Below are 230,686 nucleotides of genomic sequence, written 5' to 3' on the forward strand. Positions count from 1 at the left end.
GGCTGGTTCCAGATTGATGAAAACTCAGGAGTAGTAAGCGTAAAAGGCAACATCGATTACGACTCTGCTGATCTAACAGATCACAAGGCAACCGTTTCGGTTAAAGCAACCAGTACAGATTTATCACATACCAGCAAATATTTTGAGATTGTAATCACTGAAGCTGATGGCACAACGCCAGGCGGAGGAGATACAGATAATGCAATTACGAAAATTACAGATAATGATCCTGCAAGCAATGAAATAAGCGAGAATGCTAAGAATGGCGATGAAGTAGGAATTACCGCCTTGGCTATTGATCCTGATGCGGATTTGGTAAGCTATACTTTAATTGATGATGCAGAAGGACGATTTACAATTGATGCGAGTACAGGAATTATCACAGTAGCTGATGAAACTAAGTTGGATTACGAGCAGTGGACTTCCCATAGTGTAGAAGTAAAAGCTTTAAGTACTGATGGAAGTTTTGTAACTAAGGTATTTGAAATAGCAGTTATAGATGGAGATGGTTCGAATCCAGGCGAAGGAGATACTGATAATGCGGTTCAAAATTTACTAGATATCAATGCAAATGATAATTTTATTTACGAACATACGATTGAAGGTTATTTAGTGGGAATTACTGCAAATGCAACAGATTCAGATGGAGATAAGGTTATTTATAGCTTGAGTGATGATGCCAATGCTAGGTTTGCCATTGATGAAACATCGGGTGTTGTGAGCGTTAATAACACCGCTTTAATTGATTACGAAAAATGGACTAGCCATACGATAACAATTAAAGCAACTAGCTACGATAATTCAATAATTGAAGGTGATTTTGTAATTGATGTTTTGCCTGTAAACGATGCACCAACTTTTGTAATGGATACTTTATTGCAAGTGAAAGAAGATGCTGGATTTAAATTCAAAAAAGGATGGGCTAAAGACATTAAAAAAGGTCCGGCAAGTGAGCGCAATCAGAAAATCGAGTTTACTCTTACAAATGATAGGGAGGATTTATTTAGCAAGCAACCTAAAATTGAAAAAGATGGAAATTTAAGTTTCCAACCTGCAAAAGATGTACATGGTATTGCGACTATCAATGTTGTTTTGAAGGATGATGGAGGGACTTCTGAAGGAGGAACGGATTCTAGTGATAAGAAGAGCTTTAAAATAGAGATTCTAGATATTAATGATGCTCCAAGCTTTACAAAAGGAGCAAACATTGAATTAGGAGAAGATGCAGGAGAGCAGAAATTCAATAATTGGGCTTCAGATATTAATGTTGGTCCAGATAATGAAGGATATCAAACATGGGAATTTAAAATAGAGAATTCCAATACTGAGCTGTTTAGTAAGCAACCAGTTATTGATTCGGAAGGTAATTTAAGTTTTACCATTGCGGATGAAAAGAGCGGGCTTGCAGATCTTGTAGTTGTAATGAAAGATGATGGTGGCCTAGCAAATGGAGGTATTGATATTAGTATTAAGCAACGATTTACAATTAATGTTGCTGATTTTAATGATATGCCAATCGCAAATCCAGATGAATATAGCTTGAAAGAAGGAGAGACTTTAAGCGTGAATGGTGAAGGTGTTTTAGTGAACGATTCGGATATCGACAGTGATCATTTAAAAGCCATTTTAAAAGAAGGTGTAATGCACGGAGAATTAAGTCTGGAAGAGGATGGATCATTTGTTTATAAGCATGACGGAAGTGAAACAACATTCGATCAGTTTACTTACACAGTAAATGATGGTGATAAGGATGGAAACACTGTGTTTGTTGCTCTTGTTATAACAGCAGTTAACGATGCGCCTTTGGCACAAGATGATTATGCTGTTGTTAATGAAGATGAAGTCTTGCGTGGAACAAACTTGTTGGAAAATGATAGCGATATCGATTCGGATGTATTAGAAATAAACACAACTGCAATTGTCGATGTTGCTCACGGAGAATTGACCATAAACGAGGATGGGACTTACATTTATACTCCAGAAGCTAATTACTTTGGTGAAGATTCTTTCCAGTATGAAATTAGCGATTTGGGTAGTCCTGTTCAGACAGCTACGGCAACTGTTCATTTAATGGTTAATCAAGTGAAAGATGCGCCTTTAGCCTACAACAAGTCAATAACAGTATTTGAAGGCACGCAAAACAACTTATTGGAAATTGTTGAGCCGTTTGATCCTGATGGAGATGATTTGACTGTTCATATTTTACACATTCCTAAGTTTGGAGAAATTGCAATTAACGGACATGCAGTTCAAGTAGGAGAAACAATCAGTATTGAGGATCTAAAACTCTTGGTTTACAATACGAAAGTAAATTTTGTAGGCGATGTATATTTCGAGTATCAGGTATCAGATATTGATAACGCTATGGCTGTAGCGAGGGTTAATATTGAAGTTGTTCCTGAAGATGTATTTATTCCTCAAACATTTACTCCAAATGGAGATGATGAAAATGAAACTTTCACGATTGTAGGAATCGAGGATTATCCAAATAATAAAATTGAAATATTTAATCGATGGGGAAATACGGTTTACACGAAGAAACGCTACGACAATTCGTGGGATGGTTTTGGAAATGTAAAAGGTCGATTGACGAAGAGTAAATTGCCTTCTGGAACTTACTATTATGTGCTAAGTTTAGGCGATGGTAAAAAGCCAGTTATGGGATATATTTACATGATGTATTAGATTATACTTTAAACCAACCATAAAGCAAAAGCGGCTGAATTTTATAATTCAGCCGCTTTTTTTATTTCTTTTGATGTTTTAAAAACCATTCGTACAATTCTGGATTGTTGTAGGTTTCTGTCCATGAATTGTGAAATGCCTCAGGGTAGATTGTGAATTTTACTTTGCTGCCCAATTTCTTTAGGCTATTCACCATTTCTTCTGATCGGACTAGAGGAACTACATCATCTTTAGCTCCGTGAAATACCCAAATAGGCATCTCTTTTATCGCCTCTACTTTGCTTGGATCTCCACCACCACAAATAGGAGCTGCCGCAGCAAAAAGATCTGGCTTTGCAATTATCGAAGCCCAGGTTCCAAAACCGCCCATGCTCAAACCAGTAAGGTAAATTCGGCTTTTATCAACCGGATATTTAGTCATGATTTCCTCATAAAAGGGAAGCAGCAAATCCTCATTCCAGTAAACTGTATCAGGACACTGCGGAGAAATGCAAATAAATGGAAAATCTGTTTTTTGATCTAAAAAAGAGGGCGGTCCATGAACTTTAAGTTTGTTTAAATCGGCTCCTCGTTCTCCCATGCCGTGTAAAAATATCAGTAAGGGGAGTTTTTCTGATTTTTCTTTTACACTCGGAATGTATTCAAGGTAGTGAACACCCGATTTGGATTGTTTCTCAGTTTGTTGTGCATTCATACAATTGCATGATAAGAGTAAGACGAAGGTGATAAGAAGTGGATATTTAACCATTATTTGAAGTTTGATTTAGATAAATCTACAGAATGTAAATGATAAGTGAAAAAGGAATTATAATTTAATGAAAGTCTGTATCTTTATCGCCAGATTTAAAAAAGAAGAACATGTTCAATTTCGAAGATATTAATTTGGACCGTATTGTGGTTCACAATGTAGGAAATAAGCACCTTGAAGAAGAATTAAAGCTATCAAAGTCGGAAATCTTGATGGAAGACGATGATGTGAAAGATGTCTTGTTAAAGTACTTTCTAACAGCTTTTAACAAAGAGGAGTTTTATAATTTTCAGCATGAAACTGACTTGGATATGAACGAGGTGTTCTGTTACGCATCTGAATATTTCGAAGAAAATGTGTCTTTTTACGATCAGTCGACAAATATTGCTGTTCATTTGTACGAAAAATCAAATCATCCGAACATTAAAGGGGGAGAGTTTTACTTGGTAGGATTTTCTAATTGTGTTGTTGATGGAGAGGTATGCGATGCATTGGGAATATTTAAATCAGAAAATAAAGACACTTTTTTAAAAGTATATCAAAAGCAGGAAAACTTTGAGTTGGGTTGCGAAAATGGTATCAACATTAAGAAATTAGACAAAGGCTGTTTGATTTTTAACTCAGAAAAGGAAAAAGGCTTTAAAGTTTGTATTGTGGATAAAACCAATGCGAATAAAGAGGCTTTGTACTGGAAAGAGGACTTTTTGAATTTGACTCTTCGCGAGGATAATTTCTATCATACGCAAAACTATTTGGATATGTGTAAGGGATTTATTGGTGAAGTTTACAACGATGAGAATGAAGTTGCAAAGGCCGATCAGATTGATTTAATGAATAAATCGATTAATTTCTTTAAGGATAAAAAGCAATTTAACGAAGACTTGTTTAAAGAAGAAGTGATTGAACAACCAGAGGTGGCAACAGCTTTCGATGAGTACAAAGATTATTATCAGTCAGAACAGGGAACGACTGTAAATCCAGATTTTACCATTAATAATGATGCCGTAAAAGGAGAACAAAAACATTTTAAGCACATTTTAAAACTCGATAAGAATTTTCATGTTTACATTCACGGACAAAGAAAATTTATTGAAAAAGGATACGATGCAGCTCGTGATTTAAGTTATTACAAGTTGTTCTTTAAAGAAGAAAATTAGAATGACCAGACAGCGTTTTTTTTAACCTGTCAGCGTCTATAATAAATAAAAGAAGCTTTCTCAAAATCAGAAAGCTTCTTTTATTTTATACTGATTTTGTATCCCAATACCGCTTCATTATTAAAGTAAATGATCAACTCATCTTTTCCTCGTAAATTGGTTGGAACCTCAAATGTGACTTTTTCTTTTTTGCGAATCGGCTTTACCAACTGACCGAATTTGTCTTTTTTAAAGTGATAAGCGATTTGAATTTCTTTGGGAATATTGCTAAATATGAATTGAATGTCACTTCCTTTTTTTATGGAGAGTAAACCTTTATTAGGCATGTTGATTTTGTAATTTTTTCCAATAAAATGATTAAAAACAGTAGGCTGTTGTGCGAATTGTTCTTTGCTGAATTCACCTTTTAGAAGCAACCATTTCTTGTCATCGGGATAGTGTTTCATAGCAAATTCTTTTGGATCACTTGCAAAATATCCAGGTGTATATTCCTTAATAAACTGCATTTTTGCATAGTCAACAGAGCCTGCAGCCCAAGTAATATCTACCAATTGCCATGTTCCATTTATTTTTACTGCATTCCAAGCATGATTAGAAGGCAATTGGCTATTTCCAACCTCCGAAACGAATCGCTTTGCTATGCCAGGAACAATAACACATTCAATATTCATCAAACTGCAAATCTCTTGATAGAGTGTAGCATATCCTTCGCAAAGTGCTTTTTTACCACGGATGGTTTTCTGTGCAAGCTCTCTTCTAAATTTTTCTTTTTGTGCTTTTAAGTCAGCTTCAGTGGTGTACGAAAAACGAACCTTTTGCACTTTATTAATTCCTTTTGTTTTGTAAGCAATATTTTGGGCAATCCATGCAAAAGCAGCCTTAGCTCTTTCTTCTTCTCCAGAAAAATCAGTCTTGATCCGATTTGCTAAATCCTCATAAGAGGCAAAGCGAGTAGGGTAATTGGCAATTTTATTATCAAACGAACTTTGAGAAAATCCACTTAAAGTACAGAGCGTTAATAAAACCACTCCAACAAAACGATATGCAAAACCTTTTTTCATTTATCAATCTATTTCAAGCTTTAAAATAAGCAGTTAGAATGGGAAACGCAATTTCAGTGCCATTATTCTGCTTATTACTCTAAAATGCTCATTTCTTATTATAGATAGTTTTTCTCTGTGGTAATGTTTTTTATTTGTCCTCAAGTCGGGCAGACTTTCACTTTTCCATTGATGAAAAGTAAACAAAAATCTAGGATAGAGCCCTCAGTGACCCATCACGGCTTAATGATGAAAAGAAATAATGGTTCCGCTCGTACCTCCCTCCACAGAATTTCTTTTTCGTCATCATTTTCTCCTATGGGTTCGCCACTTGCGTTGCTCATTCCATCTGTGTTCGATGGATAGTGGGTTTATATTTCTCTATTTAATATTTTGTTCTTTGTTTTATATTATTTGTTTGGTTTTTATTTAAAATGTTTTTCGTGCTGAATATAATTTTTCTTGGTAGTAGTTTTTTCTCTATGAAACTCTGTGCTCTCGGTGGTAATTTCTTTATTTTTAAAACACTCCTTTGTCCTTTGGACATCTCCTCTTAAAGGGAGAATGGTTCGCCACGGTTTGTTAAATGGTATTTGTTTTAAAAAGTTTTTGTTTTGAGAAGCATTTTTTTTGAGCGTGAATTGTCAGCCTTCCGTATGGCGTGCTAATTGGTTAGAACAATGATTTGAAAAGGATCAGGCTGACTTGATTCTTTTGTTTACTTTTCTCATTTAAGGAGAAAAGTAAAAGTCTTACAGCTTGAGTAAAAAGAAAAAATAAGGAATAAATGTTTTTGTCTCATATTTGTGTATTAAAACAAACAAGAAGCTAAAAACAATGGTCAGCTTACGAAAGTTTAGCGCATAAAAAAGACCCACGCTCACGGAAGCTTGAGTATGGGCCTTTCGAGTAATATACTTACGTATATATTCTGTTTTTATCTTAAATTATCTACCACGCTATAAATTGGTTGTAAAACTGATTCTCCAAATAAAATACTTCGTTCCGGAGACCATCCAAATTCAGGATCTGGTAGATCATTATTATCCTTAAATGGCATTTCAACGGTCAAAGATAAACATTTATATCGTTCCCCAATATGTTTTGAACAGATTGCAAGGTTGGCCTTACCAGGTTCGTTCTTTGGGTAACCATGAGTGTCTTGGAAATCAGGACAAGAGGCCTTCCACGATTCGGTGAAATTTTCTAAAAGATTTTTTAATCTCTCATCAAAAGAAGGAATTCCTTCAATGCTTGAAATAAAGTTATAAGGTAAATCTTCATCACCATGAATGTCGAGATTTAAGTCACAACCAACTTGATCCATCATATTACGAACATGATAAACCTCAGGGCTATTTTCAATAGAAGGTTCTGCCCATTCTCTATTGTAATTAAACCCTTTGGTGTTCACACGTAAATTTCCGGCAATACTACCGTCAACATTTATATTAGGAACAATATAGAATACCGCTTTGTTTAATAATGTTCTCGACACAGCGTCGTCTTCATCAAGAAGTTTACCAATGAAACCTTCCATAAACCATTCTGCCATTGATTCACCTGGATGCTGACGTGCAATGACCCAAACCTTTTTCTTTTCAGGAGCAGGCTCACCAACAATAAGCATGTCGATATCGCGACCTTGAATGGTTTCACCTATCGATACCAGTTCGCACTCTGGTGAAAGCTGCGCATTGTGTACCAAGTTAAGGTGCTGATCGTAGCTATAAGGTGCAAAATAAGCGTAGAATACTGAGTTGAATTCTGGAGTGTGCTCAATCACCAATTCTTTTCCATCGTAGCTACTAGGAACTCTAAACCAAGTTTCTTTATCGTAAGAAGCTACTGCAGAATAACCATTATATCCTTCAGGATAAGAAGCACCACTCGCATTGGTAATTCGCATTTTTACTGGTTCTTCCTGAGCGCCCATTAAACGAAAATAAAACCACTGAAAATGTTCCGAATTGGTGTCGTTTGGTATGCTTAATTGTATGTCTTGAGGGTTGGTAGCATCAACAACTTTAATCTTACCACCATCAAAATTTGATGAAATATTCATGTGTGTCTGTTTTTTTAGTGATTCATTCAAAGGTAGATTTTTAGAATTTCCTTGCCAAAGATTTCTATTACTTCTTGATGTTAATCTGCAATCTATTTTCGAAAAATTAATCATCAGATATGATATTTTTTTACATTTGTAGAGTTGTTCGGTATTTATTTTAAATTAAACCAATGATCAATTTATTTCGTCTGAAAGACAATCGTTCAAAAATGTGGAAAATCGTAATGATTGCTGTAATGCTTGTATTGGTAGTTACAGGATCGGTACTATTCAAATACTATCAAGACATTTTTTCAAGAAATATTGATTTAGGCGATGAAGAAATAACTTACCTATACATTCCTACAAATGCCAGTCAAGCTGATGTTATTAGCCTATTGAAAGAAAAAGGCTACCTGAAAAATGCAGCCTCGCTAGAATGGGTTATGGAAAAGAAAAACTATGCCAAGCACATTCATTCTGGTCGATTTGAGATTAAAAATGGTATTTGCAATAACGAATTGGTCGATTTGTTGCGTTCAGGCATTCAATCACCTCTTAATCTTACTTTCAATAATACTCGTACGGTAGAAGATTTTGCAGGGAAAATAGCAAATCAAATAGAGGCCGATTCGCTTAGTATTTTAACTCTTTTAAAGGACCAATCTAAAATCAAGAAATACGGTTTCGAAACACATACCATTTTGGCCATGTTCATTCCAAATACTTATCAGGTATACTGGAACATGAGTGCCGAAAAGTTTGCCGACAAAATGCATAAAGAGTATTCACGTTACTGGAATGCCGAACGTTTAAAAAAAGCTGAAAGTATTGGTTTATCTCCAATAGAAGTAAGTACACTGGCTTCAATTGTTGATGAGGAAACGATAAAGAATGATGAGAAGGCTAGAGTAGCTGGTGTTTATGTGAACAGATTGAAGCGAGGTATTAAGCTGGATGCTGACCCAACTTTAAAGTTTGCTTGGGGAGATTTTACAATGCGCCGTGTTTTAAATAAGCACAAGAAAATTAAATCGCCTTATAATACTTATAAATATGGCGGTTTACCTCCTGGCCCAATTCGTCAAGCTTCAATTTCGGGTTTAAACTCAGTATTGAATTGTGAAAATCACAAATACATTTATTTTTGTGCGAGTCCGGAATTTAATGGCTATCATATTTTCGCCAAATCACTTCGTGAGCACAACCAAAATGCACGAAAATACCAAAGAGCATTAACCCAAAGGGGAATCATGAAATAGCTTTCAGACACCTTCGCTCTTTCCCGTATATGTTCTTTCACCCTTATCCTTGTTTCCCTTTCTTGGGATTCTCTTTTAGCGGATTTTTTCGGATCTATTCCTCATTTGCCTAATCTCGATGTGGAGTACCACTACAATTCCTAATTCTGCATAGGTATATCATTTGTGATTAACAATATTCCTCACCTGTTCAATGTACATAATTTATTTTTATTATCTTTACTAGTCAATTGGTGTATTAAACAAAAGAATACGGTTCTCCAGCTTAGGTTTTATGGGGAAAGTAGTCTTCCTTTTACAATAAAGCGAATAGTAAAATGAGTATAAAAGGAAAAATGTATGTAGACGATATGGTTTACAACATCCGAAGATTAGATTTTGGTTTCGATCAAAAAATAAATACAAATGGAACAGCATCCACGCAGCCATTGGGTGGTTTGTTTAATATAGAAGTAGAAAGTCCTAAAAGTACACACTTGTATGCCTGGGGAGCCAGTAATTTTGATATGAAATATATCAAATTGGAATTTTCTCCCGTTACACTTGCCTCCAAAAGCCGAACCATAGAGTTGTACGATACACTTTGCATTCGCCATCACGATTACTTTCATCACGATAGCAAAGATCCCATGATCAGTGTTCTTCAGCTCTCACCAGCCATCATCGTTCAAGATGGTCAAACCCTTGTCGAAAAAAACTGGAAAGTAACTGATTTAAGCATGCAGGATGTGGAGCCTACGGCTGCTCCTGTTGCTAGTGAGGAACAAGAATTTACTGACGTTTACTTGTTAGATTCCGGAGGAAGTAAAATTGAAGATTTAGATAGAGTACAGGATGTAACTTTAGTTATAAAAACCACAGGATTAATAGGTAAAACGATTAATACTATAGACCTACACAACGAAGAGTATGATTTCTTATATCAAGGGAAAAGGTTGATAGATGATAAACTGAAAAATTATATCATTAATAGTAATGAGGATAAATTAGCTTTAACAGTAATTGAACAAGACCAACCCAACGCGTAAGAAATGGCACATATAGAACTCGAAATAGAAGGGCAAACCCAAAAATATGAATACGAAGAAAGTATTCAAGGAGAAGTGGTATACGATATTAATACAAATGAAGTTGGGATCATAAGGGAAGATCAACGAAGTACTTTTAAACAAGAGGTTGATTGGATGGATGCATTTGCTCCTTACATGGCTTCTTTTCAGAAGAAAGAAGAGGATGAAGCAAAAGAAGTAGATCGCGTATATTTAGCATTAGCAACTTTGATTATTTATGATGAGTTTATTAATGCTTCTGACGATGCTACCTCCGCAGATATAATTGATCATTTAGATGCCAAAATAAATGAAAAGAAAGATGAGCTTAAAGCCGATGGGCCAATAAATACTAGTGCAGTTAATATTAGTGATAAGGTGCATTCTGAAATCTTATGGGCGGAAGGCAAACGAATGGTTCGGGTACGATCTGAAAAGATAAAAAATCATAACCGCTGGTTTGGGAAAAAGCAAGTTCAACAACAAATTAAAGCTGGTAATAAAAGTGAAAATAAAAAAAATGCAAGTACTGCAAAATCTGCAGAAATTAAAATACTCGAGAAAAAATTCTGGAGCAAAGATGGCGCTATTAATGAAAAGTTTGAAGCAATAAACAAAGATTTGCATAAGGATTTCTTTGAAGATAATAATAAAATAAATTCTTCCGTTGATGCAAAATTGTTGAGGTATACTACCGAGGCAGCAGCTGATGCAAAGCTAGATTGGACAGATAAAAAAGAATTAAAAGCTACCGCTAAAGCCAGTGGATCTTTTAGTGTCGCAGAAGCTACTGGTGATTTTTCTGTGTCTTTACCTAATCAATATGGTTTTGGATTAATGCAGTATTGTAAAAGTATTGCTCCTAATTCTATTGATGATGATTATACTGAAATATTTTTAAAAATAATTCTAGGTATAGAAGGTTCAGCTTTTGTTGGTATTTGTGCTTCTGTTTCTGCTGAAATGGGTTTGTCAGTAACTGAGGGTAAGGAAAATGCCTCAGCACAAGCTGGTCTGGATATATTTGCTGGTGCTAAAGCCCAAGCTAAGGCTGCATTCGAAATTAACATGATGTTTGTTGAAGATTATGTGATGGATGCAATGCGTGACCGATTGAAAACGGTTGGTGAGCGAGGTGAAAAAGTAGTGTCTGGTAAAGAAATAGAAGCTGAAAAGTTATCCAAATGGGAAAAATTAGGCAGTGCTGAAATCGGTGGTTTTTTAGCCGCTGGAGCTGGTATTAGTGGTGTTTTTGCAGTAGGATACTTTGAAGGAAAATTAAGATATCAAGCCAAAATTGCCTTAGTTGTTAAAGTTGGTGCGGGTACATTCATGAAAGGATTTGTAGATGCTAAATTGGTAGGTAAATTTATTCTTACCGTAGCACATGGTCTTAACTGGAAGAATATCTCAGATGCTTTAGATAAGCAAACCCAACTACTATACCATACCATTATGAACAACTGTTTTTATTTGCAAAGAACGGTTGCAGAGGTGTATGGAGAACTGGAAGAAAAGTTTAAGGAGATCATGGACACGATTCATGACTTGCGAGATTTACCAGAAAAAGGTCTTGAGCAATTTAAGATTGTAGATGATAATTGGGATGAAAATGTACCTGGGTATTCTAGTTTTAAGCAGTATAATTTGGCTTTTTTAGTTTTGAAGAGTACTTATTATTCTTTAAAGCAAAGAAATGAGAATTTATCAGAAAAAGAGGCTGCAATAGCTTTGGTAGAAAAAGCACAACAAAATAAAATTAGTTGGAATTATGCCACCTGGCAAATGAAAATAGATCTTATTTACGACATGCGCCATGATGGTTCGGGCATTTTGGGTGGATTATCGGAAGAAGATAAGGAAGATGCGGTAATTGCCGTATTGGAGAGTAGTAGGAATAAGGAAGAATTTAAGAAAATACTTAAGGGGCTTGTAGATCCAAAAAACGAAGATAGAGAACCTCTTCTGATTGATGATTTGGTCGATTTTTCTCAACAAGATAGATTGAATTACTTAAGAAATGTAAAATTTAGATAATTATGAAATATATTAACATAGTACTATTACTCTTACTAATAAGTTGCCAACCGAAAACTAACTATGAAAAACAACTAAAAATTTACGATTCTTTTTCAGTAAGAGAGTTGTCAAGTTCTATGTGGGATTATTCAAATGAACCATGGATAAATTACAGGAGTTATGATAAGCTTGTTGAGTTGTATAAAAGAGGTGCCAATATTGAATATATAGATTCAAGTAAAACGACCTACACAACTCCATTCCTTAACGCATCAGGAACCATAAAATGTTTACGAGAGAAAGATCAGCGTCGCTCAGGAGAAATTGACTCCATGGAACTTGAAGCAGTAAAAATTGTGAAATACTTGGCCAAAAATGGAGCAAACATTCATGCTAGGACCTCCGGGAATAATTTAAATGCATTGCATTTAGCAGCAAATGGCGGTCGAGAGAAAATGATTCCTGTTTTGGTCAATTTAGGATTGGATATCAACTCCAGAAATGGTGATCTAGATTATGGAGGAACGGTACTGTGGCATGCCATCAACGCGGGCGATTTAGCAACTGTAAAAGCCGTAGTGGAAGCAGGAGCAGATATAGACTTATGCCTTTTAGATGGTAATAGTCCACTAGATTGGGCGATGGCCTATGCCAATCCGAAAGCCAAAGAAGCACTTTGGTTGGTTCCCTATCGCGACCAACAAGCCATTGCCGAATATCTGCAATCTATTGGTGCTAAACATGGCAAAAATCAGTTTAAAGGCATGTTGTATTTCGATGAAAGTAAGGAGTAATTGCTAATTATAAATAACTATGTCTAAGAATCTGAGAGTGTTTTTATTGGTCTTTGGAGGAGTATCTATTTTATTATTAGGATTGTCATTATATGTGGTGTTGAGTACACGTAGCTTTTTAAATAGTGCTGAAAAAACCAGAGGTAAAGTAGTTGACTTCATAGAATCTGTGGATACAGAAGGAGATGTTACCTATGCACCAATAGTTGTTTACAAAACGGTAACTGGCGAGCAAATGATATATGCAAGTTCGCAATATTCATATCCTGCGGCTTATGAAGAGAATGAATTGGTTGATGTATATTATGATCGGACAAAACCCAATAGTGAACGATTATCGGGTATTTTTTCATTATGGGGTGGAGCTATAATAACGGGAATTTTAGGACTCATTTTTGGGGTTGCACCCTTGCTTATTTATCGAAGTATCCGTAAAGAACGTAAACGAAAGGAATTGATAAGTTCTAAGTAAAGCAAAGTTGTTCTTGATTAGAAAAGAGTAGGTAAGAAGTTTGATCTTAGTTAAGAATACAACATTTTTTAGTATAGAAAAGACGCCCCAAAAGGCGTCTTTAATGAATTTTAATATGGTAATTAATTGATTAGTTTACAAAGCTTTCTCTTGGTCCACCAGTTGCAAAGATAGTTCTCATTCTATCATTTTGTCCGTTTGTAAACATATACATGCAATTGTCATTTACATAGTCCATATAGTTCATGGTCATGTCATTAGATCTACAGTGTACAGTTGGGTAAGAAGGACATCCATAATTAGGCTGATCTGAACTTGGGGTATCTGTAACAAAGTCATCTTGTTTACATCTGCCATCTCCCCAGATATGACGTAGGTTCAACCAGTGACCTACTTCATGAGTTGCTGTTCTTCCGTGACCATACTCGCCACCTCTTGCGTTTTCACCAAAGAAATCGCTACCGATAACAACACCGTCAGTCGCTAATTCGCCACCAGGAAATTGTGCATAACCTAAGATACCACCACCAATTTCACAGATCCAGAAATTTAATTTGTGAGCAGGATCCGTAGCATCTATACCACCTTGATTAGAATGCTTCATTGCATCATTTGTACCCCATGAAGACTTCGATGAAGCCTTTCTGTTTACAGTTTCCAAAACAAATGTAATATCAACATTAGCTATGTCATTATTAAACTCGTTAGGTACTCCACCTGCATTAGGGTTTAAGTCATTATAGTCCTCATTTAATATATCAATCTGAGAATTGATATGAGCTTGAGTAACAGGATGATTTGCATCTTCCAAAATATTTATAACAACTGGAATAGTTATACTACCTTGATATGGTGTTGGAGCTGGAGTACCTCCGCCACCTGGCTTGCCTTTTGATGTTGCATTAGAACTTTTAGCGGCAATTAGTTTTCTAGTGTGTTTTTCGATGTTATACATACGATTTTCCAAACTAGGATTTTCTTTTAATTGTCGGTTTAAAACTTTCATACTACCACACTGAGGACCATGTACGTGTCCTGGGCGTTCTGATTTTACAGTGTTTTCTTCACTTGTGTAAACATAGAAATCACTCATGTCTACAGCTATTTCTTGTTGGTCGGGTTTAACTTCATTAGCATTATTTTGGCATGATCCTAGGATTAAAGCCAAACTTGCTACTGAAAGCAGAATTCTTTTCATAAAAATTTAGTTTTCTTAGTTAGTAATGTGGTTAGTGATATTAAAATTCAACTTAATTTAAAAATAAGAATTCACATAAAAAAATTAAGCGTCAGTAATTCAGTGATTAATGTAAGTTTTTTGAATGTTAATGATGTTGAAGTGCAATAGCTATAAGGTGTTTAGAATCATTCTTTAAAGTGAAAAATGATTATAAATAATAAAAGAAAAACAGAAGTATTAAAGGCATCTTAATCTATTTAACTTGATGAATGAATGATTTTTTTTGGAATGGAATGATAAAAAATAGCATAAAAAAACCTTCGGCTTTAAGCGAAGGTTTACTTTATATTGTGTTCGTAAAATGGAAGAGCTAACTTATATCGCATTAACCTCCATCTCCAACTTCACACCAAACTTGTAAAGAACCGATTTTCGGATATCGTTAGCGAGTTGCAGTATTTCATGACCTTTTGCATTGCCAAGGTTGACAATAACCAAAGCCTGATCTTTGTGGACACCAGCATCACCAATTTGCTTTCCTTTCCATCCACATTGTTCAATTAGCCAACCTGCTGCCAATTTGCTTTCCATTTCGTTTACCTCATACAAAGGCATATTTTCATGTTTGGCTTTTAGTTTATCGGCTTGGGCTTTATCTACAATCGGGTTTTTAAAGAAGCTACCAGCATTTCCCAAAACTTCAGGATCGGGTAATTTGCTTTTTCTTATTTTGATAATTACTTCGCGAATATTTTTCAGGTTGATTTCGCCGTAAGCTTCAAGCTCCTTATCAATAGAGCCGTAATGTACCTTGTAATTGTGTTGCTTGCTTAGTTTAAAGGTAACGTGGGTGATAATAAATTGATTCTTGTATTCTTTTTTAAACACCGAGTTTCGGTAAGAAAACTCGCAATGCATGTTACTGAATACAACAGAATTTTTGCTTTCTATTGAAATAGCATCTACGCTATGTATTACTTCCTGTACTTCAACTCCGTACGCTCCAATATTTTGAATAGGAGCAGCTCCTACAACACCTGGAATCAAAGAAAGATTTTCAATTCCAGAGTAATTGTTTTCAACTGCCCATGCTACAAATTCATCCCAATCTTCGTTAGCACCAACTTGAACAAGAACAGATTCTTCATCTTCTTCAATAATTTTAATGCCTTTTATTTTCGGATGAATAACGAGTCCATTAAAATCTTCGATGAAAAGTAAGTTGCTACCTCCGCCTAAAAGCAGATATTGAATGTTAATGATATCGTTCTTGCTAAGAAAATCGTTAATTTCCTCTACCGTATCAAATTCGAAAAAGTATTTGGCATTTGCTTCAATACCAAAAGTATTATAGTTTTTTAAAGAGTAGTTTTTACGAAGTACAGCCATATTCAGTTATCAGTAAACAGTTATCAGTAATTAGTTTTTTGAAAGTTCTTTTTTCAATAAGGCTACAAATCCATTAATATCTTCTTCTGTAGTATCAAAAGAGCATAACCAGCGAACTTCACCAGCATGTTCATCCCAAACCCAGAAAAAGTATTCTTCTTGTAATTTCTCAATTTTATCTTTTGGGATTAATGCCCAAATACCATTAGTTTGAACCTTTTGAGTGATTTTAACTTTGTCAATTTTCAAAACCTCTGATTCTAAAAGTTTTGCCATTTTATTAGCATGGCGAGCTGTTTTTAACCACAAGTCATTGGTTAGCATTGCATCGAATTGTGCACCTATATATCTCATTTTAGAGCACAGTTGCATGCTTTGTTTGCGAACATATTTTGCTTCTGTAGAAAGTTCTGGATTAAAGAAAATTACTGCTTCACCTAGCATCATTCCGTTTTTGGTACCTCCAAAACTAAGAACATCGATACCTGCTTTAGTGGTAAATTCTGCAACATCAACATCTAAACTAACTAAGGCATTAGCAAGACGAGCACCATCCATATGAACATACATATTGTTGGCATGTGCTAAATCACAAATTGCTTTTACTTCTTCTGGTGTATAAACGGTTCCCAATTCAGTGCATTGAGTAATCGAAATCATTTTTGGCTGTGAATGATGCTCAAAACCAAATCCGTGTAAATGAGGTTGAATTAATTCAGGCGTAATTTTACCGTCAGGGCAATCAATTGGAATCACCTTGCATCCTGTAAATTTATCTGGAGCACCGCATTCGTCAACTTGAATATGAGCTGTTGCAGGACAAATAATAGAGTGGTAAGACTGCGTTAGCGTTGAAAGGCTAATTACGTTGGCACCAGTACCATTAAAGGCGAAATAGACATCAATATTTTCTCCGAAAAGGCTTTTGAACTTTTCGATGGCGGATGCAGTATAAGCATCACCTCCGTATGCTATAACATGACCATTGTTTGCATTTTGAATGGCTTCCATAACTTCCGGCAGTATGCCTGAGAAATTATCGCTGGCAAATCCTCTTTTATTCATTTTCGATGTGTTTTTATTGAAGCTTTAAAAGTATACTTTCTTAGCCAATATTTTTGTACAATAGCTAGGAAAATCCTACATCGAGAGGATTATTTAAATTTGATTTAAGAATTTAAGAGAATTTTTACTTTTTGGAACAAAATAGCGAGTTGCTCAGAACTAGATTCGCCATTTGCTAGAAATTGAATTTTACCTTCTCGGTCTAAAAGAAATAGATAACATAGCTTTTTGTCCTCTACACCAAAATAGGTAAAGTAAGTATCTAAAGGTCCGTAATAAGTCATTACATTTTTGTGCATGCTTTCTACTATTCCGCCTCTCATTCCATTATCAATATATCCTGATATCCAGGAGTAGAAATTACTGATCATAGGGATTTCCAGGAAGCGAAAATCAGAATTATTGCTAAATTCTTGCATTAAAGGAGTGGTCCAACTGTCAATTTGAGGCTGCGTACCTCTTTTAAAGGCAACAATTAAAATGCTCACTTTCCCTTTGCAATGTTCTGGAATAGTGATTTTTTTATAGGATAATAATTCCCCAGTAATTTCGGGAAAAGATTCACCTATTTGAAGCTTTTGTGCAAAAAGAACATGAGTTAAGAGCAAACAAAGCATTAGAAAAACAACAGCTGGTTTTACCATGAGGATTTATTCTTTATAATGATTTTGAATTATTTTAAAAGTCCTTTTTGATAATTGAATTCGGTCTGGTAAGGTCGTTTCTTTTAAATTTGCTTTTACCAGTTTATACAATTCTGTTACTTGTTTGTATTCTTTGGTTTTTTTAAGAAATGTTTTAGGTTTTCCAATGAATTGACCAGGGGAGCATTCAACTATAGGAGATAAGTTAATCCATTTTTTAGTGAGTGTAAATGTGATTTTTGCTTTCAGTCCCAAATCTGAATTCCCAAGAACAATATCTCCATCTTTATTGGTTGTCCAAAAGTATTTTTCGGTGTTTTTTATTAATTCTTCAAGCATAACATATAAATTTTTCGTTACTTCAGATGTAATCGTTACTTCACTACTATAATTTATAAAAAAAATAGAACTTTAGCAGTAGCTTTTTAACCTCAATTTAAAGAAAAACAATAATGATTTGTGATATTGATTCTGGAAACTTAATGATTGTCTCGGATTTGCATGGGAATGGCGATGATTTCCGTCAAGTATTGCGCGTGTATGAGCAATTGAAAAAGGAGAAGAAAGCAGATTATTTGATTTTTTTAGGCGACTTAATTCATGCTTATCCAGGTAAGAGGAAAGATGAATCGGTAGAAATTATTGAAGAGCTTTTGGATTTTAAAGCAAATAAAAAGGGAAGTGATATAATTTGTTTGCTAGGAAATCATGAATTTGTACATATTTACCATATTCCTTTAGCGCGTGGACATCTGGAATTTACCACTTATTTTGAAAATCGTATTCGTAAATGCAGAGAGATTATCATTCGTTTTTTTATGGATATGCCTTTGATGATACGAACCAAAGGAGGTGTGTTAATTAATCATTCTGGTGGTTCAAATCGCTATCGTGAAGAAGAAGAATTTGGTTTTAATTGGCTGAAAGATTATCGGCACAAGGGAAATTTCGAATCTCATCTAAAAAATATTTCTAAATACGATCCGCAAATAGGTTCCGATTTTATGCGAACTGCCGAAGGTGATTATTTATGGGATATACTAATGAATGGAAACGAAAGGCAGTATGGGAATGATTACTTGCAATATAATGATGATTTATTGAATGTAATGAGTGAGGACCGAAAGGAAATGCCAATGAATAAAATTGTAAGCGGTCATATTGGTGTTGATTATGGCGTAGAAATAATAGGTGATACGCAAGTTAGAATTTGTACAAGCGCAGGAAGTTTGGGAGATCTGGAAAAAAAGTTCTTGCTAATTGATGCATCGAAAAACTATTCTAATGTAAGGGAATTGTTAAAGTGTTCTAGGGATTTATATTAAAATATGACTATTGAGAAAATGATTCCAAACCTTGACCTCTGAGCTGTAAAGGAGCTTTTCCAGTTAATGCTTTAAATTGTTTGTTAAAATAGGATGGACTATTAAAACCACACTCGTAGGCAATTTGAGAAACAGTTAAACTACCTTCTGCCAATAGTTTTTTTGAATAATTGATTCGCATTTCATTTAAAAATTCAGAAAACGTTTTTTTGGTCTTACTTTTAAAAAAACGACAAAAAGCAGTTTTGCTCATGTTAGCCAGTTTGGCAGCTTCTTCTAACTCAATTTTTTGCTGGAAATTGGCACTGACATATTCGTAGATTTTATAAAGCTTTTGATTGCTTCTTTGCTGAAAGGATTCTACAAAATTTTTCGATGCCAGATATTCGAGATCATCGGATTGTGCGAGAATTTGTAAAATTTGAAGTAAAATAATGATCCGCTGAGAGAAATCGGATGCATGTAAGGTTTTTAGATGTTGAATAATCTTGTATTTTGTACTTCCGTCGATTCGGACTCCTTGAAAAGATTTTTTCAGAAAGCTTTTAATACGATACATTTCAGGAATCAAGAAGAATTCCTTTCCAAAACTATCTTCTTTGAAATGAACAACCCAGGCTATTGCATGCAAATCAGGATTCTTCTGATAATGTGCTTCCTCATTTTTCATCACATGTGGGATGTTTGGCCCAAGAAAAATCATATCGCCATCCGTAAATTTATCAATACAGTCTCCAACGATTAATGTTCCCTGACTTTTTTCGATATAAATCAATTCAAATTCAGGATGATAATGCCAAGCTACTTCAATATGTGGTAATACGTCAATTTTAGAACGAAAAGAATGCTCGTTTTTTATAGGGATTTGTTCTAGTTGCAATGACATAATTGTACTATTTTATCTCAGGCTAGATAGTTTTTATTAATTATAGGTAATAAATTGTTATCTGAGCTTTGTTAAATTAAATTCAGACTTATAGGATCCAATGAGAATCTTACTTGTATAAAATTACCATATACTTTATCTTAATTAAATAATCATGTAAATATAGTGCAATAAAATGATAAAATAGTAAAATGCTATGCTCTGGAATTTATTGAGATTTGTAAACAGAATTACAAACGATTGAAAAACGATAAAATATGGTGTCTATTAATACTGCAACAAGCGCAAGTGGATCATCTGCACAAGCGTCAGGAATGAATTACAAAGGAGCTTTGGCATTACTTACCTCTTTATTCTTTATGTGGGGATTTTTAACCTGTATGAATGATATTTTAATTCCACACCTGAAGGGTTTATTTGATTTAAATTTTACTCAGGCTATGTTGGTGCAGTTTACCTTTTTTGGAGCTTATTTTTTAATGTCATTACCTTCTGGATGGATAATTGGTAAGATTGGATATAAAATGGGTATTGTTACAGGATTAAGTATTGCAGGTATTGGTGCAGCAATGTTTTATCCAGCAGCAGCATTGCATTCCTATGGCTTTTTCTTGTTTGCATTTTTTGTGTTAGCATCCGGAATTGTTATTCTTCAGGTAGCTGCCAATCCATTTGTAGCAGAATTAGGGAGTCCGGAAACTGCATCGAGTCGTTTAAACTTGACGCAAGGTTTTAATAGTTTAGGAACGACAGTTGCTCCAATGTTTGGAGCATATTTGATATTAGATAATAATAGTGATGATTTGATAAGCCAGGCTTCTGCTGTCCAAATGCCTTATATTGGTTTGGCTGTGGCATTGGGACTGATCGCGTTGGTATTTGCTTTTGTAAAGCTACCAAAGATTATAGATGCTGAGGAGCAAAAAGCAGAAGGATCCGCATGGAATCACTCACATTTAGTTTTAGGAGCTATTGCCATTTTTATGTATGTAGGAGCTGAGGTTGCTATAGGTAGTGCTCTAGTAAGCTATTTAGGTAGTGATGCTCTTAATTTGTTTGGTGAAGCAAAAGCGGCCGGCTATGTTTCCATTTTTTGGGGCGGAGCAATGGTCGGTAGGTTTATCGGATCTGCTATTATGAATAAAATATCAGCGAATAAACTTTTAGCTTTTAATGCTGTAATGGTTGTATTGCTTATTGTAGTAAGTATGATGACAACAGGTTATATAGCATTATGGAGCATTGTTTTGGTTGGTCTGTTTAATTCTATCATGTTTCCTACTATCTTTACGCTCGCAATTGATGGATTAGGACAACATACGAGTCAGGGATCTGGTATATTGTGTCTTGCAATTGTAGGAGGAGCAATTGTTCCTTTACTTATGGGAGTATTAGCAGATAATTTTGGACTGCAAAACTCATTTATAATTACAGTTTTATGCTATGCTTATATCTTTTACTATGCAGTAAAAGGTTTCAAACACAGTTAATTTAATCAAATGAAGGAAGTTGCATTAGGAATTGATATAGGAGGAACCAATACGGTTTTTGGTTTTATAGATAAAGAAGGTAAATGTTTATTGACAGGAAGCATTCCAACACAAAAACACCACGATATTAATGATTATTTGGATGAGTTATTTAAGCATGTTGAAAAAGAAATTGAGAATTCGCTAGAAGAACTTGATATTGTTGGGATAGGTATAGGTGCGCCTAATGCATGTTATTATACGGGAACTATCGAAGATGCAGCGAATTTACGTTGGAAAGGGAGGATCCCTTTTGTTTCTCTTGTGAAGAAACGATTGGATGTACCCGTGTATATAACCAACGATGCTAATGCTGCTGCCATGGGAGAAAAGGTATTTGGAGCTGCTCGAAATATGAATAATTTTTTGGTTATTACGCTTGGAACAGGTCTTGGTAGTGGTATTTTTGTGAATGGTGATATTCTTCATGGACATGATGGATTTGCAGGTGAAGTAGGACACATGATTGTTCGAAAGAGCGGACGTGAGTGTGGCTGTGGTCGTAAAGGCTGTTTAGAAACCTATGTTTCTGCAACTGGTGTAAAAAGATCGGTTTATAAATTATTGGCAAGGCATACGGGAGATAGTGAATTGAGAGATATTCCTTTTAATAATCTTACTGCGAAAATGGTGGCTGAAGCAGCTAACAGAGGTGATGAGGTTGCAAAAGAAACTTTCACTTATACTGCGACTATTTTGGGGGAAGTGTTGGCAAATGTAGTTGCTGTTACAAGTCCAGAGGCTATCTTTTTATTTGGAGGTTTAACTAAAGCAGGTGATATTCTGTTTAAACCAGTTGAAGAAACCTTGGAAGAGCAACTCTTAGCAATTTACAAAGGGAAAATTAAAGTAATGCCTTCGGGGATTAAAGATAATGCTGCAGTTTTAGGTGCCGCAGCTTTAATTTGGAACAAAAAATAACCGATAGCTTTCATGCTTTTATGAAAGTGCCCCTCGTGCCTGCAATTTTGCAGGCACTTTTTGTTTGTAGAATTAGATTCTACAATATGGGGGAAAGATTCCCCACTATTTTGTTTGGAAATGAACATGTGTAATTCTTAGATTTTTATTAAGGGGTTTGTAATTTATTGATTGTTAGCCGTGTTGCAGTGTCTTCTTGTGTTTCTTTTGTTTCTTTCTGTATTTCTGGCACAGATTTCTCATATCTATCTGTGAATTTGAATTGATGTAAACTTGTTAAAAATTAAGAATTATGAGAAAGTTAGTATTTGCACTATTGGTATTACCACTATTTACAGCTTGTAACCAGAAAGAATTAAAGCAGTTGCGTGAGCAAAATGTTCAGTTAACGCAAATGGCACAGGAGAAAGATTCAACCATTGATGATTTTGTAGAATCATTTGATGTTATTGCTGCAAATTTGGCAATTATTAAAGAGAAAGAGCAGATTATTTCTGTGAGCGCAAGTGAAAATCCTACTCTTGGTCAGAAAGAACAAATTGTAACAGATTTAGGTTTGGTTAGAGACTTACTTGAAGAGAACAAGGCTAAATTAGAAAACCTTGATAAGAAGTTGAAGAATAGCTGGTACCAAAACTCTAAATTGAAGAAATTAGTTGCTAGTTTAAAAACGCAGATTGATGAGAAAGATGTTTCAATTAACGCACTTTCAGAGCAAATTGCACAATTAAGTGTTGAAGTTGATAATTTGAATGGTCAGGTAACAGAATTAAATGGGACCGTTGTTGCTTTGAACACAGAGAATGATAGCAAAGCTCAAACAATTGAAGAGCAAATAACTGATTTGCATACAGCTCATTACGTTATTGGTGATATTAAGGAATTAAAAACTAGAGAAGTTGTAACTTCTTCAGGTGGATTATTAGGAATTGGAGCAACAAATAAATTGAACCAAAAAATCAATCCTGAAAACTTTAATACAATTGATATTACACAAACAACTTCTATTCCTGTTTCAGGTAAAAAGGTAAGTTTGGTAACATCTCACCCAAGCGATTCATACCGTTTCGAAGGAACTGAAAAAGAAATTGAAGCAATTACCATCTTAAACCCAGATGAGTTTTGGAAGGCATCAAAATATTTAGTTGTAGCAGTGAAATAATTAAAGCAATAAAGCTTGGTTTAAGCATCCCTTATTGGGATGCTTTTTTATGTTCTAGAAAATATTAATGCTTTATTTTAGCATCGTAAATGCGCGATACAATTAGCAATGCAATTGCAGCAATAGCCATACCCGATTGTCCATCCTGTACTACCATATGGGCACTTAATGCAAGCACAAAATCGAAGAAGAATCCGGCATAGGCCCATTCTTTTAAAAGTTTCGATTTGTTGCTCCAAATGGCAAGTAAGCCTAATAGTTTAGCTATGGCTAAAGGATAGATTACGAATGTAGGGAAACCCAAGCTTAGAAAAGTTTGACTCACCATCTCATAATTAAAAATGTACATTGACGCTGACATCAACATCATAGCTGACAATAAGCCTGTAGCAATCCAATAAATAATTTTATTTCTTTTTTCCATGTGGTGAATTTTAATTTTGTTGTTGATCTATCAATAATAATCTATCGAAAAGTTAGTTATTTTAATTTACTTATTTAAATAAGTTCATATTTAACCTATTCAATTGTAAAATAGCCGACAATCTTGTTTTGGAATCTGCTAGAGCTAGATTCTATATAATACAATTAATAGAAAAGATTGAGCAAATTTTCGTAACTTATATACATTCCTCTTGTCCCTATAAAGTGCAATTCTACGCACTATTCTTGATTTGTGTTGTAACGATTTAAGTTGGTTGATATGTCGAGTATAAAAGAAGGAATTCATGATCATTTGATTGAATTACAGGAAGAAATAGATTGTATTTTTACTGCAGGGCGAAATACCAAAGTTTCAGAAGTTAATATTGGACAAATTTATGGTGGTATGAGAGGTGTGGTGGCCTTAGCATGCAATACGTCTTATGTTGATCCATACTCTGGGCTGCATATTGGTGATTACACTACAGATAATTTTTCGCATAAATTACCAGAAGAAATTTTTTTTCTGCTGAGTACTGGGAAATTTCCTGAGGCGGAATCTCTAGCAGAATTTCAGAATGATTTAAATCAACGTGCTCAGGTACCACAGTATGTCTGGGATGTATTGCGAAACCTACCCAGAGATACACATCCAATGACAATGTTGAGTCTTGGGATTTTAAGTATGGAAAATGAATCTGTATTTAAGCGGGAATATCAAAAAGGTATTGAAAAAAGAAATTACTGGAAGTACACGCTCGAAGATGCCTTAAATATTCTTGCGAAACTACCTTCTTTAGCCGCGGGGATTTATCGCATTCGATTTGGAAACGGTGTTTTAATTGCTCATGATTCTAAGCTTGATTGGTCGGGTAATTTAGTTCACATGCTGGGCATACCCGATGGAGATAAAAGTTTTGCAGATTTAATGCGTTTGTATTTAGTATTGCATTGTGATCATGAAGGAGGAAATGTGAGTGCCTTTACTTCTCGGGTAGTGAATTCTGCCTTGTCTGATTTATATTATGCAGTATCTGCTGGATTAAATGGCTTAGCAGGTCCTTTGCATGGTTTGGCTAATCAAGAATGTTTGCAATTTATATTAAAAATAGATGAGCAGCTTTCTGATCAGGTGAGTGAAGAGGAATTAAAAGCTTATGTTCTTGATGTTTTAGATTCTGGAAAGGTGATTCCAGGATATGGTCATGCTGTATTGAGAGTTACAGATCCACGTTTTACGGCATTTATGAAATTCGGAGAAGAGAATTGTTCAAATAGTAGTTGTTTTAAGATTGCTAAGAAGTTATTTTCAGTAGTTCCAGATATTTTAAAGAATTACAAAGAAGGGAAAATTGCAAACCCATATCCGAATGTTGATGCGATGTCTGGTTCTCTTCTTCACCATTTTGGATTGAAGCAGTTCGATTATTACACGGTTTTGTTTGGCGTTTCAAGGGTGATGGGTTTTTGTGCTCAAAATATACTTGCACAAGGATTAGGACAGCCAATAATTAGACCTAAGAGCGTAACTAATAAATGGGTTTTGGAAAATTTGGCTGTGAAAAAAAAGTAATGATTTATTTTACAGATTTTATTCTTGATAAATGTGTTTGGATAGAATTTTATAAAGATCTTTTTTCTTAATTGGTTTAGATATGTAGTCATCACAACCTGCATTTAAAATGCGTTCTTTTTCTTCCTGCATGGCGTAAGCTGTCTGAGCTATAACTATTAAATCTTTATCTGTTTTACGAATTTCTTTAATTGCTTGATAGCCATTCATAACTGGCATGTTAATGTCCAAAAGAATAATATCTGGACTATTATTCTCTAAAGATTTTAATAATTCTGCCCCGTTGTATACATGTTGAATAATTGCATTTGTATGAAGTAATACTTCATTTAAGAAAGAGAAACTCGTTAAGTCGTCCTCCGCTATAATGATTTTAGTGCCAGAGAAGTCATATTCTTCTTTTTCTTCAAACATTATATTTTGTGTTGGTTCAGGAGTACTTGTATCTTCTAAAGGAATGGTAAAATAGAAGGTAGTACCAACATTAACTGTCGATTCAAGTTTTATTTTGCCACCAAGAAGGGAAATTAAACCCTTTGTAATGCTCAGTCCTAAGCCATTTCCTTCACGAAAAGTTTCATCTGCAACCTGAGCGAAACGATCAAAAATAACATCAAATTTTTCTTTTGGAATACCACAACCAGTATCTCTAACGTAGAATTCTAAATGTGATTTTGCATCATTACTTAGTTTCCGATAACCAAATTCAATAATTCCTTTGTCTGTAAATTTTAAGGAATTGTTTAGTAGGTTGTTGCAGATTTGTATGAATCTTATTTCATCAGTTTCGATAATATAATCTTGATCGTTTTTAGGGAGGTGAAGCTTTAACTCAATATTGTATTTTTCTCTTTCTATTGCATTTTTCTTTAAGACATCAAAAATATTAATCAAGGTTTTATTAACTGAAATTTTCGATAGAGAAATGTTTAATTGATTCGATTCAATTTTTGAAATATCAACAATATCGTTGATAATAGTCATCAACTGTTCTCCTGCATTTGAAATAATTTCAATAAAGCGTTTCGTTTTTTCTGGAGAATTGGCAGGACTAGCTAATAATCCAGAAAAACCTAAAATAGCATTCATTGGAGTTCTAATTTCGTGACTCATATTGGCAAGGAAAGCAGTCTTTAATTTGTCACTTTCCTCTGCTTTTTTCTTTGCTTCTAATAATTCCTGTTGTGTTCGTTTTATATCTGATATGTCATGAATAATAGAAAATAAAACTTCTTTTCTATTTACGAATAGCATTTCAGAGTATACTTCCACATCTCGTAATTCACCACTTGCAAGCTGATGTTTGAAAGTAAAGTAAGACTTATTACTTGTAGTTGTTTTTATGATTGCATTTTTAATATCAGCATCTGAATTGGTATTGATTTGATTTATTTTCATTGAGGTGATGATCTTAAAAGAATAGCCATAAAAATCAATTGCGGCCTGATTTGCATCAACAATTTTGCCGTTGGATGGATCAATAAGCATCATTACCGACTGATTTTTTTTGAATAGAGCTTTATATCTTTGTTCACTCTCATTAAGTTGGGAGGTTCGTTCTTCAACTAGTTTTTCTAAGTTTTCATTGAATTCGCTAAGTGATTTTTCATTGTGATTTACTTGGCTAATATAATATTGAACGGTTTTTTTTATTCTAGTTTTAAATATTAGTAAAGTTATTAATGCTAATATTAATGATAGAACAATCATAAAAATGCTAAGAACAATTTGCCGATTTGCAACATTTTTCCCTTTTTCGATTTCTGTTGTGATAATACTTTCTACATCATCTAAATAAACTCCTGTAGCTATAATCCAGTCAAACTTTTTATACAATTTAGCATAGGTTAGTTTTTGTGAAATCTGGTTTGATTGTGGTTTTTTAAACCAATACTTAAAAAATAATTGACCATCTTGTTTAATTCCATCCAGTTCAGTTAGATATGGTGAATTTCCCTTTCTGTCTTTTATCTTTGTAGAAAGATAAAGACCTTCTGTTTCGGGCAGGTTTGGATGCACTTTACGAATTGCATAATTATCACCACCATTGTAGTTTAAAATTTCGTTTACCCAGATGTAACCAGAATCTTTTAAAGTAATATTCCTAATGTGACTTGCGCAACGTCTTTTTAATTGTTTAAGGAATAGTGTGTCCTTGCTAGTAATTTTAGGATTATTCTTTTTTAGTTCTTCTAATAAGCGTGCCTCTTCAAGCTTAATGTGCTGAATTGTTCTGTTTACAGCAGTTTGAATATAATCTTTCTTTGATTGAATGACCAGTTTTTCAATTTGTTGAATTTGATTTTCTGTTATTTCTTTTGTGCTTCGTATATTAATATAAGTGAATGTAATGAAGAATATTAGTATGATTACTAGTATGGCAATTATAAAAGGCTGTGTAATTGCCTTTTGTGAGAATTTTTCCTTGTTGATATTATGTTGAGTCATATGCTACTTTTAAACTAAGATATCATAAGATAATCAATTTATATGGAACATAAAAGAATTAAATATTATAGAATTAGTCTGCATATAGATAGTGCTTATGGAATATTCTTACGATATAGTGAAAAGTAAATTTCAGATTTCCTGAAAGTGATTATCTTTGCGGCTCACTTAAATTATTGAGATGATTAATGTAGATGGTTTGGCGGTAGAGTTTGGTGGCACTACCTTATTTAAAGATATTTCCTTTGTAATAAACGAGAAGGACAGGATTGCCCTTATGGGTAAAAATGGTGCTGGTAAATCAACTTTGCTGAAGATTATTGCAGGGGCAGATAAACCTACTCGTGGACGAATTGGAGCTCCTAAAGATGCTGTAATTGCTTACCTACCTCAGCATTTGATGACCGATAATACTCGTACCGTATTTGAGGAGGCTTCTCAGGCTTTTTCAAAGATCTTTGAAATGGAGAAAGAGATTGAGGAGATCAATTTGGAGATGGCTTCACGAACTGATTACGAATCTGAAGAGTATTATCAGTTGATAGAACGTGTTTCGGCTTTAAGTGAAGTGTTTTATTCCATAGAGGAGATTAACTACGATGCTGAGGTTGAGAAAACACTTTTAGGACTTGGATTTAAACGCGAGGATTTTACTCGTCCAACTTCTGAGTTTAGTGGAGGTTGGAGAATGCGTATCGAATTAGCAAAAATTCTATTACGTCAACCAGACCTAATTCTTCTCGATGAGCCTACCAACCATTTGGATATTGAATCTATTCAATGGCTTGAAAACTTTCTAATGAATTCAGGTAAGGCGGTTATCGTTATTTCCCACGACCGTGCCTTTGTAGATAATATTACAACACGAACCATAGAAGTGACTATGGGGCGTATTTACGATTATAAGGCAAAATATTCAGAGTATCTGGAATTAAGAAAAGACAGACGTCTTCATCAGCAAAAAGCATACGAAGAGCAGCAAAAAATAATAGCAGACAATCAAGCTTTCATTGACCGTTTTAAGGGGACATATTCTAAAACCAATCAAGTTTCTTCTCGAGAGAAAATGCTAGAAAAAATGGAAATCGTTGAGATTGATGAAGAAGATACATCAGCTTTACGTTTGAAATTCCCACCATCACCTCGATCTGGTAATTACCCTGTTATTGCTGATGGTTTAGGCAAAACGTATAGTGATAATTTAGTTTTTTCTGATGCTAAATTTACGATTGAACGTGGAGAGAAAGTAGCCTTTGTTGGTCGAAACGGTGAAGGAAAATCGACTTTGGTGAAAGCTATAATGGATGAGATCGATTATGATGGAGAATTGACCTTAGGGCATAATACAATGATTGGTTACTTCGCTCAAAACCAGGCTTCATTGTTGGATGAAAACTTAACTGTTTTTCAAACAATTGATGATGTTGCAGTAGGGGATATTAGAACTAAGATTAAAGATATGTTGGGAGCCTTCATGTTTGGAGGTGATAATTCAACTAAGAAAGTAAAAGTTCTATCAGGAGGTGAGCGTACTCGTTTAGCGATGATAAAGCTTCTATTAGAACCAGTAAACTTGCTAATTCTCGATGAGCCAACCAATCACTTGGATCTAAAAACTAAGGATATTTTAAAGACAGCTTTACAAGAATTTGATGGTACACTGATTTTGGTTTCTCACGATCGTGATTTCCTTGATGGTTTGGCTGAAAAAGTATACGAGTTTGGCAATAAAAAAGTAAAAGAGCATCTTGGAGATATTTATTCTTTCTTGAGTAAGAAGAAAATGGATAATCTTAAAGAGTTGGAGAGAAAGAAATAAAATTAATTTTAGGCTTAAATAAAAATCATTACTTTAGTAATCATAAAACTAAGATAATGACAAAAGAACTCGAAAACAACCTAATGTTATCTGATGAGATTGTAAGTAGTAAGATATATTTTATTAGAAATGTGAAGGTGATGTTAGATAAAGATTTAGCAGAACTTTATGGTGTATTAACAGGAAATCTAAATAAAGCTGTTAAAAGAAATATCAGACGTTTCCCTGAAGATTTTATGTTTCAATTAACGAAAAATGAATTTGAGAACTTGAAATTCCAATTTGGAACATCAAGTTGGGGAGGTACAAGAAGCTTACCTTACGCTTTTACAGAACAAGGTGTTGCTATGTTATCTGGTATTCTAAATAGTGATAGAGCAATCTTAGTAAATATCCAAATAATGAGGATCTTTACTAGGACTAGAGAAACCTTAACAGATAGTTTGAGTGTGAAATTAGAAATTGATGAAATTAAAAAGAAACTTGAAAGTCAGGACAAAAATATCGAATTGGTGTTTACTTACCTTGATGAACTAATAGAAAAACAAGATAATTTAATACCTCGACAACAAATAGGTTTTAAGCCTAACGATAAGTGAAAGAGATACGATTCGTATCTCTTTTTTTTGTAATGTTTTATTTATTCAACCACGAAATTACTTTTTCACTATTTGGTTTGTCTCTAGGTGATAGTACATCTATCAATTTTCCGTTTTCGTCAATCAAATATTTCTGAAAGTTCCATTTTACTTTAGAATCTATTGTTCCATTTTCAGATTTTTGTGTGAGCCAAGTATACAAGGGATGCATATCATCTCCTTTTACTGATATTTTTGACATCATAGGAAAAGTAACACCATAATTTTTGCTGCAAAAATCTTTAATTTCTTGATCTGTTCCAGGTTCTTGTTTTAAGAAATTGTTGGCTGGGAAGCCTACAATTACAAAGTCTTGATCTTGGTATTCTTTGTACAAAGCTTCTAATAATTCGTATTGAGGAGTTAATCCACATTTGGAAGCAGTGTTCACTACCATCACTTTTTTCCCTTTTAAATCAGCAAAGTTGAAGTTCGTACCATCAATTGCTTTTACCGTAAATTGATGAATTCCGTCCTGTGCTATTGCTGTAAATGCTACAAAAACGGATAAGGCTATAATTGTAAATACTTTTTTCATAATGTTTCTATTTTAATTGATTAACAATTTAGAACCTTTTTTGTTCAGATGCCAATTCATTTAATCATCAATACGATAAATACTATTTAGTTGGCTTTCTTCAATAAATGAAGGAGTATTTCGTAGGAAGAAATTTCGAATTCCCTTAAAATATTTCCAGTGTGCAACAATTCCAATCCAATAAGAGCCGAAAATGATCCGTTTTACTTTGTTGTACCTTTTTTTCTGAAAGGAATCAAATGCATATTCAGGAGTTTGGCTTAGATGTAATTCTTGAACCAATGTGTAAGCATCTTCGACGGCTTGAGCTCCACCTTGACCTAAATTGGGCGTTGCAGCATGAGCAGCATCACCAATCAAACAAATTTTTGATTGATGCCATTTTTTTGCCCCTGGTAAATCATGTAAATCGGTTCTTCGAATCATGAAATGAGGTGTTGCTTCTATCAGTTCTTGAACTGGACCTTTAAAGTCTTTAAATTCTTCTTTCAGATAGCTTTTTATGTCTTTGGTTTCATCAACTCCATTCTCAGGAGATGTTTTAACAGCAAACCAATAGATTTGTTCATCGGCCATTTCGGCTAACCCAAAACGCAATTGGTTGCCCCAAAGTTCAAGAGTTGCATTTTTCCATTGATCTGGAAGCGTATGCGTAACCAAACCTCTCCAACACGTCTGACCAGAATATCGTAAATGAATTTCAGGCATAATCTGTTGGCGAACCCTTGAATTGACTCCATCTGCACCTATTACAAAATCTGCTTCAATAATAGTCTCATCTGCAAAATGTAGAACAACTTTTCCATCCTTTTCTTCTAAAGAAACCAGTGCTTTGTTTAGAATTACCTTGTCAGGATTTACAAAGGAATAAAGAACTTGTTGAAGTCTGGCTCGATGAACAGCTACAATTGATGAGCCAAATTTGGCTTTAATTTTCTTCAGGTTTAAACCATGAATTAAATTCAAATTCTCATCAGTTATATCTACCTTTTCCAACTCAATGCCAGCATTTTTAACAGCTTGCTTTACACCTAGCTTGTCAAATACTTGCATGGCATTAGGTGCCATCCAAATGCCAGCGCCATAGGGCTTCAATTCAGGAGCAGCTTCGTAAACGGTAAAATCAATTCCAGCTTGCTCCATCGCTATTGCTGCAGTTAAACCAGCAATTCCACCTCCAATAATAATTCCTTTCTTCATGTTTTGCAGATAAAAAGATTTTAAAATCCGCTACAAAGATAGTATTAATGTTTTTAGAATAATAAATAGGTGATTGTGTTGATGATAAGACAAAAAAAAGAGTAGCCATAATGACTACTCTCACTTTTTATATTCTTATGAAGATTAAAACTTCTCGTCATAATCTGACCAAAGTCCATCACCAATTTCCCATGCTTTTTCAACAGCTTCCGCTCCAAGCTCAATACTTCTATTGGTTAAGAAAGCACGACGCTTACGCTTGCTAAGTGAAAGATATTGCTCGTCAACTTTAGCTTGTTCTTCGAAGTATTTCTTTTGTAATGGAACAAATACTTTATCAACATCGTGACGCATATCACCCCAACGCTGAGCAGTTAGTGTGCTTAAACGGTTGAATGCCCACCATGCTGATTTACGAGTGTAACCCGTACGGCGAGCTTTAACTTTATAAGAAGGGGCTAAGTCAGTTGTTCCTGCATACACAGGAATATAAACTGAAGTCGCAACATTATCTTGAGCTAACCACACGATTCCACCTACATCATCTGGTAGCCAGCTACGACATTGAATAATGGTTGCATACATGGTGTACCAACGGGCAATAGTACGTTCACCAAGTTCACCCCATCCGCCATTTACACCAAAAAGTTTATTCATTCCGTAAGGCATAAATGGGTTGGCAAATGGAGAGATCGTTTCTTTACCATCCTTATCAGCTTGCTTGATATTCTTTACAAAGTTGAAAGGAGTACCTTCATAGTAGTCCTTAAATATCTCAACCAATTTATCCATTGTCACCTTTTCATCGGGTTTAACAGAGAATGGGTAATCTTTAGCAGTAGGATCAAGATCTAGTGAAGGAGCTGCCATTGAAAGCACACGCCACTCTCTTCTTCTTGATGCTAATGATAAACGACTTTTTGGAGCATAAACGTAATTCCATTTAAAGATTTCTCCATCTTTCCACCAGCCATTTTCCTTTGCTATTTCAAAGATATTCGCTGAAGCCATAAAGTAGTCACTATTCTTCAAATCGATTTCCTTAATAGTTGATGCATTGGCATTAACTGAGATGTGATTATCCGGAACACGTTGAGCTACCCAAACAGCACCCACTTTACCTTTACCAGGACCAACAACTTCAAAATGCCAAACCTCTTGTTTATCGGCAATGGTCAAACACTCACCATAGTCTCTCCATCCGTATTTTGTCAATAAATCATCAGCCATCTTAATTGCTTCACGAGCTGTTGTACAGCGCTCAAGCATAAGTTGCTGAAGTCTTTGGCAATCGATTAAACACTTATCAGAATACAATTCATCACGTCCACCGAATGTTGATTCGCCAATTGCTAACTGTTTTTCGTTAATACAAGGGTAAGCTGTATTTAAGAATTGGTAAGTTTTAGCAACCTGATCGATTTCACCAATCTTTTTATGCTGATAGGTTGGCATACGCAAGCTATCATATGCTGAACGCTCGAACAATTCGAACTTACTGTTTTTGTCGTGAGATTTTGCTGGCGTAACTGACATCCAAGCACGTGTACGGTGGCTATCGTCTGTATGAGATGTGATAACTGATCCATCAAATGTTGCTTTTTTACCAACTGTAATTGTGGTACAACCTTCGGGTACGCCATTCTGCCAGTCTGATTTATCTTGAGCTATGCTACTTGTTGAAACAAGCAATGCCATAGCAAAAATTAAAGGCTTTAAATAATTGCTCATGTTGTTAGTTGTGTTGTTGTTTGTAAAGTATTTATTTGATTAAATAAATACCAGCATCTTCAATTGTGATAAGTTTTTGTTTGTAAAGTAAACCTACCGCCTTCTTAAAACTTTTTTTACTCATGTTTAATAAGCTGTAAATATCTTCAGGAGTACTTTTGTCATTTACGGGAAGAAATCCATCTTCTTCTCTTAATTGTTTTAAGATTTGTTCTCCTGCTTGCGGTATTTCGTTTCGATATCCTTGTCTTTGTAAACTAACATCGATTTTATCATCAAGTCGTACTTTTTTGATAAAAGCTTTGCGTTTTTCTCCTGGAAGAACATATTCGAAGATTTCGTTCTTATATAGCATTCCAAGTGCATCATCGTTAATCAAGACTTGGTATCCCATTTCATTTCTTCGTCCAATCAATATTTCTACTTCTTGGCCTTCTTCATAAGATGTTTCTTTATCACGAAGAACTCGTTCTAATTTTGCAGTACCAACAATACGACCAGTTGCATTATCAACATAGATATATACCAAATAGTAATAACCAAGCTGCATGTTGTCTTTTTGTTCGCTAAACGGAACCAATAAGTCCTTTGCAATTCCCCACTCAAGAAATGCTCCAATATTGGTAACCTCTTTAACTTGCAAATAAGCAAATTGACCAGCCGTTGCAAATGGTTTTAAGGTTGTAGCGATAATTCGATCTTCCGAATCACGATAGATAAAAACCTTGATGGTATCATCTAATTGGGTTTTAAGAGGTACATATCTTGTTGGTAATAAAATTAATGATTCATCTTCTCCTTCAAGATAGACACCAAAATCTACTATTTTGGCAACTTTTAGTTCTGCGTATTGACCTATTATACTCACGAGTTTATCTATTTGTACTTGACCTTATTTGCATTCGTATGCAGATGGGACAAAGTGTGATTTGCACTAAAAAAATAATAATGCTGTAAATGTAAGCATCTTTTTACGAATAGTTAGTTTACAGATCCATTTACGATCGTTCTATTCTTGTCTATTTGAATTAAAAAAAAGGAATGAAAGAGGTTTTTTTTCTTTTTTAAGCGAGCTTAAAATATGTTGTGGAGCAGGTTTTGTTTTTGCTAAAAATTTGATTGGGTATTTAAGCACATGAAATAGTTAACAGTAGATTTTATCGGTTAAGTTTAGTGTAGGTGTTAAATACTTTTCTGTAGTGCTAGGTATTACTATGCTTTTTCAATTTTAACATCTTCTGATTACAATTTTCGCTATCGATTGCGACTTAATTTCGATATTATTAAAGAAAAAAATCATTAATAATAGTGGGTGTAAACACCCATAGGTAGGGGTATTGCAGAACATGCAGTTATTAATACCGAAAAATTTCTTCAATAAGAAATTGTTTCTATTTTTGATGCAGAATTAATTCAGATTAGTTCTATTCCAAATTTAAAACAACACTCTCGAGTAATAAGTGGGGATAATTATTTAATAAGTCAGGGTATGAAAAAAAGGAAATTATTAGTTAGAGATCTTACCTTAAGAGATGGACAACAATCGCTTTTTGCGACTAGAATGCCTCAGGCAGAAATTGAGAAGGTTTTACCACTATACAAAAAAGCTGGTTTTTATGCTTTAGAAGTATGGGGGGGAGCAGTACCTGACTCAGTGATGCGTTATTTGAACGAGGATCCTTGGTATCGTCTTGAATCAATTAAAAAAGAGATTGGCGATGTTTCTAAACTGACAGCTTTGTCACGTGGTCGTAATCTTTTTGGATATAGTCCTTACCCCGAATCGGTTATTGAGAAATTTAATACTCAATCGGTAAAATCGGGACTTGGTATCATGCGTATTTTCGACTGTCTGAATGATATTGAGAATATGAAATCGACCATTAAGTATGTTAAAGCTGCTGGTGGTATTGCCGATTGTGCAGTGTGTTATACGGTTGATTCAAAATTTCCGGAGAAAAAAGAAGATCGTGAGAGGTTGACTATTAAGAATCTTCCTGATCAAATTTTTGATCTTGAGTACTTTGTTGATCTGGCAAAGAAACTAGAGGCTATGGGAGCCGATATGATTTCTCTTAAAGATATGGCTGGTTTGGCTTCACCATTGCGTGCGGGGCAAATTATTCGTCGTTTTAAGGAGGAGTTAAATGTTCCTGTTGATTTCCATTCTCATTCTACTCCTGGTTATGGTTTAGCATCTGCTTTGACAGCAATTATTAATGGTGTTGATATTATCGATACGAACATCATGAACTTTGCAGGTGGATCTGCTGCTCCTGCATACGAGTTAATCTACCTTTTCTGCCAAAAGTTAGGCATTGAGTTAGATGGTGATGCGAAGACGGTTGTTGAGATCAATAAGATTCTTAAAGAGATTCGTATGGGAGCTTTAGCTGAAGTTGATAGCTATAAGCAATTCCCAATTGAATTTGATATTACAAAAGATAAGCTACCTGCTGATATCGATCAGTTATTCGATGATGCAATTAAGTATGCTAATGAAGATAAAGAAGATGAGCTTTTAGCAGCTTGTCATGCTATTGAAAAGTATTTTAATTTCCCGGCTCCTAACGAAATGGTTAAGAAAGCCGAGATTCCTGGAGGTATGTATACCAACATGCTAAACCAGTTGAAAGCTTTAGGTTTGGAAACCTTACTCGAGAGAGTGTTGGAAGTTGTACCAGTGGTGCGCCTGGATGCAGGTTGTCCGCCATTGGTAACTCCTTCTTCTCAAATTGTAGGTGTTCAGGCTGTAAATTGTGTTATTGATGAGAATTCAGGACGTCCATTTTATACGAATGTGTCTAACCAATTCTTTAGTCTTGTAAAGGGAGAGTACGGAACAACACCTATTGAAATTGCTCCGGAATTCCGTGAGAGAATCACAGGTAAAGCTGAGAAAGTAGAGTATGATGTAGATGCTTATGTATCTCCTGAAAACCCAACATTGCCACAGTTCGGAAACGTAAAATTGGCTGTTGATGATAAAGAATTCATGTTGCTTGAGTTGTTCCCATTGGTAGCTAAAGGTTACTTGGAAGGCAAGCGTAAAGCAGAATTCGAAGCTAAGAGAGAAGCTAATCGTCAGAAGATTGCGGCTGAGAGGGCAGCAATTAAACGAACAGGTAAATTAAAGATTCGTGATTTAACCCTTCGTGATGGTCAGCAATCTTTGTTTGCAACACGTGTGCCTCAGCACGAAATTGAAAAAGTATTGCCATTCTACAAAGCAGCGAATTTCTATGCAATGGAAGTATGGGGTGGTGCCATTCCTGATTCAGTAATGCGTTACCTTAACGAGGATCCTTGGTATCGTCTTGAGTCTATTAAAAAAGAGATTGGTGATGTTTCTTATTTAACAGCTCTTTCTCGTGGACGTAACCTTTTCGGATACAGTCCATACCCGGAGTCTGTAATTGAAGGATTCAACAAAAATGCAGTAAAAAGTGGTTTAGGAATCATGCGTATTTTCGATTGTCTGAATGACGTCAACAATATGGAGACTACCATTAAATATATTAAGGAAGCAGGCGGAATTGCCGATTGTGCAGTTTGTTATACGGTAGATCCTAAGTTTACACGTAAGCAGCGTATTCAGGCTATGTTCTCTGGTAAGAAATTGCCTAAGAAGATTTTCGATGTCGATTATTTCTTGAATAAGGCGAAGAAAATGGAAGCTCTGGGTGCAGATATGATTTCTGTAAAAGATATGGCCGGATTAATTCCTCCATCGCTTTCAGGAAAAATTGTGAAGCGTTTGAAGAATGAGGTGAAGGTGCCTATCGATTTTCATACACATTGTACACCGGGTTATGGTTTAGGTGCGGTATTAATGGCTATTGTGAATGGTGTTGATATTGTTGATACTAATATCCTGAACTTTGCTGGTGGACCTGCAGCTCCTGCATTCGAGATTATCCAGATTTTTGCAGATAAACTAGGTTTAGATACTGGTGTTGATTTGGATTCAGTTGTGAGAATTAATGCTGAATTGAAAGGGATCCGTGAGCGAATTGCAGAATTTGATTCATACAAAATGTTCCCTCGTGAATTTGATATAACAGCTGATTACTTACCTGCTGATATTGATGCTTTATTTGACAAAGCTATTGCTTTAGCTAAAGCCGATAAGGAAGAGGAATTACTTGAAACATGTCATGCAATTGATGCTTGGTTTAATTTCCCTGCTCCAAATGAAGAAGTGAAGAATGCTGAGATTCCCGGAGGAATGTACACCAACATGTTGGCTCAGTTAAAAGGTTTAGGTCTTGAAGATTTATTGCCAACGGTACTTCAGAAAGTACCTGAAGTACGTGTAGCTGCTGGTTGTCCTCCTTTGGTAACACCATCTTCTCAAATTATTGGTGTACAGGCTGTAAATTACGTTTTAGATGTGAATAGCGGAAAAGCACCTTATACAAACGTGAATAATCAATTCTTCAACCTTGTGAAAGGTGAGTATGGTGAAACTCCGATTGAGATTGATCCGGAATACCGCCAGAAGATTTGTGGACAGCGTGAGGCTTCAGAATATGATGTGGCTAAATATAAGGCTCCGGAAAATTTACTTCTTGAAGAGTTCGGTGGTGTTAAATTAGCTCAGAACGAAAAGGAAATGTTGTTGTTGGAATTGTTCCCAACTGTAGCAGGTCCTTTCTTAAAGAATCGTAAAGCTGATGCTTACTATGCAGTTGTTGAAGCTGAAGAAGCTGAAAAGCAAAGAATCGAAGACGAGAAAAAAGCAGCTTACAAAGCCATTCCTGCTGAAGAGAAGGAAGCAATGATGCTGAGAGGATTATATAGCATGGGAGGAGACTCTACTCAGGCAACAGGAGAAATTACTCAACCAGAGCAGAAAGATTCTAAGCTAGATATCAAAACAAAAGAAATGCTAACGGCTCAAAAGCCTAAAAGCAGATTAGTAGGATAAAGTTTTCTCTTTATATACGCAACCTTAAAAAGTGCTGCTCTTCGGAGTGGCACTTTTTTTTGACTTATTGATCTGCTGAAAAGTGTCAAGATTTAATTTAAAAAAAATGTAAATTAAAAACTATTCGGCGTTTCATGTTTTACGAATCGAAAAATATGATATTTTAGAGTGATGAAAGTATTAAGATCGAATATATTAGATTTATTGTATAAAGGAGAATCTGAAGAATTCATTTTAAATGAGATTGTTAAGAAAGCTCAGCTTATTGCTCCTGGATCGATATGTTCTATTTTAATTGTTGATGGGGAAGGAAAGCATCTGCTTTTAGGAGCTGCCCCTGATTTACCCGATTTTTATAATAAAGCCATAGACAATTTTCCTATTGGTCCAGAAAAAGGATCCTGTGGAACTGCTGCATATACAGGAGAGAGTGTAATTGTTGAAGATATAAGTACTCATTCATATTGGAAAGATATTAAAGAATTGGCCAAAAAAGCAGGCTTGGCTTCTTGTTGGTCCGAACCAATTAAAGATCCTTCAGGAAAAATACTAGGTACTTTTGCTATATATCATAGGGTGGTGCATTCTCCAAGTTCTACTGATATTACACTTGTAAAGGATTTAGCTAGTTTAACTGGTATTGTGTTGGATCGTTATCGAATAACCAGAAAATTAGAAGAAAGCGAAAACAAATATAAAACACTAGCTAGCGCTAGTAATGAGGCTGTTTTTATTGTTGAAGGTGATAAAATAGTTGAAGTAAATAAGCGTGCTGAAATAATAACTGGGTATTCTGAGTTGGAACTGTCTGGTATGTCTATTTTTAATTTTATAGGAAGGGAGTATTGGGTTAAGCCTTACACTGATGAATCCAAGAAGTTTAGACATAAAATTAAAGCCAATGGAATTACTAAAAATAGTTTAAAAATAGATGTTGTAGTTCATATTAAAAATTCCATTTTTAAAGGAAAAGTGGTGTGTTTACTGTCCATTCGTGATGTTAGTAATCAAATTCGAGTTGAAAATGAATTTCGTAAATTATCGCAATCGGTAATACAAAGTCCAACATCAGTTGTTATTACTGATTTTAATGGAGATATCGAATATGTAAATCCGAAATTTGAAGAATTAACTGGTTATTCCTTGGAAGAAGTGAAAGGTGAAAACCCGCGGATCTTAAGTTCTGGACTCAATCATTCCAATACCTACAAAAGTTTATGGAAAGAAATTAAGGCAGGTAATGAGTGGAGAGGTGAGTTTCAAAATAAGAAAAAGACGGGTGAGTTATTTTGGGAGTTTGCAAACATTTCTGCATTAAAAAATGATAGAGGTGAAATAACAAACTTTATTGCGGTTAAAGAAGATATTACGGAACGGAAAAGACAAGAACAAATACAGCAAATCATATTAAATATTTCTAATGCAGTATTTTCTGAAAATACCTTATTTGAATTTATACAATTTATTCGACAGCAATTATCTACCTTAATTGATACAACTAATTTCTTTGTGGCTCTTTATGATGAAGACAATCAAATGTTTAGTATGCCATTTCATGATGATGAATTTGATTCTTTTGATACTTTTCCAAAAGGAAAAACAATTTCCGGTTGGGTTGTTGAAAATGGAAAACCTTTACTTGCCACGGCAAAAGATCTAGATGAAATGGAATCGCGTGGAGAGGTTGAATTAAAAGGAGAACCATCTAAAATTTGGTTGGGAATGCCATTGAAAGGAAAAGAAAAGGTGATTGGTGTTTTGGTTATTCAAAGTTATATTGATGAGAATATTGTAAATGAAAAAGATAAAGAAATGTTGGAGTTGGTTTCGCACCAAATCAGCATATCTATAGAGAAAAAAAGAACAGAGCAGGAATTGCATAAGGCATTAAAAAATGCCACAGAATCGGATCGTTTAAAATCTGTGTTTTTGGCTACAATGTCCCACGAGTTGCGTACTCCATTAAATGCAGTTATTGGTTTTTCAGAATTGGTGGATGACGAAACACCGATAAATCTTGCAATAGATTATTGCAAATTGATAAACCAAAGTGGACAAAACCTCTTAAACATTGTAGAAGATCTTTTTGATATCAGTTTAATTCAATCTGGAGCAGTTAAAATTACACATCAAAAATATCGATTGGAACAAATTCTTCAAGAAATAAATGTGGTAATTAGAATGGAGCAGCAAGTATTAAACAAGCAGCACATTGATTTAAATTTAGTTTTGCCTAAAATCCATCAAAATCTTGTTTTTAGTACCGATCCAAACCGATTTAAGCAGATATTTTTAAATCTGTTAAAGAATGCCTTAAAATTTACTGATAAGGGTTCAATTGAATTTGGTTTATACGAGCATGATTTGGAATCAAATCTTCCTCTTAAGTTTTATGTGAAAGATACTGGGGTTGGTATTCCTGATGAAATGAAAGATAATATATTTGGTATGTTTAGACAGGCCAATGAGAGCCTTTCCAGAACCTATAATGGAGTAGGAATTGGTTTGTCAATCTCAAAGAGTTTAACCGAATTATTGGGCGGGAAAATCTGGTTAGAATCTCAAGTAGGTGAGGGGACTACCTTTTATTTCACACATCCAATAAACAAAAAGTAGAAAGAGGTTCTAGGACATACTAGAATCGAACGATTAAAAGTCAATTGTAAATTGATAATTATCGCCACAGATATCATTTCTTAATATCCATTAAGATTTTTTAACGATTTTTTGTCTGCAATTCATCAAACTATCAGCTTGATAATAAAACATATTGGCTATTGAGATCGTATTTAAATAGACAGAGATCGTTATTATTCAGCTTTTAAACCTTCAGCCATGGCATTGCAAAAATACATCCGCGTAACCGGTAGGTGTTTGTTGTCACTTACCATTATTTGTTTTAGTGTTTTTTTTAGTAAAAGTCAAGAACAACCTCCAGACCAACTTTTTGAAGTAGTAGATTCATCAGTTAACATTCAAGAATTTGGCCAGCAAAAGAAATTAGAGAAAAATGAAATCCCCATTGGCTTATTCGCCTACAATAAGTGGGTCGATTTAAACGAAAACAATTTGGTAGAGCGCAACGAATTTTTTGGTTTAGGTAAGGAATCCTTTTCGAAAGGAGAGCCAATTAGTGCGTCTTTATACGACCCGAATTTAAAGGATGGATCTAATTTAAAATTAAGAATATGGGATACCAGTGGTAATCTTATTCGAACCGTAAAAAAACAATATACTTCAATACCAATATTTACTTATTCTGGATTTGATGGTTATTTACCGGTAGGTGAATACATTTTCACCATTAATCCGGAAGAATCGGGTACTACTTATCAAATTAGGTTCACTTTAAAGGAACCAAACGGGAATACATATGCTAATATTCGAAAAAAACTGTTGCCAGAAAATATGCACTTATTTAAGCAATGGATTGATGAAGATGGTGATATGAAATTGGATAGTTCCGAAGTTCTTGCATTGAATAAAAATATTTACAATGTTGGAGAAGTGGATTTTGAGTTGGGTTTAAATTTACCATTGAATCCAGTACCAGTTGTTTTTCAGGTATGGAATTCGGACTACGATTTGTTGAGTATGAATATTTCAAAATTAGATAGTTTGCAGCATTATACCATGAATGAAGATACACTGAATCGAGGAAATGAGTTTCTAAGAGTATTAGCAAATGCTTCTGTAGGAGAATATTTTATTACCGCTTCCGTAACGGGTGAAGGGGTAAAGCAATATAAGACTACACTACAAATTGTAGATTCCTTAAATAAAGACACATCAGAATTAGAGACTAAGAATGAATCGATAACTAAGGTTGATTCAACGGAAGGAGTAGATGAAAATATAGAATTAATAGTGACGGAAGAAGAGGAGCCAAGTGAAGCGAAAATGAAAATGGGTACATCGGTTAATGTAGACAATCTAGCACCAGAATTTAAGAAAGGGCAGGAGGGATTTTTTATATTTTCTGGCTTTATTGATTTGAACGAAAATAATATACAAGACAGGGATGAATTTATTGGAGCAGATCAGGATTATTTCTATTCAGAATCAGAAAATGTTTTTGTTCAATTTCATTTAAGGCAATTTTTTAATAAAGATCTTGTCTTGCAAATTTTTAACGACAAGGATGAGTTAGTGATAGAACAGATAGGTGTTTATGGGGAGTCGCCATTTGTATTTAAAGTCTCAATGCCTGATGAGCCATTACTTCCAGGTAAATATTCTTTAATTATGAAACCGACTGATTCTGAGATTAAGTATCGATTAGATCTTATTATAAAATAAAAAAATCCCATCACTTCAATTTGAAGCGATGGGATTTTAACTTATCTATTAACTATAAAAAACACGTGCTATTGCTTAACTATTTTCTTGCTTAGTTTTGAACCATCTTCCAATTTAAAAACAAGTAAATAGATTCCTTTTGTTAGGCCATTGCAATTAAGTTCGACACTTTGATTAGGTGAATCTAAAACCAGAATTGCCTTGCCTGATAAATTGAACAATTGAATTTTTTCTACTTGCTTTAAATTCTCTAAATGAAGAATATCATGAACAGGATTCGGATACAATCGAAGCTCTTTGTTCAGAATGTCATTTATTCCTGTTGATACAGCAATTTCATCAGAATATGGACTATATGTTTTGTTACCTTGAAGAAGATCACCACTTTGTGCAATAGGAGTAACTGAGAAGCGAATGAATTTGTTTCGATCATTGCTGCCAAGCGTATAGCTTAAGCTTGTAGCACCTGAAATTGCCGTTTCATTTGAGCCATTCGTAGCATCAGCACGGTACCATTGATATAATGAGCTTCCTTCTAAATCGTCATTCACATCTGAGTAATCATAGCTTGCCGTTAAGGTTTCATCTTCACTAAAAATACCTGATAGTGAAATGTTACTAGCTATTGGAGCACTAATTATATTTGGTGTTGTTAATTGTTTTGTTGTGTAGATATGGTATTCTCCAGGATCTAATGAAATATTCATTACCTTATCGGAAACAGTTAGTGTTTCTCCAGAGAAATAATCATACCAGTCACCAGTTTTACTAAAGTTAGGTGTAATTGTACCTGCAACAACATCAAAGTTTCCAATAACTCGAACATCCATATCTGAATGGTTGATCTCAATTCTCTTTAATGCAGTATTTGTTATTAGCGTAAAATCGTCCGATTTAAATGCTTCTTCTTTCTTTTTTAGATCAATAAGAGCAGAATAAATTTGGAATAACTTCTTTCTTTCTGCAACATCTTGATATTCCCAAAGGATTGGTTTTTTCCCAACACGGCCGTTCTCATCAATTGAAATATCATAACCAAGCTCACCAAATTGCCAAATCATTTTAGGACCAGGAGTAGCAAAGAAAATAGCTCCGGCAGTTTCGATTCTTGATAAGGCTGTTGGAAGATCTTTTACATTGTAATCGCCGGAAGAATTACCAAACTCCAAATTTTTAACCATTAGTCTTTCTTCATCGTGACTCTCCATATAGGAAATCAATCTGGGTGCAATCCATTCTCGTTCTTTCCAAGATGTCCAGCTCAAATCGGATTTTCCATTTTCGTTAAATCCCATGGTGGCTTCGTTGTAATTATGATTGGCATTTCCCCACAAGTGAATACCATAAGCAGCCAGTTCTTTTTCTTCCTGATTTTCGGAAAGATGTTCAAATATGACTACAGCATCAGATTTTACATTCCAAATGGCTGTTGCCATTCGTCTCAGAATAGAAATTCTTTCTGCATCATAATTTCCTCCCCAAGGATCGTATTCACTATTATCAGGATCATTGCTGTGTACTTTATTCGAAAAACCTTTTGTGAAATCAAATCGATAACCATCAATATGGTATTCATCTATCCAATAGGTATTAATACGATCAACCAGTTTTTGAGTTTCCAAACTTTCGTGATTGAAGTCTGCCCCCCAGTGAGCATCGGTATTCTCAAAGTTGTGTTCGCGATTGTACCATGGGTTATCAGAACTTGGTTTACCACCTTCTTCGTACATTCTAAAGAATGGTGACTGTCCAAAAGAATGATTTAATACCATATCCATAAGAACAGCTATACCACGTTTGTGACACTCATTAATGAATGTTTTGTAATCATTCTTTGTTCCGTAAGCCTTGTCAGGAGCAAAGTAGAAAGCCGGATTATAACCCCACGAATCATTCCCTTCAAATTCGTTGAAAGGCATTAGCTCAATTGCATTAACACCTAAGCGTTGCAGGTAATCAAGCGTATCGGTAACTGTTTTTAAATCTCCATCAGCTGTAAAATCACGAATGAGCAATTCATATATAACGAGATTATCATGATCTGGCATGGTAAAATCTGTATCGTCCCACGTAAAATCTGTTTGAGCGGTTTGAAAGACTGAAGCAAATTCACTGGTTTTATCGGCTGGATATGCAATTAGATTTGGATAAACCTCATTCGTAATATATTTATCGTTCCAGGGGTCGAGTAGTTTGTCAGCATAAGGATCTGCAATTTTTATATCTCCATCTATAAAATATTGAAAAATATATTCTTTGGCTGGGGTTAGGTTATCTAAAGTCAACCAGAAATAATCACCATCTTTTTTCATTTGGTAATTATTACTTAACAACCAGTCGTTAAAATCCCCTATTGCAAAGACATACTCTTTATTAGGAGCATAAAGTTGTAGGCTAACCGAAGTGTTGGAGATGTAGTTTATACCATCTACAAGACCTGATGGTTTCGTTTCAATCGGCGTCTCTTCACGGAAGAGTATGTTAACCGTATCTCTTACTTCTTCTGATCCTGCACTAGCAACTGCAATTAGTTGATGAGAGCCAGCCGCATTAGGAGTATAAGAAAAATTTAATTGTGTTGATGTAGTAGAATTCATACTAACATCATCTATAAAAAGTTCTAATGATTCACTTGATTCGGAGTTGATCGTGATAAGTGCAGATGCGGTTTTTTCAAAAACAGAATTTTCTGCAGGCCTAGCAAATTCTACATTTAAGCCTCCTTCACTTAGGTCAACAAAAATATCTGTGCCTCCGTCACCTTTGCCCTCAATATTGGTATCTGCACTTCTAAAAACAAAAGCCAGTTTTTGTACTTTTTCTCCAGCTGTTACACCGTAGTATTCGAGTATATTAGGAGTAATAGATAAGCTCCATTTGTTATCGCCAAGTGATGTGAGTTTGTATTTTTCATTATTATCGCCCCAGGTTGGTGCGTATTTCCAATCACTATTGGATGTACTTTGGTCAGTAATTACACCAGTATGAGCATATACATCACCAGTATAATCCTTTAGTCCGCCAGTTCCTAAAGCGGCATCATACGTGATGGTAACTTGATTTCCTTCAGTAGGAAAACTAGGATCAGTTACAATTATTTGTCCAATACTAAGGGTTGGTATCAGAAATAGAAAGGAAAGGAGATATGTGTATAATTTATTCATAGTTAGTGTTTTCTAGATCAAATCCTTATTTTATTGGTAGGTAAAAAAAGAGCATACCGGAGTATGCTCTTTTTTAAGATTGAATTATTAGTTTTTAGTGACAGTAGCCACATTTGTCATTGTATTCAGGGTGATTGTATAATTACCATCTTCAGTAATTGCTAAATTATCACCACCAGGAGTTAAACCATCTAATGCACCACCAAGATTTACATCCCAGCCATCATTAGCTCTAAATTTGTATGATCCACCTCCAGTTAAATCAAGAGTTGCAGTAAATACACTATTTGTAGCATCCCATGTCATATCTGTATCGGTATCCCATCCACCAGGAGTAGCATCACCAATAAGTCCCCATCTGTTTGCAGAATAGGTGTATGTATTTGGTGTACTTAGGTCAAGTGTGATATCGTAATCAGCTTCAACATCATTTGCAATGTTATCACCACCTGCATTTAAAACTTCATTTGCAGTAGAACTACCATAGTTGATATCCCAACCATCATTAGCTCTGAATTTAAATGAACCACCAGCAAGGTGAACAGTTCCTCTCCAAGTTTGAGTTGCAGCATCGTATGATAAATTAGTGTCAGTATCCCATCCACCAGGACTAGCATCACCAATTACACCCCAATCTGTAGAAACAGCCGTGTAAGTCATTGGTGTGGTAGACATATCAACATTTAATTTATAGTATCCAGCAGGTGATTGGAAATTGCCTCCACTTGCATCTAATTCTCCTGCATTAGCACCTTCACCATAATTAGGACCATCCCAATTTGGCTGAGAAGCAAACTTCCACTCGTTATTTGCAGTAGCCATGTAAACAAATCCTTCTAATGTAGTTGGATTATCTACTGTGTTCATTACATAAGGAGAGTCTGCAGGACTCCAATCAGCGAAAGTTGTTCCAGGATAACTTGCAGCAACATAACCTCCAGGAACGTACCAGGTTGTAATATCTGATAGTGTAGAGAAATTAATGTTATCGCCATAAGCAGTTCCTTCACTATTAGTTGCGAAGGCTCTAACATGGTATGCTTTTCCTGAAGCCAATCCAGAAAGAGCGGCAGTCATCTCACCAGTGGTGTTAGCTGCGTCTACAATCTTAGTATCTGCAGTTGTTGGATTTTCTGTCATTGAGTAAACAAAACCTCTCTCCGTAATATCCACTCCTCCAGTTACAATCACGTTACCATAAACATTAGCTTCAGTTTTCGTGATATCTCTTACACTGTCCGTAGTTAATACAGGAACACCAATAGTAGTTGTGAATGACACTTCGCTACTGTAGGCGATTCCAACACTATTTACTGCATATGCACGTGCATAGTACATCGTATTTGGCAATAGTCCAGTTAAATCAGCAGTAAATTCACCAATTCCTTTTCCATTTAATGTTGTGTCATTTTCGATAGTAGGAGTAAGCTCAGTATTCCAACAAACACCTTTTGATGTAACTTCTGCTTTTCCATCGTAAGGAACATTTACAGCTATTTGAGCAAAGATATCTGTAATACCTGTAGCATCAGTTGCTGTAACTGTTGCAATATTTGCAAGAGTTGAGAAAGTATCGTTTTCACCATAAATGGTATTACCATCTACAGTTATTACGTACGCTCTATAATTGTAAACAGTAAGGTTTTCTAAACCATCAACAGTAATCCAATAAACAGCTTTTTCAACTTTATCAGCCACTTTTTTAGAATCAGCAGTTGTAGGATTTTCATTTAATCCCCATACGACTCCATATTCAGCAATACCTTCTCCTTCTGCAACTACAATTCCACTAAGTAAAACAGAGGTAGATGTAATTCCATCATTTTTCCAGGTTGCCATTTCGGCATCCAGTTTAATCAGATCATCTTTATCGCAACCGACAAACACTACAAAAAGAGTGATAAAGGCCAGTCCCAATAATTTTGTAATTATATTATTTTTCATACTTATTTCTTTTTAGAAGTGTTCCGTCATTTTTCAGACAGAACACTATAATTATTCACTAATACAATTAGTTCTTAATAAATTCGTAAGTACCAGCGTCATCACTCAGGATTGTGAAGATAACAGTATAGTTACCAGCTTCAGTGATTGGAATATCATTTCCAACACCACCTTGTTGAGTAGTACCTGTTAAAGCACCTTCAGTACCTTCAGTGAATCCCATATTCCAAGCCCAACCATCATTTCTTCTGAACTTGGCAGCTCCAACAACAAGGTCAATCGTAATTGTCCAGGTTTTAGTATCAGCATCGTAGTCCATTTTTGAATCTGGAGCATCCCATCCGTTAGGAGTAGCGCTACCAACAAGTCCTATGAAATAGTTCTCATCTGTAATGGTAAGATCATTAATGTTAGCAACAATTTTATGCCATCCAGCATCAATAACAGCTATACCAGGGCCATCTACGGCAAGCCCAGATCCACCAGCACCGTAATTAATTGCATTATCAGGATCAAGTAAAGTAAAAGCATCACCTGCTCCGAATTTTACAAAACCTTCATAGATGCCATCGCTACCTGGTGATTTAATTTTCTGAGTCTCTGATCCTGGAACAAGAACATCTAAACGAAGTAGTCCAAAAATAGTAACATTCCCTGTTTGAATTTCTGAGAAGTACTCTAAATCAGCAACGCCAAGACCTGCATCAGCTTCCAATACACATCTAATTCTGAAATCTGCAGATGATGTTGCATCTTCAGGAAATCCATCTAAAAGAATTGAATTTAGTTGATTTACAGTTAATTCAATGTTATCACATGTGATTCCATTGTAAATTCGAGTTACGTTTTCAAAATTATTACCAGTAGGACATGCCTCAAGGAAATATGTCGCTGAAGCTGTAAATCCAGGTTCTACTGGAGTACAAGAAAAAACAACGCTCTGAGTTCCGTTAGCCCTAACCAGTGTTAAATCTGGTAACGATAGGGTAGGTGCAATTACAGGATCGCTCAATTCTAGTTGATCACCGTCTTTATCACAACTTGTGAAAAAGCCTAATACCCCAACCAAGGCGAATAATATTATATAATATTTTTTCATCTTTTTTAGATTTAAATGATTAATAACCATCATTTTGCTTGATGTTAGGATTTGCAGAGATCTCATCTCCAGGAATAGGGAAGATATTTAAATGGCTACTAGTACTAGTTCCATCATGAGTTCCACCTTTCCATTGCCACACATAAGCTCCACCTGTGAATTTTCCAAAACGAACTAGGTCAGTACGTCTTTGTCCTTCATAGTAGAATTCACGTGCTCGTTCATCAAGTATAAAGTCAGAAGTTAAGTCTCCAACAGTAATATTTCCACTGTCGTCTCCATAAGCTCTTTCTCTGATAAGGTTAATATCGGTAAGAGCTTCACCTGGTTTATCGGTATTGAATAAAGCTTCAGCTCTCATTAAGTAAGCATCTGCCAAACGGAACACAGGGAAATCTGTTGATGCAAAAGTAGGACTGTAATTAGCCGCTTCTGTACCATCGTGATTTTTTGCAGTAAATTTGTAAACACCTACTCCAAAGTCTCCACTTGAAGACGGAGAAGGAATATCAATTGATCGTTTTTGACCTAAGTAAATTCTTTTGTCAGGAGCAAGGGCGAATAATGGGTCCGTTGCAGGAACAGGTACATTACCATATACTGCAATCGTATCAACCAATATATTCATTAGATCTTTTCTTGCACGGTTACCATTCCAGTTCGTATTTGAAGTTAATCCATGGAATGTTTCAGCAGGAAGATAGGTAGCATCACTTGATGACTGAATGATGAAAGTTGTTCCACCATTACCTTGAGTATTAAGGCCATCTTCAGCGAAAGCAAAAATCATTTCATTGTTACCATGCTGACGGTCATTATCTGCACTAAAGTTTTGTCTGTAATCTGCAGCTAAAGAATAAGCATTGCTTGCGATAACTTTATCGCAATAGATTTTACATTCATCCCACTGTGCAGTTCCTGTATAAACTTCAGCATTAAGGTAAGTTTTTGCAAGAAGCATCCAACATGTAGCTTTATCTGCTTGTGGATAGCTTGATCCTGGCTCTCCCAAATCTGGTTCAATAGCTTTCAATTCATCAATTATAAAATCGAATAGATCAGCACGTTGAATCTGTTCTGGGAAATATTTACCAACACCGTCTGCTTCGATTGTGAATGGAGGGTTTGCAAATAGATCCATTAACCAATAGTAGGCAAAAGCTCTTAAAAATCTCGCTTCGGCACGATATTTAACAACAGCAGGATCAGTATTCCCTGCAGTAACATTTAAAAAGTCATTTGCATAAGTAACACTTAAGCTTAAGCGTTGATAAACTGCAGTTAAGAATGGATTTTGAGCACTCCATGTTTGAGTATTCAAATCAGAAATACCAACATCACCCCAGGCATTAATTCCTTCGTCAGTAGTAATGGTTTGCAAGTTCCAAAGAGCTCTCATTGTAATAAAGAAACCATCATCACTTGAAGAGATATCTGCATCACCATCACCTTGGCCAGAAATGATAAAACTTGCATACAATTTGGCCAAAGTTTGTTCCATATATGCCGGATCGTCGCCAAGATTACCTGCCAAAATTTTATTTGGATCAGTTGGCTTCACATCCAAATCATTTACGCAAGATGTATACACCATTGCAGTGATTAGGATACTGAATATTATATATATTTTCTTCATCTTTTGTATTTTAGAACGTTAAGTTTACACCCATTGTAAATGTGCGTGGTCTAGGATAAAAGTTATCATCAACTCCGCCATCAACTTCAGGATCAAGACCATCATATTTTGTAATTGTAAATACATTCTGAACGGTAAAACTTACCCTTGCATTAATATCTTTTCCTGCAAATTTATCAAAAGTGTATCCAGCACTAAGATTATCCATTTTCAAGAATGATGCATTCTGGATAAAATAATCAGAAGTAAATTGACGTTTAACAAAATTCGTTTCGCCCAAATAGGTTGGCATATTTTTCCAGTAACCGATTTGTTGCATTTGATCATATGACGCACCTGCTGCTACTTGGTTTAAAACGTAGTTGCCAATGTTAGCACGCAAGGATGTTGACATATCAAATTTCTTGTAATTGAAACGAGCAGAGATACCAAAGATATCTTCAGGAGTAGGATTGTGATAGATGTACTTGTTAGCGTTATCTCCACTAATCACACCACCATTACCAGCTAAATCATCATAAAGTCCTTCAATCGGCTTACCATTAGCGTCATAAACTTGAGAATTTACAAAGAATGAATGTGCAGCTTCACCAACTCTAGTGATTTGTCTAACACCTGTCATACCTCCACCTTCAGTAACACCAATGTATTCAGGATCATCTGTTAGTAGTAATTTAGTTAGTTTATTCTCGTTGTGTGTGTAATTCAGTCCAATATTTAAAGACATATCTGGAGTAGAAATTGCAACAACGTTTAATGAAACTTCAATACCTTTGTTTTCAAGACTACCAACATTAGTATATAATCTATTAGAGAAATTACTTCCACTAGGAATAGTTACATTATTTAATAGATTTTTTGTTTCTCTAAAATAGTAATCGATTGTACCATTAATACGATTATTTAAAAAACCAAAATCAACAGCTATATTCTGAGTTGTAGTTTCTTCCCATTTAATATCAGGATCATACGTGTTTGGTCTTAACGTAGGAATGAATGAACCATTAATTGGGTAGTAGTAACCTTGTTGAGATGTAATGTATTGTGCTTGATAAGGATAATCATTATCCGAGATATCTTGCTGACCTGTAATACCCCAACCTAATCTTAGCTTAAGATTAGAAACAACATCTACATCTTTTAGGAACGATTCTTCATGCATTTTCCAAGCAAATGCAGCAGAAGGGAAAAATCCCCAACGGTTATCTTCAGAAAATCTTGAAGATCCATCATATCTAAATGTTCCTGTAAAAAGATATTTATTCATTAAGGCATAGTTCATACGACCAAAGAATGAAACAAGGTAATTTTCGGTTTCAGAAGCTGTATCATTATCAACCTGTAATGGGTGATCAGCATCTTCTATTGATCTTGTGTAGTTAGTATCTTCTCTTTCAAAATGCTGCCATGAATATCCTGCAGTTACATCTAATCTGTGATCTGTATTGAATTCTTTTTTGTAGTTCAAATAGAAATCAAGAAGATTGTTCTTATTCTTGGCAGTATAATCACTTAACTTACCCCAAGCAGAAGGAACCAAAGTTGACGGTGAAGTTGTTGGACGATTATTCTGTCCATCACTTTTAGCATAGTCAGTAGCAAGGTTTAAATTAGCTTGCATCCCTGTTACGAAAGGAAGCGTGTAATTTAATTTCAGGTTTCCAACAAATCGATATACGTCAGCTTTGTTATTTACAGCCTTAGCTTGTTCTACCGGATTTGGTGTACCAAGGTTAGCACCATAATTTTGCCACTGGTAATAACCATCTGAGTTTGTGTTACCATCTTTGATAGGTTGCGTTGGATCCATTGAAATTGCAGAACCAATTGCTCCATCATCACCAAAATTATTATTGGTCATCATGAACTTAGCATTCATGTTTACCTTAAGAGCATCATTAAAAAAGCTAGGGTTTAAATTTAAGGTTCCAGTGGTTCTTTGCATTTCAGAAGTTTGCAAAATACCATTTTGATCTGTATATCCTAAAGAAACACGATAAGGAAGGTTTTTCTTCGATCCTGAAAAAGCTAAATTATGATCGTGAGATATCGCTGTACGGAAGATTTCTTTCTGCCAGTCAGTATTTTCAGTTCCTAATTTGTCATAATTTACAGCATCGTATAGATTTCTGTTCTCATTGGCAATTTTTCTTACCTGATCACCAGAAAAAACATCGATATAATCAATTGCTGAGGCAACAGAAACACTTCCACTGTAGTTTACTTTTAAAGGAGATCCTTTTTTACCTTTTTTAGTTGTAATAAGAATGACACCATTGGAAGCACGAGATCCGTAAATTGCTGTCGATGATGCATCTTTTAATACGGTAAATGTTTCAATGTCATTTGGATTGATGAATGATAGAGCATTTGAACTACCACTTACATTGTTTCCAACACTTTCAATTGGCATTCCATCAACAATAATTAATGGATCATTTGATGCATTGAAAGAAGAACCTCCACGAATACGAATTGTAGATCCAGAACCAGGAGCACCACCAGCTGAAGTAATAACAACTCCGGCAGATTTACCTACTAAAAGATCTTGTGGTGAGGTAATGTTACCTTTATTAAAATCTTTTGAAGAAACGCTTGAAACAGAACCGGTCTTGTCTTCTTTTTTAACGGTACCGTAACCGATCACAACTACTTCTGAAAGATTTTCGGTTTCAACACTCAATATAATATTGATTTGAGTTTGGTTACCAACTAATACTTCTTGAGGACGATATCCTACAAAGGAGTAAATTATTGTAGCGTTGGCATCTACAGAGATAGTAAATTTACCATCGATATCAGTACTTGTTCCTACTGTTGTTCCTTTTACAACTATGGAAACACCAGGGATTCCCATGCCATCGTTTGCATCGGTAACTGTACCAGTAACTGTTTTTTCCTGTGCTTGCGAAATGGTAATTGAGCATACCAAAACTAACAGGAGAAGCAGCTTTCTGAACATACTAATGTTAAGTTTCATAAATTTAAAATTTAAGATAAATAAGAAGTTAGTTAATGATTAAGGTTTTTTGGTTGTTACTATATGAACTCGCATTTCCGACCTGGGTTCTTCCTTTTTAACAAACCAATATGACCTTAATCTTAAGTTAGCCTTAATTGTTTTATGCCCTAAAGTTAAAGAATGTGAAATTGTTCGATTAATTGATTAATAATTAACGAGTTTAAAATCGTCGCAAACGTCACCGCAAACGTTTGATATTTAAAAATACAAATACGTTAATATGATGTAAATAAAATATGCTACAGCCCATTGAATTGTTTAATTTTTCCTATATTTACAATGCTTTCAGTAGTTGATGAGATACTGTCTATCATGTTTTGAATCATATTGTTGAGTTAGTATAGTTTGTATGTTCTTATCTATTAAATTAAGACTTTTTTATGAGAAGCGGGCAGGTAACGATTAAAGATATTGCAAAAGAATTAGGTATTTCAGCTTCAACAGTTTCAAGAGCTTTAAAAGATCATCCTGATATTAGTGTAAAAACTAAGGAAGCGGTAAATGCATTAGCAAAAGCTTGGAATTATAAGCCTAATGCAGTTGCCTTAAGCTTAAGGAGTAGTAAGAGTAATGTTATTGGTGTTATTATCCCCGAAATTGTTCACCATTTCTTTTCGTCTGTTATCAGTGGTATTGAGAAAATTGCTCACGATGCTGGTTATAATGTAATGATTTTTCAATCGAATGAATCTTTTAAACGAGAACTAGATAATGCACAAGCCTTGTTGTCTAGCCGGGTAGATGGTGTTTTGGTTTCAATGTCAAAAGAAACAAAGGATTTTGATCATTTTAGAGAGTTAAGAAGTAACGGGATACCCATTGTGTTTTTTGATCGTATTTGTAATGAATTATCATCAGATAATGTGATTGTTGATGATTTTGCGGGAGCTTTTTCCGCAGTGCAACATCTTATAGATACGGGCTGTAAACGTATTGCTCATTTATCAGCGCCACAGCATATGTTATTAGGGCAAAATAGACAAAAAGGATACAGGCAAGCTTTGGTAAAGAACAAATTACCTTTTGTCGAAGACTTGGTAATCAAATGTGATAGTTTTGATGAGGCCATCATTAAGACTCCTGACCTACTAAATATGGCGGAGCCACCAGATGCAATTTTTGCTGTAAATGAAATGACCGCAGCAGGTGCATTGTCGGTAATTAAGAAATTTGGCTTAAAAGTGCCTGAAGATATTTCGATTATTGGTTTTACTGATGGTTTAGTTTCTCGAGTAACTGATCCTGCATTGACAACACTGGAGCAGCATGGTCATGAAGTAGGATTAAAAGCAACAGAATTGTTAGTTGACCGAATAGTCGAGGGGAATATGGATTACGAACCTGTCACAAAGGTTGTGAAAACGAACTTAATTGTACGTGAATCTACTAAGCGTATATAATATTATATAGGAAGATATTTTTAGAGCTGCTTTATTGCAGCTTTTTTTATGCCTTTTTGATACTTGATTGCCAATTTTGATGATGAAATTAGCTTTGTTTGAATAAAAAATGCATTTTTTTTGAAATTTATTGCAAACGTTTGATATAGGTTGTCTAGCCTTATTTTATTGAGTTTCGTGCATTGGTGTGACTTCAATGTTTTGACTAAATGTAATTTTTTCTCTAATTTTGAATCCAGAGGGAAACCTCTATTCCGACTATATTATAATAATTACTTCCTTTATTATTGATCTCGTTTCCAGATAGAATGATGGAAATGCAGCAGATCTAATATTCATTTAACACAAGTTTGGTGTTAAATGCTTAAGTTAGTCTTATTTAATGCAGATCAAATTGATTTGTACTTAGATCTAAATTCCAAAATTATATCTTCATAATTAGTTTGTTTTGATACAGCAATGCAGATTGTATTGTTTTGAATCAATTCAAGCAATGGTATTGTAATTAAAACGTCAATCATTTTTTTTGAAAGACAAAATCAACGATCAATGAATAAACAACCTCGTTTAAATTTTTGGCAGATCTGGAATTTAAGTTTCGGCTTTTTAGGTGTGCAATTTGGTTTTGCATTACAAAATGCCAATGCCAGTAGAATTCTGTCGAATTTAGGTGCTGATTTGCACTCATTGTCATTATTTTGGTTAGTTGCCCCAGTTATGGGGCTGTTAATACAGCCTGTTGTTGGTGCAGCTAGTGATAAAACTTGGAATCGATTTGGTAGAAGATCACCTTATATTTTAGGTGGTGCAATTTTATCAATGATAGCAATGTTTTTTATGCCTAATGCTCCCTATGTAATTTCTGCAGGAGGAGTAGGTGCCCTAATATTTGGTGCTTTAATGCTAGCAGTAATGGATGGTTCATTTAATGTAACCTTTCAACCATTTAGAGCACTTGTGGCTGATATGACGCCTGAAGAGCAAAGAAATGTAGGCTATTCAATCCAAAGTTTTCTAATTAATGTTGGTGCTGTAATTGGTTCGGCATTGCCTTTTTTACTGACTTGGATGGGGGTACAAAATAATGCTCCAGCTGGTGAGGTTGCGCCCTCAGTAATTTGGTCATTCTACTTAGGAGGTTCAATATTACTGTTGAGTGTATTAGTGACTGTATTTAAAACTAAAGAATATCCTCCGGAGAAATTTGAAGCCTATAATAATATTACGGCTGAGGATAAAGAAAAGAAAGAAAGCTTTTTCTACTTGTTAAGAAATATGCCGAAAACAATGAAGCAATTGGCTGTTGTTCAATTATTCTCTTGGTTTCCTCTTTTCTTGATGTGGGTTTACGCAACGCCTGCTTTTGCGCAACATTATTGGAATACACCAATTGGTGATGCAGGATCTCCTGCTTATAATGAAGCTGCTAACTGGGTAGGACTGTGTTTCGCAGCTTACAGTTTATTTGCTGCTCTGTTTTCAGTGGCAATGCCTTCTTTAATTCGTAAGACCAGCCGAAAATTTGTGTATGCAATTGCACTTCTATCTGGAGGTATTGGATTCATTTCTACTTATTTATTTCATGATCCTAATATGTTATTTGTTTCAATGATAGGAATTGGAGTAGCATGGGCAGCAATTTTAGCAATGCCATATGCCATTCTATCTGGTTCATTGCCTGCAAAACGTATGGGGATTTATATGGGCTTATTCAACTTAACGGTTGTAATTCCACAAATTGTAAGTGGTCTGTTTGGTGGATCTATTTTAAAAATATTCTTCCATGAACAAGCAATTTACATTTTAGTACTTGCTGGTGTCATGATGATGCTTGGTGCAGTTTCTGTATTTTTTATCAAAGCAGAAGAAACTTCAAATTCATAATTATTAAAGAACCGATGGAAAAGATTAGTGCATGTATTTTTGATTTAGATGGTGTTGTTGTCGATACAGCAAAATACCACTATATAGCTTGGAAAAGCTTGGCCAATGGTTTAGGCTTCGATTTTACAGAGGAAGATAATGAGCGTTTAAAAGGTGTAAGCCGAATGCGTTCTCTCGAAATTCTTATGGAAATTGGAGGAGTTGATCTTGATGAAGAGACTCAATTGAAACTAGCAGCTAAAAAGAATGAGGAATATTTAGAATACATTCTTAAGATGACGCCTGAAGAAATTCTTCCAGGTGTAAAAGATTTTTTTGAGGACTTAAAGGCAAAAGGTATTAAGATTGCTTTAGGTTCTGCAAGCAAGAATGCCATGACCATTCTTGAACAACTAAAATTGACATCATATTTCGATGCTATCGTTGATGGAACTCATGTTAGCAAAGCAAAACCAGACCCTGAAGTATTTCTTAAGGGAGCGGAACTTTTAAATTCTGAACCTGCCAACTGTGTGGTGTTTGAGGATGCTGAAGCGGGGGTTGAAGCTGCTATAAATGGCGGAATGCGATGTGTTGGGATAGGTTCTCCTGATGTTTTGAATAAAGCCAATTTTGTAGTTCCTGGATTTGTTGGGTTCTCTATGGCTCAATTAAACTTTTAAGATCCGAGGTAGATTATTTAAAGAAAATCAATCATGAACGAGTATTTAAAGCATGATGAGTGGTGCATTATAGAGGAAGGATTTAATCCTGAAAACCACCAGTCATCTGAAAGTATATTTAGTCTTGGTAATGGAAATATGGGCCAACGAGCTATGTTCGAGGAAGCATATTCTGGCAAGACTCTACAAGGAACTTACATTGCCGGTGTTTATTATCCAGATAAAACTCGTGTAGGTTGGTGGAAAAATGGTTACCCTGAGTATTTTGCTAAGGTATTAAATGCACCAAACTGGATTGGTATCGACGTTAAAATAAACGGAGAGATGCTTGATTTAGCAAAATGTAAGCTTAGCGAATTTGTTCGTACACTTAATATGAAAGAAGGTGTTTTGAAACGTTCTTTCATTGCAACTATGAGCAATGGTAATCAAGTAAAAGTAGAAGGTAAACGATTCTTAAGTATTGTGACTTCAGAAGTAGGAGTGATTCGTTACTCTGTTACGGCTTTAAATTTTGATGGTAAAATTAGTTTCAATTCTTATATCGATGCCGATGTTAAAAATGAAGATTCCAATTACGATGAAAAGTTTTGGGATGTCTTAAATGCCAAGTCGATAACAGGTGAAGCGTATATCACTGCTCGTACTAAAAAGTTAGATTTCCATGTTTGTATGGGGATGAAATATGACCTTTACAAAGATGATAAGAAACAAACAGTTGTTCCATCTTTAATCGAAGAGGAAAAATATGTATCCAATACTGTCGTAGTTGATATTTGCCAAGGCGAAGAAGTAGTAATTTATAAATACGCAAGTGTATTAAGCTCATTAAATCACAGCAAGACTGAGATTATGAATGATGCTGAAAAAGTTGTTAGCGAAGCGCATCAAAAAGGATATGACTCTTTATTGAATGAACATGTAGCAGCTTGGGCTGATAAATGGGCAAATAGTGATATCACAATTGAAGGTGATGTTGCTGCTCAGCAAGCGATACGATTTAATATTTTCCAGTTGAATCAAACCTATACAGGTGAGGATGAGCGATTGAATATCGGTCCTAAAGGGTTTACCGGTGAAAAATATGGTGGATCTACTTATTGGGATACAGAAGCCTACTGTGTGCCTTTCTACTTGAGTACATCTCGTCCTGAGGTAACTCGAAATCTTTTGGTTTATCGTCATAAACAATTGCAGAAAGCGATTGAAAATGCAGAGAAGCTAGGTTTTAACAGTGGAGCTGCACTTTACCCTATGGTTACCATGAATGGTGAAGAATGTCATAATGAGTGGGAAATTACCTTTGAAGAAATTCATCGTAATGGAGCGATTGCATTTGCCATTTACAATTATATCCGTCATACCGATGATAAGGCTTACTTAGCTGAATATGGTCTTGATGTTTTGGTTGGAATTTCACGTTTCTGGAGCCAAAGAGTAACTTACTCTACAGCGAAGAAGAAATATGTAATGCTTGGCGTTACCGGGCCTAATGAATATGAGAACAACGTAAACAACAACTGGTACACAAATACCATTGCTTGTTGGTGTATGTCATATACTCAAGAGGCTTTCAAATATGTGAAAGAAAGTAATCCTGTACGATACGAAGAAATCATGAAGAACTTGAACTTCGATTTCGATCAGGAAACAAGTCGCTGGAATGATATCCTTGAAAACATGCATTTCCCAATGGATGAGGAAACAGGTGTCTTCATGCAGCAAGATGGTTTTATGGATAAGGAGCAATTAACTGCTTCTGATTTAGATCCTCAGTTCCGTCCAATTAACCAGTTTTGGTCTTGGGATAGAATTCTTCGTTCATGTTTTATCAAACAAGCCGATGTTCTGCAAGGAATCTACCTGTTTGAGGAGAATTATGATATGGAAACCATTAAGAAGAATTATAACTTCTATGAGCCAAGAACACTTCATGAATCATCTTTGTCGCCATGTATCCATTCAATTTTAGCATCTAAGATTGGTGATATCGACAGTGCTTACGAAATGTATTTGAGAACGTCTCGTTTGGATCTTGATGATTACAATCGAGAAGCTCACGAAGGTTTGCATATTACAAGTATGGCTGGAACATGGATGTCTATTGTAGAAGGTTTTGGTGGTATGCGTGTGGTTAATGGACAATTAAGTCTTAAGCCACTTATTCCGGAAAAATGGAAATCATATTCCTTTAAAGTACGCTTTAGAGGAAACTTGGTAAATGTAAGAGTGTCTGAAGAAGGTGTTGGCGTTATTAATGAAGAAGGAGAAGATATCTCAATTTTTATTGTTGATGACGAATATGTAATCGAAAAATCAAGCAGTTTGGTGATCGAACACGCTTAATTTATAAATAAAATAATTCAGGATAGGAGTGTATCTCTTATCCTGATTTTTATAATGACCTAATCTAATTGTATGAGAGCTTATTTGATTTCTTTTCTTTTTATTTCATTCTTTAGTTTAAACTGTTTTTCTAAAGATCTAAAAATTGAAAAGGTAGAACCAATGTTTTGGTGGGTGGATATGAAGAATCCGAGCTTACAGCTTTTGATTCATGGAGATAATATTTCAGAGTACGATGTAAGTGTTAATTACGCTGGTGTTAGGATAGATGACATTATAAAAACAGATATGCCCAATTATTTGTTTGTTAATCTAATGATCAAGCAAGGAACTAAGGCAGGGCATTTTGATATCAATTTTTCTTTGGATGGTAAAACGAAGGCGAGTTATCAATATGAATTAAAAGAAAGAAGAGAAAATTCGGCTAAACGTATTGGATTTAACGAATCAGATGTGATGTATTTGTTAATGCCGGATCGTTTCGCAAATGGTAATCCCAACAATGATTCAGTTGAAAAGTTAACAGATAAATTTGATCGTGAAAACCCGGATGGGCGTCACGGAGGAGATATTCAAGGGATGATTAATCACCTTGATTATTTAAAAGAATTGGGTGTTACTGCAATTTGGAGTACACCATTAATGGAAGACAACCAACCTACGGTGTCTTACCACACTTATGCTATTACAGATTATTACCATATCGATGCGCGTTATGGAAACAACGATGATTATGCCCGTTTATCGGCAGAAGCTAAAAAGCGTGGAATTAAAATTGTAATGGACGTTGTTACCAACCATTGTGGATCAGCCCACTGGTGGATGAATGATTTACCTACAAAAGACTGGGTACATACTTTCCCTGAGTATACCAACTCAAATCATCGTAAGAGTACAACCAATGATCCTTATGTTTCGAAAACAGATTACGATAAGAATTTTAATGGTTGGTTTGATACGAGTATGCCAGACTTGAACCAAAAGAATGATTTTCTAGTAACTTATTTTGCTCAAAATACGATCTGGTGGATTGAATATGCTGATTTAGGTGGGATTAGAATTGATACTTATCCATATAACGATAAGCATGGAATGGCTGTTATTTGTAAATCAATAATGGATGAGTACCCTAATATGAATATTGTTGGTGAATCTTGGTTAGAAACGCCGGCTGAAATTGCATACTGGCAAAAGGGCTCTCTTAATCATGATGGCTTTAACTCTGAATTGCCATCGGTGATGGATTTCTCACTGTTCTTTGCTATGCCAAAAGCTTTTAACGAAAAGGAAGGTTGGAGCGAAGGTTTAATTCGTCTTTACAATTCTTTGGCGCTTGATTATCTATATGCTGATCCATATAATCTTTTGATTTTCGCTGAAAACCACGATACAGACCATATCATGTCCACTTTTGAAGGTGATATTGATAAGTACAAGCAGTTAATGACTTTTCTTGCAACAACACGTGGTATTCCACAGCTGTATGTTGGAACGGAAATTCTTTTGGAAGGAAAAAAGAGCGATGGAGATGGCGTGATGAGAATTGATTTCCCAGGAGGATGGGAAGGTGACGAACGAAATGCATTTACAGCAGAAGGCAGAACCGAAAAAGAGAATGAAGCTTTTGATTTTCTAAAGAATTTATTGAATTGGAGAAAAGAAAATCCGGTAATCCACACAGGAAAACTGATGCATTATATTCCTGAGCATAACACTTACGTCTATTTCCGAAGTAATGAGGATAAAACGGTAATGGTAGTGATTAATAAGAATGAAAAGGAACAAGATTTAAAGCTTAATAGGTTCGAAGAAAGTATGAAGCAATTTTCATCAGGAACAGATGTTCTTAGCGGGAAAACTTATGATTTCTCGAACGGAAGTATTTCTTTGGCTCCTAACACATCAGTAATTTTAGAATTAAAATAAATGTGATCTGGCGATCACAAGAACTATCAATCTCTGAAGATGACGAATAAAATTGCCTTGTTTTTTTCTGTATTTCTGTTTGCAGTACTTGCTTCTTTTTCAGCATTTGCGCAAAACAGTCAGCGAGTATATCAATCTCATAAATTGAGTGAAGAAAAGTTGGAAGTAATGACCAATGAAGGAAATTACGAAATAAAATTCTACAATGATCAGATTGTAGAAACTGCCTTTATCCCGAAAGGGGAAATGGGAATAGGAAAATCGCATGCAGTTGTTTTGGAGACTTGCACAGGTAGTTCGAACTTGATTGAGAATGAGAAAAGCATCGTTTATACTTCGAAAGGTATTTCGGTTGCGATTTCAAAATTGCCTTTTAACATCAGCTATAGCTATAAAGGAAATGAATTAATTTCTGAAAAAAATGGATATGTAAAAACAGATTCTACCGAAAATATCGATTTTACAATTGAAAAAGATGAAGTGCTATTTGGTGGTGGTGCTCGTGTTTTGGGCATGAACAGAAGAGGAAATAGATTGCAATTATACAATAGAGCTCACTATGGCTACGGTACCAGATCTGAATTGATGAATTACACCATGCCATTGGTGATCTCTTCTAAAAAATACGCGGTTCATTTTGATAATGCACCGATTGGCTATCTGGATTTGGATAGCGAAAATACCAATACACTGCGATACGAAAGTATTAGTGGTCGAAAAGTTTATCAGATTGTTGTTGGAGATACTTGGGAAGATTTTACTTATGAATTTTCGAATTTAACTGGACGTCAGCCAATGTTGCCACGTTGGAGTTTTGGCAATTTTTCTAGTCGTTTTGGCTATCATTCGCAAAAAGAAACAGTCGAAACAATCGATCAGTTTCTGAAAGATTCCATTCCTGTTGATGCGATAATTCTGGACCTATTTTGGTTTGGAAAAGAGATGAAAGGTGAGATGGGGAATTTGGCTTTTGAACAAGATTCATTTCCAAACCCAGAGAAAATGATTGCCGATTTGGACGCTAAAGGAGTAAAGACAATCCTGATTACTGAGCCTTTTGTTCTAACCACATCAAAACGATGGGATGAGGCTGTAAAAGAAGAAGTTTTAGGAACCGATTCAATTGGAAATCCTTATACCTACGATTTTTATTTTGGGAATACAGGTTTGATTGATGTGTTTAAGCCAAAAGCTATTAGTTGGTTTTGGAATATTTACAAAGGATTAGCCAACAAAGGCGTTGCTGGTTGGTGGGGCGATTTAGGAGAGCCAGAGGTTCATCCAACAGAGTTGAAGCATGTGAATGGTTCGGCCGATGAGGTGCATAATATTTACGGTCATTATTGGGCAAAAATGGTTTTCGAAGGATATCAAAAAGATTTCCCTAATCAGCGTCCGTTTATTTTAATGAGAGCAGGAGCGGTAGGCTCGCAGCGTTATGGAATGGTTCCATGGACAGGTGATGTAAGTCGCTCGTGGGATGGATTGAAGCCACAAACGGAGATTTCCTTGCAAATGGGCTTACAAGGAATTCCTTACATGCATTCGGATTTGGGCGGTTTTGCAGGAGATAATTTAGATGATGAATTGTATACTCGTTGGTTGCAGTATGGTGTTTTTCAACCAATATTTCGACCACATGCACAAGAAGAAGTGCCATCGGAACCTGTGTTTCGCGAACCGAAAACCAAAGCATTAGCAAAGAAATCTATCGAATTGAGATATCAGTTAATGCCTTACAATTATTCGATTGCATTCGACAATAACCAGACGGGAATGCCTTTAATGCGTCCTCTGTTTTTCGAAGAGCAAGACAACAAAGAATTACTGCCTATTTCGGATACATACCTTTGGGGAGATGCTTTTTTAGTGTCGACCATTACGGATGCAGGATTGAAAGAAAAAGAAGTGTATATGCCTGCTAATTCGGTATGGTTCGATTTTGTGTCGGAGAAGAAATATGAAGGCGGCAAAAGCTATACGATTCAAACAAGAGAAGATCAGCTTCCTGTATTTGTACGTGGAGGTTCTTTTATTCCAATGATGAATGGAATGCTAAATACAAGAGCTTATTCACTTAATAATTTGGAACTGCATTACTATCACAACAAATCAATTGTTGAAAGTAAAGGTCATTTGTATAATGATGATGGAGAAACGCCTAATGCTTTTGAAAAAGGACAGTATGAATTGCTAAATTTTGTGTCAGAGACATCTAATTCGAAATTGAATTTAGCGCTTACTACAGAAATGGGTAAGGCTTTCAAAGCAAGTGAAAAAGTGATTAATTGGGTAATTCATAACATTCGTAAGGAGCCTAAAAAAGTATTTTTAGGAAAGAAAAAGATAGAATTTACTTGGAGTAAAAAATCAAATACAATCCACTTTAGAGCTAAAGTAGGAGCAGACGGAAATCAATTTATCACCATAAAACTAGCCAAATAATGAAAAGATTAGGATTTAGCCTATACGTAGCTTTGCTGATATTATTATCAGCATGTGCAACATCGGAAAAGGAAGTGGCAGAAAAAGACAAGCCATTTGTGTGGGAAGGAGCTAACTTGTACTTCTTATTAACTGACCGTTTTAACAATGGAACAACAGATAATGATGTAAACTTTGAGCGTGAATTACCAACTGGGAAATTAAGAGGTTTCGAAGGTGGAGATATTAAAGGAATTACCCAGAAAATAAGAGAAGGATACTTTACGGATTTAGGTATTAATGCCATTTGGTTTACGCCAATTACTGAGCAAATTCATGGATCGGTTGACGAAGGAACTGGAAATACTTATGGTTTTCATGGGTATTGGGCAAAAGATTGGACTGCTTTAGATCCAAATTTCGGAACAATGGACGACTTGGCTGAATTAGTAGCAGTAGCCCATTCGAGAGGAATTCGCATTGTGATGGATGCAGTAATTAATCATACAGGACCAGCAACAGAAAAAGATCCTGCTTGGGAAGAAGGATGGGTACGAACAGGTCCAACTTGCACTTATCAAAACTTTAAAACAACTGCAGAGTGTACTTTAACAGATAATTTACCAGACATTAAAACAGAAAGTACTCTAGAAGTAACTGTGCCTAAAAGTTTAGCTGAGAAGTGGAAAAACGAAGGAAGATATGAGCAAGAAATGAAAGAATTAGATGAATTCTTTGCTCGTACAGGATATCCGCGTACGCCAAAATACCATATGATTAAATGGTTGTGCGATTACATTATCGAATTTGGTATTGATGGTTATCGTGCAGATACAGTAAAGCATACGGAAGAATCGGTTTGGGGAGATTTTCGTAAAGAGTGCGAATATGCATTCCAATTGTGGAAGAAAAACAATCCTGAAAAAGTGTTGGATGATAATGAATTCTACTCGGTTGCAGAAATATATGGATACAATATTAGTCATAAATTTGCTTACAGTTTTGGCGATAAACAAGTAAATTATTATGCAAATGGCTTTACTGATTTGATCAATTTTGAATTTAAATACAATGCACAAAATTCATATGAAGAATTGTTCTCGAATTATTCTGAAATCCTTCAAGGTGATTTAAAAGGTCATGGGATACTAAATTATTTGACTTCGCATGACGATGGATCTCCATTCGATGCCAAAAGAGAAAGAAGTTTCGAATCAGCAAATAAATTGTTGTTGTGCCCAGGAACTTCTCAAGTGTACTATGGCGATGAGTCAGCTCGTCCATTAGTAATTGAAGGAACTGTTGGCGATGCAACGCTACGTTCGTTCATGAATTGGGAGCAAATTGTAAGCGATAAAAATACACAAACTGTTTTGAACCATTGGCAAAAGTTAGGTCAGTTTCGAAGAGATCATCCAGCTGTGGGAGCAGGAGTTCATAAGATGCTTTCGGAAACTCCATATGTTTTTAGTAGAACTTATAACAACATGGAATTGCAAGATCAGGTTTTTGTTGGTTTGGATTTACCAATAGGGAAAAAGGAATTGACAATTGAAGGCTTGGAGAACGGAACAAAATTGCATGATGCTTATTCTGGGGAGATTGTAAAGGTGAAAAACGGAAAAGTAAGTTTCGATACAGAATTTGATATTGTATTATTAGAACTCTTGTAAAATCTAGGATATAACCCTAAACCCCTAAAAGGGTAAAGAGTTAATACAGAACACACAAACTAATCATCTAAATAAATAGCAATGAAGAAATTGAATCAGATTGTTTTGGGTATGGCTGTTTTAGCAGGAATGCTTGCTGGCTGCCAAAACAAACCAGCAGCGAAAGCTGTTGCTGAAGAAATGAAAACTGAAAAGCCTTTAGAATGGAGCCGTAATGCCAATATTTACGAGGTGAACATTCGTCAATATACACCAGAAGGAACGCTTAATGCTTTCGCCAAACATATGCCTCGCTTAAAGGAAATGGGCGTGGATATTCTTTGGTTAATGCCGGTTTATCCTATTTCGGAGAAGAACCGTAAAGGAAGCATGGGATCGTATTACGCTGTTGCAGACTATCAAGCTGTGAATCCGGAGTTTGGTACTATGGACGATTTGAAAAGTTTGGTAAAGCAAGCTCACGATATGGGTATGAAAGTGATTCTCGACTGGGTGGCTAACCATACAGGTTGGGATAATATAATCATGAAAGATCATAAAGACTGGTACACTCAGAACGAAAAGGGTGAGATTGTAATTCCTGAAGGAACAGACTGGAGCGATACGGCTGATTTGAACTACGAGAATCAGGAAATGCGTAAGTATATGATCGAATCCTTAAAGTTTTGGTTGACCAATGCCGATGTTGACGGATTCCGTTGCGATGTTGCAGGAATGGTTCCTACCGATTTTTGGGAAGCGGCTCGTAAAGAACTGGACGCTGTGAAGCCTGTATTCATGCTGGCCGAAGATGGCGGACATGAGCTATTGGAAAATGCCTTTGACATGGGATATGGATGGGATTTTCACCATATTATGAACGATGTGGTAAAAGGAAAGAAAACAGCCAACGATATGGAAGCTTTCTTTACGAAGATCGATACCGTTTTCCCTGCTGACTCATACCTTATGAATTTCATTACCAACCACGACGAGAATTCGTGGAATGGCACTATAGAAGAGCGAATGGGCGAAGGTGGTAAAGCATTTGCCGTACTAACCTTCACTATGCCGGGTATGCCATTAATTTACAGTGGACAAGAAGCTGGTATGAACAAGCGTTTGAAGTTCTTTGAGAAAGATGAGATTGATTGGAGCAATGAAACCCTTGCACCTTTCTACAAGCAATTATTGTCTTTAAAGAGCTCAAATAAGGCATTGCAAAATGGTATAAAAGGTGGAAAGATTGTACGAATTCCATCGGATAAAAATGAAGCAGTTTATGCCTTTACTCGTGAGGCAGAAGGAAACAAAGTTATTGTGATTTTGAACCTGGGCAAAGAGCCAGTTAAAGCGACATTGGAAATGGATGCAAATGCAGGCAACTATGCTTGTTATAAAGATGGAAACAAACACGATTTGGCTGCTAAGCTTGCAGTAGATATGAAAGCTTGGGAGTATAGAGTATACGTGAAGTAGTAAAACCGATTTCCGTTTGTTCGGAAAACCAATATCCCAATGAAAGGCCGCTTTTTAGCGGCTTTTCTATTTTAGAGATTATTTGTGACTTAAGTAATGGAGTTTTCTTCCAGAGTGCTAATAACCGTTGTTTTGTAGTTTCTGCCAATTGGAATTTGATTGTTGTTTATTCCAATAATTGTTGAAGAATAAGTCTCAATTTTATTGATCGCGATAACAAATGATCTATGAACTCTTAAAAAGTTGCTTTCTGGCAGTTTCTCTTGAATGTTGGTGATGGTATTAAGGGTTACAATTTCTTTGTCATTTTCCAGATAAATTGACACGTAGTTTCTTTGACTCTCAATGAAAAGGATCTCGTGAAGAAAGACTTTAACCATTTTCTTATCCGATTTAACAAAAATGAATGGTTGATCTGTTAAGATTGATTCCTTTTTCTCCGTGATTTGATAATCATGTTTTTTAAGCTTGAAATATCTATTGACAGCCTTAATAAACCTTCCAAATGGAATAGGCTTAATTAAGTAATCCAAGGCTTCTAATTCAAAACCTTCAACAGCAAATTCTGAGTAGGCTGTTGTGAAAATAACGGTTGGTGGATTAGAAATATTCTTGAGCAATTGAATTCCAGTTAAACCTGGCATTTGGATATCCAGAAATAACAAATCAATTTGTTTTGTATTTAAAATAGACAAAGCTTCCACGGCACTTTTGCATTTGCCCTCTAGCTGTAAATAATCAATTCGATTAATATATTCTTCAATTACATCTTGAGCTAAATCTTCATCATCAACGATTAAACATTTTATATTCATTGCAACTTCAAATTTAAATGCACATTATACGATTCCTCAGTCGACTCAATTTTTAAATCATGACTTTCAGGGTAAATTAAAGATAACCTCCTTTTTACAGTTTGCAAACCAATACCACCTACAATTGAATCCTGATCTGAACTTGAATCAGGCACACTATTTTCTATTTTAAGAACTAAATTCTTATTCTTAAGACCAATTTCAATCGTAATCCAAGCTTGTCCATCAAATCCTTTCGTACTATGCTTAAAGGCGTTTTCTATAAATGGTAGAATAATCATAGGAGCAATACGATTTGTGCTGATATCTCCCCAAATGTTTAAGCTCAAATCTATTCGATTGCCATAACGAATTTTTTCCAAGTCCAAATAGCTTTTTATACAATCAATCTCCTTCGTTAAATCTACTCGGGTAGAAGTGGTTTCGTAAAGCATGTATCGTAATAAGTCCGATAGTTTTAGAATTACATCTAAGGATTGATCTGATTTTTTTAAGATTAAGGAGTACAAGCTATTTAGAGTATTAAACAGAAAATGTGGCTGTACCTGATTTTTTAAAAAGATCAATTCAGCTTCTAATTTTTCTCGCTGAAGTATTTGTTCGTGCTGTTGAATTTTCGCCAAATATTCCATTGTTTTCACAGTCATGGGTAACATTAAAACCGAACCTAAATTAACTGCACTTCTCACAATTTGAGAAAATGAGAAGGTTGGAGCTTTTTCCCAATTAGGAAAAAAGTACTCTACAATAACCAGATTATCAATTATGCGTTGAAGAATGGCTGTGAAAGAAACAATTAAGACAAAAGCACAAAGAAAAAGCCATACTTTTCTTTTAAACAATAGTCGTGGATAGAGGTAATAAATGACAGTATAAACCAAAAAGATTTTAACAGGTAAATTAATCAGTTCTACCTTAATGGTTTTAAGATAATTTGCATCGTAAGTTCCCCATGCGTAAGCAAAGAATAGCACAAAAAGAATCCAATAAGATAGGTGTTGTACAGCTCTATTATTAATAATATAGGAAAGCCATTTGTTATCGGATGTTATGATTTGCATTTGTGAGCAGATAAAATTGGTAATATACATATGTAAGGGATTTTAGTGCATTTTGCAAATTATAGCACGGTTTAAACTTGCCGAAAGGATGGATTAATGCTTTGCAAGGACGAAATACGTTTAAAGGAATCACTGGGATTCCATAAATATCCATCATTACGCTTGAAATATTATCTAGATTATTAGAACTTGAAGAGGAAATAGTGGGTTTTTGGAAGGATTTAATACGATCATTCGTACGAATTACATTCTTTTAGATACCAACAACCGATCGTTAAGGATACTTGTAAGCCTTAAAATTATTTGTTCTTCTGAATAGTTTATAATATTGTTTGTAGATCTTATTTGTTGATTTTAAAATAATTATGGATATGAGAAAATTAGGAATGATCACACTGTTATTATTTATAGGCTTTATAGGCAATTCACAGAATAAAGGAAATGTGATTGGTACCATTGATGAATACCCAGATTTTCAATCGAAGTATGTCACCATGCGTAATGTTGACGTTTGGTTGCCTGAAGGTTATTCTGAGACACATAAATATTCCGTTTTGTACATGCACGATGGACAGATGTTATATGATCCTGAAAAATCATGGAATAAGCAAGCTTGGGATGTCGATAATGTTGCCACAGAATTATTAAAAGCTAATAAGATAAAGGATTTTATAGTTGTTGGTATTTGGAATGGTGGGCAAACAAGGCATATCGATTATTTTCCGCAAAAACCGTTTGAAGATTTATCGCAAACCGAAAAGGATACTGTAAATGCTCAGTTGAAAAGATCGAGTAGGACAAATGAGATTTTTAAACCTGTATCCGACAATTATCTTAAATTTATTGTAAAAGAATTAAAACCGTTCATCGATAAAAAGTATTCCGTACATACCAAGAAGGAAAATACTTTTATAATGGGAAGTAGCATGGGCGGATTGATATCCATGTATGCCATTTGCGAGTATCCAAATATCTTTGGTGGGGCAGCTTGTTTGTCAACGCATTGGGTTGGAACATTTACATTGGATAATAATCCTGTGCCGAATGCATTTATTAATTATTTGAGCGAAAATTTACCAAATCCTAGAGGGCATAAAATCTACTTCGATTGTGGCGATCAAACTTTGGATGCTTTGTATCCTGCCATACAGGAAAAAGTAGATGCGGTAATGACTGCAAAAGGATACGATGATACCAATTGGATGACTAAGTTTTTTCCGGGAGAGAACCACAGTGAAAATGCTTGGAATAAAAGATTGAATATTCCCTTGGAATTCATTTTAGGAAAAAACGAAAAATAAAAATATTTACATATGAAACGATTATTACTAGTTACATTAACAGTGCTTTTATTAGGCAATGTATCTGTGTTTGCAAAGAACAAAATTGATCATTTAGAGCCCGCATTTTGGTGGGTAGGAATGAAGAATACAAACTTACAATTGTTGGTACATGGAGAGAATATAGCTGAACTACAAGCCGAAATTGATTATCCTGGAGTAAGTATTGAAAAGGTAAGTAAGGTTGAGAATCCAAACTATATGTTTATTGATTTGAAATTGAGCACAGAACTAACAGCTGGGAGTTTTGATATCCTGTTTAAAAAGGGAAAGAGAACTGTAGTAAAGTACAATTATGAACTAAAAGAGAGAAGAAAGGGATCGGCCGAACGCAAAAGCTTTACGTCTGCAGATGCAATGTATTTAATTACACCAGATCGTTTTGCTAATGGAAATCCAGATAATGATAATGTAAAAGGTTTAAGCGACGGATTGAATCGAGAGGATAAATCGGGACGCCATGGTGGAGATATTCAGGGAATGATTGACAACTTGGATTACATTTCTGATATGGGATTTACATCTATTTGGATAAATCCGTTATTAGAGAATAATCAGACCATGTCTTACCATGGTTATGCTACTACCGATTATTATAAAATTGATGAGCGATTCGGAAGTAATGAAGAATATCTGAACTTATCTAAATTAGCTGAGGAAAAAGGTATTGGAATCATTATGGATGTAATTTTGAATCACTGTGGTTCGGAACATTGGTGGATGAAGGACATGCCATCAAAAGATTGGATTAACAATGAAGGAGAATTTATTTCTTGTACTCATAAAAGAACAACCGTTCAGGATAAATATGCATCGAAAGAAGATTTGAAGCAGTTTACTGATGGATGGTTCGTAAAAGAAATGCCAGATTTGAATCAACGCAATCCGTTCATGGCAAATTACCTGATTCAGAATGCTATTTGGTGGGTTGAATACGCTAATTTATATGGAATTCGTGTGGATACTTTTCCATATTCGGATGCGGAATTTTTGAGAGAATGGGATTTGAGATTATTGGCGGAATATCCGAATTTGAATATTGTTGGGGAAGAGTGGAGTACAAACCCTACAATTGTATCTTACTGGCAAAAAGGAAAGCAGAATAAGGATGGGTATGATTCAAAATTACCAAGCCTTATGGATTTTCCAATGCAACATAAATTGGTGGAAGCATTAACTCAAGAGGATACTTGGGGAACAGGCTTAATTCGTTTGTATGAGTTGTTAGTTAATGATGTACTGTATCCAGACCCAAATAACTTGGTTATTTTTCCAGATAATCATGACATGGCTCGTATTTTCGATCAGGTAGATCGTGATTATGATCTGTATAAAATGGCGATGACTTATGTGTTGACTATGCGAGGAATCCCTCAGGTATATTATGGAACAGAGATTCTAGCGAAAAGTGATGCCGGTGGAGACCACGGATTATTACGTATCGATTTTCCTGGTGGATGGGCAGGTGATAAGGTAAATGCATTTACAGGCCAAGGCCTAGGCGAGCAAGAGAAAAATGCACAAGCCTTTTGTAAAACGATATTGAACTGGAGAAAGAATAAAGAGGTAATTCATTCAGGTAAATTAATGCATTATGCGCCAGACATGGGTTTGTATAGCTTTTTCCGATATTCTGATACTGAAAAAGTAATGGTGATTTTAAACAAGAACATCGAATCGGTAAAGTTAAATACCAAGAGATATCATGAAATGCTTGGTGGAAAATCATCTGTAAAAGATATCATCACTGGTGAGACATTTGAATTGAATGATAGCTTTGATATTCCTGCTCGTTCAACAATGATTTTAGAGGTAAATTAGAAATAGAAGTTAGTTAGATTTGAATCCCTTAACAAGTTGTTGTTGAGGGATTTTTTTGTTTGTGTATTTTTTGTTGCCTGATGATTGTTTTGTAGATTGGAAATGGATGAAGTGTACAATTTTAATAATCTGATCATGAAATTACTTATCAAATTGTTCGGGATACTAATTATTCTTGCGGGGATCTCTTTGCTTATTAAACCTGAAATTATTTTAGCTTGGATCGAAAATAATATGGAGAGCACTGCGCTTTATGTAACTGCTATTGTGGCGAGATTGGCTTTGGGTGTTTTATTTTTAGTTGTTGCTAAAGAATCATTATATCCTGCTGCAATTAAAGTTTTTGGCTACTTGTTTGTACTAGCTGCTATCATCCTTTTTTTTATAGGTCATGAAAGTTTTAAGGCATTTATCAACTCACTTATTCCACATGTAAATCCGTATGCGCCTATAGTTGGTGTGTTGGCAATAGTATTTGGTGCTTTTCTTGTTTATGCTTTTTCCAATAGAAAGAGTTGAATTAGATGAAACAAATAGAAAATAATTCCCGAGTCTGCAGCCTCGGGTTTTTTGTGCGTAAAAGCCTATCGTGCTGTTGCAGCTAGTATGAGTAGTATTGAAAAATCAAGAATGCTTTAATGCGAGTTTATTTAAGTCTTGAACTTTTATTCACGCTCCTTGTTTTGTAGATTCGTGCTGCGATGCAAAAAATACTTGTATTCGTTCGTTTCTCGATCAATAAAAAAATAGTAGTGTACCAAATGAATAAAACCAAAACTTGGCAAGAAATTGCCTCTAATTATAAAGAAGGCACAATACATACAGGTCGTGTTATCAAAATGTTTAGCTATGGCTGTTATGTTGAACTTGAGGAGGGGCTTGTAGGACTTCTTCATTTAAAGGATATGGCCTGGCTTACAACCAATTTAAAACCTATAGATTTTGTCAGTTGTGAGGACAAAATAGAAGTTATGGTTTTAGAGGTAAACGAAGAAAAAGAGTCCATTTGTTTGGGAGTAAAGCAATGCACACAAAATCCGTGGGTAGGAATAGCGGAACGATATCCGGAAGGAAAACGGGTGAAAGGGCAAGTTACTAAGGTGATCGATTATGGCTGTATGGTTCTTATTGAAGAAGGCATAGAGGGCATAGTTCATGTCTCGGAAATGGATTGGACCAATAAAAATATGCAACCTGGCCATTTAGTAAGTGTTGGTGATACGATAGAGGTGATGGTGTTGGATGTGCACGAAGCAAAACATCGAATGTCGCTCGGGTTAAAGCAATGTCTGCCAAATCCTTGGAGGCAATTTGAACAGGAATATCAGATAAATGATAGTTTAACTGGTAAGTTTGAAGCATTTTACCCCTTTGGACTTTTCGTTAAATTGGAATGGGATCTTTCGGGTATTGTTTATTCTTCCGATATGCCTAATAACTTAGAGGATTTGAAGAAAGGCGATGAGCTAAAATTAAGTGTTTTAAGTATTGATGCAGAAAGAGAACGTATTGGTTTGAAAGTAATATCAACAGAATCTTGAGAATGGTGATTTTATTTATGCATTAATGGCATCAAGTTGGTGAGTTACTTTTAGCAAGCTTTGGTAAATGAATGTTGACTGTACTAGAAAAATCCGACAAAGGAAAAGTTCTTTGTCGGATTTTTTTATATGCTTTTTAAAGTAGTTTAGTTTGCATCGCGAACCATACGTACGTAGTTGTAATATCTTTCACCACCTTCGCCTAATGGACCACCTTCGTATTTGGTATCGAAACGAACACCACCTGCACCATGAAAATCTTCACCTTCACCATTAACAGCCATGCCAAATGCAACATACCATGCGTAGTAGAACGGCTCGCCAGATGTAAAATTAGCTGATGTACCTGTCCAATAATAGCCATAATCGTCGTTGCCAGCCTCGTTAATAATTGGCGTACAGCTAAATATTGGATCGATTGCCGCACCTACATTTTCAGAATTTTCAGCACTTGGCGAGTAAGAGTAGTCAACAATTCCTTGCAGCTCTTTTACGTTTGGCATTCTCCAATCGCTATGTCCAGCTAATTCAGAAGCTTCGCAGTAAGCTAAAGCAGTTTCCCAGTTCATTGCTTCGCCATTATCAGCTTGCGCCCACATTAAACCAGAAGCACTATCTGTTATGGTGCCATCATCGTTTTTGGTGTATTTATTAATTCCATATTCGTCTCCACGAACGGCACGAACATATTTTGCTAAAGGATTTCCTGTTGGAGCAGCATTACCATCTCCAGGAGGAGGAGTTCCATCTTCTGGAGCTTCACCATCACCAGGAGCTCCATCATTGCCACCACCAACTTCACCTTCTGGCATTTCAGCAGCATAGGCTTTAATGTGACCCGTTACATGGTTTACACCGAAAGCTGATTTAGAACCACCCTCAACTGTTGAACCTACATAATAGTTGCTCGACCAAAATTGTTCGTCTTTTGAAACTTCGCCACTGGCAAGCTTAAAATAGTCGGTATCGATATATGGCCACCCAGATGAAAAATCACTAATCGAGAAAAGTTCTTTCAAGCTTGGCATTCTCCAATCGTCGTAACCACCAAGTTCCAATTCGTTACAATAATCAACCGCCTCTTGCCATGTAAATTCGTCGGTTGTTGGAATTTGCTGCCACATTAAACCAGTATTGTTATCGGTAACTGTTTCATTACCATGATCCGTATAGCTCATGCTTTTTCCTTTCAGGTAGTTGGCATCTTGTCCGTAGAAATCATCACCTACGCTTAATGATGAAACAACAGCGCCATCATTATCATATAGGGTAGTTTGTCCAGAAGCAATTTGTAAATAACTGAATTCGGTTGTTTCTGTAGGATTCTCATCATCGCTATCATCATTTTCGCAAGATGTAAACAATAGACTGGATACTATGCATGCCGATACTGCAAAGGCAATTGACTTTTTCGGGATTCTGAATTTTTCCATTTTAGTAAGTTATTTGATTGATTTTACTCGATAAATCAAAGAAAGGGAGAGATTGGGGTATTTGAAAAAGCAATCAACGAAATGGAATATTCTATCTACGAATTCGATTTTCGAAAAAAATAAGTTCATGCCAATGTGTTGGATGTTTATTCCGATTGGTTAAAAAACTGTCGGTATACTCAAAATTGGGATCTGGTTGATTTGTATTGACCCATGAAAATAATCTTAGAAGAAGTAGAAAATTGTTGATTAGAAAATGTAAATATTAGGCTTTGCTCATTTGATAGCAGCAAAAAAAATAGTTGTGCTTTCCTTTATCAATTCGAAATAAAAATTTTAAACGGGCAATATTGATTACATTTAGTAAATAACGCTTTCTTATTATAACACGAGAATGTAGAGTAAAAGTATTAACCTGGTTTTTATAAAAATCCGAATAAGGAATACGATATGAATATTTTACATCTATCAGATCTGCATTTTGGCCCAAGGCACTGGGACGGTAATGATCAGCTTTTACTCGAAAAAATTAATTCTTTCGATGCTGATATTGTGATTAATACCGGCGACAATACAACAGATGGCTTGGAAAGCGAATATGCTCTAGCAGGCAAGTTCCTCAAAGGGATTAAGTGTGAAAATATCGTCTCTACTCTTGGGAATCATGATAAAAGAAACATGCGCTCTCATGAATTATTTCAGGAATATATTGATGATTCCAAGATGATTTCCATTTCAAAAAAAATCAAGACAAGTAAGAAACATCTTTTTCTAAATTTAGAAATAACGAAGCTAAATGATCATTTTACCGATGTGAATTTTGTTAAAACAATTGATATTAAAGGGAAAAAGGTTTTAATTATCAGTATCGATTCCAATGAACTATACAGCGATGATGGTTACGTTGAAGAAAAAGTATTAAGAGCTGTTTCTAAGGTAATTAGACAGGCAGAATATGACATTCCTTTATTGCTTACCCATTATTCTGTTTTAGGTACCGACGAATGTCCTTTAAAGAATTCGGCGACCCTAATCGATTTTGTACAAAAACACAAAATCAAACATATCTTTTGCGGTCATACGCACGAACTGGAATTGATGCGTACCAATGATCTCTATTATGGGCATACATTTGATCAATACATGTGTGGTACTTTATCTGCTCGCAACCATCCAAACGACGATAATATGTTCTTATACTATGAAAATTTGGGCACTAAGAATATGCATTTGTATGTGATAAGGATATTCTTAGACAAAGACAAACTACGATTTAAAGAAGAGAAGGTCTATTAGTATTTGCAATTTCTATTAGAGTAAAGCTTAACTAACGACCCTCATTTCAATTAAATTTAATTCATCAATATCCATCCAAAAACTCCTGTCATTACGACTACATAGGCAACTAGAGCATAAACCCATTTCCCACCAAACTTTGGTGTAGGAATCGAGGATAAGTTTAGAGCCGATAGAAGCATCATGAGTGCATAAATCAATATGGAAAAAACCGAAGGCGTAAAAAAGCCTTCAAATGCAAACACCAGAGCCAATATAAGCACATTGTTATCTAGCGGAAAGCCTTTGTATGTTTTGCTATCAATAAGTCCGTAAACATTAAAATAAGTCAATCGAACTGCACTGGCAGCAATAATTACAAATGCACCGGGTAAGAACCAAATACTGTAATTTCCATAGCTTAAAAGTACGATAGCAGGAAAAACACCAAAGCTCACAATATCAATCATAGAATCGAACTCAGCTCCAAAATCACCTTGTATTTTGGTTCTGCCTTTCATGTTTCGTGCAATAATACCGTCGTACCAATCGAACAGTACCGCCCACAAAACGCCAATCATTGCTGCTTGAAAATTACCTTGTATCGCAAAATAAATAGCTGTAACAGCACTCAGTAAGCCTAAAAGAGAGCAAATATTCGGCAAATCTTTAATGAAACCGAATACGCTTATTTGTTTATTATCATTCATTTTACTTCCTTTTTTAATACATGACATCTAGTAAGGCATCAACAAGTGCGTTGTTTTCCTTTTGGGTACGACTAGCAATTCGAATGTATCTATCTGCATCGGGTTGGGTTTTCCCAACACTATCTTTGATATAAATATTGTACTTAATAAAAAGACGCTTTGTTACCTCGGGTCCACTTAAAGCTGCATCGGGCAAACGACAATAAATATAGTTTGCATCGGGTTTAAAAACGGTCATTCCTTCGATGGCGCATAATTGCTTGTAAAAAGCATCTCTATCTGCTTTAACTATTTCGCAGCTGTCCTCAAATTCTTGTTTGTATTTAGGAAGTATGCGAAGAAACTCTTCGGCAAATCCATTAATGTTCCAGATGTGAATGCCATTTCGTACTGCTTGAGCAAAATCTGCATTAGCGGTTAATAAATAACCAATTCGTAAGCCACATATTCCATAAGCTTTACTCATGCTTTTAAGAATTGCCATGTTTGGATATTTGTCAATATCCTGCTCCAAGCTTATTTGCTCCTTTTTATCGGCAAAATCAAGAAATGATTCATCGACAATAAGCATGCAATTGCTGGGCTTTAGTTTTTCTGCCAATCGAATTAAATCGGCCTTAGGCACTACCAAAGATGTTGGGTTGTTGGGTGTAACCACAACAGCCATATCTGCACCAACTTTAATTGCTTCGGCTGCAAATTTATCTACATCGAGCTGAAAAGATGGAAATTCAAGTGGAAACTCCACCGCTTTTCCTTCCGGCGCCGCATTAGCATATTCATTAAAAGAGGGTACAGGTACAATTATTTTTTTTGCTAAACTTCCCGATAATATTTTTATTATTTCGGCTGCACCGTTTCCAACAACGATTCTTTCGGTAGGTTGATCGATTAAGTCACCAATCAGTTCAGCCAATGCATCTTGTGCCATTGGGTAGTTCAGAACCAAATTGTGAATGTTTTCTTGTAGATGTGTAAATACATCCTTAGGCGGAAAATATAAATTGTACAAGTAAGCATGGTCGGTAAAATCGTGACGATAATAACCTCCATGCTGTTTTGTGATGTATTCGTATTTTTCTTCTTGTGTTTTATATTTGCTTCCCATTTTCTTATAATACTTTTAATTACTATTCCTCAATTAACTATGCCACTGCACTTTCATGCTTAGACGATTTTACCAACTTTCTTGGGAATAACAATTCCGCCTTGGCCAAATCTTTCATGTTGTCAATTTCGTACCATGGCTTGTGGTCAAAGGATACCGAATCAAACAGAAGGCTTTTATTGTCGACCATTTCAGATAAAACAGTTTCATAATAACAGTTAACATTACCCGCATCGATATGCTGATTTAACCTCTTAACAATTGCTTGCCATGATGGAAGAGAAAAGCTGTAGATGTTAACGGTTTTGTATCGAGTATCGGAATAGGATTCAGTGGTGCCTTTTTGAAATTTGGTAACTTTCTTGGCCTTGTCAAGAGAAACTGTTGTGCCATCTAACCAAGGTTGCATAAGAGCTACAGCCATCCGATCTGGATAAACCATATCATCTAGTAAAGCAGAGTTCAATACCAAATCACTTTCGAAAAGTACAAATGGCTCCTTTATTGCGTTACGAGCCATCCAAAGCGAATAAATGTTGTTTGTTGTTTTGTACAAAGGACTGTGAATGTATTCAATACATAAATCTCCTGATTTTTCACCAAGATAATCCATGATACACTCTTTTAGGTGGCCTGTAACGATTACAAGCTTTTTAAAACCTTGTTTTTTTAGGTTGGTGACAAGTCTCTCTAGTATCGATTTATCATTTACAAGAGTAAGACATTTTGGGGAATTTTGTGTTAATGGGAAAAGGCGGCTTCCAGTACCAGCCGCAAGAAGTAATGCTGTAGTTATGCGATTTTGACCACAATAATTATCTGAATCAGAATTCATATAATATGTATTGGTATCATCAAAAAAAACTAAACGCGATTTAAGCACCTAGCGTACTAAATATTAGCACTCTGATGTTTGGACTAGTTTGCTGATAATTCAACTATAAGTATGAAGTCTGCTAATGTGATGATTTGTGCTTTGAGAGCTCATCAACAAAAATGATAGTGAATGATTGATACTAAAAGATTAGTAATCCGTCGCAAAGATACTCCTAATTAATAAGGATAACTAATTAATAGCTAAATGATAACAGATTAGAAGCTTAGCGGGTGACTTAATGTTTTATTTACGGAATGATTATTTATTGTTTAGTAGTTTTAAGTGCTAAGCATAATAAATGTTTATTAGTCGATAATAAGGTTATAAATATACTTTTGTAAGAATTACAAACGAAACAAAGCCCATTCTCCATAGGAGTTTGAGCTTTTTGGCTTTCAATAAACTGACTCGTAAGAGTCGGCTTTTGTATTTTATAGAGGCGACGTTTAGCTATTTTAGAATCATATAATGAAATTATAAAGTAAAATAAAATAAATGTTAATAAATAAGATTTGAATTGTATGTGTTATGGTGAAATAGTCGATTGCAGCTTAGGATGGATATTGTGAACGGTAAAATCTATTTTGAAGATAGTAAAATTAAGTCTGTAAAGGTGAGATGAACCTTGTGGATGGTAAAATTGGCTCTGCAAGAAAAAAAATTGGCAATGCGAGTGGTAAAACTCATGCTGTAAGCGTAATGTGGACATTGTGTCATGTTAAATATACTTTGTGCAGATTGCTTCATTGAATTTTTATCCCGTAATGTTTTTTATGAAACACTTATGTAGAGTCATTCTTATTTAATTTTGATTAATAGTTTTGTGCTATTATTAATACTGTTTACTGGGATTTATGCTTAATTTTAGTGCCCCCGCTAGCGCGAGCTTGTAGCTCGTGCTTTGCGAATGCAAACCAAAGCCTTTTTTATCACATTATAAGTACATGAATTTTGAGTTGTAAATACGAATTTGACTTCTTAGATTTTCAATTGATAATAAGCATGAAAGACCATACGCATCGGTTGATTAAGATGTGTGCAAATTTTTAATTATAATATTATGTGGATAAGATCTCAAGATAAAGAAATGTTGATGCAATCTTCAAGTTTTTCAATTACTAGAAACTATGGAGGAAAGTTGAAGTTTGCTATTGTAGGCAGTATTGCAGGGACTTCTAATGTAAAAGTTGTAGGGTATTATAAAACAAAAAGCGAAGCACTCCATGAAATAGATATCATTCAAAAATATTTGGAGACTGGTGATACTGGCATTTATGAGGTAAATTAAATATTTCTAAATAATAATGAAGACAAATACCATAATGCATGTGTCTTGTGCGCAGTTTTATCCCGATTGTAATCTGGACAAACAAGCCAATTCTCAAGTTGAAGTCAATCATGTCAGATAAGTTTCAAGGCAAATATCGAATAAAGTCAGCTCGCCTACAAAATTGGGATTATTCAAACAATGGTTTGTATTTCGTTACCATTTGTACGGCGAATCGTGAATTGTATTTTGGTGATATTGTAAATGGGGAAATGCAATTATCCGAAATAGGACGTTTGGCAAATAAATTTTGGAAGGAAATACCCAATCATTTTCCATTTGTCGAATTGGATGAATTTGTAATCATGCCAAATCATGTGCATGGCATCATCATAATCAACAAACCTAATGATGGGGGATATAATGATAAACGTAACGTAGAGACGCCCAATTTGGGCGTCTCTACCATCACAATGGCATCGGAAAAATGGAACCCTGGATCCTTGGGGGTTATTATCAATCAATATAAACGAATATGTACGATAAACGCCAGAAAAATTCACACCAATTTTGCATGGCAGAGTCGATTCCACGATCACATCATTCGGAATGATGAAAGCCTACAGAGAATTAGAGATTATATTATAAATAATGCATTGAGATGGAGGGATGATAAATTTTGTGATGAATAGTAGAGATATTTCTACCTAAATACCCCCGCTAGCGAGAGCTTGTAGCTCGTGTTTTGTGAATGCAAACCAAAGCCTTTTTATGACATTCTAAGTACATGAATCTTGAGTCGTAAATATAAATTTGACTTCGTCGATTTTCAATTCATAGCAAAGAAGCTTTGTAATTTGTCAGTTTTGCAAGAATATATTGGATTGATGTATTTGTGCGTGAAGCGTATTTTCTGCAAGTAGAACGCGATCGATAAGCTCGAAATGCCTGAGGAGCAGGCTTTTAGATTCGTTGGCCAAGCATACAGCTTGGTCCTTTTTTCTAAACCTATTTTATATTTAAAACGCCCTCTTGCTAGCGAAGCAAAAGGGCGTTGTTTTTTAGTAAAGTTATATTACTGTTCGAACTTTAATTTTTCTGATGATTCGTAACAACATCAGCTCCAACCATAGCCTCCATCACTTTTCCTTTCATGCCTAAATCAGAAGTCATAAAGATGACATTTTGGTTTTTTTCTCCCATACTGATTAGTGTATCCTGATCAATCAGTTTCATTACCAGTTCTGTAGCGTCCTTAATTTGCATATTAGTTCCTACGGTTAAGTCCTTAATCGCTTTTTCACGTCCTTTTAAAACGGCCATTTGCTGCAGAGCTACACCTTCACCTTGTAATTTCTTACTTTCTTTTTCAGCTTCAGCAGCTTTAATAATTAAGATTTTATCAGCTTCACCTTTTTCTTCCGCAGCTTGGCGCAATCTTTTCTGCTCGTTAATCGCATTCATAGCGTCTACGACCTTAGAATCTGGTAAAATATCTACAACCAAAGTCTTTTTTATATCAAAGCCGTAACTGGATAATAATGAATTCAAACCTTCCATTACAGTATTTGCAATATTATCTTTGTTTTCGTAAACCATATCCAATTCCATCTTTGGAACCTCAGCTCTTACGGCATCAAAAACAAAGGATTCTATTTGTGCAGTAGAGTCCGCAAGTTCATAGAAAGAATTCTGAATACTTTCCATATCTGCCTTAATAAGGTATTGAATGGCAACCTCAATCTTCAAGGTTACTTTATCTTGAGTGATAGTTTCAACAGGAACACGCAGTTCTTGTATTTGTAGGTTTTGAACCCCTGCAACTTGATCGATAATAGGGATTCTAAAGCTGATACCTGCTCGGCGTACCGATTGAAACTTACCTAAACGTTGTATAATTTTAGCTTGTTTTTGTTTCACGATGATCAAGGAAAATACGAAAAATACGATCGCGAATACGATAATAATAATGATTGATACAGTTTCCATTTTTAAAGTTTTATTAATTAATATTTGGGTATAATATTTACGCTTAAGCCACGATGGCTTAGGTTTAATTTTCAATGCTTTTTTGCCATGTTAAAAGCCCATATCCATGGAGAATGAATTATAGTTATCCTTGTCTTCGGAGCTACTTGAGTAGCCCAAAAAGTTGGTCGTAATTGTCCACGAAGCATGCCCCAATAATCTGGAAATCCATTTTTTGGCTTCGATAGAGAAATCTTTTGATTCTAAAAACTTAATGCAGAAGGTCTTTAAAAAACTATCTGAGGATAAGTTTTGATAAGGTATTTCGTATTTGGTAAAAAGCAATTTGACTTGTTTGTTGACATATTGCGAGGATAAGACTTGTTTACCCGTATTATTTAAAAATATGTACTGATTAAGTTCTGGAGATCCCAGTTTTATATAAATCCTATTAATAAGGTTTCGAATGTCATCTATAATAAAGATGGTTCTTTCCTTGTTTTTATCTTTAAGCTCGAAAGATTCTTTGTTTAGTATATCTTCCCATCTAATTGTTAATATACTTTTTAACCTAAGACCAAAAAAACACCCAAAAGCAACAATTAGAGCTATTTTGTATTTTTCATCCAATTCTAGCTTTTGAATAGCAAGTGGAATGTATTTCCAATCAATATGCTCAGATTTTGATATGTTTCCCTTTGATGTCATTTCTCTTATTACTTGTAAATTCTTTTGTGAAGTTAAATAAAAAGTTTCAAAAAACAAATTAAATTGATAAAAGTGAAACTTTTAAAATTAATTACCACCCAAAAATGGTGTGAATTTGGCTGAGTGTTAATCCGAAAAGGAATTGTATTTTAATCTCTTACGATTCCGATACAACAATGCCAAGCTCTTAGTTTGGACTTTTTTCAAGCTAAGATTCCACAAAGGGAAGTAGTTGCTTATTATATCCACCGCTAACGGGCTTAGGTTTTGGGAATGTTAATTGATATTTGCCATAAAAGATGTAAATTAAAGAAAATACAAAACTGCGTTACAATATGTCTTTATTTACATCAGCAAGGGAAAAAAAATTATGGTTTTATGCTTTATTGGTTTGGATGGCTATTTTGTCGAGCCTGATATTTGCATATCCTTTATTTCGATTATTGGGGAATGAAAATTCGCAAGCATTGCTGTTTATTTTGTGCATGGGAATAATAGGTACAACTATTATTTTGCATGCCTTTAGAAGAAAATTAGCCCAAAACGACATTGTAAATGTGTTGGGTATTGTGGCTGTATTTCTGATGTTATTTCTACGTTTAGGGCTCGCCGAACGCACTCACTTAATAGAGTATTCTGTACTTACCATATTTATACATAGAGCATTAATTGTGCGTTATCAAGACAAGCATAAAGGCTTATACATTACAATACTTGCACTGCTTTTATCTTTAATAATTGGTGTTTTTGATGAGTTTATTCAGGTTTTTATTCCCAACAGAGTTTTTGATATGACTGATTTTCTTTTTAATGGATTGGCTGCTGGCATAGCTATAGGTGCTAGTTTGTTATGGCAATGGATAAAGAAAATGTTATTCTAGATTTACGTAAAATAGAAGTTTAGTGAGAGTTTTATAATTTGAAACTCTTTTTTGCATTAATCTCTATTTTGTCAATATTTCTTGTTTAGTATTCCTAAAAACTTGTTACTATTTTAACTTAACCCGAGCCAAAAGCTCGGGGTTTTGTTTTGTTTCAATTGCCGAATATTCAAAAACAAAAAGTATCGTAACTTTTAAACAAATAAAAAACGACTTTTAAACAAAATAAAATAACAGATTTCTCAAGACCTTTACAGCATATTAATCGAAGCGAATGTGCTTCTAAAAAAGATAATATGAGTAAAGATAAAATTGGGAATAAGGGATGGACTCCGTTAAGCTTAGGAAATTTAAGCGGAAAAACCGTTGTGATAACAGGAGCAAACACAGGGGCTGGTTTCGAAGCTACCAAGATATTATTGAGTAAAGGTGCTGAGGTGCTTATGCTTAACCGCAGTGAAGAAAAATCCTATAAAGCAATCGATGATCTTAAAGCTCAATTTGGAGCAAAAGCTAAAGTTTCATTTATTAAAATGGATTTGGCCGAGCTTTCTTCTGTTAGCAATGCCGCAAAAGAAGTAATCAAAACCATACCTAAAATTGAGGCATTAATTTGTAATGCTGCTGTTGCACAAGTAGCTAAGCAATCATTTACACTTGACGGTTTTGAAAGCCAATTGGGAATAAATCATTATGGGCATTTTTTATTGACTAAGCTGCTATTTAATAAAGTAGAACAAGGCGGAAAAAGAATTGTTGTTGTTGCAAGTGAAGGTTATAAAATGGGACTGAAGACGATTCAGTTTGACGATATGAATTGGGACAAGAATTACCATCCTAACAATACCTATTGCCATAGTAAATTGGCTCAGATGATTTTCGCCTATGAACTGCAAAATCGAATAAAAGAAGCAAACAAAGATGTCAAGGTTTATGTCTGTCATCCAGGTGCTTCTAAAACATCACTTATTAATAAAGATACTCCTTTAATGACACGGATAATGTGGACTATCCTTTCAAATTCTCCAATGGTACAATCAGCCGAAAAAGGTGCTTATCCGGAAGTAATGTGTGCCACAGAAGATGGATTGGATCAGAAGGCTTATTATGGTCCTACAAAAAGGAATAATTGGGTTGGTCCTGTAGGTGCGTGTAAATTGGAGTCGTTTGTATTGGACAGGGAGCTTGCAGTAAAATTATGGGCTGTTTCGGAGAAGCAAACAGCTTGTAAGTGGAACTTTTAAATTTGAGGATATGGATATCTTAAAAATAGCAACAGATTGGGCAAAAGCCGAAGTTTTTTCATCTGTATTTTTCATCCTATTCGGAATAATGCTTGTGCTGGCAGGTATCGGATTTTGGCAATTGGGAAAAACAGATATAGCAAAAGCATACATCATCCCCAGCTTGGTAGCCGGTTCTTTACTTTTGACCATTGGGTTTGGATTATTTTATACCAACAAATCGAGAATTTCGAACTTTGCAGACGAATATCATCAAGATGCTTCAGCTTTTGTAGAATCTGAAATTGTTCGTGCTGATAAAACTTTAAAAGAATACAAAAGCATAGTTTTCAGGATTATTCCACTTATAATCGTTGCAGCTGCCTTGCTAATTATTTTTATCAATACTCCATTTTGGCAGGCAATTAGCATTACAACCATTGCTATGATGATTGTTATTTTATTGGTAGATGGCACTGCTCACGCCAGAATTAAAGCTTATAAAGAACAATTAGTCCTAGAACAAAAAGCAAATTAACAGCTAGATAAAAATCAAGAAGAAAATATGAACAGAATAAAAATAATTAGCTCATTGGTAATTTTATTAATCTCCTATAACGTTTTCTCGCAAGGCCGAAATTATAAAACTGAAATCACCAAAGATGGTAAAGCCACAGTTAAGTACGAAACGGTAAAAGAGAAGGAGGGAAGACACTTTTATTACAGTGCCCAGCGCAATGTAAATGCCTCTTTAGATAAACTAGATGCTTATTTATCAATCTCAAACAATCATAAAAACTTTTTGGAAAACACCCCAATAAGCGAGGAGATTAGAAAAATATCAGACAACGAATGGGTTACCTTTTACTTATTTGATGCACCTTGGCCAATACCTGATAGCGATGTAATTGTGAAATTTAATCGTGTGAAAAAGGACAACAAACTTGTTTTCACCGCAATTGCCATATCAGATGATTATAAAAAATCGGATGTGTACAGAATAACGAATTACAAATTCGTTTATGAACTGGAAAAAGTTAATGCTGATACCACAAAAATTACCATTACGGCCGATTATATTCCGGCTGGCTTTGTTCCTGTGTTTTTAATAAACACCTGGTTCCCTGAGGGGCCAGCAAGGATTATTAGTAATTTAGGAGTAATGAAATAATTGTAAAGGGTTTGGGCAATGCCCTGCCCAACAATTTTAATATCTTTATTAAATGGATATTCCGAACGTAATAGACAAAGGCAAGGTTTTTATGTCTTGCGTAATGGACAAACAATTCACTTGGGAATACATTTCGCCACAACATATTGTCGCGTTTATATATTCTGGAGAACTTGTTTTGTCGTATGGTAAAAACTCCCTCACTTTTGTAGCAGGCGATACCGTTTTGGTATCCAAAAATCAACTGCATCGAAGCATAAAAAAGCCTGTTAACGGACAAGCTTTCAAATGTGTATCGATGGTTCTTCCTGAGGAGCAACTACGTAAATTTTATCTGAATCGCTCCACATTAGAAACTTGGGCCGAAAATATTTCGAAGCAAAGACCTGTTAAACCGGACCCTTTATTGGAAGGTTTTTTTGGTTCTTTACTGTCTTACTTTGATATGCAAGATGAACTCCCTGATGAACTAGTTGCCATTAAAATACAAGAAGTTTTAACCATTATTGATACTGTAGATAAAAGAGTAAGCTCAGTTTTAGGTACATTTAGCGAGATCGGAAAAATAGACCTGGAAAAATACATGGAAGAGCATTTCATGTACAATCTAACCTTGGAAAAGTTCGCTTTTTTAACAGGCAGAAGTCTGACTACCTTTAAATCAGATTTTAAAAAAATATTTAAGAATACCCCTGGGAAATGGCTTACTGAGAAAAGATTGAATTTGGCACATCATAAACTAAATGCTGAAAAGCAGAAGACCACTGACGTATATCTTTCGGTAGGTTTTGAGAACCTCTCTCATTTTTCCTTTGCTTTTAAAAAAGCATTTGGTTACAGTCCTAGCAGTATATATGAGTAGTAGTATATTAATAATCTTTAAGCCAAAAATGATTCCCTGCCTTGTTTTTTTTATTTTAGGTATTCTCATTTTTCGTTGGTAATTATTCTGTTAAGCAATCATTGTTTTGTAGTTTCGTAACCGAAAATACAATCTTGTACCTGATGCGCTTTAAATGGTGTTGTAAAGTACGTAGTTGTACCCTATATATACAAATTGCAGCTAATACAGTATGAGAGCATTATTTATTTCAATCTTCTTAATTCTGACGACGGTTTGTTCTGCTCAGGACAAATCCAAATCAGCAAAAAAAATTCTTAGGTTTTCTGCAAAAATTGAATATCAATTAGGATACGGAAATTCTGCTCCTGATACTTATCTCTATAGTGCAGAGGTAAACGAAGAAGGAGAGGGGAAAAAGATGTCAAAACTCTTTTTAAATTTGTCGCTATCAGATTACTGGATTGGAAATTATCAAGTAAGATTGTATTCTTCTGATAGTTTTGTGCCTCGGTATACTTTATCAGAAGAGGAACACGATCATCAAAAGACTTTATCTGCTCTTGCTTTCTTTGTTGGGAAGGCTACCGGATTTATGCCTGCAGTTGGCATATCGAAATACAAGTACTCGCTAGAATATGCGGTAGATGATAAAAAAGTATTAATATTTGATGAACAAGGCAATGAATTAAGTACTGGAGATACATTTAGCCTGTATTCCGACATCCTCAAATACTCATTGCTTTGGGGAAAAGATGCAAGGTACGATCTTAGTGCAAAAGATTTTTTTGGAAGTTTTGAACTTTCCTATTATCAAACAGAATCCAAAGGTGCTTTGGAGCAAAAGAGTAGTGGCTATGTACCCAAAAGTATGAACCTACTAACAGAAAAATTTAAGGCTGCTGGCTTTACCATCACAGGAGGTTACCTCACCAAACCGATCAATAATGTTTTTCAATACCGACTTGGCTGTCATGCAGAGCTTGCATACGGAGATATAAAGATTTTAAAAGTTGGGTACTTTTCAAGCTTGCTTTTTGGGCGCGAAAACAGTTCCTTAAAAGGAATCCTTACCCTTCAGGGTAACCTGTTGGAAAGTAGTAGTTTTGGTCCTTCTATGATAGAAGACAATGCATATAATACGCTTTCCATGAATCAATTTAGTTACGATTTACTTTTCGGATTATCCTATTCATTTTAAAGAAGGGAAAGACGCTCAGATCTTCAAGCCTGTCAGTATTTAGCTATTCTTTGCGGATTAAATCTTTTGCTAAGCACTTTTTGTTTTGTAGTTTCGGGGGCCAGAATATAACTAGTGTTTATCACTACCGCTGCCGAACAATTAGCAAAGGTCTTATATTCGGAAAATAGAAACGAAGTGAAAATTAAACAAAAGACAATATGACCAATAATGATATATTACGACGTGTTCGCTACATGTTTGATTATAGTGATTCTAAAATGATTACGCTTTTTAAATTAGCCAATCACGATGTCAGTAGAGCGGATTTAAGTGACTGGTTAAAAAGAGAAGACGACCCTTTATTAATAGAAATTACAGATAAAGAACTGGCCACTTTCCTTAACGGATTGATCATTGAAAAACGCGGGAAAAGAGAAGGTCCTTTGCCAGAGGCAGAAGATCCTTTAAGCAATAATATGATTCTTAAGAAACTGAAAATTGCATTGAACTTGAAATCGGATGACATTTTAGATATGCTCGCCTTAATAGATAAAAAAATAAGCAAACATGAGTTGAGTGCTTTTTTCCGTAAGCCGGACCATAAATCCTATCGAGATTTTTTGGATCAGTACCTAAGACATTTTCTTAATGCCTTGCAAAAGAAATACAAGAATAAGTAATCCTTTTATAATTTTCTTAAAATCCACACAGCCCAAGCTACCAGCTTGGGCTGTTTTGTGAAAATTATTTTATATCGCTGTCAGGATTTTAAGTACTTACAGACTATTCCTATTTATATTCTTAAGGCGGTTTCTGCAGCCTAGTTACTAAAACGCTTACAGGCCTTCGACGCTGACAGGATCTTTAAAGCGAAGCGCAAAAAAGCTTCTGCAAATTAATAATCGGTATCGCAATTCTTCCTTATTAAATCTTTTGCTAAGAAATGATTGTTTTGTAGCTTCACATTGTAATTTCATAAAAAATCACCATCCTAAAATAGTATGACAAAGAAACTAACAAAAAGAATAATCAGAATAGTATTGCTTATTGGAACCATTACTTCCATGTTTTTTGTACCATGGCTTTTGGTAAAGGCGTGGATTTTACCACTACCCAATACAGTTCAAGAACAGTTGGATGAGGCCATTGATCATGGGTTTGATGGAATGATTGTTTATGTAGATCAAGCTGGTAAACCACCTCAGTATTTTGCTTCAGGTTGGCACGATAGAGAAGTAAAGATACCTGCCAAAGCGCAAGCCTTATTTAAGATTGCCAGTATCAGCAAGCTATATGATGCTGTGGCTGTCACCAAATTGGTAAGTCATGAACGTCTTTCTTTGGATAAAACCATCGCCGATTATTTACCGGAACTTGTGGGAAGAATTGAGAATGCAGATAAAATCACCTTGAGGTTGATGATACAGCATAAAAGTGGCATTCCCAATTTTACGGACGCTCCGAATTTTTGGGCAGCTCCAACAGAGAGCTATGAAGAGAGTCTTGCATTGATTCTGGATAAGCCGGCCAATTTTGATCCCGGTAAAGATTATGAATATTGTAATACGAATTATTTGTTAATCAATAGAATAATGGATGATGTGCTAGGTTATGGGAACTTTCAATTCATTCAGGAAGAAATTTTAAAGCCACTAAACCTTAACAATACCTTCAGCTCGCTAAGTGAAGTGAATATAGATGATGTAATGAGTGGCTATCATGTAGGACATCCCCTTGATTTGAAGACAGACGAGCATGGCATGTTGGCCACAGCAGAAGACGTGGGGATTTTCCTAAGGGCATTGAACGATGGATCATTGTTTGAACCTGGAGAACAGGAAATTTATGCTTCCATTTATGAATATGAACATGGAGGTTGGGTTCCAGGATACCAAAGTTTTGCAAAATATCACAAAGATCTTGATGCTGTTGTTGTTGAATTCTATAGCACAACTGATTCTAAACTGTACAATTGGAACTTGTCACAAATCATAAATAATAGAATTGCTAAAATTCTGAAAAGGCAAAAAAGCGAATAGAATTTTATGAAGAACGTTTAATAGCCTTGATACCAAATACTAAACTTACAGCCCATGCTACCAGCTTGGGCTTTTTTTGACCAAATAACAAAAAGCCTTTCTGCTCACTACAAAACCGCATCAATTGTTTAGAATCCCTACAGAATACTTCTGCGGTGTACAAACTTATCGTTTAATCTGCAGGTAAATCATCATGCAATTTTTTTTGAAGAGAAGAGAATGAGGCGAAGGTTCTCAAGAAAAGCTTACATTTGCACAAATTATTTAAATTTTTGTGGATGAGATATTTTCTAATGTTATTAGCTCTTGCTGTTGGCTGTCTTTTACCCATTCAGGCAAGTCTTAATGCTAAATTAGGTGGCTTTTTAAAAGCCCCAATAATGGCTGCATTGGTTAATTTTATGGTTGGAGGATTTATTCTTCTTCTAATTATATTGGGAACACGCACTCCAAATAATTTGTTGTTAGCAGCAAAAGAAGCACCAATCTATGCTTGGATCGGCGGATTGATGGGAGCTACATTCGTTGGTTCGATCATTTTTCTGATTCCTAGATTAGGAGCAGCCTTGAGTTTCGGATTAATTGTAGCTGGTCAGTTGGTATTTTCTATGGTGATCGATCATTTTGGCATGTTTGGTATTCCTGTTCAGCCAATTAATTGGGGTAGAGCATTTGGCGTGGCTCTAATTCTAACGGGAGTACTTGTAATACAGAAGTTTTAAGAGTATTTAGAAAGTTATATCTTTGACATAATAAGATCTTAGGATATTTTTTTTTATTTTTGATTGATTATACTTTATTTTGAATGCATGATAGAAGAAGTATTTTATTTACCTTCGTGAAATTTTTTATTTAAACAAGCATTGCATAATTACTGAACAACCATGGCTAAGATTATTAATGAAGTTTCAAGAACCTTTACAGAGTATTTAATTATTCCAGGATTAACTACGGTAGATTGTACTCCAGATAAGGTTGACATGATTACTCCTTTGGTTCGATTTAAAAAAGGAGAATCCTCAAAAATCAATTTGAAAACCCCTTTTGTTTCGGCTATTATGCAGTCAGTTTCTGACGACGGAATGGCAATTGCTTTAGCAAAAGAAGGTGGTGTTTCCTTTATTTACGGTTCTCAGTCTATCGAACAGCAGGCTGATATGGTTCGAAGAGTAAAGAAACACAAAGCTGGATTCGTAGAAAGTCGTGCTAATATTACACCAGAGCAAACTTTAGAGGATGTTCTAAACCTAAAAGAATCAACGGGTTTTTCTACTATTGGTGTAACTGAAGATGGTAGTCCAAACGGAAAATTTTTAGGAATTATTACAGGGCGCGATTACCGTATCAGTAAAGATAGTTTGAGTAAAAAAGTAAAAGATATTATGCGACCATTGCCAGAATTGGCTGTTGGTGAGCTTGGAATTTCTTTAACAGAAGCAAATGATATTATTTGGGAGCACAAATTAAATACGCTTCCAGTTATCGATAAGGATCAAAATTTAAAATATTTTGTATTCCGAAAAGATTACGATAATCACAAAGAGAATCACAACGAATTATTAGACGATCATAAGAGATTAGTTGTAGGTGCTGGAATCAATACAAGAGATTACGAAGAGCGTGTACCTGCATTGGTCGATGCTGGCGTTGATACGGTTTGTATCGATTCATCTGATGGATTTTCAGAATGGCAGAAAATTACCATTCAATGGATAAAAGAACATTACAAAGGTAAGGTTTCTGTTGGTGCTGGTAATGTTGTTGACAAAGCAGGTTTCTTATATTTAGCCGAAGCTGGTGCTGATTTTATTAAAGTTGGTGTAGGTGGCGGATCTATTTGTATTACACGTGAGCAAAAAGGAATTGGTAGAGGTCAGGCAACTGCTATTATCGAAGTTGCAGCTGCACGCGATGAGTATTTCGAAAAAACTGGCGAGTACATTCCAATCTGTTCAGATGGTGGTATTGTTCAGGATTATCATATGACACTAGCCTTATCAATGGGTGCCGATTTCCTAATGATGGGAAGATATTTCGCTCGTTTTGATGAGAGTCCAACAAGAAAGCTTTTAATTGGTAGCAACTACGTAAAAGAATATTGGGGCGAAGGTTCGAACAGAGCTAGAAACTGGCAACGTTACGATATGGGTGGTAACAACAGCCTTAAGTTTGAAGAAGGTGTTGACAGTTACGTGCCTTATGCAGGTAAATTGAAAGACAACTTGGAAATCACAACTGGTAAAATTAAATCGACCATGTGTAGTTGTGGTGTTCTTACAATTGCTCAGTTGCAAGCCGAAGCTAAAATTACTTTGGTTTCATCTACAAGTATTGTAGAAGGTGGTGCGCACGATGTTATCGTAAAAGATACAAAGAACTAATTACCGTAAACAAAACGGTTTCGGATTAAGATATCGAAAGACCAAGCATTTAGCTTGGTCTTTTTTTTGTGCTCAATCAGCTTTCTTTTAGAAGATGCTAAAGCAAAATAGAAAAATGATTTCTGATCAGTTGGCTAAAGCCAAACAGCAATAAATAAAAGAGAAGCATCTATTGCTCTTGCTTTCAGATAACTGATAAGATGAAATGGATTTAGTAATGGGCTTCTATTTTTTGTTTTGTAAGTTTATATGTTAACAGGAGAAATGTATCTATTGCAGTTGCTTTTAAGCAACTGATAATATGCAATTAAGAAATTGGCTTTAGCCACATAAAATAATCATATGAGTTGGGTCATTCTGAGCTTGCCGAAGAATCTTTCATTCAAAGGGAAAGGCTCTTCCACAATGAGAAAGAGCCTTTTTTATCTTTTTCCCTTGAATATTTTTACTTCTTTAGCACCACATCAGCAGTCTGCAAGATCTTCATTTTCAAATTTTCCGGATAATTAGGGCGTTCTTCCAAGAATTTGCGCGTAATGTCGCCAACCTCTTTCGATTGGTGTCCACTGTACGAAGCGCTCAGCCAATTGTAAGGGAAAAAGATATCACCAGTAAGCTGAATCTCTTGCAATAGCTCTAAGCTTTCAGGAAGATAAGTCAGGGCTTCTTTCTCTCGCAATGGATGGTGCAAATAGTGTAAGGCATCCAATACCCAACGTTCTGTTTCTCTATTTTCAGCTTTATGTAGGCTAGCAAAGAATTCTTTACGGATTGGCTGATCGGCAGAAAGGGCAGGCGCTACAAATTGCATCTTTTTCTTACTGTCTGGGTTTTTGATACGATCGATTTGTGTTGCTACAATTTCATCAGCCTTCTCAGGCATTTTAATCGCCAAATTACATGCCAAGGCAGTAGCTTTGCTTTCCGATAGGCTAAAGCCACCTATTGCAATTTCTTCTTTCCAAACCTTGTAAAGTTGCTCCAAATGAGCTGGGCTTTCTGCAATATTGCTCAATGTCGTGTATAGACTTGATTTATTGCCCATGTCTTTTTCTTCACTTAAGCGAATCCAAAGGCTTTCTTCCAAGTGCGAACCGAATTGTTTTCTTTCGTCAGCACTAATATGCAACCAATAAACCGACTTAAGGTAGGAGAGAATTCGAGATAAAATCAGCGTATTTTTTTCGATTGACAATTGCTCCTCTGCTGCTAGTAAAAAGTCCTTTCCACTAATTTCTCCTTCTCTAAGATTCTCGTAAAGGTTAATCCAGGCAACACCTCTTTGCAAATCGTCTTTAACTTTATGGATATCCTTAAGTAGAAATTTCTTTGTTTTCGCATCCATTTTAAAGAATCCATAGGCATTTCCTTTTCCATTTGGGATGATGTATTCAGGAACAGCCATTCCTTTTGCATCGGCAACAAGTACTTGCGATTGATCCAACTGAACAGGTAGGCTAATTGTTTTGTTAGCGTAGCCAAGAACAAGAGTCAAATCTTGATTCCAATCTCCAGCATTACCTTTTGCATCGCTCTGAGTAAGTTTCAATTCGGATATTTTACCATTTTCTTCAGTCAAATCAGAAGTGATGTGAGCTCTTCCGGGCTTATCGACCCAAACCTTACTCCATTCTGCTAAATTGCTTTCGGTATGCTGATCAAGAATGCCAATCAAATCTTCCCAACTTGCATTAGCATAAGCATAGTTCTTCATATAAGCTTGCAGGCCTTTTTTTAAAGCTTCCTCACCAGTAATATTCTCAAGCATATTCATCACAATTGGCGATTTGTGGTAGATAATCGCGCCATACACAGTTCCGGCATCCTTAAGGTTTGGTAAAACCTGATTGATAGGGTTAGCACCTGTTGTGCGATCTACGCTAAAGGAGCTTGGAACATGAGCCATTTGAAATTTCAAGTCGTGGTTCATGTTTGGGAAGCTTGGGTTTGTTATTTTATCTGCAAGGAAATTGGCGAAGACCTCTTTTAGCCAAACCTGATCGAACCATTTCATGGTAACTAAATCGCCAAACCACATATGAGCCGTTTCGTGGGCTATTAAGTTTGCACGATATCGAATACTGCTATTAGAGGCATTCTTGTCTAAGAATAGCTTAGAGGCATTGTATAAGGTTGCTCCTGTGTGTTCCATACCTCCATATTGAAATGATGGAATGACAACAATGTCATATTTTGCAAAAGGATAGGGTACATCAGTGTATGCTTCTAACCAATCTAATGATTCGAAAAGGACACGGAAAATTTCATCGGTATTGTTAGCTAATTTTTCAGAATCAGTCTCCCGGTGATACATGGTATGCTTTTTCCCCTTGTATTCACGTGTGATTGTTTCAAATTGTCCGGCTACAAAAGAGAAAAGATAAGTTGGGAGTGGCTTTGTCTTTAGAAACTTATAAGTTGTTCTTTTGCCATTTTCTTTTTGCGATATTAATTTACCATTTCCCATAGCCTTCCAATGTGAAGGAATGCTAAGAGTTAATTCAAAATTTGCTTTTAAATTTGGTTGATCGAAACAAGGAAAAGCTGTTCTGGCACGATCAGGAACGAATAAAGTATATAGGAATTCATCGTTACGATTCAAAGAAGTATTCCCAGTAGTAAACTCAATTTCGATGTGGTTGCTACCTTTTAGTAATTCTCCTTTCGGGATAATGATATGCTCCTTTTCGAATCGGTAGTTTGATTTTTCACCATTACAAATTACCTGAAGAATTAGGCTTGCCTTTTCACGAAAATCAATTTGCAAATCTTGAGTTACCTCTAAAAGGCTAAAGTTAATGGTATTTTTTGCAGGAATGTTTACATCTCGATTTTCTGGTATCTCGAATGTTAATTGATATTCAAGATCAGAAATGATTTTTGTACGATATTCTGCCATTTTCTTGGCAACGCCAGCTTCTACAGGAATATTTTGAGTCGGAGTATTACATGCTGCCAAAATAATACAGATGAATAGTAGGAATGTTTGTAGGGTTTTCATTTTGTTTGGGATTGTTACAGACACAAATATAATAGCTACCTATTCATTTAGAACGATTTGATGACGAAATTTTGCATAAAAAACGCAAAACCCTTATGGAGTTTTGCGTTTAAGAATAAGGTGTAAGTATTTAGACTTCTCTAAAATTTGAGCTGTCGAAAATTTTATTTGCATTTGCTGCAATAAAACCAGAAAATATTTCACCACTTTCATCAGGGTAACGAATGGCAAATTCGTAGAAGCAAGCTGGTATTTCGTAGGTGCCTTCTTCAAATTCAACCTTTATAATTTCTGAAAGGGTAGACGATTGTTGTAATAATTTCTCTGGAGTTCCTTTTATTTCACCTCCCGAAGCATTCATTTCAAAGCCACAATCTTTAATAAACTGATTCACCTTTTCGATGCTGTCGTATTTTTTTAGAGCATTAATGCTAACGGTAAAGTGATTTACTCTAAATCCATGAACATATAACCATGCTGCATATTCCGATTCCTTTCTTAGGGTTTCATATTCAGCGTATGATGGTTTTCCCCAAACGCGGCCTTTGTAAATCATATCAGGATCGCCATAATAGGCATTACCTACAGAGTTAATTCTTTTTTTAATCAGATTCTGAAAATCTTCCGAAAATTCAGATAGGATTAGTTCCGATATGAAAACTCTTGGAGCATTTTCCTCACTTGGGTGTTCTAAATGTACCGCATTAAGATGTTTGTCTTCGAATTTGTATTCTCCTTTATATTCGTAGCCTGCTTTTACGAATTTCTTGGCTAAAATCTGAATATTCATTCGCGGATCATCAAAAGTACGAAAGGCAACATGATCGTTTATCACATTTTCACCTTCTTTGGTGAAAAGATCGTGAATGGCTTGCGCAGATGGATTCTGCGCTGTATACCGTTTCCAAAGTTCGTTAAAAATTTGCTTTTGCATAAGTGTGAATTTTGATATCTGTTTTGAAGATACAAAAATATATTGAGGAGTTATAGCTCTTTTTTTTACGCTTGACCTCTTTCTTGGTGAGAAGGGAATTATATTTCTACAGTTTATAGTATTTTGAAGATATGGGTGAGATTCGAATACGTCCCGATTTTCGGGATGGCAAACATGTAATCGACTTTATCGATTTTCTAATGCTTTTTGAGGGAGATATAGAATCAAAAAAGCCTTCGACTCAAAAGAATCGAAGGCTTTAAACATTTTTGGCGGTCTGGACGAGACTCGAATACGTCCCGATTCTCGGGATGACAGGCATGTATTCTAAATATTGTAGTTTTCAATAGTAGAATTAGCTATTAATTCTTCAATGAAAACTCTACTCTTTTGTCTCTTTATAAATATTTCACGTTTTATTGCGTCTGATTTTGAATCAAATTTTTCAAAGTAGATTAGTTTCCAAGGTGTATTTTTACTTGTATACCTTGACCTTCCGGAGTTGTGATAGATTAGTCTTCTTTCTAAATTACCACTATATCCGATATAATAGGAGAAGTTAGTTTTACTTTGAATGATGTATACAAAAAACATGTTTGTAAAATATTGTTTCGTGTAAATTAGTGATAATTGTATTAATCAAAAAAAATCAGACTCAATAGCTATAGAAGCTTATACTATTTTGGCGGTCTTGACGAGACTCGAACTCGTCAAGATTTTCGGTATGACAGGCATGTATTCGACTTTATCGATTTTCTAATGCTTTTTGAGGGAGATATAGAATCAAAAAAGCCTTCGACTCAAAAGAATCGAAGGCTTATATTTTGGCGGTCTTGACGAGACTCGAATACGTCCCGATTCTCGGGATGACAGGCATGTATTCGACTTTATCGATTTTCTAATGCTTTTTGAAGGAGATATAGAATCAAAAAAGCCTTCGATTCATGTGAATCGAAGGCTTATATTTTGGCGGTCTGGACGAGACTCGAACTCGCGACCCCATGCGTGACAGGCATGTATTCTAACCAACTGAACTACCAAACCAAAATGCGATTTGTTTATTTAAAGAGTAACGAATCAAAACTCTATTTTGGCGGTCTGGACGAGACTCGAACTCGCGACCCCATGCGTGACAGGCATGTATTCTAACCAACTGAACTACCAAACCAAAATGCGATTTGTTTATTTAAAGAGTAACGAATCAGAACTCTATTTTGGCGGTCTGGACGAGACTCGAACTCGCGACCCCATGCGTGACAGGCATGTATTCTAACCAACTGAACTACCAAACCAAAATGCGATTTGTTTATTTAAAGAGTAACGAATCAAAACTCTATTTTGGCGGTCTGGACGAGACTCGAACTCGCGACCCCATGCGTGACAGGCATGTATTCTAACCAACTGAACTACCAAACCAAAATACAATAGGAATATTTACAGTCGACTCGTTAGTCTGACCTTTTCCTGAATGCGATGCAAAGATAATGCAAGTTTTTTTACTTGCAATAGAGGTTTTGATTTTTTTTTGCTTTAGATCCTCTCTTGATATAGTAAAATAGCGGTTTTGAGAGTGTTACGATTTGATAAAAATTCTTTTTTTTTCACAAAGCCTTATTTGGGAACTCACTTTAACTTAAAGAAGCTGAAATTTACGCTTCCATAGGTTCTCAATTCAAAAAAGTTTGGGTGAGTCGAAAAATCATTTTTCGAACCGTGTTCAACGATTAATATTCCATCTTCAGCTAATAATTCTTTTTCAAAAACCAATTCAGGAATTGAATCAATTGTATCAAGATCATAAGGGGGGTCAGCAAAAATAAGGTCAAATTTCTGAGCGTAATTTCTTAAAAAGCGAAATACATCAGATTTGATTGCTAATATTTGCTCAAATTTCAAATCTTTAATTGTCTTTTGAATGAAAGTGAAGTGGCGGTAATCTTTTTCCACACAGATCACCTTTTTAGCTCCTCGTGAGGCAAATTCATAACTGATGCTACCTGTTCCACCAAACAAATCGAGTACTTTTAAGTCTTCAAAATCGATTGTATTGTTTAAAACATTAAAAAGGTTCTCTTTTGCAAAATCGGTTGTAGGACGAGCTTTAAAACTTTTATCAGGGCTTATTCGTCTTCCTTTATGTGTACCACTAATTATTCGCACTTGGATAAATTTAGTAAATTAATAAATTGATTGTATTCTTTGTGAGGAATACTACCGTTAATTCTGAATTCCAAAGGAAGCAACTTTACTTCGACCTGGCCTAAATATTTTTTTAGTAGTTGAACTACTTTACTTTCTTCTTGAACTGCTCCATCAATAATTAACTTGCTTCGCTCGTTGTTCAGATTTTGTTGCTTAAAAATATTAAGGATGTAATAAGCTAAATCCGAATCGGTATTGTAGGTAAAAGTATTGATGAAATGTTTTCCTTTTCGATCAGGAATAATCACATGAAAGAAATCATTTTGAACATTTAGAAAAACTTGAGGATGACCATCCGGTAACTTTTCTTTTAACGCCAACGAGAAAAAAGGTAAACTATGATGATATAGTTTTACGTTTGCGAAGTGGGAGTGAATAAAATCAGTAATGCAGGTAGGTATTGAAAAAACACCCCAAGCATTTAACTCAGGAATTTTATTCCAAAGTAAACTATCCTCTGTTTTTAAATCATGCGATAATTGGAAGCTTTCAAATGCAAATTCTTCAGAGAAAAATTCTTCAGGAAGAATTAGAATTTTATTGCTAACCCACAATACAGTTATCTGTTTAAAATCCAAATTGAGTAGTTCGTGATTTCGAACCAGTTCAACAAACGAGGCAATAGGGTTCTTATCTCCATTTTTAAGGAAGGGAGAGAAGCGGTTAAGCACAATACATTTCTTATTACCGTTCAGTACAGTAAAAGAAAATCCATCCAGACTAAGCTGGATGGATAGTATATATCTTGACGTATTATCCTTTTCAAATGTTGAATCAACAAATAATAATTCGTCCATAATGTTCCTCTTGGATTATTCCCAGTTTCCTGATCCGTTGTTAGCTTCTTCAAGAGAACCTACTTTTAGTCCAGGGTACTTGTTTATACGAATACGGTTACCGTTTTCTTCTTTTAATTCGTCTAAATATTCATCACGAATATCAGCGAAAATATGCGTGTTTGAAACTTTAGCCTCGAAAACCTGAACTTTTACATTAGAACCAGTTACAAATACACCAGCACCCAATTTAAATTCACTTTGTCCTTTTGTGAAAGGTACCACACGCAAGTTCTCAATTGGATATTCTTTTCCAAAAATAGTATCTAAAGCTGATACCATAATTGTATCACGAGTAATAAATCCTTTAGAGACAGCTTCTCTTTCAGTCATACCTGCTTCAATCTGTTCATCAGTTAAAGAACCGATAGACTTAATCATAGGCATTGAATCAGTTTTGATAAATGAGATCAAAGTATCAAAACTTCCGGTATATTTTTTATTTACTTCTTTGTAAGCGTTCTGAGCTTTACGAATATCTTTCAATTGTTTGATAATCTTCTCATAACGTTCTGTTTTGATTTTCTTAAATTCGATTGGTTTCATAATGCTTTGGTAGCTTAAGTATCCAAGCGCAACAATTACAAAAGCAAGTAAGATTTGAAAGACTTTTTTCATTTTTATTCTTATTAGTTTGTGTAAGTTTGTTTGCAAATTTAAAAAAAAAATCTGTTTGGTTATTTTTTCTAGCCGTTAAAATTAACAGAAATGCTAAAAAAACATCTTGCCTTAATGATAAAAGAGTGTTTGCGATTCGATCCAACCGAAGATCAGCAAAGGGCAATAGACTGTTTAGCAGATTATGTAACTAATAATGATAAGCAGGGAGTTTTTTTATTAAAAGGTTATGCTGGAACCGGAAAAACGACCTTGGTAAGTGCTTTAGTTGCCGTTTTGGACCAATTAAAAATCAATTCGGTGCTTTTAGCGCCAACAGGAAGGGCTGCTAAAGTGTTAACTTTTTATTCAAAAAAGGTCGCATATACCATTCATAAAAAAATCTACCGGCAAAAATCTCTTACGGATGGTTTTGGAGAGTTTTCTTTAGATCGTAACCTGCATACGAATACTGTTTTTATTGTTGATGAGGCTTCAATGATATCAAATTATTCACATGAAGCTTCCACTTTTGGATCGGGTTGTTTATTGGATGATTTGGTTGATTATGTTTCTGCGGGAAGCAATTGCCGTTTAATACTAATAGGTGATGTTGCTCAATTGCCACCTATTGGAATCGATATTAGTCCTGCTTTAGATCCTAAAGAATTAGAATCTTGTTACAATTTGTCTGTTAAGGAAGTGACTTTAAAGCAAGTTGTTCGTCAAGCTGACGAGTCAGGTATATTAAAGAATGCAACAGAACTTAGATGTATGCTTGCTGATGAAAGAAGTGGTTTTCCTGCTTTGTCAACTGAAAAGTTTCCAGATATATTTCGAATTGGTGGCGCGGAATTGATTGATGAAATTTCGAATGCGCACTATAAATATGGTTTAGAAGAAACCATGGTACTTAGTCGATCTAATAAACGTGCGAATCAATACAATCAGGGTATACGTAATAGTATATTATATAGAGAGGATGAAATTTGTGTTGGTGACTACTTGATGGTTGTAAAGAATAATTATTTCTGGACTGCCGATGTAAAAGAGATTGATTTTATTGCCAATGGTGATATTGTTGAGATTGTTAGACTTGGTAAGCATGTTGAGCTCTATGGTTGCAGATATGTAGAAGTGAGTTTAAGGTTTCCGGATTATAAAGATCTTGAGTTGGATACAATGATCATGCTTGATACGCTTAATATAGAAGCAGCATCATTAGGTTACGAGGAAAATAAAAAGCTTTTCTTTACTATTTCAGAAGACTATGCTGATATTCGTTCAAAGAAAAAACGTTATGAGAAAGTAAGAGACAATAAGTACTTTAATGCTTTGCAAGTGAAATTTGCTTATGCTATCACATGTCATAAAGCGCAGGGAGGGCAGTGGAGTGCGGTTTTTATTGATCAGGGTTTTATTAATGAAGATATGCTGAATCGTGAATTTTATCGATGGCTTTATACCGCATTAACTCGAGCAACTGAAAAATTGTATCTGGTGAATTTTAAAAAAGATTTCTTCCCGGATGAGGAACTGGAATTATAATTCTAGACCTACCAATAAAATATCATCGGTTTGTTCATTGTTTTCCTTCCACTCGTCTAGCCAATTGAAAAAATCAGATTTCTGAAGGTTGATTGATTTTGTTTGAATAGACATCAGTTTTTCGTAAAATTGCTTCTTTTTAAGCGTTTTTAGCTGTTGTCCGCCTAGTTGATCAGTTATCCCATCAGTATACATAAAAACACGGTCTCCTGGCTGCGTTTCGATCTTTTTTGTGGTGAATTCAGCAAATTCCGATTCTTTTCCAATTGTATTACGATCTCCTTGAACTTCAAATAATGAAAATTCTTCGTTTTTATCTTTAGCTTCAATTATTTCGCTGTCTGTTTTTAGGCTATCAGCATTTTTTCGAATCAATACAAGTGATCTTTTAGCACCAACAAATTCAAGAATATTGTCCTGAGGATAAATAGAGCAAAATAGTCCATCCATTCCATCATATTGCGTGTAGGTGTCTCCTGAAGTATTCAGAATTCTACTAAATTTTTGGCTTAGCAAAGGAAAAACATGTTCTGCTGAGACTTCATTTCCATTTTGAGAAAGCGTATGAAGTTCCATTTGCCCCATCATTGTCAGCATTGCTGCAGGAACGCCATGACCAGTACAATCAAATACACCAATGTTTTTTTGTTGGAAATTCTGATTAATCCAATAGAAATCACCACTTACAACATGTTTTGGCAAGTTTATGATGAATGATTTTGGAAACATGCGCTTAAAGTGTTCAGTGTCAGGCAGTATTGATCGCTGAATTCTTTGAGCATGAATCATGCCTTGGTGAATGTCAAAATAGGATTTGTATTTAGAGATTTCTTGCTTTTGCTGGTTGATTTGGAATGCAATCATGATTTTTGATTGCAATTCTGTAAAATCAATAGGCTTTTTTACGTAGTCAAGAGCACCTTTGGTTAAAGCAGCCTTAATGGTTTCCATTTCAGTTTTTGCAGTAACCATAATTACAGGAATTTCTTTTAATCTTTCGCTTTCCTGTAGTTTTTCAAGTACGTCCATGCCATCCATCACTGGCATCATCACATCGAGAAGAATAACATCTGGAATGTTATCATTTAGCCAGTCAAGAGCTTGCTGGCCTCCTTCTTTTGAGATTACAATATAATCACGTCTGAAATAGGCTTCAATTAATTTGTTATTAATTGGAGAATCGTCAACAGATAGAATGGTTCTTTTATTATCCATAATAAGATAGAAAAAAGGTTTAGGGTAGCAATGGCTACCCTAAAGTATTAGTTTAATTTCAAAGAGTCGATAATTCCTTGAACTTTTTTATTCGCTTTTTCTTCAGTAGCGTAAAAATCCTCGATAGAGTCAAGAGTTTCACGAACTTCAAAGTAAAATTTGATTTTAGGTTCTGTTCCTGAAGGTCGAACTGAAATTTTTGATCCATCCTCTAAGAAAAATTGTAAAACGTCTGCCGTTGTTTCAAAATCAAGATCCGAGACTTCACCATTTGTCGGGTTTGTTGCTTTACGGATGGTATAGTCTTTAACAAGAACAACCGGAGAGTTGTTAATTGTTTTTGGACTATTAAATCTGAAATCATGCATCATTTTCTCAATTTCTTGAGCGCCACTTAAGCCTTCTCTTACAATATAGATCATTTTTTCACGAGAAAAGCCATATTCGACATATATTTCTTTTAAAATGTCAAATAGATTTTTTCCTTGATCTTTAGCCCAAGCTGCAATTTCAGCCATGATACTACATGAAGAAACAGCATCTTTATCTCGAGTAAAATCGCCTGGCATGTAGCCAAATGACTCCTCGCCTCCGCCAATATAGTTTTTGTCAGGATTTTTGCGAATAACATCAGCAATCCATTTGAAACCTGTGTAGGCATCAAAACATTCTACCTTATTTTTGATTGCAACATCTTTAAAGAGTTCAGTTGTGACAATAGTTTTAACAACGTATTCGTTTCCTGTCAATAAACCAAGTTCTCTTCTTCTCCTAATAAGGTAGTATGTGAAAATTAATGCGGTTTGATTTCCATTAATAATCTCCCATTCATCTTTATCGTTAGTTACAGCTATCCCTAGTCTATCTCCATCAGGGTCACAAGCCATTACTAAATCAGCATTGACCTCTTTTGCTTTATCAACAGCCATTTTTAAAGCTTCTGGCTCTTCAGGATTGGCAGACCATACGGTAGGGAAGTTGCCATCAACAACATCTTGCTCCGGAATGTGAATAATGTTTTCAAAGCCGTAATTCTTTAGAGAATCCGGAACTAGCTTAACTGTTGTACCATGCAGAGGTGTAAAAACAATTTTTAAATCCTTTTGATTTTTGATTGATTTAGGAGATAAGCTTAGAGTTTTAACCGTATCCAAATAAAGTTTATCCATGTCAGCTCCAAGAACTTCAATAAGATCAGGATTTCCTTCGAATTTGATATCATCGATTTTTACAGCTTTAACGGCATCGATAATGTTTTTATCGTGAGGCGTTACAATTTGAGATCCATCGTCCCAATAAGCTTTATAGCCATTATATTCCTTTGGATTATGTGACGCAGTAATGATAACACCAGACTTACAGCCTAGTTGACGAATAGCGAAAGACATTTCAGGAGTAGGTCTTAAATCATCGAAAATATAAGCCTTTATTCCATTTGCCGAAAAGATATTTGCCACAGTATCCGAATACAATTTGCTATTATTTCTACAGTCGTATCCAATACAAATCGAAATTTCTTCTCCGGAAAAGCACTCATTTAGATAATTGGCTAAACCTTGTGTTGCTGCACCAACTGTATATATATTCATGCGATTAGTGCCTGGCCCCATTTTACCTCTAAGCCCACCAGTTCCAAACTCTAAATCTTTATAGAAAGAATCGATCAAATCAGATTGATCGTCTTTTTCTAGTAAAGATTTTACTTCATTTTTGGTTTCCTGATCATACTTCCCCTCAAGCCACGATTTAGCTTTTTCATTAACGATTTCAACAATCTCACTTTTGTTCATTTTGACACAATTTCTTCGGTTAACTATTCAATAATTCTTCTAATACAATGTTCAATTCTACTTTTCCAGTGTGGTATTTCAATTGCAAAAATATGTTTAATTTTCGATTTATTCAAGACGCTGTAGTAAGGTCTTTTTGCAAGAGTTTGAAAATCTTTACTTTCAATGCTTTTAATATTGCACTTATTTTTTGCTATGATTTGAATATCAGTGGCAAAATCATACCAACTACATACTCCTTCGTTAGAATAATGATACGTTCCGTATTCAGAAAAATCCTTAGTTGTTTTATTGATGATTGCGAGAATACATGCCGCTAAATCATAAGCGTAAGTTGGAGTTCCAATTTGGTCTACTACAACGCCAAGCTCTTTTTTATCCTTACCTAAAGTAAGCATTGTTTTAAGAAAATTTTTTCCAAAAGGTGAGTAGAGCCATGAAGTGCGTATGATGATATGCTTTGGGCATATCTTTCTAATAAATTCTTCTCCTTCAAATTTTGTTTTTCCGTAAATGCCAGATGGTTTTGCTTTTTCTTGTTCTGTGTAAGGGGTGTGGTTTTCGCCAGAGAAAACATAGTCTGTAGAAATGTGAATTAGTGTTATGTCTTTTTCGATAGCTATGCTAGCTAGGTTTTTTGCTGCCTCAGCGTTAATTTCTCTAGCCTTTTCTTCATTTTTCTCGGCTTGATCAACGTTGGTGTATGCTGCACAGTTTATAATATAATCGATAGGCTTGCCATGCACATAGGTTCTGATTGCATCTGCGGAGCAAATATCAAGCTCTTCAATATCCGTAAAGAAAAATTGAATGTCTTGATGATGTGCCGACAGTTCTTGAATTTCAGTTCCTAATTGACCTTTTGATCCTGTAATTAGAATAGTGAGCATATTTATTTGCTGTATTTAAAGTTTTTTTCAGCTTCCCTGAAGTTTGGTAATACTCTATCCTTAGGCGATATTATTTCTTTGCCAGGTTGTATTCTCCAATCGATATTTAAAGATGGATCATTATAAGCAATTCCTCTCTCGGCCTCTTGATTGTACAAATTATCACACTTGTAAATAAAGGTTGCTGATTTGCTTAAAACTGAAAAGCCGTGTGCAAATCCCTTAGGGACAAGGAATTGAATTTTATTTTCTGCAGATAATTCAATGCCACTCCATTGACCATATGTCGGAGAGTCTTGTCGCAAGTCTACGGCAACATCGAATACCTTTCCTTCTATTACTCTTACTAGCTTAGTTTGAGAATATGGAGCAAGTTGGTAATGCAAGCCTCTGATAACACCATATCCCGATTTAGACTCATTGTCTTGAACAAATTCAAGATCTATACCTTTTTCATGAAAAACCCTTTCGTTATAACTTTCAAAAAAATATCCTCTTTCATCTTCGAATACCTTAGGTTTTATGATTAAAAGATCAGGAATCTTGGTTTTTATAATGTCCATTACTAGGCTATTGTTTTTTTATGTTTTCGTTTGCGATTAAAACTAAATACTCTCCATATTGATTTTTTAAGAGAGGTTTGGCTAAATCAAGCAGTTGTTCCCTTGAAATAAAACCATTTCGATAGGCAATTTCTTCAAGACAGGCCACTTTTAAGCCCTGCCTTTGTTCAATTGTCGCAATGTAATTAGATGCTTGTAACATGCTGTCATGAGTGCCAGTATCAAGCCAAGCAATTCCTCTTCCCAATACCTGTAAGCTTAATTTATTCTCTTTTAGGTAAAGTAGATTTAAGTCGGTTATTTCCAACTCTCCTCGTTTAGATGGCTTTAAAGATTTTGCTTTTTGAACAACTGTGTTGTCGTAAAAATAAAGACCAGTAACCGCATAGTTTGATTTTGGAATTTCTGGTTTTTCTTCTAGGCTTTTAACCAATCCATTTTCATCAAATTCCGCCACACCATACCTTTCCGGATCCTTTACATGATAGCCAAAAACAAGAGCTCCTTCAGTTAATTTTGCTGATGCTTCCAATTGTTTGCTGAATTCATATCCATAGTAAAGATTATCACCTAAGATCATACATACAGGGCTGTTTCCTATAAATTCTTCACCGATAATAAATGCTTGAGCTAAGCCATCAGGAGACGCTTGTTCTTCATAAGAAATGGTTAAGCCAAGCTGATTTCCATTCCCAAAAAGATCCTTGTAAAGAGGCAAGTCTTTTGGTGTTGAAATAATAAGGATATCGCGTATGCCGGCAAGCATTAATACCGATAATGGGTAATAGATCATCGGCTTATCATAGACCGGAATGATTTGTTTTGAAATGCTTTTTGTAATTGGATACAGCCTTGTGCCTGATCCTCCGGCAAGTATGATACCTTTCATGGGCTTAGGTTATTTTGATAAGAGATTGTCAAAATACGAAATTGTTTTTATCAATCCTTCATTTAATTGAACTTTTGGTTCCCAATTGTTCAACTCTTTTTTCGCCAGACTAATGTTTGGTTGCCTTTGTGTTGGATCATCCTGAGGAAGAGCTAAGTTGATAATCTTTGATTTAGATTGAGTCAATCTAATAACTTCCTGAGCTAATTCTAATATTGTAAACTCGTTGGGATTACCAATATTAACAGGACCTATAAAATCTTTTGGAGAATTCATCATTCTAATGGCACCTTCTACTAAATCGTCGACATATTGAAAGCTTCTGCTTTGCGATCCATCACCATAAATTGTAATGTCTTGATTTTTTAGAGCTTGCATGATGAAATTTGAAACGACACGACCATCATTGGGATGCATATTGGGACCATAGGTGTTGAAAATACGCATGATTTTAATGTCGACCTGGTTCTGCTTATGGTAATCCATAAACAAGGTTTCAGCACATCGTTTACCTTCGTCGTAGCATGAGCGGATTCCAATAGGATTCACATTCCCCCAATATTCTTCAGTCTGAGGATGAATTTCAGGATCGCCATAAACTTCACTTGTTGAAGCTTGTAATATACGAGCCTTTATTCTTTTAGCTAATCCTAGCATATTAATAGCACCCATAACTGACGTTTTTGTCGTTTTAATGGGATTGTACTGGTAATGAACAGGAGAGGCCGGGCAAGCCAAATTATAAATCTGATCAACTTCGGCAAAATAAGGTTGAATTACATCATGACGAACCAACTCAAAGTAAGGGTGAGGTAGGAGGTGTTCAATGTTGCGCTTGCTACCCGTGAAATAATTATCGAGACAAATGACATCGTGTCCATCTTTTATAAGTCTATCACATAAGTGTGATCCTATAAATCCGGCACCTCCAGTTACTAAAACTCTTTTCATATTTGTGTGTATTAAAATCCTCCCTGAATTTAAATTCAGAGAGGAGATGAGATTTTTATTTTATTTGCTAGCGGCTTCGTGTACGGCAGAAATAGCTTTTCGACCAATAGAATAATAGGTGTATTCGTTTTCGATTAACTCCTCGATGTCGTAAATGTTTCTACCATCAAAAATTAGTTTGTTTTTAAGTAGTTTCTCCATTACTCTAAAGTTTGGCACCTTAAATTCATTCCATTCAGTAACTACTACAAGAGCATCTGCATCAATTAATGCTTCGTATTGATCTTTTGCATAGCCAATGGAGTCGCCAATTTTGTGGTGGCATTCTTCCATGGCAACAGGATCGTATGCAACAACTTCAGCACCTTCTTTTAATAGCTTGTCAATAATAACAAGAGCAGGAGCTTCACGCATATCATCTGTGTTAGGCTTAAAGGAAAGTCCCCAAATTGCAATTTTTTTGCCTTTTAAATTGCCATTGAAATGTGTCATCATTTTCCTGTACAATACACTCTTTTGTCTGTTGTTTACAAGTTCTACCGATTTTAGAATTTCTAATGGATGACCATTTTGTTCGGAAGTCTTAACCAAGGCTTGTACATCTTTAGGGAAACAAGATCCACCATATCCCGTGCCAGGATAAATAAATTTGTGGCCAATTCTGGTATCTGAACCAATTCCTCTTCTAACGTTATTCACATCAGCACCAACAATTTCACAAAGGTTGGCAATGTCATTCATGAAAGAGATTTTTGTTGCCAGCATAGAGTTGGCAGCGTATTTAGTCATCTCAGCAGAAGGAATATCCATAAAAATTACAGGATGGTTGTTCATTAAAAAAGGCTTGTAAAGTTTTTTCATTACTTTTTGAGCTCTTTCAGATTCTGTGCCAATTACAACTCGGTCGGGTTTCAAGAAGTCATCAATAGCAGCTCCTTCTTTTAGGAATTCTGGGTTTGATGCAACATCGAATGGAATATCCTGTTTTCTTTTATCTAGCTCATCTTGTATGGCAGCTTTTACTTTTTCAGCTGTTCCGATTGGTACGGTACTTTTGGTAACGATAACCATATAATGATCGGAATGTTTTCCTATTTCTCTAGCAACACCAAGTACATATTGAAGATCCGCACTACCATCTTCATCGGGAGGAGTTCCAACCGCAATAAATACTGCGTCTGCTTCAGCAATACTATCTTTAAGACTAGTTGAGAAGAACAAGCGACCTTTTTCCATGTTTTTTTGAACCATAGGAGTTAGTCCTGGTTCATAAATAGGAATAATGCCCTGATTAAGGTTGTCGATTTTTTTCTGATCTACGTCAACGCAAGTGACGGTAATACCCGTTTCAGCAAAACAAGTTCCGGATACTAAGCCCACGTAACCTGTACCAATAATTGTAATGTTCATATAGTCGATGTTTTTATGTTCTTTAATTATTTTAAATAATGGCTTAAAACAATTAAGTAAAATTAAGTGAATTTTTACTTGTAGCAGTTAAAATAACTGTATTTAAGCTTAAATGCTAATTTTGATACGTGAATAGTGCTATTTTGTTCGGGAAAAGATTTTGAAACTTAAATAAAGTATTCTTTTTAGAATCTATTTAAATTTTTATGAAAAAAAACAGGAATCCCAATTTAGAATTCCTGTACTATTCCGAGTGATGTATTCTAGCTTGATTTTTTAACGTATTTCGTTAGAATAACAATGTGCTGTCCTTCTACTCTTCCTTCGATATGTTCAGCATTGTCTGATACTAATGAAATGTTACGGACTGCAGTTCCACGTTTTGCTGTGAAGCCTCCACCTTTAACATTCAAATCTTTAATTAATGTAACTGTATCGCCTGCTTGAAGTTGAGCTCCATTACTGTCGATATGTTTTACTACATCTTCATCATCTTCTCCTTCGCCAGTTGCCTTCGCCCATTCTAAAGTATCTTCTTCTAAGTAAAGCATGTCAAGTAAATCTTGAGGCCAACCTTCAGCACGTAATCGATTTAGCATTCTCCAAGCTATAACTTGAACTGCGGGTACAGTGCTCCACATGCTGTCATTTAAGCATCGCCAGTGGTTTGCATCAACTTGTTCTGGGTTTTCAATTTGATTGTTGCAAGTATTACATACTAATATGTGTTGATCAACGGTGCCATTAGATGGTTTAACCTCAAGTGATTTAAGATTATTGTCCGCTCCGCATAATTCACAAACAGAACCGCTTCTACTATGTAATTCTTTTTCGATATTCATTTTATTATTGTTTTATATTCTTTACTCCTAACAAGTGGATGTTTTTTGTTTCAATGGCTGTAAAGTTATAGTAGATTATTTAATATATAAAGGCTGTAGCGAAATTGTTTTTAGAATAGAGTAGAGGGGGTTTCGTGTAAAATTGTTTTGTTGATTGATTTATAAGACTTTTTTAACGGATTTTATTAAAAAATAGCCGTAACTTATTCATTCCTCAAAATAATTGTATACTTTTGCAGCGATTTAAATAATATAATGTCTAATTTACTAGTAAACAAACTATTTAGTATGGTTGAAGAAAACAAAAATGCTGCTGTTGAAGCAGAATTTGATTGGGATGCATTTGAAAATGAAGATGCAGGTTTTGCTGCTAACAGAGCAGATTTAGAAGCTCAGTACGATAAAACATTATCTACTGTTGCTGAAAAAGAGGTTATCGATGGTATCGTTATCTCAATGAACAAAAGAGAAGTTGTAATCAATATTGGTTACAAATCAGACGGTATCGTATCATTAAACGAATTCCGTTACAACCCGGAATTAACAGTTGGTGATACTGTTGAAGTTTACGTTGAGTCTCAAGAAGACAAAAAAGGACAGTTAGTTCTTTCTCACAAAAAAGCTCGTGCATTACGTTCATGGGATCGTGTGAACTCTGCACTTGAAAATGACGAAATTATTAAGGGTTACATCAAGTGTCGTACTAAGGGTGGTATGATCGTTGACGTATTTGGTATTGAAGCTTTCTTGCCAGGTTCTCAAATTGATGTTAAGCCTATCCGTGACTACGATATTTACGTAGGAAAAACTATGGAATTCAAGGTTGTGAAAATCAATCACGAATTCAAAAACGTTGTTGTATCTCACAAAGCTCTTATTGAGGCTGAGTTGGAGCAACAGAAGAAAGAAATTATCGCTAAGCTTGAAAAAGGTCAGGTTCTTGAAGGAACAGTTAAGAATATCACTTCTTATGGTGTATTCATCGACCTTGGTGGTGTAGACGGTTTGATCCACATTACTGACTTATCATGGGGTAGAGTTTCTCATCCAAGTGAAATCGTTGAATTAGATCAGAAATTGAACGTTGTAATTCTTGATTTCGATGATGATAAGAAACGTATCGCTTTAGGTCTTAAGCAACTTACTCCTCATCCATGGGATGCTCTTGACGCTGAAATGAAAGTTGGCGACAGAGTAATGGGTAAAGTTGTAGTTATGGCTGATTACGGTGCATTCGTTGAGATTGCTGCTGGTGTAGAAGGTCTTATCCACGTTTCTGAAATGTCTTGGTCTCAGCACTTACGTTCTGCGCAAGATTTCATGAAAGTAGGAGATGAGGTTGAAGCTCAAATTATCACTTTAGATCGTGAAGAAAGAAAAATGTCTCTTGGACTTAAGCAATTGAAGCAAGATCCTTGGGAAGGTGTAGAAGCTAAGTATGCTGTAAACTCTAAGCACGCTGCTAAGGTTCGTAACTTCACAAACTTCGGTGTATTCGTTGAGATTGAAGAAGGTGTTGATGGTTTGATTCACATTTCTGATCTTTCTTGGACTAAGAAGGTGAAGCATCCAGCTGAATTCACTCAAATTGGTGCTGAGATTGAAGTTGTAGTTCTAGAAATAGACAAAGACAACAGAAGATTGAGTCTAGGTCATAAGCAATTGGAAGAGAATCCATGGGATGTATTCGAAACAATCTTTGCTACTGACTCAACTCACGAAGGTACTATCGTAGAAGTTTTTGAAAAAGGTGCTGTTGTTGCTCTTCCTTACGGTGTTGAAGGATTCGCTACTCCACGTCACTTAGTTAAAGAAGATGGATCACAAGCTAAAGTTGATGAGAAACTTACTTTCAAAGTAATTGAATTCTCTAAAGCTGCTAAGCGTATCATCCTTTCTCACTCTAGAACTTTCGAAGATGTGAAGCGTGCAGAAGTTTCTGAAAAGAAAAAATCTGAGTCAGCTAACATGAAAAAAGGAGTTAAGAAGATGAAAGATTCATTAGAAAAAACTACCTTAGGTGATATTTCTGAATTGGCTGCTTTAAAATCTCAACTTGAAAAAGGAGATAAGTAAGCTTTAAATATTACTTAAAGAGGTTTATATATGGACTTTAAGATTGACAAAAAAGACGGATACACCTTAGTTCAGGTTCTTAATGAAAGACTGGATACTCATATTGCTCCTGAACTGAAATCGAAGTTAGTTTTGATTTTCTCAGAAGGAGAGAAGAATATTCTTTTGAATTTAGATGCTTGTAGTTACTGTGATTCATCTGGCTTAAGTGCCATTCTTGTTGCCAATAGGTTATGTAAGAATGCCAACGGAACTTTTGTTCTTTATGGCTTACAACCTGCAGTTGAAAGATTAGTCTCTATTTCACAGTTAGATTCAGTCCTAAATATTGCTTACAATATGGACGATGCTGTATCTACTATGAAAAATCAAATTGAATTAAACAAATAGTTTGTGAAATTTGAATTAACAATCTTAGGTAGTAATTCTGCATTACCAACCTCAAAAAGATTCCCAACCGCTCAAGTGCTCAATGTACTTGAGCGGTTTTTTTTAATTGATTGTGGTGAAGGCACACAAATTCAATTGAAACGGTTCAAGATTCCTATGAGCCGAATCAATCACATCTTTATTTCGCACATGCATGGCGACCATATTTTTGGTTTAATTGGTCTGCTTTCTACTTTCTCATTGCAAGGGCGAAAAAATGAACTTCACATATACGGGCATAGCAAATTGGAAAAGTTAATTCGTTTCCAGCTGGAACTATTAGAAAGTAAAGTGGAGTATACTCTTATCTTCCATAATATATTTGGAAAGGAGATTCAAACACTTTTTGAAGATGAAACTCTAACAGTTCAATCTTTCCCATTAAAACATGGTGTGATGCCCTGTGCCGGCTTTTTGTTTAAAGAAAAGGATAGACCACGTACCTTAAAGGCAGATATGCTCGCATTTTATAATGTTCCAATTAAAAATAGGAATGGTATAAAAATGGGTGAAGATTTTGTTCTTGAAGATGGAGAAGTGATCGCAAATGCAAAGTTGACCATGGATCCGCCAAAATCAAGAAGCTATGCCTTTTGTACAGATACTGCTTATTTCCCCAGAATTGTACCTATTATAAAAGGTGTTGACTTGTTGTACCACGAAGCAACATTTTTAAAGTCAGAAGAAAAAAGAGCTAAGAAAACCTATCACTCGACAGCCGAGCAAGCTGCTAAGATCGCTTTAGAAGCAAAGGTAGGGCAATTACTAATTGGTCATTTCTCTGCTCGCTTTAAGGATCTTAAAGGGCATTTAAATGAGGCAAGTGAAATATTTCCAAAAACAATGTTAGCGGAAGATGGGAAAAAGTTTTCAGTAGAACTTGATCGGGATTAAGAAGCTTGAATCAAGTTTTTTTTTACTTTAGCAATTCATAATCTTAAATTACTAACACAAATGAAAAGAATTTTATTATCAGCTGTGGCAGTTGCACTTTGTGCTTCTGGTTTTGCTCAGCAGAAAAAAGACAAATCAACTTTTAAAGAATATGAGCCTGGCTATTACCAGAACTCCATTCTTAAGGATATCAGAATGGTAAATGAGAAATTGGAAAGCAAGGATATGGATAAGAAGTTCTTTATGGACCAAAGCTCCTACGAATTGCCAAATAAGGTTTCGATGTATAAGGATAATACAGAATGGGCACAAAACACCATATCTCAAGGAAATACAGGTACCTGTTGGTGTTTTTCTACAACATCATTTTATGAGTCAGAGGTGTATCGTCTTCATAGGAAAAAGGTAGATATTTCTGAATTATACACTGTATACTGGGAGTATGTTGAAAAAGCACGTCGTTTTGTAAAAGAAAGAGGAGATTCTGAGTTTGGACAAGGATCGGAAGGGAATGCTGTAGCTCGTATGTGGAAGCAGTATGGTGTTATTCCTCAGTCAGAATACACGGGATTGAAAGATGGTCGTAAGTTTCATACACATGAGAAAATGTATAATGAAATGTTGGCTTATTTGAAATTCTTAAAGAAGAGCAATGCATGGAACGAAGATGAGGCAATTGCGACTATTAAGTCAATCATGAATCATTATATTGGTGTGCCTCCAACTAAATTTACCGTTGAAGGTAAGGAATATACACCTCAAACCTATTTAAAGAATTACCTGAAGTTGAATCCAGATGATTATATCGAGTTATTGTCATATAAACAAGAACCATACTGGGAGCAAGTAGAGTATAAGGTTCCTGATAACTGGTGGCATTCGAAAGAATATTATAATGTACCTCTTGATGTTTATATGAAAGCGATTAAAGCAGCTGTACGCGAAGGTTATACTATGAGTATTGGTGGTGATGTTTCTGAAGCTGGTTTTTTACGTACAACAAACTGTGCGATGATTCCTTCATTCGATATTCCATCTGAGTATATTACTGAAGATGCTCGTCAGTTCCGTTTTTCTAATGGAACAACAACTGATGACCATGGTATGCACTTGATTGGATACTATGTTGATAAGAATGGTAAAGATTGGTATTTAATCAAAGATTCTAGTTCCGGATCACGTAATATTGACGAGAATTCAGCAGAATTTGGATACTATTTCTTTCACGAAGATTACGTGAAGCTTAAGATGATGGGCGTTACAGTTCATAAAGATGCTGTAAAGAAATTATTAAAGAAGTTTAAGTAAATTTAACCCTCTGTTTTTAAAACAGAGGGTTTTTTAATATTAGTGTTTTCCTATTTGAATTTTGTGGTTTACGAGAAATAAATTTGTATATCTTTGTACGCCAAATAGTATTGCCTCGATTCTTTCATCGATAATTTGTTTGGAGTTTGTTTCTGGATGATTATCAGGAGGGTATCAGCAATGTTTGAGAAAATTGAATTGTAAAAACGAATTACTGAACAACCTCAATTATAGATTATATGCAAGAAAAGATTTTAATTCTTGACTTTGGCTCGCAGTACACTCAGCTTATCGCTAGACGTGTTCGCGAATTAAATGTTTATTGCGAAATTCACCCTTATAATAATCCTCCTAAATTGGACGATAGTATTAAAGGTGTGATTCTTTCGGGAAGTCCATTCTCGGTTCGCGAAGAAAATGCTCCAATTCCAGATTTATCAGAAATTAAAGGCAAATTACCACTTCTTGGTGTTTGTTATGGTGCTCAGCATTTGGCTCACTGTTTTGGTGGAGAAGTTATGGCATCAAACAAAAGAGAATATGGTCGTGCTAACTTGACTTCTGTTGATGCAACTAATGATTTGTTAGAAGGTATTAGCATGAATTCACAAGTGTGGATGTCACATGGTGACACCATCGAGCGCATGCCTGAAAATTATAAAGTAATTGCCAGTACAGCTGATGTTGAGAATGCGGCTTTTGCAATCGAAGGTGAAACATCATACGGTATCCAATTCCATCCGGAGGTGTACCATAGTACTGAAGGTGCAATTTTGTTGAAGAACTTTATTGTTGGAATTTGTGGTTGCGCACAAAGTTGGACACCTGATGCCTTTGTTGAAACCACAGTGGCTGAATTAAAAGAACAACTTGGTGATGAGAGTGTTATTTTAGCTCTTTCGGGAGGTGTTGATTCTACCGTTGCTGCAATGTTATTGCATAAAGCAATTGGTAAAAACCTATATTGTATTTTTGTTGATAACGGACTTCTTCGTAAGAATGAGTTTGCTGACGTGATGAAAAAATATGAAACTTTAGGTTTAAATGTAACTGGAGTTGATGCCGGAGATAAATTTATTTCAGCTATGGCTGGAGTAACTGACCCTGAAGGGAAGCGTAAGATTATCGGGAACGCTTTTGTCGAAGTTTTCGATGAAGAATCTCATAAAATAGAGAATGCAAAATGGTTAGCTCAAGGTACAATTTATCCTGATGTTATCGAATCTGTATCAGTAACTGGAGGTCCTTCACAGACTATTAAATCTCACCACAATGTTGGTGGATTGCCAGATTATATGAAACTTAAGGTAGTTGAACCTCTTAAGCTATTATTTAAGGATGAGGTTCGTCGTGTAGGTCGTAGTATGGGACTTGAGGAAAAGTTTATTGCTCGTCATCCTTTCCCAGGACCAGGATTAGGAATCCGTATTCTGGGTGATATTACACACGAGAAAGTTCGTATCCTTCAAGAAGTTGATCATATCTACATTTCAGGTTTGATTGAAGATGGACTTTATGACGAAGTTTGGCAAGCAGGAGCAATGTTATTGCCGGTTCAGTCGGTAGGTGTTATGGGTGATGAAAGAACTTATGAAAGAGTTGTTGCCCTTCGTGCAGTTAGTTCTACTGATGGTATGACAGCTGACTGGTCGCATTTACCTTATGAATTCCTTGCAAAGATTTCAAATAAAATTATCAATGGTGTTAAAGGTGTTAATCGGGTGGTGTATGACATCAGTTCGAAACCACCGGCAACTATTGAGTGGGAATAATTCGTTTGTTTTTACACACGAAATCAAATAAGGCCATTTCTTCTGTTGAGGAAATGGCCTTTGTTATAAATGAATAACTATTTTTAGTTTTTAAATTGATCCAGATTATTTCGGTAAAACGCTTCGGCTGTTTTTATATCCTGCACTAATTGCTCCAATTTTTGAATTGCTAAATCCTGATTGTTTTCTAAAATCAGATTTTCTAATTCTACAATTGTTATTCTTGCTTCCATCATCGAGAAATTTGCAAGTACTCCTTTTAACTTATGTGCGGCGTCTTTTGCTCGTTTGTAATCTTTTTCTAATAAAGGTGTTTTAATGTCATCGATACGAGAGTCTTTTATTTCAAAGAATTTTTCAATTACAGTTTGAATAAATTCACGATTATTGTCTACGCGAATAAATAGTTCCTTAAAATCAATAATAGTAGGTTCTTTTTCGATTGTTTTTCGTGGTTCTTTGGGAAGTGCAATTAATTTAAGAACTAATAATTTTAAGTCAAGAGTTTCTGGGAAATATAATAAATTGTTCTCTTTACAAGCTTTATCTTCATCTGAATTTGAAGTTACAACTAGTAATTTGAATTTTTTTGGATCGCTATTTGTATAGTAAGTTCTTAGAGATTCAGCAACTTGATTTAATTTGATCGCATTTTGATCCTTAATTTGAAATTTAGAAATTATTAAATCAAATTGATTGGAGCTGATAAGTTCAATGGCTTCCTGTCCTGTAGTACATTTTACAAAAGAAATTTGAGGCAAAGATTCAATGCTCAACAAGTTATGAAAACCAACTAAAAGGATCTGAGGGTTATGTTTCATGTTTGTAGTTTTCAATGCCTGTAATTCTTATAAAAATTGTATCTTTCGTGGACTTCTGAAATGTAAAGTCAATTTGCGTAAAATTTATTAAAAAGCATAATTTATATGAGTAGTAAAAAAATATTTTTGAGGAACGTAGTTTCTGTCTGTTTAGTTGTATTGTTTACGCATGTCGGGAGTCTTCAAGCTCAATCTGTAAAGAATCAAGCTATAAAGTATCAAAATCTTTTGGCGTTAATTGATGCTTTTTATGTTGATACGGTTAGCCTAGAGCGTTTAACTGAAGATGCAGTTGTAAAAGTGTTGGCAGAATTAGACCCTCATTCGATATATATCAGTAAGGATGAAATAAAGGAAATGAATGAGCCTTTACAAGGAAGCTTTAGTGGAATAGGTATTCAATTCAATATTTTAAGAGATACTCTTATGGTGGTTGCTACCATTCCAGGAGGTCCTTCAGAAAAGGTTGGTCTTCGGGCTGGTGATCGTATTTTAAAGATCGATGACGAGAACGTTGCGGCGATAGGATTGAAAAATAACGATGTTCGTAAGAAATTACGTGGTGATAAAGGAACTATTGTTGAGCTAATTGTAAAGCGTAAAAGAGAAAAAGATTTAATTGATTTTGTGATTACGCGAGATAAAATTCCAATTCATAGTTTGGATGCGGCTTATATGATAGACAATAAGATTGGTTACATCAAGTTGAATCGATTTGCAGCTACAACGTCTGAAGAGTTTTTGGAGGCTTTAATTAAGCTTAAAGGCGAGAATATGCAAGATATGATCATTGACTTAAGAGGTAATGGTGGTGGATACATGCAAGCAGCTATTGAGATTGTAGATCAATTGTTTGAATCAGAGCAACTAATTGTTTATACCAAAGGATTAACTACTCCAAGAAGGGAAAGTGTTTCAACAACAAAAGGGATATTTAAAGAAGGGAAAGTGGTTGTTCTTATAGATGAAGGTTCTGCTTCTGCTTCGGAAATTGTATCTGGAGCTATTCAAGATTGGGATCGAGGCGTGATTCTTGGAAGAAGATCATTTGGAAAAGGACTGGTTCAACGTCAATTTCCTTTGTCGGATGGTTCAATGATTCGTTTAACTACCGCACATTATTACACCCCAACGGGAAGATGTATTCAAAAAACATATGAAAAAGGATTGGAGAATTATCACCTTGATATTTTGAAAAGGTATCAATCGGGAGAGATGATTAGTGCGGATAGTATTCAATTTGCCGATTCTTTAAAATACAATACCTTGGTGAAAAATAGAGTTGTGTATGGTGGAGGTGGTATTATGCCAGATATTTTTGTGCCAATTGATACAACGGCAAATTTCAAATATTTTAATTTATTGGTTCGAAAAAATGTAGTTTATCCGTTTGTGGTTAATTATATGGATGAAAATTTGCCTAAACTGAGAAAAAAGTACCCAGCATTTGAAGATTTTGCGAAAAAGTTTGAAGTAAGTGAAGAGATGCTTACTACAATTGTTGAAATGGGAGAAAAAGAAGGGATTGAGAAAACTGAAGAAGATTACAATGCTGTTGTTGATGATTTAAAACTTCATGTTAAGGCTCTTCTTGCTAGAGATTTATGGAAAAGTTCAGAGTATTATAAGATTGTAAATAAGGATAATGATTTTATAAAAAAGGCTGTGGAAGTACTGAAAAATAAGGAAGTTTATCAAAAAGAACTCGCAAACGAATAAACATATAAATGGAGCCGGAACTTAAACTTCCGGCTTTTTTATTAATATATTCTTAAAAGCCTATGTTTTTAAGTGCTAAAGATTAATTTTGTAGCCAGAATACGGATCAAAAATATTGCTTTTTGATATGCACAGGACTTTTCTTGTGACCGGTTATTTGAAATATTAAGACATTAAAAAAAAGATCGTTTTGAAAACAGATTCGGAAAAGTTTAGGTTGATAGCGAAAACCTTCCATGGTTTAGAGGAAGTATTAGTTCAGGAATTAGAGAATTTAGGAGCTGAAGAAATTAAAATATTAAAGCGTGCGGTGAGTTTTGTAGGAGACAAAGCTTTGTTATATAAAACAAACCTACACCTAAGAACTGCAACTCGTGTTATCAAACCGATTCACAAGTTTACAGCTCTTGATACCGATGAATTATACAAAGGTATTCAGGATATCGACTGGAGTGAATATTTGAATCTAAAAGATACTATTTCGATTGATAGTACGATTAGCTCTGAAGATTTTAAACACTCTAAGTTTGTTACTTACAGAGTAAAAGATGCTATTGTCGATCAGTTTTATGAGAAAACTGGCGAACGTCCTTCTGTTCGTGTCGTAAATCCTAGTTTAAGAATCAATGTGCATATTGACAAGAATACATGCACAGTATCACTGGACAGTTCCGGAGAATCTCTTCACAAAAGAGGATATCGTGTAGCAGAAACTGCTGCACCTCTTAATGAAGTTATGGCTGCAGGTATGATTCTTATGTCTGAGTGGGATAAGAAAAGTAATTTTATTGACCCAATGTGTGGTTCCGGAACTTTGTTAATTGAGGCTGCCCTAATCGCTTATAACATACCTGCCGGTTTGTACCGTACAGAGTTTGGTTTCCAGAAATGGAGTGACTTTGATCAGGATCTTTGGGATGAGATTTACAATGAAGAAACTGAAGTTGATTACGATGGTAATATCATAGGTTGTGATATCTCTGATAAAGCAATGGAAATAGCTGAAGAGAATATTCGTAATGCAGGTTTAAGAAGAAAAATAAAGCTTAAAGTGATGCCTTTCCAACAATTTGTTCCTCCAGTTGAAAAAGGAATTCTAATTACGAATCCTCCTTACGGTGAACGTCTGAAAGTTAAGGATTTAGAAGGACTTTATTCTATGATTGGTGAAAGATTGAAACACCAGTTTACCGGGTATGATGCATGGATATTAAGTTATGGTAAGGAGTGTTTTGATAGTGTTGGACTTCGTCCATCTAGAAAAGTAACTTTATTCAATGGTCCGTTGGAGTGTAAGTTCCAAAAATACTCTATGTTTGAAGGGAAAAAAAGCGATAAGTATAAAACAGAATAATCTGTTGAATTTTGATTCTATATCTGCTTAAGCTCAGGGATATTTTATTATATTTGTCTAGCAAGTAACAATAATTATATTATTTATGAACTTTAATTTAGACCAGTGGTATTCAGAGAAGATAGATGAAGATTCTATTTTCGACTATATGGGGAAAATTGAAGACGAGAATGTTACTGAAATTTTAATGTGCATTGAGCAGATTTTAAAAGCGAAAGATGAGTCTCCAAAAGTTTTTAGAAAGATTTTTAACATTTTAGTAGAATTGGTTCAGAACCTGTATCATCATGGTGAAGTTCCTTCTGATTTTGATGTTTCCTATAAAAAATTTGGAGTCTTAATTCTTCGAGATGAAGGCACACAATATCGAATTTGTGCTGGTAATTTTATTAAAATTGATGGCTTAAGATTAATTCGTGATCGAATTGATCAGATTAATACATTATCTTCGACAGAAACGCAGAGTTTATACCGAATTATTTTGGGGAATGAAGAATTCTCTGAAAAAGGAGGAGGAGGATTAGGAATGGTTGATATTGCCAGAAAAAGTGGTAACAATATGGAATATCAGTTTTACGACTACAATCCGAATTATCTGTTTCTTGCTATTGACGTAATTATTTAAAAAACAAAAAATACAAACTTCCATGAATTCACTTATTATAGAAGGTAGCCCTAAAACACCAAACATAAATTTTGATGGAAATGAAGGTTCGTTTTTAATTTCTGGGCGATCAATTCCCGAAAATTCATTAGATTTTTATAAGCCTGTTATGGAATGGCTTGATTTCTATATTGTAGAACCAAAAGAAGCTACTACAGTAAATATTAAATTGGAATATTTTAATACCAGTTCTTCTAAATGTTTACTTGATGTTTTTAAAAAATTAGAAGTTATTTTTAAAAGAGGTCAAAAGGTAGGTATTAATTGGTATTACGAGGCAGACGATGAAGATATGTTAGAAGCAGGAGAAGATTATCAATCGATAATTAAAATTCCATTTACAATGATTGAAGAGGAGGAGTAAAATCCTTATATTATAAAAGAAAACCACAAGCATTGCTTGTGGTTTTTTTATTGTTATAAATTAACGTTCATATTTTTTTCGATTAAGCTTTCGTTCAAATCCGCTCAATAGTTTCTTGAGTAAACTAAAATATAGAGCTAGATACAGGGTGAATGTCGAAAACCAAATTACACAAATATTTACCCAATAAGTATCGTAATAATTTCCGAAGAATCTTTTTTGAGGCGCATAAAAATGTGCTTTTATGAATTTTCCGTCTGGATTTCTATAGATCGGATCTATTTTTTGAAATAATTTTCCTTTGTATTCTATAATTCGTTCAATATCATTACTATTCCTTACAAATTCTTTTAATCCTTCATTCGAATAAGATTTTTTTATCTCAACAAATGATTGCTTATCAAGAAACTGCTTTTGCATTTCGGTTAGTTTTTCATCCTTCTTACGATTTGCAACATTATATAAGTTGATATAGTAACGATTAAGCTTCTTAAAATAGTCACGAGTGACTTTTATGACATCTAAATTTAGTTTGTCAGGAGTTAACTCATTTAATTTATTGAAAGGAATTGAGATGTTTTCAAGATCTTCTATTGATAGTTCATTTTGAAGAACAAGTAAATTTTCACTTAATTCTTTTTGTTTTTCAGGCTTAGATAAATAACGCTCACTTGTATTTAGCTTGTTTTTAAGAACAGGCAACCAATAATTTTTCCGATAATCGGCCTTACTCATTAACTTTTCGTAAATGTAAAAATTGGCAGCAAAATCATTGTCCTTAAATTGTTTCACAGCTAATGCTTCGTAAGCCCAACGTGCCGTAATTATCTCTCCAAACCATGGGATGGAATTAGGGTCAGAAATGGCCGGGTTTAACTTGTCGAATTTTACAATTACACCGCTTAAAATAATTTGCGGTATAAGAATAAATGGGATAAGAATATAAATAGTAATAACTGTCTTAAAACTATCCGAAATAATTAATCCTAGCATGTTTGCAAAACACCATGCGCTAAAAAGAGCTAGCCAATATTCAAAAAACATTCCTTTAATTTCAAGAATACTATTCCCAATTAAGGTGAAAAGAAAGGCTTGAAAAGCAGAGATGGAAAATAGAATTACAATTTTTGAAAATAAGTAACTTAATTTACTAAGGTTTAGGAATCGTTCTCTCTTTAGAATTTTTCGATCTTGAATGATTTCCTCAGCACTGAGTGTTAAGCCTATAAAAAGTGCAACAATAACCGACATGAATAAATAAACCGGTAAGTTACTATTGTTGCTAAAGGTGTATCCTAGGTCATTTCCAGCATCAATATTGTAAAATTTAATAATGTAGCTTAAGAGAAATGCTAATAAAGGTGTTTCAAATAAATTGATAAACAAATACTGACGGTTAGCCAGTTTTGAAATAACATCTCGCTTTACAAAAACACGAAACTGAGTGAAAATATTTGGAATCTTAAAAGTAACAGGTGGAAGTTCATCTGTATCCTCAATCGATTTGCCAATACAAGAATATTCTTGGTGTTTATTGTACCATTCTACAGGAGATACTTTTCTTACTTGAGTTGGATTACCGTATTCATCAAGAACTTCTGATTCAACGATGTTAAAAATTTGATCTGCATCTACTGTACCGCAAGAGGAACATTCGCTCTCTGTGCGATTGGCACGCATTGTTTGTGATTTAAAATAGGTAATTGCATCAAGAGGGTTACCATTAAAAATTAGATAACCACCTGTGTCAAGTATTAATAATCTATCGAACATTTTAAATATATCCGACGATGGTTGATGAATGACTACAAATATAAGTTTTCCTTTAAGCGCAAGGTTTTTAAGTAAATCCATGATCTTAGCAGAATCTCTAGAAGATAGACCAGAGGTAGGTTCATCTAAGAAAAGTACAGATGGTTCACGAATTAATTCTAAAGCTATGTTTAAGCGCTTTCTTTGACCACCACTAATTTTTTTATCTAAAGGATTACCAACCTTAAGGTTTCGCGCATCATACAAACCTAAATCCTTAAGAAGGTTTAATACGATTCTAATTAATTGAAAGCTACTGTATTTGTCAAAGCAAAGTTTGGCGTTGAAATAAAGGTTTTCAAAAACGGTAAGTGATTCAATTAAAAGATCATCCTGTGACACATGACCAACAACACCATCAAGTTTAGATTTATCGGTAACAATATTATATCCGTTAATTTCTACACTTCCTTCACTTGGATCTGCTGAACCATTTAAAACATTAAGCAGAGTTGTTTTTCCAGCACCACTCGACCCAATAATTCCAACCATTTTTCCTGATTCTTCCTTGAAAGAAAGATCATGGACACCGATATTGTCCTCCTTAAATCGATATTCAATATTTTTGGTTTCAAAAACGACTCTTTTCTGCTTTTCGTCCCTATGAAAGGTGGTTGCAATATCACTAAAATAGATAGGTGCAATTTTAGGGTTTCTAATAGATGACCCTTGTGTAAGGAGATGGACTCTTTCTGGACTAAGAGTTTGTCCGTTCATGAATAGCTCTTCAATTCCTTTGAATCGCATTACAAACATATCTACTCTTTTCAGACGTAGAATTTTAATTTCTCCTATTAAGCCATCTGAACAATAATGTTCACCTATTTCATGATTATCTAATTTGTTGCTAACGGTTAAAAGTCGTTCTGATCTGATAATTTCATCAAAATCATTGAGAACAAAATCTTTTAAGCGTTCATATCCTCCTTCAGGTAAGTTGAAAGTATCTGCTACAGTTTCTACGAAAGCAAATTCTTGTTGGCTAATTTCTTCTTCTGACTTTAGGAATTCGAGGAGCTGGATTAAAACAATAACCTTTTGACGGATAATTAACTCTTCGTTAATCTCCGTGCAAATTCGTAATACCCGGACAGAACTGGCAGAAGTATATTTTTTTATTTTAGCTTTTCTGTTGGTTCTTTTTTGATTTTCTTCGTAATGCTGATCGTAGAGTCGAATGTATTCTTCAGCTGTTTCATTATCAAGCTGTTGCTTTAGGTATTTAGATACCATTCTTCGTCTCTCAATTGCTGAACTTTTTGGGTGAGCAATGATTGCAAAAAGTTGCATTAAAGCTTTAAGAATTCTTTCACTCATAAAATGTGAGACTTAGTGGTAGGTGTGTGCTTTATTGTATTTATTGTCTGAAGCCTATTAGAAGAAGAATAAAGCCTGAGCTTACTTCTTTTTGATTTAATTTGGCTTCAATTGTACAGTTTATCGAATGGTCAAATTGAAAATCCCAATATGGTGAGTTTTGATGATCTTTATTTGAGAACAACAAGTGATTTTCTTCATCGTAGATTGAGAAAATTACATTTTTCTCTTCTTTTCCAGTGGCTCCTACAATACGATAATAATTGTTAGCATAGAAAGTGGTATGAAATTCAGCTACCTCGGCACCAGAAAGTAAAGCTTTGTATTGCTGTCCATCTGAAATGAAATTAGGTTCTAGATATTTTGTACAATTTTTTAGTGTTACATCCGATTGAGCACTAGCGGTAAAGCTTAAGCCAGAAATGAATAGGAACAAGAATATAATATAGTAACGCTTCATGTTTCGTAGTTTTTGTGATTATTTGATAATGTGTTGACGAATTATACTGACCTTTTCAGTAATGGCATCAAGCTGTTTCTTATTCATTACCAACTCTGATTTACTTTTTACAACCGTTAATTTTTGTTTCGAATTTGTTACCGGTGGTATGTAGGTATATTTACTTTCTATTTCATCAAATGTATAAGCCAAATCGATTAAGCGATCTACCAAAAAGTAAAAATCTTTAGATTCGTTAGAGTAGGGAACCAAAAGTTTAATAAGATTTTCCAAAGGTCTTTTTTGTTCCGAAATTCTAGCCATTAAATCATTGCTAGTATTGGCCTGTATTTGTTGTGTAAGAATGTAAATAGATTCAACCCATCCACCAGCAAGAATTAGTGCGCCAGTATTTTCTCGATCATTTGATTTTAAATAATTATCAATTTTTCGATAAGTATTACTTACGATTAACAAGAGCGAATCTCTATTTTCTATATTGGCTTCAATGCGCTGAATTGTAGGTTTATCCATTGCATTATACAGTCCGATGTCTTGCGAGATTATTTTTAAAACCGCAAAATAACTTGCCGCATCTTGTGTTTGACCATAGATATTGATATAACCTAAATCAGCACCGTAAATACCAAAATTAACAGCTTTGCTAAAATTGTCAACGTAATCACTGGCCTTTCTTGTTGTATGCAATATATCTTTATTATACGGAATTCCTGATTGCTCTAGGAGCAATGAAATTTGATATGGTGATGGAAGGCTAAAAAGAATATTATTGTATTTAAAAATATTCGCAGCTCCTTCTACATCTTCCATAATGGAAGCTTCTGTTGCTTCTCCTGTTTGATTCAGTTCAGTCTTATCCTCTTGTCTTAAAATAAAAAATGTGACAATAGCAGCTACTGAAATCAATAATAGAATTTTAATACTGTTTGGTATTTTTTTCTTCGGCATCTTGTATAACTTAAAATTTATTAAGCAATTTAGAAAGAATATGCTAATTCTCAAAGATTAGCTGAAGTCTACTTAGAGACTATTCGTAATAATTACTTATGAATTTGTTAATCGTTTTATGTTTGGATTGAATTCTAAATAGATTGGTGTTTGATTTGTCCAATTTCTTCAATCATTATTACTGTATTAATGGTAAAAAGGATACATTTGGGGACCGATTTTTTTAAAAGAAATTTAACAACAATGAATAACACTATGAAAAGAGTATTCCTTTTAACCTATTTATTAATCATTTGTGCCTTTTTTGCTGATGCTGATACTCGATCAAAAAAATTGAGTATGGAAGATGCTATTTTGGGAAAATGGGGGAAATTTTACCCGGAAAACGTTTCCCAACTTGCTTGGAAAGGTGAAAGTAACCTTATTTCTTATACCAAGGGAGAGGAAATTTTAGCTGCTAAGCCAGGAGAAGAAGTAAAGGTTATTTTTACTTTATCTGGTCTAAATGACATTTTAAGAAAAGAAAAACTTGATGAGCTTAAAAGATTACCGCGTTATTCTTGGGAGAATACCAATGTAATTCAATTTAAAGTTAGAAGCAGGTTACTTCATATTGATATCGCGAGTAAAAAGGTAATCTTGAATTTGAACATTAATTCAATTGGAACAAATCAAGAATTTTGTACGGCGAATTCAACAATGGCCTATACTATTGATAATAATTTATTTATAGCAAATAATGAGAATGGAGAAGTAGCTGTTACGAGTGATTCTGATAAAAATATTGTTAGTGGTCAGTCTGTAAGCCGAAGTGAATATGGAATTGATGGTGGTATTTTTTGGTCTCCCGAAGGTAAGTCTTTGGCATTTTATCGTAAAGACGAAAGTAAGGTAACCTCATATCCATTGGTTGATATTAATACCCGGGTAGGAGATTTGAGAGAAGAAAAGTATCCCATGGCTGGTATGGATAGTGAAGTTGTAAGTTTGGGTATTTACAATTTGGCAAATAAATTAACGGTTTGGGTTCAGGCAGATGATTTTAGATCTGACCAATATTTAACTAATGTTTCTTGGGGAGCAATGGGAGAGTATCTTTATATTCAAGTTTTGAATAGAGCCTCTAATCATATGAGGTTGAATAAATATGATGCCAAGACAGGCGAATTTGTGAAAACTTTGCTGGAAGAGAAAGACGAGCGTTGGGTTGAACCTCAGCATAAATTGATTTTTCTAAATACAAAACCAAATCAATTTATTTATCAATCGAATACTGCAGGCTATAATCATATGTTCCTGTATAATACTGATGGCAAGTTAATCAAGAAATTAACTTCTGGAGATTGGATGGTTACGAAAGTTCTTGGTTTTGATAAGACTGAAAAAAACTTGTTTTATGAATCTACAGAAGTTAGTCCTACTGATCGTCATGTATATAGGTTAAATGTTAAATCAGGTAAGCGTGTTCGTTTAACTATGGCGGAAGGACATCACTCAGTGAAGTTTAGTGCCGATGGGAAATACCTTATTGACAATTACAGTAGTTTAAATGTACCTCGTGTAGTTGCTATTGCCGATACCAAAGGAAAAGTAATTGAAGAATTGGTAAACGCTGAAAACAAGCTTCAGGATTATAATCTAGGTGAAATTTCGTTGGGAACAATTAAGTCTGCTGATGATAAAACAGATTTACATTACCGATTGATTAAGCCGGCAAATTTCGATTCAACTAAAAAATATCCGGTTGTAATATATGTGTATGGAGGACCGCATGCACAATTAGTCACTAATAAGTGGTTAGGTGGAGCACGTCTTTGGGAAGAATACATGGCTCAGCGTGGTTACGTAGTTTTCACTCTTGATAATAGAGGTTCTGCAAATCGTGGAAAAGAGTTTGAAGCAATTATTCACCGTCAGTGTGGGCAACCTGAAATGGCAGATCAAATGAAGGGCGTTGATTTCTTGAAATCGCAACCATATGTTGATGCTGATCGTATTGGTGTTCACGGATGGAGTTATGGTGGATTTATGACAATCTCATTAATAACAAATTACCCTGACGTATTTAAAGTTGCTGTTGCGGGTGGTCCGGTAATCGATTGGAAATGGTATGAAATTATGTACGGTGAGCGTTATATGGATACACCACAAGAGAACCCGGAAGGATATGCTAAAACATCTCTAATTAGTAAAGCAAAGGATTTAAAAGGGAAACTTTTAATCTGCCAGGGAGCTATTGACAAAACCGTTTTGTGGCAGCACAGCTTAAGCTTTATTAGAGAGTGTATAAAAAATAATGTTCAGGTTGATTATTTCCCATATCCACGTGCTGAGCATAATGTTAGAGGAATGGATAGAATCCATTTGAAGCAAAAAGTAAGCAACTATTTCGATGATTATTTGAAATAGAAGAATTAATTTTCGCCGGTTTCATATTTGGAACCGGCTTTTTTATCTTATTGCAGTAGTATCGTGAAAATACAAACCTCTTATTCAAATATTTGGACAATTGCTTACCCAATTATTTTAGGTAGTGTCGCTCAAAATATTATTTCAGTTACTGATACTGCATTTCTAGGACACTTAAGCGAAACGGCTTTGGGTGCAGCTGCTATTGCAACAATATTCTATTTTGCAATTGTCATGTTTGTATGGGGGTTTGGCTTAGGGGCACAAATCGTAATGGCTCGACGATATGGTGAAGGGAATTACAAGTTAGTAGGAAAAACCTTCGATCATGCCTTGTATTTTTTGGTAGTTTTGGCAGTCTTGCTTTTCGGATTTATGGAAATTCAATCGCCTTCACTGTTGAAATGGATGGTGAGATCAGATGGTATTTATCAGGCAAGTAACGATTATATTTCAGTTCGGGCCTGGGGTGTAATGTTTGCCTGCGTTAACTTACTTTTCAGAGCTTTTTATATTGGAATTGCTAAAACCAAAGTTATTTCCTGGAGTACAGCTTTTATGGCTATTGTCAATGTGTTTTTAGATTATGCATTGATATTTGGGAAGTTTGGTTTGCCAGAAATGGGAATTAAAGGTGCAGCTTTAGCTTCGGTTATTGCTGAGGCTTGCGTTTTGGTGTTTTTTATTATTTATACCCTACGAAAAACGCCTGTCGAAAAATATAATCTATTTCATTTTCCTAAAGTTGATAAAGAATTATACAAACGATTATTGAACGTATCATTCCCAATCATGATTCAAAACTTTCTAGCCCTATCGTGTTGGTTTGTTTTTTTCATTATGGTTGAACGAATGGGGGAGCACGAATTGGCAATTTCAAATATCATTCGAAGTATTTATGTCCTTCTTATGGTACCTGTGTGGGCCTTTGGTTCTGCGGCAAATACTTTGGTTAGCCAAGTGATAGGAGAGGGAAATTATCAAGAAGTATTGCCTGTAATATTTAAGACTGTAAAGCTTTCTTTTTTATGTGTTTTGGCTTTGGTTGGAGTTAGTCTAATTAGTCCAGAATTGGTAATTTCTATTTACACAGATGAAATTGGTTTAATTAGGGAGACTAAACCCGTTTTGTATGTGATATTTGGTGCAGCACTTCTTTTTCCTGTTGGAATAACCTTGTTTCAAGGCGTTTCTGGAACGGGAAATACCTTTCATGCGATGTTAATAGAAATTATTGTGCTGGCCTTTTATTTGGGAGGTGTTTATACTTTAATCGAAGTATTTAAGTTGTCCATTTCAGGGGTTTGGATTTCAGAATATTTTTATGCTGGCTTTTTGGCATTAGGATCCTGGCTCTATTTACGATTTGCCAATTGGAAAGACAGTAAGATTTAGTTTGTAAGCAACTACTCAAATTTAACCGTTTCGGGTTGGGTAACTCTAAAGTTATTAAACTTGGGTCTTTCTTCTCCCGAAATTCGGTACTCAAAATGATCAATTTCCTTAGGTGCTCTAGGATAAAATGCCAGTCGAAGCTGAATTGTTTTAAACACTAGATTTTCATTTCGTAGTCGAATACCAAAGCCAACACCATAATAAAAATCTTCTTTAAAGATGTTCTTATTATTAGCGCCAATAAAACCAAGATCGGCAAAAGTGTAGAACGCAAATCTAAATCCTCCTAAAGTATATGGCGTAAAAGCAACACTCTCAAAACTACCTACTAATTTTTGAGTTCCACTCACCGATTCTTTCTTAAATCCTCTAATGCCTTTTTCCGTAATTAAGCTTATGAATTCTTCGGGGAATCGTCGAATTCCTAGCGTGTATTGCATGTCGCCAAAGTGACGAAATCGAAGAGGTCCAATTTGATGTATTCTGCTGAAAAACTTCGATTGTGCTGTTAATACTCCTTGCTCAAATCGCTTAGAATTAAAATATCCTCCTAAAGCAACTCTATTGAATAAATAGCTTCTGCTATTTTTAAGATAAATGGCTTTTTGGAAATCAAATCCAAGGTAATTGCGATGAGAGTACTCTCGGTCTTCATATCCAAATGTGACCTGACTTAAAAAACCATATGGAATATCTTCTGTACGGCCAAAATTATAAATCAAATTACTTTTGTAATATTGAATTTGACTTAAGCTAATACTAGCTAAATAGAGGATGTTATTGTGAAAAAACTGATTTAGTGTTGGTCCAACTTCGGGGCGTTCAAAAAATTTTTTACTTGATATTCTTCCAGCAATATATAGTTTTCTTCTGGCAAATTGTCTTCTCGATTTTACTTTGTAGGAGCGTCCAAACCACATATTTCCATAATTAAAATCGAGTGGTATTTCGTTTAAAATGGGATCATCGTTTTGAATTTCTTCCGATCTCATGGTTTGGGCAATGGTAAAACCGCCTGCATATTTGGTGTTATAAGTTGCAAAAGGTCGATCCAAATCCATCTGAAGAACAGCTTTTTCGTAAGTATTTTGATAGGTGAACAAGGCATCGATATAACTTCTTCGGATATTTTTGATCTTATATTTTCCGGTGTAGCCATATTGCTGATTTTTATCTGCATCGAATTCTAGGGCATTGCTAAATTCGTGACCTAATCCGTAAAGATTTCTGCTGTATATTTCAACTTCGGTAGAAGTTAGTGAGCCAACATCTAAGTTTGCTCCCCAGGAAAATTGATCTTTTACCCACAACTGCAGGTCGACTAATGTTTGAGATCCTAAAACTGGAATAACTCTAAAGTAAGCATCTTTAATGTAGGAGAGCTGTCGAATTAAACGTTCATTATCAGCAATGTTGTAGGGGTCAAGGTCATCGCCTTCTTTTAATCGCAAAAGTTTCTTTAAATGCTTTCTTCTACTGGTATGATGCAATTTGTTACCCGTATTTTCAATCCACGATGTTGCTACCTTGGTTGTATCGTAAAGGGTAGAGCCAAAGGGTTCTAAAACTCGGACACTTATTTTTCGTATTTTTTTTCCTTGGTATTGTACAAAGGCAGTTTCGCTTCGTTCTGTTTTTAAGGTATCGGTAGGTTTTAACTTGTCAGGAGCTACGAAAAATAAGCGATACAGCTCTTTTGTAAACTTACGCTTATCTGCATTGCGCTTTAACGCATGATAAAATTTATTGCCATTGCCAGATTCATTTCCACGATATTTTTCCTTAACTGTATCTAAAAGAAAAACAAAAGTATCTCGGGAGATGATATAAGTGCTATCGGTTAAATTGTGTTGTTTGTTTTTGGAAACAAGGGTATCTTTTCGAGAAGACCTTTGTCCATAAGTCAGGGAAAGGTTTCCAATCGAAAATATCAAAATCAGACAATATGTAACTATTTTACTGATGTGGCGAAAGTTTAATTTCAAAAGGCAAATTCTTCTTTAAAGATATACAATTTGCAAGTAGATCATGCTTGGCAAGAAACAAGAATCGTACCTATATTAACTACAAAATAGTTAAGTTATTTTAAATTCGCGACTTGATTAAGCTTTTCGTGAAGTTGCTTTGTATTTTCTTCTGACCATTTCCATTTCCCTTCTTTACGGATTTCACCGGCTAATATCTTTCCTTTAAATAGTTCAAGTGTTTCAATAGCACTTCCAAAACCAAACCTTTTTAAGCCCATATTAAAGCCAATTTTAGAATAAGGTATTTTTTCCAAACCCTTACATGCAATTAAATAGAAATAGTACAAATGAATTTCTTTTGCATCATCATCGAATTTAATTTCGTAGATAATTCGGTTTCTTTTTAAAAGAAGAAGAAGGATGTACATGAGAAATATGGCGCTCAAGTAAACTACTTTTAATTCTCCAAAGAATAAAAGGATAAGAAGAAGAAGACCCAATAAGGATAGTTCTTTGATGATTCTTTTGCCAAGAGGATATTCCGCAGGGTCTAGTTGAAATTTTTCCATTGCTTATTTTTTGCATAGTTAGCAAATTAGCTAGCCTAAATCAAGCATAAAGGCAATTTATCAAGTTCTATTTTTAATTAATTTCGTTTATCTACTAAATTTTTAGTTGTAAAATTTGGCTACTAAAAATTTAGTACTAAGTTTGTAGTAGATTAATCTAAAAGTTGAAATTGATATGAAGGAGTTGACCAAAGCAGAGGAGCAGGTAATGCAAATTGTGTGGGAATTGGAGAAAACAAATGTTAGAGATGCAATTGCTTGCTTTCCGGATCCAAAACCAGCTTATACTACAGTTGCAACTGTAATGAACGCCTTGGATAAAAAAGGATTTGTAAATAAAATCGCACAAGGAAAATCTCATGTGTTTTCTGTTAAAATACCGAAAGAAGATTATTCAGGATTTAAAGCAGGAGCATTGGTAACCAATTACTTTAATGGGTCATTTTCAAGAATGGCGTCTTTTTTTGCAAAAGATAATAAGTTAAGCATTCAGGAATTGGAAGAAATGATTGAGATCGCAAAGAAACAAATAGAAAAGGAGAAATAGATATGACAGCTTTATTTGACTATTTATTACAAGCATCGGTAATTTTAGCCCTGTTTTATGCGATCTATTTTCTTATTCTTCGGAACGAAAGATTTTTTGTAGAAATAAGAATTTACCTAGTTGTTAGTATAATTCTTTCGCTCTTGTTGCCATTTGTGAAAATACCTTACACGGTAATTGTCGAATCGGTACAATCTTCAGTTCAAACTGAGCTTATGCCAATGTTCTCAGGAGCAATGGAAGCAGCACCAATGAAGCAAAACTACTTTACAATTCCTAATTTGCTATTGGCAGGTTATTTATTTGTAGTTGCGGTATTGCTAATTCGTAGTTTGATAAAAATTAGTCAGATATACAGAATGGTTTTGGGCAAAGATTATACGGTAGTTGAAGATTGTAAGGTTATTGTGTTGGATAGAGCAATTCCGGCTTTTACATTTTTTGGATACATAGTAATGAACAGAGAGGAATTTACCGATGAATCTCGAACAAATATTATAGCACACGAAAAAGTACATGTGGAACAGAAGCATTGGATCGATCTGCTTTTGGTGGAACTAACAACAATTTTATTGTGGTTTAATCCTTTTGCATGGCTATTTGAACGTGCTATAAAACAAACGCATGAATTATTGGCCGATGAAGGAGTTATTGCGCAAGGCTGCAACATTGGAGAATATCAGGCGAGTATTTTAAACCAAATAATGGGTGTTGAAGTCATGGGCTTAGCCAATAACTTTAATTGCTCTATTACTAAAAAACGAATGATAATGATGTCAAATGTAAAAAGCCCAAAAAACAGGCGCTATAAATTATTGATTGTAATTCCTGCTGTACTTGTGATACTTCTTTTTAACATGAAGATAGTTGAAGTTCAGGCTCAGGAAAAAATAATAGAAAAAGTAGTAAATGTAACAACGGTTACTGGACAAATTCTTAATGAAGATAATGAGCCAATTGCAGGTGTTGCAGTTTTGGTTCAAGATTCTAAAACTGGAACAGTTTCAGATATGGAAGGTAGATTTTCAATCCAAGTTCCTGAAGATGGCAAACTGGTATTTTTAGGAGTTGATTTAAACAAAGAGGTAATTTCTGTAGAAGGTTTTATAAAGCATGGAAAGAAAACAGATAACGGCTACGATATGAATGTTCAATTAAGTTATTCAGCTGCAAAAGAAGTTAGTGAAGAGAAAACTTATAAAGGAGAGCCTATTTTTGTTATTGTAGAAGATATGCCAGTGTTTCCTGGCGGAGCATTGAAATTAAAAGAATTTTATGAGGCTGAAGTTTCAAAATTGGATAAAAAATACATAATTGGTAAAAGGAGTTATGTTACCTTTCTTGTAACCAAAACAGGCGAAGTTGCTGAGGCTCGTATTGCAAGAAGTTCCGGAAAGAAAAAAGTGGATGCAAAAGCTTTAAAGATTGTTATGAGTTCTCCTAAATGGAAGCCAGGCAAACAAAGAGGCAAAGCTGTTCATGTTTCTTATACTGTGCCGGTTAATTTTGGTGTGAAAAAAGGTGGAAGCGAATCTAAAAGGTTTACGATTGATCCTAATACTAAAGATACTACTTATGTTTATGTTGATGAAATGCCAGTTTTTCCTGGTGGTACAAAAGCCTTACAAAATTATATCGCAGCAACAGTAAAATACCCATCGGAAGCATTTAAAAAAGGTGTAAAAGGAAGAGTATTTGTAACTTTTGTAGTGAATAAAGAAGGTGTTGTTGATCAAGCAAGGGTGATTAGAGGTGTTGAGACTTCTCTAGATAAAGAAGCATTACGTGCTGTTACAGCAATGCCAAAATGGATGCCGGGAATTGAAAAAGGCAAAGCTGTTGATGTTTCTTATACGGTACCTATTAATTTTGATATTACGGATGATAAAAAAATAGACGAAGTAAAAGTTGATGGAAAAGTATTCACCATTGTAGAGAAAATGCCAGAATATCCAGGTGGACCCAAAGGCTTACAAAAATATATTGGAGCTAATGTGAAATATCCAGCAGAAGCTCTTAAAAATAATATTACTGGTAAGGTATACATTATGTTTGTGGTAAATAAAGAAGGTAATGTTGACCAAGCTCGAGTAGCTAGGGGAGTAGAGCCTTCTTTAGATGCGGAAGCTCTTCGTGTAATTAAATCGTTACCAAAATGGGAACCAGGAATGGAAAAAGGAAAGACTGTAGATGTTTCTTATGTAGTACCAATTAATTTCGATTCTACCGATGATAAAAAGGAGTAATCTTTTATATATCAGCAAAAAAAGGAATGCCTCTAATTTAACTTAGAGGCATTTTTTCATTTAAGTTTTTTGTAACGAAAACAATCTATTGTATGATCATTTACCATTCCGGTTGCTTGCATAAAAGCATAACAAATGGTTGGGCCTACAAATTTGAAACCTCTCTTTTTTAAATCTTTGCTCATCAATTCTGATTCTGGAGTCGAAGCGGGTACTTCAGATAGATCCTTCCAGGAATTTTGGATTGTTTTCCCTTTGGTAAAACTCCAAATGTATCGGTCGAAACTGCCAAATTCTTTTTGAACCTCAAGAAATGCTTTTGCATTTTTTATAGCAGAATTAATTTTCAGCTTATTTCGAATAATCCCTTCGTTAAGGAGTAGTTCGTCCACTTTCTCCTGAGTATAATTCACAATTACATTAGGATCTAAATTATCAAAGGCTTTGCGGTAATTTTCACGCTTACGTAAAATGGTAATCCAACTTAAGCCAGCTTGTGCTCCTTCCAAAATTAGAAACTCAAATAGCATCAGATCATCGTGCAAGGGAAATCCCCATTCATTATCGTGATAATCGCAATACAAGGGATCTTCTCCAGCCCATTTGCATCTACAAATATTCGAGTTTTCCATTAGAGTTCAATTATTGGTTTAAAATAGCCTCAATATTAGCTTTGTCGTTAATATTTGGGAATTTTTCAAGTATTTGCTTAGCAACAGCTTTTGATTCCTTCGTCTGCTTGTATTTCACATGAAGGTTTAGCAAAGCTACATAGTAATTCTGATCTTCAGGATTAATATTGATTGCACTTTTTAAATACTTAATCGCATCTTTCGAATTGTTCCTAAAATCATACATCATTGCGATATTGTAGAATATTCTTGGATTGGTTGTAGCCAGTTTCGATGCTTTCAATAAATAGGTCATCGATTCATCGTAACGCTGGCGTTCAGATAAAAACAGTGCATAGGTGAACATTGTTGCACCATCATTAGGCACATTTTTTAAATAATCCTTGAGTAATATCTCAGCTTTTTCGTACTCACCTTTGTTGTTGAATAATATGGCTAGGTTAATCTTAATTGGATGAAGTAGCTTGTCTTGCCTTAAAGCTTTTTTGTAAAATTCTTCCGCTTTATCGTTTTGTTTGGTGTTGTAATAGAAGTTGGCAAGGTTGAATTTACCAGAAGGGAAATCTGCACTGTATTCCAAAGCTTCCAAGTATTCTTTTTCGGCCTTTTTAAGTTGTTCTTGGTATTTAACGGGTATTTGATCTTTGTTTACAGTATTCAATTTTGTTGCACATTCAACTCTTATGGCTTTTGTCTGGTCATTCAACATTCCTAAAACTTTTTGAAAGGATGTTTGATCGTCCATCAGTAAATTTTGTAATGCATTGTAACGAATATGACCATTGAAATTATTCATAGCTTCATATAATACCTCTTTGGCTTTGTTTTGATAATGCATTCCCAAAAGTCGGATCGCCGTTGCTCTAACAATTTCTGGATATACTTCGTCTTGGTAAATATGTACCAATTCATCGAATCCTTTTTGACTTCCTGTAGTAGCCTCTTTAAAAGCATTACCATATTGAGAAGGACGACCAATTCCGTGCCATTTGTTCACGTAATCAACTGCCCATTGTGTCGATTTATCGGCATGGCATTGGTTACAAGCATTTGGAGTTCCTAATGTTTGTGTTAGATCAGGACGAGGAACACGGAAACTGTGATCATTTCTATAATCTGGTCCCATATAAAACTGTGCAGGCATGTGGCAGTTGATACAACGAGCACCAGCACCAACTTCGAACTTAACGCCATCATCGGCAATTACCGCTTCACCTTTTTCACCTTCTAATTTGTGAAAATGATGATTGTAAGTATCGTAATCATCAGCTCTGTGGCATTGTGTACACAATCTATTGTCTTCAAATAAGCGCTTGGTGCTATGAACATTGTGGCAATCGTTACATTTTACATCGCGCATAAACATTTTACTCTGAGTAAACGATCCATAAACGTAATCTTCATCTAATATCTGTCCATCGATGTGGTAATTTTCACCGCTTGGCAAATTTGGAATGGTATGATTGTATATGTCTGCACTGTGCTTAAAGTCAGATAGTGAGCCACGTCGTGTATGGCAGCGTACGCATAAATCTACGTATTCTTTGTTATCAATTCCGCTCGTTTTAACTACCAAGCCAAAATTGACGTGTTCGTCTCTGGCATAATCAGCTTTTGCAGCCCATTCCAGGTGTTTTGAGGCAGGTCCATGACAAGCTTCACAACTTACATCTATTTCACTCCAAGTGGTGTGGTAGGTGTCTGTTTTAACATCGTAACCTTTTACCAGGTTCGTGGAATGGCAATCGGCACACATTCCGTTCCAGTTCTGAGCTTGGTTGGTCCAGTGTAACCAGTTGTCATGCTCAATAATTTCATCTTTATAAACTTCCGTTGACATGTGATACCACACACTATCTTTCGAATTCCAGGTAAGTGGAAGTGTCTGTAATCTGCCACGATCAAATTCAATTAAATATTGTTGCAATGGATAGTAGCCGAATACATATTTGATCTCAAATTCTTCCATTTTACCAGTTTCGCCATCAGTAAAAGCATAAAAACGATTGTCTCGTTTGTATAATTTATGAGTCATGCCATTGTATTCCAGTGATTGGTTGTTAAAATCACCAAGAACAGTTGAATCATTTGCATGATCCATGGCTTTATCATGATCAGATCCGACCCAATCGTTGTATTCATTTAAATGACACTCAATACAAGTTTCTTTGCCTACATATTCAGCCTCAGCTATTGTTTCGCTGCTAGAATTATAAGTGTTAACAAGTAGGTACAATGGAATCGTAAGTACTGTTACCAAAGCAGCAAGAAAGCTTATGCGTTCTGTTTTTTGTCGATTATCCATTATGCGTAGGTTAGCTGAGATTTGTTAAAAGAAGCTCTTTTTACAGGCTTTCTCGTATCAATAAGAAGTTCTCCATTTTCCACTTTTATTGGAAAAATATCTAGTGGACGAGTTGCAGGAGCAGAAATAACGGCTCCAAATTTATCGAACTGTGAAGCATGACAAGGACAATTAAAACCTCCTGTTTTGGAATTGGTATTTACAACGCAACCAAGGTGAGTACATTTGATCGACATTGCCAAAAAACCACCATCTTCGAATCGTTTCAAAAAGAATTGACCAGTTAAAAATGGATATAATTTATTGTTATCGAAAGAAGAGGCTTTGCCGGCATTAAATAAGTCTTTTGCTCCAGACTTAGTATCTACCTTATTCACACTCCCTTTTATCAAGAATAAAGCTTCAATTGCTGCAACAGCAATCAAAATTCGCTTTATAAATTTTCGTCTATCTAGTTTCATTATGCTATCGTAATTCAATATTTAAAAAATCAACAACATTCCTTCTCCTCTTAGTAAAAGGGAAATGAGTAGCATGCTTATGTAGGATGCCAATATAATACTTGTACTTGCCATGATTAGTTCAGTGCGATTGGCTTGATGTTTCTTCTTCCAAAATAGCAGGAAGGCAACAACAGGAATCATATACAATAGGAAAGGAATTAAGCCAGTTGATATGATGCTAGGCCAGTTGGAAAGCCATAAATCAAAATGAAGAAAATGGTCAAGAATATAGATCAATACAAAAGTATATAGAAAAGAACCTATGCTTGATTGTATGGTGATTTTTTTACCTAAAGGAGAATTGAACCAAACACCAATATTAAGATTGGTGTACTTGTAATAAGGAAGTCCAAAAAAGAATAATGCAGCCGAGAATGGAATAATTACAGCACTAAAGAACGGATGTAAATGCAATAGTAATTCCTGAGCACCTAAAAAATACCATGGAGCCTTACTTGGGTTAGGACTTTTTAAAGGATTTGCTTCTTCAAGCAGTGGAGCGTCATAAAATACTGACACTAAGAAAAGTCCTGCAATTACAATACTTGCAAGCATAATTTCTTTAGGAACTAAATTAGAAATCACATCAACCTTTTGTTTTTCCTCTTGTTGAGGAAGTGCAATCCCACCAGCTTTTCGTACCAGCCAAAAGTGCATGCTCATTAAAATAATAAACAAAATTGGAATGATTCCTGTGTGTAATGTATAGAAGTTGATAAGCGTATTTCCATCAACAGTATGACTACCACGAATCGCGTAAGCTAGAGAATCACCTATTAATGGGATGTACTCGGCAATTTGAGTAATTACGGTAATTGCCCAATAAGCTAACTGATCCCAGGGCAAAAGATATCCTGTAAAGCTAGATGCCAATACCAAAAACATCATAAACAAACCATAAATCCAATTCTCAGCTCTTTTTAAATGAAAACTTTGTGAGTAGTAAGTTCTTATCAAATGTAAAAAGGAAACCAAGACCATCAATTTTGCTGATAAATGATGCAGGTTGCGAATGAACTGACCAAACATTGTATTGTTCTTTAAACCTAAAATTGAATCGTAGGCATGCTGAACTGTTGGGATGTAAGAAAATCGAAGTAATAAACCTGTTATCGAGAGAATTATGAATAGTAATGCACAAACACCTCCTAAGCCGAAAGTTCGGTTGAATTTGACAGCTCGTGAATCAATTTTTGTTGGATGTAAATGCAGAAAAAACTTTTCTAATGATGATGAGGTCTTATCTTCAGTATTCTTCTTAGTCATTACAGGGATTATGTGATTAATAATGTGATTACAAAGAAAGCGAAAATGGATTGAATCTAAAAGAAAATAAAACGAACGCTACTGGTAGGTAATGGTAGTATTGATCCTATTTAAAGGGGGATATTCATTTTTGGAGTGTAATTACCTTTAGGTGAGTAGGTTGTGTGTTTCTTAGAAGTGTTTGTTTTCAGATAAAAATAGAGGTTGGCTAATCTTTTTTAGTTAATTTTATCATCTAAATAATGTAAGTAGTTGGAAGAGTTGATGTTGTAAAGATAAAATCAATTATCAATAATTTGTGTGGCAGATTATGAAACAGTATGTATTGAAAATGTAATTATAATAGTAAGATGAAATTAAAATTATTGCTTTCCATTTCTTTTGTATCCATTTTAATGGGATGTTCTGGAAAAAAAATTGAAAAGAAACAACCCAACATTATCTTTCTTTTTGCAGATGATCAGTGTTACAACACAGTACATGCTTTAGGGAATGAGGAGATAATTACTCCTAATCTTGATAAAATGGTTGAGGAGGGAGCAACATTTGCTCAAGCATTTAACATGGGAGCCTGGACTGGTGCAGTTTGTGCTAGTAGTAGAGCGATGTTGAATACCGGAAGATTTGTATGGAGAGCGTATGATTACGAAAACAAGCAAAAAGAATTGGTTGATAATGGGCAAATGTGGTCTCAAATTATGCAATCGGCAGGATATGATACTTACATGACAGGAAAGTGGCACGTGAAAACAGCTCCACCTAAAATATTTAACCATACCGTTCATATTCGTCCTGGCATGCCTAAAGATAATTGGGATCATGCAAAGCAAGTAAAACTGTTCGCGGAATTAGATGCTAAAAATGGCAATCCTGAAGATATTATGCCTTTTGGATACAATCGTCCACAGAGTGAGTCAGATATAAGCTGGACTCCTTGGGATAAGAATAATGGTGGTTTTTGGAATGGAGGAAAACATTGGAGTGAAGTTTTGAAGGATGATGCGATCACCTTTATTGATTCTGCTAAAGGAAAAGAGAAGCCGTTCTTCATGTATTTAGCTTTTAACGCTCCACATGATCCTCGTCAATCTCCAAAAGAATTTTTAGATATGTATCCCTTGGAAAATATTTCTGTTCCAGAGTCTTTTCTTCCGATGTATCCATATAAAGATAGCATTGGTTGTGGTCCTGCTTTGCGTGATGCTGCTTTGGCTCCATTTCCTCGTACAGAATATGCAATTAAAAAGCATCGCCAGGAATATTATGCTTTAATTACGCATTTGGATCATCAAATTGGGGAGATCATTAAAGCACTTAAGGAATCAGGTGAAATGGATAATACCTATATCTTTTATACTGCCGATCACGGTTTAGCTGTTGGAGAAAATGGCTTGCTTGGTAAGCAAAATATGTACGATCATTCTATGCGCCCACCTTTGTTTGTTGTTGGCCCTGATATCCCGAAAGGGAAGAAGATTGATGCTGAGGTTTATTTGCAAGATATTATGGCTTCATCTATTGAATTAGCAGGTTTGCCAAAGCCTGAGTATATTGAATTCAAAAGTTTTATGTCTTTGGCGCGAGGTGAGCAGACAGAGTCGAATTACGATGCAATTTATGGATGCTACAAAGCTGATTTACAGCGAATGATTCGAACAGATGGATTTAAATTGATTGTTTATCCTCATGGAAAAATAATGAGGTTGTACGATTTAAGAGAAGATCCAAATGAAATGAATGATTTGGCAAACAAACCTGAGTTTAAAGGGAAAATTAAAGAATTGTTTACAAAATTGGTGGCACTTCAACAAGATATGGATGACCCATTAGATTTGACAAAAATATTCACACCATTGCAATAACAAGATATTAGAAGGGATGCTTATTGGTATCCTTTTTTTTTGCAGAAAACGAAGATTTTTGGAGGGAAAAGGAAAAATTGTCAACTTTTCGGGAATTATCATCCTCGGAGAATCTTTAAATTGTCCTCATCTTTGTATCATTAGATAAAACGAATAAGATTAAAACTAAAAATATGAGAACAATTGAAAGTGCTACAGAATTGGAGAAATTACTTAAAGAAGATAAAGCAATATTGTTAGATTTTTATGCTGATACATGTCCTCCTTGTCAAGCAATAATGCCAATTGTGGAAAAGTTAGCAGCCGAATATGAAGGAAAAGTTGACTTTCAAAAAGTGGATGTGCATAAATTTCCTGAATTGAGAACAAAATACGGAATTGGGAGCATACCAACTTTACTATTTGTGAAAAAAACTGAAGTTGTAGATAAAACAGTTGGAGTAGTTGCTGAATCTGTTTTAGTAGAGAAATTAAACAAATTAATTTAAGCCTTAGGATCGTGCCTATTTTAACATTCGCATATATTACAAGTGCTGTTACATTCCTTTGGGAACGATAACAGCACTTATTTTTATTATCCTAATTTGTATTCTTTTAAAATTCCAATTCCATTGCAAAATCAACCGGAACTTTCTTTCCTCTTTGCGCACCTGGTTTCCAGTTTTCCATCTCGTGTGCTATGGTTTTAGCGGCCTTGGCAACAAGATCATTGTCTTTGTTTAGTATTTGAATGTTAGTTACTTCTCCTTTATTAGTAATAGTAAAACCAACTGTAGCCTTACCGCTTAGTTTTTTACCAAACGTACTTTTAAATTCAGATGTTTTCTTTTTAACATACTGTCCTAAACCATATCTTCCGTTCGGATAATGAGGTATCTCTTCAACAATAAAAAACACAGGCTTGTCTGAATTAGACATTTCAGGTACTGGTGGTGGAGGCGGAGGAGGTACATCTCCATCTAAATACATCGATTTACTACCGATGCTAATAACCCCTTTTTGCAATTTAAAATTGAAATGTACTTTTTTGTCAGAAGGGTTTATTTTCTCAACAATGGTTTTGTAACCTACATAAGAAATTACAAGAGCCATTTTTTCTGATTTTGGAACATTCAATTCAAAAGTACCATCTTTATCAACAACAGTACCGGTTGTAGAACCTTTTAGTATAATTGAAGTTCCTGGCATATTAATACCATCTTCGTTGATCACCTTACCAGTAATTAATATGTTGTCAGCGTTATTTATAGAGCTAACAAGAGCTTCTGATTTAATAATTTTAGTTTCTTGTTTGTAATCTGGTTCAGCAAAAGCAACCAGAAGAATTGCCAGTACAGGGATTCCCCACATCATTCGAAACAATTTTCGTTTCGCTGTTTTCTCTTTTGTCATCATTTTGAATCGGGTTGGGCCGAGGGATGAACTAAAGTGATTGGCTAAACCAATTACTTGTGTCCCCATTAGCCGGTTAATTAATAACGCCTGATACCTGACAGGTGAATGGCCCCGGGTTAATACACCTTCGTCGGCCAGGTATTCATGGTTTTGTTTAATAGCTCGTTCAAATAACCAAATAAATGGATTGAACCAGAAAAACACTGTTAACAGTTCTATGATGAACAGATCGATCCAATGACGCTCGTGAATGTGCACCTTTTCATGAGTTAAAATGTCATCTATTTCGTTCTGTTTAAAATATTCAGGATTGATTAATATGCGATTGAAAAACGAAAAAGGTGAGTTAAAAACCTTGTTCTCGTGAATCAAGCAATCGTTAATTTTTTTAGGCTTTGAATTGCTTATAATTAGTATTGGTTTTCTGCATTGTATAAGGATGCGAAGCAATACCAAAGAAGCTCCTGTCAAGTAAATTAGAAATAAAATACTTGTTAAGGATATGCTTTCTTTAATGCTATTGGAATTCGTTTTTTCAATATTGTGATTAAAAATACCAGTGAATTCTGCGACAGTTTCGTTCGCAGTTGCCTGCACATTTACTTGATATTGAACAGGAATAGCAGCGATAACAAGTGATGTCATCAAACTAAGCAATAAGAAGTAGCGATTGGCCTTAAAGTGAGTGCTTTCACGTAAAAGAAACCAATACAGTGCATACAACACGATTAAGCTTACCGATGCTCGAAATAATAATTCAAATAATGCTTCCATAATTATTCCATTTGTTCTTTATCTTTCTTCATTTCCTTTTCGGCTTCCTTCATTATTTTTTCCAAATCAGAAATATCCATATCGTTTTCTTTTGCAAAGAAACTAGCCATTTTAGGAAAGGAACCGTTAAAGTAGTTTCCTAATAGAGAGGTAAACTGAAATTTAGTATACTCAGCTTTACTGATTGTCGGCGTAAATAATTTTGTATTGCCAATTTTACGATGCGAAACAAAGCCTTTTTTTTCTAGTACGCTTAATACGGTAGCAATAGTTGTATAGGCAGGTTTCGATCCTTCAAATTGTTCAAGTACATCCTTAACAATAGCTTCACGCAATTTCCAGATAATTTGCATGATTTGTTCTTCTGCTTTTGTTAGTGATTTTAAGTCCATAGAGTTTTTGATTTTAATTGTATACTACAAATATAGTAGACTTATTTTAAAATCCTACTATGTTTGTAGTAATAAATACTATAAATATAGTAGTAGTATTGATAAGCCCAGTAAAAGCGTATGTTTTTATTTTAAATTAAGCATTAAAGTAATCTTAATAAGTAATCTATTTATGAATTATTACAATAATAAGCGAATTTTGATCAAAAAAAGGATACCTAAATGGTATCCTTTTTTATTGTTAAATATTTTTTTACTTTTTACTCTTATCAAGGACTTCTACTAAATTGATATCGAATATTAGCGTTTCGTTTGGTCCAATTTTGTCACCACTACCTCTTTCACCATACGCCAATTCTGACGGAATGAATAATCTCCATTCTGAACCTTCTGGCATTATTTGGAGAGCTTCAGTCCAACCTTTTATTACTCGATTTACAGCAAAAGAAGTTGTGTCTCCACGTTCTTTCGAGCTATCGAAAACTGTTTTGTCCAATAAAGTTCCATGATATACACATTTCACCCAATCGGTATTGGCAGCAATTTTACCATTTCCTTCTTTTATAATTTTGTATTGCAGTCCACTTTCAGTTTCCTTAATTCCTTTATGTTTTTTATTTTCTGTAAGGAAGTTTTTACCTTTTAGTAGATTGGATTTTCCAATTTCCTTTTGCAAGGAATCTTTTATCGCCTTTTGCTGCTTAAAAATTTTTCTCAAATAGATATCTGCATTTGTTTCAGAAAAATAAGACTTACCATAGGCTAACTCATTTACAAATCCTTTGTAAAAAGCATCTTCATTAAACCCGTTGAACTGTTTGATTCTAATATCAGAATATTTTTCTGTTAGTTGTGTTTTTGCCATAATTTTGGCAAAATTAACAAAGGTCATTGAATCCATTAGGAATGGTACCTGTTCGAAAGTCTTCTTAAAATTATTGGCTTCAATATAACCCAAGGCATAGCTAACACTATCAATACTCGATTTAAAATCCATCTTACCTGATCTTGGTACTTTTCTACAAGCACTAAAACTGACAATAGCAGCTAAAAAAGCGCAAATAATACTACTTCTTCTCATTTGATAAATAGTCTTTTTGAGGTTATTAATCTATTTTTTATCAAAAGCGAATTTACAATATTGTAGGAAAAAGTAAAAATGCTTAGTTCGGTAATCCTTGTTTATAGTTTGAACCTAATCTATATAATAGTTTTTAAGAGTTATTAGAGTAACCCTTAAGCTTTGTTTTTCGTTATCTATTTAAATAAATAACGATGATTCCTTAAATGCTTTACAATGAAATATTTTATCTTAATTCTTTTCATTCTCCTTTCGAATGTATCATTCTCCCAAATCAATGTTGATAGTTTAGAAAGTATACTTCTTTTAAAACAAGGATTGGAGAAAGCTAGAATATTAAATAATTTATCTCATTCTTATTGGAATTCTAATCCTGAAAAGGGATTAGAATATGCAAATGCGGCTTACGAAATTGCTCTAAAGAAGGGTAGTAAAAGTGATATGGCAAAAGCAATGCAAAATTTAGGAATTAATTATTGGGCGGAAGGGGAATCAGATAAAGCTCTTGAATATTTTGAAAAAACATTGCCTTTGTATGTGGAACTTAATGATTTTCATGGTCAAGCATCCGTATTGGTAAACTTTGGAGTGGTTTATAAAAATTTATCTGATTTCGATAATTCTTTAAAACACTATATTAAATCATTGGAAATATGTGAGAAACACAATTTCACTAAAATGAAGAGGAAAACGCTTGGCAATGCTAGTTTAGTTTACCTTGCGCTTAATAATTACGAGAAGGCTTCTAGTTATATTCAGGAAGCAATATCATTAGGTAAGGAATTAAAAGATGATGAAGTTCTTTCTGCTCATCTAAATACCTTAGGGCAAATTTACGAGGCTAAGAAAGATTATATAAATGCTCAAGTTTATTATCAGAAAGCTTTAAAAAATAACATCAAACAGAATAATCAATATGGAGCTACAATTTGTTTGTATAATATTGGAAATGCAAAATATTACCTGAAAGAGTATGATGAGGCCAAGAAGTATTTTCAAGAGTCTCTTTCTTTGAGTCAGAAAATAAATGATCAAATTGGCGTATTGTTTGCGAATAAGAGTATTGGACTTCTTTATGCTGTTCAGGAAAAATACAATGTAGCCTTATTTTACTATGCAAAAGCATTAGATTTAGCTACAACATTGAATTCAAGGGAGCAAAAATTGGAAATTTATAAGAATTACTCCGATGTATACAAATCGCTTGGTAATTATGAAAAAGCTTTAGAATATTTTGCTCAATCCTCGTCTTTAAATGATAGTATTTACAATGAAAAAAGCTCTCGCCAAATTGCTGAAATGCAAACGAAATATGAAAGTGTAAAAAAGGAAAAGGAAAATCAATTGCTTCGAAAAAATAGTGAGCTTCAAACTTTAGCAATTACCAAACAGACCAATTTAAGAAATTCAGTTATTGTATTATTGATTTTGGTGACATTGGTTGTGCTTATTTTAGTTAATCGAAATAAATTAAAGCAAGAGGCAAATTCGGTGCTTTCTCTCAAGAATAAGTTAATTGAAGAGCAAAAAGCAGAGCTTATTCATAAGAATGAAGAACTTCAGAAGCTAAATGCCATGAAGGATAAGTTTTTTAAAATAATTTCTCACGATTTAAAGGGGCCATTTAATAGTATTATTGGTTTTACAGAATTATTAAAGGAAGATTATGATTCTCTGGATGATATCGCTAGAATTGATATGATCGAAGATATTGATAAGTCATCTCAATATGCCTACGAATTATTGAGTAATCTTCTTACCTGGGCACAAACGCAAACAGGTGATATTGCGATGGACAAAAAAGCTCTTAACTTAAGAGAATTGGTTACTAAAAGCATCGCATTGTATGGTTTAAATGCGACTAGAAAAAACATTGATATTGAAATAAATGTTGCAGATTACATTACACTTTTAGTTGATAAAAATACTTCCATGATTGTTATTGGAAATATTGTAAATAATGCCATTAAATTTACTCCGAATGGAGGTTTGATATCTATAAATGTATCCGATAAGGAAGACTATATTAACTTGCATATTGTTGATACAGGTCTAGGGATGCCACCAGAAGTTTTAAAAAAACTTTTTAGAATAGATGAAACGGTAACAAGTGAAGGAACCAATAATGAAAAAGGAACTGGCTTGGGTTTAATTCTATGTAAAGAATTTGCAGAAAAGAATGGTGGACATATTGATGTGAATAGTAATTTTGGAAAAGGAAGTGAATTTATTGTAACGCTTCCTAAAAAACTGCTTTAGTATTTATCTTTTCCTATTATCTTTAAAACACTCAATAAATGATTCTTTCAAAAAGGAAGGAAAAAGTTATTGGTAACTTTGAAGAAGTATATGTCATGAGTATTTTACACCAACCAATAATTGTAGAACAAAAATTTAACAAGACCAGAGAGCAGGTTTGGAGTGCCATTACAGAGTTGCCTCAAATGCAAAAATGGTTTTTCGAGAATATCCCAGAATTTTTGGCGGAAGAAGGGTTTGAGACCAGGTTTAATGTAGATGCTGGTGAAAGACAATTTATGCACCTATGGAAAATTACAGAAGTTATTCCATTGCAAAAAATTGTATACGACTGGAGATACGATAAATTAAGTGGGAGAGGAATAGTTAGTTTTGAATTGTTTACGGAAGGAGAACAAATTCTACTTCGTTTAACAAATTTTGGACTAGAAACCTTTCCAAAGGATATTCCTGAATTTTCCAGAGATTCTTGCACGGGAGGTTGGCAGTATTTTATTAATCAAAGGTTAAACGATTATTTGAATCAATAATGAGTCAATTTATAAAGTATTCTTGGAATATTCTACTTGTTATCATTTTAACTGCATTAACTCAGGTTGGCGGAATTGTATATTTGATCAGTATCGTTTTATCTAATTGGATACGATACCAAATGCGTGGTAAATTAGCTTTGGTATTTACAATTTTATATCTGATATGCACTTTTCTGATTGTACCTCTGACCTCACCTTGGTTTGGAAGACAAAAAATTGATAACAATTCTTATTTGAAGCCAGCAAATTATCTAACGGTTTTATTAAATCGGAACTATGTAACAAATGAGACAAATGTATTTTTACAGGAGACCTCAAATCAGTTAATGAGTGAGAAACCTGAAATTCAAATTCGATATTTAGATGCCTGCTTTCCCTTTATTAAAGGGTTTCCGCTATTGCCACATTTAAGCCACAATGATGGTCGTAATATAGACTTTAGTTTAGTGTACGAGGATGAAACAGGCATAATTTCGAATAAGGGAAAGTCTTTGAGTGGTTATGGTGTTTTTGAAGATGCTCGTGAAGATGAATTCAATCAATGTAAAGATTGTTTAGAGAAGGGATATTTTCAATACGATTACCCCAAGTATCTAACTTTGGGAAGTATTAATTCTGATTTGCGATTTTCGGAAACAGGAACAAAAGAATTGATTAAGGTCTTCTTAAGTCATAAAAACCTTACCAAATTATTTATTGAACCACATTTAAAGCATAGGCTAAACCTTACTGATAAGAGGGTTCGATTCCATGGTTGCGGTGCAGTTCGACACGATGACCACATTCACATTCAAATTAAATAAATATGATTCAGTTGAAGCGAACTAACTCTGATAATAAGTATTTTATAGAATTAGTGGAAATTCTTGATGCAGATTTGAAAATAAGAGATGGAGAGGATCATTCTTTTTATTCTCAATTCAATAAAATTGATCACATTAAATATGTTGTTATCGCATATGAGTGTGGTAAACCTGTTGGTTGTGGCGCAATAAAAGAGTATGCTCATAATGTGATGGAAATTAAACGCATGTTTGTGTTGCCTGAGACTAGAGGAAAGGGAGTTGCCTCAAAAGTTTTGATGGAATTGGAAAAATGGACATGTGAACTATCTTTTAGCAAGTGCATTTTGGAAACCGGAGTAAAACAACCAGAAGCTATTGGATTATATTATAAAAGTGGCTACCAATTAATACCTAATTATGGACAATATGCTGGAGTTGATACAAGTGTTTGTTTTGAGAAGCATATGATTTAATTACCTCTTTGTCAGTAAAACCCAAATTATACTGAAACCATCATTGATACTGCTTTTTTTGGTCATATTATGCTCCATTTTGGTCATTTTGTGCTAGTCGTGAATTCTTATTTTTCTTTGCTTTACTAACAAGATAGATTAGATCGAATATTATATTACTTGCATTTTTTTTGCAATATTTAGTAAATGTAAATAATGCATTAAAATATTTGTAAATGGTTTTTCAAGTTAGATATGAAACAGGAGTGGCTCATACATTGTGGGAGATTGGGAGCCTCTCTTGTTTTTCTTATCTTTATAATTCAAGAAAAGAATAGGATGCGAAGAAGAATTTTAGTTTGCTGTTTTGTTTTTCTTTTAATATGTAGCTCAAAGCTGCAGGGAACTCAGTATTTTCAAAAACTAGCAAAGTATACAACTGAGCATGGTATTGCCAACAATACTATTTCTTCAGTATTTCAGGATTCTACGGGTTTATTATGGATTGGGACCTTAGAGGGATTAAGTAGCTACAATGGGTTGGAATTTATAAGTTATCCAATGTCCGATTCAATTTTTTTGCATGCCATTTCTTTTATCGATCAAATCAATAAGAATCAACTTTTATTGGGAACCAACGAAGGGAATTATCTGTTCTCAATTTCAGAAAAAGAATTTATAAAACTTCGTCTACCTCAAGATGAACATGACCCAATTACTGTATTCTTTCGCACTAAAAACAAAATTTATATTGGAAGTCGATCAGGATTATTCGAGTATGATGAAGAAAAGCAAATTGGTATTCGAGTCTTTGATCAGGATATTACTTGCAAATGTATTTCGCCGAATGAAAAACTTTTGTTGGGAACAAATGAAAATGGCGTATGGGAAGTAAATCTCGAAGCTGAAACGTTTGCTCTCGAGAGGTCTTATCCAGAGCTTAAAAATGAAAAGTTGGTGTCGATTGAATTTATGGAGAATGGGACTCCAGTATTTTTAACAGATAAAGGATTGTGGATTTCAGGAATAGAAGAAATTAGGACGGAAACTCCTGACTTTTTTACATCATTGAATATTTCGAGTTCTGATGGAATTATTTTGGGAACCTATGGAGAGTCTGTTCAGCAACTACAGCAGATTGATGGTAAATATAGTTTGAAGGATTTTATTGATCGAGATAATGAAATATTTAATGACTATTACGATGCACAAGTAAACATTCTTTTTCGAGATTACTCAGGATCTGTATGGGTTGGAACAAATCGTGCAGGTTTGAATAAAATTGATCGTAAAAAAATCACTTACAAAAAATACAAAAGCAGTTTGCATGCTCAGGAGCCTGAAGCTGGCTATATAAATGCTATAACTCAGACTGAGGATGGCAGAATATGGATTGGAACTTCGGGTAAGGGCTTGTATTTACTTGATCAGGAAAAGGAAGAGTTGATTCCTATTCCTATTCTACAAGGGAATATGAATGATTTGTTCATAGAAGCCATTTTGCGATTTAAAGACAAACTGTATATCGGGACAAGGCATATGGGAATTATAACGGCTGATTATCCTTCGTTAAATTCAAAAAAAGTTATTGCTTCGGGGCAATTGTTTTCGAATAAGGCAGGCTTGGTTAAAAACGACTACATCTATGGTTTGAAAAAGTTTAATGATAAATTGTACATCTGTTCGAATAAGGGAAGTTTTGTTTGTGAGGGAGTAGCAGATAATTTACGAAGAGTGGATAGTTTGCCATCTATTGACATCCTAGTTGATTCTTTAGATAATATGTGGATACTTTCTTTAGATATGGAATTGTACTATAATCAAGAAAAAATTGAATTGGCTTCAGAAGTATCAAATTTTCATATTGAATCTAATGAAATTTGGGTAGCAACTTCAAAAGGTCTTGCTTTAATTAGTAATGGAAATTCAAAACCTACATTTTTTAATCCTCCTAATAAAGTAATTGAATTTACTTCAATTTCGAAAGATGAAGAAGGGCAATTTTGGCTTGGATCTCGAATGGGAATATATCGATTCGATTCTAAAAGTAAATTATTTTCAGGTTATCAAATTCCAGGTGGTTCAAAGGCTAATAGTTTCAATCACGGAAAATTGGTGCATAGTCAATCAGGGCAATTCTATTGGGGAAGCAACGATGGTGTCGTTTCTATTTATCCTAAGGAAAATAGTTATTTAGCTACGCCTTTATATAAAGTTGAGCAAGGAACTAATGGATCAGAGTCTGTTTTTAAAATCTATAATTATTCATTTAATCATCATGAAGAGAATGGAATAGCTTATCGATTTTCTGATCCTGACTCTACATGGAGATACATTTCCGCAAATCAATCTATTCTTGATTTTTCTCATTTTGGAAAAGGATCTTATCAGGTGGATATTACAGCAATAAATTCCGATGGTATAATAAGTAACGATTATGCTTCTTTCGAATTTCAAATGAAAAGAGCTTACAATAATGCTACGATTTTGTGGTTCATCTTTGTAACCATTATAGGAGCAACTGCATTTCTCTATTGGAGATCAAAGAATGCAATTAGATCTTTAACTGTGGAAGAGGAAGAGCCGACTGAAATTGAAACGCCGGAAGAGAAAATTTTCAAAGAATGGATGAAGAATGAATTTATGCAAAAGGCAATTCTTTTGATTGAAAATAATCTGTCTAATAATACTTATGGTGTAAATGAACTCTATGCTGACATGCAAATGAGTAAATCAAACTTCTATCGAAAGCTCAAAATCATTACCGATCTGTCACCCAATGAACTGATTCGATTCATTAGACTTCGAAAATCAGCTCAGCTGCTTATTCTACCCGATTTAAGTGTGAATGAAATTGCCTACGAAGTGGGATTCAACACACCTTCTTATTTCACACGTTGTTTTAAACAGCAGTTTGGCATAGCTCCTTCAGAATACAAAGAGTATTATGAAAATCTTTGTTCCATTACTGAATCAGTAGAGTAATTCGACACAACATTTAGAGTTTTTTAGAATATGTATGAGTTTTGAATTGATTTTTGTGTCAACTCACTCATTTTAGTGCAAATTGGTCATATCGTGCTCAATTTTGGTCAATCAGTACCATCATTTCCCTCCTATAATCGCGTGTTTTGAAAGGTCTTTAAGAGACTTGTAGTATTATCTCGAAAGAGTTAATGCTAGATCAAAATTCTTAGGAATGCTCCCACCATTCCTGATTAATAACAAATATTAATTAATAAACTAACCTAAAATTTTATGAATCAAAACTCAAGAGATTTAGCAAGGCAAAGCAGCCTTCTAAAGAAAAGTTTTTCATGGATTGCAAGCTTGTGTTGCGCCGTTTTTTTTATTTCGGTTACACCAGCATATGCATCGTCCGTTAATGAAAAAAAGGAATCGACTGTGCTTCAATCTCAGGAAAAAAGAATACTGGGAAATGTGGTAGACAAAAATGGAGAATCTTTAATTGGTGTGAATATCATCGTTAAAGGAACTACTACGGGTACCATAACTGATTTTGATGGGAATTACGAAATAAGTGTTCCTGAGAATGCAACTCTGATTTTCAGCTTTATTGGTTTCTTAAATCAAGAGGTAGCAGTAGCTGGCAAGTCAATAATTAATGTTACGCTACTAGAAGATGCTCTGGGACTTGACGAAGTTGTTGTCGTTGGGTATGGAACCCAGAAAAAAGCTAACCTTACGGGATCTGTTTCAGCTGTAAAAGGTGATGAAATGGTGAAAAAACCCATGACCGATGCACGTCAGGCCCTGCAGGGTGTATCTACTGGTGTCACAATCGTTGATCGTGGAGGAGCTCCCGGAGATGAAAATCTTAACATCAATATTCGTGGAATTGCAAGTATACCAGATGCTAATAATGCTTCAAAAACAGCACCCTTTAGTTTTAGTCGATGGTATTGAAATGTCAATGAGTGATATAAACCCTTCTGATATTGAAAGTATTTCAATTTTGAAAGATGCAGCATCCTCATCAATTTATGGTGCAATGGCAGCCAATGGTGTTATCCTGATTACCACAAAAAGAGGACAAGAAGGTGGCTACAAAGTCAACTACGATGGCTATTATGGCTGGCAAACTCCTGCTACCCTACCCGAACAAGTTGGAGCTGAAGATTACCTGAACCTGGTAAACGAGGCCCTTGTTAATGCCGGACTGGATGCAAAATACTCTGATGATTACATACAGAAAACGGTTGCTGGTGACGATCCAATCAATTATCCTTATGCAAATCTGTTTGAAGAGCTGTTCGAGACCGCTCCGGTTTTCAATCAATCACTACGAATCAGTGGTGGAAATGAGAAATCAAAAATAGCCTTATCTCTGAATCATATGGATCAGGAAGGTATGCTTAAGAATGTCAGTTCGAAGCGCTATGGTTTCCGTTTGAATACAGACTTTCAGGTGAAAGACAATTTTAAAGTCAGAGCAGATGTTTCGTTCAACCGAAGAGATAACGAAAAGCCAAACAGGTTAAATTCAGCTATAGGAGCCATGGTGGGCACCTCACCCGTTACTGTTTTAAAGTATCCCAATGGTGTGTATGGTTTGAATAAAGACAATACCAATGCCCTGGCTTGTCTTGAAGTTGGCGGAATGAATGAGTCCGTTGATGAAACGCTTAACATGAAAATCGGAACCGATATAGAGATGGTAAAAGGCTTAACGCTTAAGGCTGATCTTTCATACAAAAGCATCAATAACCGTTACAAAAACTACACCGCTGCATATGACTTTGTGGATCCTGAAAATACAGACAATGTCATTCAAAAATGGTCACCAAGTAAATTGGTCGATGGTCGATGGCAACAGGAGGAAATCAACTTTAAGGCCTTGCTGAATTATAACACAAGCTTTGGCGATCATGAACTCGATCTGTTAGCAGGTACTGATATTACAGAGAATACAGCCTATATCCTTAATGGAGCGCGTAACAATATTTACGGCGATAATTATACGGAGTTGAACACAGGTGATGCCGAAGGTCAAACCAATGAAGGTTACCAGGAAGACTGGGCTTTACTTTCATATTTGGGAAGGGTAAACTATGCCTACAAAGGCAAATACCTGCTTGAAGGAAATATCCGTTACGATGGATCATCCCGATTTGCAGAAGGAAACAAATGGGGCGTCTTCCCATCCTTTTCAGCAGGTTGGAGAGTGACGGAAGAAGATTTTATGAATGAGATTAGTATGGTAAATAACCTGAAACTAAGAGGTAGTTGGGGACAATTAGGGAATCAGAACATCGGTTACTATAAATTTTCGTCTACCGTTTATGCTGATTTCCCTTATAACTTTAACGACAACGAGGTGAATGGCTATTCGCAATGGTATTTTGCTAATACCGATATCACCTGGGAAACAACCGAAATGATAGATTTTGGTTTGGACCTTGCCTTATTCAACAACAAACTGGAAATTGTTGCTGACTGGTACCAAAAAGATACCAAAGATGTTCTGTTGAAATTGCCAATTTCATATTTAACCGGACTAAGTGCCTCAGAAACCAATGCCGGTCAGGTTCGAAACACAGGTTGGGAACTGGCGATTACCCATCGAAATACGATTAATGATTTGACTTACTCTATCGGTTTCAATATCTCCGATGTGAAAAATGAACTGATTGACTTTGCAGGAAACGAGCCTTCAATTAGCGGATGGACTATCCTAAAAGAAGGTGAAGCGATCAATTCATTCTACGGATATGAATCTGATGGCTTATTCCAAACTCAAGCCGAAATTGATGCGCATGCCGTTCAACCTAACCAATCGGAGCTGAAGCCCGGTGATATTAAACTGGTTGATCAGAATGACGATGGTGAGATAAACGACGATGATCGTAAGGTCATCGGCTCTCCAATTCCACATTATACAGTTGGTCTTAACCTTTATGCCGAATACAAAGGTTTCGATTTTTCAGCCTTCTTTCAGGGTGTTCTCAAGGCTGAAAACTATTTCTATGGTGCACCTAACGAAGGTCCGGCATATGAAATCTTCACAACAACCCGTGTATTGGATCGATGGACACCTGAAAACACCGATGCTTCCTTTCCAAGATTACAGGCTGCCTCAAACAAAAACAACTATCTGTACAACGATTTTTGGATAAGAGATGCCTCATACGTCAGATTGAAAAACCTGCAAATTGGTTATTCTTTCCCTAAATCTGTATTGGAAAGATTAAAGCTTGATAAATTGAGATTATATGTCGGTGGGACCAATCTGTTTACCATTACGGATGTAGAATCGGGACTCGATCCGGAAACTTATGATGGAAGACCAAATTACTACCCACCTGTTTCAACCTATACAATGGGAATTCAAGTTCGATTCTAATAGAATATAAGAGAGAAATAAGTGAAATTCCCGATTGTTATCGGATTATTTAAAAAATGATTATATGAAACGTCCATGACAAAGGTGTTTTGACACACAGGGAGATGATTATCCCTGAATGGTAAGTTCCATATGACAACTAAAAAATAAATTATAATCATATGAAAACAAATATAATATGCTTAGCCACAGTTTTTTTGATGGTACTGGCAGGCTGTAGCGACGATTTTCTGGAGCGTACACCTAGCGATCAGGTATCTTCAGCAGATTTCTTCACTCAGGAGAAAGATTTGGTCTATGCATTAAATGCAGCCTATGCTTCTATTGGTTTCAATAGCTGGGGAAGTAAATATGGCTATTCAACCGATTTGCTTCGTGTCGAAGCTTTAACCGATAATGCACTTGATCACCACTCATGGAATGCGGGTTATCGTCTGGCTGACGGAACAGCCTCTTCTTATGACGGCTATGTTGAAACCCGCTGGAAAGAACGATACAGAGGTATTCAAAGAGTAAATAGAATATTGGAAGGTGCCGATGGGGTTACCGATATTAATGCCGACTATAAGGCCCGCTTACTTGCTGAAGCAAAATTCCTGAGAGCCTTCTTTTATTTTGATTTGGTTTACCTGTTTGGCGATGTACCTTTCCTTACAGCCAGTTTAGAACCTCAAGATACAACACCTGTCGAAGATGCTGATGGCGAAAAAGAAGCTTCTGAAAACACTAAGCGAACGGATAAGAATGTTATTTTGGAAGCTATTGTGAAGGACTTGTCAGAATCTGCTATTATCCTACCAAGTTCATATGGAAGCGACGATCAGGGAAGAGTAACGAAAGGTGCTGCAATTTCATTAAAGGCCAGAATTCTTCTTTATCAGGAAAAATGGACAGAGGCAGCTAATGCGGCAAAGGAAGTAATGGATTTAGAAGTTTATACTATTTATCCGAGTTACGAAAAGATGTTCACCTACGAGGGGATCGGCAACTCCGAGGTCATTTTTGATTTACAGGAAGTAAAAGACTCTGATAACCAATGGAATTTCACAGTTCAGAATTATGGCCCTAACTCAGCAGGTGGCTGGAGCAGTGGTTGTCCTATGCAGTCTTTGGTTGACACTTATGAGTGTACCGATGGTAAAACAATAGCCGAATCAGCTTTGTTCGATCCAAACGATCCATATGCAAACCGTGACCCTCGAATGAAATATTCCATTCTTTATCCGGGCAACGACTGGCGCGATGGTGTCTTTAACTCGATTCCCGGAGCAACTTACCCTGGAAAAGAAATCATTCCAGGCGATGACTTAACCGACGGTACAGGCGGTCAGTGGAACAAAACAGCCACAGGTTACAATTGGTTGAAATATATATCAGAAGACGATATCGACAATGGCGACTACTGGAATGGTTCCATCCATTACATCCTGATTCGTTATGCTGAGGTTCTACTGACTTATGCCGAAGCAAAAATTGAGAGCAATGATATCGATCAGTCTGTTTACGATGCCATAAACGAAGTGCGCCAACGTGCCGATGTGAACATGCCTGTGGTTACTAGTGGTAAAAGTCAGGATGAGTTGCGTACGATACTAAGACGCGAACGACGCGTGGAATTGGCTTTTGAAGGCTTGCGCCTGATGGACATCAGAAGATGGAAAATTGCAGAGAATGTGATGCCTGGTGTACCTGAAGGCTTGACTTACACTGATCCTGACTCAGGGCAACCCGTAACACTTTCGTGGGGAACACGTGTATTCGACCCTAACAAACATTACCTGTGGCCTATTCCACAAGCAGAGATTGACATTACCCACATTCAGCAAAATCCTGGATGGTAATACATAGAACATATTCCTGGAGTAAATTACTCCAGGAATATCTTATAAAATCACAAATTTACAACAGAATATTTCAAATTATATCTAACTTTTAGTTGTTAGCGAAATGAGTTGAATTAGGAAAGAAAAACCAAAATGAATAGAATACTATTATCAGTCATTTTTATCTACCTCTTTCATAATGCCATTGCGCAAGAAAAGGTATTTCCGGGAGCCGATGAGCAAAGCCCGTCCCGAGCCCAATATTTTTCATGGATCAACAACACCAACGAAGGAACTACTGAGGAACAAACCCTTATCAATCTTGATTTTTTCCAGTGGCTTAATCAGGAGTACGGAATGGTTCTTGACATTTACGCTTTCGACGCGGGTGCTATCGATGGCAAACGATTTTACGGCGATATGCGTTCCGAACGTTTTAAAAAACAATTTCCCAATGGCTTCGATCCCCTTTACGAAAAAGCAAAAGCCATTAACACACGATTAGGTGTTTGGGGTGGTCCCGATGGTTTTGGAGATACCGAAGCTGAAAAGCAAGCCCGAATTGATCAGATGGTCAGCCTTTGTAAAGACTATGAGTTTGCCCTGTTTAAATTCGATGCCGTTTGTGGTCCTTTACGTCCTGAAAAGGAAGATGCCTTTATCGAAATGATGAAAGCCTGTCGCCAATACAGCCCCGACCTGATTTTGCTAAATCATCGCCTTGGCTTAAAGAAAAGCAAGCCCTATGCCACTACCTTTCTGTGGGGTGGTCAGGAAACTTATATCGATGTGTTTACCACCAACAATACAACAGCACCCCATCACCGCGCCGGAGCTCTCGACAGAGGCTTAGTTCCCGGGTTAAAAAGATTAACTGAAGATCATGGCGTTTGCATCTCATCCTGTATCGACTATTGGGATGATGATTTGATTATGCAAGCTTTCAACCGCAGCATGATATTGGCTCCTGAAATTTATGGTAACCCCTGGTTACTAAATGATGATGAATATCATAAATTAGCTGGAATATATAATTTGCATCGTAAATATGGAAAAATACTAGTTTATGGTATCGTACTACCAGAAGAGAAATATGGGAATTCTGCGGTATCTAGAGGTGATGAAAATACACGCTTTGTAACCCTCACGAACCTGACTTGGGAACCAATGACCTATACCATTAAACTGGACGAAGAAATCGGTTTAAGTACTGATAAAAATATTGAACTCAGACAATTCCATCCCACCGAAAAAATTATTGGTGATTTTAGTAAGGGAGAAGAAGTTGAAATTTTAGTTGAACCATTTCGTTCATGTTTACTTATGGCTAGTTCGAAAGTAACTGACGAACCTAGCTTGTTAGGAACAGATTATCAGGTGGTACGTAATGTCCCAAATCAACCTGTTCTAATTAAAATCCTTGGAAGACAAGGCACGACTACGAAAATTCAGCTGAAAAATGCAGGAGAATATAAAAGTGCTAGTCTTAATGGTAAGAATGTCAGTAAGTTATTGAATGGTAGATTGCTGAGGGTTAATTTTGAGGGAGATATATTGCAGAGTGAATCTCAGCGTAAATTATCAAAGTTTGAATTGATCGAAACACCTTTTGATGATGAGGCTTTATACGAAGCCACCTGTTTTGCTGCCGATAATAACGCGCTCGAAGTCCGATCGCTTAAACGATCAGGCGCCACAAATATTCCTCAGGTGCAAAAAGCCAGAGATGCCTTCTTCAATCAAGACGTTTTTATAAAACGAGGCATATGGGACAAGAACCTCTTTGATGGCGATATGGAAACAGGCTACTGGCCAAGCAGAAAATACAATATCGATCAGAAAATTAAGGGCGGATGCTTCCGTCTTGACCTGGGTCGTATCACCGATTTGGATCAAATCGTTATTAAAGTGCCTGACGAATTTTCGCTTCAACCTCTTCTGCTTGACGAAGGTAATTATGCTGAGGTTTCGTCAGATCTGAAAAAGTGGAAAACTATTACCTATTACGCTGGTGAAGAAATGGTCATCGATATAAATGAACCCATCCGTTACCTGAGACTGGGGGCACAACCGGGAAGAATCGTTGAAATTGAAGCGAAGAAAAATGGAAAGATGCTGGACCGTAGCAATTGGACAGCCTCAAACCTCTTTGCACACGCTAAAAAAATGGAGACACAACAAACATGGCAAGCCAACTTCAAATTGGATGAAATTCCTGAGGGCTCATACCTGTCGATTGCCATCAACGGCAAACACGGTACCGAGGGTGCTTATGCTGCTGCAAAGATAGACGGTGAATACCTGGGTTGTCCCGACCGTGCTGTTTCATTCCCATCCAACACCTGGGAGTTTGTGAATTCGAGACGAGACAGCAATTACACCTATTACCTTCCTCTGGATAAAAGTATGATTGGTAAGAATATCGAGGTGTTTGTGATGGGATACGATAAGGAACATACAGACATCAAGCCGGAGGTTTGGATATCGGCTGGGGCACTACCGTTTAAAGAGCAAATTTTAGAATTAAAGAAATAATCAAAGAATATGAGAAAACTAATATGCTTCCTTAGTATGTTCATTTTAATTACCACAGTGAATGCTAAGGACTATCAACTAAAATCACCTAATCAAAAAATTAATATCACCGTTCATACAAATGGAGAAATTAAATTTTCAGTTGGACATGAACAAAATCTATTCGTAGCACCTACAGTTATTGCAATGGAGCTGAAAAGAGGTCTTAGTTTGGGCGTAAATCCTGTTGTGATTAAAAAATATACCAATAGTGTTAGTAGAGAAATCAGACCTGAAGTTCGTGAGAAGAACGAGATTGTTATTGAAAATTACAATGAGATTAAATTGTCCTTCAAACAAAACTTCGACTTGGTATTCAGAGCCTACGATAACGGGATTGCTTACCGTTTCGAAACCCGTTTCCCTGCTGAGATTACCGTGAAATCGGAAACCGGTAAGTATCATTTCCCTGACAATAAACTGGTATACTGGCCAAAGGAAAAAAGCTTTCATTCAAACAACCAGGTCTATTACGATTTTACTTCACTGGGTGAACTATCTTCAAAAGATCTGGGTTCTTTGCCCGTACTTATGACATCGGAAAATGCGCCAAGCATCTTAATTGGTGAAACCGATCTGGAAGACTACCCGGGCATGTGGTTCAATGGTGCCGAAGGAAACAGTTTGGTTTCTACCTTCCCTGCTTATCCTGACAAGACAGAACAGATTAAAGACAGAGATGTGTTTGTAAGAACCCGCATGAATTATATCGCCAAAACAGAAGGTACGAGAACTTTCCCCTGGCGCTATGTGGCTATTGCTGAAAATGATGGTGACTTAATTACCAACCAATTATCATGGCTACTGGCTGACGAGAATGTGATTAAAGATCCATCGTGGATTAAACCCGGTAAAATTGCCTGGGACTGGTGGAATGCCAACAATATTTACGGGGTCGATTTCCGTGCGGGCATCAACACCGAAACCTATAAGTATTATATCGACTTTGCCGCTGACTATGGTTTGGAATACATCATTATGGACGAGGGTTGGTACGAACTGGGCGATTTATTAAAGATTGTACCTGAAATCGACATGGAAGATCTGACTGCTTATGCCAAAGAAAAAGGTGTGGGTATTATCCTTTGGGTGGTTTGGAAAACGCTTGACGACCAGTTGGAAGTGGCTCTTGATCAATTCCAAAAGTGGGGCATTAAAGGCATTAAAGTCGACTTTATGGATAAGGATGACCAGTGGATGGTGAACTATTACCACAAAATTGCCCGTGAATCGGCTAAGCGTGAGTTATTGGTTGATTTTCATGGTTCGTACAAGCCAGCCGGAATCCGTAGAAAATACCCTAACGTATTGACTCGTGAAGGTGTGAATGGTGGTGAGCAATACAAGTGGAGCATGCGCCAAACGCCTGAACATAACCTGACCACGCCTTTCTCGAGAATGGTAGCAGGCCCTATGGATTATACACCCGGAGCCATGCGTAACGCACAAAAGAAAGATTACAAACCTATTTTCGATACACCTATGAGTATGGGAACCCGTTGCCACCAGCTGGGCATGTATGTGGTTTACGAAAGCCCTTTGCAGATGCTTTGCGACAACCCATCGAACTACAAGAAGGAGCCTGAGTGTATGGAGTTTCTTTCGGCTGTTCCTGCCGTTTGGGACGAAACCAAAGTTCTGAATGCTAAAATAGCTGACTACATCACTCTTGCCCGAAGAACAGGAAAAGAGTGGTATATAGGTGCTATGACCGATTGGGACAAGCGCGAATTAAGCTTTGATCTATCCTTTTTGGCTAAAGGCAAATATAAAATGATCCTGTATCGCGACGGTGACAATGCCGACCGTAATGCCATCGATTATAAGAAAGAGATAAAAACAGTTGATAAAAGCAGCAAATTGAAGATTCACCTTGCACCAGGAGGTGGTTGGGTGGCAAGAATTGTTCCATTGAAATAAGAATATTTTAATCTTAAAAATAAATTGAAAATTTTGGATGATGAGTTATTTTAAAAATAGTAGTCTAATAATTTTACTGATTGTTGCACAAAGTTTTATTGCTTGTAAACAGGAAGCGAAAATAGATGAAAAACCCAATGTTTTATGGATCTGTCTTGAAGATACAGCGCCGCTATTGAGCTGTTACGGTACCACCATAATTGAAACACCCAATATTGATAAACTTGCAAGTAAGGGGGAGATATTTACCAATGCTTTTATGCCTGCGCCGGTTTGCTCCGCGAGTCGTTCAAGTGTTATTACAGGTATGATGTCAACAACATTAGGCCTGCACAATCATCACAGTTCACGAACAGTAGAATCAGCTATATATCTCCCAGATACGATCTCAACCATTCCAGAAATATTCAAGAAAAATGGATATTTCACCTTTAATAATGGAAAGGATGATTATAATTTTACATATGATAGACGAGATTTATATGATCAAGATTATTCATATCATCCATTGTATGGTAAAAGTGGTAAGAGAATTGATCTATCTGTTTTAAAGGATAAAGGGCCATTTTTTGGACAAATACAATTGTATGGAGGTAAGGAGATATTTTCATCTAAGTTTAAGGAGAGAGTAAAGTCTCCTGTAAACAGAGAAAAAATTAAACTTCCTCCGTATTTACCAAATCATCCTGCAATTATAGAAGAGTATGCAAATCATCTTGATGCGATACAAATTACAGATGGTCGACTTGGAGAAATTCTTACTAATCTAAAGGAGAATGGTTTGCTCAATAATACAATTATCTTCTTTTTCTCTGATCATGGAATGCGTTTAACCCGAAATAAGCAATTTCTATATGACGGTGGGATACACGTTCCACTTATTGTTGCTGACTTTAGGGAAAATAAGAAGATTAAAGCAAATTCCAGTAATGATATTTTAATAAGTGGAATTGATTTGGGGCCTAGTTCTCTTGCATTAGCAGGTATATCAATACCACAATATATGGAGGGAAGAGACGTCTTTGTTGAAGATTATAAAGAAAGAGAATTTGTAATTTCAACTAGAGATCGTTGCGATTTTTCAATTGACAGGATACGATCAGTAAGATCAAAAGAGTTTAAATATATTCGTAATTTTCTCACAGATAGACCATATATGCAACCAAGCTATATGGATGCTGATGGAGTTGAATTTGTGAAAGTTATGAAGCAATTGCATGCTGAAAATAAATTGGACTCCATTCAAGATCGATTCATGTCATTAGAGAGGCCTAAAGAGGAATTGTATAATTTGAAAGAAGATCCATTTGAGTTGAACAATCTCGCATCAAATCCTAATTATTCTTCAGAATTATCTAAATATGCTAATGTGCTGAATCAATGGATTGTTGAGACGGATGATCAAGGGCAGTATCCCGAGAATGAAGAAGCTTTAAAGTTAATGCTTGGAATTTGGGGCAAGAATGCAATAAATCCAGAGTATGATCCTTTAAGAGTGAAGTATAAGGATTTTGGTGGATCCTTATATGATTTTAAGAATGCTAGATGGAAAAATGTTAATGTTCCAGTTGAATGATATTAAGTATATAAAATAGAAAAAGCTTGGATCCCCACCCAAGCTTTTCTTCTAACCACTATTTACTAACCTAATCTTTAATCTATGAAAAAACGGTTACCAGCCGTTTACATTACAAACATACCCCAATGTGTCGTTAAGTGCATTTAACAGATGTTAAAGAAATCTAAAAGGATATTTAATTATAGAAATTAGGAGCTAGCAGGTATTTAAACAGAAAAAAGCTTGGATCCCCACCCAAGCTTTTCTTCTAACCACTATTTACTAACCTAATCTTTAATCTATGAAAAAACGGTTACCAGCCGTTTACATTACAAACATACGTCAATGTTTAGTTAAGTGCATTTAACAGATGTTAAAGAAGTCTAAAAGGCGTTTTTTTTATAGAAACTAAAAGCTAGCAGGTATATTAACAGAAAAAGCTTGGATCCCCACCCAAGCTTTTCTTCTAACCACTATTTACTAACCTAATCTAATCTATGAAAAAACTTTTACTCTTTGTTTACATTACAAACATACAACAATGTTTAGTTAAGCGCATTTAACAGATGTTAAAGAAGTCTAAAAGGCGTTTTTTTTATAGAAACTAAAAGTTAGCAGGTATATTAACAGAAAAAGCTTGGATCCCCACCCAAGCTTTTCTTCTAACCACTATTTACTAACCTAATCTTTAATCTATGAAAAACGGTTACCAGCCGTCTACATTACAAACATACGGCAATGTTTAGTTAAGTGCATTTAACAGATGTTAAAGAAGATTAAACATCTGTAGAAAATGGACATAAAAAAACCTGAGTCCCCACTCAGGTTTTCATCTAACCACTATTTACTAACCTAATCTAAAATCTATGAAAATTTATTTTTATTCGCCTCAATATTCTAAATGTACGAAAAAAAGTGATAAACGTTATATTATTGATGTTAAAATTATTTAAAAAGATAGTTTGTGAATAAAAATGTCAATTATTATTATCTAATTTTATGCTTCATAATACAGAACTTTTTATAGCTCGTATAAATTATCTAAATTAGGCCCTTAGCAAAATCTAATACCCTATAGAAGCCCCATGAATGAGTCAGTACTGAATGCCTTAATGAAACTTTTTGCCATTATTGTTGATGAGCAAAAGGTTGGTTTTGAGGTTGCTGCGCATGATGTTGTAGCACATTATCTTGAAAAACAATTTAGTAAGGAATGGCTCGAAATTTACTTGGATAATTTTGATCGCTATTTACTAGAGTCTCATTGTGATGTAGAAAATGAGACTTGTGTGATAAATAAGCACGTTCAGGTTCAAGATGTTTGTGTTAAAATAGCTGAAGAGGTTGATCAGGAACAGAAAGTATGGATCATGCTTCAGTTACTTGAATTTATTGATGAGGCAGAATTCGCTGGTCCCGAGGAGCTTAGTTTAGTAAAGACTGTTTCCAAAACATTTAAGATTTCTAAGGATGAGTTTGAATACAGTCATCAATTTATTTTAGGCGATGAATATTCAATTCCTTTTAATCAGTATTTATTGATTATTGATGCTAATGATAATTTTGAGCATGAAGTAGTAAAGCACATTTTTAGTTCAAAATTACGTGGTCGTGTTTTTGTTCTTCGTATCGAAAGTACCAAGACCTATTTAATTAAGTATTTTGGGGAATACAACTTATTTTTGAATGGGCATAATATAAAATACGATAGACCATATGTTCTTTCCTATGGTTCTGTGGTACGAAGTCATAGAATTGACCCAATTTACTATTCTCAAATTGTATCTGAATTTATAGAGCGTAAAGATCATTCCGACATACGTTTTGTTGCCAAGGATATTGAATTTAAATTTCCAGGGTCGAATAATGGTGTATTTCCAGTTAATTTCCAGGTGAAATCAGGACAACTGATTGGTGTAATGGGAGGTAGTGGTACTGGTAAATCTACCTTGCTAAATGTTTTAAATGGAAATTTGCCTTTAAATCAAGGTGATATTTTTATTAATGGTTACAACTTACATCACGATAAGGAAAAATTAGAAGGTGTAATTGGTTATGTGCCTCAGGACGATCTACTGGTAGAAGAATTAACGGTTTACCAAAATTTATATTATAATGCCAAATTGTGTTTTGATGATGTTTCTGATGAAAAAATAGAGGAAATTATTGACGATACAGTTGAAAGTTTTGATTTGGTTGAAGCACGTGATTTAAAGGTTGGCGATCCAATTAATAAGGTTTTAAGTGGTGGACAAAGAAAGCGACTGAACATTGCCTTAGAATTAATGCGAGAACCATCTATTCTATTTGTTGATGAACCAACTTCAGGCTTGTCTAGTATGGATTCGGAGAAGGTAATGCTATTGCTGAAAAGACAGGTTTTAAAAGGTAAACTGGTAATGTGTAACATTCACCAACCTTCATCTGATATTTTCAAGCTTTTGGATAAGCTTATTATTATGGACACGGGTGGAAAAGTGATTTATTTTGGTAATCCTATCGATGCTGTTGTTTATTTCAAAACACAAAGCCATTACGTTAAGGCAGATGAGAGTGAGTGCTTATCGTGTGGTAATGTAAATTCTGAACAGATATTAAGAATTGTGGAAGCTCGTATGATGAATGAATACGGGAAACAAATAAGGAAGCGTAAGAGAAGTTCTGATGAATGGTATGAATTGTATCAAGAGAAGATTGAATCGAAGCATCCAGTAAAGAAACCAAAACGAAAAAGGCTGATTCCTGCTAATTATTTTAGTATTCCCAAAAGAACAGAGCAGCTGAAAATCTATTTGTCGAGGGATTTAAAAGCAAAAGTAAGCAATAAGCAATACATGTTGATTACGCTATTTGAAGCGCCGATATTAGCTGTGATATTAGGATATTTTACCAAATATATTAGTGGAACAGAAGGTGATTCAAGTGCTTATGTTTTTTCAAATAATGAGAACATTCCATCTTTTATATTTATGGCTGTGGTTGTTTCTCTTTTTCTAGGATTGATTATTTCTGCAGAAGAAATTTTACACGATCGAAGGATCATGAAGAGAGAATCTTTTTTGAATTTAAGTCGCTTTAGTTACTTAAATTCGAAAGTGATCATCATGCTGGTGATATCTGCATTTCAAACTATGTTATTTGTTTTAGTTGCCAACACGATTTTGGAAATTAAGGGATTAACTTGGGAGTATTGGCTTGTTTTATACACTGCTTCGGCCTGTGCCAATATGATTGGTTTAAATTTATCTTCAGCACTAAATACTGTTGTAGCCGTTTATGTATCTATACCTTTCATTTTAGTACCTCAACTTTTGTTTTCAGGTGTAATTGTAAATTTCACAAAATTGCACCCAACCATAACATCTCAAAAATATGTTCCTCTCGTTGGAGATTTAATGACTTCTCGTTGGGCATACGAAGCTTTGGTTGTAGAACAGTTTAAGAATAATGAATTCGAAAGGCAGTTTTTTGATTTGGAACAAGAAATGAGTGAAAATTCGTTTCGCTCTTCTTTCTATATCCCTGAAGTGAAGCAACGTTATCAAAATTGGCTACGAACAGGAGATAAGAAGCAATACAAGTTGTTAAAGAATGAATTTTCAAAATTGGTGCAGGATTATAAAGCCCCTAATGGAATTGAGTATTCAACTACTTATTTGAAAAATTCGTCTGAAGGCTTATTTAAATGGTTGGAAACGATAAAACAAAATGGCTGGTCTAAATACAGCAAAGCATCAAATGAGAGAGATAAAGTATATGCAAACCTTCTAAAAAATTTTGGAGGTAAAGAGCATTTATTTACATACAAACAGAAACATCACAATGAGGCGATTGAGCAAATTGTGCTGAATCGAAGGGAGTTAAATAAAATTATTGATTACAAAGGTGAATTAATTCAATTGAAAGATCCTATTTTTCAAATACCAGAGAATAAAACGGGACGTGCCCAATTATATGCCTCTAGAAAACGTATTGGAGATTATTTAGTTGATACCTTTTGGTTTAATGTTTTAATTGTTTGGCTTACAAGTTTGTTTTTTTATTTTACACTTTATTTTGATGTGCTAAGAAGAGCATTACTATTCTTCGAAATTCTGTGGGTTAAGATATTACCTGATGGCCACATTCTAATAACACGAAAACGTCAGAAATAATATACAGAGGTTGATTTAAATCAGCCTCTTTTTTTGCATTTAAATTTCTCAACTAAGAATCATTCTTAATATCGCTATAGTGTAATAAAAAAACGTTTACATGTGATGTTTTGTACGTATTTGGTCATTCTTGTGCCTTATTTTTGTAGTAAAGCATTATGGGTAGAATTACACAAATACAAAGCATGTCTCTTCACGATGGACCAGGAATAAGGACAACTGTTTTTATGAAAGGTTGTAACATGCGTTGTACTTGGTGTCATAACCCAGAAACATGGAGGCATAGCAAACAAATTCAGTTTCTTGAAGATAAATGCATTGATTGCAAAGCTTGTCATCAAGCATCACTTCAATCAGAATTCACTCCAAATTTATTGGTGAAGCCTAATCAATTTTCAATTTCAGAATTGATTACAATTTCAGAATCATGTTATACAGGAGCTTTAGAGCTTATAGGTAAAGATGTGTCTTTAGATGATGTAATGAAAGCTGTTGAGAAGGATTGTGAATTTTTTGAAGAATCGGGTGGAGGAATTACCATTTCGGGAGGAGAACCATTGTTACAAGCTGAATTTGTGATCGAAATATTCAAAAAATGCAAGGAGAGGGGAATTCACACTGCTATTGAAACCAACTTGCATTCAAACACCGAATTAGTTGAACGTGTAGCCGAATATACCGACCTGTTTATGGTAGATATTAAATTGTGGAATTCCGAATTGCACAAGAAATGGACAGGCTTGGGAAATGAATTGGTTCTAAAAAATATCAAAGCATTAAATGACTTAGGTAAATCCTTAATCATTCGTACACCGGTTATTCCTGGAGTGAATGATAATGTTAAAGAATTGAGCGCAATTGCTGATTTTGTTAGCGAATTGGATTGTTTGATAAACTATGAACTTTTGCCATACCATAGTCTAGGAAATGGAAAATACAAAGCTTTAGGCATAGAAGATCAAATGCCAAATTTTGATCAGCTAAGTAAAGACCACTTTGAACAATTACAGAAAGAAGTGGCTAAACTGTGTAAGAAATTTAAAAAGAATTTAGAATAGGTATCATGAAGACAAAGTACGACTATAGAATTGCGGCCTTGAAAGAAAGGAAACTGAATCAAACTGATAATAAGATTCAAGTTGAAGGTTTGTTGGATGAGGATGATTATGGAAGAATTGTACCACCTAAAGAGGGCGCTTGGGAAATTATACCTAACCATGAAGATGGTTCATTTTATGGCGTAAAAGCTTGGACTGATAACTTCTGTGATTTGATGCAAAAGCATCCAACCTACGTTGATCCTAATGATGCATTTGCAGGAAGATGGATGTACTTCATGTCTAAAATGAGACCAAATCTATTTAATCCTGATTATTCTTACGATCACTTAAAGCCAGAAATTGAAAAGTACAATATTATAGATGGTATTGGTTTTGATGCTCATTTTGCACCTGATTACGAGTTAGGATTACAATTAGGATGGGGTGGTATTCTTAATAAAATTAGGAAATATAGAGATTTAAATGCCAAAGATGAAGAAACTAGATTGTTTTATGATTCTCATGAACGAGCTGTACTAAGCATTCAGGTTTGGATCAAAAATACAATTGAAGAAATAAAAAGAAAGCTTCAGCTTGAGAAAGATGAGGCATTAAAGGCAAATCTTGAAGAAATGCTTGTAGTAAATCAAAATGTATTAAATGATGCTCCACAAACATTCAGAGAAGCTTGCCAATGGATGATTTGGTATCACCTTTCTTCAAGAACCTACAATCGTGATGGTGCAGGCGGACAGTTAGATACGCTTTTGTATCCATTTTATTTGAAAGATAAAGAGGAAGGAATTCTCGATGATGAAGCTGCAATTTATCAGCTTGCATGTTTCTTAATAAATGACCCTATTTATTGGCAAATGGGAGGACCAGATGGTAAAGGTGGTGATATGACAAATCATCTTTCTTATTTGATTCTAGAAGCTGGTGATAAGGTGAATACTTCGCTGAATTTAACCATTCGTGTTCATGATAAGTTAGATCAGAATTTTTTGAGAAAATCAGTTGAACTTCTGATTAAAAATAAGAATGCATGGCCTCGTTATTCAGGAGATAAAGCGCTTGTAGAAGGTTATATGAAGAATGGTTACGAAGAGGAATCAGCTAGAAAGAGAATTGCTGTAGGTTGCAATTGGATGTCTCTTCCCGGATTGGAATATACCATGAATGATTTGGTGAAAATCAATGTTGGTAGAGTTTTTCAAGTGGCATATAATGAAATGTTGGAGGGTGGATTTGAAAATGCTTCAACGGAGAAATTGTATTCTATTTTTAATAAACATTTAATTCGTGGAGTAAAAGTTACTGCTGATTGTATTCGATTTCAATTGGAACATCAAAGATATAATGAGCCTGAGTTATTATTGAACTTACTAAGTTACGGTCCTTTAGAAAAAGGATTGGATGCAAGTGCAGGTGGAGCGGAATATTATAATCTTGCAATTGATGGAGCTGGATTGGCAACAATTGCAGATTCGTTTGCAGCATTAGAGCAAAGAATTGAGGATGAAGGAAAAATTACTTGGGAAGAATTGGATTATCATTTGAAAGGCAATTGGGACGGAACTGATGGAGAGAGAATTCGTCAGTTAATGAATCGAAGCGATCGTTATGGTCAGGTTGATTCACGTGGAGATATTTGGGCGAAAAAGATTTCTAAAGAGTTTACCACTTTGGTAAAAAATGAATCTGATATGGAAAAAGGACATTGTTTTATTCCGGGTTGGTTTTCATGGGCAAATACAGTTGGTTTAGGTCAAGCTCTTGAGGCAACACCTAATGGTAGATTTGCCAAAGCGCCAATTTCTCACGGTGCAAATCCACACCCCGGATTTTCAAATGATGGAGCAGCAACAAGTATGGCTAAGTCGATTGCTCAAATTCAACCAGGTTATGGAAATACTGCGCCAATGCAATTAGAGTTAGACTTGTCCATGGCAAAAGGTGATCAGGTAGATAATTTTATTGCCTTAATTAAGACACACTTCAAGCTAGGGGGAACATTGATTAATGTGAACATTGTAGATCAGAAGAAAATATTAGCGGCTCACAAAAATCCTTCTCAGTATCCCGATTTAGTAGTTCGTATTACTGGATTTACAGCATATTTTGCAATGCTAACACCTGAATTTAGACAGTTGGTTGTCGATCGTATTATAGAGAATTAAGATGAAAGACATAAAATTAATGCAAGAATACAGACATAAGGGAGAAGGTTTTTCTCCCCTGTATATTAGTGGTGAATGGCAGGTCGCTCAAATTAATTACATCCAAAATCAAGAAATTGGTAATATAAAAAGCCTTGATATACATTTTAAGACCGATGAACTATTTGTACTTTTAAAAGGAAGTGCCATATTGATTGCCGCGGAAAGAAAAGATAACAATTTTGTTTCTTATGAAATGACTTTTATGAAAGAAGGAATTGTGTATAATATACCTAAAATGGTTTGGCACAATATTGCTTTGCTCGAAGATGCCGAAGTATTGATTTTTGAAGATAAGAACAGCCATTTGGGAGAATATGAAATTGTAAATCTTAGCATGGATGAACACATTAAATTGACCCAAAAACTTAAAAAAACTTTATTCGATAATACCCAAGTCGGAATAACTAAATAAGACCCAACAATAACAAAACTATGACATCTCGAACTCAAAAAACAAACAAAACTTACTTGCTATTTATAGCATTAGCTGCCGCTTTTGGTGGTTTTCTATTTGGTTATGATACCGCAGTGATTTCCGGTACCATAGGATTCGTTAAAGATAAATTTGCACTGGATACGGTAATGGAAGGCTGGTTCGTTAGCTCTGCTTTGGTTGGCTGTATCGTTGGTGTTGCTTTTGCAGGTGAACTATCCGATCGCTTTGGAAGAAAAAAATCCTTGATCGCATCTGGTTTACTTTTTTCAATATCAGCAATTGGATGTGCCGTATGTGGGAGTCATACCGAATTGATTATTTACCGTTTGGTAGGTGGTTTGGGGGTTGGAATCGCTTCAATGTTATCACCTCTATACATTTCAGAAGTATCTCCTGCAAATGTTAGAGGACGAATGGTTGCATTATATCAATTCGCAATTACCCTTGGTATCCTTTGTGCTTATTTTGCGAATGCTTTATTATTAGGTGGAGGAGAATCAAGTGTTTCTTTTGCAGAGGGAAGCTTACTACATACCGTTTTTGTGAGTGAAGTTTGGCGTTCAATGTTTGGTAGTGAGGTTATTCCTGCACTTCTTTTCTTTGCAGCTATGTTTGTAGTACCTGAGAGTCCAAGATGGTACGCATCTAAGAACAGAAATGAAGAAGCTGGTGCTGTATTAGCGAAAATTAATGGCGCCGAGGTAGCAAAAAAAGAATTGAAGTCGATTAAAAATGCGATAGAGAAAGAGGGCGAAAGCTCATGGTCTATGCTTTTGCAACCAGGAATTAGAATTGCTGTATTTGTAGGTGTTGCTTTGGCTCTTTTGTCACAGTTTACAGGAATTAACGCAATCATTTATTACGGACCTAGAATTATGGAAGAAGCAGGTCTGCAATTGAGCGATGCGCTAGGTGGTCAGGTTGTGATTGGTGCTGTAAATGTGCTTGCAACGGTTTATGCAATCATGAAAATTGATCAATTTGGACGTAAGAATCTAATGAAAGGTGGAATTATTGGAATGTTCATTTCTCTAATTGCGGTTGGAACTTTGTTCATTTTGGAAATGACTCAAGGGTATTTATTGATAGTTTTCATCTTAACATTCATTATGTCATTTGCTGTTGGATACGGACCGGTTCTTTGGGTATTGTTATCTGAAATTTACCCAACTAAAGTTAGAGGTAGAGCAATGTCTGTTGCAACGCTCTCGGTTTGGGTAGGAACTGCCGTTATTGGTCAGGTTGTACCTTGGATGTTAGAAACTTTAACTCCTGCAGGAACATTTTTCATTTTTGCAGTATGTTGTTTACCTGTACCATTTATATTAAAATCGGTACCCGAAACAAAAGGATTGTCTCTGGAAGATATTGAAAGTGCTTGGGTGAAAGCAAAGGAATAAAAAAAACTACTAAAAAAAAGATATTTTAAATCAGTAAGTTGAGCCTTTAGAAATGGTAAAACGATTTTTAAATAAGATAACCTGTAAATCATTATAAATGAAATGTTTTTTTAGAAAATACCTTGTGATAGGTATAGCGTTTATTACCTTTTTTGGGTGCAATACGCAGTCAGGAAAGAAAGAATCAGTATTAAACTATGTGGATACAAGAGTTGGAACAGCAGCTAGCATTGCTGATATTACCGTAACAGAGGTAGAAGAACCGATGGGCTATGTTTCACCTATTGTTGGTAATCCATCTGCTTTAACACATTGGACACCACAAACTGCGGTTTTTACGAAGAGAGTAATTACGGTACCAGTACCCTATTGGTACGATCAGGAAGCAATTCAAGGCTTTCGTGGAACTCGCTATCCCAATGGAGCAGTTGTAGGAGATTGGGGTGCAATGTGTGTAATGCCAATGACAGGTGAGGTAAAAATTGGCGCTGAGGATCGCGCATCTAAATTTAGTCATAATACTGAAGTGGCTAAACCACATTACTACGCTGTTCAATTAGATGATTATAATATTAAAGCTGAATTTACAGCGGCTGCTAAAACAGCATTTTTTCAGTTTACTTTTCCAGAATCAAATCAGTCGTCAATATTAATTGATGGTGTGTTTGTACCGGGAAATTATAAAGTAATACCTGAGAGAAATGAAATTGAAGGATACTCAGTTATTGCCGGGCATTTCAAAAATCATTTTGTTGCTAAGTTTGATAAGAAATTCGAGGTTTATAATGTAGATGTTTTGCCAAATGTAGTTGATGCTAATCTGGTTCCAGAAGGATTCGAAGCTAAATACTATAACAACGATAAGTTGGAAGGAAAACCGGATGTACTTGTTAACTATTCGGAATTGAACTACAATTGGCTGAAAGAACCGGCTAAAGGTGTTAAAGCTGACTTCTTTTCGGTTGAATATACAGGAATTTTTGTTGCAAGACATACAGGAGAACACAGATTTGAATTAACGACTAAAGATGGTACTCGAATGTACATCAACGATGAAATGGTTATTGATCAGTGGATGTATAGAGCAACAGGTACTAATACTCATAAGGTTCACTTAATAAAGGGGCAGAAATACGAAATTCGCATTGAATATTACGATGGATCAAGTACAACAGAGATGCAATTACGATGTGCAGAGCCAGTGAAATTAGATCCTAGTCATGGGCCTAAAATGGCACTTAAAGGCGCTGATGGAAATGCAGTATATGTAACTTTTGCTACCAAAGATCAGGAGAAAGTGAAGATGAAAGTTGCTACTTCCTTAATTGATATTGCACAAGCAAGAGCAAATATGGAAGAAGAATTTCCTGAATTTGATTTTAACAAAGCTGTAACGAAAAGTGCTGCCGTATGGGAGAAGGAGTTAAACATGATTCAGGTTGAAGGTACTGAAGATGATAAAGCTATTTTCTACACTGCCTTAACCAAGTGTTTTGTAAACCCTCGTAATCTAAATGAAGGAGGAAGGTATTTTAGTCCTTTCGATTATAAGGTTCACGAAGGAGAAATGTATACTGATTTATCCATTTGGGATACGTTTAGATCTCTGCATCCTCTTTGGGTGATTTTAAAACCTCAGGAAACTACTGATATTATTAACGGAATGTTGAATGCCTACAAAGAAGGTGGTTGGATTCCTAAATGGCCAAACCCATGGTATCGTAGCATCATGATGGGAACTCACTCCGATGCAGTAATTGCAGATGCATATGTGAAAGGAATTAAAGGTTTTGATACAGACTTAGCATTCGAGGCCATGTTGAAAAATGCGAACGTGAAAGGAAATCGTGGATTCTCTGGTCGAGTAGGCATAGATTATTTTAATGATATAGGATACGTACCTACCGACATCTTCGGATTTTACGGGGAACCTGTTGCTAGAACACTTGAGTTCTCTTACGATGATTATTGTATTGCTCAAATGGCAAAAGCTTTGGGTAAAGATGATCAGCATGACGAATTTATGAAACGCTCTAAGCGATACGTAAATGTTTTGGATAAGGAAACGGGTTTAGTTCGTGGTAAGAAATTGAATGGTGAATGGTTAGCTCCTTACGATAAAAGTATCAGTGTTTGGGCACAGGGAACAGATCATGATACCGAAGTATATTATAAGAATCATACCTTATTAGTGCCACATGATGTTCCAGGATTGGCTGAATTTATGGGTGGAAATGAGAAACTAGAAGCTTACCTTGATGAATTTTTTGATAATGATATGTATTATGTAGGTGATGAGTTTTCAATGCATGCACCTTACCTATACAATTTCATTGGGACACCTTGGAAAACACAAAAAGTAGTTAGAGATATGCTTTTTAAGTATTTCTTTAATGATGTTGGAGGACTTCCTGGAAACGACGACTGTGGTCAAGTATCTTCGTGGTATGTATTTGGTGCTATGGGATTCTATCCAGCATGTCCTGGCGATCCAATTTATCAAATTTGTAGTCCAGTATTGGATAAGGTTTCATTGAACGTGGGTGAAGGAAAAACATTTACTGTTATTGCCAAAAATAACTCAAGAGAAAACATGTACATCCAATCGGCAACATTAAATGGCAAGCCATATTCAAAGTGTACATTAGATCATAAAGATTTAGTTGCTGGCGGAGAATTGGTATTTGAAATGGGAGCAGAGCCAAATAAAAATTGGGGAATATAGATATTGGAATCTGTTAGAAATTAGATTTTAGTTAGGGGGCTGTTTTAGAAATACAGCCCCTTTTTTATTTGTTGAATAAAAATTCTATTTTGCTGTGGCTAAATCATCCAATTCAATCATGAAATTTAATCTCGATTCTTTTCTTACAGATTCAAAAGAGGTCTTTCATCTTGCGCGAGTCACCTTGCGTTCGAAAGACGATATTGAGATGCATACACATGATTATGCAGAGATTTTTTGGATAGAGGAGGGAGAAGGATTTCATTTGGTTAATGGAGAGAAAGTGAAAATATTTCCGGGTTATTTATGCACGCTTCGTCCTGGTGATGAGCATACCTTTATTGCAAAATCAGCAACCAAAGGCTTAACAATTACCAATCTTGCTTTTAAAAGTAGCACTCTAGATTATTATAGAGAACGATATTTTCCAGCTACCAATCTTTATTTCTGGAGTAAAAGTCATTTGCCATTTAGCTTTCGAGTTCCTAAAGAGGAGCTGTGTTTGTTGAGTGGGAAAGCTGATCATATCATCAATCAAACCAAGAACAACATTCATTTGGATCGATTGCTCTTGTTTATTTTTGAAATAATAGAACCATCCTACGAGAGTTATGATCCCGAAATGCCTTACTGGCTGCAGTCTGCACTGGAAAATTACAACTCACCAGTAGTGTTCAAAGAAGGAGTTGATGGTTTTTTATCCATAGCGAATAAATCGCTGGATCATTGCAATCGAATTTTGAAAAAGTATACCGGAAAGACCTTAACGGATACCATAAACGAAGCTAAAATTAAGTATGCAGCTCGCTTATTAATTATGACCGATGCTTCTGTAAAGAATATTGCTTCGGATTGTGGGTATGGGAATATTGGTTATTTCTATCGCGTGTTTAAAACGCATTATAAAATGTCGCCTAAAGACTATCGAACATACAATAAGCGAATAATATAAAAAAAAGAGCCGAAGATTAATTCGGCTCTTTTTGTATTATAAATGTTTTAAAATTTCTTCAGCATTCGATCTATTTTTATAATCTGGATCGTACTGCACGTATTTTACGATGCCGTCTTTTCCAATTACATAGGTCGCTGGCACAGGAAGTATTTGATCACTATTTCCATTAGAGACAGTAAGGTCGATACCGTACTCTTTGTATTTCTCTACCATTTTTGATGCTAAAACAAAATCAACACCATATTGCTTCATTATTTTGCTATCAACATCGTGTAATACAGAATATTCAGCTTTTGTCTTTTTTACAGTTTTTTCAACGCTAACAGCAATTTCTGGTGAGATAGCTACTAATCGTGCACCTGCCTCTTTAAATTTAGCCACGTTTTCCTGAAGATGAGAAAGGTGTTTGTTGCAAAGTGGGCACCATTGTCCGCGATAGAATACAACAATTAATTGCTCTTTCTCTAGTATGTCATTGCTCGTTACGGTATTTCCATTTTGGTCCATTGCTTTAAACATAGGAGCTTTATCACCAACAAGAACACTACTTTCTTTTTTTTGAGCAATACTACTAATACTAAAAAATAGTAATGCAACTACTAATATTTGTTTCATTTTTAAGCTGTTTTGTATTTGAATAGAATAAAAGACAAGTTAATCTTTTATTTTAAGTTCCTAAAACAATAAGTCAATTGCAGTCGTTAAAAAGATGTTAAAACAGAGCTAAAACAAAAAATCCCTTACCAAAAGGCAAGGGATTGAAATATTATAAAGTTTTACTTATGCTTTCTGTAATTTTTCAATTTTGTAAGTTGTGTTTACACCTGCTTGATGGAAAAGAACACCTACAGGACACATTTTTAAAGTTTTTTGTAAACAAGATTCAATCTTCTCATCACTAGCTTCCGATTCTACTCTAAGCTCAACTTCAACATCAGTGAAGGTAGGCGCTCCATCTTTTTGAATTCCGGTAGTATCAACTTCAAGAGCAGTAAAATCAAATCTCATTTTCTTAGCTACAATATTGAAGATTGTATTTACACAACCTGAGTAACTCATTAAGCAAAGTTCAAATGCAGTTGGACCTAGATCTTGTCCGCCTTTAGCCTCTGGTAAGTCAATAATGGTTTCATGACCTCTATTATCTGTAATAACTGAAGCTGTTCCTTGTGTCCAAGTTGTTGTTGCTTTCATCTGTTTAAATTTTTATATGTTTAATTTTCAGCTTGCAAATATATACAATTATCGACATGTGTCGCTATTATTTTGTTTGTTTATCAACATGTCTGAAATTATTTCAGATAAATCACAGGTAATATGTCAAATTGACTTGCTTTAAGTGGCTGTGTAAGACATAATTTCAGGTTTAATGATAAACTCAGTGATTGGCAGATTATTTGACAGCATAATTTCAGACGATAGGTTAATCCTTACGTGGATGTTATCGAAAAATTAAGAATATGAATTACAATAATTTTACAATTAAATCACAGCAAGCAATAGAAAAAGCATTTCAAGTTGCTTCTGGAAAACAGCAACAAGCTGTTGATACAGGACATCTATTAAAAGGTGTTTTACTTGAAGGGGAAAATATCACCAATTTTCTATTGAAGAAATTAGGGGTTAATTTACAAAACTTTACATTGGTGGTCGATCAGATCATTGAAAGCTATCCAAAAGTAAGTGGAGGAGAACCTTATCTTTCACGTGAAGCTTCGGGTACTTTGCAAGCAGCTACTGATATTTCAAATAAAATGGGTGATCAGTTTGTTTCTCTTGAGCATATTTTATTGGGCTTATTAAAAGAAAAGGGGCAAATATCTAGCTTGTTAAAGGACAATCAGATAAATGAAAAAGATTTGGTTGCGGCTATAAATGAATTGCGAAAAGGAGCTAAAGTTGATTCTCAAACTGCCGAAGATACATTTAATTCTTTACACAGATTTGCTGTTGATTTGAACGAAAGAGCTCGAAATGGCAAGCTCGATCCTGTAATTGGACGAGATGAGGAAATACGAAGAATACTTCAAATTCTTTCGAGAAGAACGAAAAATAATCCTATGCTGATTGGTGAACCAGGAACGGGTAAAACAGCCATTGCCGAAGGTTTAGCACACCGTTTGGTTAAGGGGGATATTCCTGATAACCTGAAAGACAAGATTATTTACTCTTTGGATATGGGTGCCCTAATTGCCGGTGCCAAATACAAAGGTGAATTTGAAGAAAGGTTAAAAGCTGTTGTGAAAGAAGTGATTGCCGAGGATGGAAAAATCGTCTTATTTATCGATGAGATACATACCCTTGTTGGGGCTGGTGGCGGGCAGGGTGCTATGGATGCAGCTAATATTCTTAAGCCTGCTTTGGCCCGGGGCGAGTTGCGCGCTATTGGAGCAACAACTTTAGATGAGTATCAAAAGTATTTCGAAAAGGATAAAGCACTGGAGCGTCGTTTCCAAAAAGTGATGATTAGTGAACCCAACCGGGAGAGTGCCATTTCTATTTTGCGAGGGATTAAGGATAAATACGAAAGTCATCATAAGGTGAGAATTCAGGACTCTGCGCTTATTGCTGCTGTTGAATTATCCCAGCGTTATATTTCCGATCGTTTTCTTCCGGATAAGGCCATTGACTTGATGGATGAATCGGCAGCAAAATTGAGAATGGAAATCAACTCCAAGCCGGAAGAGCTGGATGAAATTGAAAGACGCATAAAGCAGCTGGAAATTGAGCGTATGGCGATTCAGCGTGAAGATGATAAAAAGAAATTAGAAGATTTATCACGTGAGATTGCGGAGCTTAATGATGAACGTAACCGACAGAGAGCGAAATGGGAAGCAGAACGAGAAGTAATTGATGGCATTCAAAACAATAAAGAGGAATTGGAAAACCTGAAGTTCGAGGCCGAAAAAGCAGAACGAGAAGGAGATTATGCCAGAGTTGCGGAGATTCGCTATGGAAAAGTTAAGGAGATTGAGGAAAATATCGAGCGTTTGAATGAACAACTGAAAATTAACCAGAATTCGGATGCTATGATCAAAGAAGAGGTTGGAAGTGAGGATATTGCTTATGTGGTATCGCGCTGGACGGGAATTCCTGTAAACAGAATGCTGAAGAGTGAAAGACAAAAATTGCTTGGTTTGGAAACTGAACTTCATAAAAGAGTGGTAGGACAGGAGGAAGCAATTTCGGCTGTAGCAGATGCCGTTCGAAGGAGTAGAGCTGGATTACAGGATACCAAAAGGCCAATTGGCTCATTCATATTTTTGGGAACAACAGGAGTTGGAAAAACAGAATTGGCAAAAGCCTTAGCGGAATTTTTGTTCGATGATGAAAATCAAATGACGCGCATAGATATGTCAGAGTATCAGGAACGTCATTCGGTTTCAAGGTTGATTGGAGCGCCTCCAGGATATGTTGGTTACGATGAGGGTGGACAGTTAACAGAATCGGTTCGTAGAAAGCCATATTCTGTGGTATTGTTAGATGAAATTGAAAAAGCGCATCCTGATGTTTTCAATATTCTTTTGCAGGTATTGGATGATGGAAGATTAACGGATAACAAAGGAAGGGTTGTTGATTTTAAAAATACGATTATTATCATGACATCCAATGTTGGTTCTCACTTGATTCAGGAAAAGATTGCGAAAATGAATTCGGGCAATAAAGGAGAATTAATTTGGGAAGCCAGAAATGAAGTTCTCGATTTGCTTAAAAAGAGTATTCGTCCGGAGTTTTTGAATCGTATTGATGAAACAATTGTATTTACACCATTGGATCGTGAGGAAGTCAAGCAAATTGTTCGCTTGCAGTTCGAGATGGTAAAATCGATGCTCCTAAAAAATGAAATAAGTATAGAGCTGAGCGAAACAGCAGTTAATTACCTTGGAAATGCGGGCTTTGATCCACAGTTTGGAGCAAGACCAATAAAAAGAGTATTGCAAAGAGAAGTGCTTAACAAACTTTCAAAGCAAATTTTGTCGGAAAGCATTGCTTCTAATCAGAAGATTTTAATTGATGTAGAAGATGGCGATTTGGTTTTTCGAAATTTGTAATAAGAGTTACATTTAAATATTAATCCTGCTTGCCATGTGAGCAGGATTATTTTGTTGCTTAATCTCCTATTCGGTATCAAGATGCCTTGTACTATTTTGATGTGAATTGACTATTGGATTCAAGCTGTGATCTTAATTTGGAATATTGCAAACCATTGCAGTGATTTTCAGGCACAATTCATGAATTATTTTAAGCCATTGTGCATTATTTCTATTTCTTTGTTGGTAATTTAAGAGAGAAAATAGATTAATAATTCTAAAATAGATTCAAATGTCTTCTACTGATTTAAAAGCACAATGGCTTGAAAACTATAAAACAGCACCAGCTCAATTGGATAAAATGGGAGAAGTTAACGGCCTTATTAGTGCATTTAATGCAAATGTAGATGCGGTAATTAAGGTAAATGGTGAAGGAATTCAAAAGTTAATTGCTGAAAATAATTTGGATACAGATGTGATTCTTGCAGAAGGAAAGAGCAGTATTCGTTCCAACGAAGATGCGATACGTGGTTTTCTGAATTGTTTTAAGAATGGTATCGCAGAAGAATGGTTGATAGAAGATGTTGACGTTTTTGAGTGGCTGAATAAAACTGTTGGCTACGATAAATTGCAAATGGGAGGCCAAGGTGGTATTGTTGCCAATGTAATGGCAATCTGTGGTGTAAATTCTGTTTACGTGCATTGTGCATCTTCTCCTAAAGAACAATCTCAATTATTTTTAGATCTTCCAAACTTGGTAACTACAAATGCAAATGGCGAATTAGAGCAAGCTTTTACTGTTAATCGTACTGGCGAAAATGCCCTTATTCATTGGATTATTGAATTTGATAAAGGAGATACAATTAATTTGGGAGGAAAAACATATATGTGCCCTAAAGCCAATCGATTTATCGCTACTTACGACCCTTTAAATTTTAAATTGCATATCGACGAAAACTTCGATAAGTGCATGTCGAATGAGGATGTTAATCCAGAATACATTATCCTTTCCGGATATCAAATGCTACATGAAGAATTGGCCGACGGAACAAAAGGAGCTGATCGTATTGATGAGTCAAAGGAAATGATTGCCAACTGGCGTAAGTCTTGCCCTGATAATTTATTACATTTAGAAGTTGCTTCTACGCAAGATAAAGCCGTGAGAAGGCATTTGATTGATTCTTTGGTTGATAGTGTTGATAGCTTAGGATTTAACGAACGTGAACTTATTGATATACTCGAAGTAATCGGGGAAGATGGACTTGCAGTAAAATGTGAGGCAAACACAAATTCATCTAACTTGTTCGAAGGCATGTTGAAAATATATGAATACACAAAGTGTCCGCGAATGCAATTGCATATGTTTGGCTTATATCTGACGCTTCAGAAAAAAGGCTTTAAAGTAACTCCGATGCAAAATCGTGATGGTATGCAGTTGGCAGCCACTGTTGCTGCAGCAAAAGCCGGAACGGGTGCCATAAACTCTAAAGATGTTCTGCTTTGGGCACAAGGGCATAAAGTTTCTGATGTTGGTTTAGGCGAACTGGAAGCGCTATCTGAAAAAGTAACAGAGCTATTGGGCGAAAATGACCTAACGAGCACTGGTATTTTTACAGATGAAAAATTAGAAATAATAGCAGTTCCTACAATCTTAATTGAGAAACCTGTGACTTTAGTAGGAATGGGAGATACAATCTCATCAGTATCTTTAGTGGGAGCTAGGTAGTAAGATCAGAACAAAAGAATAGCCCCGATGGTTAAGTCGGGGCTTTAATTTGAACCATTTGTGTGGAATAGTTCTAATCTAACTGATCTATTACTAACTTACTAATCTTTACTCATCGAATAAGGAACGAACTTTGGATTTGTTCCCCATGTTTTATTTGGTCTGTCGCTCATTTCTAATACCAGTTTAGCACCGTTTATAATATCAGCGTGCTTGAAATAAGGACCTTTTAATTCTTTTCCATTTAAGCTTGCCGATTGAATGTATTTGTTTTTATCGGAGCAGTTCTTGGCTGTAATTTCTAATTTCTTGTTATTCCCTAAATCAATTGTTATTTCCTCAAATATTGGACTTCCAATATTGTATTCCGGTATACCAGGCGTTACAGGGTAAAATCCCATTGCAGAAAAAACATAGAAAGCAGATAAACCACCACCATCTTCATCGCCACAAATACCAAAAGGTGAATTTGTGAACCAAACATCCATTAGGTAACGAATTCTTTTTTGAGTTTTCCAAGGAGCTCCAGAGTAATTATACAAATAAGGAATGTGCAAACTTGGTTCATTTCCCATAACAAATTGACCTGTTAAGCCAGTTGCATCTGGAAAAATATCCCAATAATCCCATTTTGGAATTCCGAATGGTTCTACAAACAATTGGTCCAATTTGGTATTGAAATTTTCATTTCCTCCCATTAGTGTAATCAATCCAGCAACATCATGTTGAATGTCCCAAGTGTAGGTCCATGAATTGTTTTCAGCAAAGTAAGCTCGACCTCCTAAACCGCCAGATAACTTTGGATCAAATGGTCTAATCCATTCTCCGTCTGCCGATTTTGGTGCCATAAAGCCAATTTCCGAATCAAAATGATTTTTATAATTGTTAGACTTCTCTGAAAATAGTTTGTAATCGTCTTTTTTATCTAAGTCTTTTGCCAATTGAGCAATACACCAATCGTCGTATGAATGTCCCAAGGTTAGTGCCACTGCTTGGCGTTTCTCCCAATGATGAACCTCTTTAACCCATTCTTTTTCTCCAATTTTTAAAGCAGGGAAAAAGCCATTGTCATGATAAAAGGAATCCAATTCGGTTGCTGGCCCATTTTTCCATGGTAGCATGGTTGCTTCTAATTCATTCTTTTTAAGTCCCTCAAATGCTTTTTCAATATCAAATCCGTGCAGCCCTTTAAAATAAGCATCGGTAATTATTGATGCAGCATGGTTACCATTCATACAAGTATGATCACCAGTAAAAAGAGGGAAAGATGGCATCCAACCTCCTTGTTCGTACATTTTAACGTACGAATTAATTTTTTTGGATTGGTTTTCAGGATCGATGATTAACATTAAAGGGTGAGTTGCTCTGTAGGTATCCCAAACCCAGTCGTCAACAAAGAAATCAACACCTTCGTCATGATGAATTTTTTGATCGTAATTGCTAAAATACTTCCCATTTTCTGAGATGTTCACCATTCTTTCGTAACACCTGTAAAGTGCAGTATAAAAGACGATCTTCTGATCTTGACTTCCACCTTTTATTTTGATTTTGGAAAGTGCTTTGTTCCAAATTTGTTTGTGTTTTTCGCTAATCTCATTAAAATTCCAGTTTGGTATTTCTGAGTTTAAATGATTCTCAGCTTCATCAGTTGATAGGTACGAAACGGCTATTTTTAAATGCAGGTCTTTAGCAGTATTATCAAAACTTAAATAAGTACCAACTTCTTCTCCCGAAATGGATTTGTTCTTGGCATTTATTTGCTTTGAATCAAATGTTCCGTAAGTAGATAGCTTTTGATCAAATTTGCCTGCAAAATAGACCTTTACAGGGTGTATGAGATCTAAACCATCAACAGCTGTAATCATATCAAAGCCTTTTATTACATTATCTTTTACGGATATATTAAATTCTCCAATATTTCTTGTTTGCAGATAAAGAGTCGCAGGAGCTTTATCGGTAAAGCTAAACTTCGAAAAGGACACATGCTCACTTGCTGTTACTTGCATTTCGATGTCAGAATCTTCTAGCAAAACAGAATAACAATAAGGTTTAGCTTCTTCCAGATCATGATCGTAATCTGATTCCCAATCTTTAGGATTGTTAGAAATTGCTTTTTGAGAGATCATGAATTTTCCAATTGTGCCTTTTCTGTGTGATACAATTGAAAAAGGGAAATGCTCTATTTTTTGGTTCTGATATCCTTTTGGTTCTTTCGAAATCCGCATCATGCTATTTGGTAAGTGTACCAAAGGACGAGTTGGTTGTAGCATATGTCCAATTCCGCCAATATTTGGATTCACGTAATCAACAACACTTTCTTGAGCAAAAAGAGTAAATGAGATAAGTAGGGGCAAAAATAGCAGTGATAGTCTCTTCATTTGAATTTTCTGATAAAATTATGCTGCCAAAAATAGCTTTGAGCAATTAATTTTAATTTAATTGTCGATTAACCCATGCAAATAATGTGTTAATCATGCTTATTAATCCGAATTAATCTGTCTTTGCAATTGGGAATAAAGCTTTCTAATTATTTGAATATTAATAGGTAGGTGTTTATGGTGACTGAAATTAACTTGATGACAATGTAATTGATGATTTATTTTAAGTAAATCAAGATAAGCTTGGCTCAAAAAAAAACATGAAAACGTTTGCGTAAATTAATTTTTTACACTTATATTGTCATCGATTTAAAAAGAAAAACGAAAAACCATTTGTAATCGAATTAAATCACACCTTTTGATTCTCATCATTAACTGTGGTGAGATCTTACTAACCACTAACTAATCACTAACAATGAGATCCTGCTTATTCTAAATAAGCAGGATCTTTTTTTATGCCTATTTTTCGATTTATCTTTATTGATATTCTCTTTAGTTAAGGAGTTGAAATATTAGGCTGAAATTTAATTGTGCAACTATAAAATCATCAAGTGTTAGGATCTATGATAAAACTCATATAAAAAATATGCTTTGGAAAGAGAAAGTTAAGAGGTTTAATTACTTACAAAGTTTAAGTGTTTAATAACGGTCTGATCTGCAATCGTTTCCAAAAAGTGTTTTTAAACATTATCCAAAGAGGAAAAAAACACGCGAAAGTACTTTGATTTGTATCGAAAGACCTTAAAATTTGCATGTACAAATATTTCGAATCACACGTAATAAATTAACAAATATCCACTAACAATGACACCTAAGTTTAAAGCTCAAGCTGGAACTTTCGAATCAAGCGACATTATGGTTCTTATAGAGCCAGTTGCGGAAGGATCTGGAAGACAGGTTGACATTTCTTCAACTGTAATGCTGCAGTTCGAAGAAGATCTTAAAACATGCATCAATCAAGTTTTAGATGTAATGGAAATTGAAAATGTGCACCTTATTGCAAAAGATAAAGGCGCATTAACACCGACCATTAAAGCGAGAGTTGAAACCGCAGTTAAACGTTCTTTAGGTATTCAGGAGGGTACATTGTAATGGCTAAGAAGAAAAGAAGATCAATGTTGTACATCCCGGGTAATAATCCGGCAATGATTCAACAAGCGGGTGTTTATGGCTGTGATGCCGTACTACTTGATTTGGAAGATGCAGTAGCATTGAACCAAAAAGATGCTGCACGTATTTTGGTACGCAGCATGCTTGAAACCGTAAATTTCTACGATACCGAAGTTTGTGTTCGTGTAAACAACATGCAAACACCATTCGGTTTGGCGGATTTGGAAGAGATTGTTCCTATGCAGCCAGACAATATTCGTTTTCCTAAAACGGAATCGGTTCAGGATGTTAAAGATTTCATGAAAGAGGTTCGTAGAATCGAAAAAGAGCATGGAATCAAAAATCCAAAGATGACCATTCACGTAATGATTGAAACGGCTAAAGGAGTTGCTAATGTATACGATATTGCTGCTTGCGAGCCACGTGTAGATGCAATCACTATTGGAGGTCAGGATTTAACGGCTGATATGGGTATTGTGAAAACGCCGGACGGAGCAGGAATCGACTATGCTCGTAAGAGAATCGTTATGGCTGGTAAGGCTAATAATCTAGATGTATTAGATACTGTTTTTGCTGATGTTAATGATGAGGAGGGTCTTAAAGAGGAGACTGAATACATCAAGAAATTAGGTTTTGCTGGTAAAGCATTGATTAATCCACGTCAGGTTGATCCTGTTCACGAGGTATTCAATCCTAGCGAAAACGAAATCCGTAAAGCTTACCGTGTGTATTCTGAGTTTTATAAGAATACTAAAGCGGGTATCGGTGTTTTTGCTATTGATGGTAAGATGATTGATGCTCCTGTTGTTCAGAGAGCTATCACCGTTTTAGAATATGCTAATATCGATATTAACAGAAATCGAAAAAAATGCAGATTAGTTTAAGCTTTGATTCTTAAAGAAGTAGACAAATGAAAAACGCATTAGGAGTTGAAATCCCTGAATATATAGAAGGTTTAGGCGAATTGCAGCCTTACCAAGGTGTTTGGAAAAGTATCATCGAAGATGAAGTTCCATCTACCAACATATCACGTACTTTAAAGGCAAAGAAAGCACACACATCAAAATTTTGTGATAGTTTAGAAGAAGCTATTAAAAAGTGCGAGCCTTTCGATGGTATGACTGTTACTTGTCATCATCACCTTCGTGGAGGAGATGGTGTATTGATGCAAACTATTGAGATTTTAGACAAGATGGGAATCAAAGATATTACTTTGGCTTCTTCATCTCTAACTTCTGCTCACGATGGTTTGGTACCTTACGTTGAGAATGGTATGATTACTAAGATTTTTTCTTCAGGTATTAGAGGACGTCTTGGTGAAATCATCTCAATGGGAAAATTAAAGCATCCTGCAATTATTCACTCACATGGCGGTCGTGTTCGCGATTTCCTAACAGGACGCATTAAACCAGATTTATCGGTACTTGCTGCTTCAGCCGCTGATGAGGAAGGTAACTCAACCGGATCTCACGGACCATCTGCATTTGGTTCTATGGGCTATGCTGATATTGATGCAAGATATTCAAAGAATGTCATTGTCGTTACTGATAATATCGTTGAATACCCATGTGTTCCAAGTACAGTACGTCAGCATTTTGTTGATCATGTTGTAAAAGTGGATAGTATTGGTGATGCATCTAAGATTGCATCAGGTACAACACGTATCACATCTTCACCAATGGATTTGCGAATTGCTCGTATTGGTGCTACAGTAATCGAACATTCTGGTTTGTTTAAGGATGGTATGTCATTCCAGGTTGGTGCCGGTGGTGCTTCTTTGGCTGTGGCTAAATTCCTTCGTGAGGATATGAAGCGTAAGAACATTCAGGGATCATTCATGATTGGTGGTGTAACATCTTACGGTGTTGACATGCTTGAAGAAGGCTTATTTAAAGCTATTTTCGATGTTCAGTCGTTTGATGCTGCAGTAAGTACTTCTGTATTGAATAACCCTAAACACGTTGAGATTACTTGTGATCAATATGCGAATCCTAATAACTGTGGAGCCATGACCAATAAATTGGATGTGGTAGTCTTGGGGGCACTTGAGGTTGATGTTGACTTTAATGTTAACGTAATCACAGGTTCTTCAGGAGAGATTCGTGGTGCATCGGGAGGTCACTCTGATACAGCATCAGGAGCAAACCTTTCTGTTATTGTTTGCCCATCTTTCCGTGGTCGTTTACCAATTATTATGGATCGTGTTCACACTGTTGTAACGCCAGGTGAAAGTGTTGATGTTATTGTAACTGAGCGTGGTGTTTGCGTGAATCCAGCAAAACCTAATTTAGCTGCTGCCTTGAAAAAAGCAGGTGTAAAAGTCGTTGATATCAGAGATCTTAAAAAAGAAGTTGAAGAAATGACAGGAATACCTGCAGAAAAGCAATTGGGAGATAAAATTGTCGGCTTGGTTGAGTATAGAGATGGAACTATTATTGATGTGATCTATAATGTGGAAAATCTCTCTTAATTAGAAGCGAATTTTATCCTAATCAAATACATTACGCCCTAACTGTTTGTTACATTTAGGGCGTATTATTAATAGTGCAGATGGAGAAGCTAATTAGCGAAATATTAAATGCCAAAGAAGAGAGAGCCGAAGCAAGAAAAGAACTTGCTTCCAAAAGGCTTGTATCGTTAAGTTTGACCCTTAATATTCCAGGTGTTCCAAAGTCTAATGACTTAATAAATAGTTTCTTTTCTTCTAGTTTTGCTGATTTAAAAAGATTTCTACTTTCGTATCGAATAGTGATTAGCGAGGATGAGGAAATTATAAATAAAGATGCAGCTGGAGACTTTTACCTCGTTCCAATTTGTGATACAGGTATAAGAGCAAAAGCAATTAAAGAGATAACGGAAGGTTTTGAAGAAGATCATCCTCTTGGTCGATTATTAGATGTTGATATAACAGATGAAAATGGGAGTCCTGTTTCATCGGGCAAGGCAAAGGTATGTTATTTCTGTAATGAACATCCTGCCGTTTATTGCATGAGAATGCAAACGCATGAGTACACTGAAATGAGAAAGCGTATCGAGACAGATATGATTCAGTTTCTTGAGTCTAGGAGAAAGGATCGAATCTGTAAGGATTTGTCTGCTTTTGCATTAAAAGCATTGCTGCACGAAGTTTCTCTATCTCCGAAACCTGGCCTCGTCGATCGCTTTTCGAGTGGTTCGCATACTGATATGGATTATGCTACTTTTTTAAATTCAAGTGCTGTTTTGGCGGTCTATTTTAAAGAAATTGCAGAGTTCGGATTTTCTTTTTCATCCAGTAATGGTAAAGATGCCCTTCCCAAATTGCGACAAATTGGATTGCAAATGGAAGAGGATATGTTTGCAGAAACCAAAGGGGTGAACACACATAAAGGCGCAATTTTTTTATTGGGTTTTTCTCTTTTTGTATCGGCTCTTAAAATTAAAAAACGGAACTTTTCCTACGATTCATTTGTTGATCAGATAAAAGAATTAAATGGGAGTTTGGTTGAAAAGGAATTGGGGCAGAAATTATATTCGAAGGGTAAAACTCACGGTGAAGAGTGTTTTGAAAAATTTGGAGAGAAGGGAAAAGGAATAAGAGGAGAGATACAAGCCGGTTTGCCATGTGTATTTAAGCATGCAATTCCAGTATTGAATTCTTGTTTTAATGATTTGGAATTGGAAAACGATTCGTCAATTCAGTTTGGACTTACAAAAGCACTTTTATCTTTAATTGCGCACAATAACGATAGCAATATCTTATATCGCAAAGGAGAGCGAATTCTTGATGAATTAAAAGATTTGTCGCAACAAGCTTTTGAAGTTTATGGATCGAATTATTTTAAGGAGAAGTACCAAGAATTGATGAGCTTTTGTGAGCAAAATAGGATCTCGCCAGGCGGGTCAGCAGATTTATTAGCAGTGAGTTATTTTATATATATGGTAAATCAAAAATACGCATAAGCTTTTGCTGAATACAAATTGATACGGAATAAAAAAATAACATTTATCATGATTTGACACTTAAAAAACTCCTTTCATAACATATAAAATTAAAGGTGGATTTTCTGTGGAATTCATATCATTGAATAGTTAAATACAATAAACAAAAACACAACAAATACTAAAACGAACTACTAAGTATGGGCGTTGAGAATACAGATTATAGGGAAGAGTCTTTAGATTTAAAGAATCCCTTTGATATAAAATTAGTTTCAGAATTTATGGAGCCATTGGGCTTCGAATTTGATCCTAGCGATGTGGATTACGCCATGATCCTATATAACTTGAATGGGGAAGTAATCGGAACGGGGTCATATAAGGGGAGAGTATTAAAGTATGTTGCAGTTTCTCCAAAATTTAGAGAAGGCGCTGCTTTTGCTCAAATTGTTACCCATTTAATTGATCTTGTAATTCTTAAGCATAAGCATATTTTTGTTTATACCAAGCCTCGAAATTTAGAGGTGTTTAAGGGTTTAGGATTTACCGAAATTGCCACAGCAGAGCCTTTGTTTTCGGTGCTTGAATTCGGCTATGAAAACATCAAGACTTACCAGGACTATTTAAGGTCAATAAAAAAGGATCTTAGTGTTGGAGATATTGCTTCTGTGGTGGTCAACTGCAATCCCTTTACAAAAGGTCACAAGTACCTAATAGAGAAGGCGTGTAAAGAAAATAGATTGGTTTATCTCTTTATTGTCGAAGAAGATCGCTCTTCTTTTACCTTTGACATTAGGTGGCGATTAATTAAAGAGGAACTTGGGCACTTGGACAACCTTGTAATGGTAAAAGGAGGTAACTACGTTGTTTCCGGAACTATTTTCCCTTGTTATTTCCTTAAAGAGGAAAAGGAATGTGATATTGCAGCAAAACAAGCAGAATTAGATGTGGTCACCTTTATGAACTACATTGTGCCGATATTAAATATCAACAGAAGGTACATAGGAACAGAGATGTATTCACCGGTTACGGCTGCTTATAACGAGGCAATGTTAAAATACCTTCCTTCTAATGGAGTTGAAATCTTAGAAATCCCTAGAATAACCCAAGGAGGTGCTGATAATTATATTTCAGCATCGAAGGTAAGAAAGGCAATTCGAGAAGATCGCTTAAATGACATCCTTGATTTTTTACCTGATTCAACAAAGAATTATCTTTTATCAGATGAGTCTTTAGAGATTCGGGAGAAAATACGAAATACAGTTTCAAGACATTAAATAGCAAAGCCGGATTTTCATCCGGCTTTTTTTATGGTATACATTGTCTATTTAAATCTTAGTTTTTTTCTAAGAATAGATAAACTTGTTGGTTTTGAATTGTACCTGTATTTGGCAAATACCAAATAGAAAAGTAATAGTAAGTTGAAAATGTAATTAAAATACAGAGGAATATGGTAGTTTTTATTGGTGATATCATCAATAATAATATACCAAAAAGTGAAAACTTCCCCTAGAAACCAAAGCCAAATAAAAAACTCATTAAGGTCGTCAACCTTTCGGGTTTTAAATGTGTGTATAACTTGAGGTAATCCGCATATTGCGAAAAGGATGCTACCCATCCAGCCAATAATTTCGTTTGCTTCCATATTATCAAATTTTATGCAAAAATGAGGAAAACAAAGGAGAAAAAGGAGTATTTGAACTAATTTCTTTGGATTAACAATAGGGTTCTATCGTCGTCATATTTTGAGATGTTAAAAAGCTGTGCTAATTCTGTTTCTAGCTCTTTTGCTGCAATAATTTCTTTGTCTTTTTTATTGTCTAAAGCATAATGCATCGCATCATCACCAATCATTTCCCCCGTTCTATCATTAACAGCTTCAATATAACCATCAGTATAAAGTAAAAGTTTATCTCCGATATTAAAATCTTGTATTAAGCTTAGATAGTGTGCATCTGGGATAACACCAAGTAGAGTGCCAACAATATTTAATTGAGTTGTTTTGTTTTCCTTCGCATTGTAAAAGACAGGTTGTAAGGCTCCTGCGGATGCAATACTTACCTTTGATGTCTGTGAGCAAACTGTTATAATACTTAAGGTTGTAAAAACTTCGCTAAGCTTAAGGTCCTTGAAAATAGACTTGTTTATTATTTCGAGAAACTTACCAGGTGATTTTATAAAATCAAATTCCTCTCGACTCAGGTAAAAGTTTATAGTGCTACGAACATATGCAATGTAGGCTGGGACAAAAAACCATGCATCCCATTTTTTACCCATCACATCTCCTAAGATTAAAATCTTTCTATTTTCATCGATATCAACAACTTCGTAATAATCTCCGCCAGGAAGCTTGTCGTAAGGTTGATTTAAAATCTGAATATTAAAATCGCGCAGATCATCCTCAAATTCACTTTCGAAACGAATTGGAGATCTTTTAGCGGCAGTATTTAGTGCATTTAAATATTTGTTTTTTAAATCGTGTTCTCTTTGAACATTAGAATTGATCTGATGAATGATCAATTTTGAATTTAATTTTTTAAATAGAAAATTACTGATTTTTGAACTTAACAATTGATCAATTTGATCCATATCGTCAGCATCAGAAATTAAGATACTTATTGGAATATGGTGAGATACAATCTCTGTAATTTTATCTAAAATGGTAATCGCCCACTTTGCTTTATCGTCTATGATAATTCCCCAAGTATTTGTGTCTTGAAGAGCCATAAAGAAATCGGTGTCGGAATAAACCGCTTTAATGTTTGTTTTTAGATGTTTTCGTGGGAGAGCAAAAGGCTTAATTCTATTGGCGCAATAGATTAAATTTCCTTTTTCAAAACTAATATCATCCTTTCTAGCACTGTCAAGAATATCTTTTCTGAGGTAAGCTTTTTTTAAGTGCGACTGAATTTTGGAGATGAAAATCTTCTGCTTGATGGGTTTGGTGATGAAATCATCAGCACCGTCATTAAGGTTTTTAATCCAAGTTTCTTCTTCTGTATTTCCAGAAAGGAAAATAAAAGGTGTGTGTTGGTATTCGGGTGTTTTTCGTAGTCTTTTAACCAATTCATTACCATCTATAAGAGGCATGTAAAGGTCAGAAATGATGAGGTCAAAATGTTGATTTTTAGCCTCGTCGATAGCTTCTTTGCCATTTTTTGCCAATGTGGTTTGATAACCTAAGCCTTTAAGAGTAAACTCAATAAACTTTAAGATAACTACATCGTCATCAACAACAAGTATATTTGGCGAGACTTTGGCCATCCAAGCAATTTATTCTGCCGATGAAAAACTGTTAACACAAGCGGTTGTATCCTGCAAAATGTCAAAAATAGAATCAAGCTGCATTAGTTCAATCAATTCCATAACATCGTTGTTGATATTACAAAGCTTAATAAAACTCTTGTGCTCTTTTGACGTTTTAAGTGCAGATAACAAAGCTCCAAATCCTGAGCTATCAATAAAACTTATGCCTTCAAAATCAATAACCAATTGTGATTTTGGTTGAGTTAAGAATTCATTCATTTTTTCCTTCGCAAGATTCGCATTTAATGCGTATAACCTATTGGTAGCACCCAATTTCATTATGGTTACAGAGTTAACTTGTTTGGTTTCAATATTCATAGTGGTAAAATCTGGTGTAAATTTTTAATGTTGTTCTAGCGTTTCTTTTAGTTCTCTAATAGCTAATGGACATTGAGTTAAAAAGCCTTCTACTAATTCAGGAATGTGCTTTAATTCAATGTCATTTTTAGTTTCATACTTCACATTAATCCAATTCTTTTCATCAGAAGGACTAAATTCAATGCCTTTTTCTTTTTTTATCTGTAAATCAAATTTAAGATTCCCTTTCGAAAAATGTTCTAGCTGTTCCAAGTAGCTTCCGGTCTTTTCCATTCCCATTGTTCTTACTGATGATTTTGCTTTGTGAGCAACAGCACCTAAAGCTTGCCAATCTTGGGATTCGAAACTATTCGAAACCTCATCTAAGAACTCGGGAACTTGTTCTATAAAAATATCAATCATTTCTTTGATGATACTGTAGTCATTTCCAGACATTTCCTTTAAATAGCTTAAGTCAGTAAGCTTTTCCCCTAGAGTCATTTAGTTGAGATAAGGTTTGTTTACGTTTAATTTAGTCAAATTTATGCTTTTTATAATGCTATTTTCTAAATATTTTATTCAGATTTAATAAACAATATTAATCATGCCTAAGACATATGCAATAATACTAAAATATTTTTAATTTACCTATAAGCTAAGTTATTCAACAGGTGCTTAAATCAACGGTTTTATTGAATCTTTATTGATGATTACTAAATAAGATTCAATAATTATAAAACACTAAAAAGTGATTGTTAAACTAAACTTAAGAAGTTTTTTTTCGTATCATCTTTCTTTTAGGAATTTTGTCTATTCTCAAATATAACTTATCGTCTATGAATTTGAAGTTTACTACCCTTGTTTTATTTATTGTTATAGCAATTTCTTTTCAAATACATGGACAGGAGTTGTTGTCGGTTAAAAAAACTCATTTTGTGGATACTGTGCAAACAAGAAAGGCGGAGTATTCAAAAATAAAAGAAGCCTTAAAGCTTTATGATAAAGGATTGGGCTATGTTGGAGAAAGTTTAAATTTATTATTAGAGGCCTATGCAGTTAACAAAAGCAATGCTGAACTTAATTATAATGTAGGTATTTGTTATTTAGTTGCTGGACCTAAAAATAAAGCTCTTCCATTCCTTTTAGCTGCAGAATCAGTAAATCTTGATATCAGTAATGAAATACATTTTTATATTGGTTTGGCTTATAAGTATCAAAACAACTTTTCAAAGGCAATTATTCACTTCAAAATGAATAATGAATTAATAGCACAAAACAATTATAAGGAACAAAAAGAGTTGATACCAATTGGTGAAAAGCACATTCAAGAATCAAGGTATGGAAAAATGTTTATGGAGGACTCTACATCTTTTGCTATTGAATTGTTAGAAAATGATGTGAATTCAAGTTTTGATGAGTTTAATCCGCAGGTTTTTCGTAGTGATTTGTACTTTAGTTCGAGAAGAGTATTTGAAAAGGAAGATGCCAGATCTTTGGATGATCAGAAGTATTTTGAAAAGTTATTTAAAGCGGAAAAAGATGAAAATACTTGGAGAAATATATCAAGAGAAAAAAATAATTTAGGAGCGAATGTCAATGCAACTTTACTGTGCAATTTTAACGAAAATCAATTTGTATTTTACAATAGTAAAGAAGGAGCAGGAGATTTGGTTTTAGCTGAAAAAGTAAATGGGAAATGGAAAACAGGTAAATCTTTAAAGTTCATCAATAAAAAAGATTCTAGAGAGAGCTCGGCAAGTATTAGCGAGGCAGGTAATGAAATTTATTTTGTGAGTAATCGAAATGATGGATTTGGAAAATGTGATATTTATTATTGCCTTTTAGAAGATAATGGAAGGTGGTCTAAACCAATAAATATTGGAGGTGACATTAACACAGAGTACGACGAAGGAGATGTTTACATTACAAGAAATGGAAAGACATTGTATTTTAGTTCAAAAGGACATAATTCAATGGGTGGGTATGATATTTTTAAATGTGAGCGAGAAGAAATGGGAGGATGGACAAGTCCAGTAAATTTAGGAATGCCGATTAACAGTGCTGAAAACGATATTACTTATAGTGAAGATGCAGAAGGAGTGTTTTATTTTGCATCAGATCGGAGTGGAGGAAATGGAGGTTACGATATTTACCAACAAAAAGTATCTATACCAGTTATAGAGGAAACTGTAATTGAAGAACCAATTGCAGAGCTTGTGGAAGATACTCTTGAAGTTGAAATTCCAGACTTAGAGCAAGCTAAATTGGTTGTACCTATAGCAGTGCCAATTATTGCTGTTGAAAATGAACTTGTTGAACTAGCGGAAAAACCAATGAAACAAGAATTGGTTGAAGAAGATTTTGTTTACCGAGTGCAAATTGCCGCTAGCAGAAAAGAAATGGATCCAGCAGAACTGTTTCGAAGATATAAAGGTGGGGATGTTATTGAACATTTATTTGTTGAAAATTGGCATAAATATACAATAGGAGGTTTTTTAACTTTTAAAGAAGCTGCCAATTATAGAGACGATTGTGGCGTAAAAGATGCATTTGTTGTGCTTTTTAAAGGAGGTTATCGTTTGGGGATAGCAAGGCGTCCGGTTGGCGGAAACTAATTGTTTTGTTTTTATAATATCTGAGAAAAAGTTTTACATTTGCAATTGTTAAAACAAACACAACTTAATTAGTTTTTCTTAGGTCTAAGTTATCTTCTTTCAGGATTTTTGAAAATGTAGAGCTTTGCCCCAAACACGTATTTAGATGAAAAGAACTGCATTCACTAGTTTTCATGAAGAATTAGGCGCTAAGATGTTAGAATTTGCTGGGTATAACATGCCTATTGAATACACTGGTATTAAGGATGAGCACATGTGTGTTCGTGAGAAATTAGGAGTATTTGATGTTTCTCATATGGGTGAGTTTTGGGTAAAAGGCCCTAAGGCTTTTAGCTTTGTTCAGAAATTGACCACTAATGATGTGGCAGCTTTAACTGATGGAAAGATTCAGTACTCATGTTTTCCTAACGGAAAAGGTGGTATTGTTGATGATTTGTTGGTTTACTGTATCGATTCTGAAACTTATTTATTAGTTGTTAACGCGGCTAATATCGAAAAAGACTGGGCCTGGTGTTCTAAGAATGCCGAAGAAATGGGCTTAGAAGTAGGTAAAGAACTTTACAATGCGTCTGACGAAATTTGCCAGTTAGCTGTTCAAGGTCCTTTGGCTCTTAAAGCAATGCAGAAGCTTGTCGATGTTCCTGTTGAAGATATGGAATACTATACTTTCAAGAAAGTGAATATGGCTGGTATCGAGAATGTCATTTTCTCTACTACAGGTTATACAGGTTCAGGTGGATGTGAAATCTACGTTGCAAACGAAGATGGCGAGAAACTTATAAATGCTGTAATGGAAGCAGGTAAAGAGTTTGGTATTCAGCCAATTGGTTTAGCTGCTCGTGATACGCTTCGTCTTGAAGTTGGATTCTGCTTATACGGTAATGATATTGATGATACACATACTCCAATTGAAGCTGGTTTAGGATGGATTACTAAATTTGTTGATGGTAATGACTTTATCGATAGAGAATTTTTCGAGAAGCAGAAAGCTGATAAGCCTAAGCGTCGTTTGAAAGGTTTTGAAATGATCGACCGTGGTATCCCTCGTCAGGGTTATAAGATTGAGGATGCTGAAGGAAATGAAATTGGTGAAGTAACTTCTGGAACAAGTGCTCCTGCAGTTGGAAAAAATATAGGTATGGGTTACGTTAAAGAGGGTTTCTATAAAGCGGATACGGAGATTTTTATTCGTGTGAGAAAGAAGGCTCTTAAAGCAAAAATTACAAAAATACCTTTTTACAAAGCGTAAGGGTGTTTTTTTTATGATATTGATTAGAGCAGATGCATTTACATGTATCTGCTTTTTTTTGTCTATTTTAAAACTTGTGGTAATTAAAAGAACATAAATTCTTATATTTGCTTTGGTTTTTGAGTTGAAAAGTGATTGTTTTTTAAGTTTCTTTTTAACTTTTGCCATTTAAATTCACAAAGATTGTTCATTTCAATTCAAATATTTGGTTGGAAAGGAAAACACCGAGTCTTGTGAGAGAATTATTAAAAATAATTTCCGAGGGTTAAAATTCTGTTTTTCAGAACGTAAGTATTAATCTATACGAAGGGGGATGAGATGAGAATTTATTTGTTTTAAAACATACATTTTAACAGATAAAAGCGTCTTAAAATAAATTTTTATTTGCAAATTTGCCTCAGGATATGGAATAATACAAAAATTTAAAACGTTTGAAAAAATGAAAGTACATAATTTTTCTGCAGGACCCTCAATCCTTCCTGACTCAACAGTAGAAAATACTGCTGCAGCTATTAAGAATTTTGCCGGAACATCTCTTTCTTTAATGGAAGTATCTCACCGTAGCAAAGAATTTGTTGCCGTAATGGATGAAGCTATCGCTTTATTCAAAGAATTATTGAATATTCCAGCAGGATACTCAGTAATGTTTGTAGGTGGTGGAGCTTCAACTCAGTTCTGCATGATTCCTTACAATTTAATGGCTAAGAAATCTGCTTACTTAAACACAGGTGCTTGGGCAAACAAAGCTCAAAAAGAAGCTAAGTTGTTTGGTGAAGTTGTTGAAGTTGCTTCTTCTAAAGAAACAGTTTACAACTACATTCCAAAAGGATACGAAATTCCTGCTGATGCAGATTATTTCCATATTACTACAAATAATACCATTTATGGTACTGAGATCAAGCACGACATGGACGTGAATGTACCTCTTGTTGCTGATATGTCATCTGATATTTTCTCTCGCCCTGTTGATGTATCTAAGTATGCATTAATTTATGGTGGAGCTCAAAAGAACCTGGCGCCAGCTGGTGTTACTTTTGTAATCGTTAAAGACGAGTTACTAGGTAAAATGGATCGTCAGATTCCTACTATGTTAGACTACAGAACTCATATCAAAGGTGAGTCAATGTTTAACACACCTCCGGTGGTTCCTGTATTTGCTGCTCTTCAAACTTTGAGATGGATCAAAGAAATGGGTGGTGTTTCTGCAATGCAGAAAATGAATGAAGATAAAGCTGCGGTTCTTTACAACGAGATTGACCGTAACCCAATGTTCAAAGGTACTGTTATCAACGAAGAAGATCGTTCATTAATGAACATCTGTTTCGTAATGACTGACGAGTACAAAGAACTAGAAAAAGATTTCTTCGAATTCGCTACTTCAAAAGGTATGTCTGGAATTAAAGGTCACCGTTCAGTTGGTGGTTTCCGTGCTTCTACTTACAATGCTTTACCAAAAGCATCTGTACAGGCATTAGCAGACTGCATGAAGGAATTCGAAACAATGCATGTAAAGTAATTACCTGATTATATGGGTTTGAGTGTGGCAACACACTCGAATCTCTATTTTGAGTCATTAAAGCATGAGGAACGACTAAAGGGATCCGTAAGGATAACTTCGATTTGGCTGGCAATGACATTTTATTTTTAACGTTTTAAATTAATAAAATGACTAAAGTTTTAATTGCAACCGATAAACCTTTTGCTCCTGCTGCTGTAAACGCGATTCGCGAAGTAGTTGAAGGTGCAGGATATGAACTAGCTTTGCTAGAGTCATATACAGATAAGGCTGAGTTAATCGCAGCTGTTGCTGATGTTGATGGAATGATTATTCGTTCTGACAAAGCAACTCGCGAGGTGCTTGAAGCAGCTAAAAATCTAAAAGTAATTGTACGTGCAGGTGCTGGATACGATAATATCGATCTTGAAGCATGTACTGAAAAAGGTATTGTGGCCATGAATACGCCTGGTCAAAACTCGAACGCTGTAGCTGAGCTAGCATTAGGAATGATGGTTTTCCTTGCTCGTAAAGGTTATAACGGGAAAGCTGGTGTTGAGTTAAGAGGTAAGAATATCGGTATTCACGCTTATGGTAACGTTGGTAAACACGTTGCTAATATTGCTAAAGGTTTCGGAATGACAGTATATGCATTCGATCCTTTTGTTGCAAAAGAAGCTATTGAAGCTGATGGAGTTAAGGCAGTAGACACAGTAGAAGAGCTATATAGCACTTGTCACTATGTTTCCTTGCATATTCCTGCCAACGACAAGACTAAAAAATCAATTAATTACGATTTGTTGAACAAGATGCCTGAGGGTGGTATCCTTGTTAATACAGCTCGTAAAGAAGTAATTGACGAAGAAGGTATGTTGAAACTTATGGCAGATCGTAACGATTTTGCTTATATCTCTGATATCGCACCTGATTGCAAAGACGAATTTGCTGCTAAATATGAAGGTCGCTTTTTCTTTACACCTAAGAAAATGGGTGCTCAAACAGCTGAAGCTAATATCAATGCTGGTATCGCCGGAGCTAATCAGATTGTGAACCTGATTGAAAAAGGAGACGAAACATTTAGAGTAAACAAGTAATATTTGGAAAACAAGAGGAATATCATGTTCTTCTTGTTTTCTACCTTATATATTTGAATGCAATTTGTATTTAAATAGAGTACAACAACAAACAAACACAACAAAAACATAGAACGCGATGGCAATTGTAAAACCATTTAGAGGCTTACGCCCAACTAAAGATATCGCTAAAGATTTAGCATGTTTACCATATGACGTAATGAATTCAGAAGAGGCTGCACAGATGGCTGAAGGTAAAGATTGTTCTTTGCTTCACATCACTCGTGCAGAGATCGACTGTCCTGCTGGAACAGACGTTCACTCTAACGAAGTTTACGAAAAATCAGTATCTAACCTTAAGCTATGGCAAGAAAAAGGTTGGTTGAAGCAAGATTCAGAAGCTAAATTCTATATCTACGCTCAAACAATGGACGGACGTACTCAGTACGGTATCGTTGCTAATGCTGCTTGTGAAGATTACCGTACAGGTGTTATCAAGAAGCACGAGCTTACTCGTCCAGACAAAGAGGAAGATCGTATGATCTTAACTCGTTACACTGAGGCTAACCTTGAGCCAGTATTCTTTTCTTACAAAGCTGTTCCAGAGATTGACGCTATCGTAGCAAACATTGTAAAGAACGAAGAAGCTGAGTACGATTTTGTTGCTGAAGACGGATTCGGTCACCATTTCTGGCCTGTAAACGATGCAGCTACTAACAAAGAGTTGGAAGAGTTGTTCGCAACTAAAGTTCCTTCTACTTACGTAGCTGATGGTCACCATAGAACAGCTGCTGCTGCTCGTATTGGAGATGAGTTTGCTGCTAAGAACCCTAATCACACTGGTGATGAAGAGTACAACTACTTCATGGCTGTTCACTTCCCAGATGATCAATTGGCAATTATCGATTACAATCGTGTAGCTAAGGATCTTAACGGAATGACTGAAGTTGAATTCCTTGCTAAATTGGAAGAGACTTTCACTGTTGAGTGTATGGGTGAGGAAACTTACAAGCCAGCTCAATTACATGAGTTCTCTATGTATTTAGATAACAAGTGGTACAAGCTAAACGCTAAAGAAGGAACTTACGATGATAAGGATCCTATTGGTGTATTGGACGTAACAATCCTTTCAAACCACGTATTGGATAACCTATTGGATGTTAAAGATCTTCGTACGACTACTCGTGTTGAGTTCGTAGGTGGTATTCGTGGATTAGGTGAATTGAAGAGACGTGTTGATAGCGGTGATATGAAAGTAGCTTTCGCTTTATACGCAGTATCTATGCAACAGTTGATCGATATTGCTGACACAGGTAACATCATGCCTCCTAAAACGACTTGGTTTGAGCCTAAACTACGTTCAGGATTATTGATTCACAAATTGGACTAGGTCTAAAAATATATTAGTTGAAAGGGATGCCAGTTGGCATCCCTTTTTTTGTTCGAAACCGTACATGATCGTGCTTTATCGAACATTTTTTTTAAATTTTAGTTTTGTTAAGTGTAAGATATTTAATAGCTTGAGAGTACTGGCATGTGGATTGATATATCCTCCATGTAAATCTAACCTCTTGCTATGATTCAAAGTTTCTTCAAAGTTGCCTTTCGAAATATGAGAAAGTACAAAGGCTATTCGTTCATTAATATTGCTGGCTTAGCTGTGGGCTTGGCATGTGTGTTTTTGATCTATCTATTTGTGCGAGATGAGTTGAGCTATGATAAATTTTATCCAACTTCTGAAAATGTTTATCGTGTAGCCACCAAAATAAAAATGGGTGAGCGAAAAATGGATGGCAATACAATTTGTGCTCCTTTTTCGCCTAATGCAGTAAATGATTTTCCAGAAGTAAAAGTAGCCACAAGAATAAATTTTTGGAACAATGTGCTATTTACTTATGGAGAAAAACAATTCGTAGAAGATAAATATTTGCGCACCGATTCTACATTTTTCGAGGTGTTTCCAAGGCCATTTATTTTTGGTGACGCAAAAACAGCATTCGCAGAGAAAAATAATATTGTCTTGACAAGAACAACTTCTCAGAGGTTCTTTGGTAATGAAAATCCCGTTGGTGAAATTTTAAAAATGCCTAAGGATAAGCTTTTTATTGTTAGTGGTGTGGTTGAAGATGTTCCGGAGAATTCTCATTTTCATTATGATTTAGTTGGTTTGCTAAATTTGAGTGCTGAAGAAGAAGATGCTTGGTTTAGTGATTACATGCAAGCTTATTTTTTGCTAGAACCTGGAATTGATTATAAGGATTTAGAGGCGAAATTTCCTGATTTTGTAGTGAAATATATGGGGCCAAAATTGATAGAGGTTTTAGGGATTGATATCGAAGCATGGGAAAAAGACGGAAATGAGTTTCGCTATTATTTGGAACCTCTTGAATCAATATATTTAGAAACTACAACAGAAAAACAGATTGAGCCTGTTAGCGATATAAAATACATTTATATATTTTTTGCGATCGCTTTTTTTATTCTATTATTAGCCTGTGTAAACTTCTTAAATCTTACAACAGCAAGATCATATACAAGAGCCAAAGAAGTTGGAGTACGTAAAGTGTTTGGCAGTGGTAGAAACATGTTAATGATTCAATTTTATGCTGAGACTTTTTTGATGTCTTTGCTGGCTGTAGTTGTTTCCTTCTTTTTGGTTGAATTGATTTTGCCATATTTTAATGCTATCGCCAGAAAAAATTTAACATCCGAACTATTGTGGCAAGGAGAGTATTTTCTATTTATGGCTGGTGTAATGATATTCGTAGTATTGTTTGCAGGTAGTTATACAGCTATTTCCTTGTCTCGATTTAGAGTAATGAGTGTATTGAAAGGCGAAGTTCAAAAGGGTAAAATTGGTAAACAAATACGAGCAATTTTGGTTGTATTTCAGTTTACGGTAGCTATTGGGATATTGATATCGGCATTTGTTATTAAAGAGCAGGTTGATTTTATGCAAGAAAAAAAGCTTGGTTTTAATAAGGAACGTGTTTTGGTTGTGGATAGAGCATATGCTTTGGAAGATGAGCAAAAGCAGACAATTAAGGAGAAATTAAATCAATATTCGGGCATTGAAGATGTCTCTTTTTCAGGAATGGTTCCAGGGAGAGGTACCAATGGTTGGTCGATGTATAAAGAGGGAGCAAGTAATGAAGATTTGATAAATTTTCGATTGATGCATGTCGATGAGAGTTTTGTTGATTTATTGGATTTAAATATACTTGATGGAAGAAAATTTGATAAGAATAGGTTGTCTGATACCACAGCTTTTATAGCCAACGAAGCGGCTATTGTAGCATTGGGATATAAAGACAACCCCGTAGGTAGGTATATCTATAAGCCAAGCTTTAATCAGAAAGATCGAGTTCCTCAGGAGATTATTGGGGTTGTAGAAGATTTTCACTTCGAATCGATGCGTGATAAAATATTGCCGATGTTATTGACGTATAACCCAAAGTATTTTAAGCGATACATGTTGGTGAAGTTAGAGCCAGACAATATTATGGAAGGTGTAAAAGTGGTAAAAAAGAACTGGTCGAAAATGACCACCGGTCAGCCATTTGAGTATTTCTTTTTAGATAGTGATTTTAATAATTTGTTTAAAGGTGAAGAAAGGGTTGCTAACATACTTAGTGCTTTTACCATTTTGGCTTTTTTCATTGCCTTACTAGGATTATTAGGTTTGGTATCATTCGAGATGCAGCAAAGAGTAAAAGAGATAGGTGTTCGCAAAGTATTAGGTAGTTCAGAGTTGAGCCTAATGGTTATTTTGAGTAAAAGGCTTTGTCTGCATGTTGTTATTGCAAATATATTTGCTTGGCCGCTTACCTATTTTGCAATGCAATCTTGGTTATCGAATTTTATTTATCGCATAGATTTCCCTTGGTTCTATTTGCTATTAGCCTTGCTGATGTCAATAGTGTTAGCAGTATTAACAGTTAGTGGTCATTCTTTAAAAGTAGCTAGAACAAACCCGATAGAATCTTTAAAGTATGAATAGTAGTTTATTATAACTATTTGAAGACTCTCATTCGGTTTGGATGGGAGTTTTTTTATGCCTTTTTTAACCACTTGGTTAAAAAAGGTATAAATTGTTTTGCGTTTAAATAAAGCTCTACATTTGTATTAACCAAACGGTTAAACCGAATGGTTTATTTTTTGAATTTAATTTAACCATCTGGTTAAAGCATGAAAGAGAATAAGAAATCAGAAGAAACACAGGAACTAATATTAAAAACAGCAAAGCAAATTTTTGCTAAAAAAGGATATGCTGGCGCCAGAATGCAAGAAATAGCCGATCGCGCAGGAATAAACAAGGCCTTATTACACTACTACTACAAAAACAAAGAAAAATTATTTGAACAAATTTTTACTGAGGCATTTATTAACCTAGCTAGACCAATGGCAAGTTTCTTAGCGGATGAATCTGAATTGTTCCAGAAAATAAGAAAAATATGTCATTTGTATCAGACGGTGTTAAGTGAATATCCATTTATACCAAATTTTGTTCTAAACGAGGTGAATACGGATCCTTCAAGAATTATTAGATTAATCAATATTGAAGGAGTTATGGATGGTATGGAGAAGACTTTAGTTCAAATTAAAAAAGCAAGTGAAGATGGAGTTATAAGAGAAATAGATCCACGGGAATTGATTCTAAATATTATAAGTCTATCAATCTTTCCCGTTGTTGCTCGTCCCTTAGCAAAGGAGCTGTTATTTAAAGAAGTTAATATGGATGAAATGCTTAAAAAAAGAGCGGATCAAGTTGCCAATTTTGTGATACAATCGATAAGAATATAAAAATTGAGATATGAGAGTTTTAAAATATAGTAAATACGTTTTTTTACTGATCATCTTTTTTAAGATTCAAATAGGCTGGAGCCAAGAGGAAGTTCTTAATTTGGATCAATGTCAGAAAGAAGTTCAGGCGAACTTTCCATTAATGAAAGGAAAGTCATTGTTGAATAAATCTTCTGAACTGAATATTGAAAATCTTAAGGTTTCTTACTTGCCAAGGCTTTATGCAAATGGACAAGTTAGTTACCAGTCCGATGTTACTGGGATAAATTTACCAGGAGTTGATGCGCCCGAGGCACCTAAAGATCGTTACGCTTTAAATCTTGATATTGAGCAGTTAATTTACGATGGAGGGAAGACCAAGAGTAGAATTGAAGTTGAAAAGAAAAGCTCTGAGGTTGATATTAATGATCTTGAAATTCAGATGTATCAATTGCGTGCAAGAGTGAATGCAGCATTTTATGGTATTCAATTGGTTCGAAAAAGCAAATTGGTACTTGCTGATAAGCAAAAAACTATTTTAAATCGTCTAGAACAGATTAAATCGGCAGTTGAAAATGGTGTTATTTTACCTGCGAATTTGAAAGTACTGCAATCGGAAATATTAGTAATAGATCAGCAAGTTCTAGAGCTTAAGGCAATGCAAGAATCGTTCTTTTCAACACTTTCTGAATTGATGGGACGGAAAATTGATACTGAAGTGAAACTTGAAGAAACCAAGTTTGAAGAGGAAGTTGTTAATCGTGCAAGTATAGATGTAAAGCAAAGACCAGAATATCTTCTTTATTCAAGTCAGAAATCTTTACTCGAAGCACAAAAAAAGCTTTTGAAAAAGGATAGATCTCCTGTTATAACTGGATTTGGACAAGCAGGTTATGGAAATCCGACTTACAATCAATTAAAAGATGAATTTGACACTTATTATATGGTAGGAGCAAAGATATCATGGAATATTTTCGATTGGAAGGCAAATCGCCGAAAGCAAAAGCAGATTGTGTTTAGAAAAGATTTAATAGAAACGAAAGAACTCAGCTTTACCCAGAATCAGTTAATTGAAATGGGAAATGAAACGAGTAAAATTAGAAAGTTTACTGTTTTGCTTGAAAAGGATGATGCGATAATTGAATTGCAGGCAGCTGTTAGCAAAAGTTCCGCTTCTCAATTAGATAATGGCGTGATTACCTCTAGTGATTATCTAGAAGATTTAAATAAAGAAATTCAAGCAAAATTGAATAAGGAATATCATACCATTCAATTACAGCAATCTATAGCGGAATACAACAGAATTAAAGGAATTTAAAGAATAAGAAAATGAAATTTACGACAATAATAGCAATCGCCCTTGTATTCTTGACTTCGGCATGTATGCAAAACGAAAACGAATCGGATGCTTATGGTAATTTTGAAGCAAATGATTATATGATATCAGCAGAAAATGCAGGAAAAATATTATCTCTTGATATTGATGAGGGAGATGTGTTTGTAAAGGCAGAACAGGTTGGATTGATTGATACAACTCAATTATTTCTTCAAAAAGAGCAATTAAAAGCTGAAAAAAGATCAATTGCCTCAGGAGTTCAAAATATTCTTTCGCGAATTGCTGTTTACCAAGAGCAACTTACAATTCTTAAAAAGGATAAATCACGCATTGATAAGATGTTTACAGATGGAGCCGCAACCAGCAAGCAAGTAGATGATATTAATGGAAATATATTGGTTGTTCAGAAACAAATTCAAGCCGTGAAAACAGAGAATGCAAAAGTGCTTGGTAGCTTGGAAAATGTGACTCGAAAAGTAGATGCATTAAATGATTTAATTGAGAAAAGTAAGATATACGTGCCCGAGGCTGCAACAGTTTTAGAGAAATATCGTGAACCCTACGAAATGGTAAACATGGGTACTCCCCTATTCAAATTAGCCGATTTAAGAACACTTGACTTAAGAGTTTACATCAGTGGTGATCAAATTTCATCTGTTAAAATTGGGCAAACCGTAAATGTTTTGATTGATAAAAATGAAGACGAGAATTTCACTCTTGAAGGCAAAATAAGCTGGATTTCGTCTCAATCGGAGTTTACGCCCAAAATTATTCAAACAAAAAAAGAGCGGGTAAAATTGGTATATGCCGTAAAAATAAAAGTTGTTAACGATGGGCGTCTGAAAATTGGTATGCCAGGCGAAATTAGATTCTAAAAAACGATGAATGCAAGCATACATATAGATAAAATATCTAAAAGCTACGGCAATGTCCAAGCTCTCAAAAATATCAGTTTGGATATTCATTCAGGTGAATTATTTGGACTGATTGGCCCGGATGGTGCTGGTAAAACAACGCTTTTCCGATTGCTGGCAACCCTGTTATTACCCGACGAAGGCTCTGCCCAATTGTGTGATATTGACAGTATAGCTGGATACAAGAAAATCAGGAACCTTTTAGGATATATGCCAGGTAAGTTTTCTCTTTATCAGGATTTAAGTGTGATTGAGAACCTTCGCTTTTTTGCGACTGTTTTCAACACTAAAATCGAAGATAATATGGATATGATTCATGATATCTGGGTGCAGATTGAACCTTTCAAACACCGTTTGGCAGGACAACTCTCAGGTGGTATGAAACAAAAACTGGCTCTTTGTTGCGCACTCATCCATCAACCCAAAATACTATTACTAGATGAACCTACTACAGGTGTCGATTCCGTATCAAGATCGGAATTCTGGCAAATGCTTAAGGGCTTAAAAAAGAGAGGTATCACTATAGTCGTTGCAACTCCCTATATGGACGAGGCCAATTTATGTGAACGTGTTGCACTAATTCAGGATGGTGAGGTTTTGCAGGTTAATACACCTGCTGAAATTGTAGCACAATTTGGCAAAGAACTGTATTCTGTTAGAAGCGATGACAATTACCAATCATTACTCGATTTAAGAGAGTTTGAAGCGACTCATTCGGTTTTTCTCTTCGGACAAAGTTTACACTACACCGATTTACGTAATGAAGTTCCGGAAGAAGATCTAAAGCAGTATTTGGAAAAGAAAGGACGCTCTGGCATTCTTATCGAAAAGATAAAACCCAGCATAGAAGATTGTTTTATGGCATTAAGTACAAAATCAGAAGATCATGAATAGTACACAACAGGTGATCCGTGTTAAAAACATGTACAAGAAATTCGGAGAATTTACGGCGAACAGTGATTTGACTTTCGAAGTAAAAGCTGGTGAAATTTTTGGTTTCCTGGGTGCTAATGGTGCAGGTAAAACAACGGCTATTAAAATCCTATGTGGCTTATCTTTCCCAACATCGGGAGAAATTAGTGTCGCTGGTTTTGATGTATACAAGGAACGGGAATCCGTCAAAAGAAACATTGGCTATATGAGTCAGAAATTCTCTCTTTACGAGGATTTAACGGTTTTTGAAAACATTCGATTCTATGGAGGCATCTATGGTTTATCTAAATCAGAAATTAATTCTAAATCGGACGAATTGCTAAAAAAACTTGATCTGGAACATGCAAGAAATAAAAGAATAAGCGCATTACCATTGGGCTGGAAGCAAAAATTAGCCTTCTCTGTAGCCATAATTCACAACCCTAAGATTGTATTCCTTGATGAACCAACCGGTGGTGTCGATCCCGTAACGCGAAGACAATTTTGGGATTTGATTTACGATGCCTCCCGAGCAGGAATTACCGTTTTTGTAACAACGCACTATATGGACGAAGCAGAATATTGCGACCGGGTATCCATTATGGTAGATGGTAAAATTGAGGCCTTAGATACGCCGGAGGAACTGAAAAAGCAATTTAATGCGACTGATATGGATCAGGTCTTTCTTAGTTTGGCCAGAACTGCAACTCATATAGAATAAGATTAATAAATATACGGATGAATCGATTTATCGGATTTTTAAAAAAGGAGTTCTATCATATTTTTCGAGATAAGAGATCTATGCTTATTCTGTTTGGAATGCCAATCGTTCAAATCATGCTCTTTGGTTACGTCATTTCTACGGATCTTAAAGATGTTAAAATGGCTGTATTGGACCATTCTAAAGATGAATATTCTGCAGAAATCATCAATAAAATAACCTCATCGGGCTACTTTAAACTAACTGAGAACCTCGAGTCTGCAGAAGAAGCCGATGCCATTTTTCGGAAAGGCGATGTGAAACTGATTTTAGTCTTCGAACCTGATTTTGGTAAGAACTTAATCAAAAACACAAAAGCTAATGTTCAGATTCTAACCGATGCTACTGATCCAAACATGGCTAATTTGGAGGTTAATTACTTGCAAGGTATTCTTCAAAACTACAATATCGAAATCAATAATGGAAAGAAAGAGCCCTTCAGGATTAAGTCTAATACACGAATGTATTTTAATTCCAATCTGGAAAGTGTTTTCATGTTTATTCCCGGTATAATGGCAACCATACTCATGTTAGTTTCAGCCATGATGACCTCAATATCAATTGCTCGCGAAAAAGAATTGGGAACCATGGAAATACTATTGGTATCACCCTTAAATCCATTACAAATTATATTGGGTAAAGTAACACCATATCTGGTTTTATCATTTATCAATGCCTTGGTTATTATTGGCATGGGCTATTTTATATTCGGTGTTCCAATTTTAGGCAGTTTTGCCTTACTAATGGCTGAGAGTATTCTATTTATCTTTCTTGCTTTATCCATCGGTATTTTTATATCAACAGTAGCAAAAAGTCAGCAAGTTGCAATGATGCTCTCCATGTTTGTATTAATGTTGCCTACCATCATACTTTCCGGCTTTATTTTTCCAATTCGAAACATGCCGCTCCCCCTTCAGATCATAAGCAATATAATACCTCCAAAATGGTTTATTGTGATTTTGAAAAACATTATGCTGAAAGGTGTCGGTTTTGAATATATATGGAAAGAGACTTTGATATTAATCGCCATGACCATAGGTTTCATCGGACTTAGCCTTAAGAAGTTTAAAACAAGATTAGAGTAATCCCGAAAGTAAGAATTATGCGAATTTTAAAATATCTACTACAAAAAGAGTTTTTACAGATTTTCCGTAACAAGAGCATGTTACCTATCATATTTGTCATGCCAATAGTTCAGCTTTGTATTCTGTCTTTTGCGGCTACTTACGATATGAAAAACACGAATCTGTATATTGTCGACAAGGATCTTTCCAGTCACTCCAGAGAATTAATTTCCAAATTTAATGGATCTCCGTTTTTCACAGTTAAAGAAATTGGTTTTTCGGAGGAAGAGGCGGAAAAAGAAATATTTAAAGACAATATTGATGCAATTCTTGTCTTCAATAAAGATTTTGGAAAGTCTGTTGATTTAAAAACACAGGCATCCATTCAGATTCTTGTGAATGCCATAAATGCAAGTTCAGCAGGCCTGTACAACGCTTACATCAATTCTGTTATTCAGGATTATAATCAGAATATAGCACTCAGTTTGGCAGGGCTAAGTCAGGACAATCAACACAATATGGTCAGATCGACTTACTCGCATCAGTTTAATCCCGAGATGAAGTATATACCGTATATGCTACCAGGTTTAATTGTTTTGCTGATTACCGTTATTAGCTTGTTTTTATCTGCAATGAATGTTGTGCGGGAAAAAGAGATTGGAACCATTGAACAGATCAATGTAACACCAATTAAGAAGTCTCAATTCATTCTAGCGAAGCTAATTCCCTTTCTGCTTATAGGCTTTTTCGTTTTGGGAATAGACCTTTTGGTTGCTGTTTGGGGATTTAAAATTCCGTTTTTAGGTTCAGTTTGGCTGATCTATCTGGTCGCCTTTGTCTATTTAATTGCAATCTTAGGCTTCGGCTTACTCATCTCAACACAAACTGACACACAGCAACAAGCCATGTTTATAGCTTGGTTTTTTATGGTCATTTTCTTACTGATGAGTGGTCTATTTACACCTATCGAAAGCATGCCCGAGTGGGGACAGAAGCTTAACATTCTCAATCCAATTGCTTATTTTATCAAAATAATCAGAATGATCATGTTAAAAGGTTCCGGCTTTTTTGATATCCTACGAGAATTCGCAATATTGGGAATGTTTGCTGTTTCAACTATATTTTTTGCAGTAAGAATGTATCGGAAAGTTTCGTAAGGAATAATATAGGCTTAATTGCAGTTTACCGATCGAAAACTTGCTTTTGTCTATTTTATTTGGGAGAATTTATTCAAATCGTTTTACTTTGGACAAAACCTAATCTTAATGTCTGATAAATACCTCAAATCAATTTACAATTCTGGCTGGAGAATAGTCATTATCCTCACAGTATTGTTGCAAGCAAGTATAATCCCTTTAGACTTTTTATTTAATTTAAGAAGTCTGAATTGGTATCGTACGCTTGATTTAAGTATTTCGTTGATTTTCTGTCTTGATCTAATTGCAAATATTTTAAGATACCGTGAAGTTAAAAATCATTCAATTCTAAAAGATGTCTATTGGGATTCTTATTCATCCCAGAAGTTTTTTGTAGCTGACATTCTCTCGTTGTTACCTTATGCAGTAATTTTTTCTCATCCTGCTTTTCAATTGCTTCGTCTTTTTAAATGGGTAAGAGTTTATAGAACTGCTCGCTTTTTTCAAATTCGAAATATTCGCATGTCAGCAAAAATATCCTTATGGTTTATGCTATTAGGTTTTTTTGTTTTTTCCCATTGGTTAACATGCATTTGGCTAAATATTCATGGCTTGGAAAGTGGTATAACAAATGGCGATAACTATGTACAATCTCTATATTGGATAATCACAACCTTAACTTCGGTAGGTTACGGAGACATTGTTCCTGTTGGTAATATTGAAATGTTGTTCACCATATTTCTTCAATTATTTGGAGTGGGAGTTCTTGCTTTTTTGGTAGGAACAGTTGTAGGTATATTCACAAAGAAAAATCCGGCAGAACAACGATTTATAGAGAATATGGAAAAACTTAGAGCATTAATCCATTATCAGCATATTCCTAAGAGCCTGGAAAATAGAATAAACGACTATTTTACTTACGAATGGAAACAAAAACTTGGATATGATGAGAGCGAGTTAATGGAAGCACTACCCTACGGTTTAAGAATAGAATTACAGCTCGAATTCAAGAAAAATGTCATCAAAGATATTCCTTTGTTCGATTGTGTTGACGATCATTTCATAAGAGACATAGCCCAATATCTTACACCTATGATATTAACACCTGGAGATTATTTATTCAGAACCGGAGATATTGCCAAGTCCATGTTTTTTGTACAAAAAGGAAAAATAAGTGTTCTCTCTGCCGATGAAAGTAAGCAGCTAACCATTCTGCAAAAAGGTGACTTTATGGGCGAAATAGGACTGTTTAAGAAAGTAAGCAGAACTGCAACAGTAAAGTCAATAAGCTATTCTGATGTGTACGAATTGCAAAAAAAGGAATTCGATAAAGTTTTGAAGAGATACCCTCAAATAGCTGAAAAATTGAAAGCAAAATCGATTTCAAGAGAAGAACGTTACATTTAACAAGTAGAAAAAAAGAGTATGCTATTCGGACATCATAAATTTAATGAACCTTTACATCCTGAGTTTCTTAAAATAGAAAGGAAACGGGTTGGTATCATTTTGTTAATATTTCTCGTGAGTACTTTGGTAATTCCGATTTTACATCAGATGATTCCCAATTTATTGCGTGATCAATTGAATAATAAAGAATTCGTAATAGTTGTGTCTTTTTGGTGGCTTGTTTTTTTCTTATTCGAACTCATAGTTTATCTTAGGATGAGATCGATGATAAAAAACAATCGTTCTGTTCCAAAACGAATATTGATTCTCAATTTATTGGTTGAGTTTGGCTTGCCTGCTATAATATTGTACAATATTGTAAAGTATGATAATTCGTTATTGGTTTTAGAGTACGATGGTCTTACTTTTTACTTCTTGCTTTTAATGCTATCGGCAATGCATCTCGATTTGAAAATATCTGTTGGTGCTGGAGTATTAGCTTGTATTGGGTATTTCGGAGTTTCTTATTGGGGAATCCAATTCTTGAAACCAGAAGGTGATATTGATCAAATGATTGAAATCTATTCGATGAGAAGTTTGGGTTTGTTATCGGCAGGTGTAATTGCTGGTGTAGTTGCTGCTGAAATTCGGAAAAGAGTGAATAATCTATTAAAAGCAAAGGATACTCAAAATGAAATAGAATCTCTTTTAGGACAGCAGTTATCCAAAGGTGTTGCTCAAGAATTAATCCTGCATAGAAATGATACGGTAGGACAAAAAGTTTTTGGTTCGATCATGTTTTTGGATATCAGAAACTTTACGGTAATGGCAGATCATCAAAGCCCAGAAGAAACAATCGAATTTCAAAATGCCATTTTCGATCCATTAATTCGGATTATTGAGAAGAATAATGGGATTATTCATCAGATATTAGGAGATGGTTTTATGGCGTCATTTGGTATTGCTGTTAAAAACGACAAGCACGCAGAAGATGCTTATCATGCAGGATTGGAAATTATTGAAGCGATAAATCATTTGAGACCATTCGAAAATGAAGATTCAACCATCGTTGGAATTGGCTTGCATTGTGGCGAAGTTATTACTGGTAATATTGGCAATGAAATTAGAAAGCAGTTTTCCATAGCTGGTAAAAATGTAATTATAGCATCTCGCATAGAACAGTTAAATAAGAATTTCAAAACTCAATTTTTACTTAGTAAGCAACTTGCAAATTTATTAGATTGTAAAAAGGAACTGATTGATTTGGGATCAGTTAAGGTGAAAGGTATTGAAGAGGAAGTGAATGTTTTTCAGGTAACAGAAGAGCTTTGTTACTGTCATAAATAACTAAATTTTAATTTTTTTTAATATCCCAAAATAAATTTCAGAAGCTAGCGTTATTTTATTTTCGTTAGCTTTTTCGACATAAAAGCATTTCTGCTTAGTATAATTAATTTGGAATAATCTTTCTAAATAAGAATATATTCTATTGTTATTTATGCTTAATGTATGTATTTTTGAGATGAAATGCTTTTAATGTTTGATAAAGGGTATTATTTTTACTGTTTTTAAATTGGGCTTAATTTAGACTGGTATTTCAAAAAAATATAAACATTTTTGTACCCGTTACAGTAGAATGAATGTACTGACTTGTTATTAGGATGAGTTGTGATGTTGGATAAAGCAAGTTAAATCAATTTACTATTGAATGATTGTAAGAAGATTAGTATCAATTTTTATTTTTTTGGCCCTAGTGTTTCTAGGCCAAACTTTTAGTTTCTCTAAGCAAGAATCTCCCGCTGTTCCATTTGACACTAGCATAGAAGCTGTGTCTCATAGAATTTACAATAACCTTTCTGAAGGACCACAAGTTAAAAGAGCTGATTATATAATGAATCGCTTTTTAAAGAAGTGGGAAGTATCTGGAGCTACAGTTGCCGTTGTTAAGGATGGTAAATTAGTATTTGCAAAAGGATACGGATATTCTGATGTGGAAAATGAAGAAAAAGTACAGCCTTCTCATTTATTTCGAATTGCTAGTGTTTCAAAGTTAATTACTGCGACTGCAATTATGAAACTTCAAGAAGAAGGAAAATTGCATTTAGATGATTATGTGTTCGGAGAACATGGAATTTTAAATGATTCCGTATATTCTAACATTCGTGATAAACGAACCAAGAGGATGACAGTTGAACATCTTCTTAGGCATTCAGCTGGTTTTACAAGCAGATATGGTGATCCAATGTTTTTACCATTAGCAATTGCTAAGAAAATGAAAGTAAAACCTCCTATTGATGCTCAAACTACAATTCAGTTTGCGATTTCAAGACGATTGCATTTTACTCCCGGTACTCGTGGAGGTTATTCAAATTTGGGATATGTAATTCTTGAGAAAGTTATCGAAAAGGCAGCCAAAGAAGATTACGAATCATACGTACAAACGCACGTTTTAAAGCCTGCTGGGATTTTTGACATGCACATGGGAAAAAGTTTACGAAAAGATCAGTTTTCTAATGAGGTTAACTATTACGAACAATCCAATGCGATAAAGATATCAGCTTTTAATGGTTCTGGTAAATCAGTTTATCGAAGCAATGGAGGGAATAATATTGAAGCACTTGGTGGTGCAGGTGGTTGGATTGCATCTGGAGCTGAATTAATTAAATTCATGATGGCAATTGATGGGGACGATAGTTTGCCTGATGTATTGTCTAAAAAGAGCATTAAATATATGACTACGCCAAACAAGAATGGTCATAGTCCAATTGGGTGGAAAGGTACTCGAGGGAAAGGAACTTGGTGGAGAACAGGAACATTAGCAGGTAGTTCAGCCTTGATGAAGCATCAGGAAAATGGATTAAGCTATGTAATTGTTACGAATAGTTCTACTTGGCGTGGATCTGACTTTACACAAGATTTAAGTGTATTGATGAGTCGATTCTTACGTTCTGTTAAAGAATGGCCGGCAGAAGATCTGTTTAATCATTTTGAAGCCCGCAGAGAGGTAATTGCTTTGGAGAATTTACCAATCCTAGAAGACTGGAGCTAAAAGCTTTATTCATTCATTTCCTATTTATTTAATCATTTACTATGTGTTCTCATTGCTGACTTTTTTTGCAATGAGTAAATTGTTGTGTCCAAGTTTTATTTCCTTCCTAGAGCAAAGGCAACGGATATCTATATTTTGAAAGGGATATGTCGTTCGTTGGTGTCAATTTATTACTAAAAATCAAACTAAATTGAGAAATTGAAGTAAAATATCTTAAAATGGTATTGAATTCTAATCAAGTTTGGTATTTTTGCAAACAAATTGAACAAACTCAAACAAACATACATAACAAATGGAAAATCGCAGAATTTTAGCTATCAATCCGGGATCTACCTCTACAAAGATTGCCGTGTATCAAGGCGACAAATCAGTATTTCTAAAAAATATTAAGCACTCTAACGAAGAGTTAGCTCAATTCAATAGCATTTCAGAACAATTCGAGTTTCGTAAGGATATTATTCTTAAGGAATTGATTGATGCTGAAATCATGATTGATTTAATTGAAGCTGTTGTTGGTCGTGGTGGTTTGGTTAAGCCAATTGAATCAGGTGTGTACTTGGTTGATGAGAAGCTTAAAGCTGATTTACGTGTTGGTGTTCTTGGTGAGCACGCAAGTAATCTTGGTGGACTAATTGCTGATAATATTGCTCAGTCTCTTCCAAATGCTAAAGCTTATATCGCTGATCCGGTTGTTGTAGACGAGATGATTGATGTTGCTCGTGTTTCCGGTCATCCGGAGTTTGAGCGCATTTCAATTTTTCACGCTTTGAATCAAAAAGCTGTGAGTAGAGCATTTGCTTTATCTGTTGATAAAAATTACGAAGATTTAAACATCATTGTTGCTCACCTTGGTGGAGGTATCTCTGTTGGGGCTCACCTTAAAGGGCGTGTAATCGATGTGAACAATGCATTAGACGGTGAAGGACCTTTCTCTCCTGAACGTTCAGGAACTCTTCCTGCAGGTGCATTAGCTAAGCTTTGCTTTAGCGGTGATGTTACTTTGGATGATGTGAAGAAAATGATAAAAGGAGAAGGTGGATTAGTTGCTCATATGGGAACTAATGATGCTTACGAAATTGAGTTGAAAGCTAAGGATGGGGATGCAAAAGCTCAATTAATTCAAGATGCAATGGCATATCAAGTTGGTAAGTCAATTGGTGCTTGTGCTGCTTCTCTTAAAGGTGAAGTTGATGGTATTGTCTTAACTGGTGGGATTGCTCACAATGGCGATTTAGTTAACTATGTGAAAGAAATGGTTTCATTTATTGCTCCGGTAATTGTTTACCCGGGTGAAGATGAAATGAAAGCTCTTGCAATGAATGGTTATATGGTTCTACGAAACGAAATAGAGCCTAGAAAATACTGCTAAGAATATAACTTTTTGCTATAGAGAGCCTTTGGTAATGTACCGAAGGCTTTTTTTGTGCTCATATTTTTAAGTTTTGTAGTTTAAAAGAAGTCTAAATTGAAATTAAGTATGTTTTTGAGCATGTTCTATTGAAGATAAGAATTTTTTATTATAGATTCTTATCTCTTCAAACATTATATTTTATAGGCTTTTTAGGAATTAGCTTATGTTATGTATTGTAGTATTTTGACATATTCTTATAAGATGTTGGAATAGAGTGTTGTTGATTTAATAGAGAAAAATTTCTTTAATTTTTTTATCTTAAGAGTGTAACTCTATTAATATTAACTCTAAAACCATTACTTTATGGATTTTCAAGAAAAATTAGTGCAAGAATTGGTTTCGAAACATGGGAGAGATAGAGAGAATCTACTTCCAATTTTACAGGGGGTGATTGATGAGGAGAGATATCTTTCGGAAGAAGCAATTCTTAAGATTTCGAAAGAAATGAGCATACCTGCCGCCGATGTATATGGAACGGCTAGTTTCTATTCATTTCTGGATATTGTACCTCGTGGAAAATACGTTATTCGCGTATGCAAAACCATAACCTGTGCTATGAAAGGAAAGAACCAAATTCTTTTGGCATTGGAAGATTTCTTGAAAATAAAGTTGGGAGATACAACGCCTGATAAACTCTTTACAATACTTGAAACAAATTGTCTGGGCTGGTGCCATAAAGCACCTGCTATGCTTGTTAACGATGACGTTTATACAGAACTGACCCCAGACTCAGTTGTTGATATTCTTCGTGAGTACAAAGAAGAAAACTAAATGTAAAGTCAAAAAGCAAAACTAACATCTAAATGCCCTTAGGTATGACAAAAACTAAACAACTCAATAGAATAGATTTGATTTTCAAAAATGAAAATGATTGTAAGGAGATTCTACAAAAATCATTCGATCGTTCTCACGAAGAGATAATCAACGAAATGGTTAATTCAGGACTGAAAGGTCGTGGAGGAGCCGGTTTTCCAACAGGATTAAAATGGAAGTTAACAGCTGAGGAAACAGAGAAAAAGAAATATGTCATCTGTAATGCAGATGAGGGAGAACCAGGAACTTTTAAGGATAGAGAGATTCTTACCCGGGTACCTCATAAAGTTCTTGCGGGAATGGCAATGTGTGCTAAAATTATTGGAGCAAAAGAGGGGTATATATACTTGAGAGGAGAATATAAATTCTTAGTTCCTGATTTGAAAAAGGAGTTGAGAAAATTTCATGATATACTTGATGAATTAGGATTGAATTTTCGTGTAGAAATATTCATGGGAAGTGGTGCTTATATCTGTGGAGAAGAATCAGCCCTATTTGAATCAATGGAAGGGAAACGCGGAGAACCTCGAAATAAACCTCCATATCCAACACAGTGTGGGTATTTAAATAAACCTACTGTAATTAATAATGTAGAAACGCTGGCTCACTCATACACGATTATGAAGTATGGGGCAAAGAAATTTCGTGAATTAGGTGTTAAAGATTCATGGGGTTCAAAAGTATTTTCTGTTTCGGGTGACACACCAATTCCAGGTATTTACGAACTTGAATTGGGTATGAGTGTTCAGGATTTTGTTGATGATTTTGGAGATGGCGACACTAAGGCAGTACAGGTTGGCGGAGCATCGGGTTTTCTGGTTCCTCGTAAACGTTTTGCAAAATCACATATTGGCTATCAGGGAAAACTAACTGGAGTTTCCTTACCAACAGGAGGATCAATGATGATTTTCAATAGTTCGCGCTCGATGTATAATGTTCTTAATAATTATTTAGACTTCTTCGAAGAGGAGTCATGCGGTCAGTGTACACCATGTCGCGTGGGTTGTCAACAATTATTGAAAGGCATTAAAGCTGTAAAACGAGGAGAAAAACCAGCAGCTTATCTTGATAAACTTCTAAAGTTAACAGACACGATGCGTCTGACAGCTAAGTGTGGTTTGGGACAATCTGTTGCAAACTCTTTTTCCTCTATTGTAGAAAATTTCCGGGAGGAAATGATTTACTAATTAAGAAAATAACCAATCTAAAATTTTGAACAATTTAAACTAAAATTGATATGGCAAATATGATCAATTTATCAATTAATGGTATAGCTGTTAGTGTAGAGGAAGGAAAAACGATACTCGAAGCAGCAGAAAAATTACATATACATATTCCAACCTTATGCTATCATAAAGACCTCTGTGTCGCAGGTAATTGCAGAGTTTGTGTCGTGGAACAAGCTGGCGTTGATCGCTTGGTGGCTTCTTGTGCAACTCCTGTGAATGAAGGTATGGAGATTAATACAAACAGTTTAAAAGTAAGAAATTGTCGTAAGCATATTATTGAGTTATTATTGGCTGAACACAATGAAGAGTGTACCAAGTGTTATCGCAACGGGCATTGTGAATTACAGACTATTGCAGCAGATTTGCAAATAACCAATCAAGATTTTATCGATTTAGTTCCTGATCAGTTTTATAGTATAGATTCACTATCTCCTTCAATCGAAAAAGATGATAGTAAGTGTATTCGTTGTCAACGTTGTGTGAGAACATGTGCAGATATTCAAAGCGTGGGTGCAATTGCAGTAGCACATAAAGGTGCCGAAATGAAAATATCGACCTTCTATAATCATCCTTTGAATGAAGTTGTATGTACAAATTGTGGTCAATGTATTGTGCATTGCCCAACTGGTGCATTGGTAGAGAAATCCTATGTTGAGCAAGTTTGGGACGCTATATCAGATCCTGAAAAGCACGTTGTGGTTCAAACGGCTCCGGCTGTTCGTATTGGTTTAGGTGAAGAGCTTGGTTTTGAGGCTGGAACCAGTGTGACTAATAAAATGGTTTCTGCTCTTCGTCGTTTAGGTTTCGATTCAGTTTTGGATACTGACTTTACGGCTGATTTAACGATCATGGAAGAAGGTACAGAGTTGCTTACTCGATTAAAAGGTGCATTAGTCGATGATAATCCGGATGTAGCTTTACCAATGGCGACTTCTTGTTCTCCGGGTTGGGTAAAATATATCGAACACAAGTACCCTAAGTACTTACCAAACTTATCGACTTGTAAATCGCCACAGCAGATGTTTGGTGCATTGGCAAAGACTTATTACGCTAAGAATATTGATGTAGATCCTGCGAATATTGTTTCTGTTTCAATAATGCCGTGTACAGCGAAAAAATATGAAGCTAATCGACCAGAGATGAAAGATAGCGGTTATAAGGATGTTGATTTGGTTTTGACAACCCGGGAATTGGCTGTAATGATTAAGCAAGCAGGTATCGAGTTCGATCAGTTAAATGAAGAGAATTATGATTCTATAATGGGAATTGGATCCGGAGCTGGTTTAATTTTCGGAGCAACAGGTGGTGTGATGGAGGCAGCTTTACGTACAGCTTACGAAATTGTTACCGGGCGTGAAGTACCTTTTGAAAATCTCGAAATTAAGCCTGTTCGTGGCTTAGATGGTGTGAAGGAGGCTAATATTTTAATCGAAAACGTTCTTCCTGAATGGAGTTTCTTAGAAGGCGTTGAACTAAAGTGCGCCATTACTAATGGTTTAGAGAATGCACATCAGCTGATGGAGTCAATTGACAATGGAGATCGATTCTACCATTTCATTGAAATTATGGCTTGTCCTGGTGGATGTTTAGGTGGTGGTGGTCAGCCATTCCCGGTTGATGATGAAATTCGTCGAAAGCGTATGGAAGCTATTTATGCTGAAGATTTGTCCTTACCTGTTCGTAAATCACATGAAAACCCTGAAATCACTCAAATTTATCAGGAATTTTTGGAAGAGCCACTGAGTCATAAATCTCATAAGCTCCTTCATACAAGTTATGTGAAGAGGGAACAATATTAGTGTTTAGGTAAAGACTAATAGAGTGGTAATTAGTGAGTGAAAAAAGATCCGGTTGTTAGCCGGATCTTTTATTTTGTATTTAAAAGTTGTTTACAACCTTACGAATAGCAACAAGTTTGGTCAGTAAATCTTCAAGGTGATCTAAGTGCAACATATTCGCACCATCAGATTTTGCATTTGCCGGATCAGGGTGAGTTTCAATAAAGATACCATCAGCTCCAACTGCTATACCAGCTTTTGCAACGGTTTCAATTAGGTCCGGACGTCCTCCTGTTACACCAGATGTCTGGTTTGGTTGCTGTAATGAATGTGTAATGTCTAATACAACAGGACAATTATTCTCTTGCATTGTTGGAATTCCTCGGTAATCTACAATCATATCCTGGTAGCCAAACATATTCCCACGGTCGGTTAATACCACCTGATCATTCCCCGATTCTCTAACTTTATTAACTGCAAACTTCATAGATTCAGCAGATAAGAACTGACCTTTCTTAATATTCACAACCTTACCTGTTTTAGCAGCAGCTACTAATAAGTCTGTCTGACGACATAGGAATGCAGGGATTTGTAAGATATCGACATATTGAGCAGCCATTGCAGCTTCCTCAGCTGAGTGAATATCTGTAACAGTTGGTACACCAAAAGTATCACTAACCTTTTTCAATATCTTTAAGGCTTTTTCATCACCAATTCCTGAAAATGAATCCAATCTGGAACGATTTGCTTTACGGTAAGAACCTTTGAACACGAAAGGAATTTCAAGCTTGTTAGTGATTTCTACTATACGCTCTGCAATTTGCATTGCAATTTCTTCACCTTCTATAGCGCATGGTCCTGCTAAAAGAAAAAAGTTACCTGATTCGGTATGTTTTATATTGGGAATATTTTTAATCATGATATCTTGTTTGTTTTGTGCAAAAGTAAGTAATTTTTGTGTTTATTAATCGAATTAAAAACGGTTCTTCCACCAAGCTTTTAATCGTTCCCAATTTTTTACTTCTTGCGCATTTTGTTGAGGAATGTATAGTCTTTGATTTTTAATTTGATCAGGAAGATATTCCTGATCGACAAAGTTGCCGGGGTAGTCGTGTGAATATTTGTATTCTTTGCTGTAGCCCAAGTCCTTCATCAACTTGGTTGGTGCATTACGTAAATGTAATGGTACGGATAGGTTTCCTGTTTCACGAACCAAAGCTTGTGCTTTGCCAATTGCCAAATAGGAAGCATTACTTTTTGCTGATGTTGCTAAATAAATAGCAACTTCCGAAAGAATAATTCTCGATTCAGGCATACCAACCAGATTTACCGACTGAAAGCCTGCATTGGCTAGAAGCAAGGCATTGGGGTTAGCTAAACCGATATCTTCGCTTGCTGAAATGACCAAACGGCGCGCAATAAATTTAGGGTCTTCTCCCCCCTCAATCATTCTGGCCAACCAATAAACAGCTGCATCAGGATCGCTACCTCTAATCGATTTAATTAAAGCAGATGCAATGTCATAATGCTGTTCTCCATCCTTATCGTACATCGATGGGTTTTCCTGAAGCTCCTTTGTTACCAGCTCATTTGTTATTGTAATTGAATCGGTCGTTTGAGAATTTACGACAAGCTCCAGAATGTTTAATAATTTTCGAGCATCACCGCCAGAGAATTTTAGTAGAGCATCCTTTTCCTGAGTTACAATCTCCTTTTCTTTTAAATAGCTGTCATTTTTAATCGCAAACTCGACTAGAGCTTCCAAGTCTTCTTTCTCCTGAGCTTTTAAGACGTAAACCTGACAGCGTGAAAGCAAAGGTGATATAACCTCAAAAGAAGGGTTTTCAGTTGTAGCACCAATTAAGGTGACTGTTCCGTTCTCAACAGCTCCCAATAATGAATCTTGCTGCGATTTGCTGAAACGATGAATTTCATCGATAAATAAAATAGGGTTCGGAGTAGAAAAGAATTTTTGTTTTTCAGCTTTAGAAATGACTTCCCTCACATCCTTAACACCAGAGTTAACTGCTGAAAGAATATAAAATGGACGGTTCAATTGGTTGGCTATAATTTTTGCCAATGTCGTTTTCCCAACCCCGGGAGGTCCCCACAAGATGAAAGAAGAAATATTCCCCGACTCAATCATTTTTCGAAGAACAGCTTTCTCTCCGACCAAATGTTTTTGCCCCAAATAATTTTCGAGATTCGTAGGACGTAATCGTTCAGCTAAAGGCTGATTGGCGGTCATCTATTGTTATATTCTATTTGTGTAGTACTAATTTTTGTTGCAGTATCTTTTAATTACATTATATGCATCAAGCAATCCTAATTCACCAGCTTTACTTAAATCTTCGTAGGCCAAATCTTTCTGATCTAGAAACAGGTAAATTAAACCTCTATTGTAATAGGCTTCGGTAAAGTTCGGATCTAACTGCAATACCCAATCATAATCTGCAATTGCTTTATCAAATTGCTTCGACTTTGCATAAATATTTGCTCTATTGTATATTGAAAACAAAAAGGAAGGATCAAGTTGTATCGCTTTGGAATAATCTGCAATGGCATTGCTGTAATCCACAACCATTTCATTCTGATTATTTGATTTTCCTGGCTGCAAACTAAGAAGAGATTCACCGCTTTCTTCAATTGATTGAATGTAATCTGTCATTGCCGCAGAAGCATTTGCTCTATTGAAATAAGCAAAACCAAATGAGTTGTCCATGGCAATGGCTTGACTAAAATCTTCAATGGCTTTGTTGTATTTTTTATCTAACAAATGATAATTTCCTCTATGGAAATAGCCTTTGGGGTTGCCATCTTTGATTAAGTAATTGGCACTTTTAATCTGAACTTCTATTAGCTCTTTAGGATGTTTAAGAAACCTGTTGTCGATGGTAAAAGCAGGATTGTAGTTCTGCTTTTGATTGTATTTCATTATCGATTGATCGTAGTATTGAACTTTCCCAGCTCTTAAAGTATCAATACTTAAATGTGTAATATGGAAATTGTTTTCCAACTGTATTGTCACATATTTATCTTGAACACGACCTTTTACAATTTCTTCAGTAAAAGACTCTTTTGAATTTAAGTCAATTAATTTTTGAAAATTTTCAGTGGTATCTACAAAAGCAGACATAGCACCTTTTTCTTTCATTGTTTTATAGCGTTCAATTATTAAATGAGCTTGATTTCTATCTTGAATTGCTCCTGTAATGTTATTCAATTGTTGTTTTGCCGATGATCTGGCCAAGTAGGCTTTTGCAAAATCAGGATAAATTTTAATTGCAGTACTATAATCAGCAATAGCTCCATTTAGATCTCCAATATCCATTTTTACAAAACCACGGTTGAAGTAAATCAGCATATTGTCAGGATTCATTTCCAAAACATTATTGAAATCTTCAATAGCGGAATTGTAATCTCCAATCTCTGACTTAAGTAAAGCTCTATTGTAGTAGCAGTGAGCATTGTTAGGATCTAATTCCAAAACCTTATTGTAATCTTCAAGTGCTTTTTTTGGATCTTTATTTTCGTAATTAGCCATTCCACGACTCATGATTACACGTGTATTCTCAGGATCAATTTTTAATGCTCTATCGTAATCTTCAATTGCTTCGGCATATTTTTTTAGTTTGAATTTTAGATAGCCTCGATTACCAAATGCATCAGCTGAAAAATCATTGAGCTGAATAGCCTTATTGCAATCTTTAATGGCACCTTCAATATCATTCATATTATCACGAACAATCGATCGATTTAAATAAGCACCCATAAGTTTTGGGTTAATATGAATTGCTTTAGAATAGTTTTCTTCAGATTCCTTAAATCGAGAAAGTGCAGCCAAACTGTTTGCTTTACTAAAATAGATGTCAGCATTGTTTGGTTTGAACTCCAGAGCCTTTTCAAAATCCATTAGAGCGCTTTCGTATTCTTTTAACTGATATTTTGAAATACCACGATACAGGTAAGCAAAAGTATAGTTTGGATTTAGTTCTAGTGCTTTTGTATAATCAACGCAAGCTCCCGTGAAATCTTCTAAATGTGATTTGGCTAATCCTCTAAAAAAGAATGGTTCGGGTAGGTAAGGTTTAACCCTAATGATGTCATTAAATTTATTAATCGCTTCGGTGTAATCATCAAAGTAGATTGCATTTCGACCATTGTCAAATATGTTCTCAGTATTTAATTGTCCACTTACATTTAAAGTAATAAGTGAAAATAGGCTTATTATGAGTATTTTAATTTTGGGCATTAGCTGTTTTTTTAGGACTAATTTTAGTTCGGAATACAAATTTAAGAAATTATATTTCCTTCTTTTAAATAATGACTCTATATAACAAAGAAACAAGCCATTTCATTTCCATTTTTTCTTAAAAAAGCTTAAATTAATAAGAGAGCTTAATCTAATAAGGAGGTGAAAATGAATAACATTCTGTTAAAATACATGGAGAATCGGTTTCAGTCTAAAATATTAGATCCTAAGCAAGGTATTTTTTGTGAGGGGCCGGTTGTAACTATTTCCCGAGAATGTGGTTGTACGGCATTAAACATCGCAAATATGATGGCTGAGAAATTGACTGCAAAGACGGGAAATAAATGGACGTGCTTAACCAAAGAGATTTTAGAAAGATCAGCTAAAGAATTGAATTTGGATCCTGTAAAAATTGAATATGTTTTTAATTCGAAGGAAAAATCGACTTGGGATGAGATCCTTGGGGCTCTTTCAAGTAAATATTATCAAAGCGATCGAAAAATAAAGAAGACTATTGCCGAAGTTGTTAAAGGTTTTGCAGCAAAAGGCAACTGTATCATTATTGGTAGAGGAGGTGTTGTTTTAACGCAAGATATTGAAAGATCTTTTCATATAAAATTGCAAGCTCCCTTAGACTGGAGAGCTAATCAATTGCAGAAAATTTATAATTTGAGTACCAATGAGATGATAAAATACGCTAATGAGATTGACAAGAAAAGGGCCATTCTGCGTAATTATTTTAATAAAGAACCATTGCCGAATACTGTTTTCGACGTTATTTATAATTCTAAAAAATTAATGGATGAACACATTGTAGATACTAGTATTAACTTAATGGAGTTGAAAGGTGTTCTTGGTAAGCAAATTGTAATGGGATAAATAGGGTCTAATAATATTGAGAAGAGAAATTGACAAATTGTTGATTTCTCTTTTTTTATGCTCAAAATGTAATGCTTTATAAGTAGTACAACGCCTATAGCTTATATTTCGTCGAAAAAATGTGTTAAAATGGGGATTTGAGTTGCTTGTATATTCGATTTTGTTACTTTTGCAACCGTTTGAAATGAGATTATATTAAAACAAAATAAGATGAAAATTAAATTACTAAGCGTAATGCTTTTGGCGACTGGTATGTTACTATCATCGTCGGTTGAAGCAAAAAAGAAAGAAGAGAAGAAGGAAGAAGGTTATGTTTTTACGGATATTAAAAGATTACCTGCTACATCTGTAAAAGATCAGCACCGCTCGGGTACATGTTGGGCTTTTTCGGGACTTTCGTTCATGGAATCAGAAATGATGCGTATGGGTAAGCCTGAGGTGGATTTATCTGAGATGTTTGTGGTTTATAACTGTTACTCTGATAAGGCTATCAAAGACGTTCGTTTGAGCGGTAAATTCAACTTTGGTGGTGGTGGAGCTTTCCACGATGTAACTTATGTGTGGAAAAATTACGGTATCGTTCCAGAGAGTGTTTACCAAGGCTTAAATTACGGTGAAGAAGGACATACGCATGGCGAACTTGATGCAGTTTTGAATGACTACGTAGGAGCAGTTATTAAAAATAAAAACAAAAAATTAACACCAAACTGGCATAAAGGTTTCGATGGTGTTTTGGATGCTTACTTAGGTAAACTGCCTGAAACTTTCGAGTACGAAGGAAAAGAGTATACGCCAAAATCATTTGCTAAAGATTTCACCGGTCTTAATGCTGATGACTATATCGAGATTTCATCTTATACTCATCACCCATTCTACGAGAAATTCATTATCGAAGTTGGTGACAACTGGTTATGGGACGAGGTTTATAACTTGCCTATCGACGAAATGATGGAAGTAATGGAAAGCGCAATCATGAATGGTTACACAATTGGATGGGCTTCTGACGTAAGTGAAAAAGGTTTTGCATACCGTAAAGGTGTTGCAATTGTTCCTGAAGCTGACACTAAGAACATGAGCGATTCTGAAATTTCTAAATGGCAAGATATGTCAGACAAGAAAAAGAGCGCTATGCTTTATAGCTTCGAAGGTCCTGGTGCTGAAAAAGTAATTACTCAGGAGATGCGTCAGATTGCATTCGATAACTACACAACAACGGATGATCACGGCATGCATATTGTTGGTATTTCTAAAGATCAAAAAGGTAACAAGTATTTTATTGTAAAAAATTCTTGGGCAGAAAGCAACCCGTATAAAGGGTATTTCTATGCTTCTTTCCCATTCGTAGCATACAAAACAATGTCTTTCATGATTCATAAAGATGCTTTGTCGAAAGAAATGAAAAGTAAATTGGGTTTGTAATAGCCTAATAACTATAATATATAAAACCCGGCCAGTTTGGCCGGGTTTTTGCTTTTCACATATTTCTTGAATAATTATTTTATATGAATACTAATATTCTATATCTTAGTATTTGTTTTTTAACGATAAATGAAAGAAAATCCACTTTTTTAGGGGATTTATAATAACATGAATGTAAAGAAATTAACTATGAAAAAGATTTTTTTAGTTGCAGTAATCTGCATGTTTTCAAGCGCCCTATTTGCACAATTATCTTCTCCTGTGAACTTTGGTTTGCATGCAGGTTTGGTAAGTACAAAAGCAGATACTGACTTTGGTGGTGTTAGCGGAATTAAAGAGAAAGCTGATAATGGTATGATGATTGGAGCATTTCTTAGAATAAACATGAACAAATGGTATTTGCAACCAGAGTTGAATTACGTTTCAAGAAATACTGAAGTGAAAGTTCTTAATGAAACTTATGATTTTAAAACAAAGAGTCTGGATATCCCAATGCTATTAGGATACAAAATTATTAAACTACCAGCTTTTAAATTAAGAGCATTTGCTGGTCCTGTTGCTTCATTTAAGATTGATGATAGTCTAAAAAGTAGTGTAGAAGGAAGACTAGATGGTGATTTTAAAGGTGCTGTTTGGAATGGTAAATTTGGAGCAGGTATCGATGTTTGGAAATTGACATTAGATGTAGATTATGAAGTTGGATTCTCAGATGTTGCGGAAGATTTAAAACAAAACATGGTAAATGTGACCTTAGGATTTAAATTGTTCTAAGATCCATTTTAATGATATTTAAAACTGCTGATTTTGGTCAGCAGTTTTTTTTTGTCAAATTCTTGTATAAGATTGTTTGCAAGTCTTTTTTTGAATTTGGTATATTTACCACCTAAAGCTATAACCATCAAATTCATCGAAATGTCTTTAAGTCCTGATAAAAAAATAGAACTACTTAAGAATTTAGATTTTCTTGCGGAGCAGAATCAGGAAGGCTATCGTTTTTTGAGTGGTATTGTTGATGAGCTTAATGTGAAAAAGGGAGAAACTATTTTTTCAAAAGGAGATTTTGGTGGTGCAGCTTATATTATTAGCAAAGGATCGGTTCAAATTCATGATGAAGGACACGTATTTATTGAACTTGAAGAAGGAAAAAGTTTTGGTGAATTTGCATTTGTAAAATCAGAGGAAAGATCGGCTTCTGCAAGTGCTAAAACCGATTCGGTTTTGCTTAAATGTACCGAAGATCATATTAAACAGTTAGAAAAGGAATTTGGAATTAAAATTATAGACTCCATTCTAATTCCTTTGCAGAATGTTAAAAAGAGAATGATTGTTAAAGATCTTTTGGAGGAGGAATTGACCAAGCAAAAGGCAACAATTGAAAAACAAAGGAAAGAACTTGAGTTGTTGAATGCTACCAAAGACAAATTCTTTTCAATTATTGCTCACGATTTAAAAAATCCATTTGCTTCATTAATTGGAGCTTCCGACTTACTTGTTGATGGTGCCAATGAATTAAGTCAAGAACAAGTAAAGACCTTCTCTGGAATAATTAATCAATCTGCACGACAAGCTTTTCGTTTGTTGGAAAATCTTTTGGATTGGTCTCGTACGCAAACAGGATCCATTGCTTGGAAGCCTAAGCAAGTTGACTTATGGGATTTGGTTAATGAAGTCGTAATTCTTCTTACCGGAAGTGCAGAGAACAAACAAATTGAATTAGAAGCAAAAATTGATGAGGATTTGACCGCTTTTGTTGATCCAAACATGATAAATACTGTTGTTCGAAACTTGGTTTCCAATGCCATTAAATTTACTCCACGTGGAGGCAAAATTCTCGTAGAATCAAAACTGTCTGATGATTTTATTGAAATATCAGTAACAGATAATGGTGTAGGGATTAAGCCTGATAAATTAGATCAATTGTTCCAAATTGGAGAGAGTGTTGTAGGAATTGGAACCGAAAATGAAACAGGAACAGGTTTGGGACTTATTTTGTGTAAGGAATTTGTAGAAAAACACAAAGGCAAATTAAGTGTTGAAAGTGAAGTAAATGTTGGTAGTACCTTTAAATTTACAATCCCATTTTCTACCTCTAAAAAATAACCTCTTAAAACCTTTCACGTAACATCTTTTTGTATATTGGTTTTGAACCTTAATAACCTATTTTAGGGTTTTAATTCTTCCAATTTAAAAAACTTAGTGTATGAGGTTTTTGCAATTCATCATTTTTATAGTATTTATGTTTTGTTCGGTTCACGCATCTGCTGTGGAGCGAAAGAAAATCCTTGTACTGCATTCTTATCATCAAGGCTTACGATGGACCGAGAATGTGAATCATGGTATTCAGAAAGTGATGGATTCAATTGGAGGTAAAGTTGAATTGGATTATGAATATCTTGATACCAAAAGAAATCCTTCAGAAGCCTATTTGAATAAATTAATTGAACTATACGATTTAAAATTACAAGAAGAAAAGTATGATGTAATTATTGTCTCAGATAATAATGCTTTATCCTTCGTTAAAGATCATCGAAGGAAATATTTCCAAAATACGCCTATTGTTTTTTGTGGTATCAATCATTTTAAAGACAAAATGATTGAGGGATTAGATAATATTACCGGAGTTGCCGAAGAGGTAGATTTGGATGGTGTTATTGATTTAATTCTTAAAACAAGACCCGAAACAAAAAGTTTGGTTGTTATAAATGATAATAAAACAACTACTGCAAAACTGAATAAATTATTGATGCTTGATGTTGAAAAGAAACATCAGGATGAACTTGAGTTTATTTATTATGAAGAGTTAGGGATAGATGAATTGATTGGTAATGTCAGAAGCATAAAGGGTGATACATCTATTTTGTTGCTAACCTTTAATAAAGATAAGGAAGGTAAATTCATTAGTTTTCAAGATAATTTAGACTTATTAATTCCTGAAAGTAAGGTGCCAATTTATATTGCTTGGGCA

The 230,686-nt window shown here is 35.2% G+C and carries 173 protein-coding genes and 4 tRNA genes (1 of these 177 cut by a window edge); 108 read left to right on the forward strand and 69 right to left on the reverse strand.

What is annotated here, in order from left to right:
* A partial coding sequence (locus L3049_RS15395) for an Ig-like domain-containing protein (protein ID WP_275110708.1) occupies window positions 1-2,685 on the forward strand: 2,685 nt, incomplete at its 5' end.
* A gap of 61 nt (window positions 2,686-2,746) precedes the next feature.
* Here L3049_RS15395 and L3049_RS15400 read toward each other — a convergent pair.
* Entirely contained in the window at window positions 2,747-3,379 is a 633-nt protein-coding gene (locus L3049_RS15400) for a carboxylesterase family protein (RefSeq protein WP_275110709.1), read from the reverse strand.
* Window positions 3,380-3,543: 164 nt separating this feature from the next.
* On the opposite strand from L3049_RS15400, the gene L3049_RS15405 reads away from it, so the two are divergent.
* Window positions 3,544-4,590 carry a nucleoid-associated protein gene (locus L3049_RS15405; RefSeq protein ID WP_275110710.1) on the forward strand — a complete coding sequence of 349 codons (1,047 nt, stop codon included), beginning with the start codon at window positions 3,544-3,546 and terminating at the stop codon, window positions 4,588-4,590.
* Between the two features lie 80 nt (window positions 4,591-4,670).
* Here the strand turns inward: L3049_RS15405 and L3049_RS15410 are convergent, their stop codons facing one another.
* Both L3049_RS15410 and L3049_RS15415 read right to left on the reverse strand, forming a co-directional pair.
* Window positions 4,671-5,651, reverse strand: coding sequence for a transglutaminase domain-containing protein (locus tag L3049_RS15410; RefSeq protein WP_275110711.1), 981 nt, complete (start codon window positions 5,649-5,651; stop codon window positions 4,671-4,673).
* 916 nt (window positions 5,652-6,567) lie between these two features.
* Window positions 6,568-7,695, reverse strand: a complete 1,128-nt coding sequence (locus tag L3049_RS15415) for a M14 family metallopeptidase (RefSeq protein ID WP_275110712.1) — start codon at window positions 7,693-7,695, stop codon at window positions 6,568-6,570.
* 173 nt (window positions 7,696-7,868) lie between these two features.
* On the opposite strand from L3049_RS15415, the gene mltG reads away from it, so the two are divergent.
* From mltG to L3049_RS15440, 5 genes are all read left to right on the forward strand, one after another.
* Window positions 7,869-8,939, forward strand: a complete 1,071-nt coding sequence (gene mltG, locus L3049_RS15420) for an endolytic transglycosylase MltG (protein ID WP_275110713.1) — start codon at window positions 7,869-7,871, stop codon at window positions 8,937-8,939.
* Window positions 8,940-9,256: 317 nt separating this feature from the next.
* Window positions 9,257-9,967, forward strand: coding sequence for a type VI secretion system tube protein TssD (gene tssD / locus L3049_RS15425; protein ID WP_275110714.1), 711 nt, complete (start codon window positions 9,257-9,259; stop codon window positions 9,965-9,967).
* A 3-nt stretch (window positions 9,968-9,970) separates the two neighbouring features.
* The gene (locus tag L3049_RS15430; RefSeq protein ID WP_275110715.1) at window positions 9,971-12,025 is read left to right on the forward strand and encodes a hypothetical protein; all 2,055 of its coding nucleotides are present in this window, start codon (window positions 9,971-9,973) and stop codon (window positions 12,023-12,025) included.
* A 2-nt stretch (window positions 12,026-12,027) separates the two neighbouring features.
* Window positions 12,028-12,801 carry an ankyrin repeat domain-containing protein gene (locus L3049_RS15435; RefSeq protein WP_275110716.1) on the forward strand — a complete coding sequence of 258 codons (774 nt, stop codon included), beginning with the start codon at window positions 12,028-12,030 and terminating at the stop codon, window positions 12,799-12,801.
* Between the two features lie 19 nt (window positions 12,802-12,820).
* The gene (locus tag L3049_RS15440) at window positions 12,821-13,273 is read left to right on the forward strand and encodes a DUF3592 domain-containing protein (RefSeq protein WP_275110717.1); all 453 of its coding nucleotides are present in this window, start codon (window positions 12,821-12,823) and stop codon (window positions 13,271-13,273) included.
* 130 nt (window positions 13,274-13,403) lie between these two features.
* On the opposite strand, the gene L3049_RS15445 is transcribed toward L3049_RS15440, so the two are convergent.
* The 5 genes from L3049_RS15445 to L3049_RS15465 all read right to left on the reverse strand — a co-directional run bounded on the left by L3049_RS15445 (window position 13,404) and on the right by L3049_RS15465 (window position 17,890).
* The gene (locus L3049_RS15445) at window positions 13,404-14,471 is read right to left on the reverse strand and encodes a zinc metalloprotease (protein WP_275110718.1); all 1,068 of its coding nucleotides are present in this window, start codon (window positions 14,469-14,471) and stop codon (window positions 13,404-13,406) included.
* A gap of 357 nt (window positions 14,472-14,828) precedes the next feature.
* Window positions 14,829-15,842, reverse strand: coding sequence for a UDP-N-acetylmuramate dehydrogenase (gene murB, locus L3049_RS15450; RefSeq protein ID WP_275110719.1), 1,014 nt, complete (start codon window positions 15,840-15,842; stop codon window positions 14,829-14,831).
* A gap of 30 nt (window positions 15,843-15,872) precedes the next feature.
* A complete protein-coding gene (locus L3049_RS15455; protein WP_275110720.1) occupies window positions 15,873-16,907 on the reverse strand; it encodes a threonine aldolase family protein in 1,035 nt (344 codons plus the stop codon).
* A gap of 104 nt (window positions 16,908-17,011) precedes the next feature.
* Window positions 17,012-17,551, reverse strand: coding sequence for a hypothetical protein (locus tag L3049_RS15460; protein WP_275110721.1), 540 nt, complete (start codon window positions 17,549-17,551; stop codon window positions 17,012-17,014).
* A 6-nt stretch (window positions 17,552-17,557) separates the two neighbouring features.
* Window positions 17,558-17,890 carry a hypothetical protein gene (locus tag L3049_RS15465; protein WP_275110722.1) on the reverse strand — a complete coding sequence of 111 codons (333 nt, stop codon included), beginning with the start codon at window positions 17,888-17,890 and terminating at the stop codon, window positions 17,558-17,560.
* A gap of 113 nt (window positions 17,891-18,003) precedes the next feature.
* Between L3049_RS15465 and L3049_RS15470 the strand changes: the two genes are divergently transcribed.
* Window positions 18,004-18,876 (forward strand): metallophosphoesterase family protein, encoded by an 873-nt coding sequence (locus L3049_RS15470; RefSeq protein ID WP_275110723.1) that lies wholly within the window; start codon window positions 18,004-18,006, stop codon window positions 18,874-18,876.
* A 7-nt stretch (window positions 18,877-18,883) separates the two neighbouring features.
* On the opposite strand, the gene L3049_RS15475 is transcribed toward L3049_RS15470, so the two are convergent.
* The gene (locus L3049_RS15475) at window positions 18,884-19,762 is read right to left on the reverse strand and encodes an AraC family transcriptional regulator (RefSeq protein WP_275110724.1); all 879 of its coding nucleotides are present in this window, start codon (window positions 19,760-19,762) and stop codon (window positions 18,884-18,886) included.
* A 257-nt stretch (window positions 19,763-20,019) separates the two neighbouring features.
* On the opposite strand from L3049_RS15475, the gene L3049_RS15480 reads away from it, so the two are divergent.
* From L3049_RS15480 to L3049_RS15490, 3 genes are all read left to right on the forward strand, one after another.
* On the forward strand, window positions 20,020-21,252 hold the full coding sequence (locus tag L3049_RS15480) for a sugar MFS transporter (protein ID WP_275110725.1): 1,233 nt from the start codon (window positions 20,020-20,022) through the stop codon (window positions 21,250-21,252).
* A gap of 9 nt (window positions 21,253-21,261) precedes the next feature.
* A complete protein-coding gene (locus L3049_RS15485; RefSeq protein ID WP_275110726.1) occupies window positions 21,262-22,212 on the forward strand; it encodes an ROK family protein in 951 nt (316 codons plus the stop codon).
* A gap of 292 nt (window positions 22,213-22,504) precedes the next feature.
* Window positions 22,505-23,374 carry a Cbp1 family collagen-binding glycoprotein adhesin gene (locus L3049_RS15490; protein ID WP_275110727.1) on the forward strand — a complete coding sequence of 290 codons (870 nt, stop codon included), beginning with the start codon at window positions 22,505-22,507 and terminating at the stop codon, window positions 23,372-23,374.
* A 64-nt stretch (window positions 23,375-23,438) separates the two neighbouring features.
* Here L3049_RS15490 and L3049_RS15495 read toward each other — a convergent pair whose 3' ends face one another.
* A complete protein-coding gene (locus L3049_RS15495) occupies window positions 23,439-23,798 on the reverse strand; it encodes a DoxX family protein (RefSeq protein ID WP_275110728.1) in 360 nt (119 codons plus the stop codon).
* 279 nt (window positions 23,799-24,077) lie between these two features.
* Here L3049_RS15495 and L3049_RS15500 point away from each other — a divergent pair, with 279 nt between their 5' ends.
* A complete protein-coding gene (locus L3049_RS15500; protein WP_275110729.1) occupies window positions 24,078-25,370 on the forward strand; it encodes a citrate (Si)-synthase in 1,293 nt (430 codons plus the stop codon).
* A gap of 18 nt (window positions 25,371-25,388) precedes the next feature.
* Here L3049_RS15500 and L3049_RS15505 read toward each other — a convergent pair whose 3' ends face one another.
* Entirely contained in the window at window positions 25,389-27,818 is a 2,430-nt protein-coding gene (locus L3049_RS15505) for a response regulator (protein ID WP_275110730.1), read from the reverse strand.
* A 181-nt stretch (window positions 27,819-27,999) separates the two neighbouring features.
* On the opposite strand from L3049_RS15505, the gene L3049_RS15510 reads away from it, so the two are divergent.
* Window positions 28,000-29,637 (forward strand): ABC-F family ATP-binding cassette domain-containing protein, encoded by a 1,638-nt coding sequence (locus L3049_RS15510; protein ID WP_275110731.1) that lies wholly within the window; start codon window positions 28,000-28,002, stop codon window positions 29,635-29,637.
* Between the two features lie 56 nt (window positions 29,638-29,693).
* Window positions 29,694-30,236 (forward strand): ORF6N domain-containing protein, encoded by a 543-nt coding sequence (locus tag L3049_RS15515; protein WP_275110732.1) that lies wholly within the window; start codon window positions 29,694-29,696, stop codon window positions 30,234-30,236.
* A gap of 37 nt (window positions 30,237-30,273) precedes the next feature.
* Here the strand turns inward: L3049_RS15515 and L3049_RS15520 are convergent, their stop codons facing one another.
* The 4 genes from L3049_RS15520 to L3049_RS15535 form a co-directional block, all read right to left on the reverse strand.
* Entirely contained in the window at window positions 30,274-30,813 is a 540-nt protein-coding gene (locus L3049_RS15520) for a glutathione peroxidase (RefSeq protein WP_275110733.1), read from the reverse strand.
* A 60-nt stretch (window positions 30,814-30,873) separates the two neighbouring features.
* Complete coding sequence (locus tag L3049_RS15525; protein ID WP_275110734.1) at window positions 30,874-32,013, reverse strand: FAD-dependent monooxygenase; 1,140 nt, start codon at window positions 32,011-32,013, stop codon at window positions 30,874-30,876.
* A gap of 144 nt (window positions 32,014-32,157) precedes the next feature.
* Window positions 32,158-33,744: a dipeptidase gene (locus L3049_RS15530; protein WP_275110735.1), complete on the reverse strand. Its 1,587-nt coding sequence runs from the start codon at window positions 33,742-33,744 to the stop codon at window positions 32,158-32,160.
* 31 nt (window positions 33,745-33,775) lie between these two features.
* Complete coding sequence (locus tag L3049_RS15535) at window positions 33,776-34,612, reverse strand: CvfB family protein (RefSeq protein ID WP_275110736.1); 837 nt, start codon at window positions 34,610-34,612, stop codon at window positions 33,776-33,778.
* A gap of 621 nt (window positions 34,613-35,233) precedes the next feature.
* Between L3049_RS15535 and L3049_RS15540 the strand changes: the two genes are divergently transcribed.
* The 3 genes from L3049_RS15540 to L3049_RS15550 all read left to right on the forward strand — a co-directional run bounded on the left by L3049_RS15540 (window position 35,234) and on the right by L3049_RS15550 (window position 42,973).
* The gene (locus L3049_RS15540; RefSeq protein ID WP_275110737.1) at window positions 35,234-38,674 is read left to right on the forward strand and encodes a hypothetical protein; all 3,441 of its coding nucleotides are present in this window, start codon (window positions 35,234-35,236) and stop codon (window positions 38,672-38,674) included.
* A gap of 171 nt (window positions 38,675-38,845) precedes the next feature.
* Complete coding sequence (locus tag L3049_RS15545) at window positions 38,846-41,290, forward strand: PAS domain S-box protein (protein WP_275110738.1); 2,445 nt, start codon at window positions 38,846-38,848, stop codon at window positions 41,288-41,290.
* A gap of 219 nt (window positions 41,291-41,509) precedes the next feature.
* Window positions 41,510-42,973 (forward strand): hypothetical protein, encoded by a 1,464-nt coding sequence (locus tag L3049_RS15550; RefSeq protein ID WP_275110739.1) that lies wholly within the window; start codon window positions 41,510-41,512, stop codon window positions 42,971-42,973.
* A gap of 68 nt (window positions 42,974-43,041) precedes the next feature.
* Here L3049_RS15550 and L3049_RS15555 read toward each other — a convergent pair whose 3' ends face one another.
* The 5 genes from L3049_RS15555 to L3049_RS15575 all read right to left on the reverse strand — a co-directional run bounded on the left by L3049_RS15555 (window position 43,042) and on the right by L3049_RS15575 (window position 53,796).
* A complete protein-coding gene (locus L3049_RS15555) occupies window positions 43,042-46,137 on the reverse strand; it encodes an alpha-amylase family glycosyl hydrolase (RefSeq protein ID WP_275110740.1) in 3,096 nt (1,031 codons plus the stop codon).
* A gap of 87 nt (window positions 46,138-46,224) precedes the next feature.
* Window positions 46,225-48,081 carry a SusF/SusE family carbohydrate-binding protein gene (locus tag L3049_RS15560; protein WP_275110741.1) on the reverse strand — a complete coding sequence of 619 codons (1,857 nt, stop codon included), beginning with the start codon at window positions 48,079-48,081 and terminating at the stop codon, window positions 46,225-46,227.
* 67 nt (window positions 48,082-48,148) lie between these two features.
* Window positions 48,149-49,180 carry a SusE domain-containing protein gene (locus tag L3049_RS15565; protein WP_275110742.1) on the reverse strand — a complete coding sequence of 344 codons (1,032 nt, stop codon included), beginning with the start codon at window positions 49,178-49,180 and terminating at the stop codon, window positions 48,149-48,151.
* A 19-nt stretch (window positions 49,181-49,199) separates the two neighbouring features.
* Entirely contained in the window at window positions 49,200-50,816 is a 1,617-nt protein-coding gene (locus L3049_RS15570; protein WP_275110743.1) for a RagB/SusD family nutrient uptake outer membrane protein, read from the reverse strand.
* Between the two features lie 10 nt (window positions 50,817-50,826).
* The gene (locus tag L3049_RS15575) at window positions 50,827-53,796 is read right to left on the reverse strand and encodes a SusC/RagA family TonB-linked outer membrane protein (protein WP_275110744.1); all 2,970 of its coding nucleotides are present in this window, start codon (window positions 53,794-53,796) and stop codon (window positions 50,827-50,829) included.
* Window positions 53,797-54,218: 422 nt separating this feature from the next.
* Between L3049_RS15575 and L3049_RS15580 the strand changes: the two genes are divergently transcribed.
* The 8 genes from L3049_RS15580 to L3049_RS15615 all read left to right on the forward strand — a co-directional run bounded on the left by L3049_RS15580 (window position 54,219) and on the right by L3049_RS15615 (window position 67,611).
* Window positions 54,219-55,238 carry a LacI family DNA-binding transcriptional regulator gene (locus L3049_RS15580; protein ID WP_275110745.1) on the forward strand — a complete coding sequence of 340 codons (1,020 nt, stop codon included), beginning with the start codon at window positions 54,219-54,221 and terminating at the stop codon, window positions 55,236-55,238.
* Between the two features lie 549 nt (window positions 55,239-55,787).
* Entirely contained in the window at window positions 55,788-57,122 is a 1,335-nt protein-coding gene (locus L3049_RS15585) for an MFS transporter (RefSeq protein WP_275110746.1), read from the forward strand.
* A gap of 14 nt (window positions 57,123-57,136) precedes the next feature.
* Complete coding sequence (gene pgmB / locus L3049_RS15590; RefSeq protein ID WP_275110747.1) at window positions 57,137-57,784, forward strand: beta-phosphoglucomutase; 648 nt, start codon at window positions 57,137-57,139, stop codon at window positions 57,782-57,784.
* A gap of 33 nt (window positions 57,785-57,817) precedes the next feature.
* Window positions 57,818-60,130, forward strand: coding sequence for a glycoside hydrolase family 65 protein (locus L3049_RS15595; RefSeq protein WP_275110748.1), 2,313 nt, complete (start codon window positions 57,818-57,820; stop codon window positions 60,128-60,130).
* Window positions 60,131-60,202: 72 nt separating this feature from the next.
* Entirely contained in the window at window positions 60,203-62,056 is a 1,854-nt protein-coding gene (locus L3049_RS15600; protein ID WP_275110749.1) for a glycoside hydrolase family 13 protein, read from the forward strand.
* 39 nt (window positions 62,057-62,095) lie between these two features.
* Window positions 62,096-64,501 carry a glycoside hydrolase family 31 protein gene (locus L3049_RS15605; RefSeq protein WP_275110750.1) on the forward strand — a complete coding sequence of 802 codons (2,406 nt, stop codon included), beginning with the start codon at window positions 62,096-62,098 and terminating at the stop codon, window positions 64,499-64,501.
* Window positions 64,501-66,153 carry an alpha-amylase family glycosyl hydrolase gene (locus L3049_RS15610; RefSeq protein ID WP_275110751.1) on the forward strand — a complete coding sequence of 551 codons (1,653 nt, stop codon included), beginning with the start codon at window positions 64,501-64,503 and terminating at the stop codon, window positions 66,151-66,153. The genes L3049_RS15605 and L3049_RS15610 overlap by 1 nt, the downstream gene beginning before the upstream one ends.
* 81 nt (window positions 66,154-66,234) lie before the next feature.
* The gene (locus tag L3049_RS15615) at window positions 66,235-67,611 is read left to right on the forward strand and encodes an alpha-amylase family glycosyl hydrolase (RefSeq protein WP_275110752.1); all 1,377 of its coding nucleotides are present in this window, start codon (window positions 66,235-66,237) and stop codon (window positions 67,609-67,611) included.
* An 89-nt stretch (window positions 67,612-67,700) separates the two neighbouring features.
* Here the strand turns inward: L3049_RS15615 and L3049_RS15620 are convergent, their stop codons facing one another.
* A complete protein-coding gene (locus tag L3049_RS15620; protein ID WP_275110753.1) occupies window positions 67,701-68,426 on the reverse strand; it encodes a LytR/AlgR family response regulator transcription factor in 726 nt (241 codons plus the stop codon).
* Window positions 68,423-69,487 (reverse strand): sensor histidine kinase, encoded by a 1,065-nt coding sequence (locus L3049_RS15625; RefSeq protein ID WP_275110754.1) that lies wholly within the window; start codon window positions 69,485-69,487, stop codon window positions 68,423-68,425. Before L3049_RS15625 ends, L3049_RS15620 begins: the two co-directional genes overlap by 4 nt.
* 371 nt (window positions 69,488-69,858) lie before the next feature.
* Here L3049_RS15625 and L3049_RS15630 point away from each other — a divergent pair, with 371 nt between their 5' ends.
* The 4 genes from L3049_RS15630 to L3049_RS15645 all read left to right on the forward strand — a co-directional run bounded on the left by L3049_RS15630 (window position 69,859) and on the right by L3049_RS15645 (window position 74,189).
* A complete protein-coding gene (locus L3049_RS15630; RefSeq protein ID WP_275110755.1) occupies window positions 69,859-70,788 on the forward strand; it encodes an alpha/beta hydrolase in 930 nt (309 codons plus the stop codon).
* Between the two features lie 12 nt (window positions 70,789-70,800).
* A complete protein-coding gene (locus tag L3049_RS15635; protein ID WP_275110756.1) occupies window positions 70,801-72,648 on the forward strand; it encodes a glycoside hydrolase family 13 protein in 1,848 nt (615 codons plus the stop codon).
* Window positions 72,649-72,783: 135 nt separating this feature from the next.
* Window positions 72,784-73,167 carry a hypothetical protein gene (locus L3049_RS15640; RefSeq protein ID WP_275110757.1) on the forward strand — a complete coding sequence of 128 codons (384 nt, stop codon included), beginning with the start codon at window positions 72,784-72,786 and terminating at the stop codon, window positions 73,165-73,167.
* Between the two features lie 182 nt (window positions 73,168-73,349).
* A complete protein-coding gene (locus L3049_RS15645; protein WP_275110758.1) occupies window positions 73,350-74,189 on the forward strand; it encodes a S1 RNA-binding domain-containing protein in 840 nt (279 codons plus the stop codon).
* Window positions 74,190-74,335: 146 nt separating this feature from the next.
* Here L3049_RS15645 and L3049_RS15650 read toward each other — a convergent pair whose 3' ends face one another.
* Window positions 74,336-75,622: an Lcl C-terminal domain-containing protein gene (locus L3049_RS15650; RefSeq protein ID WP_275110759.1), complete on the reverse strand. Its 1,287-nt coding sequence runs from the start codon at window positions 75,620-75,622 to the stop codon at window positions 74,336-74,338.
* 450 nt (window positions 75,623-76,072) lie between these two features.
* On the opposite strand from L3049_RS15650, the gene L3049_RS15655 reads away from it, so the two are divergent.
* On the forward strand, window positions 76,073-76,918 hold the full coding sequence (locus L3049_RS15655; protein WP_275110760.1) for a metallophosphoesterase family protein: 846 nt from the start codon (window positions 76,073-76,075) through the stop codon (window positions 76,916-76,918).
* A 56-nt stretch (window positions 76,919-76,974) separates the two neighbouring features.
* On the opposite strand, the gene L3049_RS15660 is transcribed toward L3049_RS15655, so the two are convergent.
* The 3 genes from L3049_RS15660 to L3049_RS15670 are packed head-to-tail and all read right to left on the reverse strand — an operon-like array spanning window position 76,975 to window position 79,550.
* Window positions 76,975-77,607: a CDP-alcohol phosphatidyltransferase family protein gene (locus tag L3049_RS15660; RefSeq protein ID WP_275110761.1), complete on the reverse strand. Its 633-nt coding sequence runs from the start codon at window positions 77,605-77,607 to the stop codon at window positions 76,975-76,977.
* A 13-nt stretch (window positions 77,608-77,620) separates the two neighbouring features.
* A complete protein-coding gene (locus tag L3049_RS15665) occupies window positions 77,621-78,715 on the reverse strand; it encodes a pyridoxal phosphate-dependent aminotransferase (protein WP_275110762.1) in 1,095 nt (364 codons plus the stop codon).
* Window positions 78,716-78,752: 37 nt separating this feature from the next.
* Window positions 78,753-79,550: a phosphocholine cytidylyltransferase family protein gene (locus L3049_RS15670; protein WP_275110763.1), complete on the reverse strand. Its 798-nt coding sequence runs from the start codon at window positions 79,548-79,550 to the stop codon at window positions 78,753-78,755.
* Between the two features lie 1,102 nt (window positions 79,551-80,652).
* Between L3049_RS15670 and L3049_RS15675 the strand changes: the two genes are divergently transcribed.
* Complete coding sequence (locus L3049_RS15675) at window positions 80,653-80,880, forward strand: hypothetical protein (protein ID WP_275110764.1); 228 nt, start codon at window positions 80,653-80,655, stop codon at window positions 80,878-80,880.
* Window positions 80,881-80,990: 110 nt separating this feature from the next.
* The gene (locus L3049_RS15680) at window positions 80,991-81,551 is read left to right on the forward strand and encodes a transposase (protein WP_275110765.1); all 561 of its coding nucleotides are present in this window, start codon (window positions 80,991-80,993) and stop codon (window positions 81,549-81,551) included.
* A 397-nt stretch (window positions 81,552-81,948) separates the two neighbouring features.
* On the opposite strand, the gene L3049_RS15685 is transcribed toward L3049_RS15680, so the two are convergent.
* Both L3049_RS15685 and L3049_RS15690 read right to left on the reverse strand, forming a co-directional pair.
* Window positions 81,949-82,848 carry an SPFH domain-containing protein gene (locus L3049_RS15685; protein ID WP_275110766.1) on the reverse strand — a complete coding sequence of 300 codons (900 nt, stop codon included), beginning with the start codon at window positions 82,846-82,848 and terminating at the stop codon, window positions 81,949-81,951.
* 90 nt (window positions 82,849-82,938) lie between these two features.
* Entirely contained in the window at window positions 82,939-83,535 is a 597-nt protein-coding gene (locus L3049_RS15690) for a tyrosine-type recombinase/integrase (protein ID WP_275110767.1), read from the reverse strand.
* 335 nt (window positions 83,536-83,870) lie between these two features.
* Between L3049_RS15690 and L3049_RS15695 the strand changes: the two genes are divergently transcribed.
* The 10 genes from L3049_RS15695 to L3049_RS15740 all read left to right on the forward strand — a co-directional run bounded on the left by L3049_RS15695 (window position 83,871) and on the right by L3049_RS15740 (window position 93,254).
* Window positions 83,871-84,416: a VanZ family protein gene (locus L3049_RS15695; RefSeq protein ID WP_275110768.1), complete on the forward strand. Its 546-nt coding sequence runs from the start codon at window positions 83,871-83,873 to the stop codon at window positions 84,414-84,416.
* Between the two features lie 296 nt (window positions 84,417-84,712).
* Complete coding sequence (locus L3049_RS15700; protein ID WP_275110769.1) at window positions 84,713-85,660, forward strand: SDR family oxidoreductase; 948 nt, start codon at window positions 84,713-84,715, stop codon at window positions 85,658-85,660.
* A 10-nt stretch (window positions 85,661-85,670) separates the two neighbouring features.
* On the forward strand, window positions 85,671-86,177 hold the full coding sequence (locus tag L3049_RS15705) for a hypothetical protein (RefSeq protein WP_275110770.1): 507 nt from the start codon (window positions 85,671-85,673) through the stop codon (window positions 86,175-86,177).
* Between the two features lie 27 nt (window positions 86,178-86,204).
* Window positions 86,205-86,810 carry an SRPBCC family protein gene (locus L3049_RS15710; RefSeq protein WP_275110771.1) on the forward strand — a complete coding sequence of 202 codons (606 nt, stop codon included), beginning with the start codon at window positions 86,205-86,207 and terminating at the stop codon, window positions 86,808-86,810.
* A gap of 52 nt (window positions 86,811-86,862) precedes the next feature.
* Window positions 86,863-87,672, forward strand: coding sequence for a helix-turn-helix domain-containing protein (locus tag L3049_RS15715; RefSeq protein WP_275110772.1), 810 nt, complete (start codon window positions 86,863-86,865; stop codon window positions 87,670-87,672).
* A 211-nt stretch (window positions 87,673-87,883) separates the two neighbouring features.
* Window positions 87,884-88,852: a hypothetical protein gene (locus tag L3049_RS15720; protein ID WP_275110773.1), complete on the forward strand. Its 969-nt coding sequence runs from the start codon at window positions 87,884-87,886 to the stop codon at window positions 88,850-88,852.
* 200 nt (window positions 88,853-89,052) lie between these two features.
* Window positions 89,053-89,514, forward strand: a complete 462-nt coding sequence (locus L3049_RS15725) for a YehS family protein (RefSeq protein ID WP_275110774.1) — start codon at window positions 89,053-89,055, stop codon at window positions 89,512-89,514.
* A 321-nt stretch (window positions 89,515-89,835) separates the two neighbouring features.
* On the forward strand, window positions 89,836-90,873 hold the full coding sequence (locus L3049_RS15730; RefSeq protein ID WP_275110775.1) for a serine hydrolase domain-containing protein: 1,038 nt from the start codon (window positions 89,836-89,838) through the stop codon (window positions 90,871-90,873).
* Window positions 90,874-91,151: 278 nt separating this feature from the next.
* Window positions 91,152-91,595, forward strand: a complete 444-nt coding sequence (locus tag L3049_RS15735; RefSeq protein WP_275110776.1) for a DMT family transporter — start codon at window positions 91,152-91,154, stop codon at window positions 91,593-91,595.
* A 162-nt stretch (window positions 91,596-91,757) separates the two neighbouring features.
* Window positions 91,758-93,254, forward strand: coding sequence for an IMP dehydrogenase (locus tag L3049_RS15740; RefSeq protein WP_275110777.1), 1,497 nt, complete (start codon window positions 91,758-91,760; stop codon window positions 93,252-93,254).
* Window positions 93,255-93,699: 445 nt separating this feature from the next.
* Here L3049_RS15740 and L3049_RS15745 read toward each other — a convergent pair whose 3' ends face one another.
* The 10 genes from L3049_RS15745 to L3049_RS15785 form a co-directional block, all read right to left on the reverse strand.
* Entirely contained in the window at window positions 93,700-96,255 is a 2,556-nt protein-coding gene (locus L3049_RS15745; RefSeq protein WP_275110778.1) for a M1 family aminopeptidase, read from the reverse strand.
* A gap of 130 nt (window positions 96,256-96,385) precedes the next feature.
* Window positions 96,386-97,189 carry a DUF1338 domain-containing protein gene (locus L3049_RS15750; protein WP_275110779.1) on the reverse strand — a complete coding sequence of 268 codons (804 nt, stop codon included), beginning with the start codon at window positions 97,187-97,189 and terminating at the stop codon, window positions 96,386-96,388.
* A gap of 327 nt (window positions 97,190-97,516) precedes the next feature.
* Entirely contained in the window at window positions 97,517-97,783 is a 267-nt protein-coding gene (locus tag L3049_RS21675; protein WP_425440821.1) for a GIY-YIG nuclease family protein, read from the reverse strand.
* Between the two features lie 373 nt (window positions 97,784-98,156).
* Window positions 98,157-98,233, reverse strand: a tRNA-Asp gene (locus L3049_RS15755).
* 47 nt (window positions 98,234-98,280) lie between these two features.
* Window positions 98,281-98,357 (reverse strand) — tRNA-Asp (locus tag L3049_RS15760).
* Window positions 98,358-98,404: 47 nt separating this feature from the next.
* A tRNA-Asp gene (locus L3049_RS15765) sits at window positions 98,405-98,481 on the reverse strand.
* A 47-nt stretch (window positions 98,482-98,528) separates the two neighbouring features.
* A tRNA-Asp gene (locus tag L3049_RS15770) sits at window positions 98,529-98,605 on the reverse strand.
* A 207-nt stretch (window positions 98,606-98,812) separates the two neighbouring features.
* On the reverse strand, window positions 98,813-99,349 hold the full coding sequence (gene rsmD, locus L3049_RS15775) for a 16S rRNA (guanine(966)-N(2))-methyltransferase RsmD (RefSeq protein WP_275110780.1): 537 nt from the start codon (window positions 99,347-99,349) through the stop codon (window positions 98,813-98,815).
* Complete coding sequence (locus L3049_RS15780) at window positions 99,340-100,188, reverse strand: DUF3822 family protein (protein WP_275110781.1); 849 nt, start codon at window positions 100,186-100,188, stop codon at window positions 99,340-99,342. Before L3049_RS15780 ends, rsmD begins: the two co-directional genes overlap by 10 nt.
* Window positions 100,189-100,203: 15 nt before the next feature.
* Window positions 100,204-100,845, reverse strand: coding sequence for a hypothetical protein (locus tag L3049_RS15785; RefSeq protein ID WP_275110782.1), 642 nt, complete (start codon window positions 100,843-100,845; stop codon window positions 100,204-100,206).
* A gap of 90 nt (window positions 100,846-100,935) precedes the next feature.
* Between L3049_RS15785 and L3049_RS15790 the strand changes: the two genes are divergently transcribed.
* A complete protein-coding gene (locus tag L3049_RS15790; protein WP_275110783.1) occupies window positions 100,936-102,372 on the forward strand; it encodes an ATP-dependent DNA helicase in 1,437 nt (478 codons plus the stop codon).
* Here the strand turns inward: L3049_RS15790 and L3049_RS15795 are convergent.
* From L3049_RS15795 to L3049_RS15830, 8 genes are all read right to left on the reverse strand, one after another.
* The gene (locus tag L3049_RS15795; protein ID WP_275110784.1) at window positions 102,367-103,587 is read right to left on the reverse strand and encodes a PP2C family protein-serine/threonine phosphatase; all 1,221 of its coding nucleotides are present in this window, start codon (window positions 103,585-103,587) and stop codon (window positions 102,367-102,369) included. The two genes, L3049_RS15790 and L3049_RS15795, sit on opposite strands and share 6 nt — an antisense overlap.
* Window positions 103,588-103,634: 47 nt before the next feature.
* Window positions 103,635-105,377, reverse strand: a complete 1,743-nt coding sequence (locus L3049_RS15800; protein ID WP_275110785.1) for a phospho-sugar mutase — start codon at window positions 105,375-105,377, stop codon at window positions 103,635-103,637.
* A gap of 23 nt (window positions 105,378-105,400) precedes the next feature.
* Complete coding sequence (gene rfbD / locus L3049_RS15805; protein ID WP_275110786.1) at window positions 105,401-106,267, reverse strand: dTDP-4-dehydrorhamnose reductase; 867 nt, start codon at window positions 106,265-106,267, stop codon at window positions 105,401-105,403.
* 2 nt (window positions 106,268-106,269) lie between these two features.
* Entirely contained in the window at window positions 106,270-106,830 is a 561-nt protein-coding gene (gene rfbC / locus L3049_RS15810; protein ID WP_275110787.1) for a dTDP-4-dehydrorhamnose 3,5-epimerase, read from the reverse strand.
* A gap of 7 nt (window positions 106,831-106,837) precedes the next feature.
* Window positions 106,838-107,719 (reverse strand): glucose-1-phosphate thymidylyltransferase RfbA, encoded by an 882-nt coding sequence (rfbA, locus tag L3049_RS15815; protein ID WP_275110788.1) that lies wholly within the window; start codon window positions 107,717-107,719, stop codon window positions 106,838-106,840.
* Between the two features lie 9 nt (window positions 107,720-107,728).
* Window positions 107,729-108,670, reverse strand: a complete 942-nt coding sequence (locus L3049_RS15820) for a UDP-glucuronic acid decarboxylase family protein (protein WP_275110789.1) — start codon at window positions 108,668-108,670, stop codon at window positions 107,729-107,731.
* A gap of 60 nt (window positions 108,671-108,730) precedes the next feature.
* Window positions 108,731-110,080 (reverse strand): UDP-glucose dehydrogenase family protein, encoded by a 1,350-nt coding sequence (locus L3049_RS15825; RefSeq protein ID WP_275110790.1) that lies wholly within the window; start codon window positions 110,078-110,080, stop codon window positions 108,731-108,733.
* A 263-nt stretch (window positions 110,081-110,343) separates the two neighbouring features.
* Window positions 110,344-110,721 carry an alkylphosphonate utilization protein gene (locus tag L3049_RS15830; protein ID WP_275110791.1) on the reverse strand — a complete coding sequence of 126 codons (378 nt, stop codon included), beginning with the start codon at window positions 110,719-110,721 and terminating at the stop codon, window positions 110,344-110,346.
* Between the two features lie 456 nt (window positions 110,722-111,177).
* On the opposite strand from L3049_RS15830, the gene rpsA reads away from it, so the two are divergent.
* From rpsA to guaA, 5 genes are all read left to right on the forward strand, one after another.
* On the forward strand, window positions 111,178-112,998 hold the full coding sequence (rpsA, locus tag L3049_RS15835) for a 30S ribosomal protein S1 (RefSeq protein WP_275110792.1): 1,821 nt from the start codon (window positions 111,178-111,180) through the stop codon (window positions 112,996-112,998).
* A 30-nt stretch (window positions 112,999-113,028) separates the two neighbouring features.
* A complete protein-coding gene (locus tag L3049_RS15840) occupies window positions 113,029-113,388 on the forward strand; it encodes an STAS domain-containing protein (protein ID WP_275110793.1) in 360 nt (119 codons plus the stop codon).
* A gap of 3 nt (window positions 113,389-113,391) precedes the next feature.
* Window positions 113,392-114,321, forward strand: coding sequence for a ribonuclease Z (locus L3049_RS15845; protein ID WP_275110794.1), 930 nt, complete (start codon window positions 113,392-113,394; stop codon window positions 114,319-114,321).
* A gap of 60 nt (window positions 114,322-114,381) precedes the next feature.
* Window positions 114,382-115,629 (forward strand): C1 family peptidase, encoded by a 1,248-nt coding sequence (locus tag L3049_RS15850; RefSeq protein ID WP_275110795.1) that lies wholly within the window; start codon window positions 114,382-114,384, stop codon window positions 115,627-115,629.
* Window positions 115,630-115,868: 239 nt separating this feature from the next.
* Window positions 115,869-117,401, forward strand: a complete 1,533-nt coding sequence (guaA, locus tag L3049_RS15855) for a glutamine-hydrolyzing GMP synthase (protein ID WP_275110796.1) — start codon at window positions 115,869-115,871, stop codon at window positions 117,399-117,401.
* Between the two features lie 83 nt (window positions 117,402-117,484).
* On the opposite strand, the gene L3049_RS15860 is transcribed toward guaA, so the two are convergent.
* Window positions 117,485-118,222, reverse strand: a complete 738-nt coding sequence (locus tag L3049_RS15860) for a response regulator (protein WP_275110797.1) — start codon at window positions 118,220-118,222, stop codon at window positions 117,485-117,487.
* Between the two features lie 105 nt (window positions 118,223-118,327).
* Here L3049_RS15860 and L3049_RS15865 point away from each other — a divergent pair, with 105 nt between their 5' ends.
* From L3049_RS15865 to L3049_RS15880, 4 genes are all read left to right on the forward strand, one after another.
* Window positions 118,328-119,941, forward strand: coding sequence for a S41 family peptidase (locus L3049_RS15865; RefSeq protein WP_275110798.1), 1,614 nt, complete (start codon window positions 118,328-118,330; stop codon window positions 119,939-119,941).
* A 190-nt stretch (window positions 119,942-120,131) separates the two neighbouring features.
* A complete protein-coding gene (locus L3049_RS15870) occupies window positions 120,132-121,295 on the forward strand; it encodes a THUMP domain-containing class I SAM-dependent RNA methyltransferase (RefSeq protein WP_275110799.1) in 1,164 nt (387 codons plus the stop codon).
* 85 nt (window positions 121,296-121,380) lie between these two features.
* A complete protein-coding gene (locus L3049_RS15875) occupies window positions 121,381-121,920 on the forward strand; it encodes a SiaB family protein kinase (protein ID WP_275110800.1) in 540 nt (179 codons plus the stop codon).
* 22 nt (window positions 121,921-121,942) lie between these two features.
* Window positions 121,943-122,323, forward strand: a complete 381-nt coding sequence (locus L3049_RS15880) for a DUF1987 domain-containing protein (protein WP_275110801.1) — start codon at window positions 121,943-121,945, stop codon at window positions 122,321-122,323.
* 60 nt (window positions 122,324-122,383) lie between these two features.
* On the opposite strand, the gene L3049_RS15885 is transcribed toward L3049_RS15880, so the two are convergent.
* Genes L3049_RS15885 through L3049_RS15895 form a run of 3 tightly spaced genes read right to left on the reverse strand, consistent with a single transcriptional unit; the run spans window position 122,384 to window position 126,860 of the window.
* Complete coding sequence (locus L3049_RS15885) at window positions 122,384-125,452, reverse strand: ATP-binding cassette domain-containing protein (RefSeq protein ID WP_275110802.1); 3,069 nt, start codon at window positions 125,450-125,452, stop codon at window positions 122,384-122,386.
* Between the two features lie 40 nt (window positions 125,453-125,492).
* On the reverse strand, window positions 125,493-125,912 hold the full coding sequence (locus L3049_RS15890) for a hypothetical protein (protein ID WP_275110803.1): 420 nt from the start codon (window positions 125,910-125,912) through the stop codon (window positions 125,493-125,495).
* 18 nt (window positions 125,913-125,930) lie between these two features.
* The gene (locus tag L3049_RS15895; protein WP_275110804.1) at window positions 125,931-126,860 is read right to left on the reverse strand and encodes a hypothetical protein; all 930 of its coding nucleotides are present in this window, start codon (window positions 126,858-126,860) and stop codon (window positions 125,931-125,933) included.
* A gap of 255 nt (window positions 126,861-127,115) precedes the next feature.
* Between L3049_RS15895 and L3049_RS15900 the strand changes: the two genes are divergently transcribed.
* Entirely contained in the window at window positions 127,116-129,269 is a 2,154-nt protein-coding gene (locus L3049_RS15900; RefSeq protein WP_275110805.1) for a S9 family peptidase, read from the forward strand.
* 63 nt (window positions 129,270-129,332) lie between these two features.
* Complete coding sequence (locus L3049_RS15905) at window positions 129,333-130,664, forward strand: MATE family efflux transporter (protein ID WP_275110806.1); 1,332 nt, start codon at window positions 129,333-129,335, stop codon at window positions 130,662-130,664.
* Between the two features lie 11 nt (window positions 130,665-130,675).
* Here L3049_RS15905 and L3049_RS15910 read toward each other — a convergent pair whose 3' ends face one another.
* Together L3049_RS15910 and L3049_RS15915 are read right to left on the reverse strand one after the other, a co-directional pair.
* Window positions 130,676-132,598, reverse strand: coding sequence for a hypothetical protein (locus L3049_RS15910; protein WP_275110807.1), 1,923 nt, complete (start codon window positions 132,596-132,598; stop codon window positions 130,676-130,678).
* Window positions 132,599-132,744: 146 nt separating this feature from the next.
* A complete protein-coding gene (locus L3049_RS15915) occupies window positions 132,745-133,200 on the reverse strand; it encodes a hypothetical protein (protein ID WP_275110808.1) in 456 nt (151 codons plus the stop codon).
* A gap of 175 nt (window positions 133,201-133,375) precedes the next feature.
* Here L3049_RS15915 and L3049_RS15920 point away from each other — a divergent pair, with 175 nt between their 5' ends.
* Both L3049_RS15920 and L3049_RS15925 read left to right on the forward strand, forming a co-directional pair.
* Window positions 133,376-133,747 (forward strand): BlaI/MecI/CopY family transcriptional regulator, encoded by a 372-nt coding sequence (locus L3049_RS15920; protein WP_275110809.1) that lies wholly within the window; start codon window positions 133,376-133,378, stop codon window positions 133,745-133,747.
* 2 nt (window positions 133,748-133,749) lie between these two features.
* A complete protein-coding gene (locus L3049_RS15925) occupies window positions 133,750-135,993 on the forward strand; it encodes a M56 family metallopeptidase (RefSeq protein WP_275110810.1) in 2,244 nt (747 codons plus the stop codon).
* A 56-nt stretch (window positions 135,994-136,049) separates the two neighbouring features.
* Here L3049_RS15925 and L3049_RS15930 read toward each other — a convergent pair whose 3' ends face one another.
* From L3049_RS15930 to L3049_RS15945, 4 genes are read right to left on the reverse strand one after another with little or no spacing between them, the layout of a single operon-like run.
* Window positions 136,050-136,625: a DNA-3-methyladenine glycosylase I gene (locus L3049_RS15930; RefSeq protein WP_342753460.1), complete on the reverse strand. Its 576-nt coding sequence runs from the start codon at window positions 136,623-136,625 to the stop codon at window positions 136,050-136,052.
* 10 nt (window positions 136,626-136,635) lie between these two features.
* Window positions 136,636-138,930 carry a multiheme c-type cytochrome gene (locus L3049_RS15935; RefSeq protein ID WP_275110811.1) on the reverse strand — a complete coding sequence of 765 codons (2,295 nt, stop codon included), beginning with the start codon at window positions 138,928-138,930 and terminating at the stop codon, window positions 136,636-136,638.
* Window positions 138,930-139,391: a QcrA and Rieske domain-containing protein gene (locus L3049_RS15940; protein ID WP_275110812.1), complete on the reverse strand. Its 462-nt coding sequence runs from the start codon at window positions 139,389-139,391 to the stop codon at window positions 138,930-138,932. The genes L3049_RS15935 and L3049_RS15940 overlap by 1 nt, the downstream gene beginning before the upstream one ends.
* 21 nt (window positions 139,392-139,412) lie before the next feature.
* The gene (locus L3049_RS15945; RefSeq protein ID WP_275110813.1) at window positions 139,413-140,699 is read right to left on the reverse strand and encodes a cytochrome b N-terminal domain-containing protein; all 1,287 of its coding nucleotides are present in this window, start codon (window positions 140,697-140,699) and stop codon (window positions 139,413-139,415) included.
* Window positions 140,700-141,049: 350 nt separating this feature from the next.
* Between L3049_RS15945 and L3049_RS15950 the strand changes: the two genes are divergently transcribed.
* Both L3049_RS15950 and L3049_RS15955 read left to right on the forward strand, forming a co-directional pair.
* Entirely contained in the window at window positions 141,050-142,561 is a 1,512-nt protein-coding gene (locus L3049_RS15950) for a sulfatase family protein (RefSeq protein ID WP_275110814.1), read from the forward strand.
* A 173-nt stretch (window positions 142,562-142,734) separates the two neighbouring features.
* On the forward strand, window positions 142,735-143,049 hold the full coding sequence (locus L3049_RS15955) for a thioredoxin family protein (protein WP_275110815.1): 315 nt from the start codon (window positions 142,735-142,737) through the stop codon (window positions 143,047-143,049).
* Window positions 143,050-143,155: 106 nt separating this feature from the next.
* On the opposite strand, the gene L3049_RS15960 is transcribed toward L3049_RS15955, so the two are convergent.
* The 3 genes from L3049_RS15960 to bamJ all read right to left on the reverse strand — a co-directional run bounded on the left by L3049_RS15960 (window position 143,156) and on the right by bamJ (window position 146,203).
* Window positions 143,156-144,730 (reverse strand): M56 family metallopeptidase, encoded by a 1,575-nt coding sequence (locus L3049_RS15960; RefSeq protein ID WP_275110816.1) that lies wholly within the window; start codon window positions 144,728-144,730, stop codon window positions 143,156-143,158.
* Between the two features lie 2 nt (window positions 144,731-144,732).
* Window positions 144,733-145,122 (reverse strand): BlaI/MecI/CopY family transcriptional regulator, encoded by a 390-nt coding sequence (locus tag L3049_RS15965; protein WP_275110817.1) that lies wholly within the window; start codon window positions 145,120-145,122, stop codon window positions 144,733-144,735.
* A 253-nt stretch (window positions 145,123-145,375) separates the two neighbouring features.
* Window positions 145,376-146,203, reverse strand: coding sequence for a BamJ family beta-barrel-assembly machinery protein (gene bamJ, locus L3049_RS15970; protein WP_275110818.1), 828 nt, complete (start codon window positions 146,201-146,203; stop codon window positions 145,376-145,378).
* A gap of 216 nt (window positions 146,204-146,419) precedes the next feature.
* On the opposite strand from bamJ, the gene L3049_RS15975 reads away from it, so the two are divergent.
* The 18 genes from L3049_RS15975 (at window position 146,420) to L3049_RS16060 (ending at window position 177,400) form a co-directional block, all read left to right on the forward strand.
* Window positions 146,420-148,462 carry an ATP-binding protein gene (locus tag L3049_RS15975; RefSeq protein ID WP_275110819.1) on the forward strand — a complete coding sequence of 681 codons (2,043 nt, stop codon included), beginning with the start codon at window positions 146,420-146,422 and terminating at the stop codon, window positions 148,460-148,462.
* Between the two features lie 38 nt (window positions 148,463-148,500).
* The gene (locus L3049_RS15980; RefSeq protein WP_275110820.1) at window positions 148,501-148,992 is read left to right on the forward strand and encodes an SRPBCC family protein; all 492 of its coding nucleotides are present in this window, start codon (window positions 148,501-148,503) and stop codon (window positions 148,990-148,992) included.
* Entirely contained in the window at window positions 148,992-149,798 is an 807-nt protein-coding gene (locus L3049_RS15985; protein WP_275110821.1) for a hypothetical protein, read from the forward strand. Before L3049_RS15980 ends, L3049_RS15985 begins: the two co-directional genes overlap by 1 nt.
* Before the next feature lie 2 nt (window positions 149,799-149,800).
* A complete protein-coding gene (locus L3049_RS15990; RefSeq protein ID WP_275110822.1) occupies window positions 149,801-150,253 on the forward strand; it encodes a GNAT family N-acetyltransferase in 453 nt (150 codons plus the stop codon).
* A 318-nt stretch (window positions 150,254-150,571) separates the two neighbouring features.
* Window positions 150,572-153,217: a helix-turn-helix domain-containing protein gene (locus L3049_RS15995; RefSeq protein WP_275110823.1), complete on the forward strand. Its 2,646-nt coding sequence runs from the start codon at window positions 150,572-150,574 to the stop codon at window positions 153,215-153,217.
* 273 nt (window positions 153,218-153,490) lie between these two features.
* Window positions 153,491-154,159 carry a carboxypeptidase-like regulatory domain-containing protein gene (locus L3049_RS16000; RefSeq protein ID WP_275110824.1) on the forward strand — a complete coding sequence of 223 codons (669 nt, stop codon included), beginning with the start codon at window positions 153,491-153,493 and terminating at the stop codon, window positions 154,157-154,159.
* Window positions 154,116-156,596, forward strand: a complete 2,481-nt coding sequence (locus L3049_RS16005) for a SusC/RagA family TonB-linked outer membrane protein (RefSeq protein ID WP_275110825.1) — start codon at window positions 154,116-154,118, stop codon at window positions 156,594-156,596. The genes L3049_RS16000 and L3049_RS16005 overlap by 44 nt, the downstream gene beginning before the upstream one ends.
* Before the next feature lie 161 nt (window positions 156,597-156,757).
* Window positions 156,758-158,437, forward strand: coding sequence for a RagB/SusD family nutrient uptake outer membrane protein (locus L3049_RS16010; protein ID WP_275110826.1), 1,680 nt, complete (start codon window positions 156,758-156,760; stop codon window positions 158,435-158,437).
* A 135-nt stretch (window positions 158,438-158,572) separates the two neighbouring features.
* On the forward strand, window positions 158,573-160,954 hold the full coding sequence (locus tag L3049_RS16015) for a hypothetical protein (RefSeq protein WP_275110827.1): 2,382 nt from the start codon (window positions 158,573-158,575) through the stop codon (window positions 160,952-160,954).
* 9 nt (window positions 160,955-160,963) lie between these two features.
* Complete coding sequence (locus L3049_RS16020; protein ID WP_275110828.1) at window positions 160,964-162,913, forward strand: glycoside hydrolase family 97 protein; 1,950 nt, start codon at window positions 160,964-160,966, stop codon at window positions 162,911-162,913.
* A gap of 40 nt (window positions 162,914-162,953) precedes the next feature.
* Window positions 162,954-164,489: a sulfatase family protein gene (locus L3049_RS16025; protein WP_275110829.1), complete on the forward strand. Its 1,536-nt coding sequence runs from the start codon at window positions 162,954-162,956 to the stop codon at window positions 164,487-164,489.
* 1,067 nt (window positions 164,490-165,556) lie between these two features.
* Window positions 165,557-168,625 (forward strand): ATP-binding cassette domain-containing protein, encoded by a 3,069-nt coding sequence (locus tag L3049_RS16030; protein WP_275110830.1) that lies wholly within the window; start codon window positions 165,557-165,559, stop codon window positions 168,623-168,625.
* A 158-nt stretch (window positions 168,626-168,783) separates the two neighbouring features.
* Window positions 168,784-169,683 (forward strand): glycyl-radical enzyme activating protein, encoded by a 900-nt coding sequence (locus tag L3049_RS16035; protein ID WP_275110831.1) that lies wholly within the window; start codon window positions 168,784-168,786, stop codon window positions 169,681-169,683.
* A 5-nt stretch (window positions 169,684-169,688) separates the two neighbouring features.
* The gene (locus L3049_RS16040; protein ID WP_275110832.1) at window positions 169,689-171,845 is read left to right on the forward strand and encodes a pyruvate formate lyase family protein; all 2,157 of its coding nucleotides are present in this window, start codon (window positions 169,689-169,691) and stop codon (window positions 171,843-171,845) included.
* A 1-nt stretch (window position 171,846) separates the two neighbouring features.
* Window positions 171,847-172,299, forward strand: coding sequence for a hypothetical protein (locus L3049_RS16045; RefSeq protein WP_275110833.1), 453 nt, complete (start codon window positions 171,847-171,849; stop codon window positions 172,297-172,299).
* A gap of 20 nt (window positions 172,300-172,319) precedes the next feature.
* On the forward strand, window positions 172,320-173,723 hold the full coding sequence (locus L3049_RS16050) for a sugar porter family MFS transporter (protein WP_275110834.1): 1,404 nt from the start codon (window positions 172,320-172,322) through the stop codon (window positions 173,721-173,723).
* A 97-nt stretch (window positions 173,724-173,820) separates the two neighbouring features.
* Window positions 173,821-176,448, forward strand: a complete 2,628-nt coding sequence (locus L3049_RS16055) for a GH92 family glycosyl hydrolase (protein ID WP_275110835.1) — start codon at window positions 173,821-173,823, stop codon at window positions 176,446-176,448.
* Between the two features lie 118 nt (window positions 176,449-176,566).
* Window positions 176,567-177,400, forward strand: a complete 834-nt coding sequence (locus L3049_RS16060) for an AraC family transcriptional regulator (protein ID WP_275110836.1) — start codon at window positions 176,567-176,569, stop codon at window positions 177,398-177,400.
* 36 nt (window positions 177,401-177,436) lie between these two features.
* On the opposite strand, the gene L3049_RS16065 is transcribed toward L3049_RS16060, so the two are convergent.
* Both L3049_RS16065 and L3049_RS16070 read right to left on the reverse strand, forming a co-directional pair.
* Window positions 177,437-178,018, reverse strand: a complete 582-nt coding sequence (locus L3049_RS16065; RefSeq protein ID WP_275110837.1) for a peroxiredoxin-like family protein — start codon at window positions 178,016-178,018, stop codon at window positions 177,437-177,439.
* 165 nt (window positions 178,019-178,183) lie between these two features.
* On the reverse strand, window positions 178,184-178,597 hold the full coding sequence (locus L3049_RS16070) for an OsmC family protein (protein WP_275110838.1): 414 nt from the start codon (window positions 178,595-178,597) through the stop codon (window positions 178,184-178,186).
* A gap of 266 nt (window positions 178,598-178,863) precedes the next feature.
* On the opposite strand from L3049_RS16070, the gene clpB reads away from it, so the two are divergent.
* Complete coding sequence (clpB, locus tag L3049_RS16075) at window positions 178,864-181,455, forward strand: ATP-dependent chaperone ClpB (RefSeq protein WP_275110839.1); 2,592 nt, start codon at window positions 178,864-178,866, stop codon at window positions 181,453-181,455.
* Window positions 181,456-181,726: 271 nt separating this feature from the next.
* Window positions 181,727-183,160, forward strand: coding sequence for an ADP-dependent glucokinase/phosphofructokinase (locus L3049_RS16080; RefSeq protein ID WP_275110840.1), 1,434 nt, complete (start codon window positions 181,727-181,729; stop codon window positions 183,158-183,160).
* A 101-nt stretch (window positions 183,161-183,261) separates the two neighbouring features.
* Here the strand turns inward: L3049_RS16080 and L3049_RS16085 are convergent, their stop codons facing one another.
* Window positions 183,262-185,538 (reverse strand): GH92 family glycosyl hydrolase, encoded by a 2,277-nt coding sequence (locus L3049_RS16085; RefSeq protein WP_275110841.1) that lies wholly within the window; start codon window positions 185,536-185,538, stop codon window positions 183,262-183,264.
* Between the two features lie 804 nt (window positions 185,539-186,342).
* On the opposite strand from L3049_RS16085, the gene citD reads away from it, so the two are divergent.
* The 5 genes from citD to L3049_RS16110 all read left to right on the forward strand — a co-directional run bounded on the left by citD (window position 186,343) and on the right by L3049_RS16110 (window position 191,843).
* Window positions 186,343-186,630, forward strand: coding sequence for a citrate lyase acyl carrier protein (gene citD / locus L3049_RS16090; RefSeq protein WP_129254520.1), 288 nt, complete (start codon window positions 186,343-186,345; stop codon window positions 186,628-186,630).
* Window positions 186,630-187,532 carry an HpcH/HpaI aldolase/citrate lyase family protein gene (locus L3049_RS16095; RefSeq protein WP_275110842.1) on the forward strand — a complete coding sequence of 301 codons (903 nt, stop codon included), beginning with the start codon at window positions 186,630-186,632 and terminating at the stop codon, window positions 187,530-187,532. The genes citD and L3049_RS16095 overlap by 1 nt, the downstream gene beginning before the upstream one ends.
* Before the next feature lie 26 nt (window positions 187,533-187,558).
* Window positions 187,559-189,118, forward strand: coding sequence for a citrate lyase subunit alpha (gene citF / locus L3049_RS16100; RefSeq protein ID WP_275110843.1), 1,560 nt, complete (start codon window positions 187,559-187,561; stop codon window positions 189,116-189,118).
* Window positions 189,119-189,198: 80 nt separating this feature from the next.
* Complete coding sequence (locus L3049_RS16105) at window positions 189,199-190,590, forward strand: triphosphoribosyl-dephospho-CoA synthase (RefSeq protein WP_275110844.1); 1,392 nt, start codon at window positions 189,199-189,201, stop codon at window positions 190,588-190,590.
* A 179-nt stretch (window positions 190,591-190,769) separates the two neighbouring features.
* Window positions 190,770-191,843 (forward strand): [citrate (pro-3S)-lyase] ligase, encoded by a 1,074-nt coding sequence (locus tag L3049_RS16110; RefSeq protein ID WP_275110845.1) that lies wholly within the window; start codon window positions 190,770-190,772, stop codon window positions 191,841-191,843.
* 47 nt (window positions 191,844-191,890) lie between these two features.
* Here L3049_RS16110 and L3049_RS16115 read toward each other — a convergent pair whose 3' ends face one another.
* From L3049_RS16115 to L3049_RS16130, 4 genes are read right to left on the reverse strand one after another with little or no spacing between them, the layout of a single operon-like run.
* Window positions 191,891-192,211, reverse strand: a complete 321-nt coding sequence (locus L3049_RS16115) for a PQ-loop repeat-containing protein (RefSeq protein WP_275110846.1) — start codon at window positions 192,209-192,211, stop codon at window positions 191,891-191,893.
* Window positions 192,212-192,267: 56 nt separating this feature from the next.
* Window positions 192,268-193,830 carry a response regulator gene (locus L3049_RS16120; RefSeq protein ID WP_275110847.1) on the reverse strand — a complete coding sequence of 521 codons (1,563 nt, stop codon included), beginning with the start codon at window positions 193,828-193,830 and terminating at the stop codon, window positions 192,268-192,270.
* Between the two features lie 9 nt (window positions 193,831-193,839).
* Window positions 193,840-194,190, reverse strand: a complete 351-nt coding sequence (locus L3049_RS16125) for an STAS domain-containing protein (RefSeq protein WP_275110848.1) — start codon at window positions 194,188-194,190, stop codon at window positions 193,840-193,842.
* A gap of 24 nt (window positions 194,191-194,214) precedes the next feature.
* Window positions 194,215-194,670 (reverse strand): Hpt domain-containing protein, encoded by a 456-nt coding sequence (locus L3049_RS16130; RefSeq protein WP_275110849.1) that lies wholly within the window; start codon window positions 194,668-194,670, stop codon window positions 194,215-194,217.
* 335 nt (window positions 194,671-195,005) lie between these two features.
* On the opposite strand from L3049_RS16130, the gene L3049_RS16135 reads away from it, so the two are divergent.
* The 20 genes from L3049_RS16135 (at window position 195,006) to L3049_RS16230 (ending at window position 221,192) form a co-directional block, all read left to right on the forward strand.
* Complete coding sequence (locus tag L3049_RS16135; RefSeq protein ID WP_275110850.1) at window positions 195,006-196,784, forward strand: hypothetical protein; 1,779 nt, start codon at window positions 195,006-195,008, stop codon at window positions 196,782-196,784.
* 145 nt (window positions 196,785-196,929) lie between these two features.
* Window positions 196,930-198,033, forward strand: coding sequence for a glycine cleavage system aminomethyltransferase GcvT (gene gcvT, locus L3049_RS16140; RefSeq protein WP_275110851.1), 1,104 nt, complete (start codon window positions 196,930-196,932; stop codon window positions 198,031-198,033).
* Between the two features lie 439 nt (window positions 198,034-198,472).
* Window positions 198,473-199,549 (forward strand): 3-phosphoserine/phosphohydroxythreonine transaminase, encoded by a 1,077-nt coding sequence (gene serC / locus L3049_RS16145; protein WP_275110852.1) that lies wholly within the window; start codon window positions 198,473-198,475, stop codon window positions 199,547-199,549.
* Window positions 199,550-199,698: 149 nt separating this feature from the next.
* Entirely contained in the window at window positions 199,699-200,622 is a 924-nt protein-coding gene (locus L3049_RS16150; protein WP_275110853.1) for a 3-phosphoglycerate dehydrogenase, read from the forward strand.
* 118 nt (window positions 200,623-200,740) lie between these two features.
* Entirely contained in the window at window positions 200,741-201,991 is a 1,251-nt protein-coding gene (locus tag L3049_RS16155) for a DUF1015 domain-containing protein (protein ID WP_275110854.1), read from the forward strand.
* Window positions 201,992-202,213: 222 nt separating this feature from the next.
* Complete coding sequence (locus tag L3049_RS16160) at window positions 202,214-204,601, forward strand: ABC transporter permease (protein ID WP_275110855.1); 2,388 nt, start codon at window positions 202,214-202,216, stop codon at window positions 204,599-204,601.
* 188 nt (window positions 204,602-204,789) lie between these two features.
* Window positions 204,790-205,404: a TetR/AcrR family transcriptional regulator gene (locus L3049_RS16165; RefSeq protein ID WP_275110856.1), complete on the forward strand. Its 615-nt coding sequence runs from the start codon at window positions 204,790-204,792 to the stop codon at window positions 205,402-205,404.
* A 10-nt stretch (window positions 205,405-205,414) separates the two neighbouring features.
* Window positions 205,415-206,701 (forward strand): TolC family protein, encoded by a 1,287-nt coding sequence (locus L3049_RS16170; protein WP_275110857.1) that lies wholly within the window; start codon window positions 205,415-205,417, stop codon window positions 206,699-206,701.
* Window positions 206,702-206,712: 11 nt separating this feature from the next.
* A complete protein-coding gene (locus L3049_RS16175) occupies window positions 206,713-207,594 on the forward strand; it encodes an HlyD family secretion protein (protein ID WP_275110858.1) in 882 nt (293 codons plus the stop codon).
* Window positions 207,595-207,600: 6 nt separating this feature from the next.
* A complete protein-coding gene (locus tag L3049_RS16180) occupies window positions 207,601-208,527 on the forward strand; it encodes an ABC transporter ATP-binding protein (RefSeq protein ID WP_275110859.1) in 927 nt (308 codons plus the stop codon).
* A complete protein-coding gene (locus tag L3049_RS16185; RefSeq protein WP_275110860.1) occupies window positions 208,520-209,266 on the forward strand; it encodes an ABC transporter ATP-binding protein in 747 nt (248 codons plus the stop codon). The genes L3049_RS16180 and L3049_RS16185 overlap by 8 nt, the downstream gene beginning before the upstream one ends.
* A 17-nt stretch (window positions 209,267-209,283) precedes the next feature.
* Entirely contained in the window at window positions 209,284-210,390 is a 1,107-nt protein-coding gene (locus L3049_RS16190; RefSeq protein WP_275110861.1) for an ABC transporter permease, read from the forward strand.
* 17 nt (window positions 210,391-210,407) lie between these two features.
* The gene (locus tag L3049_RS16195) at window positions 210,408-211,526 is read left to right on the forward strand and encodes an ABC transporter permease (protein WP_275110862.1); all 1,119 of its coding nucleotides are present in this window, start codon (window positions 210,408-210,410) and stop codon (window positions 211,524-211,526) included.
* Window positions 211,527-211,634: 108 nt separating this feature from the next.
* Window positions 211,635-212,912, forward strand: coding sequence for a cyclic nucleotide-gated ion channel (locus L3049_RS16200; protein WP_275110863.1), 1,278 nt, complete (start codon window positions 211,635-211,637; stop codon window positions 212,910-212,912).
* A gap of 264 nt (window positions 212,913-213,176) precedes the next feature.
* Complete coding sequence (locus L3049_RS16205) at window positions 213,177-214,238, forward strand: adenylate/guanylate cyclase domain-containing protein (RefSeq protein WP_275110864.1); 1,062 nt, start codon at window positions 213,177-213,179, stop codon at window positions 214,236-214,238.
* Window positions 214,239-214,599: 361 nt separating this feature from the next.
* Window positions 214,600-215,940: a serine hydrolase domain-containing protein gene (locus tag L3049_RS16210; RefSeq protein WP_275110865.1), complete on the forward strand. Its 1,341-nt coding sequence runs from the start codon at window positions 214,600-214,602 to the stop codon at window positions 215,938-215,940.
* A gap of 292 nt (window positions 215,941-216,232) precedes the next feature.
* The gene (gene buk / locus L3049_RS16215) at window positions 216,233-217,309 is read left to right on the forward strand and encodes a butyrate kinase (RefSeq protein ID WP_275110866.1); all 1,077 of its coding nucleotides are present in this window, start codon (window positions 216,233-216,235) and stop codon (window positions 217,307-217,309) included.
* Window positions 217,310-217,654: 345 nt separating this feature from the next.
* Complete coding sequence (locus L3049_RS16220) at window positions 217,655-218,122, forward strand: NADH-quinone oxidoreductase subunit NuoE family protein (protein ID WP_275110867.1); 468 nt, start codon at window positions 217,655-217,657, stop codon at window positions 218,120-218,122.
* A 44-nt stretch (window positions 218,123-218,166) separates the two neighbouring features.
* Window positions 218,167-219,351, forward strand: a complete 1,185-nt coding sequence (locus L3049_RS16225; protein ID WP_275110868.1) for an NADH-ubiquinone oxidoreductase-F iron-sulfur binding region domain-containing protein — start codon at window positions 218,167-218,169, stop codon at window positions 219,349-219,351.
* Window positions 219,352-219,401: 50 nt separating this feature from the next.
* Complete coding sequence (locus tag L3049_RS16230) at window positions 219,402-221,192, forward strand: NADH-dependent [FeFe] hydrogenase, group A6 (protein ID WP_275110869.1); 1,791 nt, start codon at window positions 219,402-219,404, stop codon at window positions 221,190-221,192.
* Between the two features lie 79 nt (window positions 221,193-221,271).
* Here L3049_RS16230 and kdsA read toward each other — a convergent pair whose 3' ends face one another.
* From kdsA to L3049_RS16245, 3 genes are read right to left on the reverse strand one after another with little or no spacing between them, the layout of a single operon-like run.
* Entirely contained in the window at window positions 221,272-222,090 is an 819-nt protein-coding gene (gene kdsA, locus L3049_RS16235) for a 3-deoxy-8-phosphooctulonate synthase (RefSeq protein WP_275110870.1), read from the reverse strand.
* Window positions 222,091-222,144: 54 nt separating this feature from the next.
* The gene (locus tag L3049_RS16240; RefSeq protein ID WP_275110871.1) at window positions 222,145-223,419 is read right to left on the reverse strand and encodes a replication-associated recombination protein A; all 1,275 of its coding nucleotides are present in this window, start codon (window positions 223,417-223,419) and stop codon (window positions 222,145-222,147) included.
* A 27-nt stretch (window positions 223,420-223,446) separates the two neighbouring features.
* Window positions 223,447-225,423, reverse strand: coding sequence for a tetratricopeptide repeat protein (locus tag L3049_RS16245; RefSeq protein ID WP_275110872.1), 1,977 nt, complete (start codon window positions 225,421-225,423; stop codon window positions 223,447-223,449).
* Window positions 225,424-225,591: 168 nt separating this feature from the next.
* Between L3049_RS16245 and L3049_RS16250 the strand changes: the two genes are divergently transcribed.
* The 5 genes from L3049_RS16250 to L3049_RS16270 all read left to right on the forward strand — a co-directional run.
* On the forward strand, window positions 225,592-226,302 hold the full coding sequence (locus L3049_RS16250) for a cytidylate kinase-like family protein (protein WP_275110873.1): 711 nt from the start codon (window positions 225,592-225,594) through the stop codon (window positions 226,300-226,302).
* Window positions 226,303-226,512: 210 nt separating this feature from the next.
* Window positions 226,513-227,721 (forward strand): C1 family peptidase, encoded by a 1,209-nt coding sequence (locus L3049_RS16255; protein WP_275110874.1) that lies wholly within the window; start codon window positions 226,513-226,515, stop codon window positions 227,719-227,721.
* A gap of 189 nt (window positions 227,722-227,910) precedes the next feature.
* On the forward strand, window positions 227,911-228,492 hold the full coding sequence (locus L3049_RS16260; RefSeq protein WP_275110875.1) for a porin family protein: 582 nt from the start codon (window positions 227,911-227,913) through the stop codon (window positions 228,490-228,492).
* Between the two features lie 141 nt (window positions 228,493-228,633).
* Complete coding sequence (locus L3049_RS16265) at window positions 228,634-229,821, forward strand: ATP-binding protein (RefSeq protein WP_275110876.1); 1,188 nt, start codon at window positions 228,634-228,636, stop codon at window positions 229,819-229,821.
* 100 nt (window positions 229,822-229,921) lie between these two features.
* Window positions 229,922-230,686, forward strand: the start of a protein-coding gene (locus L3049_RS16270) for an ABC transporter substrate binding protein (protein ID WP_275110877.1). The gene runs 1,632 nt beyond the window's last position; the window shows 765 of its 2,397 coding nt (coding positions 1-765); the start codon lies at window positions 229,922-229,924; its stop codon lies beyond the right edge, outside the window.

Source organism: Labilibaculum sp. DW002 (genome assembly GCF_029029525.1).
GTDB lineage: Bacteria > Bacteroidota > Bacteroidia > Bacteroidales > Marinifilaceae > Paralabilibaculum > Paralabilibaculum antarcticum.

Excerpts from the sequence above, each read along its gene's own strand:
- L3049_RS15400 (WP_275110709.1), bottom strand. The coding sequence starts at position 3,379 with ATGAATGCACAACAAACTGAGAAACAATCCAAATCGGGTGTTCACTAC.
- L3049_RS15405 (WP_275110710.1), top strand. The coding sequence starts at position 3,544 with ATGTTCAATTTCGAAGATATTAATTTGGACCGTATTGTGGTTCACAAT.
- L3049_RS15410 (WP_275110711.1), bottom strand. The coding sequence starts at position 5,651 with ATGAAAAAAGGTTTTGCATATCGTTTTGTTGGAGTGGTTTTATTAACG.
- L3049_RS15415 (WP_275110712.1), bottom strand. The coding sequence starts at position 7,695 with ATGAATATTTCATCAAATTTTGATGGTGGTAAGATTAAAGTTGTTGAT.
- mltG (WP_275110713.1), top strand. The coding sequence starts at position 7,869 with ATGATCAATTTATTTCGTCTGAAAGACAATCGTTCAAAAATGTGGAAA.
- tssD (WP_275110714.1), top strand. The coding sequence starts at position 9,257 with ATGAGTATAAAAGGAAAAATGTATGTAGACGATATGGTTTACAACATC.
- L3049_RS15430 (WP_275110715.1), top strand. The coding sequence starts at position 9,971 with ATGGCACATATAGAACTCGAAATAGAAGGGCAAACCCAAAAATATGAA.
- L3049_RS15435 (WP_275110716.1), top strand. The coding sequence starts at position 12,028 with ATGAAATATATTAACATAGTACTATTACTCTTACTAATAAGTTGCCAA.
- L3049_RS15440 (WP_275110717.1), top strand. The coding sequence starts at position 12,821 with ATGTCTAAGAATCTGAGAGTGTTTTTATTGGTCTTTGGAGGAGTATCT.
- L3049_RS15445 (WP_275110718.1), bottom strand. The coding sequence starts at position 14,471 with ATGAAAAGAATTCTGCTTTCAGTAGCAAGTTTGGCTTTAATCCTAGGA.
- murB (WP_275110719.1), bottom strand. The coding sequence starts at position 15,842 with ATGGCTGTACTTCGTAAAAACTACTCTTTAAAAAACTATAATACTTTT.
- L3049_RS15455 (WP_275110720.1), bottom strand. The coding sequence starts at position 16,907 with ATGAATAAAAGAGGATTTGCCAGCGATAATTTCTCAGGCATACTGCCG.
- L3049_RS15460 (WP_275110721.1), bottom strand. The coding sequence starts at position 17,551 with ATGGTAAAACCAGCTGTTGTTTTTCTAATGCTTTGTTTGCTCTTAACT.
- L3049_RS15465 (WP_275110722.1), bottom strand. The coding sequence starts at position 17,890 with ATGCTTGAAGAATTAATAAAAAACACCGAAAAATACTTTTGGACAACC.
- L3049_RS15470 (WP_275110723.1), top strand. The coding sequence starts at position 18,004 with ATGATTTGTGATATTGATTCTGGAAACTTAATGATTGTCTCGGATTTG.
- L3049_RS15475 (WP_275110724.1), bottom strand. The coding sequence starts at position 19,762 with ATGTCATTGCAACTAGAACAAATCCCTATAAAAAACGAGCATTCTTTT.
- L3049_RS15480 (WP_275110725.1), top strand. The coding sequence starts at position 20,020 with ATGGTGTCTATTAATACTGCAACAAGCGCAAGTGGATCATCTGCACAA.
- L3049_RS15485 (WP_275110726.1), top strand. The coding sequence starts at position 21,262 with ATGAAGGAAGTTGCATTAGGAATTGATATAGGAGGAACCAATACGGTT.
- L3049_RS15490 (WP_275110727.1), top strand. The coding sequence starts at position 22,505 with ATGAGAAAGTTAGTATTTGCACTATTGGTATTACCACTATTTACAGCT.
- L3049_RS15495 (WP_275110728.1), bottom strand. The coding sequence starts at position 23,798 with ATGGAAAAAAGAAATAAAATTATTTATTGGATTGCTACAGGCTTATTG.
- L3049_RS15500 (WP_275110729.1), top strand. The coding sequence starts at position 24,078 with ATGTCGAGTATAAAAGAAGGAATTCATGATCATTTGATTGAATTACAG.
- L3049_RS15505 (WP_275110730.1), bottom strand. The coding sequence starts at position 27,818 with ATGACTCAACATAATATCAACAAGGAAAAATTCTCACAAAAGGCAATT.
- L3049_RS15510 (WP_275110731.1), top strand. The coding sequence starts at position 28,000 with ATGATTAATGTAGATGGTTTGGCGGTAGAGTTTGGTGGCACTACCTTA.
- L3049_RS15515 (WP_275110732.1), top strand. The coding sequence starts at position 29,694 with ATGACAAAAGAACTCGAAAACAACCTAATGTTATCTGATGAGATTGTA.
- L3049_RS15520 (WP_275110733.1), bottom strand. The coding sequence starts at position 30,813 with ATGAAAAAAGTATTTACAATTATAGCCTTATCCGTTTTTGTAGCATTT.
- L3049_RS15525 (WP_275110734.1), bottom strand. The coding sequence starts at position 32,013 with ATGAAGAAAGGAATTATTATTGGAGGTGGAATTGCTGGTTTAACTGCA.
- L3049_RS15530 (WP_275110735.1), bottom strand. The coding sequence starts at position 33,744 with ATGAGCAATTATTTAAAGCCTTTAATTTTTGCTATGGCATTGCTTGTT.
- L3049_RS15540 (WP_275110737.1), top strand. The coding sequence starts at position 35,234 with ATGAAAAAAAGGAAATTATTAGTTAGAGATCTTACCTTAAGAGATGGA.
- L3049_RS15545 (WP_275110738.1), top strand. The coding sequence starts at position 38,846 with ATGAAAGTATTAAGATCGAATATATTAGATTTATTGTATAAAGGAGAA.
- L3049_RS15550 (WP_275110739.1), top strand. The coding sequence starts at position 41,510 with ATGGCATTGCAAAAATACATCCGCGTAACCGGTAGGTGTTTGTTGTCA.
- L3049_RS15555 (WP_275110740.1), bottom strand. The coding sequence starts at position 46,137 with ATGAATAAATTATACACATATCTCCTTTCCTTTCTATTTCTGATACCA.
- L3049_RS15560 (WP_275110741.1), bottom strand. The coding sequence starts at position 48,081 with ATGAAAAATAATATAATTACAAAATTATTGGGACTGGCCTTTATCACT.
- L3049_RS15565 (WP_275110742.1), bottom strand. The coding sequence starts at position 49,180 with ATGAAAAAATATTATATAATATTATTCGCCTTGGTTGGGGTATTAGGC.
- L3049_RS15570 (WP_275110743.1), bottom strand. The coding sequence starts at position 50,816 with ATGAAGAAAATATATATAATATTCAGTATCCTAATCACTGCAATGGTG.
- L3049_RS15575 (WP_275110744.1), bottom strand. The coding sequence starts at position 53,796 with ATGAAACTTAACATTAGTATGTTCAGAAAGCTGCTTCTCCTGTTAGTT.
- L3049_RS15580 (WP_275110745.1), top strand. The coding sequence starts at position 54,219 with ATGAGAAGCGGGCAGGTAACGATTAAAGATATTGCAAAAGAATTAGGT.
- L3049_RS15585 (WP_275110746.1), top strand. The coding sequence starts at position 55,788 with ATGAATAAACAACCTCGTTTAAATTTTTGGCAGATCTGGAATTTAAGT.
- pgmB (WP_275110747.1), top strand. The coding sequence starts at position 57,137 with ATGGAAAAGATTAGTGCATGTATTTTTGATTTAGATGGTGTTGTTGTC.
- L3049_RS15595 (WP_275110748.1), top strand. The coding sequence starts at position 57,818 with ATGAACGAGTATTTAAAGCATGATGAGTGGTGCATTATAGAGGAAGGA.
- L3049_RS15600 (WP_275110749.1), top strand. The coding sequence starts at position 60,203 with ATGAGAGCTTATTTGATTTCTTTTCTTTTTATTTCATTCTTTAGTTTA.
- L3049_RS15605 (WP_275110750.1), top strand. The coding sequence starts at position 62,096 with ATGACGAATAAAATTGCCTTGTTTTTTTCTGTATTTCTGTTTGCAGTA.
- L3049_RS15610 (WP_275110751.1), top strand. The coding sequence starts at position 64,501 with ATGAAAAGATTAGGATTTAGCCTATACGTAGCTTTGCTGATATTATTA.
- L3049_RS15615 (WP_275110752.1), top strand. The coding sequence starts at position 66,235 with ATGAAGAAATTGAATCAGATTGTTTTGGGTATGGCTGTTTTAGCAGGA.
- L3049_RS15620 (WP_275110753.1), bottom strand. The coding sequence starts at position 68,426 with ATGAATATAAAATGTTTAATCGTTGATGATGAAGATTTAGCTCAAGAT.
- L3049_RS15625 (WP_275110754.1), bottom strand. The coding sequence starts at position 69,487 with ATGCAAATCATAACATCCGATAACAAATGGCTTTCCTATATTATTAAT.
- L3049_RS15630 (WP_275110755.1), top strand. The coding sequence starts at position 69,859 with ATGAGAAAATTAGGAATGATCACACTGTTATTATTTATAGGCTTTATA.
- L3049_RS15635 (WP_275110756.1), top strand. The coding sequence starts at position 70,801 with ATGAAACGATTATTACTAGTTACATTAACAGTGCTTTTATTAGGCAAT.
- L3049_RS15640 (WP_275110757.1), top strand. The coding sequence starts at position 72,784 with ATGAAATTACTTATCAAATTGTTCGGGATACTAATTATTCTTGCGGGG.
- L3049_RS15645 (WP_275110758.1), top strand. The coding sequence starts at position 73,350 with ATGCAAAAAATACTTGTATTCGTTCGTTTCTCGATCAATAAAAAAATA.
- L3049_RS15650 (WP_275110759.1), bottom strand. The coding sequence starts at position 75,622 with ATGGAAAAATTCAGAATCCCGAAAAAGTCAATTGCCTTTGCAGTATCG.
- L3049_RS15655 (WP_275110760.1), top strand. The coding sequence starts at position 76,073 with ATGAATATTTTACATCTATCAGATCTGCATTTTGGCCCAAGGCACTGG.
- L3049_RS15660 (WP_275110761.1), bottom strand. The coding sequence starts at position 77,607 with ATGAATGATAATAAACAAATAAGCGTATTCGGTTTCATTAAAGATTTG.
- L3049_RS15665 (WP_275110762.1), bottom strand. The coding sequence starts at position 78,715 with ATGGGAAGCAAATATAAAACACAAGAAGAAAAATACGAATACATCACA.
- L3049_RS15670 (WP_275110763.1), bottom strand. The coding sequence starts at position 79,550 with ATGAATTCTGATTCAGATAATTATTGTGGTCAAAATCGCATAACTACA.
- L3049_RS15675 (WP_275110764.1), top strand. The coding sequence starts at position 80,653 with ATGTGGATAAGATCTCAAGATAAAGAAATGTTGATGCAATCTTCAAGT.
- L3049_RS15680 (WP_275110765.1), top strand. The coding sequence starts at position 80,991 with ATGTCAGATAAGTTTCAAGGCAAATATCGAATAAAGTCAGCTCGCCTA.
- L3049_RS15685 (WP_275110766.1), bottom strand. The coding sequence starts at position 82,848 with ATGGAAACTGTATCAATCATTATTATTATCGTATTCGCGATCGTATTT.
- L3049_RS15690 (WP_275110767.1), bottom strand. The coding sequence starts at position 83,535 with ATGACATCAAAGGGAAACATATCAAAATCTGAGCATATTGATTGGAAA.
- L3049_RS15695 (WP_275110768.1), top strand. The coding sequence starts at position 83,871 with ATGTCTTTATTTACATCAGCAAGGGAAAAAAAATTATGGTTTTATGCT.
- L3049_RS15700 (WP_275110769.1), top strand. The coding sequence starts at position 84,713 with ATGAGTAAAGATAAAATTGGGAATAAGGGATGGACTCCGTTAAGCTTA.
- L3049_RS15705 (WP_275110770.1), top strand. The coding sequence starts at position 85,671 with ATGGATATCTTAAAAATAGCAACAGATTGGGCAAAAGCCGAAGTTTTT.
- L3049_RS15710 (WP_275110771.1), top strand. The coding sequence starts at position 86,205 with ATGAACAGAATAAAAATAATTAGCTCATTGGTAATTTTATTAATCTCC.
- L3049_RS15715 (WP_275110772.1), top strand. The coding sequence starts at position 86,863 with ATGGATATTCCGAACGTAATAGACAAAGGCAAGGTTTTTATGTCTTGC.
- L3049_RS15720 (WP_275110773.1), top strand. The coding sequence starts at position 87,884 with ATGAGAGCATTATTTATTTCAATCTTCTTAATTCTGACGACGGTTTGT.
- L3049_RS15725 (WP_275110774.1), top strand. The coding sequence starts at position 89,053 with ATGACCAATAATGATATATTACGACGTGTTCGCTACATGTTTGATTAT.
- L3049_RS15730 (WP_275110775.1), top strand. The coding sequence starts at position 89,836 with ATGACAAAGAAACTAACAAAAAGAATAATCAGAATAGTATTGCTTATT.
- L3049_RS15735 (WP_275110776.1), top strand. The coding sequence starts at position 91,152 with ATGAGATATTTTCTAATGTTATTAGCTCTTGCTGTTGGCTGTCTTTTA.
- L3049_RS15740 (WP_275110777.1), top strand. The coding sequence starts at position 91,758 with ATGGCTAAGATTATTAATGAAGTTTCAAGAACCTTTACAGAGTATTTA.
- L3049_RS15745 (WP_275110778.1), bottom strand. The coding sequence starts at position 96,255 with ATGAAAACCCTACAAACATTCCTACTATTCATCTGTATTATTTTGGCA.
- L3049_RS15750 (WP_275110779.1), bottom strand. The coding sequence starts at position 97,189 with ATGCAAAAGCAAATTTTTAACGAACTTTGGAAACGGTATACAGCGCAG.
- L3049_RS21675 (WP_425440821.1), bottom strand. The coding sequence starts at position 97,783 with ATGTTTTTTGTATACATCATTCAAAGTAAAACTAACTTCTCCTATTAT.
- L3049_RS15780 (WP_275110781.1), bottom strand. The coding sequence starts at position 100,188 with ATGGACGAATTATTATTTGTTGATTCAACATTTGAAAAGGATAATACG.
- L3049_RS15785 (WP_275110782.1), bottom strand. The coding sequence starts at position 100,845 with ATGAAAAAAGTCTTTCAAATCTTACTTGCTTTTGTAATTGTTGCGCTT.
- L3049_RS15790 (WP_275110783.1), top strand. The coding sequence starts at position 100,936 with ATGCTAAAAAAACATCTTGCCTTAATGATAAAAGAGTGTTTGCGATTC.
- L3049_RS15795 (WP_275110784.1), bottom strand. The coding sequence starts at position 103,587 with ATGGATAATAAAAGAACCATTCTATCTGTTGACGATTCTCCAATTAAT.
- L3049_RS15800 (WP_275110785.1), bottom strand. The coding sequence starts at position 105,377 with ATGAACAAAAGTGAGATTGTTGAAATCGTTAATGAAAAAGCTAAATCG.
- rfbD (WP_275110786.1), bottom strand. The coding sequence starts at position 106,267 with ATGCTCACTATTCTAATTACAGGATCAAAAGGTCAATTAGGAACTGAA.
- rfbC (WP_275110787.1), bottom strand. The coding sequence starts at position 106,830 with ATGGACATTATAAAAACCAAGATTCCTGATCTTTTAATCATAAAACCT.
- rfbA (WP_275110788.1), bottom strand. The coding sequence starts at position 107,719 with ATGAAAGGTATCATACTTGCCGGAGGATCAGGCACAAGGCTGTATCCA.
- L3049_RS15820 (WP_275110789.1), bottom strand. The coding sequence starts at position 108,670 with ATGAAAAGAGTTTTAGTAACTGGAGGTGCCGGATTTATAGGATCACAC.
- L3049_RS15825 (WP_275110790.1), bottom strand. The coding sequence starts at position 110,080 with ATGAACATTACAATTATTGGTACAGGTTACGTGGGCTTAGTATCCGGA.
- L3049_RS15830 (WP_275110791.1), bottom strand. The coding sequence starts at position 110,721 with ATGTGGAGCACTGTACCCGCAGTTCAAGTTATAGCTTGGAGAATGCTA.
- rpsA (WP_275110792.1), top strand. The coding sequence starts at position 111,178 with ATGTCTAATTTACTAGTAAACAAACTATTTAGTATGGTTGAAGAAAAC.
- L3049_RS15840 (WP_275110793.1), top strand. The coding sequence starts at position 113,029 with ATGGACTTTAAGATTGACAAAAAAGACGGATACACCTTAGTTCAGGTT.
- L3049_RS15850 (WP_275110795.1), top strand. The coding sequence starts at position 114,382 with ATGAAAAGAATTTTATTATCAGCTGTGGCAGTTGCACTTTGTGCTTCT.
- guaA (WP_275110796.1), top strand. The coding sequence starts at position 115,869 with ATGCAAGAAAAGATTTTAATTCTTGACTTTGGCTCGCAGTACACTCAG.
- L3049_RS15860 (WP_275110797.1), bottom strand. The coding sequence starts at position 118,222 with ATGAAACATAACCCTCAGATCCTTTTAGTTGGTTTTCATAACTTGTTG.
- L3049_RS15865 (WP_275110798.1), top strand. The coding sequence starts at position 118,328 with ATGAGTAGTAAAAAAATATTTTTGAGGAACGTAGTTTCTGTCTGTTTA.
- L3049_RS15875 (WP_275110800.1), top strand. The coding sequence starts at position 121,381 with ATGAACTTTAATTTAGACCAGTGGTATTCAGAGAAGATAGATGAAGAT.
- L3049_RS15880 (WP_275110801.1), top strand. The coding sequence starts at position 121,943 with ATGAATTCACTTATTATAGAAGGTAGCCCTAAAACACCAAACATAAAT.
- L3049_RS15885 (WP_275110802.1), bottom strand. The coding sequence starts at position 125,452 with ATGAGTGAAAGAATTCTTAAAGCTTTAATGCAACTTTTTGCAATCATT.
- L3049_RS15890 (WP_275110803.1), bottom strand. The coding sequence starts at position 125,912 with ATGAAGCGTTACTATATTATATTCTTGTTCCTATTCATTTCTGGCTTA.
- L3049_RS15895 (WP_275110804.1), bottom strand. The coding sequence starts at position 126,860 with ATGCCGAAGAAAAAAATACCAAACAGTATTAAAATTCTATTATTGATT.
- L3049_RS15900 (WP_275110805.1), top strand. The coding sequence starts at position 127,116 with ATGAAAAGAGTATTCCTTTTAACCTATTTATTAATCATTTGTGCCTTT.
- L3049_RS15915 (WP_275110808.1), bottom strand. The coding sequence starts at position 133,200 with ATGGAAAAATTTCAACTAGACCCTGCGGAATATCCTCTTGGCAAAAGA.
- L3049_RS15920 (WP_275110809.1), top strand. The coding sequence starts at position 133,376 with ATGAAGGAGTTGACCAAAGCAGAGGAGCAGGTAATGCAAATTGTGTGG.
- L3049_RS15925 (WP_275110810.1), top strand. The coding sequence starts at position 133,750 with ATGACAGCTTTATTTGACTATTTATTACAAGCATCGGTAATTTTAGCC.
- L3049_RS15930 (WP_342753460.1), bottom strand. The coding sequence starts at position 136,625 with ATGGAAAACTCGAATATTTGTAGATGCAAATGGGCTGGAGAAGATCCC.
- L3049_RS15935 (WP_275110811.1), bottom strand. The coding sequence starts at position 138,930 with ATGGATAATCGACAAAAAACAGAACGCATAAGCTTTCTTGCTGCTTTG.
- L3049_RS15940 (WP_275110812.1), bottom strand. The coding sequence starts at position 139,391 with ATGAAACTAGATAGACGAAAATTTATAAAGCGAATTTTGATTGCTGTT.
- L3049_RS15945 (WP_275110813.1), bottom strand. The coding sequence starts at position 140,699 with ATGACTAAGAAGAATACTGAAGATAAGACCTCATCATCATTAGAAAAG.
- L3049_RS15950 (WP_275110814.1), top strand. The coding sequence starts at position 141,050 with ATGAAATTAAAATTATTGCTTTCCATTTCTTTTGTATCCATTTTAATG.
- L3049_RS15955 (WP_275110815.1), top strand. The coding sequence starts at position 142,735 with ATGAGAACAATTGAAAGTGCTACAGAATTGGAGAAATTACTTAAAGAA.
- L3049_RS15960 (WP_275110816.1), bottom strand. The coding sequence starts at position 144,730 with ATGGAAGCATTATTTGAATTATTATTTCGAGCATCGGTAAGCTTAATC.
- L3049_RS15965 (WP_275110817.1), bottom strand. The coding sequence starts at position 145,122 with ATGGACTTAAAATCACTAACAAAAGCAGAAGAACAAATCATGCAAATT.
- bamJ (WP_275110818.1), bottom strand. The coding sequence starts at position 146,203 with ATGAGAAGAAGTAGTATTATTTGCGCTTTTTTAGCTGCTATTGTCAGT.
- L3049_RS15975 (WP_275110819.1), top strand. The coding sequence starts at position 146,420 with ATGAAATATTTTATCTTAATTCTTTTCATTCTCCTTTCGAATGTATCA.
- L3049_RS15980 (WP_275110820.1), top strand. The coding sequence starts at position 148,501 with ATGATTCTTTCAAAAAGGAAGGAAAAAGTTATTGGTAACTTTGAAGAA.
- L3049_RS15985 (WP_275110821.1), top strand. The coding sequence starts at position 148,992 with ATGAGTCAATTTATAAAGTATTCTTGGAATATTCTACTTGTTATCATT.
- L3049_RS15990 (WP_275110822.1), top strand. The coding sequence starts at position 149,801 with ATGATTCAGTTGAAGCGAACTAACTCTGATAATAAGTATTTTATAGAA.
- L3049_RS15995 (WP_275110823.1), top strand. The coding sequence starts at position 150,572 with ATGCGAAGAAGAATTTTAGTTTGCTGTTTTGTTTTTCTTTTAATATGT.
- L3049_RS16000 (WP_275110824.1), top strand. The coding sequence starts at position 153,491 with ATGAATCAAAACTCAAGAGATTTAGCAAGGCAAAGCAGCCTTCTAAAG.
- L3049_RS16005 (WP_275110825.1), top strand. The coding sequence starts at position 154,116 with ATGCTTCAAAAACAGCACCCTTTAGTTTTAGTCGATGGTATTGAAATG.
- L3049_RS16010 (WP_275110826.1), top strand. The coding sequence starts at position 156,758 with ATGAAAACAAATATAATATGCTTAGCCACAGTTTTTTTGATGGTACTG.
- L3049_RS16015 (WP_275110827.1), top strand. The coding sequence starts at position 158,573 with ATGAATAGAATACTATTATCAGTCATTTTTATCTACCTCTTTCATAAT.
- L3049_RS16020 (WP_275110828.1), top strand. The coding sequence starts at position 160,964 with ATGAGAAAACTAATATGCTTCCTTAGTATGTTCATTTTAATTACCACA.
- L3049_RS16025 (WP_275110829.1), top strand. The coding sequence starts at position 162,954 with ATGAGTTATTTTAAAAATAGTAGTCTAATAATTTTACTGATTGTTGCA.
- L3049_RS16030 (WP_275110830.1), top strand. The coding sequence starts at position 165,557 with ATGAATGAGTCAGTACTGAATGCCTTAATGAAACTTTTTGCCATTATT.
- L3049_RS16035 (WP_275110831.1), top strand. The coding sequence starts at position 168,784 with ATGGGTAGAATTACACAAATACAAAGCATGTCTCTTCACGATGGACCA.
- L3049_RS16040 (WP_275110832.1), top strand. The coding sequence starts at position 169,689 with ATGAAGACAAAGTACGACTATAGAATTGCGGCCTTGAAAGAAAGGAAA.
- L3049_RS16045 (WP_275110833.1), top strand. The coding sequence starts at position 171,847 with ATGAAAGACATAAAATTAATGCAAGAATACAGACATAAGGGAGAAGGT.
- L3049_RS16050 (WP_275110834.1), top strand. The coding sequence starts at position 172,320 with ATGACATCTCGAACTCAAAAAACAAACAAAACTTACTTGCTATTTATA.
- L3049_RS16055 (WP_275110835.1), top strand. The coding sequence starts at position 173,821 with ATGAAATGTTTTTTTAGAAAATACCTTGTGATAGGTATAGCGTTTATT.
- L3049_RS16060 (WP_275110836.1), top strand. The coding sequence starts at position 176,567 with ATGAAATTTAATCTCGATTCTTTTCTTACAGATTCAAAAGAGGTCTTT.
- L3049_RS16065 (WP_275110837.1), bottom strand. The coding sequence starts at position 178,018 with ATGAAACAAATATTAGTAGTTGCATTACTATTTTTTAGTATTAGTAGT.
- L3049_RS16070 (WP_275110838.1), bottom strand. The coding sequence starts at position 178,597 with ATGAAAGCAACAACAACTTGGACACAAGGAACAGCTTCAGTTATTACA.
- clpB (WP_275110839.1), top strand. The coding sequence starts at position 178,864 with ATGAATTACAATAATTTTACAATTAAATCACAGCAAGCAATAGAAAAA.
- L3049_RS16080 (WP_275110840.1), top strand. The coding sequence starts at position 181,727 with ATGTCTTCTACTGATTTAAAAGCACAATGGCTTGAAAACTATAAAACA.
- L3049_RS16085 (WP_275110841.1), bottom strand. The coding sequence starts at position 185,538 with ATGAAGAGACTATCACTGCTATTTTTGCCCCTACTTATCTCATTTACT.
- citD (WP_129254520.1), top strand. The coding sequence starts at position 186,343 with ATGACACCTAAGTTTAAAGCTCAAGCTGGAACTTTCGAATCAAGCGAC.
- L3049_RS16095 (WP_275110842.1), top strand. The coding sequence starts at position 186,630 with ATGGCTAAGAAGAAAAGAAGATCAATGTTGTACATCCCGGGTAATAAT.
- citF (WP_275110843.1), top strand. The coding sequence starts at position 187,559 with ATGAAAAACGCATTAGGAGTTGAAATCCCTGAATATATAGAAGGTTTA.
- L3049_RS16105 (WP_275110844.1), top strand. The coding sequence starts at position 189,199 with ATGGAGAAGCTAATTAGCGAAATATTAAATGCCAAAGAAGAGAGAGCC.
- L3049_RS16110 (WP_275110845.1), top strand. The coding sequence starts at position 190,770 with ATGGGCGTTGAGAATACAGATTATAGGGAAGAGTCTTTAGATTTAAAG.
- L3049_RS16115 (WP_275110846.1), bottom strand. The coding sequence starts at position 192,211 with ATGGAAGCAAACGAAATTATTGGCTGGATGGGTAGCATCCTTTTCGCA.
- L3049_RS16120 (WP_275110847.1), bottom strand. The coding sequence starts at position 193,830 with ATGGCCAAAGTCTCGCCAAATATACTTGTTGTTGATGACGATGTAGTT.
- L3049_RS16125 (WP_275110848.1), bottom strand. The coding sequence starts at position 194,190 with ATGAATATTGAAACCAAACAAGTTAACTCTGTAACCATAATGAAATTG.
- L3049_RS16130 (WP_275110849.1), bottom strand. The coding sequence starts at position 194,670 with ATGACTCTAGGGGAAAAGCTTACTGACTTAAGCTATTTAAAGGAAATG.
- L3049_RS16135 (WP_275110850.1), top strand. The coding sequence starts at position 195,006 with ATGAATTTGAAGTTTACTACCCTTGTTTTATTTATTGTTATAGCAATT.
- gcvT (WP_275110851.1), top strand. The coding sequence starts at position 196,930 with ATGAAAAGAACTGCATTCACTAGTTTTCATGAAGAATTAGGCGCTAAG.
- serC (WP_275110852.1), top strand. The coding sequence starts at position 198,473 with ATGAAAGTACATAATTTTTCTGCAGGACCCTCAATCCTTCCTGACTCA.
- L3049_RS16150 (WP_275110853.1), top strand. The coding sequence starts at position 199,699 with ATGACTAAAGTTTTAATTGCAACCGATAAACCTTTTGCTCCTGCTGCT.
- L3049_RS16155 (WP_275110854.1), top strand. The coding sequence starts at position 200,741 with ATGGCAATTGTAAAACCATTTAGAGGCTTACGCCCAACTAAAGATATC.
- L3049_RS16160 (WP_275110855.1), top strand. The coding sequence starts at position 202,214 with ATGAGAAAGTACAAAGGCTATTCGTTCATTAATATTGCTGGCTTAGCT.
- L3049_RS16165 (WP_275110856.1), top strand. The coding sequence starts at position 204,790 with ATGAAAGAGAATAAGAAATCAGAAGAAACACAGGAACTAATATTAAAA.
- L3049_RS16170 (WP_275110857.1), top strand. The coding sequence starts at position 205,415 with ATGAGAGTTTTAAAATATAGTAAATACGTTTTTTTACTGATCATCTTT.
- L3049_RS16175 (WP_275110858.1), top strand. The coding sequence starts at position 206,713 with ATGAAATTTACGACAATAATAGCAATCGCCCTTGTATTCTTGACTTCG.
- L3049_RS16180 (WP_275110859.1), top strand. The coding sequence starts at position 207,601 with ATGAATGCAAGCATACATATAGATAAAATATCTAAAAGCTACGGCAAT.
- L3049_RS16185 (WP_275110860.1), top strand. The coding sequence starts at position 208,520 with ATGAATAGTACACAACAGGTGATCCGTGTTAAAAACATGTACAAGAAA.
- L3049_RS16190 (WP_275110861.1), top strand. The coding sequence starts at position 209,284 with ATGAATCGATTTATCGGATTTTTAAAAAAGGAGTTCTATCATATTTTT.
- L3049_RS16195 (WP_275110862.1), top strand. The coding sequence starts at position 210,408 with ATGCGAATTTTAAAATATCTACTACAAAAAGAGTTTTTACAGATTTTC.
- L3049_RS16200 (WP_275110863.1), top strand. The coding sequence starts at position 211,635 with ATGTCTGATAAATACCTCAAATCAATTTACAATTCTGGCTGGAGAATA.
- L3049_RS16205 (WP_275110864.1), top strand. The coding sequence starts at position 213,177 with ATGATAAAAAACAATCGTTCTGTTCCAAAACGAATATTGATTCTCAAT.
- L3049_RS16210 (WP_275110865.1), top strand. The coding sequence starts at position 214,600 with ATGATTGTAAGAAGATTAGTATCAATTTTTATTTTTTTGGCCCTAGTG.
- buk (WP_275110866.1), top strand. The coding sequence starts at position 216,233 with ATGGAAAATCGCAGAATTTTAGCTATCAATCCGGGATCTACCTCTACA.
- L3049_RS16220 (WP_275110867.1), top strand. The coding sequence starts at position 217,655 with ATGGATTTTCAAGAAAAATTAGTGCAAGAATTGGTTTCGAAACATGGG.
- L3049_RS16225 (WP_275110868.1), top strand. The coding sequence starts at position 218,167 with ATGACAAAAACTAAACAACTCAATAGAATAGATTTGATTTTCAAAAAT.
- L3049_RS16230 (WP_275110869.1), top strand. The coding sequence starts at position 219,402 with ATGGCAAATATGATCAATTTATCAATTAATGGTATAGCTGTTAGTGTA.
- kdsA (WP_275110870.1), bottom strand. The coding sequence starts at position 222,090 with ATGATTAAAAATATTCCCAATATAAAACATACCGAATCAGGTAACTTT.
- L3049_RS16240 (WP_275110871.1), bottom strand. The coding sequence starts at position 223,419 with ATGACCGCCAATCAGCCTTTAGCTGAACGATTACGTCCTACGAATCTC.
- L3049_RS16245 (WP_275110872.1), bottom strand. The coding sequence starts at position 225,423 with ATGCCCAAAATTAAAATACTCATAATAAGCCTATTTTCACTTATTACT.
- L3049_RS16250 (WP_275110873.1), top strand. The coding sequence starts at position 225,592 with ATGAATAACATTCTGTTAAAATACATGGAGAATCGGTTTCAGTCTAAA.
- L3049_RS16255 (WP_275110874.1), top strand. The coding sequence starts at position 226,513 with ATGAAAATTAAATTACTAAGCGTAATGCTTTTGGCGACTGGTATGTTA.
- L3049_RS16260 (WP_275110875.1), top strand. The coding sequence starts at position 227,911 with ATGAAAAAGATTTTTTTAGTTGCAGTAATCTGCATGTTTTCAAGCGCC.
- L3049_RS16265 (WP_275110876.1), top strand. The coding sequence starts at position 228,634 with ATGTCTTTAAGTCCTGATAAAAAAATAGAACTACTTAAGAATTTAGAT.